Below are 230,686 nucleotides of genomic sequence, written 5' to 3'. Positions count from 1 at the left end.
AAGCTTTACCGCGTGTATATCCAGCTGTCCGACTGTTCGTGCCGATTCTCTCATCATTTCGGCTGTTTCACCCGGAAGACCATCTATCAGGTGTATGCACACGTTCACATCTTCTGCCCGGAGCATTTCGTATGCACGAAGCAGGTCGGCATAGGTGTGACAGCGGTTCATTGCGAGGGCTGTGCTGTCGTATATCGTCTGTAAGCCTAGTTCTACCGTGAGATATGTGCCCTTTGCCAGTTCACCAAGCATCTTTGCTTTTTTTGTGTCGATACAGTCTGCGCGGGTGGCGATGCTAAGACCGACTGCGTTTTCGAGTTCAAGGGCGGCATCGAACATTTCACGAAGCATACCAACATCTGCATAGGTGTTGCTCCCTGCCTGAAAATAGGGGATACAAAGTGCGTCAGCCCATTTTTTCTCCATAACGTCACGGACTTGGGCGTACTGCTCTTCAACGGTCTTGCGAGGGTCGCCTGCGAAATTTCCGCTCATCTTAGCCGAGCAGAAAGCGCATCCGCCAATGCCTTTCGTGCCGTCGCGGTTGGGACAGCCGAGGTCTATATTCAGCGGGACTTTGTACACCTTTTTGCCAAAGCGTTTTTTCAGATAATAGCTGTAGCTGTGATAACGCTTGTTGTCGTCGGAATATTCAAAACCGTTCATCATTCTTTCGGTTCATCGGGCGGGATCTCGGTATCGGAGGGAGAGGTATCGGGCTTGGAATCTGGCTCGTCGGTAACAGGCGGCTCGGTATCGGAAGGTTCAGTGCTGTCCCCGGTATCCTGAGACGATTCGGTGTTATGTGAGATAATGGTCGTTGTGGTAGTTACAAAGGGTGCTTCGTTGTTTGTAGTGGTCATTTCTTCGCCCATATCAGACGTTGTATAGGTCTTGTAGGTCGAGGCAGGTCTTGATACCGCCGTTGTTCCGCCGCCGGGGGCAGTTTCGTCGTTATCGGCTTCGGTGACGGTGTTGCCGTCCTTGTCGGTAATGACTGCCTTCGTTGTCACGGCATTCTCATCGCGCTCGTCGTTGTCAAAAGGATTGAATACCTCGTCTTCCTGCTGACGGTCGCTGCGGATATTGTAGTTGCCGCTTCCGATTTCGCTGATGGTGTTGCCTATGCCGTACAGAAAAGATATATGCTCTTCTGCCGCACGAATTTGTTCGGGTATAGGCAGTTCACGGAGATAGCTCTTTTCTATGCCCTTTTCAAATTCACCGCTGAGAAAGCTTTCTTTTGTGAGGGAGAGTTCTTCGTCGTTGCGTATTTTTCCTCCGCTGACAGCGAGAAACGATACTGCTATGAATATCATCAGTACCGAAAGCACCAGCAGGTTCAGATTATCGTAATGCCCAACACCTGTTTCAAGTGCCAGAAACCGCACTGCGCGGTCGTTTTCTTCGCACTCGTCGGGAAGGTCTATCTTTGCGGCTTCCGATCTCAGTTTACTGAATTGGTCTTCCATCTTGTCCTCCGTTCTTATACCGACGCGTTAGCCGCCAGAGTTATAACGCTTATCACCAGCACAGCTGCAGTTGCTATGGTCTTGCATATACGCACTGCGCCGTAGGATCTCCTGCTCTTAGCCGAGATCTTGTCCGTACAGCCTGTTATCAATCTGCGTACAGGGGTACATACCACGCAGAATGCTATGAGTATCAGCACGCAGTTATTGAGGACTGCGTCCCTGACAGCTACACTGAGGGTGTACTTTACGCCTGAGCCCATAAGACCCATCACCCATTTGTGGTAGCCGAAAAATCCTTTGAATTCAAGTGCTCCGAATATCAGCAGACTTGCCAGCACCAGATATACATACTTGAAAAATACAGGCAGTTTTGCCAGTATTTTTTTCAGGAAAAGCTGTTCCAGTGCCACCAGCAGACCGGCAGCAAGACCGACTGCAAGACTTATGGGCTTCACAGCGTACCACAGTCCCATGATACCTCCGCATATCACTGCACAGACAGCTGTACGCACTTTCGACTTGCTGTTCGGTATACCCAGAAGGTCGCTGAAAAAAGCTATAACAGTGGAGTTGTAGCTTTTTACAAGACCTGTGAAAAGCTCATCGGGCTCGATATCACGGTAGTTTATCGGAAGCACGAACCCGCCCATCAGGCTGAATCCGCGGCTCATATCGCAAAGACCCGTAAATACAAAATAATACTGTGCAAAGAACGCCAGCATACCAAGCCAGCAGCCGAGGGTCGTTATCTCACTGCTGTTGAGACCCGCAGTTCGTATCTGGCGGAATACCTCAGCCAGCAGAACTATCTTGCCCAGACCCCATACCATTTTGTTCAGACCTGCGTTCATTTTTTCGGTCGTGACTTCACGTTTCCTTATCTGACCTTCCATGTCACCGTAATGCACCACAGGACCTGCGCACATCATATGAAAGGCTACCATATAGGTCATTATGCAGAATACATTTTTTTCGGCGCGTATCTTGCCGCGGAAGACATCCGAAACGTAGGAAAATCCTCTCAGTGAATAGTATCCCATGCCGATTGGCAGCATGATGTCTTCAAAAGCAAGGGCTGTATCGGCAAACAGATAATTGTGTCCGAATATAAGCATCAGTGCCGTATTCATAACTCCGTCAGCCGCAGTAAGGAGCAGTGCTCCTGTGCGGTTCTTTTCGCGTATGCTTCCGACACAAAGTCCCAGTGCCCAGTCAATGACCAGTGACAGGAATATAAGGCATATTACGAAAGGTTTGCCCCAGCTGAAAAACAGCAGTGAAGTGATTATCAGTATCAGGTTTTTATATTCCGAACTCCTGTCCAGCATGGAAAGTATCGCCGAAGCGGGAAAAATTGCGAACAGGAAGATAAGGTCTGTGTAAGTCAAGATGAATTCTCCTTATATAGCAAGTTCAGCTTTGCTGAACCTATGATTTTTTATGTTAATCTGTACTGAAGTAACTTTAAGTACAAAGTTAGCCACTTGCAGAATTGACCGATATTTCGCGGTTTTTTGACGATTTAATTAACATGATCGAAGCTCTGTTATAATATTTTAGCACACTTCACAAAATTAAGCAAGCGAATTTATAAAGAAAATCTAAATTTTTCTTTTTTAAACCAAAACATATTGCAAATTATAATAATTGTGTTATAATAATAGCGTATAGAAGAATGATAGTGCGCCTATCAATAGGCGGCGCGGAGATATTCGGCTAAAGGACTTCAGCCCTTTACAGTGTGGCGTGCACTGGCTTTCCGCAGTTCGTTTATTTACAGCTTTCATGGCAATCATGCTGTAAAGGCGCATGGATATGGAAGGGAGTGACAGCAATGTCATCTATATTAATTACTGGTGCAAGCGGCATGATCGGTCAGTATCTGACCTCCAGCCTGCTGCATAAAAAACACCGTGTATTCGCGGTAGACTCAAAAACTAATGACTTCATCGGCAAGGACAGCAATTACAGCTTTACTCAGTGTGATATCAATGATAAAAGAGCTATCTGCAATATTATGGAATCAAATCATATCGATGTGGTAGTGCATCTTGCAAATTCCGTGGATAATGATATAGATTCCCTGGTGACAGATGCCGAGATAAAAAAGAGCAAGATCACCGATAAATATATTTATTCTGCGGCGGACAAGTGCGGCGTAGGATGCTTCATCCTCCTCAGCACCACAGAAGTTTACGGCTTGCAGAAGGGCAGAGAGCCTATCAGAGAGACAATTGCTGAAAAAGCCATAACCAATTATTCCGTGATGAAGCTGAACAGCGAGAAACTGATGGAAAAGGCTCTCAAAAAAAGCGATACTATCACGGTGGTAGCCAGGGCAGCGCCCATATATGATGCCGAGCATACCGATAATCTTCATTCCCATGTCTTTGACCACAAGGAGAATGTGGGTTACGTTTTTGGTGAAGGCGACTACGGTTTTACTTTTTGCTGTGTTTTCAATCTTATTGATTTTATAAACGGTATAATATCCGTTCCTCAAGGAAAATACGGCGGCATATATAATGTATGCGATTCAAGACAGCTTAATGCTAACGAGATAATCCAGTATGAAAAGGATCGTCACCGCATAGGTGCAGTTATCCGCCGTTCTCCCGGCAGTGAGAAAGCAATGTTTTTCAACAAAGGCAAGATGAGAACAGACTATCGCTACTTTGACCCCACCATTACCTACAACAACTGGCTGTTCGATAACACCCGTGCGAAGCGTATCGCGCCCATGAGGTGGAGCCTGAGCAATACCAAATAATAATGTATCCAAAGCGCTCTCGTTTTTCGGGAGTGCTTTTTTGTTAATGACCATACCCGATAATTATATTATACTTTTTTGATAAACAGGCGAAAACGGACGGAAATCTGTATGACATAGTTTGTTTAAGCATAGTGTCGAATGATAAAAAATGCGGTGTGGATTTATGCATATCTACAAAGATGCCAAGTGAACTGTGCAAACTCTTGACAAGTACACTTGGCAGTGATATAATACAGTCATACCAAGTAAACTTGGCAGAATACCAATAAAACTGTGCATATCAAGATAGGAAGATGACTATGGATAAAGAAAGAGTATTGGCAATGAGCCGTAAAGAAAATGAATATAAAGACCCATACACAATGGAGATAGAGAACAAGGCTAACTTGTTAGCTGGAGATGCAATGCTTACAATCGTATCTATCATCTTTATTGTTTCGTTATTAGTGAACGGAGAACCGGATTATCTGATGTGGTCAATAGTGTTTGTGTCAAATGCGTTCAAATTAGTTTATTCGGGAATAAAACTGAAGGACAAAAAACAACTCCGTTTGGGCATCGGGTATACTTGTCTTTTTCTAATGAGCTTTATTTACGGTATTATAAAACTGATAAGAAGAGGCTGAACCTATGAATGAAACACTGATCCTCAAAAACCGCCTGAAAGAAGCTCGCGCAGAAAAGAGGATATCTCAGGGGGCACTTGCGAAAATGGTGGGCGTATCGAGAAATACCATAAGCTCCATTGAGACAGGGCAGTTTTCCCCTACTGCGAAACTTGCACTTATAATATGTATAGCCCTGGATAAAAAATTCGAGGAGCTGTTTTACTTTGATTGACGAAAAATCCCTTTCCGTAAGGGCGGCGCTGATATAGAAGTTTTAAGCCATGGTATTTCTGATGCAAAGTCAGAAGTACTATGGCGTTTATATTGACAGTGCATAGATGACGTGCTATAATGGTAACTAACATAAATCGTAATTAACTTTTCCGAAACAGAAAGGTTGGATAAATGTGAATATTATTGCTATGACTTGTATGTGCGTAGATGTTTTTGATGATACTGGAGAAATCCGTCCCGGTGGTGAAGCATTGAACTTTGCTGCAATTGCATCAAAATACAATCATATTTCAGTTGATCTTCTTGGTGCAATTGGTGACGATGATTATGGTAAGGCAATATTGAAATCTATTGAAAATAAACCTATCAACAAAGAGTTTATCCACATTATTCCAGGCTCTGCTACTGCAAACCATCGGATTTATCTTACTGAGAAAGGTGATAGATATTTCAAGGATGATTCATGGAACGGTGGTATTCATGACACATATCTTCTTAGCGATTCTGACAAGAAAAGAATTGCAAGTGCTGATGTTATCTTTATAACCTTTGATTCTCCTAATTTTGATGATGTATTAGAACTTAGAAAGAGTTGTCGTTTTCAGCTTGCCGTTGACTTCAACGTGCTAAGAGATTTTAAGAAAATAGAAACTATTGTACCGTACATTGACTTCTTTTTTATCAGTGGTGAGAAGAGTATTCTTTTACAATTTCAAAAATGGTCTGAACAGTATGACAACATATTTAACATTACACTTGCAGAAAATGGCAGCGTTACTTATTATATGGGAAAAGAATATAGAGTGGATGCTGTGCCTGTCAATAATGTAATTGATACAACTGGGTGCGGTGACAGTTATCATGCTGGCTTTCTTTGTTCATATTTGAGAGATTGTGAGATTATAAATGCAATGAATGAAGGTTCAAGAGTCGCTTCTGAAACATTAAGTCATATTGGCGGCTTTTAACGGGTATATGTTAATCTTGCAACATCAAATTATGATTTATCTTAGCAGTTGTATAAAATACAATGCCCCGAAGCACTTTGAAGTGCTTCGGGGCAAAACTTCTATATGGGTATCTGTTTTACTGCGGACGGGGATTTTTTTGACGTATTATGATATTTAAGATGTATACACAGTGAATAGGTAAAAAGCACTATTCATATCCCATTTATTTTTCATTCTTAAAAAGTGCGCCAAAAGGCTGTTTTTGTAGAATGTGCATAGAAGTTGAGTGGAAACATTGTGAAAAATTTTATTGATGAAAATGCTCGGAAACTATGGTAATTTTGGCGGAAATCTGTTATAATATATTTACGACCGTGAATTGACAGTATCGTGCTGTGCAAAAAAACGGAATTTCAAAATATTTGGAGGTAGATAACCTATGGCAACTAAGTATTGCTATCTCTTCTCTGAGGGTAATGCCAACATGAGAGAACTGCTCGGCGGTAAGGGCGCTAACCTGGCTGAGATGACCAACATCGGTCTTCCCGTTCCCCAGGGCTTCACTATCACTACCGAGGCTTGCACACAGTATTATGAGGACGGCGGTATCTCTGAGGAGATCCAGAAGGAGATCAACGAGTATATCGTAAAGATGGAAGGCATCACCGGCAAGAAGTTCGGTGACAAGGAGAATCCTCTTCTCGTTTCCGTTCGTTCAGGTGCAAGAGCTTCCATGCCCGGTATGATGGATACTATCCTGAACCTGGGTCTGAATGAAACTGTTGTTAACACTATCGCTGAGAAGTCCAACAACCCCAGATGGGCTTGGGACTGCTACAGAAGATTTATCCAGATGTACTCCGACGTTGTTATGGAGGTCGGCAAGAAGTACTTTGAAGAGCTCATCGACAAGATGAAGGAAGAAAAGGGTGTTACTCAGGACGTTGAGCTGACTGCTGACGATCTGAAGACACTGGCTGGTCAGTTCAAGGCTGAGTACAAGGCTAAGATCGGCGTTGACTTCCCTGACGATCCTAAGGAGCAGCTGATGGGCGCTATCAAGGCTGTATTCCGTTCTTGGGATAACCCCAGAGCTAACGTTTACAGACGTGACAACGATATTCCTTTCTCTTGGGGTACTGCTGTTAACGTACAGTCTATGGCATTCGGTAACATGGGTGACGACTGCGGTACAGGCGTTGCATTCACCAGAGATCCCGCTACAGGCGAGAAGAAGCTGATGGGTGAGTTCCTGACTAATGCTCAGGGCGAGGACGTTGTTGCAGGTGTTCGTACTCCTATGCCTATCCAGCAGATGGCTGAAACATTCCCTGAGGCTTTCGAGCAGTTCAAGCAGGTTTGCCAGACTCTCGAGAACCACTATCACGATATGCAGGACATGGAGTTCACTGTTGAGAACAAGAAGCTCTATATGCTGCAGACCAGAAATGGTAAGAGAACTGCTCAGGCTGCTCTGAAGATCGCTTGCGATCTCGTTGACGAGGGCATGAAGACCGAGCAGGAAGCTGTTGCTATGATCGACCCCAGAAACCTGGATACTCTGCTTCATCCTCAGTTCGATGCTAAGGCACTGAAGGCAGCTACTCCTGTTGGTAAGGGTCTCGGCGCTTCTCCCGGAGCTGCTTGCGGTAAGATCGTATTCACAGCTGATGACGCTGTTGAGTGGGCTGAGAAGGGTGAGAAGGTCGTTCTGGTTAGACTTGAGACTTCTCCTGAAGACATCACCGGTATGAAGGCTGCTCAGGGTATCCTGACTGTTCGTGGTGGTATGACTTCTCACGCTGCCGTTGTTGCTAGAGGTATGGGCGAGTGCTGCGTATCCGGTTGCGGCGATATCAAGATGGACGAGGCTAACAAGAAGTTCGACCTCGGCGGAAAGACCTTCAAGGAGGGTGACTACATCTCCATCGATGGTACAACAGGTAACATCTATGATGGTATCATTCCTACCGTTGACGCTCAGATCGCAGGCGAGTTCGGCAGAATCATGGCTTGGGCTGACAAGTACAGAACTCTGAAGGTTAGAACTAACGCTGATACTCCTGCTGACGCTAAGAAGGCTAGAGAGCTGGGCGCTGAGGGTATCGGTCTGTGCCGTACCGAGCACATGTTCTTCGAGGCTGACAGAATCGCAGCATTCAGAGAGATGATCTGCGCTGATACCGTTGAAGAGAGAGAAGCTGCTCTGGCTAAGATCGAGCCTATGCAGCAGGCTGACTTCGAGGCTCTGTATGAGGCTCTGGAAGGCAACCCTGTTACTATCAGATTCCTGGATCCTCCTCTCCACGAGTTCGTTCCTACTGAGGAAGAGGATATCAAGGCACTGGCAAACGCTCAGGGCAAGTCCGTTGAGGATATCAAGGCTCTGATCGCTGGTCTCCACGAGTTCAACCCCATGATGGGTCACCGTGGCTGCCGTCTGGCTGTAACATATCCCGAGATCGCTAAGATGCAGACAGCTGCTGTTATCAAGGCTGCTATCAACGTTCAGAAGAAGCACGCTGACTGGAACGTTAAGCCTGAGATAATGATCCCTCTGGTTGGCGATGTTAAGGAGCTCAAGTTCGTTAAGAAGGTTGTAGTTGAGACTGCTGACGCTGTTATCAAGGCTGCAGGTTCCGATCTGAAGTACGAAGTTGGTACTATGATCGAGATACCCAGAGCTGCTCTGACTGCTGACGATATCGCTGCAAACGCTGACTTCTTCTGCTTCGGTACTAACGACCTGACTCAGATGACCTATGGCTTCTCCAGAGATGACGCAGGCAAGTTCCTGGGCGCTTACTACGATAAGAAGATCTTCGAGAACGATCCTTTCGCTAAGCTCGACCAGACAGGTGTTGGCAAGCTGATGGAAATGGCTATCAAGCTCGGCAAGCCCGTTAATCCTAAACTCCACTGCGGTATCTGCGGTGAGCACGGCGGCGATCCTACTTCTGTAGAGTTCTGCCACAAGATCGGTCTGGATTATGTATCCTGCTCTCCTTTCAGAGTGCCGATCGCTAGACTGGCTGCTGCTCAGGCTGCAATCGCTGACAAGAAGTAATTCTTTAAAGCGAACAAGTATCACAGTGATGTGATAAACTGAATAGCAAAATCAAAGCTCTCACAGTTTCGGCTGTGAGAGCTTTTTGTGTGGTTATTTTATTACTCGGGTTTATTCTCTAACGCTGTGCATCCCTTAAATACGTTCTCACCAATTTTCGGCGAACCTTCTCTGATAACCTGTTCAAGCGAGGTACAGTTTTCAAAGGCATCATCGCCTATCTCTTCAACGCTTGCAGGGATAGTGATTTTCTCAAGTGAGAAACAGTTTTCAAAAGCAGATCTTGGTATCTTCTTTATTTTATTGGGGAGGGTTATACTTTCTAAGTTATAGCAGTCGTAAAATGACATATCATTGTCAGGATCAACAGTATCTGGGATAATAAGGCTTTCAATCGAAGAATATTGAAATGCACCATTAATATATTTCACACTTTCGGGTATCTCAACGGTCTTGATATTTTGAGCTTCCCAGAATGCTCTGGAACAGATACTTTCTATCCCATCGGGTATCACAACATTTTCATCATCACCGATATACTTATAAAGTAGTACATCATTGAAAATTATGAAATCGCCTGTTGCTTCTTTTTCAAGAGTTTTCTCAAAGGGGGTTCCTTTAAAAATGCAGCCGCAGTTAGTTACAAGGTCTTGGGGAATATTGGCTTTTGTAAGACCGCTGTTCTGAAATGCGCCGTATTTTATTTCCTCAACACTGTCAGGAAGTGTTATCTTTTTAAGAGAGGGGCATTTCGAGAAAGCATTATTGCCAATCTTTTTCAGGCTTTCTGGGAAGACTACCTCTTGTAAATATTCCATTTCTGAGAAAGATTCATGAACTTGGTCGTATTCAAGATCAATATCTTCACCGCAGCCTATCTCGGTGATACCCTCCGGAAAAACGAGTTTTCTGACTTTGGTATTGGTTAGAATACGCTCGCCTGTGTATTTAAGCTTTGATGGGATATTTATCGTTATGAGACTAGTACAGTCTTCAAATGCACAAAAATGTATCTCCTCAACAGTATCGGGCAGGTGAATAGCTGTAACATATTTGTACATTACATAATATTTTGTATCGACGTATTTACCATTTTCATATAATGGTTCTTCAAAGATAGAATTTCCTATTGATGTAACGGGTTTGCCCTCGATAGTATCAGGGATATTCAGAAGAAAAAAGGGTCCCGTGTAATGTTCTATCTCAATAGTGTCATTTTCCAACACCTCATAATCAAAATAACGTTCCGGCATTCCTTTTTTCCAGAACACGATATTGATAATGACATATATCAGAATGACAAGCGCCAGAACGCTCAATATGATATTGCGTATTATTTTTATTATGCTTTTTTGCTTGTTTTTACTTTCCATGATTGACCTGCTTTCGTGATTTAAAATATACCAACAGTCATTATACCACAGGATCTAATTAAAGTCAATTTGGTTTCATTCAATGTTCGCAAAATGACGAATTGTTCACTTCGTAAAAATCCGAACACTATTATTAAACAATATGCACATACCATTTCTGAACGGAAGGTTTATTTTGTGCAAATTATGTGTTGTTCTTACCAAAAATTGCGAAACAATGGTTAAATTCATTGACAATTCCCCTTGGATGTGATAAAATGAATATATAATAATTTTTGGGAGGAGAATCTACCATGAAAGGAAATCTTTTAAAAAGGCTGTCAGCCTGTGCGCTCTGTATAACTATGGCTTGCTCGGCTGTACCGTTTACTGCATATTCAGTTTCGGCTGCTACAAGTTCAAGTTCCAGTGCTTCGGGTAATGCAGCATTTTCTACCGACTTCGAGGACGGAGATTGTTCAATGTTCTCTAAGCGCGGCGACAGCGATACTTCTGTTATCAAGGTCATCGAGGACAGCAAGGCACCCAGCGGCAAAAAGGTAATGGCTGTTACAGGCCGTGACCAGAGCTGGAACGGTCCTTCACTCGGAGTAAAGGGCGTTCTTCAGCCCGGCGTAAAGTATGATATCTCGGTAAAGGTAAAGGCTCAGTGGTATAACACAGTCTGCATCTCGCTTCAGCATACTCCCGGCGGTTCTGATGAACCTCAGTACACTAACTTGGTAAAGGGCGTTTCTCAGGGCGATTATGTTGAGCTGAACACAAGCTTCTCATATGGCGCTGAGGAAAAGGACGTTTCCATATACGTTGAGACATGGGGCGATGCAAACGATCTTTATATAGATGATTTCACCATTACTCCTGCAGCTAACAATATGGATGTTAATGCGCCTTCTCTGAAAAATGTTTACGGCGATATGTTCAAGTTCGGTACTGCCTGCACAGTTTCCGAATTAGCTCCCGATTCCACCAAGGCTCTTATCCGCAAGCACTTTAACAGCCTTACCGCAGGTAACGAGCTCAAGCCCGAGAACGTACTCGACAGAGAAGCTTGCCTTGCACTGGCTGCAAAGGGCGATGATGAGAATCCTCAGGTAACTCTTGAAACTGCAAAGCCTATCCTTGAATTTGCACGCAAGTACAATATCCCCATGAGAGGTCACGTACTGGTATGGCATTCTCAGACACCTATGTGGTTCTTCAAGGAAAACTATGATCCCGATGGTGACTGGGTATCCAAGGAAAAGATGCTCAAGCGTATGGAAAACTACATCAAGAACGTCTTTACAGCTGTTAAGAAGGATTATTCCGATGTCAACTTCTATGCGTGGGACGTTGTAAACGAGTGCTTTGATGACTACGGTTCACCCAGAAAAGCAGGCTTCCCCAGTGAATCCAACAACTACGAGGCTTCACCCTGGGTAAAGATCTTTGGTGACAACTCCTTCATCAAGCCCGCATTCGTATACGCTAAGAAGTACGCTCCCTCTGGCTGCAAGCTCTACTACAATGATTACAACGAGTATATGCAGAAGAGCGATGCTATCGTAAAGCTCTGCCAGAATATCAACTCCGATGGTCACTACATCGATGGTATCGGTATGCAGTCGCATCTTAACGTAACCAACAACGGTTCATCTGATCCGTTCCCCAGTGTAAGTATGTACAGACAGGCACTGGAAAAGTACAGCAAGACAGGTCTTGATATTCAGATCACTGAGCTTGACTGCACCGTAAACGACAAGAGATTTGATCTCCAGGCTAAGTATTACAGCGATATCCTGGATGCTCTTGTTGACTACAAGGATTATATCTCCGCAGTTGTTGTATGGGGTACTACCGATGATATCAGCTGGAGAGCTGACCGCGATCCTCTGCTGTTCAATCAGGATTACTCTGTAAAGCCCTGCTTTGAGTCGATCGTTGATGGTATCGAGTACACAGATACCGATCCGGATCCCGATCCTCAGCCTCAGAATAATGATTATCCCACAAACGTTAAGGCTAATTACAGCACAAAGTATCATCAGGTACAGTTCGTTTGGGATAAGGTTCAGGGTGCTGACAAGTACGGCATCGCTGTATACCTGGCTGGCAAGTGGAGAGTTCAGACTTCCAATGTTACTACAAACAGCTATGTAACTCCCAAGAACCTTACTCCCGGCATGACCTACAAGGTAGCAGTTGCTGCAAGAGTAAACGGCAAGTGGAACACAACTGATCCTATCAAGAATGCGATAACTGTTACTATCAAGTAATATACAGTTTCACATACCCTATAACGGCAGTTCTTTCGGGAACTGCCGTTTTCTGTTCAAAAACGGTCGGGGAGTATATTTTTTCGCCCGAAACGAAATAAGTATATACGGAACGCTTTAGCACGCTAATACAAAAGTTGACAATGTTGACAAAACGTTGAAAGGATTTTCAACGCTTATTTTCCCCGAAGTTTCGGGGCTTTTGCCCAAACGTTGAAAACGTGACAGGGGTAAGTGTAAAAATGAAAATATATAGGCATTAATTCCAATATATGGTAAATTTACTTAAAATGGCTACCATAGAACTTGTCACCATTTTTCAATTTTCGTATACACCCCGTCATCATTTCAACGTTTAGGAGTTTTGACCCTCAAAGCGCGTAAAATCGGGCTTTTAAATGTTGACAACTTGTGTCAACGTTTGTCAACGTTTGTCAACGCTTGTCATACATTATTCATAAAATATAATTGGGTTTACCTTGATGATCGTTTTAGGTTTAACCGCTCTTTGGGTTCGTTCTTCAACTATCTTAATGTAGTTAAGTTCTTCCAGCAGTTCCAATGGTTCTTGTAACTCTGTGCTGTTCAGCCTTGTTATCTTCTTTGATAGCAGCTCGCCTTTTGTGATCTCGTCCACTTTGTGGTACAATCCTTTCGTTGGTTTAATGGTTTTTGCAATTATATTATACCACAAAAAGAAGAGCTTGGAACTACATTTCAGGTCTGTTCCAGGCTCTTTTTCTTTGTTGGGGCTGCAACAGCCCAATTATACTTTTATCAGATATCCAGCCTGAGCGCCTTGCTGTTCATTTCGATGAACTGGGGCTTGACTGTCTTCTTCATGGTCTCCTCAACATCATCTATGCCGAAGGGGAGTACTCCTGTGCGGACGGACTGTCCAAGCATTATCATGTTGAGAGCTCTGGGTGAACCTACTGTACGGCAGGCTGCTTCACCGTCGATGGTTTTCAGGAAATCCACATTTTTTTCAAGATATTCAAGCATCTCCCTGCCGTTGTATGCAGTGCCTTTCAGGGATACAGTTACAGGTACGATGGGGTGAGTATTGACTATCACCCTGCCGCCGTCCTTAAGGTAAGGCAGCATACGAACTGCTTCCGCAGGCTCAAATGCTATTATCAGATCAGCAGTTTTTTCGGGGAACATGGGGCAGTATAGATCATCGCCCAGCCTTAAAAAGCTGAAAACGCTTCCGCCTTTCTGTGCCATGCCGATAGTTTCAGCACTCATAACGGGGATATCCTTTGCCATGGCTGTTGCCGCGATAAGCTTTGAGGTCAGCACTATGCCCTGTCCGCCAACGCCGCATATAAGAATATTATTCTGCATTTTTGCCGCCTCCTATCGCATTTACGGGACATACCTGCGAACACAGACCACAGCCCGTGCACAGACTTTCTTCAATTGCTACTTTGCCGTCCCTGAGAACAAGTCCCGGACAGCCGAGAAGATTTTTGCATTTCTGGCAGTTTATGCACTTGTCATTGTCTATAACTGCGGGCTTTTCAGGCTTTATCAGTACAGCGCAGGGCGACTTGAATATTATCGCCTTTACACCCTTTTCATTTGCCACACGCTTGACTACTTCAACAGCTTCATCAAGTTTCAGCGGGTCAACAGTTTCCACAGTGGTAACACCTACGCCGCGGAGTACCTGTTCGATGTTGACTTTATCAACTACCTGACCCATCATCGTTCTGCCTGTGCCGGGGTGGGGCTGATGACCTGTCATGGCGGTGGTGGAGTTATCAAGAACGACAAGAGTCATGTCAGCCTGATTGTATACAGCATTGACAACTCCTGTTATAGCCGATGCGAAGAAAGTTGAATCGCCCACAAAAGCGAAGCACTTTGTATCGGGGGCGATATGACCTATGCCCTGTGTGATGTTCACACCTGCACCCATGCAAAGGCAGGTATCTACCATATCAAGCGGCATGGCGTTGCCGAGGGTGTAACAGCCGATATCTCCGCAGAATACGCTCTTTGTGCCTTTCATCGCCTGCTTTACTGCGAAGAACGACGCTCTGTGAGGACATCCGGCACAGAGAACGGGAGGTCTTACGGGCAGGGGAGGAACATCCTCAGCCTTTTCCTCTGCGGGGAGGAATATTCCAAGGAATGAAGCAACAGCACCCTTTACAGATGTGCAGGTATTCTCGCCCGCTGTGGGGATATTGCCTGTCTGCTTGCCGTATATCCTTGTTTTAAGACCGTACTTTCCGCATACGTATATCAGCCCTCTCTCGATGACAGGGTCAAGCTCTTCTATGCAGAGAACTTCATCAAGTCCCTCAAGAAAAGCCTTTGCAGCTTCCTCGGGGAAAGGGAAAGGAGTGCCCACCTTGAAAAGCGGTATTTCAATATCAAGAGCTTTCAGCGCTTCTCTGGTGTAGGTGAAGTTTATACCCTGTGTTGCGATACCGCGCTTGCCCATACCGCTGAAAGTCGGGTTAAGACCGCTATCGCTGAATACAGCGGAAAGTTCACTGTTGCGCTTTTCGATATCACCGTGCGCCTTGAATGAAAGTCTCGGGAAGATGACCCACTTCATGGGGTCGCGTACAAATCCCTCGGGCTGATTCTTTTTCAGCTCGTTTTCGTCTTTTACTTCGATAGAAGCATAGCCGTGACAGACTCTCGTTGTCGGGCGGAAAAGCACGGGGGTATGGTACTTTTCGGAGTACTCGAATGCGGTCTGTATCATGTCGTAAGCTTCCTGCACCGATGAGGGGTCAAAGCAGGGGAGCTTTGAATAAGCCGCGAAAGTACGAGTATCCTGCTCGGTCTGGGAAGATATGGGGCCCGGGTCATCAGCTACGAGTATCACCATACCGCCCTTAACGCCGATGTATGCAAGACTCATCAGCGGGTCGGAAGCCACATTCAGTCCCACCTGCTTCATGGTGACCATGCACCTTGCACCGCTGTATGCTGCTCCCGCACCTACTTCCAGTGCAGCTTTCTCGTTTACCGACCACTCAACATACAGGCTGCCGTCGTTGTTCTTTGCGGCAGTTTCCAGCACTTCCGTTGAGGGGGTGCCGGGGTATCCCGAGATAACATTAAGCCCCGCCGCTATCGCACCTCTTGCAATGGCAGCGTTGCCCATCAGAAATTCTTTATGCATAAAAAACGCTCCTTTTTTATGAATATTATCCTATCATATTATATCGTATCAGTTCATATCCTCTTGAAAACCGTTGCGGACAGCGGCGCACAGCGAACGTATCCCGAAAATTCTTCCTCGCCGATAAGACCACATTCGTCAAGCCGCTTGTGGAATATGCCCCAGGGCAGGTTGAAATACCTTTCCTCTAAGTAGGGGTTCAGGGCGATAACAAAACATTCCTTGGCATTTTCCAGTTTCCATATTATAAAGTTTGCGTCACCTGTATCCATGAACTGCAAGTGACGTTCAACGTCCAGCTTGTTCGCCATGCGGAAAAGTTCGCTGGATTTACGCAGTTTTATCAGTGCCTTGTAGTAGTTGAATACACCGCGGTACTTGTTCTTTTTGCCCCACTTTATCGCGTTTGTGTGATCGGGGGCGTTGTAGCTGTTGCCGTTGTATACGTTCAGTTCGTTGGGCTTTTCGTTCGCCGAAAGTTCCCTGGGTTTGCTTCGCAGAAAATCCTGACCAAGCTGTATAAATGGCATACCCTGGGAAAGTATTATTATAGCGGCTGCCATTTTGTCCATCTTGATGAGGTCTGATGGGCAGTAATGGTTGCTGCCCGATATTTTCAGCTTGTCCCAAAGGGTGTGATTGTCGTGGGCTTCGGCATAATTTACCGCTTGTGTCGGCTCGAATGCCCAGCAGGCTTCGGAAGCATCTGTAAGCTGATAATGCGGCACAGAACCTGCGATACCTCTTTTTAGTATCGAAGCTGTGTTCCTGTTTCCGCTTATAAATCCCAGGTCATAGGGGTTGAAAGTTCCGCCCTTTACCGAATCGCGGATATTATCGTTGAAAAGTCCCACCCTGCCGAATTCGTAGCTGTTCCATTTGTATGCAAGTTTATCCGCAGGCATGGGAGATTCTCCCCCTGTCCAGCCCTCACCGTACATCAGCAGGCTTGGGTCGATCTTGTCAAGTTCGTCGCGTATGATATTAACAGTTTCGATATCGTGGAGAGCCATAAGGTCAAAGCGGAAACCGTCCACTTTGTACTCCGTTGCCCAGAATCTCAGGGAGTCTATCATATATTTGCGGAACATCTTATGGTCGGAAGCTGTTTCATTTCCGCATCCCGAACCATTGGAGAAAGTGCCGTCACGCCTTTTGCGGTGATAGTACCCGGGGAAAGCTTTTTCAAAAGAACTGTCCTCGGTGTGGAAGGTGTGGTTGTAAACAACGTCCATGATAACGCCGATGCCGTTCTTGTGAAGTGTCATAACAAGTTCCTTGAACTCGCGTATACGGCACTTAGGGTCGGCAGGGTCGGTAGAATATGAACCCTCAAGGCAGTTGTAGTTTTTGGGGTCGTAGCCCCAGTTGTACTGCCCTTTCTCGGGGTGTGCTTCATCAACGGTGGCATAGTCCGCCACAGGCAGCAGATGAACGTGGGTTATCCCAAGTTCTTTCAGGTGGTCGAGGCAGGTCTCCGATTTACCGCAGCGTGTTCTGCTGTGGGTAAATCCAAGAAATTTTCCTCTGTGCTCGGGACAGACTCCCGAACTTTCGTCAATGGTGATATCTCTGATATGGCACTCATAAACTATCGCCTGGCAGGCATTAAGGCACTTCGGCTTGGATACTTTATCCCAGCCAATGGGGTCGGTGGTATCGAAATCAACGATAGCGCCCCTGTTGCCGTTGATACCGCAGGCTTTTGCATATATGTCAATAGTTTCCATGCGGTTGTTCATATACTCGAATTCGTAGGAAAATGTATAAAAAAGCCCGTCACAGCTGCGGAAAAGCTCAACGTACCAAACGCCCTTGTCAAGCATTTCCATCGGCAGAGTTTCAATGAGGTTGTCACCTTCGCCGTCAAGATATAGGTTGAGATAAACTCCCGTAGCCAGCGGAGACCAGGTCTTGAAAACTGTTCTGTCCTTTTCCTCGCCGACGATATTTGCGCCAAGGTCATTGCCTTCGTAGTAATATTTATTGTCGATATCTGCCGCGTTGTATCTAAGCAATTGATTCACCAACTTTGTTTATGATTCATTTTTCCTTACGTAAGCTTGTCAAGCTCTTCGCGGAGCTTTCGCTTCATTTCTTCAAGCTCCTCCGCAGTGGGTCGATTATCGTCGCTGTACATTACGTCCATGGGTATGCTCCATACTGGTCCTCTGCCGTTGTTGTAGCAATTGCCGATATCTCCTGTTCTCCGCGGGAAAAGGTGCCAGTGCAGATGAGCGTCACCCATACCGAGAAGTTCATAGTTCATCTTTTCAGCCCCGAAAGCCTTTGCCGCCGCTTCGGCAACAAGTACCATCTCTTCCATAAACTTAGCTCTTTCAGCTTTGTCAAGGTGGAAAAGCTCGGTCTTATCACCGTGGTGCTTGTACAGAAAAAGTGTGTAACCGTAGAAATGCTGATGGTCGCCTATGACCACATAGCCAGTTTCGAGCTCTTTTACGAAATAGGGGTTTTCGCCCTTTTTTATCATATCTATCCTGTCACATATAAGGCACATAGTATTCACCGTTTCTCAGTTGAATTTATACTTGTCATATCTGCATTTTATATGGAATGTTCCCGCTTCAATGACAAAATATTTATCTTTGTATGTCGCGTCGGGGTGAACCTCTGTGACGTAAACGGAGATATCACCTATCTTCGTTTCCTCAAAACCATCAGGCTCGCCCGCCACAAGGTATTGCACCGCATAATAGTCCATATATCCGTCATCATTCTCTATGGGCAGAAAGACCTCAAAAGGACGCTCAATATCCACGCCAAGCCCCAAAAGATACTCAGCGACTTCAGGGTATGCACTTTTTATCTCATCGACCAGGTTCTGACAATAATCACAGCTGCATACACTGTTTCTGCTCATACCTGCGTAATATGCTTTTGTAGCTTCGATATCCATAAGCGCTGTCCTTATTTTACAGACTTCGCCAGCTGTTCACCCTGACGCACCTTTGTCTCAGCGCCCTCGCGGGTGTTTATCAGCAGGTCTTCGTCAACTATTGCCGCGCCTTTTTCAAGCAGTACTACGATAGTCGAACCGCCGAATTCAAACATACCCTTTTCCTCGCCCTGACGAACTCTGTGATTTCCCCAGGGGTGGTGGTTGGAAATTTTACCCACCATCAGTGCACCGACTTCCATCTGTATCACATCGCCGAAGAACTCTGTTCTCAGCATACAGTAGGTACGGGAATTCTCTTTGTAGACCTCCACATGGCGGTTAGCTACAGGGTTGACTGTATTCAGGAAGCCCTTTATATTGCGGTCATGGCTTTTGATACCGCTGAGTGGGTATATGTATCTGTGGTAGTCATCAACGCTAAGTCTTATGATAAGAGCGTATCCGCCTGCGTATTTCTGTGCCAGCTTTTTGTCACGCAGCAGGCTGTCCACATTGTATACCGAGTCCTTTATAACAAAGGTATTCGATGGTGTTATCTCATAAGCGCTCACTTTACCGTCCGAAGGGGAGACCAGTTTGTGTTCGTCGGGCTCAAAGTGTCTTCTGCCGGGCTTTATCCTGCGGGTGAAGAACTCGTTGAAAGATGAATACTGCTTGTCCTCGTAGTCGAACATATCTATACCGTTCTTTTCGGCGAAATTCTCAATAAATCCGCTGCTGAGTCTGCTGTTCAGCACCTTTCTGCTGACCTTTGAGAATACGGGCAGTGAAGCTATCTCCAGCACGCTTCTGCCCAGGTAGCTGTCATAAGCATCATTCAGGAATCTGTCCTGATTAGTGGTGACTTTATACTCGTTGCCCTGTCTGTCTCTGTACCTCATGAGTATACACTCCTTTCGATCGCGTTTGCTTTAACATTCCATTTCCCAGTCGTAAGAACCTTTTTCCTTATCATAGCTTACCCTTATTTCAGGTGAGCCAAATAGATTATCGGAACCATATACCGCTATGATCTCTGTCTCATCATAAATGTCTAAACATACCGGAGACAGATCGTCGTATATAGCCTGCTCGGAGAGTTCGTTGCTATCTTCATCGAACACTTCATCAATATTTTGTGCTGCATATCTCCTGCATTTTTCGTCCAGCTCGGATATATCGCCTACGTGTTCAGCCGCATTTTTTATAATTGCCTCCCACTTCTCGGGCTCATATTCCGCATAGATATATACTCCGATACTGTCTTCGCCGAACTTTATCTCACCCTCGAAACGCTCTTCTGTTCTGTCGTATTTAAGCTCTCCGAAGAATTCGTCCTTAACTATGATGGGCTTGTTGTATTCGTCCACATATGCCTGTAATTCGGGACACTGCACTTTTTTATCAACGATCTTTTCAAGCCAGAACCCTTGGTGTTCTTCTGTGCCGTCCGTATTCTTTTTCTTTTTTTCACGAACACGCACACGGTACAGCCCGTTTTCGGTAAAGCCCTTTATTTTGCCGCAGTTATCGTATGTTTGATTTCTTACGAACCAGTGGAGGTATCCCTTTGCAGGCATGAGTTCGCCATTTTCTTCGTCATAAAAGGCTGTGCAGAGAACGTTCGCGCAGTACGCTACGCCTTTTTTTCTATTTACGCTGAATGTGCCGTTCGTATCGCATTTTTCGACAGCTGCTACTATCGTGCGGATATCCTTTTCATAATATGAGTTCGGCCATTCTATGCTGTCGGGGTCGATATTGCCAAGAACGATCTTTCTGAGAGCTTTGTGTCCGAAATAAGTCAGCACTGCCCACAGCGCTGTCACTGCGAAATAAACACCGAGCTCCCGACCCGATTCTTTCAGACAGTAAAAGGTAAGTATCAGCAGGAAAAGACCTCCGCCGTACCAGACTATGTATAACAGCGCCCTGGGAAAGTACCTTATGATCATCAGGTAAGTCAAAAAGTTCCCTTTGAAGTCCCTTTCACCCTGCGACCTGCGTAACGCCGCATATACGAGTCCGCTCAGTATATGCCCCGTGGCAAAGACAAGCAGTGCGAACAGCAAAGCCTCGGGTCTGCTCTCTTTGATGAAGTCTTTTATCAAAAAGAAATCGATCACACCTGTGAATGTTATCACACAGCTTAACAAAAGTACCAGTAGCCCGAAAAGAAATATGTCCACGGCTTTTCCCTCCCGACAGAGTTATATGATATGGTTCATTTTAAGATAGCTGAAAAAGAGAATAAGCCCCAGTGTGAACATTACCAGCAGACCCTTGTTGCTGGGTTTGTTGACCTTTATCTTCAGTACGAACATTACGGATATCAGCACAAGGAAGCCCTGAAAAACATACGGGAATATGTACCCGGGTATATTATGCCTGCCGATATACAACAGCGGCAGAACTATACAAACACTTGTAACAGGCAGACCCTCATACTCCTTGCGGTTCTCCTCTGTTTCGCGCTGACGTTCCTCTTCCATAACGTTGAAGTATGCAAGTCTTATAACAGCCGCTAGGACTATCATAAGAGATGGTACCAGTCTCATTGGATATACCGTAGGATAGTGATATCCCAGCACAGCAGGGAACACACCGAAGCACACAAGGTCGCATAGAGAATCTATCTGTATGCCGAAGACTTTTTCATGGTCTGAACGGTTTTTCATCGAACGTGCTATCTTGCCGTCGAACAGGTCACATATGCCCGATATCACAAGGCAGAAAAACGCTATCGCATCATGACCCTCAAATACCTGCGTTATCCCGAATACTGAGGATAGCAGACCCACATAAGTTAGTATTACCGAATAATTGTAAAAGCCTATCATTTTGAATTCTTCCCTTTTCTTATCTTATCTTTTTATTGGTTGTGTTCTTAGTTCTTTTATGTACTGAATGGGGGGCGTTGCTTTTCGTGTTATGAATGGATCAGTTCCGCGGTATGTTCAGCTGTTTATCCGAGCGCATAACTTTCAGGTGTGCAATAAATGTCACAATGCCGCCCACTATCAGCACGGCATAGAATGTCAGTCCTCGGCTGAGAAGCAATGCAGGCTTTACATATCCCTCACCGAATATCGCTCCAAATACCAGCATGAAACTTCCCTCGGTAACTCCCGCTGCGCCCGGCAGAGGAAGCATCTCCACCGCGATGGCTATCATGACCTGCATGGTCACTATGTCATAAAGGCTCACACCCGAAAGTCCGTAGGATTTATATATCACCCATGTCACCGCGAACAGGCACAGTCTTTGCACCAGCGTCATCACGAACACCTTAGCAACTGTCACTGCATTTTCTTTGACATATTTTGAGCCTATAACATAGGTATCGCATATGCGGTTTATCTTTTCTACCAGTTTTTCGTGGTTCTTTTCCTTGACTATTTTCCAGTCTGTCAGCTTGTTTAGTATGGTTATGCCCGCGCGTCTTGCCCAGTCGGGTCTTGCGACGATGAAAGCGAGTCCTGCAATGAAAGCTATATTCAGTACAAATCCCAGCGTTATCAGAAATGCCAGACGGTCGCCGTGTTCGGATATTGCATCGAAGTTGAATATCAGCAGGATAAGCCCCAGTATCACCAGCACTGATTTGTAAGCTATCGTCACCAGAAGCATTATCAGCGATGAGAAACCTATCTTTACGCCGTCCTTTTTCATGTAGTACATCTGCGCAGGCTGTCCGCCCGATGACGAGGGCGTTATATAGCTGAAAAAGAACCCTATGAAGGAGTATTTCAGACAGCTTGTCAGCTTGACTTTCTGTCGGCATACCCTTAGCAGAAAATGTATGATACAGGATTCTCCCGCTACAAAGCAGAAGGTAAGCCCAAGTCCTGCCAGAAGCCATTTGTCATCTGCGTTCTTGAGGTCTTTGATGATATCCGAAAGCTCCTGTCCTTTAAAGAGCAGTCTGAATGTCAGCAGCATGATAAGCCCGATAAAGCCCACATCAAGAACGTATTTAAAGTATTTCTTTATCAGTCGTTTTATTGTCTTTCACCAACTTTTGTATGTCTTTATCGCCCCTCGGCTCAGCTGAGGGAGGTGAGTCTGTCGTAGTTTGTGGCAGCAAGGTACATTATATTTATTACCAGCTGTATTATCGTAAATCGCATTACAACCTGTGTATCAGACCAGCCTTTGTTCTTGCGGCAGTGGTCGTGCAGGGGAGTGCGGATATCCTTCATGAAGTTCTTCATTTTCAGGAATCTTATGAAACTTACTTTCAGCAGGCTGAGACCGCCGTCAAGTATGATAACTATACTCATGGGTATGAAGCTGATAGGATTCTTGCTCATCAGGAATATTATAGCAAGCAGTACACCCAGCGCACGTGAACCTGCATCGCCCATAAGCATTGTGGAGGGTGAACAGTTGAACCAGAGGTAAGCCGCGAGTGTAGCAAGCATTATCACAGGTGCAAAATCAAGGAATGACCAGCCTACTGTCAGTGTCAGAACACCGCTGAACATCACGAAGCTGAAAAGCACTGCCATAACCAGTGAAGCGCACAGACCGTCAACACCGTCGGTGCAGTTGGTTACATTTATAGCAGTCCACACCAGCACACCTGCAAGTATTATGAATATCACAGCGGGTATGTGGAAATTCAGGTGCAGCAGCGGCATTTTGATATCGCTGCCGTTGAAATGCCAGTAATTTACAGCCGTACCCAGAGATATCACCAGATCAAGCAGACCTTTTTTCAGGTTGCCCCAAGGCACCTTTGCGGCATCGTCCAGATAGCCTGTAAGCATCGCGCCGTATAACAGCACGAGATATATCAGATATTCAAGGTCAAGCGGGATAAACAGTGCTGCCGAAAGGCAGAACGTTGTGATGAATATAAGTCCGCAGCCCCTTGCCTTGCCCTGCGAAAGCGCACCGTTTACCGCGAATTCTCTGCCCTGATCCTTTGGCAGAATGTTCCTGAAGAACTTCAGCGCCAGAAAACATGACCAGAATGAAAAAGCGAGCATCAAAAGCATGAAGACCGCATATTTCGAGGGATTTCCCTCATCAAAAAAATTATAAGCCGAACCGAAAAACAATCTGTATAACATTTACATCTTCCTTTTAAATAAAAATACTCATACATCGTATATTATACTACATCTTATAAAAAAAATCAAATATTAATGCGGGTCATTTTGCACAAATTTACACATCGGACTTCGTTGTTAACTGGAGATACCTTTTTAATAAGTTATCTCCCCTCAGATTACTGTACTGTTAGCGTGATAAACTGTATATATGTCAGGTGTGTATATATACACAGTTTCAACGTGTGTATATACACGGTTCGGTGCTAAAATATGCCTTTGCTTAGGACATATGCACAACCACGCCAAGCGTAATATTGATAAACTTGTGCGTATATACAATTGTATTTGTGGGGTATTGACAAAACTGTGCAAACTGTGTATACTGTATACATACAGTTAAGGCTGCAATAACAGTCATAACAGTAAAAAGAAAAAGATAACAAAACGGCATACGAAAGGAAGTATCGTTATGAAAAACAGAAAAGCACTTGCACTCAGGATAATCAGCGTATTTATGCTCATTATGGGCATTATCGGCGTATCAAGAGGAAGCTCAGCGGCAACAGCTTGCCTGTGCGGTGCGGCAAGTTTGATGTGTGCATCAAACTGGATAGTACGCAGAAGCAGATAAATATAAGATAGTATGATACAACAAAACAGTACAGAACAAAAGGAGTGACTTATATGAAAAATACAATGATCAAAAAGATAATAGCAGTTCTGGCGGCTCTGATAGGTATAGGCTCACTGATAGCTTATGTTTTCATGAATATGGGCGACAGCACAATTGCTCCCGCAGTTATCCTGATGGTAGTCATGCTGCTGGTGAGAGTAGGCTTCAATAAGCTGAACGGAAGATAACTGAAAGAGATCATATACAAACAGATAAATACAGAACATAGAACAAAGATGGAGACAACAGAATGAAAATTATAGCTCACATCGCTGATGACAGCTTTATTTGAAAAATATGAGGTGAAATGTATGGAAACAAAAGAAAAGGTGCTGGAAGTCAAGGGACTTTCAAAACAGTACAAAAAGGGCGTGTACGCTTCGGAGAAAGTTACCTTCGATGTACACAAGGGCGAGATATTCGCACTGATAGGACCTAACGGCGCAGGCAAAACGACCACTATCAGAATGATATCCACACTTTTGCAGGCAACAGAGGGCGATGCGGTGGTAAGCGGTCACAGCATACTTACCGAGCCTGACAAAGTCCGCAAGAGCATTACCTATCTTCCCGATGAAGCAGGTGCTTACAAGAACATGAAAGGTATCGACTACCTGAAATTCATGGCTGAACTGTATGCCGACAACAAACAGCAGGCTGACAGCTATGTAGAGCGCGGCAGAGAGATATGCGAGCTGGGCGACAGGCTCAATGATAAGATACAGAGCTACTCCCGCGGTATGCAGAGAAAGCTTCTTCTGGCAAGAGCGATAATGTCAAAGCCCGATCTTGCCATACTCGATGAACCTACCTCGGGTCTGGATATAATCAACGCCCTTGAGATAAGGCGCATGATAAAGAAGCTTGCAGGCGAGGGCATGAGCTTCCTGCTTTCTTCCCACAATATGCTTGAGATAGAGTACGTATCCGACAGAGTTGGCATAATCGCAAAGGGTCATCTGCTTGAAACAGGCACTCCGGAGGAGCTTATAGCTAAATACAATGCTGAAAATCTGGAGGACGTTTTCGAGACTGTGGTAATGAAAAGGAACAAAGAGGTGTGAGACAAAATGAAATTCAAGACACTATTTATAAAAGAGCTTCGTGAGATGCTCAGCGTGCAGACGATAATGACTATGGTCATTTCCGTTGTGATACTATCATTTGCGGGACAGGCTATGAGCAAAGCCGTAGAGGAAAGCTCTGAGACTATGATGGATATAAACATCTGCGACCAGGACGATACCGAGTTTACCAAGAACATGATAAAATTCCTGACCGCCAACCTTGCACAGCTTGACGGCGAAGTGAATGTTGTTGATATAAGCTCCGATGACTATGCCAAGGAACTGAAAAATGCTGATGTTAAGAGCGTCGTTATAATCCCTGAGGGCTTTACCGCAAGCGTTGAGAACAATGAAGCCGCAAAGGTAAAATTTGTGCAGAGACTCAACTCCCTCGCTACAATGTCAAACCTTAACACAGGTTCACAGGTGGCAGTTGAATACCTGACAGCGGCAGTAAAGGACGTTGTATACAGCACAAAGGTCTCAAACGGCAAGCTTTCAAATGAAGAGGTATCATTCCTCAATAACCCCATAGCTCTTGAAGAATCTACCGTAGTAGCAGAAAAGAGCGCTGATATCTCGGCAAGTGTAGTAATGTCGCTGTGCTCGGCACAGGGCATGATAGTTCCTATCATGATGTTCGTACTGGTTATGATGTCTTCCAACATGATACTCAACGCCATCAGCACTGAGAAGATAGACAAGACCCTCGAAACACTGCTGACAGCACCTATCTCCAGACTTTCCGTTATTGCGGCTAAGATGCTGGCGGCAGCAGTAGTAGCGGCTATGCAGGCGGCTGTTTATATGATGGGTTCAAAGAACATGATGAACGGCGTGCTTGAAAAAGTCGGCAGCGATAACGGTTATTCCGAGGTGCTCAAAGACCTTGGTCTTACAATGGACGCAGGACAGTATGTACTCGTTGGTATCCAGATGTTCCTTTCAATACTGATAGCACTGTCAGTTGCGCTGGTACTTGGCGTTCTGGCTAAGGATGCAAAGAGTGCACAGACACTCACACTGCCTATCATGATGTGCACAATGATACCCTATATGCTTTCAATGTTCGTTGATATCAAGACAATGTCTCCCGCAGTAAGATATGTGGTATATGCTATACCCTTCACACACTCCTTCATGGCTTCCGAAAACGCAATGTTCGGAAACTACGGCGTGTATGCAGGCGGACTTATCTACCAGTTCATATTCCTTGTGATCTGTATGGCCGCAGCACTGAAGATATTCATGAGCGACAAGATATTCACCATGTCCATCGGCGGCAAGAAAAGCAAAGGCACAACACCCGCCGAGAGCGAGTCATAACAGATGACAGTTTGTTGATATTAAATAAAAATACGCCGCGGAGTTTGAACTCCGCGGCGTTGTTTGTTATGAATTGTTCTGTTTTGCAACTACTGATTCGCCGCAGTATATCTTACGGAGAAGTGGCTTTTCGATCTTGCCTGTGGGGTTTCTGGGTACGTCTGCAAAGATGACCTTGTGGGGTCTCTTGTAGCGGGGCAGTTTGTGGCAGAAGTCGTTTATTTCTTCCTCTGAACATTCCATGCCTTCCTTTATGGAGATTATAGCGGCTGCTATCTCGCCAAGACGCTTATCGGGCAGACCGATAACGGCAACGTCCTTGACAGCAGGGTGCGCACGCAGGAAGTCTTCTATCTGTACGGGGTAGAGATTTTCACCGCCGCTGATGATAACGTCCTTCTTTCTGTCAACGAGGAATATGAATCCGTCCTCGTCTTCCTGTGCCATATCACCTGTGAACAGCCAGCCGTCCTTGATAGTCTCCTCGGTAGCCTTGGGGTCGCGGTAATAGCAGGTCATAACGCCGGGACCCTTTACGCAGAGTTCGCCGACCTCACCGCGGGGAACAGTCTCACCGCGCTCATCTACTATCTTTACTTCCCAGCCGAATCCTGCCTTGCCGATAGCGCCAACCTTGTGGATATTCTCAACACCAAGATGTACACAGCCGGGGCCTATGCTTTCGCTGAGTCCGTAGTTTGTATCGTACTGATGATTCGGGAACAGCTTTTTCCACCTTGCGATAAGAGAGGGCGGAACAGGCTGTGCGCCTATGTGCATAAGTCTCCACTGGGAGAGCTGATATTTGCTTATGTCGATATCTCCTCTGTCAACTGCATCGAGGATATCCTGTGCCCATGGCACCAGAAGCCATACGATGGTGCAGAGCTCGCTGGATACAGCTTCAAGCACGAACTTAGGCTTGACGCCTTTGAGTATAACGGCTTTTCCGCCCGAGATAAGGCTGCCGAACCAGTGCATCTTAGCACCTGTATGATAAAGGGGCGGTATGCAGAGGAACACATCGTTCTCGGTCTGACCGTGGTGAGCCTGTTCAACTCTTGCAGAGTGTACAAGGCTCATGTGCTTGTGAAGTATAGCCTTGGGGAAGCCTGTGGTTCCCGAAGAGAAGTATATAGCTGCATAGTCATCATCTGTGAGCTTTATATCGGGTGATACGCTGGAGCAGTTTGCAGCGAGCCTGTCATAGTGCTCGGCGAAAGTGGGACATCCCTCACCAACGTAGAACAGCAGACGGTTCTTGCTGATATCGTCAACTATCTCCTCAACTCTTCCGATGAACTCGGGGCCGAAGACGAGTATATCCACCTCAGCCAGTTCAACGCAGTACTTTATCTCATCAGCAGTATATCTGAAATTCAGCGGTACAGCAAGTGCACCTGTTTTCAGTACACCGAAGTATATAGGCAGCCATTCAAGGCAGTTCATCAGCAGTATACCGACTTTGTCGCCTTTCTTCACGCCGCGGGAGATGAGCAGATTAGCGACGCGGTTAGCCTTCTCGTTGAAAACCGACCATGTTATCTCGCGTCTGTAAGGAACATCGGCAGTAGGCTCGATGAGTTCATATTCCTTCCATGTTACACGCTTTTCGCGTATCTCTGGGTTGAGCTCAACGAGGGCTGTTTTATCGGGGAACTGTGCTGCGTTTCTTTCCAAAAATTCTGTAATTGGCATTATAAAATTATCCTTTCCGAACGATTTTTATGCTTTGATATATGAAAGTATAAAAGCTGTAAAGCACAAAAGCAATTAAGTTAATTTTACCACATTCATCGAAAAAAGTAAAGTCTTTGGAGGGCTTTTTTTATACAAAAATGTCGGAGACCCTTTTTGCAGTTTGCACAAGCAAAAAGCAGATAGGCACTGACAGACAACACACAAAAACAGCAGGCAGCCATTGATCGACTGCCTGCTTTGTTTTCACTATATCAGATCGCACAGTTTATCTTAATTAACACTTGGTGTTATCTCGGGATGAGGATACTCGCTGACATTGTATCTGTGCAGTTATCAGGAATTTGGATGTGTGCCTCATGTTGCTGAATATCTTGTTAGGAGCCATTTACTCTTCTGTACAAGCCATTTCCTCTTTTGTATAAATGGAGAAATCAAGGTCTTTGAGAATAGGTTTATCTATGTATTCTTCGATGCTTTCTCCTGTAGCAGATCGGATCGACTCGAAGACTGTTCTCATTACGCGATCGCTTCCGTAAGGTGCCCAGTCAGTAGTCTTTGATTCACCAAGCTCGTTCCAGGAAGCGATAGTACTCTCCGGAATTGAGCTGCCTGCTTCAAGCTGTATACTGTTTATCTTAGTATTAGAACCGGGATGATCATACAGAGATACAGTGACCTTTTCGCTTTGGTTAGGTTCCTTGGCGTGCAGGGTGCCCCATGTTGCTGAATCTTTTGTGGGGTCAGGATACTGACCTACTCTGCCCGTCGCATCTTTTACCTGAACAAAGAATGAATAATCGCCGTACTCGTTTTTGCTGTCTAAATCCATGCCGACGTAAACTGTGAGACCATAATTATCATTATCGAAATAAGTCATCTCATTATTGATAGCCTTATCTCCATCTGTAAGTGAAGATTCCTCACCTATCTTCAGACCTTCAATTGTGCTTGCCTTTGCAAAACAGCCGTTTTTATAGCACTCGCCTATGTCATAACCTTCGGTCTCCAGATCGGCAAAATATTCTGCCACTGCATTATATACAGTCTTAGCATCGCCATTAAGAGACTTTTGGTCGCGAACCATTTTCGGGACGGCTTTTGAATATGTGCCCCATTCAAGATCTCTGTGATTGGGTGTGGGATACTGACCTACATTACCGGTAGTGTTATCCTTTGTCTGAACAAAGAAAGATTCCTCGCCGTTGATAGTTGCCATGCCCACATATACACTGACATTTGTTCCCCGACCATTGGTGAGCAGCTCACTGTTGACAGCGGCATCACCTTTAGTAAGTTCTTTTGAACCTATTTTCAGTCCATCCTTGGTGTTTGCCTGTGGAAATTCGCCGTTGTCAAAAATCTCTTGCAAACTATTCAAACCGTGTTCTGTTTCATAATCTACGATATATTCGGCTACAGCATTATACGCAGTCTTGGCATCTCCGTCAAGCTCTCTTGATGTGTAGGTCTTCACAGCCTCAGATGTATTTTCATCGAATGTACCCCATGTTGCTTCGCCCTGTGTGGGATGAGGATACTGACCTATCTTTCCTGTCTTGGGGTCCTTTGTCTGAACAAAAAATTCCGGATGTCCGTAATCGTCGGTACCGGTTTTGCCCACATATACGATCATGCCGTCATAATCGTATTCCAGCTCATAGTTGATGAACTCGTCACCCTCAGTAAACGATGAATTATAGTCTATCTTCAATCCGTCCTGAGTATGCGCATTCGGGAAACCGCCGTTTTCAAAGCTGCCCTCATAGTCAAGTCCTTGGACTTCCAGATCGCAAAGATATTCAGTAACTCCATCATATGCATATTTAGCTGCGCGGTTAAGATCTTCTACGCTGAAATTCGTGTATATAGGTGAATCAGGGTCAAATGTGCCCCATGTTACAGTACCATCTGAGTAGTGGGGGTACTGACCTACCTTGCCGGTTTTGTTATCCTTTACCTGAACAAAAGCATGCTCTTCACCGTTAGTTGTTGTTCTGCCTACATATACGCTTATATTGCCGCGTGCAAACTGCGATGCTGCTATATTGATCTCACTGTCGCCTTTAGCAGTATATTTGTAATTAAAGCCCGTCTTCATGCCGTCTTTTGAATTTGCTTTTGCAAACTCCCCGTTCTTGAAGCAATCCTCTAAACTGAGACCCTCACATTCGTAAGCCCAAAAGATCTCATTAACAGCTTTGTAGCATTCACTGGCTGCTTTGTTCAGACCGTCAACTGTGTTTGATTTATCCACATCCGAGTATACTTTGAGCCTTTCGGGAAGTTCATTGTAGCCATTCTCGTCTGTCATGGTAAAACTGAACGAAACACATTCATTAGGTGCAACTTTGCCGTTGGTGCCGCTGTCCCTGATCACATTGTACCCATATGCATAACCGCTGTTATACAAGTAGTTTGTATCGAATATCCTGCCGTTCTTTAAGCTCAGGATCCTACCTTCGTGTTCAAACCCTACTGCCCAGTTGTTTATTGTCTTTTTGCTTGTGTTCTTCAGGGTGATCTGAACAGTGGTATAACCGTTCTTAACTGAAAGCACCTCGTATTTTGCAAGATATCCAGTGCCTCTGTAAGCTCTTGAATCACCTTTGTTCAGCACGGCAGATGCGGGCAGAGAAAGTCCGCAGGTAATAGCCAGTGCAGTTATGCCTGAGATTATTTTTTTGATTTTTGTCATTTTAGTTTCCTCCAAATTCTAATCAACTGTTTATAACATCATATCACGAAATTGTATGAAGTTGTAAGTTTATGGGTATCCGATCAGGTTTGCCCAATGCCATAGAGATCTTTGGGGTCGGGATACATACCTATCCTGCCCGTTTGGGGATCCTTTACCTCAACATAGAAAATATCCTCGCCTTTGATCTCCGTTTTGCCAACGTGTACGATCATACCCTCATAATCAAGACCAATACATTTCAACTCATCATTGATAGCCTTATCGCCATCAGTAAGTTCAGCTTCCTGACTTATCTTCAAACCTTCAGTTGTGCTTGCTTTTGCAAAACAGCCGTTATTGTAGCACTCCCAGACATCATAGCCTTCGGTCTCCAACTCGGAAAAATATTCCCACACGATATTAAATACAGTTTTTGAAATACCGTTAAGAGATTTTTGGCTCAAAGGCGGCATAGGCGCGTTTGTGTCGAATGTGCCCCAGGTTGCTTCGCCCAGTGTGGGATGAGGATACTGACCTACCATACCTGTTTTTGGATCCTTTGCCTGAACAAAAAATTTCGGATAACCGTAGTCATCGATACTGTTCGTGCCCACATATACGATCATGCCATTATTATAGCATTTAAGTTCATCGTTGATGAGTTTGTCACAATCGGTAAGCGATGCAGTAAAGTCTATCAGCAATCCATCCTTAGTGTGAGCGTTAGGAAAACTGCCGTTTTCAAAGATCCCCTTAAAGTCAAGTCCCTGTGTTTCCAGATCAGCCATATATTCCGCAACGGTATTATATGCGTCCTTAGCGGCATCGTTAAGCTCGATGTAATTGAAATCTTTTGCGTATACCGGCGCATTCAGGTCAAATGTGCCCCACTTTGCAGTGCCGTTTGTGGAACGCGGGAACTGACCGACCATGCCTGTCTTGTTATCCTTTACCTGAACAAAGACACCTTTTTCGTCGTCATGTGTAGTCCTGCCCACGTATACGCTTATATTGCCGCGGGCATACTGTGATGCTGTGGCATTTATCACATTGTCGCCGGTTTCTTTGTATTTGTAATTGAAGCCTGTTTTCATGCCGCCATTTGAATTTGAATTCGCGAATAATCCGTCCTCGAAGCACTTTTCGATCGGTGTGCCCAGGGTTTCTTCATCTGCAAGCAATTCAGCGATGACATTATAACAATTCCTTGCAGCGGTGTTAAGTTCATCAACAGTATTGGATTTGTTGATATCGGAGTAGACTTTTAACCTTTCCGGAAGATCGTAATAATTGTCAGACATGGTTAAGCTGAAAGAAACACATTCATTCGGTGCAACAGAACCATTGGTGCCGCGGTCCCTTATCACGGTGTTATACGAGTATTCCGTATTGAACAGTCTGCCGTTCTTTACGTCCTCGACTCTCCAATAATCTTCATCAAAACCTACTGCCCAGTTGTTGATCTTTTTCTTACTGGTGTTTTTCAGCGTTACCTTAACGGTGGTCTTGCCTTGCCTATCAATTGAAAGCACCTCGTACTTCGCCAGGTAGCCTGTGCCTTTGTAAGCCTTTGAATCTCCAACTTTCAGCTCAGCAGAAGCTGACATGGAAAGTCCGCAGCCGCAGGTAAGAGCAAGAGTAAGAGCTGTTATACCTGAGAAAATTTTTTTGATTTTTGTCATTTTGTGTACCTCCTATATTATGAGCTTTATCATCTATAGCCCACTGATATGATTATATCATCGAGGAATTACAAAGTCAATGTTTTTCTTGTGAAAATATTAACGTTTCTTTACAAGGAATATTTCAGGATTGTCAGTTATTCTGCATAATTAAAAAAGTCTTCCGACGGCGTTGATATCGTCGGAAGACTTTTTAATTATCAATAGAATGTAGCGACCTCCTGCAAAGGTGCTTCGGCAGGTGTGAGTTTCTCCACCACAAGCACGGGACCCTTGCCCTTGTACAGCTTGTGCTTCTGCATCTTTACTGTAAATGTCACATCGAACCACTTGGGCTTTGTCAGATCAAGCTGTTCATCACAAAGGCTTGCCAGCCAGCAGAAAGTTATATCCTCCACACAGCAGGTCATTATTTTTCTGCCCAGTGCGATAGTACCCTTGGGGAACTTCGGGTTCATAGCTGCCATAGCTTTGAGATGCACCCGCTTGCCATCGTACTTTTCGGGCTCTTCGTTGATGTCCCTGTACCACAGCGCATAGTCCCTTTCCTCGACTTCTATCGTATCAGCGTTGATATCAAAAGGCAGAGGGTCTTCGATATCATCGTACTCGGAAGTTCCGTCAGTATACTCATAAGCGATGTCGCAGCGTCTGCTTACACCTCTTACTATCTTGTGGAACTCCATCTTGTCCATAGTAGCCTTGTCAAAACGGTTGAACACTGTCAGCTCACAGTTTGAGAGCTTGTCCACTACCAGTGACCTCATGTTCTGATTGTAGTTGAGGAACGTATTAGCATCGGTGAAATTCATTATCTGGTAGATCGCCCAGCTGTCAGGCAGTGCGTTCAGCAGATCGTTCATCGTCCACATACCGTTGTACTCTATCATAACTCGCTGACCGTGTACCTCGGTATACAGCTTTTGCAGGTTTATCGGATTAAGCTCGTCCTTGTCCTCTATCACACGGGGATATATATGGCTTTTCTCGAAGTCCTTGGTATCGTACTCCTCCATGCCCTCCTCGCATATCAGCAGAAGTGTCCTGTCGCCGTTGTTGAAACGCTTGTCCTCCAGCGTCTTCTGTATAAAGGTGGTCTTGCCGCCCTCCAGAAATCCCGTGAACAGGTACACGGGTACAAAATTATCTTCATTCATTTCAGATTACTCTCCTGACCTTTCCATTATTATCATTGCTGTCAGAACGGCACCATGCCGTCAGGGTCGTAAGATTCAAACTTCTCTTCCTCCTTGACGGGTATAAACTTTCTCATACCGCCCTCGGGCACAAAGTTCATGCAGCAGAAGTACTCATGCTCGCATTCAAAATCGGGGATAGTTATCTTATCCTGTGAACTGCGTACTATGTCGTACTGGTCAAGCAGCACTGAACTGCCCTCCTTGTGGAGAATGCACTGCAAGCTGTTTATTTCCAGTCCGCCCTTAACCCTGCAAAGGGCACCGCTCGCATCAAAGTAGTCAAATTCTACCGATTCGCCCCTGCTGAGTTTGCCTATCTCCTCGGGAGTGAAGATGTGTCCGCCCCATACCCCCGAGAACTTCACGGGATACCTCAGTGCGCGCACCATGAAATTATCAAGGTCGCGGTCGAGTATCTCGCTGCTGTAATTCTCGTACAGAAATTCCATCTGGAAAAGCTGCTCCGCAACTTTCCTCATATCCATTTCCTTCGGCATAAGGAAACTGCTGAGTGTTACGGTAAGGTCGCCTGTTCCCAGACTTCTCTCATACAAAAATCTGTATTCGCCCAGACTGTTCTTAAGCGGAATGAAACTGCCGTCGTTGTAGTGTATTACACAGCCGCCATACTTAGCCGAAGCCTTTTTCAGTTCATATCCGTAGTATGCCGCGGGCTGTCCGCTTTCGGTGAACTCCTTGCCCACTACTTCGATTATGCCTCCGCCAAGCAGACGGTTCAGCTGTGCCGCATCGGGAAGTTCCCTGCAAAGGAACTCCATCTCAACAAGCTCGCCCTCGTTGTAGATGTAGAGGGTCTTTTTGTCGAATTCTGTTATCTTGGGCACATACTTCTTCGGGAATACCTCGGGTACGAATTCATACTCAGCCGCATTGAAAAGCTTGTAGCTTGAATTGAAGGACACGTTGAATGGGTCGATGTCCTTCTGCACCTCTTTCAGGCTGCCCGTAACGGTGTATACCATATTGCCCTCGACGGAATCAAAGGTGATGCTCCCGCCGTCGCACAGCACGGATATCTCGTCTTCAGTGAAGACATGACCATGCCATACTCCGCAGAACTGCGCGTCCTCGCCGTCTTTTTTGAACTTTACACTGACTCTCTCGTAGACCTTGCCGCTGAGTTCACTGCTGTACTCGTATCGTTCGCCTGCGTTCTCAAAGGGAACATACTGAGTGCTGCCGTCCTCACCCTGAAAGCTTCCCGGGTAGAAAAGATCTCTCTTTATCTCGTAATTTGACTTATCCATGCTGTACCTCCTTTTTGGTATACATTTAATAATTATATTGTTATGGCTATCCCACCGTTGCTATGAAAGGACAGCCATATACTATTATAATAAAGGGGAGCGCACGGGGATTCACTGTACCCCGAAAAGCTCCGACACAGCTTCTTCGTTAAGCTGTGAGCCGATAACGCACAGTCTGCCGATAGTGCTTGCAGAACCTGTTCTTACATCGGGCACGCCGGGAACATAGTCGTAGTGTATCCATGTGCCGTCAGTGCCTTCAACAATGCCTTTTGCACGCAGTACATAGCCGTACTTCTTTTCGTCTTCCAGAGCTTCAAGAGCGGCGCGTATCTCATCGGCTGTAAACTTCTTTGCAGTCTCTCTGCCCCAGCTGGTGAATACTTCATCAGCGTGGTGGTGATGATGATCGTGGTCGTGACAGCCGCAGGTGCAGTCCTCGCCGTGCTCGTGGTGATGATGCTCATGGTCATGATCGTGTTCATGTTCGTGATCGTGATCATGATGATGTTCATGCTCATCGTGGTCATGGTGGTGATGCTCGTGATCATGATCGTGGTCGTGACAACCGCAGGTGCAGTCCTCGCCATGCTCGTGATGGTGGTGCTCATGCTCCTCCTCATCATGATGATGGTGATGATGTTCGTGTTCGTCCTCATCGTGGTGGTGATGGTGATGCTCATGTTCCTCTTCAAGCAGAGCTTTCAGTTCATCATCGAGAGTGTTCTTCTGTGTCATGGCATCAGTGAGCTGCTTGCCTGTCAGCAGATCCCAGTCGGTAGTAACGATGGGAGCCTTGTCATTCAGCGCGCGGAGCCTTGCAACAACATCATCAAGCTTGTCCTGAGGAACGCCTTTGGTATGGCTGAGTATCAGACAGCTTGCGTAAGTTATCTGGTTGTTGAAGAACTCACCGAAATTCTTCTGGTACATCTTGCACTTTGCGGCGTCAACAACAGTGGTGAAGCCGTCAAGTACAACATCGTGTGCGTGGATATCCTGCACCGCCTTGATAACGTCGCTGAGCTTGCCGACACCCGAAGGCTCGATAAGGATACGGTCGGGCTTGTAAGTCTCCAGCACCTGAACCAGTGCCTTGCCGAAATCGCCCACCAGTGAACAGCATATACAGCCCGAATTCATCTCGGTTATCTCAACGCCTGCGTCCTGCAAAAATCCGCCGTCGATGCCTATCTGACCGAACTCGTTCTCGATAAGCACGAGTTTTTCGCCGTTATAGCCTTCAGCGATGAGTTTTTTTATCAGCGTGGTCTTACCTGCGCCGAGGAATCCGCTGAATATGGTGATCTTAGTCATAAAAACACTTCTTTCTAATAACTATCTGATAATTATGAGATGATACAATTTCTCATTTTTTATTATAGCACATATCACCATAAAAGTAAAGCACCGAAAAATAAATTCACAAAGTCTGCCATCATGAAATTCATAATTCATAATTACCGGCGGGACAAGCGAATTTCGCGGCAGCAAACCTGCGTCCCAAACAAACTAAGCCGCGAATCAAAGCGCGCGGTCAAGCCTCGCGCTAGCAGGCTTGCGGGAGTTTGAGGGCAGAGCCCTCAATTCAAGGCACAAAAGCGACGCGACAACAAAGCTTTAAATAGCACAGCAAACTAACCGACCACAAAAAAGGCGCGGCAATATAGGCATACAGAGCGTGGACAAACAAACGTCTACGCTCAAAACTATCCGCGTAAAATTATTGCCGCGCCAGTCATCGGACAGCGAAGCGAATCCGATGACTCGACCCGCAAGGGGCGACCCGATACCGCAGTCCATTCATAAACAAAATCGAATGTCCCACGTGAAGATACGAAACAAGATAACCATATACGAAAATATACGACAGCATACGACCGTATAAAATGGTATACCATCGCAGCACTTGCGTATAAACAAAAAGACCGCCGAAAATCAGCGGTCTGTAATATCATATCCTGTTATCAAGGAATGCAAGGGTCTTTTCGTCGTATACCAAGTCCTGAGCTCCCATATTTTCTTCCATCTGCCAGAGCTTTGTTACCGCGAATACCGAGGATACAAAGAAAGGCTGACTATTCAGATAGCCCAGAGGTACCACTGCAGGGGGAGTACCTGTCTTGTCGCAAAGCTGCTTTACCCTCGCAAGACGCGCAAGGTTCGCAGTGGAAGCGAACTGGCTCTCGGGAAGATTTGTGGCAGCATCACCCCTTGCAAGCTTAGCGAAAAAGCCTTTTGCCTGTGGCGAAAATGCCATCACAGGGAAATTGTTGCGCCTGTACCAGCCGAATTCCTGAGTATCCATGCATACAAGGGTATTGTCGCCCAGTATATCAGTGCTGGCGTGTGCAAGTGAATAATTTATCTGACTGATGCGTATAGGCTCCATGCCGTTTTTGCGGGCAAAGCGGTTAGCTTCAGCAATACGTTTGGTAGTCCAGTTCGATACACCGATGAAATGTATCTTTCCCGACTGATACATATCGTTCAGTATCGGCATTATCTCCTCCACAGGGATATGCGGATCATCACGGTGGAGAAAATATATATCAACATAGTCTGTTTTCAGACATTCAAGACTCTTTGCAAGATCGGCTTCAAGGCTCGCTCTGTCAAGGCGGGATTCGCGTGTCTCAAGATCGTAGTGTCCGCCCTTGGTGGAGATCAGCACTTTGTCGCGGCACTTTCTGGCCTCAAGCCATCTGCCGATTACCGTCTCGCTCACATCAGCGCCGTCCTCGACCCAGTCGCAGTAAACGCGGGCTGTATCTATGCACCATCCGCCGAGCTCGATATATTTATCCATAAAGGAAAAATATGTCTCGTCATTGTCCTTTCTCTCAAAATTCGCTGTACCGTAGGTAAGGCTGGGTATCTTTATCTCGTATTTGTCGTTTTTCAGTGTACAGGTAATCATTTCTAAAGCCCTCCTCTTTCTTATCTTCATATCATCCTATTATTTAGTATCTAAATATTATAACATATAAATAACTGTATTTATATAACAAATTGTAAAATTTTATGTTTTTGCTCTGACCCTCTTGACAAAAGCAGAAAAGTGGTATATAATAAGAAACGTTGTAAAGCTGTGATGCTTTACAGCTATCCGAAAAAGTTCGCAGTAAGTCAGAAAGGGGCGGATAAACGTGGCAAAAAGTTTTGAAATGTATATCCTGCTCGATCTGTATGGCAGACTGCTGACGGAAAAGCAGTACAACATCATGGATCTGTATTATAATGATGACCTCAGTCTTGGTGAGATCGCAGCTGAATGCGGCATATCGAGACAGGGCGTTCATGATGCGGTAAAACACTGCGAAAAAGCGCTGGCGGATTATGAGGAAAAGCTCGGTCTGCTGAAAGCGCAGAGGGCGTATGTGGAAGAGCTCAAAGAGCTTAAAGCACAGGCGCTGGACGTATTCAACGAGTGCAAGCGTATAAGTATGTCAAGACCCATAGCCGAAAAGACTGTGGTGCTGCTTGAAAATCTTGACAGCAAGCTGGCTGAATACGAAACTGATGAGATCAGCGAAGAAGCCGCTGAATAACGGCTTTGTACTTATAGATACCACGGATGGGGAGGCAGACTTATGGCATTTGAAGGATTGAGCGAAAAGCTCGGCGGAGTTTTCAAAAAGCTGAAAGGCAGAGGAAAACTGACCGAAGCCGACGTAAAGGAGGCTATGAAAGAGGTCAAGATGGCTCTGCTGGAGGCGGACGTAAGCTATAAGGTAGTCAAGGATTTCGTGGCTAACGTTACCGAGAGAAGTGTCGGTGAGGACGTGCTGAAGAGCCTTACTCCCGCACAGCAGGTAATAAAGATAGTTAATGAGGAGCTTGTCAAGCTGATGGGCGAGGCAAACTCAAAGATAAATTTCCCCAGCAAACCGCCTTGCGTTATCATGATGTGCGGCTTGCAGGGTTCGGGTAAAACTACCCATGCGGCTAAGCTGGCTAAGATGTTCAAGCGTCAGGGAAGCAGACCTCTGCTGATAGCAGCGGACGTTTACAGACCTGCGGCTATCGATCAGCTGAAAATAGTTGCAGAAAAGGCTGAGGTGCCTGTATTCGAGATGGGTCAGATCGACCCCCGCAAGATAGTCAAGGCAGGTCTTAAAGAGGCTAAGGACTACGGCTATGATCTGGTCATCATCGATACAGCGGGTCGTCTGCACATCGATGAAGAGCTGATGGACGAGCTGAAGGATATCAAGAAGATAGCTGAGCCTAACGAGATAATGCTGGTAGTCGATGCGATGATCGGTCAGGACGCTGTCAAGGTAGCTTCAAGCTTTGATGAAGCACTGGGCATAGATTCCGTTATACTGACAAAGCTCGATTCCGATACACGTGGCGGTGCGGCGCTTTCCGTGCTTGCTGTTACAGGTAAGCCTATCAAGTTCGTGGGTATGGGCGAAAAGCTTGACGAGTTCGAGCCGTTCCACCCAGAAAGAATGGCTTCGAGAATATTGGGTATGGGCGATATGCTCACCCTTATCGAAAAGGCAAGCCAGACGGTCGACGAAGAGGAAGCCGAGAAGCTTGCAAAGAAGATGCAGGAGGAAGGTTTTGACCTTGACGACCTGCTGGAACAGATGAAGCAGATACACAAAATGGGCAGTATTAAGAACATTATCTCCATGCTGCCCGGTGCAAATAAAGTATCCGATGAGGACCTTGAAATGGGTGAAGCTGCGCTGAAAAAGACCGAGGCTATCATACATTCGATGACCAAGGCAGAGCGCAAGAAGCCCGCAATAATCGACCCCAAGCGCAAAAGACGTATCGCGGCGGGCAGCGGCACACAGGTATCCGATGTAAATCAGCTTCTGAAACAGTATGATGATATGAAGAAGATGATGAAGCAGTTCGGTATCGGCGGCGGTATGCTGCACGGCAAGAGCGCAAGACGCAAGAGAGCGGCACTGCTGAAAGGTCTGGGAGCAGGCAAAAACAATACACCTAGAACATAAGATATAGCAGAATTTATACCTTGTTGCTTACGGAAGTTGCTGTCTGTTTGTGAGGTTTGGATATGAGCAAATTTATTTTGCCAACTTTGATATTAGCTGTCGGCGTGTTTAACATATTTTGTGCTTGCAAGGACTATGACTGGTTCATGAACCGTGAATCAGTTCGGGGTTGGGTAAGACTGATCGGCAGGAATGGCGCAAGAGTGATTTATATCATATTTGGTGTGGTAATTATCCTGTTGGCTATGTTTTTTTACTATGCCAGAATATTTGGAGTTGTGGATGCTGATTAGCTATAAATAATGCGAGGCGAGTACATGAGTAATCCTCTTATGACTTTGATAGTCATATTGATAGGCGGATTTTCGATATTCTGTGCTTACAAGGACTATGACTGGTTCATGAACAACAGCAAGGCGCGTTTCTGGGTAAAAGTACTCGGTCGTGACGGCGCAAGAAAGTTCTATATGGGACTTGGCGCGTTCTTAATCGCTGTGGGTGTTGTATTGTGTTTTACAGGATTCTAGTCACAGCCTGACAGAGGGAGAATTTCAATGGGTGTTAAACTGACAGCTATTGTGATGATACTTGTGGGTCTGTATCAGCTGATAGGCGTGCTGACGGACAGCAAATGGTTCTGGAAAGGCTACAAGATGCGGCGTGCTTTAAAACAGCAGGGCAAGAAGATGGCGCGGATAGTGTACATCGTTTCGGGCATAGTCTGGACGATCGGCGGTATCGTGTTGCTTGTCAAGTTATAAAGTTTTCAATGCGGAGTTCCCCGCTTTGATATATTAAGGAAAGTTTATGGAGGTGAATACAAATGGCAGTTAAGATCAGACTGAGAAGAATGGGCGCTAAGAAGGCACCTTTCTACAGACTTGTTGTTGCTGACTCCAGATATCCCAGAGATGGCAGATTTATCGAGGAGCTGGGCTACTATGATCCTACCAAGGAGCCTTCCCTGGTAAAGGTTGATGACGAGAAGGTAAAGAGCTGGATCGCTAAGGGCGCACAGCCTACCGATACAGTAAAGGCAATTCTGAAGAAGAACGGCACACTGTAATATACGAGCCGAAAGCTTTGTATAAAGATCCGATCGGTAAGGTAAACGTATCCCGCATCTGCCTTACCGATAACTTTTGCGGGAGGTAAGGAGCTTTACTATGGAAGAATTACTGAAAACGATCGTCAGCGATCTGGTCGAAGACAAGACAGCTGTTGAAGTATCTGCTGATGAACCCAACGATGAGGGCGTTATCGTATATCATCTGCACGTTGCGGCTGATGATATGGGCAGAGTTATAGGCAAGCAGGGCAGGATCGCCAAGGCTATCCGCGTTGTTATGAGAGCTGCTGCTTCTCGTTCAGGTCAGAAGATCATGGTCGAGATAGACTGATACGCAGACGAAGAGATATATGCATATTCAGCACTTTTGTCATTGTATGGCAGAAGTGCTTTTTGTATCATCAGGTATGCCTTCGTATGAAGTCGTATGATCTCGTATACGGTGGAATGATCCCGTAAGCACTTGTAATCCTCAGGTAAATATGATATAATAATTTTGTATTTATGTAATTTTCTGCAAGAAAGGAATACGGCAGATGTTGAGTAAGAAAGTCGCTTTTCTGCTGAAAAAACTGGATGTCGAAAACAGTGTTATCGCTGGATATTCGGGGTGCAGTCCCGCAAATTTCAGCAGACTCAGGAGCGGCGCGAGAACTTATACGAGCAAAAGCACCACTGTGAAAAAATTTGTTGAGGGCATTTACTACTACTGCTGTGACAACAGCAGGCTGGGTGAGCTTTGTAGCATTATAAAATGTGCGGATATCAGTGAGGATAATATAATTTCTGCCCTGACAGTATGGCTTTTTGATGGCAATAATGCTTCTGCGGACACTGATGAACGTTCAGAGAACAACGTGTTCGGGGACAAACTTTGCAGTCTCATGGATATAGCAGAACTTACGAACAAGGAACTCAGCGGAATGATAGGCGTTGATGCTTCTTATATCAGCCGTATGCGCAACGGGGAGAGAGTACCTGTCAGAAGCACATCGATGCTGATGAAGCTGTGCTCGGCACTGGCTGAACATATTGACAGCGACAATAAGATAGCTAAGATGTATACCCTGATTGGCAGCAAGGACGAAGACCGCGCAGCCGAGATATCCGAGCAGATATTCACCTGGTTCAGCAACAGGAAGATGCCTGTGAATTTGCAGTCAGTCAAATGGCTCATCAAGATGTTGAATGATATAAAGGATTCGCCTGAAAATTATGAACTGCCGGATGTTCCGCATTATGAGATAAAGTCAGAATACTACGGTGCAAGCGGATTGCGGCAGTGCTGTGCAAGGTTCCTTGATGACCTTATTCAGAACAAAAGCCGCGAGATACTTCTGTATTCCGATTTCAATATCGACTGGCTTGCATGGGATTACGGCACGCTGTGGGTCAACATGATGAAAGTCTGCCTGAACTGCGGCACCCGTATAAAAATAATCCACAGCATCGACAGAAGCGTCCATGAGATGGTAGAAGCTATCATCAGCTGGCTGCCGCTGTATGTTCTGGGGCAGATAGAGCCTTATTATTCTACCGACCCTCAGGGCGGAAGATTTGCCTGCTCCATCATCGTAGACCCCGAAAATGCCTGCATACAAAGCAGCGGCGTAAGAGATATGGAGGAAGGATCGGAATATTCCTACATCACAAAGAAAAAAGGTATCGAGCGGAATGTTCGTGCATTTGATGCTATGCTTTCCAGATGCCGCCCCCTGCTTGTGATATCAGAACCAATTATTCCCGCAGTAAATGCCGAAGTTTATGAGTACGGTGAGGTTCAGCTGTGCTTTGAGGACGACCGCGTGTACATAAACAAACTCTCCTCGCCACCGCGCTCTTTCACCTTTACTTACGAACCCATGAAACAAGCCTTCCGCAGTTTTGCCGACTGCAACGGCGGACTGTAACAGCCCCGCAGCATTTGCGCGTCATTTAGGATAGTCATTTGTCTTACGGACTGCGGGTTCTGCTGGGGAAAACCTTTCTGAAGAAAGGTTATTCCTCTAAACGTCAGCTTTGCTGATGTTGCCCCCTTTCCAAAGACTTTCATTTCTTTTTGGCAGGGGGCAGCTATTTATATAAAGTGAAGTTAGTAACCGATCTAGGTGAACTTTATAAAAATGCCTGCCCCCTGCCAAAAAGAGTTAAAAGTTTTCGGGGAGGAGTTTGAGGAAGACCCTTTTTCAAAAGGGTCTTCCTCAATAAAGCCCGCATTCCGTAAGACAGACCACTGCCCTAAACGACGCGCAAATGTTGCAGGGACTATTAACATACATCATAGAGGACGTGATTTATATGACAGTTTTACAGCCTGATTATTTTTCTGCTTTCAGGTGTACTTGTACCGAGTGCAAGGACAACTGCTGCAAGATGGGCTGGGATATTGAGATAGACGAGAATACACTTTCGTACTACCGTGAACACGGCGGAGAGCTTTGTGAGCGGCTTTGTGAAAACATATACGAAGAAGATGGAGCGCATTATATGTTGCAGGAGGGCGGATGTCCTTTCCTGACTGCTGATGGGCTCTGTGGTGTACAGCAGGAACTCGGTGCGGAGCACATATCTGATATATGCCGTGAGCACCCGAGGTTCTACGAGTGGTTCGGTGACTACAAGGAAGCGGGGCTGGGGCTTTGCTGTGAGGAAGTCAGCAGATTAGTGCTGACACACGAACGTCCCGTATTGTTTACGGAGAAGCAGACAGATGAAGCGCCCGACGACCTTGAATTCGATAGTGAGATATTCGCGGTGGTGAAGAATATCCGCGAAAAGCTTATAGATATCGCGCAGGACAGAGGTTTCACCATAATGCAAAGACTGGCACTGCTGTGCTATTGCGCCGAGGATATCAGTGAAGCCTTGCAGGAGGAAGACTGCGAACAGCTGAAAAAGATATCGGGTATGCTGGCGATAGACGGATTCCGCATGGAGATAGTTATACAGGCGGAGAAAGATATACTTTCGGGCGATGTAAGGGCTATGGGCAAAGATGGTCTTGACAGGCTGTTTTCGCTGTTTTCGCAGATGGAATACATGGGTTCTCTTGGTGAAAGGTTCTCGCTGACCGACGATATCCGCGATAAGATGCTTTCTGAAGAAAAGACATTTTCCGAGAACTACGCACCGTATCAGCACGAGCTTGAAAACATACTGGTGTATTTTTTGTACAGATACTTCATCAAATCCACAAGGGACTATGCGGCAGAGGAGAGACTATTCACGGCGGTGTACATGACCCTTGCGGCAAGAGGGCTGTTCCTGCGGGAATACGCGGAAAAGGGCGTTCTTCCCGATCTTGACAGGCGTATACTTCTTGTGAAAGAACTTTCAAAGGAAGTGGAGTACGACAGCGACAACATGGATATCATCTATGACGAGATACAGCAGTACGCCGATACGCGGGATATGTTGTGCGGTCTATGCTTTCAGGGTGATATATGAGCATATTCAGGTAAAATACTGCGGATAAAAACGGCGAAAATACCCATAATAGATAGTAATGATACTTTACCTTACAGGCGGTTTTGTCTATAAATACTATTGAATTTTGGGGCGCGGTATTGTATAATAGATAGGTTAGGATATGTCACATTATAGGATTTTTTGCTTTGGAGAGGTAAAAGATGGAAATTATAGATAAGAAAAACAAAGAACTCCTGAAAGAGTACGAAAATTTTGCGAAGAACAGCGAGTACGGCAACTTCATGCAGTCGCTGAGATGGCCTAAAGTAAAGGAAAACTGGGGCTGGGACGCAGTTATTTCCCGCGGCGCTGACGGCAAGATAAGGGGTACTTGTCTTGTAATAATCAAGAATATACCCATATTCCCTACAACATTTCTGTATGCGCCCCACGGCCCTGTCTGCGACTGGAGCGATAAGGAAGTTATGACCGACCTGTTTGAGGGAATAAAGGTACTGGCGAAGAAGTACCGCGCTTATCAGTTCATGTGGGATCCGCCCTTTGAGGAAAAGGAAAGGGATCGTTCAAAGCTGATAACCGATATGGGATTCTCTCATATCGACGATGCACCCGAGCTGACTACCATACAGGCTAGAAACAACTATATGCTACGTGATATAAAGGGCAAAACAGCCGATGAGGTAATGCAGTCATTCAAACCCGACTGGAGAAACCGTATACGCAAAGGTCCTAAAAAGGGCGTTTACTGCGAGATATGCGGAACTGAGGCTCTGGACGATTTCTACCCTATGATGGAAGCTACGGGTATCCGTGACGGCTTCTCAATAAGAGGCAAGGATTATTTTGTCAAGTTCATTGAAGGCCTTGGCAAGGAGCACTGCCATCTGTTTATGTGCTATGTAGACGAAGACGGCAAGAAGATACCCCTTTCAGGCGCAGTTACAACACAGTATGCGGGCAAGACCTGTTATGTGTACGGCGCATCCGCAAACCATCACAGAAATCTGTACCCCAACTATCTGATGCAGTGGACTATGATAAACTGGGCGCTTGAGGGCAACTGCGATATCTACGACTTCATGGGCATACCTTTCTACAAGGACGAAACCAACCCCAACTACGGTGTGTACAAGTTCAAGAAGGGATTCAACGGTGAAGTTGTCACCTACGCGGGTGAATACTTCTACACATTCAGACCGATAATGAAGAAGATAGTTGACTTTGCCGAGAAGGTATACATGGATATGCACGAGCGCAAGAGACAGAAGCTTCTGAAAAACAGAAACACTGATATGCAGTAAAAAATCGATAACATTAAGACAGTCATTCGCTGAATGGCTGTCTTTTTTCTTGCCATAAGAACTATCTGTAACAGATGCGGCAAACCGTGAAGATGCAAATGTGTTTGTTTAAGTGGGAAATTGCACGAAATATGAATAAAACAAAGAATCTCGACGACGACCGACTTTGTTATAAATTTTACTGAAATGCATATATTTCAATGGTTTACAGATGATGCTTGTAAAAACCGAGTATATGAATGACTGTAAAACTTTTAATAAATTAATGAAGTATGACTTATGTGTAAATAGTAAACAAATATCATCCCCGAATATGGTTAATCATACAAAAATTTCTCCCGCGAGTTTGAAAAACTTTTATTTTTATTGACATAATTTAAAGTCTGTGCTATACTTGTTTGTAAGTTAACAACAATATATCGTAATATTAATCTTAAGTAATTGTATATTACTGACATATTTTTCCGTGCAAAATTTTGGGAGAAAGGAGTGGATAATGTTGACGATCAAAAATAGCAGTAAACTGACCAAGAAAATTTCTGCGTTGACCATGGCTGCACTGATAGTTATGGAACAGTTTGCTTACTTCCCACAGGTTTCAGTTTCAGCTGATAAAACAGCTTCTGACAGCGGTGCGGTAAACTTTCCGTCTGCAATAAGCGGCAATGAAGAATCGGCTATACTTTCTCATAACGATCAGCTGGTCGATAATGGTAACGGTACATATACTTTCACTTCTGAGCTTATGTCATCTTACTCCTACTTCGATGAAAGCAAGGGCAGACTTTATAGCCAGGACGGCAGTTACACTCTTGATAAAGCAGGAACTTACCTTGTTGAACTCTGGGGCGGCGACGGCGGCGACGGAAGCTCTTTCTTCCCGCTGAGTTTCAAGGCTGGTTCAGGCGGCAAGGGCGGTTTCGTTTACGGACTGCTTAAAATCGAAGAAGATGATGTAGGAAAGAAGCTTTATTATGAGATAGGCAGCCGTGGTCTCAGCGAGACGAGAAGCATCACAGGCGGTGGTACAGGCGGTATCGGCGGCGGTGCAGGCGATATAGCTGTATTCTCGGTAGGTGCAGGCGGAGGTTATTCCGCGATGTACCTTATGGATAAAACTGATGTTGAAATAAGTGATGAAATACGCAACAACCCGAACAAGGTACTGATGATAGCGGGCGGCGGCGGCGGCGGCGGTGCAGGTGCAGCGCTGCACACTCTCCCGGGACTGTTTGGCGGAGATGGTAAAGCCAACGGCGGTGAGGGCGGTACTTTTGAAAGTAGTATCAGTGATACCCCGAATATCAAAAACTTTGTACCCGCGAATCCAAACGTTGGAACTTACTACGCAGGTCAAAACGGTTCAACATCGGGCACAAAGGGCGCGTACGTAGGCAAAGGCGGAACTGATATCCCCGGCGAGATAGTTAACAGCTTTATAGGTTTTCTGGAAGCTTCTTCCTATCCTAATGACTGGCAGAAGACCTACCACCCCGAACTTGATCGCGGCGTGGGCGGCGCAAGTAACTTCCGCGGCGGCGGCGGCGGTGCAGGATTTGCAGGCGGCAGCGGCGGTATGCAGAACGAGCCCCTTGACGCACGAAATGTCGGCGGCGGCGGCGGCGGTTCTTCCTACGTTAGCAAAATTGCAAATTTCGAAGCTGGAGCAATAGGCGACGCAAACTATTTCGTTGAAAGAAACGGCAATACCAACAGCGATACAGGCGGCGCGGTAGTAATAAGATATCTGTCAGGTTCAGATGAAGGCACAGATTACAGCTACCTTAACAACATAAGTGTCAGTGGTGAGATATCGCAGTACTTTGATATTGTTAGCACTAACTGTTCACGCAGCGGAAACAGCTTTACAGCGAACGGTTCGGTTGCACCTGTCAGCACAGGCCTTGCAAAGGGTCAGGAAAAAGACAAGCTGACATTTTCCATAACAATAAAGCCCAAGGCAGGATTCTTCGGCGGCAACAATGTGCCGATATTCAAAGAAAACGGCGCAACGCTGAATGTAACAGGCGGCGGAAAGGCGACTACTATAACACTTGGCGATGATGTAAAGTATGTTAATGTACCTTACAATATCAGTATAAAGACCAAGAATTCAACAGTGCATAAAGATGATGTTATAAGAAAAGATACCCTTTATGCTGATGGCTACAACGAGATAGCATACAATGCCAACGACCCTATGCAGGCTTTTATATCAGGCATAAGCTATGAGATCGCTCGTGATGGAAACGCTTATACTGCAAGCGGAAGTTTTGGATATACTATCTCAGCATCCGATGTTGGCAATACATTATACCCCGAAATAAAGATCACACTTGGTGTACCTGCAAACGTAACACCGGCTAAGGTGGGAGATGCAGGAAGCAACGTGATCGTAAAGAAAGCAACACTGAGATGTGTTGATGACACCATGTTCAATGTTGGCGGTATTGAACTCAATGCAGAAAAGTCATTGGTCTATAATGAAGAAGATGGCACTTATGATCTGACTGTTGATACAACAGTAGCTTCTGAACTTACCGGTAATAATTTCTATATAATTGATTATGATTCTAGTTTACATGATAAAGTACACGCTGCAACACAGGATACAAATAGTGACGGCTTCAATCATTTACCTGCTCTAAATCATCAGGGAAATACAAGAACAAAGCATAATAGTGCTACTTATTATAGCGATCAGAGTTTGAATATAAAATATGGTCCTGGTTATTATTTTGTTCAGGTTTGGGGCGGTGACGGCGGTTCAGGAGGATATTATGGAACTAATGGAACAGAAGGAGGTAGCGGCGGCAAAGGAGGATATAACTGTGGTTATATTTACATAGAGGACACATCTAATGTTTCACTCGTAGTAGGAGAAAGAGGATATGACGGTGCATATTTTAACAACAGAGATCTTTCGGATAAAACCGGTGCGTATGGCGGCGGTTGCACATGGCTTAGAATCGGTGATGATATCATGATAGCTGGCGGAGGTGGCGGAGGAACACCTGTATATGCATCTACAAATGGAGGTAATCCTAATCAAGCTGGCAAGCCTGGTTATTCAGGATATGGGTATGTTCCGACCGATGACAAGTTCGATATCCCAAATCTTCCTGTTGATCCTGGTACAGGAATCCGTTCTGATGGTGACCCGAACAATTACGAGGTTTATAACGGTGAAACTGCTGTTATAAATCCAAACGATAACACAGATGTAACACCTGGCATGGCAGGCGGTAATTATTCTTCTTCAGGATTCAAGTCAGATCTTTCAGAATTTACAGAATTACCATATGATCCGAAAGAATATTTTATTTTTTATAACACCACTAAACCGTTAAGGTCTGGTACAGACTACGGAAATGGTGGAGTTAGAGTAGTCAGACTTGGTTTAAAGGGTGGTTACATCTTCGGCGGTGAAACAGTTCTTGAAATGACAGCTGATGAAATTACTGCTTTAAAGGCTTCACCTGCGGATGCTATATCTGGTGCTGCACAGAGTAACCCCGAAAACTTCACACTCAAAGAAACAATATCAAAGTATTTTGATATCGCAGGCATCAAAGTTAATGATGAAAAACTGAGTGATGATTATCCTATAAGCAACGGTACAGACTCTACGGAAAAATCTGTGGATTTTGGAATCACCCCAACGGTATCAAATGTAAGTTCAACAGAGTTGGACACAGAAACAGACTACTGTCCGATGCCTGAACTAACGGATTATAATCATTTCACGAAGACCCGATACAGTTACGAATACGACTTTGACGGCAGCGGAACGGTAACGTTCAAGCTAAAACCAAAAGACGGTTTCTTAGGCGGTAACGATGTACCTCTGCTGATTGACGCAACACTGTCGCGAAAGAACGGCGGAAGTGCTGATGTTACGGATATCCCCGAGATAGACTACACCGACTTCGCTAATGTGGCTCTGGCAGGTGAAACGCTTGAAGATACCGTATCAACAGAACCCGTGTTCATTGATTACAACACTCCGCTGACAGAAGCCATGCTAAGCGCAAATGTCGCAGGCTATCCTTACGGCACTGATAAGGGTCTGTGTGATGACTTTGCCGATTACAGCGCAGTGGCTTATGACGATAAGGTCGGTCAGAATATAACCGAAGATACCGATTGCTTCGTTACAGCCGAACTGAAAGCAACATCAGCCGCCGAAAAGGCGAACGTTATCGGCGCAGTGGATAAGGTCAGCAGGAACTTCAAAGTACCTGTATACGTAAGATATCCGATAGAGACCAATCTTACTCACCTTACATCGAATGCGGCGACTAAATTCCCCACGGCAGTCGATGATACCGAACTGGTATTTGAGATAACTGCTGATAGTGGCTACGATCTTCCCGCAGAAGATAAAGTTTATATAACCAACACCGATTTGACAGACCCGAATGCTGTACCCACTGCGATGGAAAACGCAGTGGTCGAGAAGATAGACGATAAGATCACAGTCCGTATCCCGAGAAGCAGCATAACAGGTAAAGTCACCGTAAAAGCTTCGGGCGCAGACTCCAGACACAATGTCAAGTACTACTATGAGGTATACGATCCCGTGGGCAAGGCGATAAGCCTTGAAGAAGCTGTTGACAGCAAAAAGTTCGCTAACGGCGACATAATCGACGGTATCACTTATCCCGCACTGCCCGACAAGTATCCTAACGGATACGACGGCTACTTCTGGGACTGGTCCATAGAGACCGATACCAACGGCGATCATATAATGGGTCAGGAAGATGTGATAATAGTCGGTACCTACAAGCCCATAACCTACGGTATTAATGTAAGATATTACACAACAGATGAATATTCAAATACTGTAATATTAGGAGAATATACATCGCCATTCGACAGGACAAAGTATGAAAACGGTACTTACCATATCGCACTTACCAAGGGCACAGAGTACTATGTAGCTTCTCCCGAGTTCGAGGGATATGTTACAGATACTCCATATGTATCGGGTAAGGTGGACGATGCGTTCATAAACGACCTCACCGAGACAAGACTCGATGATAACGGTAAAGAGCATCTGGTGAAAGTCGTGGATGTACGCTACACCAAAGTCTCCGAAGACACAGAGCTTATAGTTAACTTTGTTAAATGTGATGTAAGAGGCGCACCTACCGGCGAAGATTCTAAACCCGCGATAACGCACGTTTCAGGCTATAACTACAGCCTGATCAGCGGTGAGATAGCAACTGCTATAAGCGGATATGATAAGGTAAAGATCACAAAGGTAGCAAGTGATGCGTCCGAAACAGAAGTCGAGAATATCACAGAGGCAGGTACATACAACGTATACTACCGCGAGATCCCTCAGACAGTGACGATACAGCTTTACAAAGAAGAAAGCGGCGATACAGATCCCGTGGCAACAAGAACAGCTGTCATCGGCAGAGAGTTCAGCTACGATCCCGATAATGATGACTACATACCTCTTCCCACAGTTGTGGATTCCACACACGAATATCGTCACACAGGCTGGAAGACAGAGTCAGGTGATATCATCGAGGACGATACGATAGTAAGCGGTTCGGCAGGCGATGTTATAAAGCTTTGTGCTGTATGGGAATCGACAGATATTACGATAACTGTAAGGTATCTGTTTGCCATGAATGTATCCGATGTCGAAAAACGCGGTACAGCAGCTGCTGCTCAGATCGCTAAGACTATGACATACGGCAAGAGCTACACATTAAACTCGGCTGAAATACCAAACTATACCGCAGAACCTCAGCAGATAACAGGCGTGGCTCTGGCGGACAAGACCGAGACATTCTACTATATCGATGCGGAAAATCCCAATAAATCGATAACGATCAAGGCGAATATCTACAGCATATATTATAAGGATAGCGACAGCGGAAAAGCCGCAGACGGAGCACCTCTCCTTAAAGGCGGAACATTTGCGCTGTACGCTCAGGACGGAACACTGATCGGTACAAAGCAGAACACAAGCGGCGTTGTATCGTGGAATAATACAGAATTCGATATCAGACAGGGCATGACCTACACGATAAAGTGTACTGCACCGCCTATAGGATACGGAGCAGGCGAAGCAGTGGTCACAGTCGGAACTTCCGATACTGACATAGTCATAGACGATATCGAGATATTCCTGGACGTTACACCGTTTGAATTGCCTTTTGCCGGCAGTAAACCGATGACAGGATACACTGTTTTCGGATTATCAACAATGGTACTTGCTGTTTTCCTGCTGTTCGTACATATGCGCAGTAAAACAGAAGAAGAAAAAATTAAAGAAAGAATTAGGAGGGTCTAATTATGAAAAAAATGTTTAAACGCACAACGGCTATAGCCGCTTCAGCACTCATGATCGGTCAGATGGTACCTTACAATGTATTTGCAACACCGGCTACAACAGGTACAACCAATTTGACGATACACCCGTATGTATTAAGTGAAGAAAATTATAATGCAGCGAAAGCATCAGACTATACACCCACAGGTAAAGCTAACGTTGATGGTAACTGGGTGGCAGATGCTTATGGTGAAGAAACTGCGGGTATTACATTCGATATCGTTGAAGTGGATTTTTACGGTAAAGAAGTACAAGGCGGACACACATACTCGAATGTTACAAATGTCGTTGATATTCCTAACGCATTTTATAAGATAACGCCATATAACAATGATACAGATGTAAATTTCAAAGATGCAGAGGCTTTCTATCTTCATCTGCCTGCGGTAGTTGGCGGTAAAACATTAAATACTGTTGATATTTACCCCAAGCTGACAGACAATAATGATAATGGCGATAATACAGATCCCACATCTCTGAGCGACCCGGAAAATCCCAATTCTAACGATAAGCACTCGATCAAGCTGACTAAGACACTGAGTGACGGTGCGACTAATTGGACAACAGTTGGAGAAGCAGTATTTGATATCTACTATAAAGATAATCTGGGCAACTGGGTGAAAAAACAGAATTTCACAACAAAAAATGGCGTTCTTTTGGTAGACGGTCTGCCGCTGGGTACATACTACGCAGTTGAAACAGAAGCTCCCGAAGGATACCTGCTTGATAAGACACCCATCAAGTTTGTACTTGACGGAACATCCAATGCTATTCAGGTCAATACATTCCCAAATGACAAGGAACTGGAAGTTGCTAAGGAAGTAATGACAGACAGTAATCTTAATACAGGCAAGAATTATATGTGGAAGATCACTGCTGATATCCCGGATAAGGCTCAAAACCTTATCAGCTACGCTGTAACAGATACCTATGAAAATCAGAAGGATGTAGCAATAGCAAGTGTTGTTGCAACAGACGGTACGAATTCGAAAACACTCGCTTTGACAGAAGATTACACTGTAAGCACAGGCGATGGTATATTAACCGTTACACTGACAAAGGATGGCATAGGAGAACTTGGTGATTATACTTCTCTCGAAATAACCGTTACATCAACTATCGTTGACGGTTATACAGCGGGTAAAGTAAAGAACAGTTCATCGATAGCTTATGAGTATGCTTATAATCCCCCTGCATCGGATCCTGATGATGAAATACCCGATGATATCCCGGATCCTGATAAGGTTGATAATTATCCCGGCATAACAAGCTATCCCGATCCCAGTGCTCCTGATTATCCTCCTGAGGGTACATATGACGAATTCACACCTGCAACCATCACTATCTCGAACGTAGATAAAAATGATACTTCAAAGGAACTTACAGGTACATTCGAAGTTTCACGCTGCAGTGAGTATTCCGACGATGCAGAAACAAAGCTCGTAACACTTGCAAACCTTGCACCCGGTGTCTACACCATCAAGCAGATCTCAACACAGTCAGGCTATTATGTTGAAGATGACGAAGCTGTTAACACCAAGACCATATTCATTGCCAAGAACGGTAAGGTTTACTATGGTACAGAAGCAAACGAAGAAAAGTTGATCTCAGATAATAAGATAGTATTTGTTAATGATCAGACTATCAAGGCTTTCGATCTGCCTTTCACAGGTACAACAGCAGCTATCGTATTCACAATAGCAGGTATCGGTGTTATGGGCGGAGCACTGTTCTTCTTCATATTCTTCAAGAAGAGAGACAAGGACGAAGAAGAGCAGGAAAATGCTTGATCTGATGTGTGAAGGATCTTTCGGAAACTGTTAAGACCCTCCGAAAACCGCATATGATATAAAGCTGATAAACAGTGCCGCTTGCTTTGCGGGCGGCACTGCCTTTGTAAGGAGGACAAGCTGTTGACTAAAAAGAAAAAGAAGAAAAAACGTCTTACCACGATACTGCTACTGCTGCTGTTCCTTATAGGTCTGGGATTATTCCTTTATCCCTTTATCAGCAAGATCATCATAAGCAAACAGGTAGAAGAGAACATACAGGAATACAAAGACGATCTGACAAGGATAATCCAGGAAGCCGAAGAAAACGGCGATGTTGATTTTGGCGACGATGTACCCCGTGATGAAAACGGAGATCCCGCACCCTATGAAAAAGTACGCTACGATAAAGAGGCAGAGGAAAACCAGCCATACCTCAACGACCTGTACCAATATATGCGCAGGCGTAACAAGGAGCTGTACGAATCGGGTCAGAGCCAGCTGAATTCTCCGTCGGCTTACAAGTATCCCGAGTTTGACCTTACTGATTATGGCATTAAGACGGAAAGTATAGGCTTGCTTATGATAGATAAGCTGGATCTGAAGCTCCCCTTATTTCTGGGAGCCAATGATGCGAATCTTACAGCAGGCTGCGGTCATCTGACCTATACTTCGTATCCGATAGGTGATGTTAATACCAACTGTGTAATTGCAGTTCATCGCGGTCTTGGCGGTTCGGATTTTCTCAGGCACGTTGAAAAACTGGAGAGCGGTGATATCATCAAGCTCCAGAACTATTGGTACACTATGGAATACCGCGTGGTCAGCACTAAGATAGTTGACCCTGATGCGGTAGACTCCATACTGATACAGCCGGGTAAGGACATTCTGACGCTGTATACCTGTCACCCTTACGGCATAAACAGCCAGAGGTATCTGGTATACTGCGAACGAGTGACCTCGTGATAAATGAAGGATAATACGGATAACGCCGTTTCCTGTGTGGAAACGGCGTTTTTGGATGATAATTCTTTTACGGTGATATAGTAAAAAAAGAGCGCGGACGTTTTTTTATAGTCTGCGCTCTTAACAGTTATGCTCCCCGCAAAATTGCCGCTTTGGAAATTTGCGGGTCTATTGAATTTATATAGTACCCTGTGCGTGTCTTGTTACGTGACAGCCAACATTTACCGATACCGGAAGTCCTGCGATGTGTGTAGGTGCTTCCTCGATATTTACTGCCAGACAGGTCTGTGTGCCGCCAAAGCCCTGAGGTCCTATGCCCAGTTTGTTGATCTTCTCCAGGATCTCAGCTTCAAGATCGGCATACAGCTTCTTGGGATTTCTCTCGCTGACAGGTCTGCAAAGGGCCTTCTTTGCAAGGTATGCGCACTTTTCAAAGTCTCCGCCTATGCCTACGCCTATCACTATCGGGGGACATGGGTTTGAACCTGCCTTTGCACATACGCCAACTACCCAGTCAACTATCTCTTCCCTTGTTACAGATGGTGTCATCATCTTCAGCTGAGACATATTCTCACTGCCGAATCCCTTAGGTGCTACCATGATGTTCACCTTGTCGCCCTCAACTATTTTAAGGTGTACCACGGGTGGTGTGTTGTCGCCTGTGTTAACTCTCTCCAGAGGGTCGCTCACTATCGAACAGCGCAGTCTGCCGTCGATGTAGCCGCGGGATACGCCCTTGTTTACGGCTTCATTAAGTGAACCGCCAACAAAGTGAACGTCCTGACCTACCTCCATGAATATTACAGCCATGCCTGTATCCTGACATATCGGTATGGTCTCATTGCGGGCAACGTTGATATTGTCTATGATATCATCAAACACATTTTTGCCCACGGGTGAACATTCCTTTTCAGCGCCCGCCTTTATGCACTGCTCCATATCCTCGGGCAGATAAAGGTTCGCCTTGATACAAAGCTCTCTTATAAGCTCTTCTACTTCATTGACATTGATCTCTCGCATATTAGCTCCTCCTGTTTCCACGGATCTATCAATCGTATTCTTCCGCGATGAATCTGTAATCTTCGGTCTTTTCCAGCGCAGGTTCTGCCATGCGCCTTATACCGTTTATGACTATATCGATCGCCATATCCCTGAGTCGGTCACCTGTGCACGCAGGGGAACACATTATCATTATGCTGATAGTGTAGGTGTCCCAGGGTATGCGCTTTGAGTTGGGATAATCGCCGCTGTTGTTCTTTACATACTCTATAAGACGATCATTCCGCTTTTCTTCGGGGATACTGTTCACCGCCGCCTGCATATCCTCGGGTGTGCCTATCTTCACGGCTAAGTCGGTATAAATATCCCTGTGGTATTCCACGAACAGCCTTGCTGCCTTTTCGCGGCGTGATATAAGTTCGTCAGAGAGTATCGCGACAGTCTGTTCGGCAAAATCGCGTATCTCGTACTCTGCTGTTTCCTCATCTGGCAGATCAATATACAGCAGTCTTACATCGTCGCCGTCATGAAGTTCGGCAAACCTTATATTACCGTTCTCGTCATAGGTAACACGCAGCTGACTCTCAAATTTATCACAGTCGAGTTCGTAAAGTTCCACCTGATAGCCGCTTACGGGGACGTTGTACACCATCATATCGCAGGGTCGTACCGTAAATTCGATACATTCTCCGCCCACATCTTTCAGTTCACGAAAGCCGTAACAGCCCTCTTTGAAATGCATTGGTATGCGGTAGTTTTCAGCCATATGGATACCCTCCGTTATCATCGGTCGTCGCTGACGCTGTATGTGAACATCTGCGGTCTTTTTTCCTCTCTCAGCAGATAAAGAGCGAGGATAACATATACAGCGACGCCTAAATACTTTCTTGGGTCTGACATTGTACTGTTGATAGATTCAACTATGCTGGCGTTGTTCTTCATACTTGTGGGGAGAACAACACAGATATCCATGAATGCGTGCAGGAAAACAGTTATCCAGATATTTCCCCATCTTGCGTATACAGCGCAGAGGAATATTCCCACCCCTGCGGTGGATATCACCTGAGGTATAACAGCTTCAACGCTGACTCCTGCCGTGAGGTTCAGCAAGTGATACAATCCGAAAAGAATACCGGATGTGAAAATTGCGGCTATCGTGCCCTTTGTGCTGTTTCTGCCGAAGAGGTCTCTCAGTACGTTGAAGATTATCCCTCTGAAAAGCAGTTCTTCGCATATTCCCGCCGCAAACAGCAGACCGATGATGCACCACACCTGTTCAGACCCGAAATGCAGCCCCGTCGGTGTGACGAGTTTGATCTTGCCGTCGTCGGACGTTTCCAGAAACAATGCATTTATCACGGAAGTGATACTGGCATATATCATGAGAAATCCTGAGATAAGTCCGCCGAAAAAGCCGTTGCCCTTTGTGTAAAGGACTTTCTTTTTGTGCAGCAGAGTGAGTATTGTCGTGTAAAGGGACAGCGATATCAGCGAACATAAGAACTCTGCCTTATAGCCCGATATACCCGTCGTCCTGCATATCATACCGCCGATACGCGAAGCAAGCAGAAAGCACCCCAACGAGCCGAGTATTATCCCGACAGTTGTCAGCACCCTTTTGCTTGTCAGCGGCGAAGCACTGTCATCAGTTTTATCCTGTATCATAATATCCATTATTATTGTCCTTTCTTTAGTCCTCAAAGCTGAATATCTCTTCCACCGATACGCCGAACACCGCGGCTATGTCCATCGCCAGCTTCAAAGAGGGGTTGTACTGTCCTTTTTCAAGTCTGATTATAGTTTCTCTCCTGACCCCCACCAGTTCGGCGAGATCGCCCTGCTTCATATCTCTCGAAGCTCTGAGTTCCTTTAGTCGTGTTTTCAGTTCGGGCATATCATTCCTCCTTTGCAGGGATCTTTTCGTCCTTGTCAATCATAAGGAACAGAAAATGCCTTACGGAATCATATGTTAATATGCCGCTTATTATCAGCATATACGAATTGGAAAATTTCATGATCGCTGAAGTTGCCCCCGGTTGGAAATATTCCAGCAGTAAAAACACTGACAGTGCCAAAGAGAACCATACCAGAAAAGCCATGCCGTTTGCCTTCCCGCGCAACTGTTCTGACATTTCGTCATCGGGTTCCAATTTGTATGAAGCGAGATTCATGCACCAGATGAAGCCGCTTATGAACATACCCAATCCCAGTACCGCGAATATCACTATGTCTGCGGGGTTGTCCTTTCCATCAAAGCCTATCACATCGGTAGATACCATTGACCAAAAGAAGAGTGATCCCGCAAACATCGCTGTTACAGCGTTTAGTTTGGTATGAGCACGCAATGGCATTGGTTTGCGCCTGTCCTTTTTGTAGTTTTCCCTAAATATATCCGGGGAGATATTTCTATTATGTATCATAGGTCATGCTTCCTCCTCAGACTCGGGAGTTCTGTCCAGCCAGAGATAAAAAGCGTTCCTCAGCACATAATACATACCTATCATCAGGTAGCCGTACCACATGATCATTTCTCCTGTTATCTTTACAGAATCTTTATGTATGCGGTTGCAAGCCATATTAACTGCCATACCAAACACCATGGTGGAGATTATCAGCCCTTTAGCCGAATATGCAGTAGCTTTCAGCATAAGCTCCTTGGCGAGCTCGTCCTCGGGCTCTTTTTTATATCTTCCGGATATTATCAGCAGCACAACATAAACTGCTGTCGCCGCCACAACAGCCGGGGTCTGCTGTCTGATACTGCCTATCGACCTTGATATCATCGCCGCTACAGCTATCACCGTCATAACCACACCCAGAAGCAGATTTACCACTGCCTGTCCCTTGACACTTATGGACTTTCTCGGGTCTGTCTTGTAGCGTTCGCGTGCTATCTTTTCAAGCATTTCCCGTCTTTCGGCGCGGGTGATATCTTTGCGCTGATATTCCTTATACAGTTGTCTGACTTTCTCATTGTCACGCATAATAATGCCTCCGTATGTCTTTTGTTCTGCTGTCTTTTTGTTTTCTGTCAAAGCCTTTATAAAAGCAAGAAGTGATATATTCATCACCTTATGTGACAATAATATCACACAGAATTGCATTTGTCAATGCCTGATGTGATAAATTTGTCACTTTTGTTGGATGTTACAGCATAACATAAGAAATCGGATAGCCGATAGTGCAAATTGTACAATGCCAAAAGTTTGTTATATACGCAAAAAAGCCCTCAAAAGAGAGCTTTCCGCGTTTAATGGGTATATATGAGAGAGAGTAATGCAAGTTTATGTGCGCGTTACTTGGTTATATCAACGCTTGCGCACTTGATACCCGTCAGCTTCTCGCTGAGTGCATCAGGCTGAGAGGTTCCTGCAAACAGAGTGAACTTGCTGCCGAATACCTTTCTCACGCCGTTGTCGTCAACTGCTGTGAATGCCTTTTCAGGAACTTCTATCTCGAATACAGCGGTCTCGCCTTCATTCAGCTTAACGCGCTTGAATCCGCACAGGCTGACATTGGGTACTGCGTGTTCGCAGTAGTCCTTAATATAAAGCTGTATAACGTCCTCGGTAGCCTTGCCGCTGTTTTCTGCGGTAACTACTGCCTTGCCGTCCTTGTATTCAACCTTTGTGACCTTAACACCGCCGTAGGTAAGTCCGTAGCCGAAAGGATACAGTACGTTCTCGGTGGTGTAGCGGTATGTTCTGCCCTTCATGGAATAATCAGTGAATTCGGGCAGTTTATCGGTATCCTCATAGAATGTAACAGGCAGCTTGCCGGAAGGTGAAACATCACCGAAGAGAACCTCAGCCAGTGCCTTACCGCCCATTTCACCGGGATAGAATGCGTGTATCAGTGCATCGGGCTTGCTTTCGGGATTTATAGCCGAACCTGCGCATACAACAGTAACAACAGGCTTGCCCAGTGCCATTATCTTCTTCACCAGTTCTCTCTGGGGAGGAGGCAGTGTCAGACCATTCTTGTCGCCCGAGGAGAACTCGTTGCCGGTATCGCCCTCTTCGCCCTCGATAGTAGCGTCGAGACCAAGGCAGAGTATTGTCATATCAGCGAACTTAGCAGCTGCAACAGCCTCTGCATAACGGTCGCCTGCCTGTGCCAGATTAGAAACTCTGTCCTTGTACAGGTGGCAGCCCTCAGCGAAGATGACTCTGCCGCTGAATCTGTCCTGAATGCCGTTCAGGAATGTTATATATCTGTCGGAAAGACCATTGTAGTTGCCCTCGAGTGCTGTTCTGCTGTCTGAGTTAGGACCTATAACTGCGATAGTCTTGTACTTCTTTTCATCGATAGGCAGTATGCCGTTGTTTTCCAACATAACAAGGGACTTCTCAGCACACTCAAGTGATACAGCCTTGTGTTCCTTGCAAGCTACCTTATCGTAGGGGATATCATCGAACTCAGTCTTCTTATCGAACATACCAAGTCTCATTCTTGTGCGCATCAGGTGTACACAAGCGGTACGGATATCTTCCTTGGTAACAGCACCCTTTTCAAGTGCTACCAGAAGATTCTGATATGTACAGCCGCAGTTAACATCGCAGCCTGCTTTCAGTGCCATAGCGGTAGATTCGATAGCGTTGGCGGTTACCATGTGATTTTCGTGGAAATCGCGTATAGCCCAGCAGTCGGAAACGAAGTAGCCGTCAAATCCCCATTCTTTCAGCTTAGCCATCAGGAAATCACTGGCGCAGGCAGGTTCACCGTTTACACGGTTGTACGCGCCCATAACGCTTTCTACCTTAGCTTCCTTTACCAGTGCCTCAAATGCAGGGAGATAAGTCTCCTCCATATCCTTTGCATTTGCCTTGGCATCAAATGAATGGCGTATAGCCTCGGGACCACTGTGTACTGCGAAATGCTTAGCACAAGCAGCAGCCTTCATAACTTTTCCGTCGCCCTGAAGACCTCTTACAACAGCCTTGCCGTTGCGTGTGGTAAGATAAGGATCTTCACCGAAAGTCTCATGACCTCTGCCCCAGCGGGGATCACGGAATATGTTTATATTAGGTGCCCACAGAGTAAGACCCTTGTATATATCGCGGTCTTCCTCCTTAGTGTAGACATTGTACTTAGCTCTTACTTCCTCCGAAGTTACTTCGGCAGTTTTCTGGGTCAGTTCATCATCGAACATAGCCGCAAGACCGATAGCCTGGGGGAACATGGTAGCAACGCCTGAACGTGCAAAACCGTGTATGCCCTCGTTCCACCAGTTGTATGCGGGTATTCCCAGTCTCGGAACGGCAGGCGCGTCGTATCTCAGCTGTGACGCCTGCTCCTCCGTAGTCATTTCGTCTGTGAGCGCTTCAGCTCTTTCCTCCGCCGAGAGGGTTTCATCAAGGTACTTTTTCATGACCTTCCTCCTAACCTTTCATAATTATATTATATATCACCTGATCATTTGCCGACAGCTGTTCTTATCTTATCGAGCTGAGGCTCTGTATCTCCCTTGTTATCCAGCAGATGCCATGTCTCTGTGACCTCGGCAGTCTCGCCGGGCTGATACTTTCTCTTTTCACCCAGTATCTCACATTCAAGGAACTTGCTGTTTGTATACATTTCAAAATTGCAGGAATAATCGGGGTATTCAACAAACTGATACTCACCGAAGCACTTAACGAATATCTGCTCGTTAACAGCGTAAGCCGCAAAGCCGTCCTCAACATTGAAGCCTGCCTTGAATGCGCCCTGTATGAACTTGTCCTGTCTGATGCGGACATACTCATTAGTCAGCTTGAAGCGGGGGTCGTTGATATCGGAATAATCCCACAGGCTCATTACTCTGTTAGGCAGATAACCCGATTTTCTTGTACACATCGGTATAACAGCCGTGCCGCCTGCGGTAAGACCTGTTATTGACCAGAGAGCAAAATCTGCCTCCTTGTCGCCGATATTCTTTATGCGCTGTGTAACTGTAACTATCGGCTTGCTTGCATCGAGAGTTATAACAGTTTCAAGCTGCTTGCCGAAAGGCGTAGCGGGGGGAGTGAATGTTACGGTGTCGCCGTCTGCTTTGTATGCAACGGGGTCGTTGTCGGGGTTATAGGTCTCGGGGATAAGCTCGGGAGCTACCCAGAGTCTGTGACCGCCTCTGTTGCGCCAGGTGCCGTAGCCCTCAACATCAACAGTGAAACTTCCTTCTTCGTCTTCCAGCATAACGTTTTCTCTGCCGTTAAGTGCGAAGTAAATAACTCTCGGGCCGAACTCAACAGTCACTGCGAGAGCACAGGAATCATTCTCTATAAACACGCATTTACCGTAGCTTTTGTATTCTTTTTCTGATATCTTAACGCTCATAAAAAGCACCTCCGCTTACATTTTGTTATTTGATTATACACTGAATACCCGATTTTTGCAACTCATTTCTTGCGTTATCGGTTACAAATATTGCTTATTTATATAAAAAAATTGTGATAAATTCCAGAATTCTCTGTTGAATATATTGAAAAATCAAAAGTTTTGTGTTATAATATGTAACAAGATACAGCAATTTTTTGTCTGTCGGGTGGAAAACAGACAAGTCATTTTGGAATATCGGTTATGAAATAATATGGAGTAATTTATGCGCGGCAAGGGTAGTAAAGCCGCGTGATCAGACGGGGGTAGAAACGATCATGATAGTACATCTGGACGGGGATTTTGAGACAGTCGATTATGTTGAGAATCGAAGTGTCCTGATCTACGATAATGTAGATAATGAAGAGTATCCTGTGCACTGGCACAATGCCATCGAGATAGTTATGCCGCTGACAAACGGCTATACTATGATGTGTGACGGAAAGACCTATGATCTGCATGAGCGGGATATTATGATAGTACCTGCGGGCACGCTGCACGCTATGAAAGCGCAGTCGGGACGCAGACTGATCATGCTGTTCGACAACAGGAGCATAAGCTCGAATCCTGCATTGTATGACCTTTACTCGGTGCTTAAATCGCCTGTTATGATAGGAGAGGAATCCGATGAGGAACTCAGGATATCGCTGGGCAACCTCATAAAAGAGATCTATACGCTGTACAGCAATTTTGATGTTCTTTCTGAGGTATATATCTACATCAAGCTGCTGACACTGCTTGCAAGGATCAAAGAGAATCAGATCAGTGCTGTGAAGTATGACGATGAAAAATATCTGGAAAAATTTGGTAGTATTATCAAGTACATCGAGCAGAACTATATGTACAATATCACACTTGATGATCTGGCAAGAATGGCGGGATACAGCAAGTATCATTTTTCCAGGATATTCAAAAAATACAGCCGTACGACCTTCATAAGCTTTTTGAATCACAGAAGGATAAAAGCTGCTGAAATGCTGCTGCTCGATGAGAATATCTCGGTAACAGAAGCAGCGATGCAGGTAGGATTTTCAAGCCTGACCACCTTTAACAGAGTATTCAGGGAAATAAAGGGCTGTACACCTACTGAGTTCAGGAAGCTGTATAAGCTGACGAATGTTACGGGAGATTAAGCGGTAAACAGCAAATGCCAAGAAGGAGAGTCTGAATAAAGCTCTCTTCCTTGGCATTTTTTTACGTATAATAATACTTACCCTGCACTAATTTGCTGCAAATATCATTTCAGCTTGAAATGTACAGGCATACCGTTTTTCATGGCTATCTTCACTTCGCCCTGTATAAGGGGCAGGAAGTATCTTACAGCCTCAGGCGTGATATCGTTGCGGGCATGGTTCACCCACTTTTTCGGGAAGAACTTTTCCTTGTTCGCTACCTGCGAAGCATCGGTTGTCTCAACGGTTATAACATAGGGAACATCGCTGAGACGCTTGAAGTATACCATCTTGCCCGATTCCCCCGCAAGGGCGCGCTTGACACCCTCACTGCCGATAAGCTCGGCTTCGTCGATATCGGTTTTGGAGCAGATATGTGAGGAACACCTCTGCATAACGTTCAGCTCGATGGAACGTACTTTACAGCCTATCCTGTCCTTTACCAGCTGTTCAAGGGTCTTGCCTATGCCCGACAGGTACTCGTGACCGAAATTATCCACCACGATATCCGTCCTGTTCTCCTCGGGTATGCGCACACCCTCGGATACCGCCACGATGACCGCCTTGTGCTTAGCCTGCATTATGCGCACATCTTCAAGAAACTTGTCAGCATCAAGGTCACATTCGGGAAGATATATCAGGTGGGGGGCTATCTCGTCATTAGCCCTCAGCACACAGGTAGAAGCCGTCAGCCAGCCTGCGTGTCTGCCCATTATCTCGATGATAGTTACCGAATCCACCGAATATACCGAACTGTCGCGGATTATCTCCTGCACGGTAGCCGCTACATATTTCGCCGCCGAACCGAAGCCGGGAGTGTGGTCGGTTATGGGAAGATCGTTGTCGATAGTCTTCGGGATACCGATGACCCTGATATCAGAACCCACCGATCTCAGATATACCGAAAGCTTATCCACCGTATCCATCGAATCGTTACCGCCTATGTAGAAAAACGCCTGGATACGATGCTTTTCAAGATTTGCCTGTATCTTGCGGTAGACCTCATCATCTTCGTCCGCCGCAGGAAGCTTGTACCTGCATGAACCGAGTACTGTGGAGGGCGTCTGCCTTAAAAGCTCCATATCCTCATTGGATCTTATGACCATTTTGAGGTCGATGAGCTCGTCCTTGATCATGCCCTCGATACCGTTGATAGAGCCGAAAACAGCGTCTATCGCGGGAGTTTTCAGCGCTTCCTTGAATACCCCTACCAAGGACGCGTTGATAGCACAGGTCGGTCCGCCCGACTGAGCAACTGCAATATTCATTTGTATACCTCCGTATAACACCTTATTTAAGCGGACACCACTCCGCTTTCCCAAAAATTATAGCACATTTGGCTTTCAAATTAAAGAGAGAATTTCAAATATTAATAATCTTTTCAGTTTTTCACAAAAATTTGTACGGTCGATAACGGCAAGATATAAATATTTACCGTAAAAAGCCCTGCCTTGGGGCGATTTGGTAATATGCGAAAAATTTAATGCTAATAATTTTTAAAAAGTTTTTTAAAAGACTTGAAATGGAGCGCGAAATATGGTATGATTATGATATGTAAATGTGCAAATATGATTTGGACAAATATTTTTTAAGAAAATAATGGAGGTACTTAAATATGGTAACAGCCGGCGATTTCAGAAATGGTATGACTTTTGAAGAGGAAGGCAACGTAATGCAGATCGTTGAATTCCAGCACGTAAAGCCCGGTAAAGGTGCAGCTTTCGTAAGAGCAAAGGTAAAGAACGTAATTACAGGTTCTGTAATTGAAAAGACATACAACCCTACTGCAAAGTTCCCTACTGCTTACGTTGAGAGAAAGGATATGGAATATTCTTACAGCGACGGCGATCTCTACTACTTCATGGATGCAGAGACTTTTGAGCTGATCCCCGTAAACAAGAGCGAGCTTTCCGATAACTTCAAGTTCGTTAAGGAGAACATGGTATGTAAGATCCTTTCCTACAAGGGTCAGGTATTCGGCGTTGAGCCTCCTTTCTTTGTAGACCTCGAAGTTACAGAGACAGAGCCCGGCGAGAAGGGCAACACTGCTACAAATGCTACAAAGCCTGCAACTGTTGAGACAGGTGCTGAGATCAGAGTTCCTCTGTTCATCAACACAGGCGACAAGATCAGGATCGACACACGTACCTGCGAGTACATGGAGCGTGCATAAGTCACAACAAACAGGTCATTATCTGTGAAAAGGAGGGCGGCTGTAATGGAGCTCAGCAACAAGGCAGCTTATATCAAGGGTCTTATGGAAGGCATGAAGATCGATGAGACCACCGATCAGGGCAAGGTACTGAAGGCTATGGCTGAACTGATGGAGGAGATGGCAAAGGCTATCGAGGACGTTACTGTTCTGGCTGACGAGACTGTTGATGTAGTTGACAGTTTAAGCGACGATCTTTCCGATCTGGAGGACGATTTCTACGATGAGTTCTACGGTGACGACGATGATGAGGATTATGACTATGATCCCGATGACGACACACTTTACGAGTGTGTATGTCCTACCTGCGGCGAGACCATTGTTATGGACGACAAGATGGTCGAGAGCGGTTCGATAGAATGTCCGAACTGTGGAGAGAGTCTTGAATTTGATTTTTCAGAGGACGATACCGAGGAATAATATCCGCTTTTCATGAATAGCAAACGGCACTTTTGTCAGATGACAGAAGTGCCGTTTTTATATGCAAAAAAAGGCGGCAACAGCCGGAACTCTCTTCCGTGGCTGCTGCCGCTTATTTGATGTTTTGTATTCAGAACATTTCGCCCAGCATCGTCACCAGCGGGAGTGTAAGTCCGCTGAGTAGAGTGCTTACTGCAAAGAATTCTGAACAGCGTTCGGGATTTTTGTCGAACTGTATGGCGAACATGGTACCTGTTGTTGCAACAGGGCAGGCAGATGCTATCAGCACTACCATTTTTACCATGTGGGGCGCCGGCAGGAATTGCACCAGCGCAAAGGCAACTATGGGCAGTAAAAACAGCTTGTAGGCGCACACCATGTAAAGCCCCTTGTTTTTCAGGGCTTTCAGCACGTTTGTCTGTGCCGCCGCTGAGCCTGCTATCAGCATGGCTAGGGGAGTGTTCATATCCGAGACATACTGCAAGGATGTGTGAAGTATCTCGGGCAGACGTATCTGCATAAGGTAGAATATAAGCCCTATGAACACCGCTATCACGGAGGGTGAAGTCGCCGCCTTGATGAATGATTTGAAATCGCGGCTCTCTTTCATGGTCATGTAGCCGTGGGTCCATACAAGGATGTTGAAAAGTGTTATGTACGCCGTGAGGTAAAGTACGCCCTCATCGCCGTAAATTCCCCGTATTAGCGGTATGCCGATGAATCCGCAGTTTGAATATACAGCCGAGAAGCGCTCCAGAGAATGTTCGGGGCGTTTTTTGCTTATAAGAAGTGTTGAAAGCGCTATCGCTACCCCGAAGGTTATTCCTGAAAGCAGGAACGACCACATCAGACCTCTCAGCAGTTTGCTGCTGTACTCACTCTGGTAGGACATGAATATCAGCAGCGGGTTGACGATATACAGCGCCACCTTAGAAAGCTGCTTGTTGCCCTCCTTGGTTATCAGCCCTTTCAGACTGCACCATAGTCCGATGAGGAGTATTATGAACATAATGACTATCTGCTTTAAAATAACAACTCCTGCTCCCATAAAATGCCCCCTTTTAAAATATCACTTCATCAGTATAAATTTTTTATATGAATATTTATACGGTATTTTTGATATATTCCGAAAATACGCGTCAGTAAATGTATACGGCAAAAGCGGAGAACAGAAAAGTCCTCCGCTTTAAACGATCATAAATTCGGGCTTACTTTGCGGAAGCTGCCACGATGCTGTTCTCGATTGCTTCGGCACGGAGGAGTGCGGTATCTATATGGTCGCAGAAATTCTCCTTGCCGACGTGTTCGATGAAACCTGCCTTTTCCATGGCGTGCATGGGCTGTTCGTTGACGTGTGAGAATATTACCTTTACATTGTTCTTTTCACAGCGCTTTACGATACCCATAAGTGCTTCGACACCTGCGGCATCTATGGCGGGCACGTTTCTCATACGTATGCAGAGAACGTCGATATTTTCATCGGAGAGCATATAGCTGTACTTATCGGCAGCCGCAAAGAACATGGGTCCGTTTATCTCGAATACTCTGGTATTCTTTGGTATCTTTTTAAGGAGTATATTATCGGGGTCGGTGTCCTCGTCGTCAACATCTACCCATGCATGAGCCTCGGTAACATCAGCCATACGCTTCATGAACAGCAGTGAAGCCATTACCATGCCTACTCCTATGGCTACTACGAGGTCGAATACAACGGTGAATACCAGTGTGACGAAGAGTACAGCGATATCGCTCTTGGGAGCGGTCTTTATAGTGTTGCGGATATTTCGCCAGCCGCACATATTGTATGCCACCACAAAGAGTATTGCCGCAATGGTGGGCATTGGTATCAGCGATGCCTTATCCATCAGCAGGCAGAGTATTATAAGTACTACAACGGAATGTACCATACCTGCAATGGGAGTTCTGCCGCCGTTCTTGACGTTTGCGGCTGTACGTGCGATAGCGCCTGTTGCGGGGATTCCGCCGAAAAGCGCAGAGCCGATATTAGCGGCACCCTGTGCGATAAGCTCCATATTGGAACGGTGCTTTGAACCTATCATACCATCGGCAACAACGCATGAAAGCAGTGATTCAACAGCTGCGAGTATTGCTATGGTGAAAGCGTTGGGCAGGAGTGCCCTTACTCTTGCAAAGGTGAAGTGAGGTACGGTAAAGGGAGGAAGATCCTTTGAAACTTTGTACAGGCTTCCTATGGTGTTTACCTTCATATCCAGCACGCCCACCATCACAGAACCGACTATTACGGCTATAAGCGAAGCGGGTATCTTCTCCAGCTTTTTAGGCCAGAAGATGAGTATTGCCAGTGATACAGCGCCCACAAGAAGTGCCTGCGGATTAAGACTGCCGAAGCAGAGGACTATCTCCTTTACCTTGTCAACGGTTTCAACCGGGGAGTTTTTGAAGGTCAGCCCGAAGAAATCCTTGATCTGACCGATAAGAATGGTCACGGCTATACCAAAGGTGAAACCGCTGGTTATAGTGCCGGGGATATACTTTATCAGCGCACCAAAGCGGCAGAAGCCCATGACGATCATGATAACGCCCGCCATTATGGTGGATATCACAAGACCTTCCATACCCTCTGTGGCAACGATGCCTGCAACGATGGTGGCAAATGCGGCAGTAGGACCTGCTATCTGCACACGGCTGCCGCCCAGGAATGCGACTATGAATCCTGCAACGATGGCGGTATACAGACCCTGTTCGGGACCGACACCCGACGCCAGTGCCAGCGCGATGGAAAGCGGCAGTGCGATTATAGCTACTATCACACCTGCGGTGACATCATTTACCAACTGACCCTTTGAATAGTTTTTCATTACCGAGAAAAGCTTTGGTTTCAGCTTACTTTCGGTAGGCTTTTTTGCGACCTGCTCCAAATCATTTCATCTCCATAAATATTTTTTGCCAAAAACGGCACAGCTTTTACATTATACTACTATAAAACAGGGATTTCAATGTATTTTTTATTACATATTTAATTTTGTAGGCTTGTTTATAAATCGGGGTAATTTATACGGATTTGTGTGTATTTTATCCTGTTAGATATGGCTATTTGGGCATTTGCAGACAGGTGCCGCGGTTGAATATTTTTATAATATTGAATGTGCATATACCCATGACGGACTTGTTGCACGAAAGTCTGCAGGATGATGGCAATTTGTTTATATCTACATCTTTACAATCAAAATTAAATGTGCTATAATCAATATATTAGGGCATTTTGTGCCGAAGGGATATGGTGTAATATTTTATGTAAGGAGAATGTAAATGAACCGAGGTATCTCAAAAAAGGTCATTGCGGGCTTTGTTGCCATGGGCGTGGTCATCATCGGACTGATAATCGCGCTGGTCGTTACAAACCGCGGCAAGGACGATGATTCCTGGAAGACTTCTTCGCCGAAGAAAAAGTCGGAAACAGTATCTTCCGAGGCTGAAGAAAGCGAAGCGGAAGAAGAGGAGGAAGAAGACTCCGAGGAAGAGGAAGAAGAGGAGGACTCCGAAAGCGAGGAGGAAGAATCCGAAGCTGAGAAAGAGGACGATGTAAAAAAGGAAGGATATGTAGTAAACTGGTCTTCGGGCAACAGCTGGGAAGACAGCGGCAAGCAGATGAGCGGTCTGGATATCGGCATTGCCAATTACAGCGATGATGCTGTCAGCGGCTGGAAGCTTGAACTTGAAGTTGCAGACCTGAAATCCGTCGATGGCTGGAACGGTACTTTTACCATCAAGGGAAATACACTCACAATAACAAATGCGGATTACAACGGCGATATCGCAAAGGGCGGCACTGTGACACTGGGATGCAATATCGGTACAGGCAGTTCGCTGAATGTTAAGAGCGCGAAGCTCAATGGTGTTACCTGCACCCTGAAAAAAGGCAAGGTAAGCCAGAACAACAATAACAATAATAACAACAATAACAATAACGGCAACAACAACGAGAAGAAGGACGTTGATGTTAAGAAGCTGCTGAAGCGTTCCAAAAATGCAGAACAGGGCGATGACTGGCTGCATACCGACGGCAACAAGATACTTGATGCTGACGGAAAGCAGGTGTGGCTGACAGGTGTTAACTGGTTCGGCTACAACACGGGCACCAATACCTTTGACGGCCTGTGGAACAGCGAATTTGAGCCTACCATCAAGGCTATTGCAGACCACGGCTTCAACCTGATACGTGTACCTATGTCTGCTGAACTTATAAACCAGTGGGCGGCAGGGGAGTATCCTCAGGCGAACTACAACAACGCTTACAACGAGGAACTCAACTCAATGAACTCTCTGCAGATATTCGACTATTTCCTGAAACTGGCAGAAGAGAACGGAATGAAGGTAATGCCCGATATCCATTCGGCTAACACCGATGCGTCGGGTCACAATGCTAATCTGTGGTACACTGACAGGGTCAGCGCAAAGGAGTACTATGCTGCACTGGAATGGCTGGCTGACCGCTACAAGGACAATGACACTATTATAGCTTTCGACCTGAAGAACGAACCTCACGGCAAGCCTGCCGAGGGCGATCAGGCGGCTATATGGAACGACAGCAAGGCTGACAATAACTGGAAGTACGTTGCTGAAACTGCTGCAAAGAAAGTTCTGGCAAAGAACCCCAACGTTCTTATAATGGTAGAGGGTACTGAGATATACCCCAAGAACATCAAGAAGAACGGCGATTACAAATCGCAGGATAACGAGGATTACTACTTCAACTGGTGGGGCGGAAATCTCCGCGGCGTAAAGGATTATCCCATAGATCTGGGTAAGTATCAGGATAAGCTGGTATACTCTCCACACGACTACGGCCCCACTGTATACGAACAGCCGTGGTTCGAGGGCGGCTACGATTTCAAGAGCCTGAAAAAGGACTGCTGGCAGGATAACTGGCTGTACATCCACGAGAAAAAGACCGCACCCCTGCTGATAGGCGAATGGGGCGGATTCATGACCGAGCCTAATATCACCTGGATGACATATATGCGCCAGCTGATAAAGGAAAATCATTTGAACCACACCTTCTGGTGCTTCAATGCGAATTCGGGCGACACAGGCGGACTTGTCCTTGATGACTTCACCACATGGGACGAAGAAAAGTACGAGTTCGTAAAGGAAGTGCTCTGGCAGGAGGGCGGCAAGTTCGTTGGACTTGACCACAAGATAGCTCTCGGCAAGAACGGCATAAATCTTTCAAAGGCAAAGGGTCTGAAATAATATAGTAAAAGTTCGATATATGCTTTTGCGAGGTTCACAAAGAAGCAATGTCGTTTACTGTAACCAAGGGCGGAGAAATGATTCTCCGCCCTTTTTGCGCGGTTTTAAAAGGGTCATGGGAGAATATGTCCTGTTTGCTTTGTTCATTATCTGCAATAGTTTTCAAGAATTTGAAATTTTGCAGGGCTAATTTTACAAAGTGAAAAAAACTCAAAAAAAGTTTGAAAAACCTCTTGACAAATGGGGGTTGATGGTGTATAATAGATACTGTTGTGAGGGACGAAACGAAAACGAAACGAACTTCACAGGTAAGAATATGGGGGTTTAGCTCAGCTGGGAGAGCATCTGCCTTACAAGCAGAGGGTCACAGGTTCGAGCCCTGTAGTCCCCATCAGTCAGATGTGTGCAGAACTTCTGCACACGACTTTCTGACACGGCCCGGTAGTTCAGTTGGTTAGAACGCCGCCCTGTCACGGCGGAGGTCGTGAGTTCGAGTCTCATCCGGGTCGCTTATATGCTTCTGTAGCTCAGTCGGTAGAGCAGGGGACTGAAAATCCCCGTGTCGGTGGTTCAATTCCACTCGGAAGCACCATTTTGCGGATTTAGCTCATCTGGTAGAGCGCCACCTTGCCAAGGTGGAGGTAGCGAGTTCGAGCCTCGTAATCCGCTCTTGATATCCCGATACTTCGGTGTCGGGATATATTGATTAATGCGGGTTTATTTCAACGCTAGAATACCTTTCTTCCTGAGAGGAGAAACTTGTTTAACTCAAGTGACCCGCTCCACTGAATGCCGATAGTTATATCGGCATTTTTCATATGCGGATTTAGCTCATCCGGTAGAGCGCCACCTTCCCAAGGTGGATGTGGCGAGTTCGAGTCTCGTAATCCGCTTTTTATGTATAAAATCAGAGGGCGTAAGCAATGGTCTTATGCCCTCTGTTTATTATAATAGTATACTTAAAGACAGATAAGCTCTTTACGCGCAAGAGTCATATTCTCACAGCCGCCCGCCCTGACGATGGCGAAATCCTCTATTCTTACGCCGAATTCGCCTTCAAGGTATATACCCGGCTCGATGGTGATGACGGAATTTTCTGGGATAACTGCGTTTGAAACAGGGGAGCCGTAGGGTTCTTCGTGTATCTCCATACCTACGCCGTGGCCGAGGGAATGTCCGAATTTGTCGCCGTAGCCTGCGGCTTCGATGATATCTCTTGCGGCGGCATCGAAGTCCTTGCCTGTGATATCAGCTTTAAGGGCGTTGATACCTGCCTGCTGGGCTTTCAGGACTATGTCGTAAACCTTGCGCATCTTGTCGGTAGGTTCGCCCACGCATACTGTCCTTGTCATATCGCTGTGATAGCCGTCAACAACTGCGCCGAAGTCCATCAGCACGAATTCGCCTTTCTGCACGCGCCTTTCGGAGGGCACGCCATGGGGCATGGAGGTGTTGGGTCCGCTGAGGACTATGGTATCGAAACTCAAAGTCTCTGCGCCGTGTGAAAGCATGAAATAATCCAGCTTCAGCTGCATCTCTTTCTCGGTCAGACCCTCTTTGATATAGCCCAGCATGAACTCGAAGCCCTGTTCGGCTATGCGCTGTGCGGCTATCATTTTTTCGGTCTCATCGGGGGATTTCACCATGCGTATCTGACGTATCAGCCTGCCGAAACGTCCGTCTGCGGGTATCTCGGCTTCAAGCTTGTTGCGGTAATGCGCCAGCTGACTTACGGTGCAGGTCTGGCTGTCGATGGCTATTTCTTTAGCTCCGTGTTTTTTTATAAGTTCGTTCATCTGGGCAAATCTTTCTTCGCCCCTGCCCTCGAGTATCACAGTGCAGCCCACTGCGGTGGCACGCGCTTTTTCGATGTACCTTGAGTCTATTATAAGGTAGCTTTCCTCGGGGAATACCAGCACAGTACCTGCGCTGGACTTCATCTGCGTGAAGTAACGTCTGTTGACTTCATCGGTTATGATGCCGCATCCGCCGACTTCTGCTATCCTTGATTGCAGGCGTTCAAGCCTTGTCATAATTTACACCCTCGTTCTATTTAATAAGAATACAGCAACAGCCTTTTCTGATGGTTATACTTCAAAGAAAGCATACAGCAGTTCAATAAAAGAATCAAACGTCCCGAAGCTTTCCATTGTTCCGTTGCTGAGTATCTGATATTTCTTTCCGCTGATATTGTAAACGATGTAGTCTATACTTGATTTTCCAAGCAGGATATAGTCGGTAATATCCGTCATATCCCTGAAAGATGAGTTGAACCGTATTATATCCATGCTCTTTTTTCTCGGATATTCGGTCAGGAACTCTTCATCATACACCCCGCAGATACTGCGTCCGTCATATGACAAACCATTTGTGTGGTGGAGAAGTTCGATATAGTCTTTGGGTAATCCAACTTCAAATAAATAATAGAATTCTTTATCTGCATCGTTTATCTTTTCCTGTGTCGGCTTTTCATATGCAGCCGTATCGGGCAGCTTTGAAAGAAATTCTGTATACATATTATTCAGCCTGTTCGCTCCACTTATAATTGAGTGCATCAACTGCCATAAGATAAGAATACTTGCCGAAACCGCTTATCTGACCCACACATACGGGGGCTATTACCGATTTCTCGCGGAACTCGTCCCTTGCATGGATATTGCTGAGGTGTACCTCAACTACGGGTATCTTTATAGCGGCTATTGCATCGCGGATAGCATAGCTGTAATGGGTATACGCGCCTGCATTCAGCACAACGCCGTCGAACTTCTTTCTTGCAAGATGCAGTTCGTCTATTATCTCACCCTCGTGGTTGGACTGATAGACCTCGCAGTGCATACCCATTTCAAGGGCATGAGCGACTATCTCATCATTGATGGACTCAAAAGTGTCGGTGCCGTAAACGCCGGGTTCTCTTTCGCCCAGAAGATTGAGGTTCGGTCCGTGTATCACAAGTATCTTTTTCATATGGTCCTCTTTTCTGCCGTCCGTTATTCAGCGCTGGACGGCTTTGTTATTTCAAGCTGGATATAGCTGTCTATCTCGCCCTGACGGACAAAGAACATATCGTACAGTCCCTCGGTGGATTCGTCAGAAGCTACGCACATACCGCCGAGATCACCGTATTTTTTCTTGTCGGGCTTGTTGCCGTAGTCGTTGGCGAAGCCTTCGGTATCGGCAAGTTCTTTCAGCTTTTCTTCGGTGAGAGCGGTGATATCGCCCACGCTGTCATGCTTGCAGATGTAGATGTTCCAGCCCTCGACGGTATCGGTGTCAATGTACATCTCGAATACCTCGTCGAGCTCGAAATTATTTATCGGCACGGTCTTGGTGAAGCCTTCTTCTGCCATTTCGTCTATCATGGGGGTATTTCTCCATGTTGACTTGGACTCCAGTATCAGTCCTTTTATCACCGAGGGCTTGGCTTCGTTGTAATCCTTCAGGATACCGATAGTATCCTCTTCTTCGTCGATGCTGTCTTCGGTATCTGTCACAGTGGCGTCTTTGCCTTTGTTGTCAGGCTTTTTATTGTTAGCCTTTCCCTTATTGGTACAGGCTGCAAGACACAGCACTGCCGCAAGCAGGGATATCAGTAGTGTTTTTCTGTTCATTTCCTGTCACCGTCCTTATCTTTTTAATTTAATGCGGATAGTACCATTTATGGATCTCTGTTCTCGGCGCAGATATCGTTCTCCGAAAAGACCGACGGAGAACGCCCCGTCGGTCTCACAGTAAACTTATCTCGCCGTCACTTACTGCTCATTACCAGTACAGAAATACAGGTGTATCCAATGGAGCATTTTCGTATATGTACTCTGCTGCATCATATGGCAGGTTTACACAGCCGTGGCTGCCCCATGTGGGTGACTGGTACTTTTCGCCGCCGAATACGCCGCCCTGCCATGAAGCATCGTGGAAACCAATGCCTATGGTGCTGAAATAGTTCCAGAATTCAACATAGGAAGCGTAGGACTGTCCGTCGGAACTGCCCACCAGTGTCTTGCCGCGCTCTTTCAGCCAGAGCTTGTATACGCCTGCGGGAGTGTTTCTCGACTCACTTGGATAGCCTGATACGATGTCGCTCTCCATCTTCATTTCGCCGTTCTCGTAATACCACATATGCTGCATTTTGAGGTCAACATCGAAATAAGTATCGCCGTAATCGGTCTTGTCGGTCAGCCAGTCGGGGTTGCAGGTATAGCTGTATGTCGAGTCGGGGTTGACGTAGTATATAGCATCCATTCGGGTTGATTCGCAGTTCTCTATACATTCTATGATGTGATCTGTCATAGCGTCCTGATCCAGCCACCAGCCGTAGCAGCCTTCGCCCTGGGGTACGGTTATGGGACCTCTGCTGGTGGAAACGAACTGTCTGTCCTTGCCGAAGGTATCGTATCTGCTTGCCAGAAGGCTTACATACTGCTCGACTTTATCACGGTCGACTTCAAGCGCATTGACAGGTGCATCCTCATCGTAGCCTACCCATTTCATTATCGTAGGGCCGTCTATTTTCTCGGTGTTCAGCTGGAAATCTATGACTATCTCGATGTTATGCAGATTGTTCAGCTTCTGACAGCGCTCGTAAAGATCTTCCGAATGGAGCTTGGCTTTTTTGTAGCAGTCGACGGAGCCTATGGCTATATCGAAATGCAGTTCGTCAAGTTCGCTCTCAACATAATCGAAAAGCAGCTGTATCTTGTTGGTGTCGATGGAATCGCCGTCGTTCTCGCCTACCACCATGAAACTTCCTGCGTCGTTGCGGCTTATGTAAGCATCCTGAGGTGCTTTGGCTTTCTGGTTCTTTATAAGCTTGTGAGCCAGTATACTCTCAAGTTTTTTCTTGTCATAATGGAAAGAGTTCTTTATCGAATACTCTTCCTTTTCAAACATGGCGCTGAGCCATTTTCCATGATCCTGACCGTTGTAGTATTTGTTTACCAATTCCTCGGTATTGTCCTTGTATCCTATATCTGCAAGGGGAATGGTTATCTGTGATCCGTCCCTTTTGGTGATGGCAAGTACATCGGGGATACCGGCTTTTTTCTTTACCTCTTCCAGAGCCTGGCGCTTGTCCATTCCGCCTACATCAACGCCGCTGATATAGGTATTATCAAGGAAAGAGTCTTCATACATCTTATTGCCGATTATCAGAAATCCGCCGCCTGCCATAAGACCTGTCAGCAGTATGCAGGTACATATAAGTGCTGCCTTGGTGGCGGTCATGGGCTTCTTTTTCTTCTTTTTGATAGTTACAGCGGGCTTTTTTACAGCAGCTGCCTTGTTACTGGTTTTTGTGTTCCTGCTGTTTGCGGGCTTTTTGGCATATGTGCTTCCGCCTGATGATCTTTTTGAACTGCTGCTGCCTGATCTTGACGCAGTACCGCTGTGCTGTCTTTGTGCGGTGCTTCTCCTGCTGCCGGACGAACTGCCCGCATAAGCTCTCTGCGGTCTTCTTTCTCTTGCTGTCCGGGCATAAACAGTATCAAAAGCGTCCTCGCCGAAATCTGTTACACCCCTTGCAGGTTCGGGCTCATCGCCGAAATTCTCGGTCATTGACATATTTCTGGCAATCTTTCTGGCAAGGTCTTCTTTTCTGTTCTCCATAAAAAAGAAACTATCCTCCTACTCAAATAGAAACTCGTTTACGCTCTCCTTATCTGTACATGAGAGTACAGATATCCATTTTTATTATACAACACTTTTCAATCTTTTTCAAGGACTTTTTGAAAGTTTTTTACCGCCTTTGCGGCATACCAATTGTACATTTTTCCTAATAATCAACTTTGTTATCCTAAAGTCATTCTGCTGTGTGATTAATTGACATTCAGGTTATTTTAAGTTATAATTTAAGGGAGAGAGTATAATTAAAGTATAGCGTTAGGCAGTCGTGGGGGCTGTCAAGGAAAGTAAAGGAGTTAAATAATGACGAATTTTTTTAGGATACTTGCCGCCGTGGGCGGACTTGCGATGTTCATTTACGGAATGAAGACGCTGAGTACGGGACTTGAAAAGACCGCAGGCGGTTTTATGGAGAAAGTTCTGGCAAAGGTATCGGGCAATATATTGACAAGTATACTGTTCGGTGCTATCGTAACAGCTGCAGTACAGTCTTCGACAGCGACAACAGTTATTGTTATAGGTCTTGTAAATGCGGGACTTCTGAAACTCCGCGGAGCTGTGGGCATAATCATGGGTGCTAACATAGGTACCACCATGACCGCCCAGATAACCAGACTCGCAGGCGGCAGCGGAGATTCAAACAACTTCTCCACTACCGTGTCGGCAGTGCTGGCGATAGCGGGTATATTGTTCATAATGATAGCCAAGAAGAACAAGTACAAGACCATCGGTGAGATACTCATAGGTGTATCGATACTCTTTGCGGGTATAAACACCATGAAAAGCAATCTGGAGCCGATCCTCAAAGGCTCTGAAGCAGTACGCAGCCTGTTCGGGCTCCTGCAGAATCCTGTGCTTGGCATACTGGTAGGCATAGTAGTTACTATATGCACACAGTCCTCTGCTGCTGCTGTCATCATACTCCAGACAATATCCAGCGGTTCGGGCGGTGCTGTACTGTTCGCATCGGCATTCCCGATAATCATGGGTACCAACATCGGTACCTGCGCGACACCTCTGCTGTCGTCCCTGAAATCTTCAAAGAACGCAAAGAGAGCAGCGCTGCTGCACTTCTACTTCAACCTTATTGGTACCATACTGTTCCTGATAGTTATATACACAGTCCAGGCAACTGTGGGCTGGAGTTTCTGGGACAAGGAATTCACACAAGGCGATATCGCGAACTTCCACACTATATTCAACGTTATAGTAACTGCAATATTCATACCCTTTGCAGGAGTGCTTGAAAAACTGGCGTGCATCACGGTGCCTGATAAGCCCGATGAAGAAGAGGACGTATTCTCCAAAGAAGATCTGCTGGACGAGAGATTCCTCGTTACACCGAACGTTGCTATCGCACAGACAAGGGAAGCTGTTGTTCAGATGGGTATATATGCCCGCAAGAACTTTGAGGCTGCCTGCATGATGTTCGATAAGTACGACAGCAGGGAGATAGAGAAGATCAACGAGCGCGAGGAGCTTCTGGACAGGCTGGAAGACCGCGTTGGTCAGTACCTTATCAAGCTCAATGACTGTAAGCTGAACGAGGATGAGGGACGTATGGTGACGACCCTGTTCCACCTTATCAGCGAGTTTGAGCGTATCGGCGATTACTCGGTGAACCTCTGCGAAACAGCAAATGTGCTTTATGAAGAAGAAGCTCACTTCTCTGAAAGAGCCAACAAGGAGCTCATGGTAGTCCATGGCGCTATTGCTGAGATAATCGGTCTTGCGATAGAAGCAACAAAGACTATGGATATGAATGTACTGACCGAGATCGAACCTCTTGAAGAGGTGGTTGACCGTCTGGTTGAAGAACTCAAGGCTGTGCATATCGACCGTTCAAAGAATGGTCAGTGTCCTATCGAAGTTGGAATACATTTCCTGGATATACTTACCAACGTGGAGAGAATTTCAGATCACTGCTCGAACATAGCGATATACCTTATCTCTACCAAAAAGCAGTATGAGACCCTTAAAAAGCATGAGTATCTCGATGAACTCCACAAGCACGGTCCCGAGACCTACGAGAAGAAGCTCAAAGAGTACAGTGCAAAGTACTCACTTGAAACACTGGTGTGACCTGAATGACCGCGCTGAGATAATTTGATGATCTTGCGGAGGAGACCTTTCTGAAAAGGTTTCCTCCGTATTTTTGTTATTTCAGTGTGGTGAACTGACTGCAAACGTATCTGCGGAGTTCATCGCCGCTGATGGCTATGCCCAGCTGTGCGGCTGTTTCGCCCCAGCTTGGGAGACGGCTGTCGGGTCTATCGAAATAGCGGTACTGCACCACCATTTTCGCCAGTCCTGCCAGATGGTCCCGTCTGTCTTCAAGCCGACGGCGCTGCAGGGTGAGTTCGGCTAGTCTCAGCGTTTCATCGCGTATATCCGCACGCAGCAGAGGAAGGTGGGGAGAATTGTTCTTCTCTGCGCGTCCGACCTTTACCAGCAGTTCGGTGATCCGACGCCGTGTAAGGGCTTCGTTTCTGCACAGTGTTCTGTACTGTGCGAATTCCTTGGCGCGTGCGCTGGCGAGTCCGCTTCTGGTTTCTCCATTCAGCTTATTTGCTTCTCCTGTTGGGATAGCTAATAGTTCGGCTATGTATGAATAGATGTCCAGCGAATCGAGAACATCTTTACTGCGTGTGTTTCTTTCCATTTTCTCCTCCTGTCTTCGCACATTTGCCGACTTATCTGCCGATGGGGCGGTACGGCGCGGGTATGTCGGCTTATGACGATATTGATATATTTTGGCTGTGACTATATTATAACTCAAACAAACGTTCTTGTCAAGAACGTTTGTTCTTGAAACCGTAAATTCAGCATTTTGCACATCACCGCACCTGTGAAGCAGGTTATCTTATGGCATGAACGCAAAAAAGCACCTCTGCAAAAAGCAGAAGTGCCTTGAAACTGCATATAACAGTGCATTACATATTCAGCAGAGTTTTTATCTCACTGATAGCGGGGATAATATTATCCACGGTCTTGACCATCTCAAACAGGCGGATACGCTCCTCCTCATCGATGATACCGTCGCGGGCGATATCGACAAGTGCGCGGGATATCTGATCGAGATCGGCAGCGGAATTCGCAAACTCGATAACGATACGGTCAAGATTTTTTTCGATCTTGACGGGGGAAGTGTCACGCAGCAGAAAATCAGTAGTAACGCTGAAATAATTGCTGATGGCAACGATCTTTTCAGCGTCGGGCAGTGACTGTCCCAGCTCCCATTTGGAAACTGTCTGTCTGCTGACATCAAGGGCATCGGCAAGTGTCTCCTGTGAGCAGCCGCTGCGATTTCTGAGGTATAACAATTTATCTCCGATGTTCATTTCCAAACTTCCTTTCAGAAAATAATCCTTTGGATAATTATAACATGGATAGAGATATTTTTCAATAGGTTAGTTTTATATAACTCAACTTTTTTTGCAATGATCCTTTACGGCAGCTTTACATAGATCCGTTTGCCGCATTTTGGGCATACTATTATATTTTTTGCCGCTTTCTTTGGGTATATCCAGCTTATTGCCGCATTCGCAGGTAATTGAGTCGGGGCGTGCCGACCTTAGCTGGCTCAGCGGGGTGTAGCCTTTGTTATCTGTGACGTAGTTGCCTATTTTACCGCCCTTGCCTGTAAGTTTGTTGAGAAATAGCGTGAACCTGATGTTTTCAGCTTCACGTTTTGATATCCGTGTTGAAAAAACGCGGGATAGATTGATTATCATTATAAGTCCTGTAACGCTGAGTATACCGCTTGCCGAGATATGCGGTATCCGCCACAGAACAGTGCGCGTCAGCAAAGCGATGAGAAGACATAGTGCGGTCACCGCAAAAAACAGCATATCAAATCCGTATCTGCCTTTCATAAAGCTCAGTCTTTTCATTATTTTCCTCCTGAGGGGTAGTATTTTCTGTCCAGAAAATTATATCATATAAACAGGCAATTGTAAAGAGAACTTCGGCAAAGTTATCATAAAGTTCGTAAATGCCCGGATATTAGGGCGTTTTTATGGGAATGGGTAAATGAGATCTACAGAATGGAGTAAAAGTGACAGCTCGGACCATTTGTTTATAGCTAACAATTTAATAAAATTTACGCAATTTTTTGACCCGTTTTTTGTCATATAAAGAAAATGTCGGAAAGGAGCGAAATTTGCCTTGACAATCAGGACAATGTTTGATATGATATATGTAATATCAAAGTGTGAACTTTTTTGTATACCAAACAAGTTGTATTGATACCGAAGTGCGGCACAGAACGGACGGTGAAATGTCGGCAGAGTCGATATATTGGCTTGTACGGCATATGATGTGCTGCTTTCGGTATATTTATGTTAAGAAAGGAATTTGATGACTGATGGACGTTCCCGAACCGGGGTTTATTGTCGCGGCAGTGCCTGTGCTGTGCGGACTGCTTACAGCGTTTTTTTATGCCTGCGAGTGCAGTGCGGCTGAGATATCTGATTCACGGCTGAAAAAGCTTGCGGAGACCGACAAGCGTGCTGCGTCTGTAGTTAAAATGCTTGAGCATACGGGGCGATTTTTAAACGTGAACCTTATCGCACGAACTGCCCTTGTGGCGCTTCAGACTGCCTGCGCTTTTATATGGTTCTTTTCACCGATGAAAAAAGCTCTTGCAGATGCGTGGGGCGGATACGATGCGGCGGCGGTGATATGTTCCGCGGCTGTTATCATACTTCTGCTGACCCTGTGGGTCGGTACGGTGTGCATGGGCGTGCCGAAAAAGCTTTGTTCTGCGGGCAAGATAGGGGAGAGCTTTCTGCTGAGAACAGCAGGGATCTACCGCGGATGGCTGGCACTTTTCAGACCGATAGAGATCATCAGCTGCGGCCTTACCACTGCCTTGCTGAGACTTTTCGGCGTTAAAAACGTAAATGCCGAGGAAGCTGTAACCGAGGAAGAGATACTGATGATGGTGGACGCTGTCAACGAGACAGGCGCTATCGAGGAAAGTCAGGCGGAGATGATAAGCAATATCTTCGAGTTTGACGATATCGAGATAGGTGAGGTAATGACTCACCGAACCGAGGTTGCCGCCATAGATGAGAGCGCACCTATCCGCGAGGCAGTGGAACTTGCCATAGAGAGCGGATTTTCCCGTATACCCGTATATAAGGACAGTATAGATGATATACAGGGCGTTATCTACGCCAAGGACCTGCTCACGCTGGTTTTCCATGAAAGCGCTGAGGACAGGACAGTCAAGGATTTTATGCGCGAAGTGATATTCGTGCCCGAAAGCCAGAAATGCGGTGAACTTTTCAAGGAACTTACCGCTAAAAAGATACAGATGGCAGTAGCCGTAGATGAATACGGCGGCACTGCGGGCGTTGTTACGCTTGAAGATCTGATAGAGACCATCGTGGGCGATATCGTGGACGAGTTCGACGATGAGAGCGAGGAGATAACCAAGATCTCCGAGGGCGTTTTTGAAATAGAGGGCAACGCGGGCTATGAAGACGTTATGGAAGCCCTCGGCAAGGAGCCCGAAGAGGATTCTCCCTTTGAAACGATAGGTGCAATGGTGATAGAACTGCTGGGGCACATCCCCGATGACGGAGAAAGAGCTTCCGTTAAATGGGAGAACGTAAAGTTTACGGTGACACAGGCAGAAGACAGAAGGATAGGCAGGATCAGGGCAGAGCTTTGCACCGAGTAAAAGCTCTGCGGAGCTTTTAAGGAGTGGTTTCTTTGGGCGTAAAGATTTGGGCGGCTGTTTCAGGGCTGGCACTGCTTCTTGCGGCAGCGGGCGGGGGCTACTATGCCTATAAGACGCTGGACAGCAGAACAGAAACTGATATTGTCATATCCGGCAAGGACGAAGGCAGGGTCGTTACCCGCCGAAGCAAGGTGGATCTGCCCGGAGCAGGCGGCGAGGTCGTTGTAAAGGAGGAAGTATCCTCGGGTACAGAAGATCTTGCGATAAGCAAAGAAGAAGCGACTAAGATCGAAATGCCATTTGCGGCGGAGTATTTTGCTCATCGGCTGAGCGATGACGAAGCGATCGTCAGCCGACAGATATACAAAGGCATCACCGAACGCGAAGAGACCATATATATAAAGAATGATGTGGTGGGTTCTGCTGATATCTGTGAACTGATAGTCATGGTCGTCACTGGTTCGCCCGAGATAGACTATATAGATACTAACTATTCGGTACAGGTAGACTCTGACGGCTATGCATCGGCGATATTCATGAATTATACCAGAAGCGCCGATGATTCCGAAATACGAAATATGCTGACTGAACAGGCGATAGACCGCATCTTGGCGGGCATGGAATCCGATTGGACAGATTTCCGTAAGTACAAATATATCCACGATGCGCTTGTAAATAACTGTTTTTACTACGAATCGGACGGCGACTGCTACACCGCATACGGATGTCTTGTAGGCGGCAATGCAGTGTGTGAAGGTTATTCCAAGGCACTGATGCTGGTATGTGACAGAGCAGGGATACCATGCCTTCCCGTTATCGGACAGGGCGTTAATGAAGACGGCTCTGTTCAGGGACATATATGGAATAAGGTGATGCTGGACGGCGAATGGTACGCTTCTGATATCACCTGGGACGACCCTGTGTTTGAAAGTGCAGAGAATTATCTCAGGTACGATTATTTCTCGGTCACCGATGAAGAAATGACCAGGAACCATGTGCAGGACGAGAATAGATTTATCAGCGAACCTGTCTGCACAGCTACCAAATGTGATTATTATCGTTATTACGGCTATTTCGCAGAAACCGTAGATGATGCTGACGATGCGTTCAGTAACGCGGTAAGGGATGCTATGGCTAACGGTGAGGAGTATGCGAGGATCAAGTGCTCCGATAGGGAATGCTTTGATGCGACACTTAACTGGGTCTTCGGTGACGGAACAGGCAACGAAGAACTTTTTGACATGATAAAGCAGGGCGTTTCTGATAATCCCGGGTTCGGCTACAAGACCTCGGGCTATTCCGTAATAAACAACGCTGTGACCTACAATATCTCCATTAGGCTGAAAAAATAACGTATTAAGGCGTAGTTTGTCTATTGTGACAAAATAATAGTGAAAAATCCGTGAACAAGGTTGAAATTTCAAAACGGATGTGTTATAATAAAATGTAGCTTGATTTTACGAGCTTTTTGCTTTTTATAAATGAAAGGAATGTTGAAAAATGGGAGCTGTCTCCACAAGCAAGAGATCGAGTGCGGGCAAGAACGTACTGGTGTTCTTCATCGTATTCATGATATTGGAAATGCTGATAATATTCGGCGTCGGCAAAGTGTTCAAGAATAAGGACGTAACACCCAGTGTGCTGGGTTACAGCCTTTTCATAACCAAGGAAGACCTTCTGAAGAGCGATCCTAATGGCGGTGTTATAGTAGCTGTTCCGAAGAACGTGCTGGTAATTGCATCTGACGGTGTTAACGACGCTAAAAGCAAGATCGGCGGTCCGATACTTTGCGAGAATGTTGAAGATGAAGGCACAGGTGTTTACTGGCTGAAAGACTTAAAGACAGAAGATGGCAAAGACGGCGTTAAGTACGTTGTTACCAACGGCGGCAAGGAATATGTGATAAATAATTCCGATGCTATCGGTTTCTGTGCAAGCTATTACGTTACAGCAGGTAAGGTAATAAACTTTGTTACCCAAAAGTTCGGAATGATATGCTGTGCAGTAGTACCCCTTTTCCTGCTGGTACTTATCGAACTCATCATCGCTATCGCAACTCATTCTCCGGAAGAAGATGAGGACGAAGATGAAGACGAAGTAGTAGAAGAGAAGAATGTGCAGCTGGATGATTTCCTCTTTGGCGGAAAGGGCGAGACCGAGCAGATAGCTAAGCGCAGAAAGAAGCCCGTTTCGGAAGATGATGAAGAGGAAGATGACGAAGATATATCCGTCAGAAAGGCAGTTAAGCCTGCACGCAATGATGATTTCGATTTTGATATCGGCGTGAGAAAGACAACCAAGGCGCCTACTACTATCCCCGATATCCAGGCATTCCCCGCACAGCCTGCCAAGCAGCCTGCTGCTGAAGCTGATTTTGATGCCCGTGAATTTTTCGGTGTACAGCCCAATAACGCTGGCGCACCTGCACCTCAGCAGGATAACAGCAGCCTGCGTCTGAAAGACGACGAGTATTATGAGAAGGCTTCTCAGCTCGTTGAAGGCGGCGAAGCTCCTGTAAGACCCGCAAGAAGACCCGCAGGTCAGAGACCCCGCAGAAGAAGACCTGTATCTTCTTCAAACGGTGCAGATAACGGCGCATCACTTGAAGATCTGATGAAGCTTATGGAAGAAGAGCAGAATAAGCTTAAAGGCCGTATGAAGTAATTTACAGCGAAATCAAGTACAATTTAATATCAAATATTCAGCCGCAGTATTTCCGGGTTTTTGGAAATATTGCGGCTTTTCTCTTGACTTGTTAACGTTTTTGTAGTATAATATGTATAAGATGATAATTAGTCGGTAGTGGCCGAATCGTGAAACCTTCGATTATTGTAAAAAGTGATACAGGTGTTTGTCGGGAGAATACTTGTTTCAAATATTTGCATTTATAAAAATCGTAAACGCGGCAGCAGATATTGCATTAAGTTAAAAAATTTGGAAAATTGACGGTAAAAGGATCATAGCTCTTATATGTGGTAAAAGTTGTTTGATTTTTTGCGAAAAATATATCAAATAGCAGTGAATGAAATCTAAAAAAACACTCACATATGTTGCCGAAAACGTTTAATTTTACGCGGTTACAGACGATATTTCCATTTTCTGGGCGAATAATGAACTTAACATTTCGTAATATAAAACAACGTGTGCCATAATATAAGACCAAATCAGTTTATTGTTAAAATCTTTGCCGATTTGTCAGAAATGGAGATAATAAATCAAAAAATAATGTGCAAATTCTGCAAAAAGTTTAATTGACTTGAAATATGAGGTATGCTATAATACACATAACAAATGAATTGTCATTTTGCACTATATTTTAGTTAATAATTTTGTGATAGGTTAAAAATCTTACAATAAAGGAGAAATAAAATGAAAAAGACACTTTCTGTTTTCATGGCAGTGATCGCCGCAGCAGCGGCAAGCACTTTTGCAGCTTTTGCAGGAGATGTTGAACTCGATACCCAAAAAGCTGTTGAAACTGACAAAGGCATAACTTTCACTGCGAATTCAAAAGATCTCGCTGCTTCTCAGTTTACTTCCGATACTACTGTTAAAGTTGCATACAGCGGCGGGGACGGCGCTGAAAGTCCCGTAAAGCTGGTGCTTGGCTACTGGGACAAGAACGACAATACCGAGTTTGAGTTCGGTTCGCCCGCATCTGCTGAAGTAAAGGCTTCTGAAGTTAAAGACGGCGAGGCTGTGTTCACCTATGCGGACATTACTGAGGCTCTGGGCGATAATGCGCTTTCTTCGGTATTTGCTATCGATGTTGAAGCCGATGGCAGCACAGTCACCTGCACGGGATTCACTGCGACTAATGTTCTGTCCTCCAAAGAGATGGCAGAGAACGATTTCCGCCGTACTATAAGGGTACACGCAAAAAAGCCTGCCACCAGCGAGAACTGGGGACAGAGCATATCTGTGGGTGTTGACCAGTTCGATGTCAGCACTATGGCAGAAAATTCCTTTGTGATAGCGATATTTGAATCAGACCTTGATAAGGATGTTGTTTCAGCGCCTGTTGAATTCATCATGCAGAGCACTGATGATACAGTTTCGCCCAAAGCAAAGAATAATACTGTATGGGGCAAGGTAGCACCCGTGCTTTTCAACAATAAGTATGCACTTTTTGATTTCGAGAGCATGGAAGATGCTTACGGAACCGATGATTTCTCCTGCGTTTCCACCGTGTATATCGGAGATACTGGAAAATCACCCATAACCTGCACTGATATTTACGCTCTTGATATCAAGACTATTGCGAAAGACGAGCCCGAAGTATCGGAGAATTCCGAAGCGGCAGCTGACAATAATAATGCAGTTGAGACCACAAAGCCTGCCGATACTCAGACGCCCGCCGCTGTTACCAGCAAAGATAACTCCTCATCGGACAATAAAGACGATGAAGGCAGCAACTTCAAGCTGATAGTAATAGGAATAGTTGCAGGCGTCATAGTGGCAGCCGGTGTGATATTCCTTATCCTCGGCAAAAAGAGCCGCGAAACATACGATGTCAACAAGCACAGGTATGTTAAGAAATAAGAACACAATGATGAACGCCCCCGAGAGATCGGGGGCGCTTTTTGCTGTAAAATAAAGCGGACTTATAAAAGTCCGTCCTTGTCAATAAGGAAAAGAATAAGAATGATCCCGAACCTGACAAAATAAATCTCCCTCACTATATATCGGGTGAGGGAGATGCGTGCCCGCGCGAGGGCTGGTGGAGATGAGGAGAGTCGAACTCCTGTCCGAAAGCCCATCCAAACGAATTTCTACGAGTCTAGTCGGTTATTTCAGCTTGCGCCGATTCCCTCGCCGCGGGCAAACAGACACGCCCCTCGGTCCGGTAGGCTGCAATACACCTGCGGGTCACAGCCATCGCCCGCAGACGTTCACCACTAGTCGACGCCTTTACCCGAGCCGTGGTACTCTCAGGCAAGACGGGCTGCCCTTAGGCTGCCATTGCAAAATTATCGTTGTCGTCTAATTTTAAAACGTACGCCGTTTAAGGAGAGTGCGCTCCTCCACTCGCTTATCGTCCTTCAAGACCCCCGTCGAAACCTTTACATCCCCGTATTTTTATAACACAGGCAAAACTGATGCTGTCTGCGAGGTGCTTGATATATATCAGCTTATGCTTTACCATCCATGGCATTTTCGCGCTTTGTCATTACATATTTCGCTCTTTCAGCGTTCTCTCGATCTCGCGGTCAGCGGCTTTTTTAGCCATATCGTCACGCTTATCGTGGAGCTTTTTACCTTTGCACAGACCCAGCGCAAGTTTTACTCTGCTACCTTTGAAATACAGCGAAAGCGGTATCAGCGCCAGACCTTCCTGCTGAACCTGTCCGAAAAGTCTCATGATCTCTCTTTTATGCAGCAGCAGTCTGCGGACGCGCCTTGGGTCTTTGTTGAATATATTGCCCTGTTCATAGGGGCTTATATGCATACCCTTGACCCACATCTCGCCGTCATCAACACTGCACCAGCTGTCTTTGAGGTTAACGCCGCCCTTGCGGATGGACTTTACCTCAGTGCCCACCAGTTCAATGCCGCACTCGATGGTTTCCAGTATAAAGTAGTCGTGCCGCGCCTTGCGGTTATCGGCTATCTGTTTCGTGCCCTTTTTATCGATCGCCACAGGCGTGACCTCCTTTGTTTTACTGACATACAATAGTATAACACATATTATCTGTTTTGTCAAAGGGTTGGATATATATTTTTCTGCGAACTATGTCGGATAGTGACTAATACCGTTTGATCGGTCGATATTATCTGTCAGGAGCAACAAATCGAAGGTTTTAAATACATATCCAATTATGTCGAATGCTGTGAGGAAAAGTCGAAATATTAACAAATTATTATTGTTAACAATTAATGAAAATGATACTTGTTAAAAATATAACATAAAATGTGTCTTTGTTTATAATATTTAACGAATAATATATCTGATGATTCTTCTGATCTGAATTGTTGATGTTCACAATTATGCTGTTTCATAAATTTTGATATATTAAACTAATTACACGTTTGAAGCAATTATTTCACGAAAAGCAACATAAAATAGCAAATATATGGTAAAATTGTAGCTGTATTAAACATAATGCACAAAGAATTTGCCGATGGCGTATAGATAAGTTATGTAAAATAAATCTTGAAAACTTTTGTGAAGTATGCTATAATAAGTTCAAGATTTAAACGGAGTATTAAATTACTTAAATTGCATTAACAAAACGCACACCATCAATCAATTATTATTATTTTTACAGAAAGGAAGATCGTTATGGCAGCCATGTTTATTTTCACGATACTGATGAACCTCTTTGCGTGGGCAGCATTCACTGTGACAGACATTGTATTTGGCGGGTACTCATTCGTTAACATGATCGTATTGGCAGAATGGTTTGTGATGCCTATGGCTGCTTCTGCGATATATCGCGCTGTAACGTCGCATAAGGGTAACGACGAGCAGTACGATAAGGCGATGTATATGCTGATGTGGTTCGTGGTATCCACAGGTTTATCCGGTCTGGTATGCAGGATAAGAGAAATGACCATATGGTATGATCTCTCGAAGTTCAACAGCTTTGATTATCCCGCATTCGCATCATTCTTTGTACTCGGATTTATCGTATATTCGCTGATCTATGATATAATCGGCTTCTTTGTTGACGGACATTTTGCTTCACACAAAACAGCAGGTCTGTCAGCACGTCACTGAATTTATTTTTGATCTATGTGATATAAATTCCTGGAGATATGCCAACACCTATTTCCCGATAAAACGTCCGCAAACTGCGGACGTTTTATTTTTTTGTATGGACTGCTTATTTTTTGGTTAAATACTTTTCTTTTTTTGGCAGTGAAAATATGAAAATCTCTTGACAGTTGTGGTTGATTTGTGTATAATAAATGTATATGCAATGGGTAAAAATGAGATGGATAAGAAGTTTTTACTTATTGGGGAAGTTCCCTGTGCCGCTTTTGGGAAGTGCGGTGCATGGATATTGTTCTGTATGCAGGTGTGATGTTCTTGCAGGCGGTCGGTCAGGCTGTTTCGCTGTAAAAGGCGCACATCAGACGTGCAGGCAGAAAAGGTCATATACTACTACGAAAGGAAAAAAGCTATGAAAAAGACATTTAGCAAACGTTTCATCAGCGGCATGACATCTGCTGCACTTGCTGCGTCTTTCGTTCTTGGTGCATTTCCCGGAGTTTCACCTGTGCTGATGACATCTTCGGCAGAAGCTGTTACAGGTTTTGAACGCGACAATACTGACAACAGTCTGTCAGCGGAAAATACCACAGCCAAGGTAAACTTCAGAAGCACAACAGGCGAAAGCGTAAGCGTCAGCACATCGGATAATACCTACTATCTTCTGGTTCACGCTGTGGGCAAGGATACGGATTATCAGGGCACTACATTCAAATATTTTGAGGATGGCGAGTCAAAAGATGCCTATGATCTCATTGAGATCGATGCCGACGGTACGGACTGGACTTCACCCGCTTTTTCACTTTGGGAAAAACGCTCACGCGGCGCAGAAATGTGGGGCAGCTGGCAGGTAAAGGATGTAGTTCCCGATGTTGTCACCATGGAAGGAGTTTTTCTGAAGAATTCAGATCCGAGCAAAGAACTTACTCTTGAAAATGCGATAGGCGGAAACAACTGCACTGTTGTTGATAATATCGAGGGTATGGAGCTTAACGATGCTGGATACAGCGGCTACAGCACCTACGGAGGAACATTCTCCTTCGATGCTGTCGCAGGAAAGGCTTCACCTGCAAAGTACAGCGTTGAACTCAGCTTTGATGCACCTGCAACGATAACTGAAGACGACAATATCTATCTGTTAGTTGAAGCAGATACTTCAGATACCGATTACAAGTATGTTCTTGAAAAACTCACCTTAAACGGAGAGCAGAACAAGACTATCGATATAACTGACTGGTATGACAGCAACGGAAAGTCTCCCGAGGGCGTTGAATACTATAACGGCGCTGCTACCAAGGTCACACTGCTGAAATCTTCTGTAAGCGACCTTACAGTAAACAATGCTGTTAACCGCAGCAATTGCGGCGAGATCGCAAACGGCGGATTTTTCAAAGGCAGTACTGTAAAGTACGGCAGACAGACTTCTGTTGAAGCTGAAATACCCGAATATACAGAGCATATCAGCTTTAACAAGACTTCATCTGTCAATGGTTATGATTTCCGCTCTATCCTGGGCAATGGTCTGTACTACGGTATGGTCATCGACAGATTTGAGCAGGGCAACCATACAGAGTCCAACTACGCTGTTAATTACTACGAGGGTAACAACGTTGCAAATACCCCTGATATCAGCGGCAAGTTCGGCGGACATTTCTATTTTGCCGAATTCGTTCATTTCAATGATGAGATAGACAACTATGCCGAGCCCTCCGATTACGTGAATTTCGATTCCAAGGATTTCGATATCGACCCCGATGGCAAGTTCTTTATCGATAACACCTCCGCTTGCTGCGAAGAGGGCGCTGTTCTTCATTTTGACAGCGAGTCACGTATGAAAGAGACAATGGACAGAGACGGTATCGCCAGAGAGTACGAGGATAAGAGCACTATCAAGGGCGTTATCGATCCTATCATTGCAAATATGCAGGCAGTTTCAAATGATCTGGCTGGTCTGCCGGTAAATGCTGCACCTACTATCGTGGGTGAAAATGCTTATATCAGCGGCGAGGGCTACGATGACGACGCTGTACTCGTTATCGACGGTGATGCTATCGCTCCTTACATCGCTGAGAGCGGTAAGGTACATATCGAGCTCAAGGGCACTCAGATGGTGATATTCAACTTTGATGAAGTCACCGAAGCACGTATTGACGAGTTCAATATCAGACGTATAGGTGATGCTGATTATCAGCTGTCCACCACTCCTTCCAACGAGAATACTCTTGCAGGCGGAAAGAACTACTGGCTCGACCAGAATGCTGCAAGATATATCGTATGGAACCTGAAGTCTGTTAAGGCTCTGGATATCAACAAGTCAACAGGTATATTCCTGATACCCGATGAAAATTCCGTTACCCGCATAAAGGGTACAAGCTCGGGCTGGCTGGAATCCGCAGGCTATGTCAACAACCCTGACGGTGAGTGGCACTTCCTGTACACCGACCTGCCGAGAAATACTACCGTCGTTTCTGTTGATAAGAAGAATATCACAGGCAGAGAAGAGGTAGAGGGCGCTCAGCTGAAAATATCTACTGCTGACGGCGAAGAACTGTTCTCTTGGGAATCAGACGGTGAAACACACGAATTCAGACTTGCACCCGGTGACTATGTTCTCGAGGAAACAGGCAATGAATTCGACTATAAGGGTGTTACTTATAATGTTATACCCTCTAAGGTTACATTTACTGTTGAGGCTGATGCAGACCGTGCTTCCTACGGCTGCACCATCAAAAATGTAAGAGGCGTTGAGAGAAATGCCAATGCGGATTCTGACGAAGGCTACTGCCTCTACAATAACAACGATCAGCTGTTCACAATATGCGACGCTGAGAAGATCAGCAATTCTGATGTAACTCTGAAAAAGACTGATATTTCCGGTGAGACCGAAGTGCTCAATGCTAAACTCTCGGTATTCGATGAGAACGGCGATCTGGTAGATGAATGGGTATCCAACGGCAGAGAGCACGTTATCGAAGGTCTTGTAAACGGCACTTATTCTCTTACCGAGGAAGCTGCTGACGGCAAGAAGATCACTGATGGTTTCGGCAATGAATATGATGTTGTAAAGTCTAAGATAACTTTCACAGTTAAGGACGGCAAGCTGACAGCAGTTAAGGAAAACCGCGCAGATGCTGTAAGTGCTCCTAAGACAGGTGCTACTGAGAGCTATGTTATGGCAGACAAGGGCACTAACACCATCACAGTATGCGATGCTATCAAGGACGCTGAGATCAAGAGAGATCTGACTATCAACAAGACCGATATCACAGGTGAGAAAGAGGTCAAGGACGCTAAGCTTGAGCTGACAGTCAAGGGTCTCACCAATGCACAGATCAGCGCTATCAACAACGCTAACGCAAATAATACTACACTCAATGAGTGGAATACAGCTAAGAACGGCAAGAATTTCGTTATGAGCTGGGTATCCGGTGAAGAGGCAGCACAGATCAACGGACTCGTTCCCGGTACTTACACACTCACCGAAACAGGCAGTGCTTTTGTATATGATGGCGTTACCTATGAGGTAATGGATTCCGAGGTAATATTCTCCATCGATGAAAACGGAAACATAAGCTTTGAGTCTGTTCCTGCTCCCAATGATGAGAGAACACCTGAGAATTCAAGCGTAGGCTATGCTAAGGCAAGCGGAAGCACCATCACTATCTGTGATGCTTCAAGAAGCGATATCACAGTATCCAAGAAGGATATCACCAATTCCGAAGAAGTCAAGGGCGCTCACCTTGTTATCAAGGATCGCTCGGGCAAGACCATAGACGAATGGGATTCCAACGGCAGCGACCACATAGTTAAGGGCCTGGCAAACGGCACTTACACACTTACCGAGACCGCAGTTGATTCTGCAAAGGCAGGCGCTGAGTACGAGATCATTCCTTCCAACGTAACATTCACTGTAACAAACGGAAAGATCACCGATGTTTATAGCCGAGTTCTGGCAGATTCTTCCGACAACGATTTTGACGAGGGCTACGTACTCTGTGACGAGGATAGCAATACCATCACAGTATGCGATGCTAAGAAGAAGACCACCAAGGTAACAATCAACAAGTTCGATATCACAGGTTCCGAAGAGCTTGAAGGCGCAATCCTGACCATCAAGGATTCCAACGGCAAGACTGTAACAGGTACACCTTGGACATCCCAGAAGGGCAAGACCCTCGAAGTTGAACTGACAAACGGCACTTACACTCTGACCGAGACAGGTGATACTATCACTGACGAAAACGGAAACGAGTATGACGTAATCGACAGCACTCTTACTTTCAAGGTAGAGAACGGCAAGGTAACAGTTGTAGAAAACAACACCGACAAGAACAGCGGCGAGGGCTTCTACGATGTAGATACCGATACCAATACTATCAAGGTAAACGACGCACAGAAGACTACCAAGGTAACAATCAACAAGTTCGATATCACAGGTTCCGAGGAACTCGAAGGTGCAATCCTGACCATCAAGGATTCCAACGGCAAGACCGTAACAGGTACACCTTGGACATCTCAGAAGGGCAAGACTCTTGAAGTTGAACTTACAAATGGCACTTATACTCTGACCGAGACAGGTAACACCATCACTGACGAAAACGGTAACGAGTATGACGTTATCGACAGCGAACTTACTTTCAAGGTAGAGAACGGCAAGGTAACAGTTGTAGAAAATTCTACCGACAAGAACAGCGGTGAAGGCTTCTATGATGTAGATACCGATACAAATACTATCAAGGTAAACGATGCACAGAAGACCACTAAGGTTACCATCAACAAGTTTGATATCACAGGTTCCGAGGAACTTGAGGGTGCAATACTCACCATCAAGGATTCCAACGGCAATACAGTAACAGGCACACCTTGGACATCTTCAAAGGGCAAGACCCTTGAAGTTGAACTGACAAACGGCACTTACACTCTGACCGAGACAGGTGATACCATCACCGACGAAAACGGAAACGAGTATGACGTTATTGACAGCGAACTTACTTTCAAGGTAGAGAATGGCAAGGTAACAGTTGTAGAGAACGACACCGACAAGAACAGCGGCGAGGGCTTCTACGATGTAGATACCGACACCAATACCATCAAGGTAAACGATGCACAGAAGACCGTAACCACCAAGGTAACCATCAACAAGTTCGATATCACAGGTTCCGAGGAACTCGAAGGTGCAATCCTGACCATCAAGGATTCCAACGGCAAGACCGTAACAGGCACACCTTGGATATCTCAGAAGGGCAAGACCCTTGAAGTTGAACTGACAAACGGCACTTACACTCTGACTGAGACAGGTGATACCATCACTGATGAAAACGGCAACGAGTATGACGTAATCGACAGCACTCTTACTTTCAAGGTAGAGAATGGCAAGGTAACAGTTGTAGAGAACAACACCGACAAGAACAGCGGTGAGGGCTTCTACGATGTTGATATCGACACCAATACCATCAAGGTAAACGACGCACAGAAGACTACCAAGGTAACCATCAACAAGTTCGACATAACAGGCTCCGAGGAACTTGAGGGTGCAATACTCACCATCAAGGATTCCAACGGCAAGACCGTAACAGGCACACCTTGGACATCCCAGAAGGGCAAAACTCTTGAAGTTGAACTGACCAACGGTACTTATACTCTGACCGAGACAGGTGATACCATCACTGACGAAAACGGAAACGAGTATGACGTTATCGACAGCGAACTTACTTTCAAGGTTGAGAATGGCAAGGTAACAGTTGTTAAGAACAACACCGACAAGAACAGCGGTGAGGGCTTCTATGATGTAGATACCGACACCAATACCATTAAGGTAAATGATGCACAGAAGACCACCAAGGTAACAATCAACAAGTTTGATATCACAGGTTCTGAAGAGCTTGAGGGTGCAATCCTGACCATCAAGGATTCCAACGGCAATACCGTAACAGGTACACCTTGGACATCTCAGAAGGGCAAGACTCTTGAAGTTGAACTGACAAACGGCACTTACACTCTGACCGAGACAGGTGATACCATCACTGACGAAAACGGAAACGAGTACGACGTTATCGACAGCGAACTTACTTTCAAGGTAGAGAACGGCAAGGTAACAGTTGTAGAAAATTCTACCGACAAGGATAGCGGCGAGGGCTTCTACGATGTAGATACCGACACCAATACCATCAAGGTAAACGACGCACAGAAGACTACCAAGGTTACAATCAACAAGTTTGATATCACAGGTTCTGAAGAGCTTGAGGGTGCAATCCTGACCATCAAGGATTCCAACGGCAATACCGTAACAGGTACACCTTGGACATCTCAGAAGGGCAAGACTCTTGAAGTTGAACTGACAAACGGTACTTACACTCTGACCGAGACAGGTGATACCATCACTGACGAAAACGGCAACGAGTATGACGTAATCGACAGCACTCTTACTTTCAAGGTAGAGAACGGCAAGGTAACAGTTGTAGAAAACGACACTGACAAGAACAGCGGTGAGGGCTTCTACGATGTAGATACCGATACCAACACCATCAAGGTAAACGACGCACAGAAGACCGTAATCACAAAGGTTACTATCAACAAGTTCGATATCACAGGTTCCGAGGAACTCGAAGGCGCAATCCTGACCATAAAGGATTCCAACGGCAATACAGTAACAGGCACACCTTGGACATCCCAGAAGGGCAAAACTCTTGAAGTTGAACTGACCAACGGTACTTATACTCTGAACGAGACAGGTGATACCATCACCGATGAAAACGGCAACGAGTATGACGTAATCGACAGCACTCTTACCTTTAAGGTAGAGAATGGCAAGGTAACAGTTGTAGAAAACGACACTGACAAGGACAGCGGTGAGGGCTTCTATGACGTTGATACCGATACCAATACTATCAAGGTAAACGATGCACAGAAGACTACCAAGGTAACGATCAACAAGTTTGATATCACAGGTTCCGAGGAACTCGAAGGCGCAATACTGACCATCAAGGATTCCAACGGCAAGACCGTAACAGGTACACCTTGGACATCCCAGAAGGGCAAGACCCTCGAAGTTGAACTGACCAACGGCACTTATACTCTGACCGAGACAGGTGACACAATCACTGACGAAAACGGAAACGAATATGACGTTATCGACAGCGAACTCACTTTCAAGGTAGAGAACGGCAAGGTAACAGTTGTAGAGAACAACACCGACAAGAACAGCGGTGAAGGCTTCTACGATGTAGATACCGACACCAATACAATTACTGTTAACGATGCTAAGAAGACTGATGACAGCAGTTCTAAGCCTACCACCGGAGACGACAGCTCGAAACCCGAGATTGAAGGTCCCGAGGACAGCTCAGAAGATGAATCTCAGGAAGAATCTTCCTCTGAGGAAGACAGCAGCAGCGATTCATCAAGCAGCGAGTCTTCCAGCAGTGCTGATTCTTCAAGCAGCAGCACGGCAGATTCAAGCAGCAGTTCTTCAACAACTACTACATCTACCGCTTCAAGCACCGGCAACCCCGATACAGGTGCAAGAGTTCTGATAAATACAGCAGAATTCGCAGCTGCAGTTGGTCTGTGCTTCCTGGCAATCAGACGCAGAAAGAACGACGATACAGACGATCAGTAATTTCTGTATGATAAAACTAGAGCCACCCCAAAAGGGTGGTTCTTTTTTGCATAAAAAAGCCCGCAGAGGAAAGCTTCCTCTGCGGGTATTATTTTGCTTAGTACAATCTTCTCTGTGCAGAAGGACGCGAGCCTGATGCCCTTCCGTCCATGGATACATCGACGCCGGAAGTACGCTCTTCGGGCTGAATGATGACTGTCGCAGGTGCCTGGGGCGGCCATTCAAACATATAGGATTCGCCCGAACTCTGACCGATGAAGTTTCTCCATGAGATATCTGTCCTCAGAGTGGGGTCTGCGCCTATCCAGCATACTGTCGCATCGGGGTCGGCTTCAAGGGTCGCACCCGACTGTATATTGCTGAGCACCAGCGGGTTGCCGTCAACCAGTATAGCAACGTATGAATCGTTGCCCTGACCTGTCAGCGTGGAAGTAGCAAGACCTTTCTGTGAGATAACGCCCTGACCGAGGAAACGCACACCGTACTTGCACTCGCGGGAGAAAGCAAGGATATTCTCGCTTTCGATAGAGATAGTCTCGTTGGGTTCAAGCTTGTATACTACCACGTGCTGCTGGTCGTTGGCGTAATATGTAACACTGTCGCCCTGAAATTCAACCTTCATCAGCGGAAGGTTTTCGCCTGTTATCCTACGGGTCAGCTGACCAAGCAGTGCCTGGCCGAAGCCCTCCTGTGGGCCCAGCATAACCTTTGTGAAGGTATAGTTCTTGGGACCGATACATTCGCCGCCTATAAAAGCGCCTGCTTTTGTGAATATATGATCACCGCCGCCGCGGCAGGTTATTTTTAAACAAAGTTCGTTGACTGTTTCAAACATTACCATGATGTATTCTCCTTTTCCGACTACTCAAGTGCAACGCCGTACATTCCGCAGAACGCCGCCAGATCAAGATTTTTACCCGCGCCTACCGCATTGAATTTCCATTCGCCTTTATAGCGGTAAAGCTCGCCCAGTACCATCGCCGTTACTGATGAATAGCAATCGTCCATTTTGAATGATGCTATCTCGCGGTTGGTGCGGCTGTCAAGTATACGTGCATAGAGGTTCTGCACCATGCCGAAATTAAGCGAATGTGCCGCAGCCTCGTAAATAGTAACTGCCAGCGCTATCTTAGTCACCCTTGCGTCAACGCGGGTGAGATCCATGATGATAGCCGCATCATCGGGCGAATTGGGGTCGTCCTTGAATATCTTGTAGTGAAGACCATTGTCGGGACTGTCGGGCTGACCGTAAAAGATGAACCACTCGTCCCCGGGAACTTTACCGTTATCGCACAGCATGAAAGCCGAAGCGTCAAGTTCGACCCTGCCGTCCTTGACATCCCAGCCAAGGCATATTTTAAGCTGTTCGGCAGGTCTGCCGTCTCTGTCTTTGATGGAGTATTTCTGTCCTTTGGCAAGCCTGTCCCCTGTAGGTTCAACGCGGTTGCGCTTGACGTTGGGACGGTTGTTGGCAGGGTTTGAAGCGTAGCTTGCATTGGCAGTATTAACAGGCTGCTGTACTCCGAAGTTGGTCTGCCCTGCCCTTGGGGTGTTCCGCACAGGTTCCCATGCGCTCTGCTGCTGATTCTGCTGAGGTGGCTGGGGCTGATTGCGTACAGGCTGTTGCGGCTGTGCAAATATCGCATCAAGAGGATCTCCCGATGGCTGATTATTATAGCCGTTATTCTGGTAGCCGTTCTGGGGCTGATTGTTGTAGCCATTGTTCTGGTAGCCATTCTGGGGCTGATTATTATAGCCATTGTTCTGATAACCATTCTGGGGCTGATTGTTATAGCCGTTGTTCTGGTAACCATTCTGGGGCTGATTGTTGTAGCCGTTGTTCTGGTAACCGTTCTGGGGCTGATTATTATAGCTGTTGTTCTGGTAACCATTCTGGGGCTGATTGTTATAGCCGTTGTTCTGATAACCATTCTGGGGCTGATTGTTATAGCCGTTGTTCTGGTAACCATTCTGGGGCTGATTGTTATAACCGTTGTTCTGGTAGCCGTTCTGGGGCTGATTGTTATAACCGTTGTTCTGGTAACCATTCTGGGGCTGATTATTATAGCTGTTGTTCTGATAGCCGTTCTGCGGCTGATTGTTGTAGCCGTTATTCTGGTAACCATTCTGGGGCTGATTGTTATAGCCGTTGTTCTGGTAACCATTCTGTGGCTGATTCATATTTCTGTTCATACCGCCGTTCTGCATAGCACTCATGGCAACCGCACCAACAGCTGCACCTGTGACAAATCCTCCGACAGAGCTTGGGTTGACGATACCACCGCCCATAGCACCCATGCCTGACATTCCGCACATACCCATTCCGGGCATACCGCCCATCATGGCACCTCGGTTCATCAGACCTGTCAGGTCGTTTATCGGCGGCTGTACAAAGTTTGTAGTGCCGTAATTGTTCAAGAGGTCGTTTCTGCCTAAAGCGCCTCTGGTTATCATAGGAACTAAAAGACTCATGCTGCTGCCTCCTCTTCCTTTTGTGTTTTGCCCGCAAGGGGACTGTATCTGTTTTGTTTATACACGGTTATTATATCACAAAATTCCCGAATTTTCAAGACCTGAAAGATAAATAATCAACAGTGAAAAGGCACTCCCAGATCAGCAAAAAATAATACATCGCTGCAGGCGATACCACAATTATCCATTTTTCATTATTCACTATTCATTGAGCGTCAGCGCTTCTGGGCAAATGCTTAAAAGATATTTCATAAAATTTTGCAATCAGATTATCTAATTCGCCTATATTCGGGATAAAGGTCGGCTTTAGTTAGTATAAAACGGAGATTTTTTGCAAGATGACCCTTTTTCACTTGCAAAATCGTAAAAAATGGAGTACAATACAATAGTCGGATTAAGACAGTATTTTAGCTTATTATTTCGGAGGGTACAAGAATATGAAGTTAACAGAGATGTCCCGTGAACAGCTTCTGGAGTTCAAAAATAAGGTGCAGGAGGAATATGACGGCTATAAGGCTCAGGGTCTTGCACTGAATATGGCAAGAGGTAAGCCCGCAGCTGAACAGCTCGACCTGACAGAAGGTCTGCTGACCTGCGTTTCAAAGAGCAGCGACTGCTTTGATGATAACGGCGTTGATTGCAGGAACTACGGCGGTCTTGACGGTATCCCTGCTGCAAAGAAGCTCTTTGCGCCTATGCTGGGCGTAAGTGAGAAGGAGCTTATCGTATTCGGTAACTCCAGCCTTAATATAATGTATGATACTATCGCTAAGTATCTCCTCTTCGGTGTTGACGAGGAATCCAAGCCCTGGAGAGATCAGGGTAAGATCAAGTGGCTCTGCCCTGTTCCCGGTTATGACAGACATTTCCTTATCTGCCAGAAGTTCGGTATCGAAATGATCAATATCCCTACCGATGAGAATGGTCCCGATATGGATATGATTGAAAAGCTGGTTGCAGAGGACGACAGCATCAAGGGTATCTGGTGCGTACCTATGTACGCTAACCCCACAGGTGTTACTTACAGCGATGAGGTCGTAAAGAGATTTGCTAATATGAAGACAAAGGCTTCTGACTTCCGCATCTTCTGGGATAACGCTTACTGCGTACATCACCTGACAGATACTCCCGATAAGCTGCTGAACATTCTTGATGAGTGCAAGGCTGCAGGCAACCCCGAGAGAGTTGTTATGTTCGCATCTACTTCCAAGATCAGCTATGCGGGTGCAGGCGTTGCTATCATGGGCGCAAGCGAAGCTAATATAAAGTATATCCTCTCGCTGATGACTGTTCAGACCATCGGTCACGACAAGATCAATCAGCTGAGACACGTTAAGTTCTTTGGTGATTTTGAGGGACTTAAAGAGCATATGAAGAAGCACAAGGCGCTTATCGCTCCCCGTTTTGAGGTGGTACTGGATACCCTCGATAAGGAACTGGGCGATCTGGGCGTTGCTGAATGGACTAAGCCCAACGGCGGATATTTCGTAAGCTTCAACGCTATGAACGGCACCGCAAAGCGCATAGTTACTCTCTGCAAGGAAGCAGGCGTTGTACTGACAGGTGCAGGTGCTACTTTCCCCTACGGCAAGGATCCTGAGGATAAGAATATCCGTGTTGCTCCCACATATCCCCCTGTTGAGGAACTGAAAATAGCTGCAAAGCTCTTCACTGTATGTGTAAAGCTTGCAAGTGCTGAAAAGCTGCTGGCTGAGTAAACAATCGAGCAGCCCTCCGAGGCTGACAAAATATACGATCATCAAAAAAACCTCCGGACATGAAGTTCGGAGGTTTTTTGTGGTGGTTCTTTTTTATAAGAACGCTTTTTCTTCCCGTAACACCACTGTAAATATCTGCGGTAACGGGATATCTCCCTCACGGCGCTTATGAAAAAACGCAGGGGAGTCAGGGGTTTTCTGCCAGAGCTTTTTCTACTGCTATGGCAAGCTGGTCAGCGCAGGAAGTACCTCTTCCGCTGCAATCATTGCCTTTCAACAGGCTGATAGCTTCCTTCGGGTCTTTGCCCTCCAGCAGTAAGCCTATGGCTTTCAGATTGCCGTTACATCCGCCTACAAAACCGACATCGTGCAGCTTGCCGTCAACGATATCAAAGGTTATTTTTCTGGCACATACACCGTGTGGTGTATAATCATATGTAGCCATATTATCCCTCCTCGAAAGACTACGTACTCTGGGTGGTTTATGCAGACATTATATCATATCCATTCAGGAAAATCAACAGACTAAATTTGAAGATAACGTTTAAGATATAAATATTTTTTTGAATTTTAATACTTGCTTAAAACTCCTGCGAAAAGGGATAAAAAGTCGTAAATAAAAACGGAGGTCAGTTCAGTAAAGAATGTCCTCCGAATATTTTGTCGGTTTATTCCCAGTTTTTCCAGACATCGGGGCAATAGCCGACGGTGGCCTGTCTTCCGTTGCGGACAACGGGTGCGGCTATCAGCGCAGGTTCTTCGAGGAGCTTTTCACGCTTTTCCTCAATACTGCCGAGATATTTCAGCAGGTCTGCTGTTTCGCCCTTGGCTTTGGGATCAATGAGCTTTTCAATATCGCCCACCGCTTTCAGCACCGAATCGAATTCTCCCTTGCTCATTCCCTTGCTTACAAGGTCGATGGACTGGAATTTTATACCGCGCTCCTTGAAATAGCGCTCTGCTTTTTTGGTATCAAAGCTTTTCGCTTTGCCGAATATTTGTATGTTCATTTTTTCACCTCTGTATAATAGTATACCGCCAGCTGTGTGCGGTCGCGGAGTTGCAGTTTGTCCAGCAGGTTGCTTATATAATTGCGCACTGTGCCCTCGCTGAGGAAAAGCTCTGCGGCTATCTCTTTGTTGCTGAGCCCCGAAGCAACAGCTTCCATTATCTCCCGCTCCTTATCGCTGATGCCGTGGGCGGCAAAATCAAATTCTTCCTTGCGGGACATAAGCTCGGGCAGTCGGCTTACTATCTTTTCACCGAAAACGCTCTGTCCGCCTGCAACAGCTTCAAGCGCGGCGGCAATGCCCTCGAAATCCTGTTTGAGCATATACCCCTTTGCGCCCATGCTGAGGGCTTTGACGATGTATTCATCATCGTTGAAAGTCGTCAGATAGAGAAGTTTTGCATCGGGGTGGGCTGCGAGTATCTTCTCGCCTGCTTCGAGCCCCGTCATGCCCTCCATGCGGATATCCATAAGCATTACATCTGGAGAAAGCTCGTCGTACAGGCGTATAGCTTCTTCGCCCCCGGAAGCCATAGCTTCAACGGTTATGCGCCCTGTGCTTTCAAGTATGGTTTTCAGCGACAAAGCCACAAGCTTGTCGTCATCGGTGACTATGATCCTCATGTGCGTTCCTCATTTCTTTTGCGCTTGAATTAAGCCATTAATTAAGCCATTTCTATATAATAGTATATCACAGAACGCGGGTTAATGCAAGACGGATCGCTGATCTTTAAAAATGGGCAAAAAAATAGCAGGTCAACGGTGACCTGCGGAAAATAAAACAAAAAAACTATGTGTAGAACAAAAGAAAGGAGACAACAAAACGGATGTTAAATCAATCTGATTATTCGATTTCCTTAACACCATCTATATTATAATCGCTTTTCCCTCAAAAGTCAAGGGGTATGGGAAGTTTTTTTTGAGAATTCGCAAAATTCGGCAACTTGCACAATTTTAATTTTTTTGCGTAGGCATATGCTACATAGTTTTATTGAACACCATAAAAATGCCTTAAATTCTTTAGTTTTATTAACAAATGGGAAAAATTGTCACGTTTCATATTTTTATATTTTTATTACAAAATAAAGTCTAAACTTTTTATGACTTGCCAAAAATTGCTCTTTTAATTGTGCATATTTCTTGATAAACTGTTCATAATAGAATCAGCAACGGTGATCGAACTGCTTTTAAACCACTGAATATCTGTGGAATGGGCAGTATCAGCCGAAAGAAAGGAATGGTAACGAATGCTGGACAGGATAGCTCTTGCGCTGCTCATAGTAGGCGGCATAAACTGGGGTCTGCTGGGTATATTTGAATTTGACCTGGTGGCTTTCATCTTTGGCGGACAGGCTGCATTTTTATCGAGAGTAGTTTACACACTGGTGGCTATATCCGCGATATGGTGCATCTCGCTGTTCTTCAAGGACAGAGAACTGCTCCCCGACGTCGCTTAGCGCACCGCCCTGCCGAAAGGTTTATCAGAAAGCAGGGCAGAGGAGTTCCCGAACCGAAACGCACAAGGCACGGGCTTGCAGCGTAACGGTAGGGCTGCAAGTCCGATGGGAGCTTCTCTGCGCTGCTTTTTGCTGCCTTGACATCGCCTGTAAAATCGTGTAGAATTATAATGGTCAGCGAAAGTGTGTCAGGGAAGGTGAATGCGGTGAAAAGGCTGTACGAAAAACTTGCGATATTGCTAATATGTTTCACGGGTTTCATACACGGCGGCTCTGCGATCGGAGAGGTGGCGGCTATGCTGCCTGCGCTCAGCGTTTCGGCGCTTGCACAGCTAATGCCCGGACGTAAGCTGACTGCCGTTCTGCTTGCTGTTTGTGCCGCTCTTTGCGGAGTGCTTCCTCCTATGATATGTATGCTTCCGCTGCTGCTTTATGACGCTCTATGGGAGGGAAAATGGCAGCTGATGCTTTGCGGGCTGACTTATTTCATGGGTAATCCCGATGCTTCACAGCTGGCGCTGTCGGCGGCAGGGTGCGCTGTTACGGTGATGATATATCTGCGTGTATCTAAGCTTGAAGAAACGGTGGATACTCTGAGAAATCTCAGAGACGAAGTAACCGAGAAAAATATGCAGCTTAAAAGCACTAATGAAGCCATCGCCCGCGCCCAGGACAGCGAGATACATATAGCCACCCTGAAAGAGAGAAACCGCATAGCCCGTGAGATACACGACAACGTGGGGCATATGCTGACAAGGTCGCTTTTGCAGGCGGGGGCACTGATGATAATAAACAAGGATGAACAGCTGAAAGAACCTCTTGAAAGCCTGAAGACTACTCTCGACAACGCTATGACAAGTATTCGGCAGAGCGTTCATGACCTGCATGATGATTCCATAGACCTTCGGAGAGGCATCGAGGAAGCGATATCTGCGGTGGACGGCAGGTTCACGGTGAAGCTTGACTATGATATGTCGGAAAAAGCCGCGGGAAATGTCAAGCTGTGTATATTAGGTATTATAAAGGAAAGCCTTTCCAATGCGGTGAAACATTCTAATGGTGATAAGATAAGTGTATCCGTTCAGGAACATCCTGCATTCTACCGCCTTGCCGTTGAGGACAACGGAAGCTGTTCGGAGATAGCCCAGACAGGCATAGGTCTTGAAAATATGCGTGAACGTGCGGCAAGTATCGGCGGGACGATAAACTATACAGCCTCGGAAAAAGGCTTCAGAGTATTCATGTCCGTACCGAAATAGACGAAAAAAGGCACTTCTGCCAGGATACTGACAGGAGTGCCTTATCTTTATGCTTTATTTTTTTGAAATAACTACGGTCTGTCTGCCGAGGGTGTTGTATGAATTCATGAATTCATCATATGAAATAGTCTGTGTTTTGCCGTAGAAGCTTGTTCTGTCGAAGTTTTCAACATTGCCGATGATAAAGCATTTATTGGTATCATCGTAGCCCATCAGTACAACAGTGTGCTGTCTGCCGTACCATGTGAAGTTATATGTGCCCGAACCGGGATTGGTATATTTCTGACCTGCGGTAAGGGTCTGGGTGCATACGGCATATGGCTCTATCTCGGAGTACCAGATTATGGGATTGTTGCCTTTGTCCAGCTCTTTTTTCAGACCGTTGAGGTCAAGTCCGCCGCTGACTTTGGTATCGCCAAGGTCAAGATTAGTGGGGTCGAATTTCAGCTTATTGACATTGTTGCCTGTATAATAATCGGTATTCAGGGCGATATTGTAGTTGTCGCGTACACCGAGAGCTTTGAGATACTGGTTAGCTGACTGTGCTATCAGGGGAGCGTAGCAGCCGTAGCCCACACTGCCTTCCATGTGATAAGGAGAGCCCCAGAAGCAGTAGTTGGGGTCAACGTTGATAGTTCCGTTTGAGAATGCCTGTTCGGGCATATAGTAGTCTATCAGAGTGTTTTTACTGACATTTATGCCGAACTGGTAGTTCAGCACCGATGCAAGGGCGGTCTCTTCACAGCCCAGCACAGCGGGATTTCCGCCGAGATATCCGTCCTGGTTTATAACTGACAAGTCGTGGTTAACATAGCTCTTGCTGTTAGCAGAACCATTAAGGCAGTTAGTCGGAACATAGCCTATCTGAGTGCCGTTGGAGTTGGGCAGGAAGACCTTAGTCCAGCCGTTAACGGGGAGATCTGTCTGCATGATGGTATCGCCTGCGTACAGATTGCCAAGCTTTGTACTGCTTGTGCTTTCGCTTGCATAAATTGGTGTAGCGGTGGTACACTTAACATAACCGTCTGTGACTACGGTAACAGTGGTGGAATATTTGCCGTAAGCTTTCTGACCGTTGACAGTCTTATATGCACGGACTCTTGTCTTGAAACCTGTGCAGGAAGCAAGGTCAGTGAACTTGTAGCTCTTAGCGGTAGTAGTATAAGCAACCCACTTGCCGTTTATCTGTATAGATGCTTCATAACCTTCAGCACCTGAAACACCGTTCCACATGAGAGTTGCGGTTGTGGTATCGCTGTTGTAGAAATAGCCGTTGAATGTAGGCGCGGCAAGGTCCGCAACGGGGTCGGTGGTGGAAGTTCCGTTAAGGCAGTTAGTCGGAACATAGCCTATCTGAGTGCCGTTGGAGTTGGGCAGGAAGACCTTAGTCCAACCGTTAGCGGGGAGGTCTGTCTGCATGATGGTATCGCCTGCGTACAGATTTCCAAGCTTTGCACTGCTTGTGCTTGCGCTAGCATAGATCGGTGTAGCGGTGGTACACTTAACATAACCGTCGGTGACTACGGTAACAGTGGTGGAATATTTGCCGTAAGCTTTCTGACCATTGACAGTCTTATATGCACGGACTCTTGTCTTAAAACCTGTGCAGGAAGCAAGGTCAGTGAACTTGTAGCTTTTAGCAGTAGTATTGTAAGCAACCCACTTGCCGTTTATCTGTATAGATGCTTCATAGCCCTCAGCACCCGAAACGCCGTTCCAAATGAGAGTTGCGGTGGTTGTGTCGCTGTTGTAGAAATAGCCGTTGAATGTAGGAGCGGCAAGGTCTGCAACGGGGTCGGTGGTGGAAGTTCCGTTAAGGCAGTTAGTGGGAACATAGCCTATCTGTGTGCCGTTGGATTTAGGCAGGAAGACCTTAGTCCAGCCGTTAGCGGGAAGATCTGTCTGCATGATGGTATCGCCGACATACAGATTGCCAAGCTTTGTACTGCTTGTGCTTGCGCTTGCATAGATGGGTGTAGCGGTGGTACACTTAACATAACCGTCGGTGACTACGGTAACAGTGGTGGAATATTTACCGTAAGCTTTCTGACCATTGACAGTCTTATATGCACGAACTCTTGTCTTGAAACCTGTGCAGGAAGCAAGGTCAGTGAACTTGTAGCTCTTAGCAGTAGTAGTATAGGAAACCCACTTGCCGTTTATCTGTATAGATGCTTCATAACCCTCAGCACCCGAAACGCCGTTCCACATGAGTGTAGCGGTGGTTGTGTCGCTGTTGTAGAAATAGCCGTTGAATGTAGGAGCGGCAAGGTCTGCAACGCGGTCGGTGGTGGAAGTTCCGTTAAGGCAGTTAGTGGGAACATAGCCTATCTGTGTGCCGTTGGAGTTAGGCAGGAAGACCTTAGTCCAGCCGTTAGCGGGGAGATCTGTCTGCATGATGGTATCGCCGACGTACAGATTTCCAAGCTTTGCACTGCTTGTGCTTGCGCTAGCATAGATGGGTGTAGCGGTGGTACACTTAACATAACCGTCTGTTATTACAGTTACAGTTGTTGAATACTTGCCGTAAGCTTTCTGACCATTGACAGTCTTATATGCACGAACTCTTGTCTTAAAACCTGTGCAGGAAGCAAGGCTTGTGAACTTGTAGCTTTTAGCAGTAGTATTATAAGCTACCCACTTGCCGTTTATCTGTATAGATGCTTCATAACCTTCGGCACCCGAAACGCCGTTCCACATGAGGGTAGCGGTGGTTGTATCACTGTTGTAGAAATAGCCGTTGAATGTAGGAGCGGCAAGGTCTGCAACGGGGTCGGTGGTGGAAGTTCCATTAAGGCAGTTAGTGGGAACATAGCCTGTCTGAGTGCCGTTGGAGTTGGGCAGGAAGACCTTAGTCCAGCCGTTAGCGGGGAGGTCTGTCTGCATGATGGTATCGCCGACGTAGAGATTGCCAAGCTTTGCACTGCTTGTGCTTGCGCTAGCATAGATCGGTGTAGCGGTGGTACACTTAACATAACCGTCGGTGACTACGGTAACAGTGGTGGAATATTTGCCGTAAGCTTTCTGACCATTGACAGTCTTATATGCACGGACTCTTGTCTTAAAACCTGTGCAGGAAGCAAGGTTTGTGAACTTGTAGCTCTTAGCGGTAGTAGTATAAGCAACCCACTTGCCGTTTATCTGTATAGATGCTTCATAACCCTCAGCGCCCGAAACACCGTTCCAGCTGAGTGTAGCGCTTTTGGTATCGCTGACATAGTAGTAGCCGCCAAAGGTAGGTGCAGCCAGATCTGCAACAGGATCGGGCTCGGTTACAGTGCCGCTTGTCAGTTCTGCGTTAACACCTTCTGCTTCGCCAACGGAGTTGAATGGAACGATCAGCAGCTTTACAGTGCCGCCGGCAGGGAAGTCGGTGATAAGCTGATCTGTATCGGTATCGGCTATAAGCTTGGGCTTTCCATCGCTTGCAGTGTTGGTTATATCGTATACGTGGTAGCCTGATGCGAAATCAGCAGCCTGCCAGTCTATCTTAGCCTTGCCCTTTTCATCTGTAACGGTTATGGTGCCGTGTATCATCTCGGGCTTTATCTTCAGCAGATAGCCTGTGGTATCGCCATGATCATATGTACGTTCGCCGTCCTCGGTCCACACAAGTCTTGATGGAGTGATGGTCACGGTCAGCTTTCCGTCTTTGAACATATCGTAAGGTATGTTTGTACCGGTGCTGCGTGTATTGATCTCCTTGGTCTTGTCGCCGTTGGTGAACTGAACATTGTAGTTTGTCATGTCGGCGGCAGCGTTCCAGGATACTGTCTTTGTATTCTTATCGACGTTGAATTCGATAAGTTTGAAATTTGTCTGCTTCTCGCGGGGATTCTTTACCACAGGCAGATCAGTGTATGCTGATATGTTCTTCTTGCCCTTAATGTGAGCTGCCAAAAGGGTGAGATCGGTAATGTTGATCTTGCCGTCAGCATTGATATCAGCAGCTTTCATGCCTTTTTCGCTGAGTAGTTTGCGGGCTTTGATGTGAGCGGCTGTTTTTACAACGTCGTTGATATCTATTTTGCCATTGCCGTTTACATCGCCTATGTCGTAGCTTTTTGATTCGTCATTGCTGGTAGTGCCGTCCTGTTCACCTGTTGTATCGCCGTCGGCTGATAAAGCCGCAGAACTGCTTTCGCTCGGATTTTCAGCGAAAGCTCCGACAGAAAACTGACCTGCTGCCATTACTACCGAAACTGCAGCTGCGAGAATTTTTTTACATCTCATGTTTTTACCTCCGTACTGTTAATGTTGTCTCTGGTTTATTGTAAAAGATTTATCAAAATGACCAACTTTCAGTATAACACTTTTTATATACGCTGTCAAGGTCGAAAAAGGCTATTTTACGCGGAAATCGGATTTTATACCGATATGTGTAGATATCAACATAATTATGCTTATAAATGGTTTACATATTGGTGAAATTATTTTCCGTATTTTGGAAAAGATAAGGAGAGATCAGTCTTTTCCATTCCTCTGCAAGTCGTTCGGTACTCCACGTCGCATTCGCAGGGCTTGTTGAGGGCAGACGCACTGCGGGTCGATCTGAATTCGGCAGGATATGTCTGTCATACAGTGAGGAAGCCGTTCCGCCGTTGGTAAATACAGCGATATCGGGACAAAGGTCAGTTATCACCGATATATCTGCTGCCCGCACATTTTTTATACTTGCGTCCGATGACCCGATAATATCACATTCTGCAATAACGTCCCATACCGCGATGTGGGAATCCAAAAGAAAAGCTTTCTTTTCCTCGATCGTAACAGGCACAGGCTTCCCAATCACCGCCGCCGTAACTTTCCAGAACCTGTTGCGGGGATGTCCGTAGTAAAATCCATATTCCCGGGATTTTACCGAGGGCAGACTGCCAAGTATCAGCACGCGGCTGTTTTTATTGAAGACAGGTTCAAAGCTGTGTATTATATGTGTATATTCGCCCATGTATGGCACCTCATATCGTAAATTAATGTTTTTGGAATATAGTATATGATATCACAGTGTGCGTATTTTTTCAACCGTAAGCGGTGTAAAAAAGCCGCATTGCCTTTGGTGAGGCTGATGCGGCTTTTTTATGGTGAAGATATACTATCCGCCCGAAGACGAATTGTTCTGCTGTTTCTGCTTGCGTTCAGTGCGCAGGTAGGTATCGTTTGACAGTACCAGTTTTACATTTTTATCCATATACTCGTTTGCCTGAGTAGCGTTGTGTACGGGGCGCATACTGCCTTTCAGCGAGAAGCATACGACCAGTGCTACTATCAGGGCGGAAACGACGGGCACAAGGAGCGATTTCATGATGAGGTACAGTATAACTCCCGTAGCTATCGCCGAACCGCCTGTGATAAGCCCAAGCTTGGTGTTATCTATGGGGAGGTCTCCTGTGAATTTGCCTGTCTGACCGTTCATGGCGAAGTTCCACTGCTTGCCCTGCCATGATGTGGTAAGATACCAGATGGGGAGCATCGCGTACTTCTTTTTGGTGTAGTTGACCTTGTAATCGCCACGCTTTTCGGTGACTTCATCGTGCTTTACCGTATCCTTGGTCTTCTGTTTTGCGGAGTTTACAACGCGCTTTTCAGCTCTTTGCAGGTCGTCATCGCCTTCAACGTCGAAACGTTCAGCCAGAAAACCCGGCATATAGGTCATGGAGAAAGGCTTGAGATCGGCAAAAGTGAAAGGTTCAACAGAATCCATGATATCATCGGGCATACGCTTTGAAGCATCCGCAGGGACGTTCTCGAAATTTATAGTGCCGCGGCGGTCAGCCTTGTATATCTTGCGTATTATCTCTTTGTCCGTTTCGGTCTTGTCTGCGGCTTCAAATTCGGCATCTATATTTACTGAACCGTCATACAGCCAGAAAGGCACGTATACGCCCTGTATCTCTTCGACCTTACTGCCTGTGAGGAAGTCCTTGGGTATCAGCTTGCGCTTTTCATAGTATCCCTTGTATTTCTCCATTGCCTGTTCTTTTGTGAAAGAGAACGGTATAACGAAATCGGGCTTTATAGCACCTGAGAACTGGGCTTCTATGACTGTCGTATTATCGCAGTAGGGACACTTTGTCGCCGCGGTGTTCTGGTCGCAGATTATCTCCGCACCGCAGGTGTTGCAGCTGTATGCCCTCATGTTTTCAGCCAGGTCGCCCCAGTCGCTGCCTGATTCCTTTATTTCTTCTTCCTCGTTCTGCTGGTTGAAGAAAGCTTCTGCTTCCTCCTGAGTAAACAGTGAATCACAGAATATGCATTTAAGCTTGCCCGCTGTCGGGTCGAACTGCATAGTACCGCCGCAGTTTGGGCATACCACCTGTGTAGATGTCTGAGCCATTATTTTTACCTCCACATATTTATAATAATATTAACCGTTTTTTGATCGGTGTCGTACTCATTATGAACTGGAAACAAGGTCAGCGTAATAGCTTTCCAAACAGACCTTATATATGTGAGCACTAATGCGTTTCTCTGTAATAAATTATAACATATATGTAAATTATTCGCAATATCCAAAGGAAAAGTCGTAACGTAAAAAATCAGACATATTATTTGTATATTCTGTACAAGGATCAATTCGCTGTAAACAGATATATCCCCAGAAAATAGGGCACGAGATGATTTTGTTAAACGTTGTGTGAATAAACACAAAATACTGCACAAACTATGTGCCAAAATTTAGTCAAGGCTACAAAGATTAGGCTTAAAACGCTTAAATACGGCGTTTTTAATTGACAAAGACGGTGATATGGGTTATAATATCAACATAAAATCAAACGGGTCGTAAAAACGACGCGAGGGTTTATTTTCAACTGACTGGCAACTAAATTCTAAAATGGAGGTAGTAATTCATGAAAAAGGCTGAACTGCTTGCTGCAATCGCTGAAAAGAACGGCAGCACCAAGAAGAACGCTGAGGCAGCTCTTGACGCTGTTATAAGCACTATCACAGAGGCTCTGGAGAAGGGCGAAAAGGTAGCGATCCCCGGTTTTGGAACATTTGAGGTTAGAGACCGCGCTGCTAAGAAGTCTATCAACCCTGCAACCAAGCAGCCCATCGATGTACCCGCTAAGAAGGTACCTGCATTCAAGGCTGCAAAGGCTCTGAAGGACGCTGTTGACAAGAAGTAATTTTCTGCATAGCGCAAGCATATATTGAATTTCAAAAAGGAGAATAATCACAATGGCAAACACTAAAAAGGTTGCCGCTGAGGTCAAGGAGGTCGCTAAGGAGACTGCTGCCAAGACCAAGGCTGCCGCAAAAGAAACTGCCGCAAAGGCAAAAAAGACTGCAACTAAAGCTGCTGCGAAGACCAAGGCTGCTGTTGAGAAAGCTACTGAGAAAGACGTTGTTTTCGTGGAATTCGCTGATAAGCAGCTGGATATAGCTGTACTTGTTGAGGCTGCAAAGGCTGACTACAAGGCTAAGGGTCACAGAGCTCCCAAGGCTGTAAAGCTTTATATCAAGCCTGAGGAGGGCGTTGCTTACTATACTGTAAATGACAAGGGCGACGCTGATCAGAAGATCGATCTGTAATTTTTGTTATTATCTGACCGCTCCCTGCGCGGAGCGGTCGTTTTTTCGTTGAGGTATTTTATGGTAATTTCTGCATATAAGGATATATTTGAAGATAACGGCATCGCGCTGACAGAAGAACAGTCTGCAAGACTTGAAAAGTACGCGGATATGCTGGTGGAGTACAACAAGATGGTGAATCTTACTGCTATTACCGATGATGAGGGCATAGCGGTAAAGCACTTTTTTGACAGCATATTCCCATTTACGCTTTTTGACCTGCCCGATGGCGCAAAGCTGATAGATGTGGGCACAGGCGCGGGTTTTCCGTCATGTCCGCTTAAAGTCTGTCGTGATGATATCAGGCTGACACTGCTTGACAGCCTTAATAAGAGGGTGAATTTTTTGCAGTCTCTCTCAGATACGATAGCATTGAACGCGGAGTGTGTTCACGGCAGGGCTGAGGAGTTCGGCAAAAAAGCTGAGTACAGAGAGCAATTCGATATCGCAACTGCAAGGGCGGTGGCTAATTTGACCGACCTGTGCGAGTACTGTCTGCCTTTTGTAAAGGTCGGGGGACTGTTCGTATCTCTCAAAGGAAGCAGCGGCAGTGAAGAACTGGAAAAGGCGAAGCCTGCAATAAAGCTTCTGGGTGGCAAGACCGAGAAAGTGGTGGAATACACCCTCCCCGGCGGTGACGGCAGAACTCTTATCCTTATAAGGAAACTGGAACCTACCCCGGCAAAATTCCCAAGAAATGCGGGACAGATGAAAAAGAAGCCATTGGTTTGATTTTTCAGATTTGATAAATGTATGCTAAGGACAGCTGTACCATCGGGTGCGGCTGTCTCCTTTTGTTTTCGGCAGGTATGAAGTCTTTGGAAATGCCGATAATTAACGAAAAATCTCTTGACACAGACCGCCTTACGATGTATAATAGTAAACGATTGTTCGCATATTATTTCAGTGATTTTTCGGCAGGGAGGTCGGGCTAAAATGGATAGATTTCAGCTGGTATCGGATTATAAGCTCTCGGGTGACCAGCCCGAAGCTGTGGACGCTCTTGTAAGGGGCGTAGAATCGGGCATGAAAGAACAGACGCTTCTGGGCGTTACGGGTTCAGGCAAGACCTTTACCATGGCTAATGTGATAGAAAGGCTGAACCGTCCCACACTGGTGCTTGCACATAACAAGATACTAGCGGCACAGCTGTGTTCGGAGTTCAAGGAATTCTTTCCCAACAACGCGGTGGAGTACTTTGTCAGCTACTATGACTACTATCAGCCTGAAGCTTATGTGCCGAGTACAGATGTGTACATTGAAAAGGACAGCTCGATAAATGACGAGATAGACAAACTGCGTCATTCCGCCACCACAGCCATAACCGAAAGACGCGATGTCATCATAGTTGCCAGCGTTTCCTGCATATATTCACTGGGCGACCCCTCGGAGTATAAGTCCATGGTGGTAAGCATACGCAGGGGTGCTGAAAAATCCCGTGATGAGCTTATCGCCCAGCTTGTGAAGATACAGTATGAACGCAACGATATAAATTTTGTCAGAAACAAGTTCCGTGTAAGGGGTGACGTAGTGGAGATATTTCCCGCAGACTCCACCGACAAAGCGCTGAGGGTGGAATTTTTCGGTGATGAGATAGACCGTATCAGCGAAGTGAACGTGTTGACAGGCGAGGTGCTTTCTCACCTTGAACACGCTGCTGTTTTCCCTGCGTCGCATTATATCGTCGGACGTGAGAAGATGCTGGACGCGATAGATGAGATAAAGGAAGAACTTGCAGAGCGTGTAAAATACTTCGAGGACAGAGGTATGCTGATAGAAGCACAGCGCATACAGCAGAGGACCAACTACGATATGGAGATGCTGGAAGAAATAGGCTTTTGCAGCGGTATCGAGAACTATTCGAGAGTGCTTGCAAGGCGCTCGCCGGGGGCTGTGCCTTTTACTCTCTTTGACTTCATGCCCGATGATTTCCTGCTGATGGTGGATGAATCCCATGTATCACTTCCACAGGTAAGGGGTATGTTCGCAGGAGACAGGGCGCGTAAGCAGACTCTTGTTGATTACGGTTTCCGTCTGCCCTCTGCCATGGATAACCGTCCTTTGCGTTTCGATGAGTTCTACGAGCGTATAAATCAGGCGATATTCGTATCTGCTACTCCGGGAGATATCGAAAAGGAAAAGAGCGCACAGATAGTCGAACAGGTAATTAGACCTACGGGACTTCTTGACCCGCTGATATCCGTAAGACCCTCCGATGGACAGATAGAAGATCTACTCAGCGAGATAAACAAGCGCATCGACAAGAAACAGCGCGTTCTTGTAACGACTCTTACGAAAAAGATGGCTGAAGACCTCACCGCTTATCTCAAGGGCTTTGATGTTAAGGTGCGCTATATGCACCACGATATAGATACAATTGAACGTATGGAGATAATACGCGATCTTCGCCTTGGTGAATTCGATGTGCTGGTGGGCATCAACCTGCTGAGAGAGGGTCTCGATCTGCCCGAGGTTTCTTTGGTGGCGATACTCGATGCTGACAAAGAAGGTTTCCTGCGTTCTGAGAGTTCGCTTATCCAGACCATAGGCAGAGCCGCAAGAAACTCCGAGGGTATGGTCATAATGTACGCCGACAGCGTGACGCGCTCTATGGAGAAGGCTATCCGCGAAACGGAAAGACGACGTGCTATACAGGAAAAATACAATGAGGAACACGGCATAGTTCCCAAGACCATAGTCAAGGATATAAGAGATGTCATAGAGATATCCACCAAGGAAGAAGCGGAGTATTCTGCAAGACAGGCTGTGAAGCTTTCAAAGGCAGAACAGCAGAAGCTTATAGACAAGCTGACCCGCGAGATGAAAGAAGCTGCGAAGCTTCTTGAATTTGAGCACGCAGCATTCCTGCGTGACAGGATAGCTGAGCTTAAGGGGGAGAAGAAGTGATCCATGGAGGTTTAGCGATGGATAAAGACGAAAAGAGTTTTCTTAAAAAGCACAGGGCGCATATAGTACTCGCCGTGATGATAATTATCCAGCTGATATATTCATGCTATGTGTTCGCATATGAAAAACAGGGTACACACTCAGATGAGGTATGGAGCTATGGACTATCAAACAGTTATTACAGACCATTCATATACCTGCCTGACGGAATATATCAGGATGAATACGACGGCGGTTATGAGGGCTCGGACATAACTAACAAGTGGATAGACGGCAAAGTGATGAACGATTATGTTACGGTTCAGGAAGACGAACGCTTCACTTATGACTCGGTGTACCACAATCAGGTTCTGGATCATCACCCTCCGCTTTATTATGCGATACTTCACACTATATGCTCGTTCTTCCCTGGAAAGTTTTCTTTGTGGTATGCTTTTTCCATAAACCTTGTCAGCATGGTATTCATACAGATATTCCTGTTTAAACTGACAAAGCTGTACACAGATAAGGATACCTTAGCCCTGACAGTCTGTCTGCTTTACGGTGCAGGCACAGGGGCGCTTTCCACTGTGCTGTTTTTGAGGCAGTACTGCTTCATGACTATGTTAATAACCATGTACTACTATTTCAGCGCTAAGCTTTTTAAGAGTTTTGATAAGGAGAAAGGCTTCGACCTTAAAAAATATGCTCCGCCCATGGCAGTGACAGCGTTCCTGCTGTTTTTCACGAATTACACCATGGCGATAATCTGCGGGATCTTCACCGCGGTAGTCTGCCTGTATATGCTTGCGCGTAAAAAAGTGAAGCAGATGTTTATCTACGGGCTTTCAATGACAGCTGCACTGGGTGCATTCTGTGCGGCTTATCCTTACGTGATAAAGCACGTTTTTCTTTATAAGAATATGGGTAACGGAAAAGAATACGAGGGTACTTACAGAACAAGACTTATACACGTTCTCGATCTGCTTTTCAAGCATACAGTCGGCAAGGAGTTTTCGATATACAAGTCAGCGACTATATATTACGTTATAGCTGTTCTTGCAGTGCTTACAGTTATATGTGTACCGCTGTGTTTCCTGTTCCGCAAAGAAGTCTGGTTCAGGAAGTTTGCAGGTGGAACAGCTGCATGGATAAAGGGTCTTCCGAAGAAGATACCGGCTGATATCAAAACGATCGACGGAACATTCATTGCATTTCTTGTAGCTAACATCGCTTTTGTACTGATGCTTCCCGTGATAAGCGATATCAAGGAGATGGGTCAGGCAGGCGTTAGATATCTCTTCGTGGTGATGCCTCTGGTATGCCTGACGGTAGTCGGTGTGGTTTATGCAGTTCTGAGGGATATCCCTAAAAGGGTCGGAGAGATAGCAGTGCTTATCATGGCGGCGGCACTTATCTGCGTGATAAACATAAATGAGCAGGCGCCATATCTGTATAAACATACCTCTAGCTATACTGACCTTGCAGAGGATACCGCAGGCAGGAATGTTTTGCTGCTTGCGAGCAATGGTACGGGTAATATATGGTATACCCAGTGTTTTCCCGCGTACCTTAGAAAGGCTGACGGAATATTTATCACATATGTCATGGATAAGGAGAGTTTCGGCAGAAATACCGATGGCAGACAGGTAGATATGGTAATAGCGCCTGTAGAAGCTTTCAGCAAGAACGGTGAGTGGTACAAAAAGATCATCGACAATGACAGGAATTTTTTTGAAGAGAACACAGATTTATGGAAAACAAGTGCAGGAAGTGCTGTTGAGGACAAATACAGGGAAGATATGATCTTTGCTGATGACCACCTTGAGGATATCACTGATACCGATAAAGCAGAAGTCCTCTATTCCATAAACATACAGAACCAATATTATGCAGTTATACAGCTTAACAGCTGAAACCAAACGGAGTTGATAAAATGCCCATTAACGAAATAATCATAAAGGGTGCGAGAGAGCATAACCTTAAAAACGTGGATCTTACCATACCGCGAGATAAGCTTATCGTTATGACGGGGCTTTCGGGTTCGGGTAAGAGTTCACTGGCTTTTGATACGATATATGCAGACGGTCAGAGGAGATATGTGGAATCTCTGTCCTCATATGCGAGAATGTTCCTGGGGCAGATGGACAAGCCCGATGTTGACAGCATCGAGGGGCTTTCACCTGCGATATCCATCGATCAGAAGACTACCTCCAAGAACCCCCGTTCAACTGTGGGTACGGTTACGGAGATATACGATTATCTGCGACTTTTGTACGCAAGGATAGGTGTGCCCCACTGTCCTGTGTGCGGACGGGAGATAAAACAGCAGACAGTCGATCAGATAGTCGATCAGCTGATGGCACTGGAAGAGGGTACCAAGATACAGCTTCTTGCTCCCATAGTGCGGGGAAGAAAGGGTACTCACCAGAAGGAATTCGAGCAGGCTAGGAAGTCCGGCTATGTACGTGTGAGGGTGGACGGCATCACCTATGACCTTTCGGAGAATATAGAGCTTGAGAAAAACAAGAAGCACACCATCGAGATAGTAGTGGACAGGCTTGTTATCAAGGAGAGCGTAAAATCGAGACTTACAGATAGTATCGAAACTGTGTCCGCGCTGACGGGCGGACTTGTGACGGCTGATGTTATCGGCGGCGAGGAAATGACGTTCTCGCAGAGCTATGCCTGCCCCGAACACGGAGTGTCCATAGGGGAGCTTGCACCCAGAATGTTCTCGTTCAACAATCCCTACGGTGCCTGTGAGAAGTGTACGGGCCTGGGAGTTTTCAAAAAGATAGACCCCGACCTGATAGTGCCGAACAAGAATCTATCCATATCCGAGGGTGCTATCAAGGCAAGCGGCTGGAATGTTTCTGATGATAGCTCAATAGCCAATATGTATTTCAGGGCGATATCCGAGGAATACGGCGTGCCGCTGGATAAGCCCGTCAGCGAACTGACAGAGGAACAGCTTGGTTTGTTCCTGTATGGTACAGGCGACCACAAACTTCATCTTTCACGCGGCAGCAAGTTCTATAAAGCGGAGTATGATTCAGCTTTTGAGGGAATAATCCCCAATCTGGAAAGACGTTACAAGGAATCGAACAGCGATTGGTCAAAGGCTGATATCGAATCGAATATGACCGAGGAAGTCTGCCCTGCCTGCAAGGGCAGAAGACTTCGTCCCGAGAGCCTTAGCGTGACTGTGGGCGGGCTGAATATTGCGGAGCTTTGCGATAAGTCTGTTGTGTCAGTGCTGGGATTTCTGGACAGCGTTGAGCTTACCGAGCGCGAAAAGCTGATAGGCGAGAGGATAATCAAGGAGATAAAGGACAGACTGGGATTCCTTGCCAGCGTGGGTCTTGAATACCTGACACTGTCCCGTTCTGCGGGTACGCTTTCGGGCGGCGAGAGCCAGAGAATAAGGCTTGCTACGCAGATAGGTTCATCACTGGTGGGAGTGCTTTATATCCTTGATGAACCATCCATAGGTCTGCACCAGAGGGACAACGATAAGCTGATAGCTACGCTGAAACGTCTGCGCGACCTTGGCAACACGCTGATAGTGGTCGAGCATGACGAGGATACCATGTATGCCGCTGACCATATAGTCGATATAGGTCCGGGAGCGGGCATACACGGCGGTGAAGTCGTGGCGCAGGGTACGGTGGAAGATATCAAAGCCAGTGAACGCTCGATAACAGGGCAGTACCTCAGCGGAAGAAGAAAGATACCCGTACCGACAGAAAGGCGCAAGGGCAACGGTAAATTCCTGACGGTAAAGGGCGCAAGGCAGAACAATCTGAAAAATATAGACGTTAAGATACCGCTGGGAACTTTCACCTGTGTTACGGGTGTATCGGGCAGCGGAAAGAGTTCGCTGGTGAACGAGATCATCAACAAATACCTTTCTGCAAAACTTAACCGCGCGAAAGTCAGGGCGGGAGAGTTCGATAAAATGGAGGGCGTATCCCATCTCGATAAAGTAATAAATATCGACCAGTCCCCAATAGGCAGAACACCGAGATCGAACCCCGCGACCTATACAGGCGTTTTTACCGATATCCGTGAACTTTTCGCCCAGACACAGGACGCTAAGATGAAAGGCTACAATTCGGGAAGATTTTCTTTCAACGTAAAGGGCGGACGATGCGAAGCCTGCGAGGGCGACGGCATAATCAAGATAGAGATGCACTTCCTGCCCGATGTGTACGTGCCTTGCGAGGTGTGCGGAGGAAAGCGGTATAACCGCGAAACTCTGGAAGTAAAATACAAGGGTAAGAGTATATACGATGTACTGGAAATGACAGTGGAGGAAGGCGTGCAGTTCTTCACGAATATGCCGAAAATACAGCGCAAATTGCAGACCCTTTACGAAGTAGGTCTGGGATATGTGAAGATAGGTCAGCCTGCGACAACGCTTTCGGGCGGTGAAGCACAGCGTGTTAAACTTGCGACTGAGCTTGCAAAGCGTGCCACAGGACGCACCATATATATCCTCGATGAGCCGACAACAGGTCTGCATACAGCGGACGTTCACAAGCTGATAGAAGTTCTGCAAAGGCTTGCCGATGCGGGAAATACTGTGCTTGTGATAGAGCACAATCTTGATGTTATAAAGACAGCCGACCACATAATCGACCTTGGTCCCGAGGGCGGTGACAAGGGCGGTACAGTGGTATGTACAGGCACACCCGAGGAGATAGCGGCTTGTGAGGAGAGCTATACGGGAATGTATCTGAAGAAGATGCTGTAAACGAAGTAATTGTACAATAAATTTCCCGGCAAAAGAACTAAACAAGGTTTTTACCAAATATTATTGACAGAAAATATGAGCTGTGATATAATCATAGGCGTGAGATTTAAATGATAATGCTCACAAGATACAGGAGGGTTAAAAATGAAAAGTTTCAAGAAAATTATTTCCGGCGTAACTGCTCTGGCACTTGCCTGCGGACTTTCACTCACCGCATCGGCTGAACTTAAAGAAGGCGATTCAAAGGCTTACAAGGGCACAGGTTATATGGCAAAGTACGAAGTGCTTTCTGTTAAGGACGGCAAGACCACCGTTAAGGTAACACTGAAAAACACAAGCAAGAAAACGATAAACCACTGGGCAGTGGGGTTTGACCGCAGCTTCTTAGGTATAATCGAGGACGTAAAGTACGGCAGGCTGTTCACTCCGGGAGAAAAGTATAACAACGTGATAAGGGACTGCGGTACTAACGGTACTGTTGCTCCGAACCAGTGTGTTTCGTTCAGCTTTACCATGCTGGATTGGGAAAATTGTAGTGAACTTCCCGAGAGGATAAGGGTCTACTCGGATATCAACAAATCCAACACCGTCGATGAACTTAACACAGCAGCAAGGGAATGTTATCATTCTGCCATGTACTGTATTGGTGGTTACATAAATGCTGCCTGCACAGTTGATACTTGTTTTGGATTCGGGCTGTTCGAGAATTCAAATTCAAAAGACGGCATGAAGACCGGATTCAATTACAAATACAAAGCAAAGGGCGATTCTGCAATAAATATGGCAGCATCGCAGTATGCCCGCGGAGATATAAGCGTATACGTTGGCAGAACGGAGATCGACGACGAGGATAGCTGCTTTGTGCAGGTAAGGGATAACAAGACAGGTAAGGTGGGTCAGTTCCCGCACCCAACAGACGGCACTGCCGAATGGGGCACATTTGACCTGAATGCGCCATTACAAGTAAATTATAAAGATTTTCAACTTAGTGCGGCGGCTAAGGCAGCGACTGAATGTGTGCAGGATTATCTTTATGAACTGATGTCCGAAGGTCAGGACTATCAGAGAATCTTTGAACACGGCAGTTCCCAAGCTACCTCAGAGGAAGGTCTGAAAATAGACATGAAGGCATCTTACGATGGCTTGGACAAGGTTATCAACGATAGGCTGAAATTCGATTTTGAGGGCATGATCGTAAATGTGGGCGAGATACCATCTGATGATAAGTTTATATTTTCTGTTCAAACAAAAGATCCAAAAACAGGCGAGACTAGTCTTTGGCTGGGTTCTATTTGACATAAACTGACATATCATAAGTGTGAAACAGCTGATCTGTCGGCTGAACCATCAGCATAAGGCACAAAGCCAAAACTTAAAGTAAAGAATAAAGCGGGCGGTCACATGATCTCGCGGGGATGCGGGATGTGACTGCCCACTGTTTTTGTATGCGAGTATATGCTGAGAAAACCAAGATCAGACAAGACAGCGTATCATCTGTAATAAGTTGCTTAACTGTACAATAAAGTTCTCAGTGACGACACGAAATAAAGCTATTGGTCAAAATAATATTGACAGCGAATCCGAGCTGTGATATAATCATAGGCGTGAGATTTAAATGATAATGCTCACAAAATACAGGAGGGTTAAAAATGAATATTTTCAAGAAGATCATGTCAGGTGCAACTGCACTGACACTTGCCTGCGGACTTTCACTCACCGCATCGGCTGAACTTAAAGCGGGCGACTATAAGGCTTATAAAGGCGCAGGCTATATGGCAAAGTACGAAGTGCTTTCCGTTAAGGACGGCAAAAGCACCGTTAAGGTAACGCTTAAAAACACCACCAAGAAGAAAATAAACAACTGGGCAGTAAGGTTTGTAAACTATGGTGATATAGAAAGCGTGAAGAATGGCAAGCTATTCAGTCCCGACTATTGGATGTTCCGCATAATCAAGGATGACGGCACCAATGGTTCTGTTGCCCCGAATGAATGTGTATCGTTCAGCTTTACCATGACGGATCCCGGCAATAGTTCCAATGTTCCCGTGGGGATAACAGTCTACTCGGATCTTGACAAATCAAACTCTGTCAAAGATCTGAACAAAACTGCATTTGCCTGCTATAATGGTATTGACCAAATTCTCAATGATTACAAAGCCAAGGGTGTCTCATTCGATGAGTGTTTCAAAAATGGGGTATTTGCGAATTTAAATTCCAAGGACGGCATGAAGACGGGATTCAACTATAAATACAGATCTGAAACCGACAGGGAGATAAATGCCTTAGCATCGATGTTTTCACGCGGCAATATAAGCGTTTACGTTGGCAGGACGGAAATTGACGGCGAGGATACTTACTTTGTTCAGGCAAAGGATAACAGGACGGGAAAAGTAGGTCAGTATCCGCACCCCACAGACGGTACTGCTGAATGGGGCAAACTTGATCTGGATGCGCCTTTATACAACAAGAATTACAGCGAATCTAATCTTGATTTAGCGGCTAGGAATGTACATGAGAGTGTGGAGGATTATCTGAAAGCTGAAGGTCTCGATTATCAGAGCCTACTTGAAAACGACGATTTTCAGGCTGCCTCAAAGGATGGTCTGAAGATAGACATGAAAGCATCTCTCACCGGCTGTGACAAGCTTATCAACGATAAGTTGAAATTCAATTATGAGGGTATGATCGTATATGTGAGCAAGATGCCATCTGATAAATATGTATTCTGGACAGATTTTATGGTTCAGACAAAGGATCCTGCAACAGGAAAGACAGGTCAGGATCCGCAACCTGAACTTGTACTGCGTTAAGAAATACGAGGTACGTAATACACAAGATCAAATTTCAAATTAAACAATATAAGCGGGCGGTCACATATTTCGCGGGTGTGCGAAATCATGTGACCGCTTTTTGTATGTAAGTATATGCTGACAAAACAAATGTTCCACATGGAACATTTGTTTGAAAATGAGTGCCCGAAAGATGCTATCGCATACAGACGTATTTATGCACAAAAATCGATATAAGCATTTGTGACAGCAAAAAGAGTTATGTGAAAGTTTAGAGAAAATTTTGCATAAGTATTGACAAAATGGATAATATAGTGTAAAATTACACCATAGAAGCAAAAAGATACTATTTGGGGGAGTTTTGATGATACTCAAAAAACTGCTTGCAATAATGACCGCGGCGGTGCTGGCTGTTTGTGCGGCGGGGTGCGGGAAAAATACGGAAAAAGCGCCGAAGCACTACATGGCGGCAGATTATGAACTCGATGACCCTGCCCAGCTTGATGACTGGCAGATAAACGTGCTGAAATCAAAAGGTCTTCCGACGGATTACAATGAGCTTAAAATTGGGCAGCGGGATTCGATTTACCGCATGGGAATGATGCACCGATATCTGGTGGATAAGTACGGCATTGAGTTTGAATATGCGGGTTATTACCGTGCAGGGTTCGGGCAGAAAGAAGAACTCATTGTAATGCCCGAAGGTGCTGACAGGAACGACAGCAGAAGCATAGTTTCTGTGCGTGTAAAAAACGGAGAATTTTCCGATAATTACGGGGATTACGAGATATTGATGCACATTGAAAAAATGTATGATGATTATGCACGTGATTATTTTGGGTCTGATAAGGTAAAGGTGTTTGCTCATAATGTAAATGATAATCAGCTTGGTGAAATTAATTTTGATAACACGGATACTTTTGATTTTAAGCTGGGTATTAGCACGGTAGTGTTTATTTCTTCGGAGATATGTGATAAAGATAAATGTGAAGCTTTTTCACAAAGCTTGCTTGATTACTCTATTGAGAAAGAATTAGTTGGAACTATCAGAATAACTACTGTTAAAGATGTTGATATCGCGAAATTAACAAATGCTAATTGCAGTGATTATTATACCGATTATTTTTTGGTTTCAGATTATAAAATATCGTTCGATGAAGATAGCACAAATCTTTTGGAGCTACACATTAATGACTAATAGGAGGATAATATATGAGTAATGAAAATCTATCAGTTTATGATTTGACAGATGAGGAACTGTGCATTTTAGAGCAATTAGCTTTTATTGATGAAGATGTTGCAAACAATAATACAAACTTGATCCGGAGAGAGGTGATAAAATGAATCGTGATGAATTCATCAGTATGATGAGCCGAAATCTTAAACTGGTGAGGACGGAGTTTGAACTTAATCAGGATAAAATGGCGCATTGTCTGGGGATATCGAAGAAAACTCTTGTGGAGATAGAAAAAGGAAGAACTCTGCTGGGGTGGACGGGTTCGGCGGCGCTGGCGGTGATATTCTCGGACAGCAGTGTTTTGCAGAACGCTTTCGGCGGAGAGATGAGCGACCTTGTAAAGGCGCTGGCTTTCGATGATACAACTATCAACTTTCGTCAGACTCATGGCGGCAAGGTATGGTGGAGGCAGATAGAGACCACCGATAAATGGAAGATACAGCAGAATTATATATCACAGCATTATCGCCTGCTGACAGCGGGCGACAGGTGCGTGTATTCCTCGTTCCATCTTGAAAAGGTGAAGAAAGCGGCTGAGGAATATGAGCGTGGACTGTGACGATTGTTCTGTAAAAGCGGACAAAAATAAAACAGATACTTTGTGCAGAACTACAACATAAAAAGAGAGCAGATAAAACATCAGATATAAGGAGAAAAACAACCATGAAAAAAGATACAAAGCTTTACAATATGATATTCCCGATATGGCTGCTGGTCTTTATGCCGTGGATTGTATTCCCGGCGGCGGTGCTGAATTTCGGGATAGATACGCTGGTACTTCTGCTGGCGCTGCGGCACCTTGGGGTGACATCAAAGAAAACGGTATGGAAAAAGAGCATCATCCGCGTGGTGATATTCGGATTCCTCGGGGATATAGCCGGTGCGCTGGCAATGTTTGGTATAGGCTTAGCACTTGATGAAATGGATTTCGATATATACAATAAGTTGATGTATAACCCCTGGTCAAATATCGCGGCACTATGCATAGCCCTCGGCTGTATGGCGTTTGCGAGCTTCGTGATATACAAACTGGATAAGCGCTTCGCATTCACCAAGACCGCACTGACGGAAATTCAGAAGAAAAAGACAGCACTAGCTATGGCGGTGTTCACGACGCCCATACTTTTCATAGTGCCCACAGAACCGTTTTTTTACTAATTCTGAATATTTAAGCGGTGCTGTGACGATGGTTCTGTAAAAGCGGACAAAAATAAAACAGATACTTTGTGCAGAATTACACCATAAGAAGAGAGCAGATAAAACGTATATTAAAAGTAAGGGCTTTTAATAGCAGAAAAGTTCAGGAAAAAGCCCTGTCATCTTGAATATTTGTTAACGATATGTTATAATACAAATAACAAATGATTTTGAAATACTTTCCCCGTAACAGGGGAAAAGGGGTGAAACTATGGGAACAGCATTATTTATCATATTATGGGTGCTCTCGCCTATCATATTGCTGCCTATGTGTATCAGTTATTCATCGAAACGCAAAAAAAGTGAGCGCTTCATAGATCAGCTGTACAGAGAAGGCAGGATATCCTCGAAAGAGAAGTTTGAACTTAAAACAGAGAGGGAGATTAACAGCAGGACGCTTTATAATATGACTCCCGTGCGGAGGAATGAAGGTTCCTTCTTCAAAGACGAATCACGCAATACTTACGGGCAGAAGGGCGTTCAGAACGATGCGGGAGCTGTCGGGTATGTTCCGCAGCAACAGCAGACTACTGCTGAACAGAATACTGCGGCGGCACAGAACGTTTCTGCGGTACAGGAGAATACATCTGCACAGACGGCTGTTCAGGCTGAAATACAGCCTCAGCATCATCACAGCGGTGTTGACCTTGTGAAGCATGACGATGCTGAAAAGAAAGCCGATGCTGAGAACATCGAAAATCCTGTACAGGAAGCGCCTGTTCAGGAGAGACCTGCGGAAGAAAGAACCGCACAGGAGATACCTGCGGCGGCTGTACATACTATTCCCGAACAGCGTGCGGTACCTATGTCGGCTGAAGATTACAACAACCGACAGCCTCTTCCCGAATGGGCAAGACCTCAGGTCGTTCAGAGACCGAAGCGTGAGAAGAAGCAGTACAGCTCGGCGGCAGTGCTTACGGGTATAGGTATAACCTTTGTGGCGCTGGCGGGTATAATATTCTCGAGAGCTTTCTGGGTACAGATGAGCGACTGGACGAGAGTGGGCGTGCTTGCGGGACAGGCTATACTGTTTTTTGCAATGTTCGGTTTTGCACATAAGAAACTGAAGATAGAGGGCACTGCGGCTGCGGTATACATACTGGGCTCGGTGTTCGCGACGATATCATACATCACCATGGGATACTTCGGGCTGCTCGGAGCCTGGTTCGGCTTTGAGGGCGGAGGAATGATGCTGTTCCTTGCCATGGGCGCTTTGCTGGTGACGTTCTTCTCGGCGGGCGCGATGAAAGTATTCTCAAAACCTTTCTGCGAATATGCGGCTTGTATCTCTATGGCTTTTTCGGGCACGATGGTGCTGGCACAGTTCGCAAATTATTTTGAAAACAAATACGCGGCTTTCTCGCTGATGATATCTGCTGCGGGTCTTCTGACTTCGATAGTATATCATCGCAAAAAGTCGGCAGGCGCTGAGATATCAAGACCTGTTTTTGTAACATACAAGCTGGTCAAGGCGACTTATGCGGTGATGGCTGCACCTTGTCTGATAGCAGACCTGAACAATTCTGCGGGATTCGGCTGGTCGCTCTTGGGCTGGGGAGTATGGCTGATATACACAGGCGAGGTTCTCTGGAGAGCTATACTCAGAAAGAGCGAGAGATGGCTGGCTCTGCATGGCGGACTTATCCTGTTTGGCGCACTGAGTCTGTTCGTGACTATGCCCGATGATTATTTCAAATTTGCTCTGCTGATAACAGTATTTTCGGCATTGGGCAGCTGGGCGTATATGTATCTTGAAAAGAAGGATAAACTGATTTTCAAGGCGGATAAGGTACACTTTGTTATGCGCGTCTTCTTTGCGCTGGGTGGATTGCCTGCACTGTTCATGCACCGCTTTGACGGTTATGCACATCTTGCGGTGGTACTCATATGGGTAGTGGATTATGCTGTTATGGCGGCTCACTACAAGCGTCAGATCCTGCTGATACCTCAGTGTGCGGCGGTTCTCAGTCTTGCATATGAGATGGTCGCACAGATCGACACATCCCGCATAGACAACGGCGAGGAGATCGCGGTGCTGATACTGCTTGGGGCAGGTATGGCAGGTACTCTGGTGTACAGGCTTATTGGACGCAGGAACAAGCTGCTTGTCGATGCGGATCTCATCAACGTTGTTATGCGAGTTATATTGAGCATGTATGCATTCATGTATCTGGCAGAAAGATGGAACGGATACAGCTGGGCTATTTGTCTGCTGTTCATCGCAGAACTCAGCGGATATGCCGTACTTTACCGCAGACAGCACGAGCTGTTCTTCCGTTTTGTATTCATCGCAATGATGGTCAATGCACTTATCCCTGCGGGCTATCTCGGACACGGTATGGATCACAATACGCTTTATGCGCTGGTGATGTTTGGTTTAAGCGTGGTATTCACTGCCGTTTACAAGATACTTGTTCATTACGACAAGGTGCTGTTCAGGGCTAAGGAGTTTGTTTACTGTTCAAAGGCAGTTATCGGTTTTGGCTGTTTGCTGACAGTATATTATGATTTTATATCCTATGGAAGATTCAGCTGGGTATCATGGGTGCTGATGGGCGGCATGGCAGCGGAGACACTGGTGTATGCTATCATCAAAAAGAGCGCAGGACTGCTGTTTATACACAATATACTCAACATATTCATGCTCCTTGAGTGCTGGTCTCACATTGAAAATGACAATGTGTTCATACTGTTTGTGACAGCGATCCTGGCGGTGCTGACTATGGCATACTTCACGCTGGAGAAGAAGAACAAGCTGAGATTCACGGCTATGAGTTCTATTGTACTGATGCGCAGTATGTTCGGGGCTATAGCGGTTTACTACATGGTGGCTGATTTCGGTGTATGGAGTCCGGAGTGCTTCGGCTTGGGCATCGTAGTTGCAATTGAAATGCTGTACTACGGTATAATCAAACGCAGCCAGACGATACTTGCCTTTGAGATGATCGCGCTGACATACTCATTCTGGCAGATAGGACGCTATGCGGACAACTTCTCGGTATTCGCACTGATATGCTGTCTGGTAGTTGCAGCGGGAACACTTGCTGATGAGTTCCTGAAGAAAAAGCGATTTGAAGCGGGGCTTCTTATCGCGGGCACAAGAATGGTATACATGATGTTCTACATTCTGATGCTTATAGTCGAATCCCCTGATTTCAGCTGGATGTCTGTTGCGGTATGGACTATCCTGCCTGCTGAGATGATATTCCATGGCATAAGGAGCAAGAACAGTCTGTTCATAAAGCTGCAAAGTCTTGAACTGCCGGTACTGTTCTTCGTGCTTAGCTGTATTATCGGTGATAAGCTGGGCGGCGGATACACCATCACATTCATATTCACGATGTTCATAGCTGCGGCACTGGCTGTTTACTATATCATACCCGCAGTATTTACACCTATGGCAGATATGCTCTACACGGCGATACTGTTCATTGTGGCACTGATACTGCTTTATGGTGCGGCACTGCCCTATGGTGTTTTTGCAATGGCAGTCGCAGTGGTATTCATGGCGATACAGGCGTTCACGGATAGCCATGTACAGTCTCGCTTCATGAGGATGTTCCTGTCCGTACCCGAGATGGTCACAGCACTGATGCTTTCGGGCTATCTCAACAGGGAATACGGTCTGCATTACAGCACTCTTTGCATGGGTATATGTGCAGGAGTTCTGTGTGTGGGTGCATTCGCACTGAGATATGCCGACCCGTATAACAGCAAATTTGAACTTATGAAATACTCGATGGAGATATGTTCGGGTATCTCGCTGCTGCTTTCGTACAGCACAAGGCGCGATGCTACGGCGGCAGTGATAGTAACTGTTGTAAGTGTGATGCTGTTTGCGGCGATACATACTTCGCGCAGTAATTACCATGGGGCGATACCTATGCTGACGCTGTTCATGGGCATAAGGATGTGGGCTCGTGCAATTGAATACGACCCCATGCGTGAGGGCGACCTGGTGGTACTGTTCTCGATATTCATGACAGCAGTACTGGTGGTGGCATCAAAGCTGATGTACCCTGATGGGATACAAAGGAAAGTACACGAAAGGTCACAGATAGACATTGCACACTTCGGCATACTGCTTTGCGTGCTGTGCTGTCTGCATGAAAGCATGATGTTCTCACCAAGGGGGAGAATGTTCATCGGACTGCTTGAACTGACGGTGTTCACAGCGAACTTTATGAGACGCGAAACGACCGAAAAGGCTAAGAGGGCTATCCTGACTGCGGCAGCAGCACTGGCGGGTCTGGCACTTATCGAAAGACCCTTTATGCAGTTTGAGAACAGCACCGCCACCACCAAGGTGATACTTCTGATAATCGTAGCTTTCGGTATGGCTGTAAAGAAGATCTGGGCAGATGACGAGAATGTGGCATCCGAGTTCAGCCAGACGGTATATATGGCGGCATTCCTGTTGCTTATCGTGGATGGTCTGATGAACCAGTCTCTGTCGAATTCACTGATAGTTCTCAGCGTTTCGCTGGTACTTCTGATATTCTCCTTTGTCAAAAAGACAAGGCGCTGGTTTCTGGTATCAGCATCTGCACTGCTGGGACTTACACTTTACATCACGGGTGATTTCCTCTCGGCTGTGGCATGGTGGGCATACCTCCTGCTTGCGGGCGTACTGCTGATAGCAGTCGCTGCGGTAACAGAGTATATGCGTCAGCGTGCGGCAAGGAATCCCAACGAAGAAAGATTCTTTGTTGACTGGAAATGGTAGTATCCCGATAATATCAAAGATAAGGGCGCTTCCGCTGTGTTTCGGCGGGAGCGTCTTTTGTTTACTAAAATGCGCAAATTGCGGAAAAATCCATAAATTGGCGTTTTTTACTGTGCAGTGCTGACAAAAATAGAATATCGGCTTTGTGCATAATGGCGTTGTAAATGTTTGAATTGTGGTAATTTCTCAAAAATACTTGCATGATGTTTGAAATTATGGTATAATAATATGGTCGTATATATTTGAATTTTTATGTACAACGCATATTTTACGATATGGAGGTTAACTGATATGAAAGGCGATCTGCATTGTCATACAACCCTTTCGGACGGTTCTCTTGGCATAGAAGAAGTCATCGCGCAGGCAAAGCGCATGGGATTGGATTTTCTTGCTATAACCGATCATGATACATTGTCATCATCAAGCCGTGCGCAGATACTGGGTGACCGCTACGGTGTTAAAATAATACAGGCTGTGGAGCTTTCCGCATGGGATAAGAAGCGCAACGAAAAGGTGCATATCCTCTGCTATGCCCCCCAAAAGCCAAACAGACTGGAGGGACTTTGTCTGAAATCCTGCCAGATAAGAACCGAGTGCGCCAAGGATATGATAAACAAGGTCATGGAGCGCTTCCCGATACCAAGGGACGCTGTGATGAAATACACTAAGGGTTCAAAGAGCATATATAAATCACACATCATGCGTGCACTGATAAGCTACGGTTATGCTACCGAGTTTTATGGTTCGGTGAACGACAGACTGTTCTCGTACCCGAGGGGCGAGTGCCTTGTGACGAGAGAATATCCCGATGTAAATTTCGTGCTTGACCTGATACACTCTTCAAAGGGTGTGGCTGTGCTGGCTCACCCTCATATGTTCGGCAATATCGAGCTTATGAAAGAACTTGTTGAAGCAGGCAAGCTGGACGGTATAGAGTGTTTCCACGTATCTGCCACCGATACACAGCAGAGGGCGCTGAAGAAGTATGCCGAGGAGCATGACCTGATAGTAACAGGCGGTTCGGATTTCCATGGACTTTACAACAGCACAATGACCCATATCGGCAAGTTTACAACCGATGAGGAAAATCTGGAGAAGCTGTTCAGGCTGATACACCAGAATGCCAAGAAAGCCAAAAAAGCAGGCGAAGCTTCTGAGATACAGGCTAAGGAGGATACCGCTCCTGCCGAGGAAACTTCGGCTGAGGAAGAATAACATAAAACTAAAAGGACAGCCGCGGCTGTCCTTTTTATATTACTGAACCTTAATTATTACTTTTTCATCTGTCCAGAAGTTAGCGCTGTATTCCAGTTCCACATCTTTACTGTTTGAAGGCACTTCATAGTATGTTGTAAATGACACTTTTCTTCCTGACGAAAGATTTGTGTTTATAAAATCATTATCATCCGGAAGGAATTTTTGTTCACAGCTGTTATTGTCTGCATAACAATCAAAATCATATATGCTCACATATTTATCTGAATCATCAACGTTTTCAAATGTGAATGATACGGCTATGTACTTATTACCTTCTCCGACTTTGTATAAACCTAAATCGTCTTTTGTAACCTTATAATCATTGTTTACAGATTCAACAGTTATACTAAGTCCTTTGCATTCAAATGTATCGCCCGTTCCTATTGTTTCTGCGCCATCATCTGTGTTTTGCGTTGTACCTGAGCCTTTTTTTACAACCTTTGTACTCTTGTTTGATTTCCCACTTGAACCTACGATTACCGGAATGATTATAATACAAGCTATCACTATGGTAACAATACATCCTAGAGACGCTGATTGCTTGCGGTTGCACATTGGGCAAACTTTGGCTTTTGCTGGGATATCACTCTGGCAGTGTTTACATTTTTTCATTGGTACATTGGGTTGCATCATACCTGTGTCATTGGGCATAGTGTTGAAATCTTGATTTTTCATGATTAATCCTCCTTTATCAGCGTAAGCTGTGTTGTTTTTTCGGCATAATTACAAAAAATGCGTTTGCCGTTAACTATATTATACCCTAAAAGTTATAATATGTCAACCCTAATAGTTCCTTTATTTAAGAACTTTCAGGGTATAATATTATAAAGGGTGATATTATGACCGAGCTTAATTATATGGAAATCGGCGCAAGGATACGTAAAAGCCGCGAAAGTCAGATGTTCACACAGGAAAAACTCGCCGAGATGTTAGATGTATCAGTGAAATTTATAAGTGATATCGAACTGGGTGCAAAAGGAATGTCTCTAAAGACCCTGAATAAGCTGTCTCAAAGTCTTTTGATAACAACAGATTATATTTTGTATGGTAATGACAGTGAAGCCGAGATAGGTGAGATAATGATGCTTTTGCAGAAATGTCCCACTGAAAAACGTAAATATGCAGTTGATCTTCTGAAGGTCTATATCAGATCGTTGGATAATTAGCAAATATCACTGGTGGCTGCTTTAAATTCACAAATAGATAACAAATTTTTCTATATAATATAGTATAATCAAAGGGAACGCATTTTGTGGTGTTCCCTATTTTGGTAATCAATATTTGAAAGGAAGTAAATAGAATGAACGTTATGGAAGAATCCTTACAGCTCCACGAGCAGTGGAAGGGCAAGATAGAGGTAATATCAAGAACTAAGATCAACAATGCACGCGATCTTACGCTGGCTTACACCCCCGGTGTCGCTCAGCCTTGTCTTGAAATAGAGAAGAACCCCGACCTCAGCTATGTATACACACGCCGCGCTAATCTGGTGGCTGTTATCACTGACGGTTCTGCTGTACTGGGTCTTGGCAATATAGGTCCCGAGGCTGGTATGCCTGTTATGGAGGGCAAGTGCGCTCTGTTCAAGGAGTTTGCTGATGTTGATGCTTTCCCTCTCTGCGTAAGGAGCAATGACGTTGATGAGATAGTAAATACTGTCGCTATGATAGCAGGAAGCTTCGGCGGTATCAATCTGGAAGATATCGCTGCTCCCAGATGCTTCGAGATAGAGGCTAAGCTGAAAGAGCGCGTTGATATCCCCGTATTCCATGACGACCAGCACGGTACTGCCATCGTTGTGGGTGCTGCAATGCTCAATGCCTGCAAGCTGACAGGCAGAGATATCGGCAGCCTGAAAGTAGTTATGAGCGGTGCGGGCGCTGCGGGCTGTGCTATCGCTAAGTTCCTGATGAGCCTTGGCGTAAAGGATATAATCATGCTGAACTCCAAGGGTATCATCTGTGAGGGTGACGATATCAAGAACCCTGCACAGGCTGAGATGGCAAAGATCACCAACCGTGAGCATATCCGCGGCGGACTGGCTGACGCTATGAAGGGCGCAGACGTATTCGTAGGCGTATCCAAGCCCGATCTGGTAACTGCTGATATGGTAAAGAGCATGAATCCCGATCCTTTCATATTCGCAATGTCCAACCCTGTTCCCGAGATAATGCCCGATGTTGCAAAGGCAGCAGGCGCATACATCGTAGGTACAGGCAGATCTGACTTCCCGAACCAGATAAACAACGTTGTAGCTTTCCCCGGAATCTTCAAGGGTGCGCTGGCAGTACGTGCAAGCGATATCAACGAGGAAATGAAGCTGGCTGCGGCTTATGCCATAGCTTCATGCGTTCCCGATGACAAGCTGTGCCCCGAATTCGTGCTCCCCGATGCATTTGACAGAGCAGTACCCGTAGCAGTTGCTGAAGCAGTTGGCAAGGCTGCAAGAGAAAGCGGAGTTGCGAGGATATAAGGGTTGATAACATCGTGGAATGTTAACAAAAAAATAGATGCTTTGCGTCATGCGATAGGATATATAGATGAGGAAAAGTCTGATGATATATTGTTGGTCAGCGAAGTTACGCCGAAAATGATCAAGGATATATCTGGTGAACTATCTAAGAAGAGTTTAGCTTTGAAAATCTCTAATCAAAAAGCTAACTCTTATGTTGCAGCGATTTTCAAAGAAGATGTTTATTTCGATGATTCTAATCTGGTAAGCACTGCTTTTGAGGATTTTCGTAATCAGATCTTTGTTGTGCATAATAATGATATGTATATTATAGGCGCTCATCCGCCTGTTATTGGAGTTTCTCTTTCAAGCGGCACAAATTTTTGGGATAGCTTGATAGAACTGCGGCGGATAATGCCGAAAGATATACCTGCAATATGCGTGGGTGATTTCAACACATATATTCCAGGCACTGTAAACAAGCGTATGTTGTACAGATTTATGGCAGAGGGATTTGTCGATTTCTGGATAGAGAAGGGAAATGTACATAACGCAGAGGTCTTTCCGGAAGCTACAACTTATGTTTATGTTAATAGAGGAAAAAAACACAATGAGCGCCTTGATTATGTTCTTGTAACAGGCAAGGATTTCGACAAGCTGAATAAGAAGTATGATATGACAGTAGACCATACAGTCCGCGTAAACGGGCTCTCCGACCATTCCGCGATAATATTGAAAGAAAAAACACCCGAAACGAAAAAGACAGGTGAATTGAAATGATAAGAGATATCCAGGACAAGATACTTGAACTGAAAAAAGAATATGACATCTGCATACTGGCGCACAGCTATCAGGCGGCTGAGATAGTCGAGATAGCCGATATCACAGGCGACAGCTACAAGCTGAGCGTTGAGGCCGCTAAGGTGCAGAACAAGAATATCCTGATGTGCGGTGTGCATTTCATGGCGGAGACCGCTAAGATGCTCTCGCCTGAAAAGAGAGTATTCCTTGCAAACGGTGACGCAGGCTGTCCCATGGCTGAACAGATGGAGCCCGAGATGATACGCGGCATCAAGATGGACGAGCCCGACCGCAAGGTGGTTTGCTACATCAATACTACTGCGGCGCTGAAAGCTGAGTGCGATGTTTGTGTGACTTCTTCTTCAGCTGTGAAGATAGTCAAGAACATGGATGCTGACAAGATACTGTTCATACCCGACTGCAATCTGGGCACTTTTGTGGCTGACGCGTGTCCTGATAAGGATATCATGCTCCTCAAAGGCGGATGTCCTGTACACAATGCGATAACCGTTGAAGAGGTCGAAGAAGCCCGTGCGGCTCACCCGAATGCAAAGTTCCTCGTACACCCCGAGTGCAAGCCCGCAGTAACGAAGCTAGCTGACTACGCAGGTTCAACGGCGGATATCATGAGATATGCTGCCGAGAGCGATGCACGTGAATTCATCATCGGCACCGAGATATCCATAAAGGAACATTTGCAATATAAGTTCCCCGAGAAGAGGTTCTATGACCTGTCCAAACGCCTTATTTGCCCCAACATGAAGCTGACGACCCTTATGGACGTTTACGGCAGCTGTAAGGCTATCGGCGGTGACAGCAGTTTCGATGTGACCGAGATAAACATGAGCGATGAGCTTATCGCCAAGGCGAAGGGCTGCATCGATGAGATGATAAGACTTTCTGTTTGATATATTGCGCCTGCACAGTAAATGTGCGGGCGTTTTTTTGCGTAATGATGATACGAAATGTAAACTTTTAACTTTTATAGAAAAATACTTGTAAAAATTAGAGAAATATGATATAATAGTGGAAGAGATTTGTTTGTATATGTAAATATCTTACTATAAACATTTCAAAAGCTGATGCAATGGGGGATGAATATGGAAAATAGTCCCAAACAGAGACCTTTGATAGGAATTGTTATAAATGAACCTGATATGGATTTTTACAGCAAGGCACTGTATCATATTCAGAAGGAGCTTTTTGCACATAATGCCGATGCGGCTATATTCAACACCCTGCTGACCCAGACCGATCAGACAGATGTTGAAAACTCGGTGTTCTCACTTATAGAGCCCGATCTGCTTGATGGAATGCTGGTGTTCGGCTATACGATAAATAATGAAAAAGCGGCGGCTGAGATACGCCGTATCATAGATCACAGCAATATTCCCGCAGTATATATCGAATCAGAAGCTGAAGGAATTGACAGCGTTATGTTCGATAATGACGAATGTGCAGATAAAATAGTAAGGCATCTTACCGAGTGGCATCATGTCAGTGATGTCTGCTTTGTCAGCGGTCCTAAGGACAGTGTATTTCATGAACGAGTGCTTCAGAGCTTCAGGAAAGCCTTTGTCGAGCAGGGAGTAGATCTGACTGAGGACAGGATATTCTACGGCCCTGACTGGGCCGGTGACTACAGCGGGATAGCAGATGATATCATCAGCCGCGGCATACCCGAAGCCGTAGTGTGCTGCAGTGATTTCACGGCGGCGGGACTTGTGGGTGCGCTGAGTGAGAAAGGCATTGAGATACCCGAAGAAGTCATAGTGACGGGTTACAGCATGAATGAACCTTTTTCGGCGGAATATATGAATATAACCTCTATTGAGCGCCGTCCTGAAACTATGGCGGTGGAAGCTGTGCGAAAACTGTTCGCAAGGATAACAGGGGAGGAGTGTGTCCCGACTGAGAAAAAACCATGCTGTGTTTTTCGCAAGGGCGTTACCTGCGGCTGTGAAAAGATAAATTATGTCGAACTTTCGAGATCGGCTATGGATAATATGGTCTCTAACAGGCGTACAGGTTTTGATTCGTACTATAATGATATGTCTGAGACTCTGATAAACGCCGACAGCTTTGGTGAATATCTGTGGAGGATAGACTGGTTTACCAAGTATCTGGGGGATTTTGAGGGCTTCTGGCTGTGTATAAACGACGGTATACTTCACGTTCCCGGAGATAAGCTGACGGATTTTTCGGAAACTGTTTCGATAGCTTACAGCAGACAGAACGGCAATGGCGCAGTTCCCGGCGGAGCGGCATTCAACAGGCATGAGCTTCTCCCTGCTATATTCAAGGAGAGAGACAAGCCCTCTGCATTTATATTCAACTGCCTGCATTTCAGACACGTAAATTACGGCTATACTGTGCTTTCCTACGGCGATTCGGGAGCATTTTTCGATAAGCACTACGTTATGTGGCTGAGGTATGCAGCTATCGCCATGGAAAAGCAGAGAAGGAATATTCTTTACAACGACAGTGTTGCCGATGATCAGATAAGAGATCCTCTGACAGGTCTGCTGAACGTTAAGGGATATAAAAAGGTCATGACCCAGAGGTGCGGAAGCTTTGACCGTCCTGATAAGCTTATGAGGATAATCTCCGTGGACGTTGAGAATCTCAGGGGCATAAATTCGGCTTACGGTTACAGCGAGGGCGACAGAGTTCTGCAGAGGCTGGCTATGATACTCAACAACAGCGCCGGCGAGGACGATATCTGTGTCAGAGTCAGCGGCGATGAATTCTTCATATGCGGACTTCTGGACGCTGATATGCCTGTGGACGATGTTCCTGTGGATCTGGAGAGAACTCTGGAAGCTTTTAACACTGTTTCAACAATGGACTTTGGTGTGCATTTTTATACATCAAGGGTAACGGCACCTGTTACTTCGGCTGAGATACTGGATAGTCTGCCATATGAGGCTAACTATCAGCGCACGATGGCGAAGGATAACCATAACAAGAAGCGCATGAACATTGCGGACGGAAAGGGACGTCAGCCTGTTGAGGGCTATGACGAGGAAGAGAGGAAGCTGGTCGCAAAGATACTCAATGACGATCTGCTGACTTATCATTTCCAGCCGATAGTAAGCGCAAAAACAGGGGAGATAGTGGCTTACGAAGCTCTTATGAGATATGAGGGCGGTGTGAAGATATCTCCGATTACTATTCTTAATCATGCGGCGGCTATGGGCAGACTTGACGATGTTGAACGTCATACTATGTACAACCTGTTCAGATTCCTGCATGAGCATAAGAAGGAAATGAGCGATAAACAGCTCTATATAAACAGCATACCTTCATGTACGCTTCCTGAAAAGGATTTTGAAGAACTCTGCACTACCTACAGCGATATAGTATCAAAGATAGTAATAGAATTCACTGAGGAGACCGAAGCCAGCAGAGAACAGCTTGAGATCGTTCTTGACAGGCGCAGACGCTACGGATTCGGAATAGCGATAGACGACTACGGCACGGGATATTCCAACATAAGCAATTTGCTGACTTTCATGCCGAACTGCATAAAGATCGACAGAAGCCTTATAATGAATATCCACGAGGATAAACGCAGACAGCATTTTGTTAAGAATATTATCGACTATGCGCGGGATAATCATTTCAAAGTGCTGGCTGAGGGCGTAGAGAAGATCGAAGAACTCAGGATGCTGACGAACATGGGCATAGACCTGATACAGGGCTATTTCACAGCACGTCCCGCCCCTGAACCCATAAAGTCTATACGTTCGGATATAAAGGAACAGATAAGAGAGTGCAACCGCGTCAACGAAAATTTCAGAGCCAAAAAGACATACTTTGCCGCCGCTGAAGATGAGCTCTCACTTACATCATTGGATTTCGATGATTACACCGAGGTCTTTGTATCGGAGGGAGACTGCGTGCTGAAAGGCACGGAGGGGTACTATTCACGCCTGGGTATAAAGATAAAGGACGGCCTGGATTGCCGACTGAAGCTTGATAACGTTAATCTTTCAGGTGAAAACAACGAAGCCTGCGTAGTAGTGGGCAAGGGCAGCAAACTGACGCTGGAGATAGCAGGTACAGTTGAACTCAGCGGCCCGATAAACGTTCCTGCGGGGGCGTGGATTGACGTAGTAGGCGGCGGTACACTTATAATGAGATCGGGAACAACACAAAGTTACGGCATAGGTTCTGATCCGCTGAGCGAATTCGGCATTATAGGCGTACACCTCGGCGGTAAGCTGGATATCACGATAGACGGCGAGTGCTGCATAGGTCTGGGCGGAGGTCTGGCTTCTGCTAACAGCAGGATAGATCTGGGTTCAGCTAATGTCAATATCAGACTGGCAGGCAAGCATCTTCTTTGTATCGGCAGTATAGAATCAGACGTACCTGTGACGGTGGAGAACAGTGAGCTGATGATGAGTACCCACTGTGTTACAGGCATAGGTATAGGCAGCACAAAGGGCAGGCTTACGGCTGTTATCAAAAACAGTGAGGTAACATACGATGCGTCGGGTGACAATATATCGTGTATAAACTCGACAGGTGGACAGCACAGCCTCGCTAAGCTGCGGGATACCAACATGGTTATCCGTATGCGCGGCAAACATCTGATGGGTGTGGGCTCGGCGCAGGGCATACTATCGGTCGATGCAGAAAATTGCAGTTTCGATATATATGGTGAGGGCTCTCATGCAATAGGTATCGGCGGTTTGAGCTCGGAAGCCAGGGTAAACCTGAAAAAGTGCGCGGGAGAGATAAGGTTCGCCTCCAGCAACGGAACTGTCATAAGCGGTGCCGAGGGTATGGTTACTCTTGAGGACTGCAACATACAAACGGGCTTAAATATTTGAAAAATTTAGTATATCAGCGGCAGGCAGTTTCGTCTGCTGCTGATTTTTTGCCTGAAAATCGTTTGAATTTAGGAAACGTTTGCGTAACTGTACGACTGTACGGACAGCGAATCAGTTTCATACTTTCGTGGAACGAAAACGGATGGAAAGATAAGGAAATATAATTGTGAAGAACAGATGACATATGGTGTGCAGTCGGTAATTTGACTATAAAAATTCAAAATACTATATGTAGTATGAACAAAGATGTGTACATGGATACTGTTAGTGGGTAAATGAACTGGAAAATTGCACAAAGGGTAAAATATAAACTCTTTAAACACCCGAAAACGTTTTAAAAAACCAATGGTCATTTTTTAGAGTACATATATTCGTACACGTGGTGGAATATTTATAAAAGTCTGTAACATTTTATGTAAATTTTGTACACTCATTATTGCGCACGTTGCTATATTTACAGAAATTTACAGTGACTGAGTTACAAAACGGTTACAGAATTAACACTCGGATTTGCATTATGCACAAAAGCGGTAAGTCGTGTTTGTCTATTGCTACATAATTTATTACATCGGGCAGAAAAATTTGAAAAAGCACTTGAAATTTGAGCGAAAATATAGTATATTTCTTTATGGCGGAAACGTTTGAGAATAAAGAAAGGTCGAACGCGTAAACGTTTAACCATCAGAAAGGCGGAAACATCATTGGTATCATTAAAGGATATTTCCGTGCGCTGCGGCGTTTCGGTCGCTACGGTCAGCAAGGCGCTGAACGGACATAAGGACGTCAGTGAGGCGACGAGGGAAAGGCTGCTGAAAGCTGCTAAGGAGATGGGATATTTCCCGAACTCCCAGGCGCGGGCGCTGAAAACGAACAGGACACTGAATCTGGGTGTTATGTTCTCGGATGAAGCGGGAAGCGGTCTTACACACGAATTCTTTGCAAAGGTGCTCAACAGTTTCAAGACAGAGGCTGAATCGGCAGGATATGACATCACATTCATCAACAAAAATGTGGGACGTCAGAAAATGTCAACCTATGAGCATTGCAAGTACCGTAATGTTGACGGCGTGGTGATTGCCTGTACCGATTTCACTACTCAGGATGTGTACGAGGTCATAAACGGTGATATACCTGTTGTGACCATAGATCACATATTTGACTGCCGCACGGCGATAATGTCAAATAATGAGAAGGGTATCGAGGAGCTTGTAAATTATGTGGCAGATATGGGTCACAGACGCATAGCTTACATACAGGGTAATAAATCAGCCGTTGCGGACAGAAGACTTGCGGGCTTCTGCAAAGCTTGTATGAATAAGGGTATAGAAGTTGATCCTGCGCTGCTGCTTGCGGGGGATTACCACAATCCCGAAAAGACATACGAGATGACCAAGGAGCTTATTGCGATGAGCGACAGACCTACCTGTATATTTATGCCGGACGATTATTCGTCAATGGGCGGGTTCAATGCCATCAAGGATTCAGGACTGTCGGTGCCGGAAGATATCTCGGTAGTAGGATATGACGGGATCGCATATTCGCAGCTGCTCACACCGAAACTTACAACGTATCTTCAGGATACGGCTTCGATCGGTTCGGAGGCTGCAAAACAGCTGATATCGCTGATCGAAAATCCACAGACCACTTTTACGGAGGTCATAACAGTTGACGGACACCTGATCGAGGGTTCGTCGGTTAAAAAATTAGTTTAAGGCATTAATCGCGGCGCAATGCTGCGAAACAATAATATGATAATGCAAAATAAGGAGGAAATTTATCATGGCAAATCTCAAGAAGTTAATGGCCGGTGCTATGGCACTCTGCATGGCAGGCGCAATGTTCGCATCCTGTGGTCCTGACAAAAAGGGCGGCAAGGAAAAGCAGGAGAAGGGTTCTGACAATTCTGCTAACACAATCAGAATCTACACTTGGAACGACGAGTTCAAGAGCAGACTGAGAAATTACTATCCTGAGTACGACAAGGATAAGTCAGGTTTCAGTGTTGATGCTGACGGCACCGAGAAGGTTGGCGAGCACGAGTACCTGAAGGATGGCAAGGAGATCGTTTGGGTTACAACTCCTTCTGCTGATAACGCATATCAGAACAAGCTGGATACTGATCTCGAGGGTCAGGCTAAGAGTAGCGAGAAGATCGATATGTTCCTGGTAGAGGCTGACTACGCTCTGAAGTATGTAAACGGACCTTATGCAATGCCTATCAGCGATCTGGGTATCACTGATGCAGATCTGGCTGATCAGTATCAGTACACCAAGGATATCGTTACAAGCTCTGACGGCGTTCTGAAGGGTGTTTCCTGGCAGGCAACTCCCGGTCTGTTCGCTTTCAGAAGAGATATAGCTAAGGACGTTCTGGGTACAGATGATCCTGCTGAAGTTCAGGCAGCTATTTCTGACTGGGATAAGTTCAACGCAGTAGCAGCTCAGATGAAGGAAAAAGGTTACTTCATGCTGTCCGGTTATGATGATTCTTACAGAACCTTCTCTAACAACGTTAGCCAGCCTTGGGTTGACGGTGACAAGAATATCGTTATAGATGACAACCTGATGAAGTGGGTTGACCAGACTAAGGAGTACACAGACAAGGGCTACAACAATGGTACTTCTCTGTGGGCAGATCAGTGGAGTGCTGACCAGTCTGCTGACGGTAAGGTATTCGGCTTCTTCTATTCTACATGGGGCATCAACTTCACACTGGCAGGCAATGCTAAGAGCAATGATCTGTACTACGTTTGCCCAGGTCCTCAGGCTTACTACTGGGGTGGTACTTGGATCTGTGCAGCTGAAGGCACCGACAACAAGGAAACTGTTGCTGACATCATGAAGAGCCTGACCTGCAACAAGGATATCATGCTCCAGATCACAAAGGATACTCAGGACTACACCAACAACAAGGCAGGCATGGAAGAGCTCGCTGCTGACTTCAGCTCTGAATTCCTCGGCGGTCAGAACCACATCGCTATGTTCGTTGATGCAGCTCCCAAGATAGATGCTTCCAAGATCGGTCCTTACGATCAGGGTCTGAACGAGGCATTCCAGGCTGCATTCAAGGATTACTTCACCGGCACTGTATCAAAGGATGAAGCTCTTGCTAACTTCTATACAAAGGCTAAGGAGAAGTATCCTGATCTGAATACTCCTGCATAATCAGGGAGAACTAAGATCTAAATAGTCAAAAATCAAACAGCTGAAACGGGGACGGTAAAACCCGCCCCCGTTTTTCGGTTTATATTAAGATTTCAGTAAAATAAAAAAGCAGTTTTAGAGGGTGCATTTAATGAAACATAAGTCAATCAGCTATGCAAAATGGGGCTACATCTTTGTTATCCCTTTTTTTGCTGTGTTTATTGTTTTTAACCTTTTCCCCCTGCTGTCGACATTCAAGAATTCTTTGTATGAGTACTATAAATCCAACGGTGTAACTTTTGGACCGAACTGGATTGGACTTCAGAATTATACTAAACTGTTTTCGACAGAGGTGAACGTTGGAAAGTATTTCATGAATACTTTCATTATCTGGCTCATGGGCTTTATCCCCCAGATATTCTTCTCTCTCCTGTTCGCTTCATGGTTCACTGACCTGAGAATGAAGCTCAAGACAGGTGCATACAAGATCATATTCTATCTGCCTAACGTTATCATGGCAGCTGCAATGGGTATGCTTTTCTTCACAATGTTTGACCAGAGCGGTCCTATGACTATGATGCTCAAGCCTTTCACAGGCGGCGTAGCTTATAAGTTCTTTGAGAATGTTTGGTCACAGAGAACTATCATCGCACTTATCAACTTCATGATGTGGTACGGTAATACTACTATCATGCTGATGGCTGCGATCAACGGTGTAGACCCTTCACTGTATGAGTCTGCACAGATCGATGGTGCTAACCCGTCACAGACTTTCTGGAATATCACTATTCCTCTTATCAGACCTATCCTTGTTTATGTGCTTATCACATCACTCATCGGTGGTCTCCAGATGTACGACGTTCCTCAGATCATCACCAGAAACGGTGACGCTGTAAACAGAACATCTATGACTATGATCATGTATCTCCAGTATCAGATGAACATAGGTAAAAACTACGGCTATGCCGGTGCAATATCTGTTGTATTGTTTATTGTCGCAGCAGCTCTCTCTATGTTGGTATTCTACATCAATTCTGATAAGGATGAGAGAAAACGTAAGAAGGGAGTGAAGTAACAATGGCAGCACCTATCGATGCAGTAGGACAGATGAGTAACTCTAGGGCACTGCTCATCAGAAGAGTAATTTCATACGTTGTATTGACAATATTTGCTATAATTTCACTGTTCCCGTTCTTCATTCTTATTATCAACATGACTCGTGAATCAGCAGATATTCAGCAGGGATTTTCTCCTCTGCCAGGTACATATTTAATTAAGAACTTCAAGGCTGTAATGAACAAACCTGACTGGGCTATGCTCGCAGCACTGAGAAATTCGTTTATCATATCCGCAAGCTGTGCATTCTTATCTTCATATTTTTCAGCACTCACAGCTTATGCGATCCATGTATATGATTTCAGACTCAAGAAGTTCCTGTTCACATTTATACTTATGATAATGATGGTACCTACACAGGTATCAGCACTTGGTTTTGTTCAGATGATGAATGACTGGGAGCTCACCAATAACTTCATTCCTCTGATCATTCCTTCAATCGCTGCTCCTGCTACTTTCTTCTTTATGAAGCAATACATGGACAGCGCACTGCCCCTTGAAATAGTTGAGGCAGCTCGTATAGACGGTTGTGGTGAGTTCAGAACATTCAACTCACTGGTAACTCCTATTCTGAAGCCTGCATTCGCAGTTCAGGGTATATTCATATTCGTATCCAGCTGGAACAACTTCTTTATTCCTGCTCTGATACTCGATAGGCCAGATCTGAGAACTCTGCCTCTGGTTATCAACCTCATCAGATCGGCTGACTATACCAAGTTTGATATGGGTGCGGTTTACATGGCAGTTGGTATTTCTATCATACCTGTTGCGATCGTATACCTCGTACTTTCCAAGTTCATTATCCGTGGTATCGCACTCGGTGCCGTTAAGGGTTAATGGTACAATAAGCTTATTAGTTGCTTATCATATTAATTTCGGGAGACCGCTGTACTGCTTTTGGCAGTACGGCGGTTTTTCGATTATTATCATGTACTGTATGAAATATTATAAATATATAAACTAATCATTGATTTTTTATTAGAGATGTGGTATGATTAATAATAGAAAAGTTTGATCGATATGAGCGAAGGCTGACGATAATTTTTTTGATATAGAGTATACTATTATAATAGGAGGTCATCATGGACGAGCTTATTATGACTATCAATGTTACCACATATGAAGGATACTGCGTCAAGGGTGGAAAAATGAAAGTGTATATGGTGCCTTTTACTGCCGAAGCTGAAGGTAAATATTTTAAAGGTGCTACTGAATTCAGAAGTTATGACACTCAGCGTGAAAACGAAAATGAGTTCTTCCTTTCCGCGAGGTATATCCTCAGAGGAAAGGACTTTAGCGGCAGAAAGTGCAGCATATTTATTGAAAACAACAGCACTGAGGAAGGGATCATTCCCACGATCGTTACCGATAGTCCCGAACTTGCCTTCCTGGAATCAGCCGACTTGTATTCTCAGCTGGAGACAGACAGTAACAAAGTAACAGTTCGTATTTACGCTAAAAAGTAGTTCTTTTGTACACTGTATATCAGATAAATTACCTTCTTCTATCTTTACATTTACACAGAAATATGCTATAATATAAGCACATTAAACAAAAATCAACGCTGAAATGAGGGCTGTATTATGAAAATAACATTCATTGGTGCAAATCACGAGGTCACAGGCAGCTGTACCTATGTTGAAGTCGGGGAGAAAAAGTTTCTGGTTGACTTTGGTATGGAGCAGGGCACTGACCTGTATGAAAATGCTAAGGTACCATGCTCGCCCTCGGCTGTTGACTTTGTACTGCTGACCCATGCTCATATAGACCATTCGGGACTTCTTCCGCTGTTATATGCAGGCGGTTTCTCGGGGGATATACACGCGACAAAGGCTACCTGCAATCTCTGCTCGATAATGCTCCGTGATTCGGCGCATATACAGGAATTTGAAGCTGAGTGGCGCAGTCGTAAGGGCAGACGTAAAGGTCAGGATGATGTTGAACCGCTGTATACTCTGGCAGATGCTGAGGGCGCTATATCAAAGTTGGTACCTCACCCTTACGGTGAGATCATAGAGCTCTGCGAGGGCGTAAAGGTAAGGTTCACCGATGCGGGACATCTGTTGGGTTCTGCAAGTATCGAGATGTGGCTGACAGAGGGTGATGAGACACGTAAGATAGTATTCTCGGGCGATATCGGAAACCTTAACCAGCCGCTTATCCGCGATCCCCAGTATATCGACGGTGCTGATTATGCGGTCATGGAATCAACCTACGGCAACCGCAGGCATGAGAAAGTCACAAACTATGTTGAGTCCCTTGCTGAAATGATACAGCGAACATTCGACCGCGGAGGAAATGTGGTGATACCCTCTTTCGCTGTTGGCAGAACTCAGGAACTGCTGTACTTCATCAGGCAGATAAAGGAAAAGGGAATGGTGAAAAATCACGCTAATTTCCCTGTGTATGTGGATTCGCCCCTTGCAATAGAAGCTACAAGGGTCTTCATGGAAAATAAGGAGAACTGCTTTGACGCAGAAGCGTTGGAATATGTTGAAAAAGGCATAAATCCCATCACTTTCCCTGACCTTAACATCGCGGTTACAAGTGATGAATCTAGAATGATAAACTTCGATAAAACACCGAAGATAATCATATCCGCCAGCGGTATGTGCGAGGCGGGACGTATAAAGCATCACCTGAAACACAATCTGTGGCATAAGGAATCTCTGGTGCTTTTCGTGGGATATCAGGCAAACAATACTCTTGGCAGAAGTCTTGTGGAGGGCGCAAAGACAGTTAAGCTTTTCGGTGAAGAGATAAATGTTGCAGCAGAGATAAGGGTGCTGCCGGGTATCAGCGGCCATGCGGATATCGACGGACTGGATAAATGGATAGATTCCATGGAGCGCCCGAAAACCGTGTTTATAAACCACGGCGAAGACGCTGTGATGGAGGAATACAAGCGTCATCTGGAAGAAAAGGGCTATAATGCCCAGACTCCTTTCAGCGGTGCGGAGTGCGACCTTATCACTGGTGTATTCACTCAGGCTGAACCCATAAAGGTAGTCAGAAAAACTGTACCAAGTACGGGTTATCAGCGTCTGTGTGCATCGCTGGACAGACTTTCCGCACTGGTGGCTGCAAGCAAGGGTCTCAACAACAAAGACCTTGCAAAGCTTACGGATTGCATAAACAACCTGTGTGCCAAGTGGGAAGACTGATATATTATAATAGTATATGTCAATGATGTGCATTAAGTCTGACAATCGTATGCATCAGACCATAGCGCTTGCACAGTAACATTTTTCTGGTAAAAGAGTAGTATAACAGGAGGACTATCATGGATTTCAGACTTACAGTTAAGCAGAAGATAAGCAATGTTGAATTCGGTGAGGCGGATATCGTAAAGGCGGCCGGTGCAGAGGGAAAGTTCGAGGCGCAGGCACTGCCTTTCGCAAAAACAGCTTCCAACGGATTTATCCGCAGCTGGGCTGAGGGCGTTGGCGTTACCCTTGCGACTCAAAAGGACTGGGTAAAGAACATCAAGTCGGGTGCTATGGAAAAGGTCGTTACCGTCCGTGACGGCGGCAAGCCCCTGACCTATGTTTTCGTACTTGAAACTGTATGATCGTCACTGTTAAAAGAACAAATAAAAGTGCATTAATTTTTCTCGAAATTCATATAAAATTAATAAATAAAACGTTTAAGTTGTTGCAATTATTTCAAAAGTGTGTTATAATTAACTTGGAAAATATATTATGGGCATATCGGCGGGGTTCGATCACATTGTGCTGTATGTCCCGATCATATCAGGAGGAATGATAAAGATGGCAAAGAAAGCTGAGAAGACCATATCAAAGGAAGAGCTGAAAAAGCAGTTCATCGAGATACTGCATAACGATTTTCAGACTATTCCCGATGAAGCGACCGACAAGCAGGTATATGAAGCACTTTCAAAGATAGTTGTCGGCATACTGAAGACCAAGAGAAGACACTTCACAATGGCTACACAGTCTGCGGGCAAGAAGAAGGTATACTATCTTTCAATGGAGTTCCTGATGGGACGTTCGCTGAAAACTTCTCTTTACAATCTTGAAATGAACAATCAGGCAAAAGAGATGCTCAAAGATCTGGGTATCTCCATAAACGGTATATACGAGCAGGAGCCCGATGCAGGTCTTGGCAACGGCGGTCTTGGCAGACTTGCTGCCTGCTATCTGGACGCACTGGCTGCTGACGGCTACCACGCAACAGGTTATTCTATATGCTATGAGTACGGTATCTTCAAGCAGAAGCTGGAAGACGGCTGGCAGACCGAGCTGCCCGATAACTGGCTGCCCGGCGGTTCTGTATGGCTGGTGCCCTCGCCTACAAAGGCTATCGAGGTGCGCTTTGATGGCGAGCTGAAGGAGTACTGGGACAATCAGTACCACTGCGTAACTCACGAGAACTATACTTCCGTTATGGCTGTGCCTTACGACCTGTATGTATCCGGCTACGGCAGCAAGGCTGTATCCAAGCTTAGACTTTGGAAGGCTGAAATGGCTTCATTTGATATGCCTTTCTTCAACAAGGGCGACTATGCTAAGGCACTTAGCAAGAATATCATGTCACAGGCTATTACAAAGGTACTTTACCCCAACGACAACCATGCAGAGGGCAAGAGCCTGAGACTGCGTCAGCAGTACTTCCTGTGTGCGGCTTCCATCGGTGATATCGTACACCAGCATATGTCTGTATACGGCACGCTGGATAATCTGCATGAAAAGGTAGCTATACACATCAACGATACTCACCCCACACTTGCTATCCCGGAACTGATGAGGATACTCCTTGATGACTGCGGTTACAGCTGGGATAAGTCGTGGCATATCGTGCAGAATACCTTTGCATACACAAACCACACAGTTATGCCCGAAGCACTGGAGAAGTGGGACTGCAATCTGCTGAAGAGCGTTTGCCCCAGAATATTCTCCATCATCATCGAGATAAACGAGAGATACTGCCGCGACCTGTGGGAGAGATACCGCGATGAAGGCAAGTGCAGCCATATGTCAATAGTTGAGAACAACAAGGTAAAGATGGCTACACTCTGCGTACACGCATCACACAGTGTTAACGGCGTTGCAAAGATACACTCCGAGATAATCAAGAGAGAGACTTTCAAGGACGAGTATCTTGATACTCCTACAAAGTTCAAGAACGTTACAAACGGTATCGCTTACAGAAGATGGCTGTACCAGTCTAACGAGGGTCTGACCGAACTGCTGAGAGAGAAGATCGGTGACGGATTCCTTAAAAATGCGGCTGAACTCAGCAAGCTGGCTGTATTCAAGAACGATGAAAAAGTTCTGAACAGGCTGGCAGAGATAAAGAAAGAAAACAAGGAGAAATTCGCGAAATACGTTAAGAGCCAGTATGGTGTTATTCTGAACACGGAGTCTATATTCGATGTACAGGTGAAGAGACTCCACGAATACAAGCGTCAGCAGCTGAATGCGCTTAACATCATCGCTCAGTACAACTATCTCAAAGCTAATCCCAATGCTGATTTCGTGCCCAAGACCTACATCTTTGCGGCTAAGGCAGCACCCGGATACTACATGGCTAAGCAGATAATCAAGCTGATATGGAATATTTCACAGGAGCTGAAGAAGAACGACAAGCTGAGAGAAAAGCTGAACGTTATCTTCCTTGAAGACTACAACGTATCCCTCTCCGAGATACTGATGCCCGCGGCTGATATCTCCGAGCAGATATCCCTTGCAGGCACTGAGGCGAGCGGTACCGGCAACATGAAGCTGATGATAAACGGTGCCATCACTCTGGGTACCATGGACGGCGCAAATGTTGAGATACACGAGCAGGTAGGCGATGACAACATCATCATATTTGGTATGAACGTTGACGAAGTAAACGCCTGCAAGGCGGGTTACAGACCTATCGAGATCTACAACAAGAATCAGATAGTAAAGCAGGCGATCGATACTATCCAGTACGGTGTGAACGGAGTTCAGTTCCCCGAGATAGCTGATACCCTGAAAAATACCGATACCTATATGGCGCTGAAAGACTTCGACAGCTATCAGCAGGCACAGAAGTTTGCCAGCGAATGCTACGCTGACAAGATGAAGTGGCAGAGAATGAGCCTTGCAAATATCGCAGGCGCAGGCATTTTCTCCGCTGACCGTTCTGTTGAAGAATACGCAAAGGACATCTGGGGACTGACTAAATAATTCATAATTCATAATTCACAATTCATAATTATTGGCAGAGGACGCGGGTTTTGTGTTCTGTCATTTGGATTGCGGATTTATGAGTTTGAAGTTCTAAAAAATAATCGTGCGCTTATCGCAATATCGCGGTAAGCGCACTTTTGTTATATATGGATAGCGCGGCTTAGTGAGCCTTAAACAAACAACCGATAGAACAACAAAGCCATAATGCCTGTCAATAATTATGAATTATGAATTTTGAATTATGAATTAAGAAGCCCTTGCATGAAGCCGTCGGAGGCAGTGGAGCTTACATCGCCGCCGATAAGCAGACCGTCGCTGATCATGAGATGGCAGAATATGCAGTCCTCTTTTTCGTGGTCGGGGTAGTTCAGGACTTTGTAGGTGTAGACCTGCACCTGCATACCCTTGTAGGCAGTGAGGTCGAAGCCCTGCTGTTTCTGGAGATCATTGTAGTTTTTGTAGACGTCGCTCCAATCCTCGGGGATGAGCACGGTCTTGACTTCGTCGAATTTTTCGGGTACTTCCCAGCCCATTTCGTGCAGGAAATGCTGACGCTTTGTTTCGCTGTCAAGCTCGCGGATATTGCTTCGTCCTTTCAGCCCGAAAAACAAAAGCAGTGCCAGAACCGCCGCGGCTATACCAAGTATCACCGTCAGCCAGACTTTTGGTCGTTTGATTTTTACTGTGTGTATAAACATTGTTGTATCCTCCCTGAAATGCATTTGATAAATAATATGCCTTGTGATGTGAAAATAGACTTGCTGTTTTCTGATGAATGGATGATATGAAAGTTTAGTTTTGGAAGAAGATTTCTGAACTCGTGTACAGAGATTTTTGCCAGAAAATGTTAAAATAATTATCAGAAAGCAATTCACGATTAGTATATAAGGTCGGAAATCTGCCGCAATTTGGCAGTGCAATATTGTGCAATGTATCTAAAAATTTATAGAGTGATTAATATGAAATCACGATTTTAAGGTTTTTTATGCGAATTGTTTTGACAATTACAAAATATGTGGTAAAATATATATTAGGTAACACCGACTTTGGTTACGTTTTTCTCAACTATCTGTTTTGCTGACAGATAATTGCGGGATAGATGGGTATGGTTATTTTATTTAATCAAAGTCAATGGGGTGAAGGATTCCGCGCGGGCGGAGATAGATCAATGATACCGCCGTGAAAGCGCATTTATGAAAGGAGTAATAGACTATGTCTAAAATCATTGCAGTTACGTCAGGTAAGGGTGGAACGGGCAAGTCCTCCATCAGTGCTTGTCTGGGGTATGCATTGGCAAAGCAGGGCAACAGAACTCTGATAATAGAGCTGGACTTCGGTCTGAGATGCATGGACATAATGCTCGGTATGCAGGGCAATATCACCTATGATCTGGGCGATGTGCTGGAGGGCACCTGTGATGTATACAAGGCTACAACAACAGTAAAGCTTGCATCGAACCTGAGCGTACTGTGCGCACCTTCCGATCCTTTTGTACAGCTGAAAGCGGAAGATATAGAGAAGATCACACGTGAGATGAGAAAGTATTTTGAATACATCATCATAGATACCTCGGCAGGTATCAACGGTTCGGTATTTGATATAGTTACCAATTCCGACCTGATACTGATAGTAACAACTCCCGACCCTGTATGCGTAAGAGACGCACAGATGATGTCTGACGAGTTCTACAAGAGAGGAAATCAAAAGCAGAGACTTGTGATAAACAAGGCAAGCAAGAGGATATTCGAGTTTGAGGATATGGACGACCTTGACGCGATAATCGACACAGTAGGCGTACAGCTTCTGGGCGTTATCCCCGAAGATTCCGCTATACCGCTGGCTACCGGCAAGGGTGCTCCGCTTTCGTCGAGCTCCATGGGCTTTGTAGCATTCTCGGCGATATCGAGAAGGATAAAGGGCGAGCATATTCCGATACAGATCAAAATGTAAGATCCAACGAACGACAAATTAACTGGGGGGATTCTTTTTGAATATAGCACTTATCGCACATGATACAAAGAAGGAACTTATGGTACAGTTCTGCATAGCGTATTGTGGTATACTGAGCAAGCACAGACTTTGTGCAACAGGCACAACAGGCAAGATAGTTGCTGAGGCAACGGGTCTTTCTATACAGCGCTACATGGGCGGTTCGCAGGGCGGCGATCAGCAGATCGCAGCAAGGATCTCATGTAATGAGATAGATCTTCTGCTGTTTTTCCGCGATCCTATTTCCGCGAAGCCTCATGAGCCCAATGAGATGAATCTGCTGAGACTTTGCGATGTTCACAACATTCCTGTTGCGACCAACATTGCGACTGCGGAAGCACTGATACACTCTCTTGAGAGGGGCGACCTTGACTGGAGAGATATCGTCAATCCGACTACAGCGAACTAGGATAGATAACATTATCGGCAAACACTCCTGTTTGCCGATTTTTTGTGTGAGCAAAGGAGGCGGCATGAAACTTTCCGAACTGCTTAATGAAAGTCCCTGTGACGAAAATATACAGAAGCTGTTGTATGATGGTCTTGACTATGACGGGAGTTCTGCTGACCTAGTAATGGTTCTTGGCAGCAGGAAAGCCTGCGATTATCGTATGCCCGAAGCTGTCCGCCTTTATAAAGTGGGGAAAGCACCGCAGATGCTTCTGAGCGGGGGACAGGTGCAGAAAACTTCTCTCGGTGAGATGGCGGAATGGGATAGCATGAAAAGGGTCGCACTTTCTATGGGGATTCCCGAAAGTGATATACTGATAGAAAGGTGGTCAAAGAACACTGCCGAAAATTTCATGTATTCCGACGAACTGCTGATGGGATATCTTCCCGAGGGTATTACGATAATACTTGTTACCACAGCATACCATATGCGCAGGGCGCTTTGTATGGCACACAAGTTCATGCCGAAGTATGATTTTATTCCCTGTCCCGTGCAAAAGGGGTCTGCCACAAAAGAAAATTGGTACAAAACCGAAAAAGGTCGCCTGACGGTACTTGACGAATGGCGAAAATTAAGTTATTATATAAGGGTAGGTATTTTTGAGGATATCGAGATATGATATCATTATTCATCAAGGAGAAAGCAACGGTATGAGCGATTATATGATACGTGACGTGCGGGAAGATGATGCCGCTGAGCTTTCGCGGATATATTCTTACTATGTTATGAATACCGCGGTCTCGTTTGAATATGAAGCGCCGTCGGAACAGGAATTCGGTGAGCGTATAAAGAAGATCACAGCGAAATATCCTTATCTTGTATGCGAAAAAGACGGAAGGATAGCCGGATATGTCTATGCCGGTGAATACAGTTCCAGGGAAGCTTATTCGTGGACTGTTGCTGCGTCGATATACGTGAAAAATGAACTCCGCAGACATGGCATAGGCACTATGCTTTATGCAGAACTGGAAAAGCGTCTGATGGATATGGGTATAGTCAATCTTCTGGCGGGAACCGCATACTGCGAAAACGAGGACGAATATCTTACACACGGGAGCTATGATTTTCATGCCGCGCGAGGTTTTCATCAGGTCGCACGGCTGGAAACTGTCGGAAAAAAATTCGGCAGATGGTATGATCTTGTGTGGATGCAGAAAAAGATAGGTGAAGGCTGATATCATATAAATTCGGAGGTCAAGTATATGAGAAAAGTATTTATCGAGCCATGGGGAAGTCAGCCGCGACATTGATGCTGACATTTGAAACTCACAGATAAAACGGCTCATAAAATAATGGAGGTAAAATAAAAAATGGCAATGATACAGAGACCCAAGGGCACAGCAGATATGCTGCCCGCACAGGCATATAAATGGCACACTATTGAGAAGCTTGCATCGGAGACTGCCGAGCAGTACGGTTTCAGGGAGATAAGAGTTCCCGCTTTTGAGGAGACAGGACTTTTCCTGCGTTCCGTGGGCGAAACTACCGATGTGGTACAGAAGGAGATGTACACCGTTACCGCTACCGGTGACAGCGAGTTCACACTTCGTCCCGAGGGTACTGCGGGCGTTATGAGAGCGGTTATCGAGAACGGACTTCTCAATGAGGCTTTCCCTCAGAAAGTTTATTATCTTATCAACTGTTTCAGACACGAGAACGTTCAGAAGGGCAGACTGCGTGAGTTCCACCAGTTCGGCTGTGAGATGGTAGGTTCGGCTGACGCTAAGGCAGATGCTGACGTTATCTCAATGGCTAAGAGCTTTATGGACAGGATAGGTCTGAGAGATATAGAGCTGAATATCAACTCCATCGGCTGTCCTACCTGCCGTGCTAAGTATCAGCAGGCGCTGAGAGAGTATTTCGGCGCAAGGAGAGACGAACTCTGCGATACCTGCAAGGAAAGACTTGAAAAGAACCCAATGAGACTTCTGGACTGCAAGTCGCCCATATGCAAGGAGATCGGCAAGAATGCTCCGCTGATAATAGACTATCTCTGCGATGAATGTGCTGACCACTTTGAGAAGCTGAAAAAGTACCTCGGTCTTATGGGCATAGATTTCGTAGTAAATCCTCGCATCGTAAGAGGTCTTGACTACTACACAAGAACTGTATTCGAGTTCATATCCAAAGATATCGGCGCACAGGGCACCGTATGCGGCGGCGGACGTTATGACGGTCTTATTGAGGAACTCAGCGGCAAGGCTGTTCCTGCGCTGGGCTTCGCTATGGGCATCGAGAGACTGATACTGACTATGGAAGCACAGAAATGCGATTTCATGGAGGAGAAGACCTGCGACCTGTATATAGCATCTATGGGTGACGACGCGGCAGACAAGGCTATGGAGCTGGCTATGGAGCTGAGAGATGAGGGATACTTTGTTGAGTACGACCTCATGGGCAGGGGCATAAAGCCTCAGATGAAGTACGCAGGCAAGATCGGTGCGAAATTCGTACTGGTAATAGGTTCAAGTGAGCTGGAAACAGGCTGTGCAAAGCTGAAGAACATGGCAAGCGGCGAACAGGCTGATATCAAGCTGGATGACACCTTTATCGATAATTTCTCCAATGCGCTGATGGCTGAGATGTTCAAGGATATCGACGGCGAGATGGCAGCGCTGCTGGGAAAGGAGTAAGTCCATGGCAGGTAACAGATGCGAACAGTGCGAGAATATCATGGTCAGGGAAATTATAAGTCCGCAGGAATATCTATTCTGCGCTAATTCTCTGGTGGGACTGCTTCTCGCAGGAGATGTTGAGATGACTTTTTCGACCTGCTCTCTGGGCAGGATAGTTGACGATGATATGCACTTTACTATGAACAAATATTTCCACCAGTTCAGATGTACGAAGTGCGGTACGATATACGGAATGCTCTTTAATACAAAAACAGGCGGAGAGATAAGGATAAACGATAAGGTCTTCGATCCGGCAGATTATCCCGATAAGAAGGAAGAGTGAGCAGATGGCTGAAAATTACAGCGTCACTGTTCAGCTGACAAAAAAGAAGCTGAAAAAGCGTCTTAACTGCGATCTTGTGGAGTACAAGCCCTCAATGAACGTGCTGAGTATGGGCAGATTCATGCGAAATCACAAGATGGAGAGCATATACTACGGCAGAGTCAGTGGTGACAATGTGCAGATATTTTACCACAACGCGAAAAAGAAAGACGGCGGTATGACGGGCTTTTTCGGGAAGATAACCGAAAAGGACGATGTCTGTGAGCTTACGGGGAAATTCCGCAAGCCTCTGTATGCCTATATCTCAGCGGTGATACTTATACTGCTTTGCATTGCCTGCGCGATCGGTACTTTTGCTGCGGGTTCGTGGCATGGAGCTCTGGTTTTCCTCGGGATAGGTGCAGGCGGCGGATTTGTAATGCTTTACGATAACTACAAGAAATATCTGAAAAAATATCTTGACGGACTTGCTGAAAAAAAGCGGTGAGTTTCTTGATCGGTATACAGATGATATGATGCTTAGCCGCAGGGGCTGTTCAGGCTTTTGCGGCTATTTTTGGAGACCGTGATATCAGTAATAAAAAATTGCTGTAATACAGCTGCTGAGATGTATAGATGTATAATACTTCAGCACGGTTTAAAGATATGGAATGTTTCCCACTGGAAAATGAAGAAAGGCTGGGTGTGTAATGGGCGAGATAATGCGACTTGACAAGCTGGTGGCTTCCCAGTTTGCTGATGTTTCAAGAGCGGATGTGAAAAAGCTCTGCCTGAAAAAGAAGATATCAGTGAACGGCAAGCTTGTGGCAAGGTCTGATATAAAGGTCAGTACGGACGACGAGATAATCATTGACGGAAAAAAGCTGACATATAAAAAGTATATCTACATAATGCTGAACAAGCCCGCAGGAGTGGTTTGTTCGACCCGGGAGGGTGCCAGCATGACTGTCCTTGACCTTGTGCCCGATGAACTACGCAGGGACGGCCTTTTTCCTGCGGGAAGGCTCGACAAGGATACCGAGGGTTTTGTTCTGATAACCGATGACGGCGAGCTCAGCCACAGAATGCTGTCCCCGAAGACCCATGTCCCGAAAACTTACTTTGTCAGGCTGGAAAAACCGTGGGAGGAGAGCTATAAGGATATCATGGCAGAGGGCATGACGATAGACGGTCTGCGGGAGGGCGACCCCGAAGAGAAGTGTTTGCCGGCGCAATTTTTGGCATCTGACGAAAACGTTTGCGAATGTACCCTTATACTGCATGAAGGCAAGTTTCATCAAGTCAAACGTATGTTTGAAAAAGTGGGCAACAAGGTGGTCTATCTGAAGAGAGTAGCGATAGGTGAAATGCCGTTGGATAGGGGTTTAGAGCTTGGTCAGTGTTTGGAAATTATGCACAAAGATGTTGAAAAATTATTGACGCGGAAATAGGCTTTTTGGAAAAATTTTACAGCGCTTCATGCATTTTCGTTAATATACATAAAGTAACTCACTAAAGTTTAGTTAAAAAAACTCTTGCTACTTAGATTAAAATTTGATATGATATATGTGTACTAATTCGGGTATAAGTGTGACCATGTCCGAGTTTGAGGAAAAAATTCAATAGGGAGGTTCTTTTTAATGGCAAGCGTATCATTAAGAGAAATTTATAAGAAGTATGCCGGCGGCGTTATCGCTGTTTCCGACTTCAACATTGAGATCAAGGATAAGGAATTCATAATCCTGGTTGGCCCTTCCGGCTGCGGTAAGTCTACTACACTGAGAATGATTGCAGGTCTGGAGGAGATCAGTGAAGGTGAGCTGTACATCGGAGACAGACTTGTTAACGACGTAGCTCCTAAGGACAGAGATATCGCAATGGTTTTCCAGAACTATGCTCTGTATCCTCATATGACAGTTTTTGAGAACATGGCATTCGGTCTGAAGCTGAGAAAGGTTCCCAAGGACGAGATCGCGAGAAAGGTTGAAGAAGCTGGTAGAATCCTGGATATCTCTCACCTGCTCGACAGAAAGCCTAAGGCTCTGTCCGGTGGTCAGAGACAGCGTGTGGCTCTGGGTAGAGCTATCGTTCGTAATCCTCAGGTATTCCTGCTCGACGAGCCTCTTTCCAACCTGGATGCTAAGCTGAGAGCTCAGATGAGAACTGAGATCTCCAAGCTGCACAAGAAGCTGGGTACAACATTCATCTACGTAACACACGACCAGACCGAGGCTATGACCATGGGCGACAGAATCGTTGTTATGAAGGACGGTTACATCCAGCAGATCGATACACCTACAAACCTCTACAACAATCCTGTTAACCAGTTCGTTGCTGGCTTCATCGGTTCACCTCAGATGAACTTCATCGATGCAAGACTGCTGAAGAGAGACGGCAAGTATGTTGTTGAGTTCGGTTCCGAGGATACCAAGAATTCCAAGGGCGTTAAGTATGAGGTTGAGGTTCCCGAGTCCAAGGCTGATCCCGAGGCACTTGAGCCCCTGGTAAATCAGGAAGTTGTTCTCGGTGTAAGACCTGAGTGCATCCACGATGAGGAGATGTTCCTCTCTGCTGCTAAGACAGGTATCATCAATGCTACTGTTGAAGTAACAGAAATGATGGGTGCTGAGACTTATCTGTATCTGACTTGCGAGGGTATCAACCTGACTGCAAGAGTATCGCCCAGATCTACTGCTAGACCTCAGGACGAGATCCAGGTAGCTCTTGATCCTAACAGAATCCACATCTTCGATAAGGAGACTGAGAAGGCTATTGTAAACTGATAGCTTATCAATAAGGATATTATCCGCCCTTTCCGTATGGAGAGGGCGGTTTTTGTATATCCTCATATATTTTCGGTCCGGATTTTGTGCAGTGCTACAAATATTCAATATTCACTATAAAAAGGCACAGGCTCATTCGTATATGATACGGAGGAGATAATTATGCGGAAATACAAATTATTGATAGTGGCTTTGATACTGGGGACGGTGTGTATGCTTTGCGGGTGTGCTCCCGACGTATCTATTGATATTGAATGTGATGGGCTCGAAGAGGGCGAAAGCGTGTTCGTGCTGACAAGACCAACCGATGATGAAGAATTGAAAGTACCCGAAGATGCTGATCTTACAGGTTCGGAGATATATACCGCCGATAAGGACGGCTTTGTGCTGGCGGAACAGACGAGTGAACCTTTTTCGGTAAACTTCAGCAACAATGCTCATCCGATCAAATGCTCCTTGGTTTTCAGGACTACGGACTCAAGGATGGATTTCTGCGAAAACCATAAAGTGATGCGTCTGGCGGTGTGCGATGAAAACTGGAAGATAAAAAATATCAGCGATGATATCGAACTTGTCTGTTCGGACAAGCACGCCGTAGTCGTTGAAGGTAAATACAATGCTAAGACGGGAAGTTTTGAAAGAACAGAGCTTATTCGTAGGAGCTACCGAGGCTTGAGCAGCAGATCGTTGTATATTGTGTTGATATTTTGGGAATGGACAACGAATGCTGTGCTTTTCTTTGTGATGCTGGTGTTTATCTTTAAAAAACGTCCCGTAAGTCAGGTCACTGTGGGATTGTGGTTCGGGCTGATGAGTTTGTTCAACGTGCCTGTAATTGTGCTTTATCTTGCAGAATCTCTGGTACCCTATCTTAATATTTATGACGAACCATTCGGTAAATGGAAAATATGTACGGTTCTGTGCCTGAACTCCCTATGGATAGCGGATTGGCTGCTTCTGCTGATATATCATTTCCGCCGTAAGAGGGAAGGTGAATTTCGTGAAAATATTCCGAAGAAATATGCATCCGAAGATGATATGGATTATATTATGACGGAACTGAATCGTTCATACCGCAAATATCATTAATGACATTTTTCGCCGCAGAACACTCTGCGGCGATTTTTTTGCGTGATATACTACCTGTTGGGTCTGGCAGATGACATAAAATGCTAAATGTGCCGAATTTCAAAGAAAAGGGTTAGTCAATATGCTGTAAAAGAGGGGCGAGGATTTGTGCAAATGTGTAATTATTCGTACACATTTTGATAAAATATTGACTTGATAAGCTCGGTTGTGATATAATTTATAGTGATGTATAATTGTTTGCCGCGCCGCTGGTCGGGACGGTCAAGGTAGTTTAGAATATCCAAATCATTTAAATCATTTTTAAAACGGAGGTCTATCCATGGAAAAGCAGATCAATTACGGAAGCTATGCGGGCTATAAGGAAACCGTCGGGAACCTTACTGCCGATCTGCAGGAGCTTCTGAAGCTCAGCGAGGAGATAGCGCTGGTCAATACCGCCGAATCCATCAAGGAAACACTCGAAAAGGCTAAGGACGAGCATTTCGAGGTCGCTATCGTCGGTGAGTTCAAGAGAGGTAAAAGTACGCTGATAAACGCACTTCTCGGTCAGGAAGTACTGCCTGCCGATGTTCTGCCTGCGACTGCTACCCTTAACCGAGTTACTTACAGCACCGAGCCCTATGTTCAGGTCGAATACAAGAACGGCGATTCCGAGCGCGTTGAGATAGACAGGCTGGAGGAGTATGTTACCAAGCTTACCAGCGAATCCGAGCGCAAGGCGGAAACAGTCAAGGAAGCCACTGTATACTACGATACAGAATTCTGCCGCAATAACGTGGATATAATCGACACTCCCGGTCTTAACGATGATGACCAGATGACAAATGTTACCATGTCCATCATACCCAAGATAGATGCGGCTGTATTTGTTATAAGCGCGAATTCTCCCTTCTCACAGTTTGAAAAGGAGTTCCTTGAGAAGAAGATGCTGACCTCCGATGTGGGACGTATCATATTCGTTGTCAACTGCTTCGGTACATTCACTCAGGACGATGAGAACAAGATAGTTGAAACAGTACGTACACGTATAGGCAAGTACGTTATGGAAAAGGCGAAGAAAGTCATGGGCGAGGACAGCCGTGAGTTCGCCGTATATAAGAGAAAGATAGGCACACCGAGAGTTATCGGTGTGTATGCGAAGCGTGCCCTTACCGCAAAGACCAACGGCGATAAGGAACTGCTGGAGCAGTCTAATTTCCCCGAGTTTGAAAAGGCTCTGGAAACTCTGCTGACACAGGAGCGCGGCGTTATCACTCTCCAGATACTTGCAAACAAGATCACCAATTCGGGTACCGAGATACTGCGTTCGATAGTAATGCAGGAGAATGCCCTGATGATGGCTAACGACGAATTTATGGAGAAGTACGATGCTGCCATCAAGGAAATCGATGAGATAAGAAATTTGAAGCGTTCGGAGTTCGTAAAGATCAACGACGCTGCTAATAAGGTGTTCGAGGATCTGCGTCCTGTGCTGGATAATTACTGGAGCAATATCGAGGAAGCAGCTATGGAGGTTATCGACAACTTCCAGATGTCTTCTGACGATTTCAAAAAGGACAGGCTCAAGCTTGTAAGCTCCAAGCTCACCGAGAAGATCAAGGAGAGCATGGAAGCAAGAGCACAGATAATCTGCGAGCAGATACAGAACAGCATCAATCAGGCTGTCAGCGGTGAGACTGAGAGACTGCAGGAATTCGAAGACGAGTTCTTTGAGAGCGTTGCAGCTATCCAGAGAATGTTTGCTGTATCCGACAGAGTATCATCCAACGGCGGTACGCTGGATAAGGTGATAGGTGCGGCTACAGGTGCTTACGGCGTGGGCGGCATATATCTGGGATTCAGAGAATCAGGCGTAAAGGGTGCACTGCTGGGCGGTGCTACAGGTCTGGCAGGATTCTATGCTACATACTATGCAGCTATGTTCTTTGCAGGATTCTTCGGACTGACAGGCGGTCTGCCAATCACTCTGGTGATGATGGCATTCGCAGGTATCGCAGGTACTTTTACATCTAACTTCGCAGTTGATAAGATACTGGTCCAGGAGAGGATAGACAAGTACAAGACCAACTTCAAGGCTAATGTCAAGAAGCAGTTCCACGAGATGATGCTCAATAACGACTTCACCGAGACAGTAAGACGTCAGGTATTCTCCTCATTCGACAGCATCAAGAGCAAGATCGAGGAAGAGACCGAGATCATACTGAGAGATACTCAGGAAACACTGGATAACCTCAACGATCTCAAGGCAGAGAAGTCCGAGGTATCACAGAAGGAGATGGAAAGACTTCACGTTATCGCCGAGACAGCCAGCGAGCTGGTTCAGGACGCTTATGCTGTAAGAAAGGTTCTCAATGATGAGATAAGCATAAACAATCCCCAGTCTGAAAAGTCCGAGAAGACCCAGCAGACCGAAAAGCCTGAAAAGCCCGAGGAGAGCGAAAATACCGAAAAAAAGTGAAGATGAGGATGCGCAGAACATTCCAATAAGGGAGGACACTCGATGAGTGATATAAATGCGAAAGGGAATCCGCTTCTTCAGATCGATACAGGTTTTCGTTCTTACCTGAAAGCTTATACGCGGTCGTACCAAAGTCATATGGTGGACGGCAGTCTTGATTATGCCTTTGAGTCCGACTTTGCAGTCAGGCAGAAGATAATGAGTCTGGGGGGCAGCGCAAAGCTGTTCAAGGCGGTAAATACACAGGATATCGCGGCGGAAGCGAAGCATCTGTTCGTAAAGTGCGATCAGGTGGGTCCGCTGAAATATCCCGAGATATATGATAAAGTTAGAAAGTGTGCGGAGCGTCTTGAGCTTATCGTACCGATAGTATTCGTCCGTGAGGACATGGACAGACCGCTGGCGTATTCCATAGCCAGCGACCTGATAGAGCCGTGCATAGTGCTTACAAAGCAGCTGGTGGAGTTCTGCAGCGATGACGAACTCATGCTGCTGATGGGAAGCGAGTGCGGCAGGGTGCAGAACAATCACTGTACCTATAATATGGCATACACTTATCTTAAAACGAACAATGAAGTGTACAGACCTATAGAGCAGTTTTATACACAGACCATTGGCAGCCAGCTTTATTCGGCACTGGTGCAGTGGGTAAAGTATGCAGACGTTACAGCCAACCGCGCAGGCATAATATGCCTTGATAAGCCGGGTCAGTACCTGAATATCATGTGCGGACTGTACCGTAAGGGCTATGTGGATTTCTACGGACGTTCAGAGCCCGGTATAAATTTTGACGAGATGAATAAGCTGAGCGAGCAGATACACGGCAGCGCTTCAAGAAATCTCAGCATAGGCAAGAACCTTTCTGATGTGGAAAGATGCCTGCTGGCGAGCAACGAGTTCTTGTACTGCAAGACGCTCTATTCATGGCGCGAGGACGTTGTGGATATAGAGGGTCATGCTGAGAGCGGGCAGATCTGTGATGTGCGCACTAGCGTCATCGTCGGGAACGGAGGTCAGCTATGAGAGAGAATGAGAATCTTATGGCTTCCGACGAGAATATAGTCGCCGTAAGAGAACAGCTCAGCGAGATAATCGAAGACGATAAGATAGCTGAGATATTAGGCAGGGAATGTGTGGAGCACCTGAAAGAGTTCAGGGCTCTGGTAGATAAAAGGTGCGAAGAACCTTTCACATTGGTGATACTTGGTGATTTCAAGCGCGGCAAAAGCACGATAATCAATGCGCTGCTGGGCAAGAAACTGGCACCGATAAATGTTACTCCCGAGACCTATACAATTAATGAGATATCTTTCGGGCATACCCAGACCGTTGAAGCTATACTTGAGAACGGTCAGAGAGTGCCGCTGGTACTTGAAGATATCACCAGAGAAAATCTGGAGAAGAGAATGAAGCTCTTCCCCGCAAAGATAAGCTGTGTACAGATAAAGGACAATGCACCGATACTGAAAAGCATGAGGATAGTTGATACTCCCGGTCTTTCCGACCTGGAGAGCCTTGACAAGCAGGTGCAGGACTATATCGTCAATGCTGATGCTATTATGTACGCGGCAAGCTGTCTGTTGCCCTTTTCAGAGTCAGAGCAGCTGTTTCTGGCAACACACGTATCACCACAGAGATTCGGTATGCTGTATGTGCTGGTGAATATGATAGACGCGCTGAACACCATGGCAGATGTCAAGAAGATAATGCGCAGATTCAGGGGAATATCCGAGAGGATAGTGCCTAATGCGTTTGTGTATGGCATAAGCGGCGGTGATGAGCTGAAACGTAAGCTTGGGGAGGAAAGACCTGCCGACAAGGGCACGAGAGAGTTCTATGAGACCCAGTTCTTCCAGTTTGAGCTTTCGCTGAAAAGAGATATCATCATGCAGAAGGACGTTATACGTTCAAAGCGCGTGCTGACTATGCTTGACCGTATGCACGCCGAGATAAGTTCTCGTCTTCGCATGATAAGCGATATGGCTGATATGGATAAGCAGCTTCTTGAAGACAAGGCAAGGGAGTTCGAGGAGAAGTGCGACCAGCTGGCAGCCGAGCTTGAAAAAAGAAAGCCCGAACTGCACCTTTCAATACTTGAAATGCAGCAGGAAGCCGAAACATGGATGTACGAGTTTTTTGCAAAGCTGAGAACAAGTATACTGGAATGCAGGGCTAAGGACGAGATGGGCGAGGATATCTATTCCCCCGAGGATATAGAGAAGTACTTCTATTCGTTTTTGATGGAGAAGGTCAGCGAGGCTTACCGTACCTGTATTGAATGTCACAGGGACGCTATAACCGAGCTTACCGACAAGATGAGCCGCGAGCTTGCTCAGGCGCTGGGCATCGCCAATGTGGCAGAGGTCAGCAAAGCACCCTCTGTTGACAGGCTGATGAAGTCCGCCAACAAGAACGTTACCAGAAGCGTTATGGGCGTGAAGCTCTTCGGTACAAGCGAGAATTTCTCGCCTGCCGCCATGAGTACTTTCTCGCTGATAATGAAAAAGAAAAAGCAGACCGATATCATCGATATCGCACTGGAAAACTACGACGAGATAAGAATAAACATCGTCAAGGATATCAAGACTGTTTATCAGGATCTTGAAGTCAAGGCGATATCCAGACTGGAAAGCCTTTACCAGTATCAGGTGGAGCTAAGCAGGAATGCTATCGATCAGGCTAAGGAAATGATGGATAACGAGGATAAGAGCGAACTGCTTGAAACTCTCGCAGACGCATTGAAGCGACTGGAAGCACCCAAGCAGATACTTGATGCAAATCTGCCGGCATAAACTGCCAAGGAAGAATGTCTTTAGTCAGGCTTTTCCTGATAAGCCTGGGAATCCGCAAATATCAAGGAGCAAACTATCCACTGACAAAAAATTGAGCGTATGCAATCGTATGCATACGCTCTTTCTGTTTCTATAAAATTATTTCCGAGTCCGTGGTCGATGGGTGAAAGTCGGGATACCAAAGACGATATCTAATATTAGGCTACCTCAACATTATAAATCAAGCTCTGAAAAATATTTTTCTATCGCACCGCGTTCCGCATTCAAAGAACCCTGTATCATCAGGTCGGAACCCCCGCCTTTTCCGTGAAGTACCGAATTTATATCCTTAGCTATGGTACGAAGAGGCAGTTTTTCAGAAGCTATGATATATCCAAAACCGTCCTGTTCCTCAGAAAAAACAGCCGCCGCGCCGTCCGTCAGCTTTACAGCCCTGTTGGCTATCTCGCGCATGGTGTTTCTGCCGAGACCCTTTGTAAAAATGCAGAAGCTTTTTCTGCTGTCGTTTTTTAGTTCGCTGATTATTTCTTCGGCAGCACGCCTTTCGTTTTCGGTTATCTGTCTTTTAAGTGATATATTCTCATTCAGCAGTTTTTCAACCGCGTCCGCGGTCTTTTCGGGCTTTGCCGAAAGCAGATGAGATATCGCTGCATTGCTTTCCATTCTCTGTCTGATAAGGTCAAGTGCATCAAGACCGCAGAGAATATGCAGCCTTGTGCCGCCGCGATTGCTTTCAGAAGATATCACCTTTACGATGCCTATACCGCCTGTAGACGGCATATGGGGCGCACAGCAGGCACAGTTGTCAATGCCCTCTATCGTGACTATCCTGACATTCTCGGTCATTTCAAGCTTGCTTCGGTAACTTAGGGAGGCAAGTTCCTCGCTGTTGGGATAGCTTATATTTATGGGAACATTTTGTGCGATCGCTTCATTGGCTTTCTGTTCGCATTCGCAGATATACTCGGGGGAGATCACACCGTTCAGGTCAAGCAGAACTTCGTCCGAACCCATGTGGAATCCCACATTCTCGTAACCCAGCTTCTGGTGGATAAATCCCATCAGCAGATGTTCCCCCGAATGGTTCTGCATACGCCTTATGCGGATATTTTCGTTGATCTCGCCCCGCACTTCAGTACCGACCTCCAGCGCAGACTTGCAAAGATGTATGACCTCGCCGTTTTTTTCGTAAGTGTCTATCACCTTTACACCACCGAGAGTGCCCACATCGCCCGCCTGTCCGCCACCCTCGGGGAAAAATGCAGAGCGGTCAAGAGTTACTTCAAATCCGTTTTTTGTTTCTTTACAATCAGTTACAACAGCGCTGAAACTGAACAGCATTCCGTCATCGAAAAGTTTTTTTGTCATATAAGTGCCTCGCTATATCTATTAAGATTATCAGTCGATCGACCTTAAAATTATATCATTTTTGTATGTGGTTGTCAATTGGCAGAAAAAAGCGGAGAGTTTGAACCCTCCGCTTCAAGTATTACTGTTTCTTTTTCTTCAGAATAACTATCACGATACCTGCCACAGCAAGTACAGCAACAACGGTTATCACGATGAACAAAGCCTTTGCCGCAGAAGTCCAGTGTTCTTCACCGGGAACTGTTACGGTATAGCTGTAATTACCCTTGCGAAGTTCGGCATCTACCATTTCGGCGATGACTTTGTGTCCCTCTGCATTGGGGTGTATATCATAATCCGCCATGTTGGTCAGATCACCATTCTGACCCTCAAAACGGCTGCCCACATCTATAACGGTGTAGTGGTGCTTGCCGTCCTTTTCAGCGCCGTCCTTGACTATCGTGTTGAAAGTATCTATCTTGCCGTCGGCATAATCCACCAGCATTTTCCAGTCAGAGAAGTACTCCACGGGATTGTAGAGGGTCTGTATGTAGATCTCGCCGTCAGTGCGTTCGCGGAGTTTCTCCTCTATCAGAACGAGATTAGTTTCATAGCCTTTAAGGGCTTTATCTATCTCGTCACTCATGGAAGTCAGACTTGCCAAAGCGTCCTTGAAATTAATCCTGTCGAAGTCAAAATCGCCTGCGGATTTGTCCCAGCCAAGGTCTTCGGCGGCGGAGAAAATAATATGCAGTATGTCGTTTCCGCCGATGGATACTACTACCGCATCGCTGTCTTTCAGGTCAGCATCAATATCGCCGCTGTCCAGCAGGTCGATAAGATCCTGAGAGGTATCGCCTGATACCGCATCGTTTTTCATTACGAAATCGCAGCCTTCTTCTGCAAGTAAAGCCGAATAATCATTGCTGATGATATTTGCATATGAATCACAGTGATAGAGGTCTGACTTATCATAGCCCTCCAGACCGTATCCTGCGGCTATGGAATCTCCGAGAAATACCAGCTTTGGCGGTACTGGGATATTTTTCTCCTGTTCGACCATTTCATGGGTCTTCATACTGCATGAACACAGACCGAACACCGCAGTGCAAGCTGTTACAAAAGCTGTGATACGTTTCTTCATAGGACAGCACCTCCGTTATTTACCTTTGGTTATCGCCGTTCTTATTGCACGAAGTTCATCGGGCTTCAGCTCACGGTACTCACCGGGTTTCAGCATACCCAGCTTTATCGGGCCGATAGCGGTACGTTTCAGTCTTGCGACTTCTAGTCCCACTGCTTCGCACATTTTTCTTATCTGTCTGTTCCTTCCCTCGTGGATAGTCATTTGCAGAACGACTCTGCCGGGCTGTTTATCAAGAACTACAACGGAACATTCCGATGTCATTCTGCCGTCTATCTCAACGCCCGAAGCAAGCTTTACCAGCTGTTCATCATTGATATCGGGGCGCACGGTTACACGGTAGGTCTTGTTTACGTGCTTTGAGGGGTGCATGATATCGTTTGCAAAAGCGCCGTCATTTGTCAGCAGCAGGAGACCTTCGGAATTCTTATCAAGTCTGCCCACGGGGTAAACTCTCTCTGGCAGACCTTGCAGAAGGTCGGTAACGCACTTTCTGTCAAGTTCGTCATTCATTGTTGTAACGTAGCCGCGGGGCTTGTGAAGCATTATGTAGTATAAAGTGCGCTTTCTGGGCTGATCTATCTTGATGCCGTCCACAGCTATCAGATCTTTGCCCGGGAGTGCCTTGTCACCCAGCGCACATGGTCTGCCGTTGACAGTTACCTTGCCTGCGGCAATATATTCTTCTGCTTTTCTGCGGGAACAGAACCCGCTTTCTGCGATTATTTTCTGTATTCTTACTTTCTCCATATTGACCCTGCCTTTTCAGTATTCTTCGCCCGAAACTTCCTATCCGAGCGTTATTATTCCATTATCGATGATATAGCGCAGATTACTTCGGTTGAGCATCCAACTTTTATTTTTTGCACCATTTATGTAATCGACAGCCTGCTGTTTTTCCTCAGCCGAAAGCCTGTCATATAATTCCTGCGCCTTATTTTTTATGGCATCTTTGCCGAGTATATCCGCAATAAGATCAAAGTGCACATTGTACTCATAAAAATGCTCATCAAGAAGCTTCTTCGCAGCTTCCGTCCTGTCCTGTTCAAACATATCTGCCAGATAAACGGCTGTATTTTCAAAGCGTTCTTTCAGTTCGACAAATACCTTTTTAAGCTTATCCTCAATTGAGATATCAAACCAGCCGCTATCTTCGGGGGTGTACATCAAGGTCGCTGTTACGCTGTTTACGTTCAGCTTTTTATCATAGCTTTTATTCCACATACTGAATCCTGCATTGATCTCAACACGTTCATGTGAAGAATTCCATTTTGAGGAATAAAAGTCTATCTCAAAAACCAGATCACCAACTGTCTTTTTCAGACACCTCTGACTTTTTAGATATTTCCAGCCGATAGCTTCTGAAAGAGAAGTTATAAGTTTTTCTATGGCTTCATCAACAGCAAAGATGTATCCCATTTTCAGGTCTCCTTTTTAAAGCCGCATATCAGCTGAATATTACGCCCATATCTCCTCGTATCCCTGTATTTCCTGTACTGCTTCATCCGAAGCTCCCAGTGCTTTCAGCTCGTCAGGTGAAAGTCTGCCCTCACGTACCAATTTTTCTGTGATATCCGATGGCAGTTTTTTACCGTAGTAGTCCTCTGCCCACTGACAGAACTCTTTCGCATCGTCCGTGAGATAACCAATCAGCCAGCCTTTTCCGCCGTCTGAGTTCTCTGCGGGGTTTTCATTCCATGTATCTCCGCCGTCTGTCGTCCACAGGCAGAAAGTGGTCTCGTCCAGTTCGTCCTGTTCAAAAAGCCTTATCAGTACACTGGGCATACCCCTGAAAGTTTTCTCAAAGAAACCGAAGTTCGGTATAGCCGCGGCAAGCTGATTAAGTTCGCTTTCGTGGTCGAAGCCCTTTATAACGATGCTGCTGCCTTTTATATATATCCACATACGGTCTCCGCTGCCGTTATCGAATATATGCCAGATAAGGTCACCCTCGCGTCCTGCGGACATAAGTCTCAGCCAGTCCTCGGAGGTCAGTGCCATATCCAGTATCGTCAGCGCCCGAAGCCTGAGTTTCAGTTGTTCTGATGTAATATATTCCATATTTTATCCTTAAATTCCTTTATCCATGTTGATTTGTGCTGTTGACGGTGTTTACAGGATATGCCTCAATAAAGCAGAGCTCCGTATTCGGATTTGTCGATGATAGCATATGAAACAGTATGAACGCTGTAACAGTGAACAAAATAAGGATAGCGTATATTAATCTTTCGCCTTTCTGTAACGCTTCGGGTGAGGGCAATCCATGCCCTCATCTTCCGCACTTTTTACAGCCTTGTAAACTGTCTGATCTTTCTGAAAATTACAATTAAGACGCCATTACTCGTCTTGGGCGCACTGATGTTTTCCGCCGCTGTGATATCCCGCCTGCCTAACTCTCTGCCGTCAAGAAGATAAACTATCTCCCCGACCTTATCGCCATTATTTACGGGGGCATAGATGAAATCAGGCAGATATACCCTACTTTCGGTACGCGATGCACCATCACGGGTCATGGTTATCACCATCTCGGGAATACTGCATCTCACTTGTCTGCCGTCGGCTGTTGTAAGGCTGATATCAGGCTTTTTCGGGCTTAGTTTCACCTGTTCCACCTGCGAGAAACCGTAGTCGAACAGCGCCATATGGTCTTTCCAGTCATCGGGGTCATTAAGGGTGACGCATATCAGTTCACAGCCCTCATGCATACACGATGATACCAGACATCTACGTGCCTTGTCGGTGAAGCCTGTCTTTATCCCTGTAATGCCCTGATGCTTCAGCAGTTTGTTAGTGTTGGTGAGCCATCTTTCGTATGGTGGGTCGCCGAATTTAAGCTTCACCCGCTGAAGTCCGCAGATATCGCGGAGATCCTGATTTTTCATAGCCTCTGCGGCTAATACCGCCATATCTCTGGCAGTGGAATAGTGGTCGTCGGTGTAGTCGTCCAGACCTGAGGGCGTGACAAAATGGGTGTTTTCAAGCCCCATTTTTACTGCGCGGGCATTCATCATACCAACAAAGCTGTCAATACTTCCCGCCACACGGACTGCCGCCGCGTTAGCCGCATCATTTCCACTTGGCAGAAGCATACCGCAGGCAAGGTCGCGCAGGGATACTTCATCGCCCTCACGCAGTCCCATGGAACTGCCCTCGGTATTTACAGCACCGCTGTCCACCGTGAATTTTTCGTCAAGGCCCTCCTGTTCAAGAACTATCAGTGCTGACATTATCTTGGTGGTGCTTGCCATTGGCAGGCGTTCATCAGCGTTCTTTTCAAACAGAACTTCCCCCGTACTGCCGTTGTATACTATCGCCGCTTTTGCGGATATCTTCACCTGACTTTCAGCCTTTGCACCTATGGTACTAAGGGTGAATATCAAAAGCATCGCCAGCACCGCTGCGCCTGCACAGAATCTCAGCCTGTCATGCCTCATATCATCACTCTCCCGAAATATTCTCTCGGGAGTAGTATATCCGCGGTGCTACGAAAAATTATCGGTAAATTATTCCTCGAAATCAGCGTAATCGTCAGCTATCTCGTCAGCAGCTTTCTTTCCGCCTTTTTTGCCGTCGATGAAAGAGGTTATTTTGTCGATGACAGTGGGCACCATATCAACGATAGCATTGCCCTGAGGTGAATTTGAGGTTATCTGCAAAAGCTTTACATCGCCTTTGTATATTGCGATAAAAGCCACGGGAGTGATGGTAACTCCGCCGCCTGAACCGCCGCCGAAGGTATCCTTTGAAGACTTTGTAGGCAGATCAGAACCGCCGGAAGCAAAGCCTACGCTCACCTTGGATACAGGTATTATAGTAGTGCCGTCCCCTGTAACTATGGGCTTTCCGACGATTGCCTCGCCGTCAGCAAGTTCTTTTACCTTGGACATGGCAGTATTTACCAGTGCTTCTATCTTAGTGCTCTCGTTCATATTAAACAACCTTTCTTTATGCAGTTTCTTCCGTCACGGCAGAAACTGCCGCTCTTTTCTTCGCTTCTTTCTCTGCCTTTTTTCGCGCTCTGCGCTGTTTCAGCTTGTAAGGTATGAATATCTTAGCCGCACAGAACAGCAGGCAGAATGCAATGGCTATCATTGTCGATGGTCTTACCTTTATGGTCGCTTCGCCATCGGCACCCAGTTTTTTTACATTAAACAGGCATTTTACGTTTGCTTCTTTAACCCTCACCGTGAATATCATCGCCAGAAGATTAAGGGTATTGAAAAGCGCAGCCTGTAATTTTCCGTAAAACGTTGCGCTCTCCGCAGCGTCTTCCTTGCCTGATTCTATCTGTATCCTTACATCCTCGATGCGTATAGCTTTCATGAATTTTCTGCTGTACTTCCATGCAGGCGGGATATAAGGCTTTATGAATTCCCATTTCTTTTTCAGACCCTCAAGCTTGCCTGTTTTTTCTTCGTTCTCAGAGTCATCTTCTTTTTGGGGCTTATCTTCTTTTTTCTTTTTCTTTCTGCGGCGCTTTTTCTTTTTGCCGTCATCAGGAGTATTTTCGGGCTTATCATCGGACACTTCTTCCACAGAGGTTTCTTCTTCTGCCGATGTATCTTCGGTAGATTCTTCCGATAAAGTTTCCGCAGGCTTGTCCTCGGCTATGCTTTCGGCATGGGAGATATCTTCAAACTCCTCATCGGTCACGATCTCGGCGTCCTCAAATTCGGGGACTTCCTCAGCACTTTCTTCAAGTGCTTCATCGAGGATATCTTCCTCTTTCTTTTCTTCCTCAGAGGCTTTTTTGCGCCGCTTTTTCTTGGGCTTTTTAGGTTTCTTTTTGCGCGGATAAAGGGTTATCCAAAGATACTTCACTTTTATCTCAAATTTGCTGTTCGTTCCGCCGCGCACAAATACTATCACCGAAAAATGCAGCAGGATAACAATGACCGCTATTATTATCAGTAATATTTTTAAAATGATCGTTGTTGTCACCGCCTGTCTTTCTTTATTTATGGGTATTATTCTTCGTCCTCGGCAGCCTGTGCCGCTTCAATAACTTCATCTATCGTCACCTGACCGCTCTGTTCGGGCAGAGGCGGCAGATCTTTCAGGCTTGATAATTTGAATGCTCTGAGAAAATTCTCCGTGGTCGCATAGGCTATGGGGCGTCCCGGGAGATCAAGTCTTCCTGCTTCGCAAAGCAGACCTTTTTCCACAAGAGAATTCACCACGCCCGATGAATCAACACCGCGGACGCTTTCTACAAAAGCCTTTGTTACAGGCTGATTGTACGCTATTATGGTAAGCGCTTCCATAGCGGCGGGCGAAAGTGCGGAGTTTCGCTTTATCTCCAGCACAGATTTTATATGCGGCGCATATTCCTGCTTTGTCGCCAGCTGAAAAGCGCTGTCAAGCCGCAGAAGTTCAATGCCGCTGTTATCTGCGTACTTTGTCTCTAAAATAGCTACAGCTTCTTCAAGTGAGGTTATATCCGTGCTGAGGGCTTCACACAGACGTTTGCTCTCCACGGCTTCCCCCGAAGCGAAAAGCACGGCTTCTAATGTGTTTGAAAGTTCTTGTATATCCATATGTCTTTCCTTGTTATTTTTTCAGCCGACCATTCAGCCAGCCGTAAGCGCCCCAGTAGTATCTGAAACCGTACAGATTCTCCCTGAGATGGGTGCTTTCTGCTGATACCGTTTCGTCATTCGGAATGTCCGAAGTATCCGCAGTGATCTCTGTATTTTCGGTACTTTCCTGCGGTGCGGTGTTTTTTTCTGCGGCGGGAGTATCCTCGCTGACAGGCTTTGCCAGATTTACGAGCGGCGCCGTTTCTTCGGGCTTCTCTGTATTTTCGGTACTTTCCTGCGACGCAGTGGTTTCTTCTGCGGCAGGAGTATCCTCACTGACAGGTTTTGCCAGATTTACGATCACCGTTGTTTCCGCAGGTGCCTCTGTATTCTCTTCAGCCATATCGGGCGGCATATCTTTTCTGCCTTGCTCCACTATTTTTTGCAGTTCGGGAGAAAGCTCGATTTTCAGCACGGGCAGAGCACTGCGCTGTCTGCTTTCGCTTTTGTAGACCGTCCTCTCGGGTGGCTCGTACATTCTATTATAGGGCAGGGGAGTGCCGTCATCTTCGCGGGAATTGTACCCATAGGGGCTTATATCTGAAAAATGTGCTTTTTCGGAGTTTTCTTCTTCGGATAATTCACGTTCCTTATTTTCGGGAATATCGTTATGTTCGGATGTTTCACTATCAAAAGCCGTTTCGGAATCGTATGCATTCTCAGCGCCGTTCTCTGCGACTATCTCGGCTTCATCAAAAGCAGATTCGATCTTACGCTTCTTTGAAGCTGAATTCATGTACACACGGGTGTTGTCGTCGTTCAGGAATATCCTGCCCGACCTTGTAAGTTCAAGCACTGCCAGAAATACCGCTACACGCTCGCTTTTGTCTGCACAGCCGTCATACATACTGTCCAGAAAACATTCGCCGCGGGTTATCAGCATTTTCAGCACATGGATTATCTTGGAAGTCACGGATACTATTTTCCGTGAAAGTATAGGCTTGAACATCTCCGCTTTCAGCGGTTTGCTGTGACGGGCTTTCTCACTCATGCCCATGTATGCCGCAAGCAGTTCCTGCGGGTCTTTTTCTCCTGTAAAGACCTTTTTCACAGGCAGTTTCACAGGCTCACGTACAAAGATATCGCCGCCCGCGTACTGCTCTTTCAGGCGTGCTGCCGCCATCTTGCAGAGGGAGTACTCTATCAGGCTGCCCTGCAATTCCTTTTTAAGCTCCTCGCCCTCGTCGTCCTTGGGCAGAAGGGAAGCTGTCTTTATATATATGAGCCTTGCAGCCATTTCAAGAAAATCAGCTGCGTCCTCGTAGTCCTCTTCTTCAAGACCTGCCATATACTCCAGATACTGTTCCAGCAGCACCGCAATCTCGATATCGTAGATGTTCAGCTTGTGCTTGTTGATAAGGTGGAGCAGCAGGTCGAGAGGACCCTCGAACATATCCAGCTTGAACCTCGCTGTTGACATCGTCTATCCCCGCCTTAACTGAATATCATCGTCACCAGAGGATCGATGAAGAATGTTATCTTGTTCAGCAGCCAGAATATACCTGATTCCATCCAGAATACAGGACCGTTCAGCAGGTCGCTGAATGTCAGCAGACCGATAACTATCAGGGATATATAGAACTGATAGTTGGCTATCTTAGCGTTTATCCTGTCCGGCAGGAAGTATGAGAATATCTTCTGACCGTCAAGAGGTGCAACGGGTATAAGGTTGAACACTGCAAGACCGATGTTTATAAATACAAAAGCCTCGCATATCACTAAAAGCCAGTACAGCGCCAAATTGTTGTTGGCTTCGGCTAGGAGCTTTGCATAATAATCTACATACCCGGTGTTTTGAACAAAAAACTTATATAACAATTCTTTAGCGTTGAAATTCAGATTGTCTACTCTAATGGTGTTGCTATTGTAAACTATCGATCCAAGCAGGAATTTAAATCCTATCGTTCCTAACAGCGCCATGATAAGGTTTGATAAAGGACCTGCAGCAGCCGTTATCGCCATGCCTGCCCTCATGGATATCTTCCTGTTGAATCTTGCGGGATTCACCTGTACGGGCTTGCCCCAGCCGAAACCGCAGAGCAGTATACCTATGGAGCCTATGGGGTCAAGGTGGGCTATGGGGTTCAGGGTGAGCCTTTTCTGATAGGCAGGTGTATCATCTCCGAGTTTTGTTGCAGCCCATGCGTGGGCAAATTCATGTACGGGTATACACATCATAAGTATCAGAATACGTGAGCCGTATCTCAATAGATCGTCTATGGTCATTTTCTTTCCTCATTTCATTGTTATTTCTGCCGTATTCAGCATTGGCAGAATTTGTCTGTTGATACACAAATACATTATATATTATACTACATCTACAAGAATATTTCAAGTGCAAAGGGACTGTTTTTGTCATTTTTCATCAAATCGGCAGTTTTTTAAATTTTTTGTGAAAAGGGCTTGCAATTTTTTGTGATATGTGTTATAATACTCTAGTATCATGTGATTGGATTTAAGCTGTCGGCTTAGATCGGTCAGCTTAAATTTCGTGCAAAGGAGGTGCGCACCGATATGGCAAAATGTGAAGTTTGCGGAAAGGGTGTTACTTTCGGTATAAAGGTATCTCACTCTCACAGAAGAACCAACAGAACCTGGAAGCCCAATGTAAAGAGAGTTAAGGCTGTTGTTAACGGCACTCCCACACACGTTTACGTTTGCTCCAGATGTCTGCGCTCGGGCAAGGTTGAAAGAGCATAATTTCAGCTTATGCTTGCAAACAATGGTAAACAGTACGCTTGCGTTTTGTACGCAGGCGTATTTTTTTGTGCTTTTTTCGCGGTAAGGTTATTACAGTGGTATACCACATTGGTCGGTTTCATACGAAATTATACAGTCGTATGGTTTGGTATACGGTGGTATTATTTCGTATGCAGCCGTATCTCTTGGTAGCGTTGTGATGGTTTTTCTTTATTGATATCGAGGGTGATTATAGTTGGTATAGATTGGTATAGTCGTGGGTCGTCAGTTTGTGAGTTAGTCGCCCCTCGTACCTCGGGTCGAGCCGTCAAAGAACAGCGACTGCGTCGGCTGTGGCTGCGCTGTTTGACGGCGGGCGCAGCAATAAATTTACGCAGATAGAAAGAGCGTGGACGGTTTGATTGTCCACGCTCTGATGTTTTGTTATTGCTGCGCCTTTTGGGTCGGGAGATAGTCTGCTATTGTTATGATAGCTGCAACGTCGCCTTTGCACCTTGACCGAGAGGCTCTGCCTCTAACCATCAGCTTTGCTGATGGTGTGCTCTCCGCAAGCCTTTCGCGAAAGGCTTGACCCAAAGCTCTTCTCCTTGGCATTCTATCCTAAGAACTGCGAAGTTATCTTCCTGTCAACAATTATGAATTACATCGGTATTCCTGTGCGGCGCTTGCCGATTTCGGGCGGTGTGAATAATTCGGCACGGCTGTCGCTGTCGAACTGTGCTTCTACGCTTTGTTCAAAACCCTGTTCGGTCTTTGTTATCATGTCATAGTAGATTATCGCATTTGAGATATCTATTATCTCCTCGGCATAGCTTGCGTAGGACTGTATATAATCATCGTCCACAATACCGTCATTTATGCGGGATTCACAGGTGTCGGCACAGTAGTCCTCATCGGTGGAAACTTTGAACAGCCCGTGTTTTGTTGCATCGTAGATCGGGTTGGGGGTATCCTTGTATACCTGATTGCAGGAGGCGTGTGTCATAACGTTCCTATAGTCTTCAAGGTCGAAATACATCGCCTTCTGGCTGTCGTAGTATATCGTATCGGTCACGAAATTGCCGTTGGGGAATATCACCACGTTCTCTTCGTCATCTGGTATGGAGAATATATCGTGGCCAAGTGCGTACTTGTTATCAAATCCCAGCATATTACCGAGGGTAGGCTGGATATCGTACATACCCATCACCTGACTGATCTCCTTGGGTTTGCATTCGCCGCCCTTTGACCATATAATGAACGGTGTGTTGCGGTTGATGTTGTAGTAGAAGTCGTCAACAGGGATATATCCTGCATCTTCCTCGGTGAGGACTGTCTCGTTAAATGGGTCGTAGTTGAGATAGTACTCATATTCGGTAGCCTTTACCTTGGCATCGTGATCGCCGTAAAGCACTACTATCGAGTTTTCCAGCAAGCCTTCCTTGTCCATGTCGGCGAGGAACTGCCCAAGGGCTTCATCGGCGTAATGTACCGATTTGAAGTAGGAACCAAGCTTTGTACCTTCCAGGAAAGGTGCGGAAACATCTTCATAAAGTCCCGTTTCGCCGTTGTACATCTTGTATCTGAATGTAATATCATAATCGCTGATACGTTCGATATCTGTAAAGGGAGTGTGGTTCGTCAGCATTATGAAACAGCCGTACCAGTTTTTGTGCTCGGCATCTATCTCCATGACCTTCGGCACTGCCTGCCTGAAAAAGCTCTTATCCGAAAGACCCAGACCGATAGTTTCATCTATAACAAAATCATCGGTATAGTTGTAGAACTTGTCATATCCCAGTGAACTGTGAAGATTCAGTCTGTTCCAGTAAGAGCCGTTGTTGCCGTGCATACTGAAAGTGTAGTAGCCCATATTTTTCAGCATCTTCTGGGTGGTGGCGTAATCCCTGTCCCAGTAGTTTATAGCTACTGTACCGCTTGATGCTGGCATAAGCGATGATGAGAACGTGAACTCTGAATCCGAGCTGGTACCTACGCTTTCCTGTGCATAGAAGTTCTTGAAGTAAAGACCCTCTCTTGCCAGCTTGTTCAGGTTCGGAGTGAGCTCCTCACCGTTTATGTAGGTATCCATACAGAACTGCTGTATGCTCTCTGCGTGTATGACTATCACGTTCTTGCCCTTGAAGATACCTGTATAATCGTTCTTTGCGGCAGATGCGGCAACCTCGGAGTTCTCGTCTTTCTCGTCGTAGAATTCATCGAAGGCTTCCTTTTTCTCAGCATAGCCGAATACCATATTTATACGGGAATATGCGCTGGATATCGCATCGCTTGTCTGGTATACGTACATACCGAAAGTACCCAGTACGTACTCTCTGTTCCACTGTTTGCGGAGTCTCGAATAATCGGTGCCTGTGAGTGTAGCGGCGAATATGCCGAGGATGACCAGTCCGCATACAGCGGTGAATCCGAAGCTTCTGCTGCGCTTTCGTTTCTGCTTTGTCTGGGAGTCGTACTCACGTGTCTTTTTCTTGCAGAAGTGGTATACCACCGCAAGGGCAGGTATCGCCCACAGATATATCAGGTCTTTGGCTTCCATGATGTTCTTGAAAACGGCATCCATAACGCCGGGAAGCTGTGAACCTGTTGAAAGCAGTGAGAATGACAGGAATGACTTGAAATTCGAGTAATATATCGAATTGCCGGCCACGAATATCAGGTTTATGACATTCATCGTCATAAGATATCTGAAACGCCCTTTCAGCGTCTTGAAACAAAACGAGAATGAGCCCATCAGCAGCATGGCTGCGATATCTGCCAGCAATGGTTTTACCTGATTGTAGGCAAATTTGACAGTGAACACTCTCAGCAAAAATGCATTGATCACCGAAATGGCAACGAATGAAAGCAGAAGAGGGTTATCCTTGCAAAAGTTCTTCAGCTTACTGCCGATTTTCTTAATAAATTTCATTATCTGATTCTCCTTGATCTACCGTTGATAAACAAAATAAATAGTTTTCATTTATGCCGTATTCTCTGTACTCTGGGCTTTGACGGACTGAATGAAAACTAACACTGTTTATTCTGATGATTCTTTTGCGAATACTATTTTAATCCTATTTGTGATAATTGTCAAGAATCATTTTTTATTTTCAGCGTTTTAAACAATTGCCCAAAAGCCCATACAGCTATATATATCACTACTAATTGTAACACATTTTTCATGATTGTCAATGACTTGCAGTCATATTTCAGATGATTGTCACATCAGGAAAAATATCCCTGTACTGTAAATGGTATGTGCTTCGTGGAGATTTATGCAAAATATTCAACTATTTTCGCTAAGCAGTGCCAAATATATAGATGTCTACAAAGTTTTGCAAAGTGCATAAAAAACAGTTGATTTATTTGTCGGAATCCTTTATAATATCTTTGTTTGTGAACGGCGGAAACGTCCCTTTTAAGGGCAGAAATGAGGTACTCATGATAAAGCTGATAGCCACCGATCTTGACGGCACGATGCTTGATGACAGCAAGCGCCTGCCTGAGAATTTTGACACCGTATTACAGAATCTGAACAGCAAAAACATTCGCTTCGCAGTTTCCAGCGGACGCAGTTTCTGTACACTGAAACAGCAGTTCAAAAGATACATGGACGATCTTATTTTTATTTGCGATAACGGCGCTTACGTCTATGATAAGGGCGAGGTCGTATCGATGTCGGTGCTCCCCGATGACGCTGTACATAACATGGTGCGTTTCTGCGAAGAGCAGGATCTGCTGATACTACTGTGCGGAAAGCACGGCACATGGCATAACGGCAGAGAAGCCGCTGAGCTTGAAGAGATACGCAAGTACTACGTCAACGAGCAGTATATGGAAGATCTTTCCGCCTTTGATGATGAGATATTCAAGGTAGCTGTTTTTGAACGAAAGGGAAGTATCGAAACTACAGCATATCCCAAGCTTCGTGCCCGCTACGGCGAGTATTTCAACGTTCAGCTTTCGGGTGACCGCTGGGTGGATATCATGAACCGGGGCATAACCAAGGGCTCCGCACTCCACAAGATGCAGGACAGACTTGGCGTTGATTACGGCGAGACCATGTCTTTCGGAGATTACCTCAACGATATCGAGATGCTGGAAAATTCTTATTACAGTTTTTCTATGGAGAATTCTCATTCACTGGTTAAAAAGGCGGCGAATTTCTCCACAGGCTCAAATAATGATAACAGCGTGATGAAAGAGATAATAAAGCTTTGTTTTTAATAAACTGCCATAAGGCAGGTCTTGGGGTCGTGCTTTTTGCTGAAAGCTTGTGGGAGTCATGATCGACCAAATATGAAAATATTGCTGTAAGAAAAGCGAATAATTATTGACCGACCGAACTTTCTGAACTCGGGCTGGTCAATATTTTCTGCAAATTAAAAGAGCGTGGACGTGTGTGAACGTTCACGCTCAGTTTTTTAGCGATGACTGTGATTTATAAGCGGTGATATCTCCCGCGTTACCGATATTTCATCACTGCTCTCCATGGCTCAGCCCGCAGGGATAGTATCGTACTCACTGCCGTTGAGCTTTATTTTTGTCCTGCCACCGTTATTGCTGATGTTTTTGGCTGTGGTGATGTATCCCAGTGAGTTCGCAAGTTCAACACTCAGCGTGATGGCGTCGGTATAAAGGTCGGTACTGCCGTTTTTTGAACCAAAAGCCAGTGCTTTTGAACCGTCAGCTGTTATTTCAACATTGGCGTTTTCCATTTTAATATCCGAATCACCGCGGAGTGCCCCGAAGGCTGAAAGCTCGGAAGCATGGATATTCTCATGGATATTCATATGTTCGATATGGATATCGGCATCGCCGCAGGAAAGTGAGCCTACGCCTGCCGCCATCTGGCTGTTAAGGGTGACATTCACGCTGGAATAGATCATATGTATCTTTGCATTGCCGCCGACAGCGCCAATACCTACGTTAAAGGCTCCGTTGAGTGCCATTGAAAGGTCACAGCCCAGTATCTCGATCTTTGAATTGCCGTCAAAAGCACCTACACCAACGCTGGAGGCTCCTGCTGTATTGAATGTGTATCTGCCCCTGCCGATGGATATCTCACCGCCCCGTCCAGAGCCGATGCATACACCTGTATGGCTTTTGGCGCTGACCGAGATAGTGCCGTCATGCCCGAATTCAAGCCTGCCGTGGGCAGATGACAGGTCGTTGCCGATGCCGTAGTAGTCGGTGTCACCCAGCTGTATATCAAGATCGCCGTCACCCTCGGTATTGAATTTTGAGCTTTCGTCCACCCTGATGCCGCCGCCCGTGAGCCTGTTGTTTCCGTTAAGGCACAGGGTCACACAGCTTTCACTTCCGACATCTATACAGGGTCTGCCCGCGATGTTCGAAAGATGTGCGTTCTCCAGTACAACCATGCCATTGAAGCCGTCTGAGCATTGTATGTGTATGCCCGAATCGTAATTTCCCGAGCCTGCGATGGTTACATTGCCGTCATGGTACCTGAAACCGATGTGTATACAGCTGTAACCCTCTTTGCCAAGTCTTTCCAGAGATACCTTTTCGTACTTATCAGCAGTGTATATCTTCAGCCGTCTGCCGTCTTCAAGTTCGCGGCGGCACTCGATTATCTCCTGGCGGCGCTCATAGGGTATCTCGGGCAATATATCCGCCGCCGGACGTGCAGTATAGAAGCCCTGTATCAGGTCAACACCAAGCAGTATCACAGTTCGGAGCTCATCATAAGTCTCAACGCCCTCCGCAAGGGCTTTAAGGCCGTTCTCGTGGCAGAAATCTATTATCTCGCGGACGAAGTGCTTTTTATTGGTGTTGTTTGCTATATCTGTGATGAGTATTCTGTCTATCTTGACGAAATTAGGGGTGTACCTCAAAAGGTTGGATATATTTGAATATCCCGTGCCGAAATCGTCTATGGCTATGGGTATGCCGAGAGAATCGTATTTCTCCTTTATCTTTTCCAGCTTGCTGTCATCGAATTCGGAAATTTCGGTTATCTCGATGACCACTATATCAGCGTGTTCTTCAAGCAGAAGTTCTATCTCTTCTTCCTTTTCGGGGGAGGTACGCACGTTGGCTATACTGTTTATAAAAACGGGTCTGCCGCGGAGACTTTCGCTGTTATCTTTCAGCATGTTCAGCACGTTCAGGAAAGTGTACTCCTCTACTTCGCTCAGCCTTCCGGAAAGCTCTGCATATTTCAGTATATGGAATGGAGTTATCCCCTCTACGCCGTCAGCACGCATAAGGGCTTCGTATGCGAAGATCTGACCGTTATCTGCGCGTACTATGGGCTGAAAATGGTAGGTCAGCTGATTTACATCGAGCAGCTGCTGAACTTTCAGATACTCGCTCCTTGCCTTTCCCGAAAGCTCCGCCGCCTTGCCGGAACTCTCTTTTTCTTCAAGCTGCTGCATGATGCTGCGGGCGTATACGGAAAACGCCTGATGCAGCTCCATCAATCCGTCTTCATCCACATCGGCAAGCATAGCCTTGTATTTTTCGTCAAGGTCCACGAGCTCGCTCGTACTCCCCGCCCCTGACGCCTTTTCAAGGTATTCCTTCATCAGGAGTATACCTTTGCTTTTGCTGTTCATATTATCACCACTTTATAAAATTGCCATTAAATTTTTGTTCCACCGACTTCTTAACCTGAATATTTTAAGCACACAGACGTTTTTGTGCTTGATTACTAAAAAATACAAAATCACCCAAGATTATTAGTTATATTATACCATATATATTAATATTAGTCAAGCGCTTGGCAATAAGTTTTTCATTTTTACAAACTATAACAAGATATAATTAATTGAAAAATTTCAACAATAATATTGACTAAAATGTGAAAATATAGTATAATATAAATGAACTACTTTGATGATAAAACAACCCAAGAGGTGACGATCATATGACTAACGATAACAAACGATTTTCAATAAGAATTAAAATGTATATCTTTGTGACGCTGACGGTATTCGCAGTGGCGGCGGGTACTGCCATGATAGCTTTTAACACCAGTGTCAACCGCATAAACGCCTATTATAAGCAGTGTGCTTCCGATAATGCGAAGAATGTGGCGTACTTCATTGACGGTGATTTTCTTGCTGAACTGAAGGCAGTGGTGGAGGAGGAAAACTTTCAGAAGATAAGGGCAAAAGCCGCAGAAGATAATGATGATGCCCTCATCAAAGAATACCTCAGAGAGAAAGGGCTGTGGGAGCGTTTTTGCAGTACCCGTGATTATATATCGGCGTATATGGGCAATATCAAGGATATGAAATACATCTACGTAGTTGCCCGCGATAATGAGGAAACTGCAAAGGATATGTACCTCATTAGCGATGATTCCTCACCGCTCTTCAAGATAGGATACTGTGAAGAACGTGAGGAAGAGTCTCAGGAAATGGATCTTAATGACCTGTCCGAACCCAATATATCTAAGGGTGACTGGGGCTGGCTGTGCTCGGATTTTGAGCCTGTCTACGATTCAAAGGGCGAATGTTTATGTTTTGTGGGCTGTGATTTCGGTATGGATGATGTTATGAAAGCCAGAAACAGACTTCGTATCTACCTTGTTCTGGGTTCTCTGGGATTTGTGGCTGTGGTGCTGACAGGTGCTGTGCTATTCATCAACAAGCTGCTGATAAGACCTCTGGGCGCTATGACGCGGGAGATAAAAAAGTTCAAGCCCTCTGAACATCTCAGCTATGAAGAAGCAGGGGTCATTGACCTTGATATTGACCGCAATGACGAGATAGGGGAGATATACCGCTGTATTCGTCATATGGAGATAGATACTATCGATAAGCTTAACGACCTGTACAGCCTGCAGGCTGACAAGCTGAAAGCCGAAGCAGACATAAAGGCACAGCAGCAGCAGATAGGTCAGCTGAGTATCGAGACCTACAAGGATGCCCTGACAGGCGTGGGAAATAAGGCGGCATACATCAAAAAGACTGAGGATTTCACCGCTGAATATCCTAAGGAATTTGCCATTGTTATGGTGGATATGAACAATCTCAAACGGATAAACGATGAGTACGGACACAAGTCGGGAGACCATTATATAAAGGGCTGCTGCCGAATGATATGCGAGGCTTACAAGCATTCTCCCGTTTACAGGATAGGCGGCGACGAGTTCATTGTACTGCTGCAGGGCACAGATTATCAGAACCGACGCTCGATTTTTGAACAGGTGAAAAAGGTCTTTGAGGAAAGCTATTCTCACACCGAAGCCGACCCATGGGACAGATTTTCAGCGGCTGTGGGCATGGCAGAAAAGGCTTCTGATGATATGACGCTGGATTTCGTCTTCAAGCGTGCCGATAAAGCCATGTACGAAAACAAGACAGAATTCAAGAAAAAGTATGGCAGCTACAGATGATATATCTATATCATTAATTTGTTATAATATAAAAATTTATAAATCCTATTGACATTTAAATTCATATGTGCTATAATGATGGCAGTAGAAAGGTTAGCGTTTTTGAACAAAATCATATCACGAATTAACCTTTGCGATGTGCAATGCGGTGACGATTTTTGGCATTTTGCCATGGATCCAAAAGACTGCCGTATAGCGGTAAATGATGAAGTCTTTATTCATATGACGGACACATTTGCACGAACCACAGTATATGCGGACGGTATGTGGATAGTTTCGGCGTCATTTACAGAGAATGTTAAAGACCTTCTAAACTCTTTTCTCCAAAGCCGATGGGGCTGCTTTGAATTTTGTGTTATCAAGAAGCTTGCTCATTTCTCCTTTTGACCTTGCAGCCCGTCGGAAGAATATTATTCCGTTCATACGGATAAGATAAACAGCCCTCGTGAAGACGGGGGCTGTTGTTTTGCAATATGTTCTGCTGGTTTTTATGCCGTTTTCAGTTCAAAAACGGTCGGGGAGTATATTTTTCGCCCGAAACGAAATAGGTATATACGGAACGCTTTAGCACGCTAATACAAAAGTTGACAAAGTTGACACAAATTGACACTGTTTTGTCAACTTTTAAAAGCCCTATTTTACGGCGTTTAAGCCTTGTTTTTGAGAAAATTGACAATGTTGACAAGGTAAGGGGAAAAATGAAAAAATAGCAGGTAATTTCCAATATATGGTAAATTTACTTTTTTAAAGTATCCTTACTACCCTGTCAACTTTGTCAACTTTTATGTTTTTACCTCTGAAAGCCCTATTTTTCGGGGGTTATAAAGTTGACATTTTCGTGTCAACTTTTGTCAACTTTTGTCAATTTAGTGGTGGGATTGACTTGTATTCTCATTTCGTTGGTTTAATGGTTTTTGCAATTATATTATACCACAAAAAGAAGAGCTTGGCACTACCTTTCATTCAGGTCTGTGCCAGGCTCTTTTTCTTTGTTGGGGCTGCAACAGCCCCTTTTATCAATTGGGAGGATGTTTATTTATCCTTGATACTTTCGGTTATCATCCTACAGTAACAAATACACGATTCTTGATAGCTTCAGTTGTATTCCAAACACCGTTAACCCTTGCAGCGATAGCGACCTGATAGGATAAGCCGGGTGTCAGGTTTTTAGGTGTTACATAGCTGTTTGTAGTTATGTTTGAAGTCTGGACTCTCCACTTGCCTGCCAGATATACAGCGATACCATATCTGTCTGCGCCCTGTACCTTGTCCCATACGAACTGTATCTGGTGGTACTGAGTGTTGTAATTAACTCTTATATTCATGTCCGGAGAAGGAGCCGAGGTCTGCTGCTCTTTCACGAATACAGTGTAGTTCACAACATAGCCTGTCATGCCGTTTGTGCCGAGAACTACCTTATCGCCTGCATTGAAAGCCTTCTTGTAAGCTGTATATGTTACATCATTGCTTGAACGTGCTGTCAGGGAAGTTTTGGTATATCCGCTGAGCCAGTAGGGTATCATGCCTGCTGCTTCCTCACGGTCATCCACCATTACATAAACTTCAATACCCTTGTCAGCTGTGAACTCCGCAAGGTCTGCATCAGTGTTCTTTGAGTTGCAGGCTGTCATGATGTATTCGCTGTTCTGAAGTTCATAAGAGAGAGATGTATAGGTGAAATCTCTGTCACCGTAGATAAGTCCGCCTGTGGTGTTGGAATTCATCAGCTTCCAGCCGTCGGCATTTGCGCTGTCCCTGACGAGGAAGTTCTTTATCAGCTTGCCGTTAACAGGCTCGGGAGCAGAGCTGTTCAGCTTGATATTGGGTCTTGCGGGAACACCTGTCTCACTGCCCAGATAATAGCTGGGATGAGGAGGCTGATTGTAGGAGGACTGTTCGCAGCCTGCCTGCATACGGTACTGCATATCATGCATCAGTGTGGTCATGCGGTACTTTGTTTCGGTATTTGTGCAGAATACACGGAGTTTGGAATTATCTTCTGTACGGAGTACCAGTTCCTCACGCCAGTCGCCGAAGATATCAGCTGTAAGGCATGGAACAGCCTTTGTGCCGTTGTTTGAAGCACAGCCGTTAGCTGTGAATATGGTCTGATAGGAATCGACGCCTGTCATCTTGGTGATGTAGATATTGTCCAGCAGTTCGCGCTCAAGGTCGCCGTCCCAGTAGATAAGGAAGTTTGTGGAAGGCTGCTTGCTGCCTATCTGCTGACCCTTTGTATTATATACAGCGTATGCGGGTCTTGAACCCCAGAATTCAGCACCGCCATTGCCTGCCAGAACGTTGTCTGCACAGCATCTGCCGGTGTCCTTGTCGCCGTCATAGTGCCATATCTTGCTGCCGTTTCTGCCGTCGATAAGGGATATGCCGTAATTTCCGCTCTCGTGGCAGAGGAATACCTCGATACCCTCGTGATTGGGGTCAAGGTCGCCTACGTGCATGGCATCGCCGTGACCCAGCTTTGTTGACCACAGCAGACTGCCGTTATCATCAAAGCATGATGCGCCCATGCAGACTTCCTGCTTGCCGTCGTTATCGAAATCGGCTACCATTACGTTGTGGTTGCCCTGACCGTAAGCGGGGTCGCTGCTGTTGAATCCTGTATCGTACACCCAGCGCTTTGAAAGCTTGCCGTTGCGTACATCTATTGCGGAGAGTGAAAGTCTTGTATAATAGCCTCTGCCGTATACAGCCGAGGGGTGAACGCCGTCCAGATAAGCGATAGCTGAATTGTAGCGCTCACAGCGGTTGCCGTAGTTATCGCCCCATGTGCTTTTAGCAGTGTTGCCTGTTGCAGTACCTCTGGGTACGGGGAAATCTATGGTATCCAGTGCCTTGCCTGTTGCACCCTCGAAAAGTGTCAGGTACTCGGGGCCTGTCAGTACGGTTCCCGAACTGTCAACATAGTTTGCATACGCATTGCCGATAGCTTTGCCTGTGCCGTCAACTGTGCCGTCGCAGGTCTTGGTGATGAGTTCAGCCTTTCCGTCGCAGTCGAAGTCAGCCACGCACATCTGGGTATAGTGCTGACCTGCACGTATATTCTTTCCCATATCGATGCGCCACAGCTGCTGACCTGTGAGGGTGTAGCAGTCGATATACACCTTGCTTGTATAGCCTGTCTTTGAGTTATCCTGTGAATCATTGGGGTCCCACTTTACGAATATCTCATACTGTCCGTCGCCGTTGACATCGCCCACACAGCAGTCGTTGGGCGAATATTTGCTTGAATCGGGATTGTTCAGCGGGATATCGAAATAGTTAGAGCCCGATTTGAAAATGCAGTTATCCGAGGCTTTAAAACTGCCGTTTACGAAAGTATCCACACGGTATGTTGAATTTGAATTGCCGTAAGCGTCCCAGTAATTGGTAGCCTGACCTGCCTTGCTGGTGTAGATCAGAGTATTGTCGCGGTACAGGCGGAACTCGGTATCATCAGAGTCATTGGCGTTGAATCGCCAGCTGATGAACATACCGTTGCCCGACTTTATAGCGTAAATGCCGCGGTCGAGATACTCCATTATGGCGGTGCCGTTGCCGCCCTGACCGTATGCGGCGCTTGCAGTCAGCTGTGCTGTACCTGCAAAACCGCTCAGCGCAACGGACAGTGAAGCTGCTGCCGCTGCGATTCGTTTGAATGCACTTCTCATATTATACCTCCTGAAAAAATTATTGAGTTTATGCAACATCTTTTGTAAATTATAATAACATACTCCTTGAAAATTTACAACACCTATTTACAACTAATTTGTTGAATTTTTGTGTATATTCTGATAATTCTGAGAAATACTAACCAAAAACCGCGATGCATTTTGAAACTTATTGTAAGAATATCCGTTTATGTAATTTTTTTATCCTTTCCGTCCATTGCAGAGAGAGGATGCAGATCCATTTCGGAATAGACCGAAATCGAGCGTATGCAAAACAAATGCATACGCTCAGACTGTCTGATGATATTATTGTCGTTCCGAACTGCGCTATGAGTGGGGTGTTATCTACACCCCCGATAAGTCAGGTGCGCAGATAACGGGTCTGCCGTTTTTGATATCCAGCCGCAGATTTTTTTCGCAGCCCGAGAGTATACTATCACAGAGGATATCTTCGGCTTCCTGTTCGGCGAATCGGCGGATATCTCGGGCTGAACCGCCTGTGCTAAGGCATTTTTCGGCGGCATAGGCTTCACACTCGGGGGATATCTCAAGGGTATAGCCGAGTTCTGCGGCACGATTTGAAAGCTTTGCAAGCTCTTTGCGGGCGATACTGCATAGTGCCGTCCTGTTCAGCGGGTCAAAGACGATTATATCGTCCATACGGTTTATAAGTTCGGGGGAGAGAACCTTTTTAACAGCCCGTTCGATATCCCGCTGAAAACTTTCTCCGCCGCGGCTGAAAAATCCCGCGTGTTTGTTTTCAGCCAGTTCTGCCGCCCCTGCGTTGGTGGTGAGTATCACTGTCAGTTCAGAAAGTTCAGCCGTTCTGCCTGCGCTGTCGGTGATGACACCCTCTTCAAGCATTTGCAGAAGCACCCCGAAAATGTCCCTGTGGGCTTTTTCTATCTCATCAAAGAGAAGTACCCCGCAGGGACGGCGGCGGATAAGTTCCACCAGTCTTCCACCGTCCTCATAGCCCACATAGCCTGCGGGCGCACCTATCAGCTTGGCGACGCTGTGGGGCTCCATATACTCGCTCATATCCAGGCGGATAAGGCTGTCCCTGCCGCCTATGAGCTCGGAAAGCTCTCTTGCGAGAAGTGTCTTGCCGACACCTGCCGCTCCCGCGAAAACAAAACTGCCCACAGGTCTTCCGCCCCTGCCGAGACCAAGCCTGCGCCGCCTTACTGCCCTCGCTGCCGCCGCTACAGCCCTATCCTGACCTACAACTGCTTCACCCAGTTTTTCTTCGAGACACCTGAGAGTTTCACGTTCATAGGTATCGGGGGCTGTGCATTTTATCCCTGTACATCGGCTGACAGACTGCTCGACTATATCGCGGGTCAGGACGGTACGTCTGCGGGCGTTTGAGATCGCATCAAGATATCCGCTCCTGTCTATCTCGCCTGCCAGATACTTTTCAAAAGCCCGCTCGGGTATCTTATCAGTACCCGCTTCAAGCTTTGCCGCACTGCAGGCACCGTCAAGTAGTTCAACCGCCTTATCGGGGAAATGCTTATGCTTCATATAGCGCCCGCTGAGCTCAACCGCACAGCGGCATATCTCCGGGGATATGGTCACATCGTGGTGATCTTCAAGTTTACCTTTAAGTCCCATAAGCATTGTGTAAGTCGAATCCTCATCGGGTTCGCATATATCTACCCGACAGAAACGCCTGTCCATAGCGGCATCTTTTTCGATGGTGCGGCGGTATTCTTCTGGGGTGGTGGCACCTATTATCTGTATCCTGCCCCGTGCAAGGTCGGGTTTCAGGATATTTGCCGCGTCGATAGCGCCCTCTGCCGCACCCGCTCCCATGATGTTGTGCAGTTCATCTATAAAAAGTATGACGTTCCCCGCCTGTGAGGCTTCGTCAATACAGGCTTTAAGGCGTTCCTCGAAATCGCCGCGGTACTTTGCGCCCGCAAGAAGAAGTGTGATATCCAGTGCGAACAGCCTTTTATCTGCCAGCTGAGATGGCACGCTGCCCGAAACTATCTTAACCGCAAGCCCCTCGGCAATGGCTGTTTTACCAACACCCGCTTCACCCACCAGACAAGGGTCGTTCTTTCGGCGGCGGCAGAGTATCTCCATAATAAGGCGCAGTTCCTCATCACGCCCGATCAGAGGGTCAAAACCCAGACATACAGCTGGGTCGGTTAGTTCGGTGCCGTAGCGGGAAAGCGTTTTCAGCCGAGGATAATTCCTGCGGAGGACATCACTGCGGGTGCTTGTGAAGCTGTCGGAAGCTATCCTGCGTTCATCGGCACGAAGCCTGTGGAGTATCTGCAAAGCGCAGGAGTCCACACATCGGAGAAGTCCCGAAAGTATATGCTCGCTGCCCACGCTTTTTCCGCCAAGACGTTCAGCTGTTTCAAGTGCGGCACGGACATTCTCGGTCTTTGCACTTTCAGGTGTAACGCATGGTGTGCCCCTGCCGATAAGTTCATCTATCTCCCCGCTGACTTCCTCGTATGTCACACCGTACCGCCTGAGTACAGCTTCAGCCGCACCTCCGCAGCGGGTCATGGCAAGCAGGATATGTTCACTGCCCAGATAGGTGTGCCCCCTTTCTCCCGCAAGCACCGCCGCCCTGCGCAGGATTTCTCTGCCGGTCTCCGTGTAATTCTCATAGCTCATGCAAAACACCTCCGCTGAAAGTATAGGCTTATAAGATAAAAGTATTCACGAGCCGAGGAAATATGCCTGCGGAAGTTAACAAAGCAGCAAGCTTGTGTAAACTGGCAAACTATCCACGACAAGCCCGACGATTATAATTATGTGCAAATCTACCATCTCACTGCATTAATGTTTGTGGAAAATAACATCAAAAAAAACTCTTTCACCGGAACGTATATATATCGAGTGTTATTTTATCGACATTCTAAAATTGTACAAGGCATACTGCTCTCTTAAAATCAAAATCGGGAGTAATTTGCCTTGGCATACAATCAGGAAAAATAATTTCGGAGGGTAAAACTTTTATGAAAGTCAATTTTTTCAAATACTTAGGCATAGCATTATTGGTCATTATTATATGTTTCTTTATGGTCGGAATCCTGAACACAAAGGTTCCGATAACAGAACGATATAAGATCAAAAAATACGTCAGTGATAATTACAGTGCACTATCGGTGAGAAACATAAAGAAAACATCGGATAATGGATATGAATTATCCGTAGAATCTGATGGTTCAGAACTCTCTTTAAAACAGAGTATAAATTGTTACAAAAAACTGCTTGACCATATATCTGATGAAAAAATGTCATTAGCTAATGCTACTGTGACTTTTTCTATCAGAGAAAAAAATGATTCCGGTCCTGAAACAATTATTCTGTCTAATCATTCCGGGTTTTCAGATGATTTTAAATATTCAGCTCTGAGTTATGTTCATGTAGCTGATATTTCAAATAACCTTTTGATATTAAATGATTATGCAGAAGAAGTACAAGAACTGAGAATACTTGAAATATCTGATCCTGTTTTACCTGATCTTGAAAAGTTTGAAGCACTGAAAAGTTTAGTTATAGCAAATTGTTATAATTCAAAAGGAGAAGATATTATTTCAGATGAGTTAGTTGAAAGATTACAGGAAAAGGGTGTAGAGTACAACTGACCGTAAATTTGTTTTATAGAGAGAACAATAATATCGGCTATCCGCAGTAACCTTTTACCCGCCGCAGCATAATATGTACCATAAGGCTTACGGAGCCTTAAATAAACCACAAAGGAGAAATACTATGAACTTCGGAAATAACAACTTCTTCTGGATCATCATCCTTATCCTCATCATCTTTATGGCGGGCTGCGGCAACGATTGCGGATGTGGCTGCGGATGCGGCAACAACGGCGGTTGCGGCTGCTGATATCGGGGAAAATGCAAAGTGGGGACAGCTGTGCGGCTGTCCCCGCTTTTTTGCTGTCATAGTATAAGGCATATCAGCCCGGAACAGCCCTCGTTTATCATACGCTCAACCGTTTCTTTCAAGCGCATACGTGCATCATCGGGAAGCTTTGAAAGCTTGGTGTGAAGTCCGTCGCTGACAAGTTCGTGGAGAGATTTGCCGAATATATTGGAGCTCCAGATCTTGTCGGGGTCTTTCTCGAAATCGCTCATCATGTACATAACAAGCTCCTCGGATTGCTTTTCCGAACCCACTATGGGTGCGACCTCGGTGTTTATCTCGGTGCGCAGAAGATGTATGGCGGGTGCCTGTGCTTTCAGGCGTATGCCGTACTTTCCGCCCTGACGGATTATCTCGGGTTCTTCCATGGTGAGTTCATCGGGCTCGGGCATTACTATGCCGTATCCCGTGCGCTCCATCTGCGCTATGGCGTCCTTGTATTTAGCAAAGCGTTTGCGTATCTCAACAAGTTCAAGTATCCGGGGCAGAAGTTCGTTTTCACCGTTTATTTCAAGACCCGTAGCTTCGCCTATCACGCGGTAGAAAAGGTCGCTGAAAAGCTGTGCTGATATCACGGCCGAACCGTTTCCCGCATCGATGGTCTTTACCTCGCATTTTTCCATGTACTCACATTCACCGATGGTATCGGCACACGCCGCTATCTGCCTGAGAGTTTCAACTCCCTCGGCGGCTTCTCTTATATGGGCGAAGACGGCTTCTTTCAGCCAGTGACCCTTGCCAAGGGTGTTTATCCATTCGGGCATGGCTATGCCTATCTCCCGCACGGGGAATGAGTACAGCACGTTTGCCATTATGCCGCGGATATCCTCTTCTTCAAGTTCGGTGCAGTTCACGGGTATGACGTCCGTTTCGTACTTCTGGCTCAGTTCTTCGCACAGCCTGCGGGCTTCGTCGCTGTCGGGGTCAGAGGTGTTCAGCAGTACCGCAAAAGGCTTGCCTGCGGCTTTCAGCTCGCTTATTACCCTTTCTTCCGCTTCTTCGTATTCGTCACGTGGAAGTTCTGTAAAACTGCCGTCGGTGGTGATAACAAGCCCTATGGTGGAATGTTCGGCTATGACCTTGCGTGTGCCGACTTCTGCCGCCATGTTGAAAGGTATCTCCGTATCGAACCATGGCGTCATCACCATGCGGGGCGCTTCTTCCTCGATATACCCCTGTGCCGATGGTATTATGTACCCTACACAGTCTATCAGCCTCACATTGAAGCTTGCACCGCCTTCGAGTGATATGTTCACCGCTTCTTCGGGTATGAACTTCGGCTCTGTGGTCATTATGGTGCGTCCCCCTGCGGACTGTGGCAGTTCGTCCTGCGCCCTCTCACGGCGGTACTCACTGCCGATGTTGGGTATAACCAGTTTTTCCATGAACTGCTTTATGAATGTTGATTTGCCTGTTCTTACAGGTCCCGCAACTCCTATGTAGATATCTCCGCCCGTTCTGCGGGCTATGTCCGAATATATGTCCCTGCTCAATTCATTTGCCCCCTTATCCTCTTATAACTATCATTCTGCCGCCGTCTATGCTGTCAGCACCCTCGGGAAGACTGTTATCTTCCATAATGGCTTCCACAGTAGTCCGACAGCGCTTGGCTATATCCCAGATATCCTCGTTATCACCGCACCTGCAAAGCCTCAGCGCACAGCCGTTCCCGCGGGAGACAGGCTTCTCTTTATCCAGCTTCACACTGCCTGCAAGCTTCGTTCCTGCGCCGCCGAAAAGTCGGTAAACTATGCGTATATCCGTCCTGACCTTTATACTGCCGCCATCGCCAAGATAGTAGGAACAGCCTGCTGTCTCTGCATAAGCTTCAAGTGTGCAGGCGTTACAGCCCTCAGGAAAGGGGACTTCGGCTTCGTAGGGGCTCTGACCCTCTATGCAGAAAAGTCCGCCCTCACTGCCCTCGCCCATGACAGAACAGGTCACACTGCCCGATATGCGGAAAGTGCCGTTTTCAGCCCTGACAGCGGGGCGTGTACAGTACGCGTAATGGTCATATACTGCCCCCACTGTGCCGTCGGGGGCGATAAGGGTACATTCCGCGGTGCAGGAGAGTTTCTCCTCTCCGCCGCTGTCTGCTGATATCTCTACCATGTCGTCGGGCTGACAGTCGTACTCGGTGGAGTAAACGTCCGTCACCCCCACCCCTGTGCCGAGCTTTTCGGCAATGCAGAAAACATTCAGGTCGAGTTCCCACTCGGCGGTCTTTTCTTCACCGCTCCCCGCCGCAAGACCACAGCCCGCAGGCATTACCCTCACGCTGACAGTGAAGCTGTCATCAAGTCCCTCCATATCTATTATGCGGCTGAAAGGCAGGGTAAATCGGAGATTTTGCACGCAGTCCGCACCTGTTTTGTCAATGCAGGCGCAGAGGGCTTCAAGTTCGGCTTCGCCTTTTACCGCCAGCTTTCCCGCAACTATTCGCTGTTCCGTCCGTGTGACTGTACAGCCTGTTCGCAGGATCGTTCCCAAAGCAGGTTTGTCATCGGGGAGAGAAGTCTGCTGAATGACTGTTATCCGTTTGTAAGCCGAAAGTCTTTTCACAGGATAAGTGACGGTCTGTCTGCGAAGCTGTATACCACAGCCCGTGCCCCCTGTGATAACTGTCTTTTCGCGGCGGCAGCTGACCTTTACGGCGGCGCACACCGTCCCTCGGACATCTATCCTCCTGCTGCCCTTTGCCCTGCACGACACACCGCGGCAGGCAAGGTCTATCATCACTTCCGGTGAATCACATTCGCCCTCAACGTCGATGGTGCGGCTTATCTCGGCGTTCTGCTCGATGCAGTTTATGCGCCTGCTGCCCTCGGTGAGATACAGTACCCTGACCGTTACCGTGACATCAAATGTCAGCCGTCCTCCGCTGATACTCTGTGAAGCAAGCCGTGGTTCTGCCGTACACCTTAGTATGCGGAAAACATCGGGGTAGTAGTCGGGCAGGACTATGTCCCGTTCAAGCGGAAGCTCCTCGGTGCAGTCGAGTGCTTTTTCCATCACGCAGACAGTGTCTGATGTAAGTCTGAGTTCATCGTTCATATCTGTTTCCTCCTGTTTCTCGGATTGCCTTTTGCTATAAACATCATATGCCCTGCTTTTCAGGTTTATTCCAATTTGCCGATACGTCTTTACATTCGGCTGAAAATGTGCTATGATACTAAAAATGATATTTGCGGAGGTGGCACTATGCTGAGATTTCTTGGCAGAGGTTCGGCTTTTAATACTGATAACAACTGTGCGTTTTTTGCACTTGGCGGCAAACTTTTTCTGCTGGACTGCCCCATGTCGGCTTTCCATAAAATGCGCATAGCAGGGGCTGAAAAGCTGGCTGGCGGACGACCCGAGAATATCACCGTGCTTATAACTCACACTCATTCCGACCACATAGGCGGGCTGGGTATGCTTGTGCATTTCAGCTTTTTTGTCTGGCATATCCCTGTTGTGGTGATCGCGGCTAACGACGATATCAGGCAGGATATCAGCTATGTGCTTGAAAGACTTGACGGCTGTGACAGTTCTGCATATACCATCATTTCTCCCGAAGATACGGGATTCACACCTGTTGCTGTGAATCATGCGCTCCCCCTCCAAGGCAGGTGCTTCGGGTGGAGTTTTGATATTGACGGACAGCGTGTGGTCTTCACAGGTGATACATCTTCCCTTGAACCATTCATGCCCTATCTTACAGACGGCGCATACCTCTACACTGAGGCTTCTGCCTATGATTCCCCCGTACATCTTCACATAGATAAGCTGAGAGCCCTTATGCCCGAACTGAAAAGCAGGAACGTTAAAGTTTTCATAATGCACCTCGATGATGAAGAAGCTCTGTGTTCAGCCGCCGAAAAGATAGGTGCGGTTCCTGCACCGCTGTACATTCAGGCAGATAATTAAAAAACTATTGCATTTGTGCGAAAAATATGTTATACTGAACATCAGAAAATGAATTACCGCAGTGCAGGCATAAATCCCGCACGCGATGAATAATATATACCGAACAGACGGCAGTACTGCGGGTGCTGTGCAGTCGGGCTGACAGGCAGCAGACGATGCATCTGCGGGACAACGTTGTTCCGCAGGTGTATTTTTATAGGAGATGATATTATGAGCGCTGAGATCATAGAAACAGACAACAAGCTTGAAAAAGAGGCGATGAAAGTATCGGTAGTGAGCATCATCGTGAATATAGCCCTTTCTCTGCTCAAACTTCTGGCAGGTATACTTGCAAAGTCCGGCGCGATGATATCTGATGCAGTACATTCGGCTTCTGATGTTTTCAGCACTTTTGTGGTGATAATAGGCGTGAAGCTGGCAGGCAAACAGCCCGACAAGGAACACCCCTACGGTCACGAGAGGCTGGAGTGCGTAGCATCGGTAATACTGGCTGTGGTTCTGGCAGGTACGGGAATCGGCATAGGTGTCAAAGGCGTACAGAATATAGCAGGCAGTCAGAACGGAAAGCTTGTGGTGCCGGGGGCGCTGGCACTTGTGGCGGCGGTAGTATCCATAATTGCTAAGGAACTTATGTACCACTACACCAAGCGCACGGCGGTTAAGATAAACTCCGGGGCGCTGATGGCTGATGCTTGGCATCACCGCTCGGATGCACTTTCATCCATCGGTTCATTTGCGGGTATACTCGGTGCGAGAATGGGTCTGCCTGTGCTTGACCCTCTTGCAAGCGTGATAATCTGCGTTTTCATCGAAAAAGCGGCACTTGAGATCTTCATTGACGCTGTCAACAAGATGATAGACAGATCCTGCAGTGATGATACCGTTACTAAAATGCAGGAAGTCATACTTGACACAGAGGGCGTACTGGGGATCGATGAACTGAAAACAAGACTTTTCGGCGCTAAGATATACGTTGAAGTCGAGATACGCATGGATCCGGACAAAACACTTGTTGAAGCCCATGACACGGCTGAAATGGTCCATGACATGATCGAAAAGACTTTTCCGGAGGTAAAGCACTGTATGGTACACGTTAATCCGGATATCCCTGATTAAAGAGCGGTAATATTTTCACTTCATTTTCGTCAAAATCCGCTTGCAAATGACACAGGATTGTGCTATACTGGTAATATTGAATTTCCGTACAAAGAGGGTCAAGTATAGATGAAAAATAAATTGCGTGTTATATCGGCACTGCTGTGTGCTGTGCTGATATTTGCTGATATAGGCAGCTTTTCGGCATCTGCTCTCAGCTTTGTGCCCACTGCTGTGGACGCTGACGGTGAGCGCAGGGATATAAAGCTGTATTCCGAATGCGTTTATATGGTGAATATGGACAGCGGCGATGTCATAGTTGATATCAACGGCGAAAAGGAAGTCCCTCCCGCCTCACTGACAAAGCTTATGACGGCTGTTGTTCTTCTGGATGAACTGGGCGGCGATGAAAGCACCCTGAAAAACAGGATGATGTCCGCAGGCACCGAAGCCTTTGATGAACTTTACGATACAGGTGCGGCGACCGCCGATATACAGCCCAACGAATCTGTCAGCGCTTACGACCTGCTGGCGGCACTGCTGATACCATCAGCCTGTGAAGCCGCGAATATAATCGCCATAAACGTGGGCGGAAACGTTCCCGCATTCGTGGATATGATGAACGAAAAATCTGCCGAACTGGGGCTGAAACATACCCATTTTTCAAACGCTCACGGTCTGTTCACTCAGCAGAATTTCTCCACTGCAAAGGATATCTCCACCATATGCAGGTACGCTCTTAACAAGTACCCGGTTTTCAGGGAACTTGTGGGCAGTCCCTCATTCACGATGGCACCTACCGACTATCACCCCGAGGGCACATATATAGTCAGCACCGACTATATGATAAACGAGTTCACCGATTACTACTACACCAACTGCCGCGGTATAAAGACGGGTACTACCGAAGCCGCAGGACGCTGTTTTGCAAGCTATGCCACCTTTGACGGCATGACCTATATGGCAGTAACGATGGGTGCGCCTATGGAGAAGCTCCCCGAAGATATCAAAAAAGGCGAAGAAGACCCCGATTCCATGTATGCTGACGATGTGGTCTACTATAATTTCATCGACCATATAAATCTGTACGAATGGGCTTTCGATACCCTTGTGCAGAAGGATTTCATCAACGAATTCAGCGAAGTCAGGGACGTAAAAGTCGGCTACGGAAAAAAGCGCGATTATGCAAACCTCAAACCCGCCTGCGGATACAGCCGTATGTGGCCTGCGAATATCCCCATCGATGATGTTGAAAAGAAGATAACCGTGCTGGATAACATAGTCGCACCAGTTGAAGAGGGCGATGTGCTGGGCAAGATGGAACTTTCCTACAAAGGCGAAACTCTTGCAGTTATAGACCTTATCTCCACCACAAAAGTTGAACGTTCACCCGTAAAGGAAAGGGCAAGAGTGGTAAAGGCGTATTTCGGCTCAAAGCTTTTCAAAATAACGGGTACAATAGTGCTGGTATGTATAGGCTTGTACTGCGTGCTGTGTTTCCTGATAGCGCAGAGAAAGTATCTGAGAAAACTCAATCCCTCTGCTGACAGCAGATATGATGACAGCGATGATGACTGAATTAAAACGTGAAGTATCTCGAATAGAAATAGACAGACGGGAGATGTAAAGGAAAGGAACAGTTTTATGCTGAAAAGGATCGTATGTATAGCCGCAGCGGCACTTACGGCGTTTATGTCGGGCTGTACCGCGAAAAAAAATAAAGTCAGCATTGACGAAGTCGGTGACGGACTGACGATATACAGCTTTCAGGCAGGCAAGGCCGATGCCGAACTCATTTACGGCGATGACTGGGCAGTTCTTATCGACTGCGGCGAAAAGGGCTTCGGCAAGCATATAGTTACTTATATGGAAGAAAACGGCATCAAAAAGCTGGATTACCTTATCATAACCCACTTTGATAAAGACCATGTGGGCGGTGCGGCAAAGGTGCTGAGATCCTGTGAGGTCGGTGCTGTACTCCAAAGCAATTCCCCGAAGGAGAGCGATGAGTACGACAATTATCTTGAAGAACTGAAAAATAAAGATATTACTCCCCAGACCGTCCGCGAGGAACTCAGTTTTACTCTCGGCGATGCTGAATTCACGGTAGACCCTCCTAAACAGGAAGCGTACGAAAAATCTCCCAGCAATAATTCTTCTCTCATAACTGAGGTGTCATTGGGCGAAGTTGATATGCTTTTCGCAGGAGATGCGGAGAATGACAGGCTTGCAGAGTTCACCGCAAGCAACGATAAAACCTACCGATTTGTCAAAGTGCCTTACCACGGACACTGGCAGAAACAGCTGAAACCCTTTGCCGAAGAGATCAAGGCAGATATCGCAGTGATAACGAGTTCCGAAGATGAACCCGAGGATAAGGAAACGGTAGATCTGTTCAAAAAATGCGGTGCTGAGATCTTTCTGACGAAGACAGACAGCGTTATCGTAAAATGCGACGGCAAGAACATAGCAGGGGAATATAATTCATAATTCATAACACTAAAAGCGAAGCGTTAGTGTGTTCATTAATTGTTGGAAGGACAACCACGAAGTTTGGTAAGTATGCCAAGGAAGGGAGCTTTGGCTCAAGCCTTTCGCGAAAGGCTTGCGGGAAGCTCGAAGGGCAGAGCCCTTCGGTCAAGGCACAAATGCGACGTGGCAACCGTGCTGTAAATAGGACAGCAAACTTCCCGCCAAATAAAGGCGCGGCAATAACAACAATATGAGCGTGGACAAATCAACCGTCCACGCTCTTTCTGTCTGCGTGAGATATTGCCGCGCCCGAAATCAACGGCGTTAGCTCGTTGATTTCTCGACCCGAGGAACGAGGGGCGACCAATGTCCACCGCAGTCCTCACAAAACATACAAACCATAAATGTAAAATTTATATGAACTCACTTTACAAACAACAGAATATAGTGTATAATAAATAAGTCATATTGTGCGGATAGCGCACAGGCATAAGTATCCCTGCATCAGAATACGGGTCACGCTTCGGTAAGAAGAATGTACCTGCCGTATGCCGATGCAGAGGAAAATATTTTAAGAAAGAGGTACAAAATTATGCTGAGAAAAGACGAAAAGACAGCCGTTATCGAGGCTAACAGAACTCATGAGACCGACACAGGTTCCCCCGAGGTACAGATCGCTATACTGACCAAGAGGATCAGCGACCTGACAGAACACCTGAAGGTCCACAAGAAGGATAACCACTCCAGAAGAGGTATGTACAAGATGATCGGTAAGAGAAGAAACCTTCTCAACTACCTGAAGAAGAACGACATCGAGAGATACAGAACTATTATCGAGAAGCTGGGTATCCGTAAGTAATCAAGTTAAGATCATCAAGGCAGAGGCGGCTGTCCGCCACTGCCTTTTGGTGTTTTTAAAAACAGTAAAATTATGTTCGCGTGATGGTTTTTTAGCATTGAACGGAGAGTGTAAAAGTCGGGAAAATCTGCACTCTGCGCTTTATGCTAAAGCCTTTGCCGGACAGCGTTAAGGAGGATAATCAATATGTTTGAGAACGCAAGGACTTTTGAAACTACTTATGCAGGCAGACCTGTCGTTGTTGAAACAGGCAAGACCTGCGGACTTGCAAACGGCTCATGCTGGGTAAGATACGGCGAGACCGTTGTAATGGCTAACGTTACAGCTTCCAAGAAGCCCCGTGAGGGCGTTGACTTCTTCCCTCTTTCAGTTGATTTTGAGGAGAAGATGTATGCAGTAGGCAAGATCCCCGGCTCTTTCACTAAGCGTGAGGGCAAGGCAAGCGATAAGGCTATACTGACTTCAAGATGTGTTGACAGACCTATCAGACCTCTGTTCCCCAAGGACATGAGAAACGATGTAACTGTTGTTATGACAGTACTGGCTGTTGACCCCGATAACTCACCCGAGATCACAGGTATGATCGCTGCTGCTATCGCTATCTCTATCTCCGATATCCCGTGGAACGGACCTGTTGCTTCCATCAACGTTGGCTATGTTGACGGCGAGCTGGTTCTGAACCCCACTCTGGAGCAGAGAGCTAATAACAAGCTGAACCTGACAGTTGCAGGTTCTGCCGAGAAGATCGTTATGATCGAAGCAGGCGCTGAGGAGATCCCCGATGATTTGATGCTGAAGGCTATCGAGACAGGTCATACCGAGATCAAGAAGATGGTCGAATTCATCAAGGGTATCCAGAAGGAGATCGGCAAGCCTAAGTTCGAGTTCGAGTCCATGGAAGTTGACCACGACCTCTTCGATGAGATCGAGGCTATGGTAGGCGAGGACGTCAAGAAGGCTCTCGATACCGATGACAAGAACGTAAGAGATGCAAGAATGCAGCCTATATATGATGCAGTTCATGAGAAGTATGACGAGCAGTATCCCGATCAGGGCGCTATGCTTGAGGAAGTTCTCTACAAGCTGCAGAAGAAGATCGTTAGAAACTGGCTCTATGAGGGCAAGCGTGTTGACGGCAGAGGCATCGACGAGATCAGACCTCTCGCTGCTGAAGTTGGCGTACTGCCCAGAGTTCACGGTTCAGGTATCTTCACCAGAGGTCAGACACAGGTAATGACTATCTGTACTCTCGGCCCTGTTTCCGATGCTCAGAAGCTTGACGGTCTTGACGAGGAGACCAGCAAGAGATATATGCACCAGTACAACTTCCCCAGCTACTCTGTTGGTGAGACAAGACCTTCAAGAGGCCCCGGAAGACGTGAGATCGGTCACGGCGCACTGGCTGAAAGAGCTCTTGTTCCTGTACTGCCCAGCGTTGAGGAATTCCCCTACGCTATCAGATGCGTATCCGAGGTGCTTTCTTCCAACGGTTCAACTTCTCAGGGCTCTATCTGCGGTTCTACCCTCGCTCTGATGGACGCAGGCGTTCCGATAAAGGAACCCGTTGCAGGTATCTCCTGCGGCCTTATCACCAAGGAAGACGGCAGCTGGATGACAATGGTAGATATCCAGGGTCTTGAAGACTTCTACGGCGATATGGACTTCAAGGTAGGCGGTACCAAGAACGGTATCACCGCTATCCAGGTCGATATCAAGGTCGATGGTCTGACTATGGATATCATCGCAAGCGCATTCGAGAAGACAAGAAAAGCAAGAATGTATATCCTTGATGAGATCATGCTCAAGGCTATCCCCGAGGTTAGACCTGAGGTAAGCAAGTGGGCTCCAAAGATGCTCTCCACCAAGGTTCCTGTTGATAAGATCAGAGAAGTTATCGGTTCAGGCGGAAAGGTTATCCAGAAGATCTCCGCTGAGTGCGATGTCAAGATCGATATCTCCGAGGACGGCAGCGTATTTGTCAGCGGTCTCGATAAGGAGAAGGCACAGGCTGCTATCAACATCATCAACACTATCGCAAACGATCCCGAGATCGGCGCTATCTACAAGGGCAAGGTAGTTCGTATCATGAACTTCGGCGCATTTGTTGAGATCGCTCCCGGCAAGGACGGTCTTGTACATATCTCCAAGCTGGATAAGCAGAGAGTTGAAAAGGTAGAAGACGTTGTATCCATCGGCGACGAGATCGTTGTTAAGGTAATGGAGATCGACGATCAGGGCAGGATCAATCTGTCCAGAAAGGACGCTCTCGCTGATCTTGCAAAGAGAGCTGCCAACAAGGAATAATTTTTAAGAATAATTGCTTTATGCAGGACGTGTCTACGGGTGCGCCCTGCATAGCTGTAATTATATGAAATTGAGTCGGGTTACGGGATATTCGCATAACAGAATATACATAATTGCGTAACACAAAAGAAAAAAGCAAAGGAGTAACAGAATATGAATTGTCCTATTTGCGGTGCCCCTTTGGGTGCAACAGACAACGAGTGCAAAAATTGCGGTACCAGAAGAGCAGAAATGGGTCCTGCGTATAACAACACAGGATACGGTCAGCAGAGCAGCTATGGCTACGGCGGAAATACCATGAACGGCGGTCAGGGCTATGGCAATTACGGTATGAATGGCGGCGGTCAGGGTTATGGCAACTACGGCATGAACTCGTCTTTCGACAGCGGCAGTTATACACGCAAACGCTCGTCTTCTATACCGACCACCAAGCTGATAAGTATTCTCATTACTGTCATTATTATACTGGTATCCATTCTGGGTTATCAGATAAAGTATAATTCTCCGCAGACTGAAAGCTTCGGAGATATCACAGTAACTTTTCCGCAGAAAGTGGAAAAAAGGAGCAGTACGATATTCGGCGATGTAGATGCAGAGGATGTTACTGCGTATGCGAACAGGGATATGGGCTTCGTATATTCCAAGTATGAAATGTCAGATCTTGAACTTGGTGACGGAGATGAGGAAACATATCTCAACTTTATGTTCCCGTTCATGGATGCAGCTATGAGCAGTGACAGTGAGATCAAAGGCTATAAGAAAAAAGATCAGCTTGGCAATCACATGAGATTTTATTTTACAGATGACGGTACAGACTGGTTCTGTGATATGATGATCGATTTCGAGGGTGATTCCTGTTATATGTATTATGCATACTGCAATAAGAAAAAAGAGAACAAGTTTATAAGCAAATTCAGGAAAATGTATGATTCGATAGAATACAAGAAGTAAGGGGGCGGAAGTATGGTTTGTAAAACTTGCGGAGCAGTTATAAACGACAGTGATACTGTATGTAAAAACTGCGGTGATACCATAAGGGTTGTCGATAAAAAAGTCAATCTGGATAAAGAAATGTCAGCACAGGACAGATTCAGGCAGAATGCAGAACAGTTCGGCGGTATAATAGTCAAGGAAAGACGTGCAAAAGCATTTTCGGGCATGAATCCGAAAACTATCAGCTATATCCTGATCGCACTTGCACTGCTGATAATCACACTGGTGTTCTTTGTATATGACAGAAAGCGTACAACGATAAAGGTTGACGGCTTTGAGGTAACGCTTCCGGCATCCATGAGAGAGGTGGACGATTTTAGCTTTGAAGTCATGTCGAGCGAAAAATGCAGATCCTTCGCGAACACCGAATTGGAATTCACTTATGTGATATATGACGTGAAAAACCTCATTCCCGAACTTGGTGATTCCCCTGGTTCAAATGACCTTGATGGGCTTATGGAATACTATGAAGGCAAGGATAAGCTGGTAACGCTGAAAAAGGATTTTGCAGGAGAACTCGATGAAACTTTCAGTGAACAGCTTAAAGATTACGAACTTATAGATAATAATAACGGCGTGCTCAAGTTCACATACAGTGATACTGCTATGACCAACAATTATGTTGAGATGCGTATCGAGGTAGTGGACGAAAAGTTATACCAGTTCAGCGTCCTGTATTCCAGCAATCGCAGGGACAAGCTGCAAAAGAAACTGGACGAGATATATAAATCTCTGAAGATAGACAAGAAGTGATCGTGTTTATGCCCTCGAGGACCGCAGTCTGCGGGTCTTGGGGGCGTAACGTTTCAGGCTTGCATTTCATACCATGTATGGGGGTGAGCCTATGGCAGTAATGGCGGCGGTGATATTCCTGCTGACAGCAGTATCGCTGGCAGTACAGATGATATCACGCAGTAAAAGAAAATGCCGCGCAGCAGTAGTGATACGGTGCGGTGAGGATATATCCTGCGAGGAAGAGATACTCGGTATCATCAGGGACGAAGAAGCGGCAGGGGAGTACGGCAGACAGGTGATACTTGTCAGCGAGAACGGCAGATTCAGCCGACGTATAATGGGATTTGCCGCGAAGTACGGCGTTATCCTTGCGGCGGCAGATGAGCTTGCGGATATCATCTGCGGGCAGAAAAATCAGCAGGTCAAGGCGGACACATGGGAGGTCAAAAATGAGTGAAGCGGAAAAGATAGAGGGCGAGGTAGACCGCGTTCAGTTCAAAAGCGATGACGGGAGCTTCTGTGTGATCGACGTAAACACGGGGGACGACCTTATAAAGGCGGTAGGGGAGCTTGGCAACATTGAAGAGGGCGAAAGCGTCATACTCACAGGTGAATACGTCAAGCACCGCACTTTCGGCAGACAGTTCCGCGTGCAGATGTTTGAGCGAAGCCTTCCGACAGGAGAAGCCTCCATACTGCGCTATCTTGTAAGCGGTGCGCTGGATTCGGTAAAGCCTGTTATGGCAAAAAGGCTTGTGGCAGCTTTCGGCGGTAAGACTCTTGAGATAATCGAGAACGAGCCCGAAAAGCTCACCGAGGTCAAAGGCATAGACCCTAAAAAAGCCGATGCGATACACGAGGATTTTAAAAAGACCTTTGCCGCAAGGGCACTTCTGGTTTATATGAGCAAGAACGGCGTTGCCACAAAATACGGTGTCCGCGCATGGAGAAAACTGGGAAATTCTGCGGAAGACCTTATAAAGTCCAATCCCTACCTGCTTTGCAACGACGGCATCGAGCTTGCTTTCGCCAAGGCTGACGAGATAGCCGAAAGCGAGGATATCCCCCGTGACAGCGAGCAGAGGATAAGAGCGGGCATGGCTTTCGTGCTGAGAAGTTCAGCCCGTGAGGGCGGTCACACCTGCATACCCATGGAAGTACTCAAACGTGATACCATGCGCCTGCTGAATGTCAGCGGGGAATTGTTTGATAAAGTCAAAGAAGTCGCACTTGAAGAACAGGATATTTTCAAAATGGATATCGGCGGCGTTGAACACGCCATGCTACACTGCTATTACAAGGCAGAGGAATATATATCCCGCCGTCTTGAAGTCATGCGAAGCATAACCCATGATAACAAGATAGACTACTCCGAGATAATCGACATGGAAGAACAGGAGAGCGGCATAAAGTACGAGGATAAACAGCGCAAAGCCATAAACCTCGCAATATCCGAGGGCTTTCTTGTCCTGACCGGCGGCCCCGGTACAGGCAAGACCACTACCCTCAACGCCATAATCTCCCTGTTTGAACAGCAGGGTCTCGATGTCATGATTGCCGCCCCAACAGGCCGTGCGGCAAAGCGCATAAGCGATATGACAGGCTGTGAAGCCAAAACTATCCATCGTATGCTTGAAGTTATACCCTCTGACGGCGACAGAATGCTGTTCGTTCACGATGAAGACGACCTTCTCGACTGCGAGGTAATGGTGGTTGACGAGATGTCAATGGTTGACAGCGTGCTGTTTGAAGCCTTGCTTCGCGCCCTCAGCGTCACCTGCAAGCTTATACTCGTGGGCGACAGCGACCAGCTTCCCCCCGTAGGGCCGGGAAATGTTTTGCAGGATATCATCGACAGCGGAGTTATGTCGGTGGTAAGACTGACCGAGGTGTTCCGTCAGGCACAGGAATCCGACATAGTCATGAACGCCCACAGGATAGTTTCGGGCGAAATGATAGACCTCAAAAAGCGGGACAGGGATTTTGTATACCTACGCAGACCCGAAGCCGAGGATATCTATACCACTCTGGTAGAACTTTGCAGCGACAGACTTCCCAAGAAGTACGGTTTCTCTCCGATAAGGGATATACAGGTGCTTTCCCCCACAAGACAAGGGCGCATCGGCACTCCCGAACTCAACAAGATATTGCAGGAGGAACTGAATCCCGCTGACAAGAAAAAGGACGAGCTAAAAACCCCCTATGCCATCTACCGCGTGGGTGACAAGGTCATGCAGACAAAGAACAACTACGAGATAAGCTGGACTCGTACAGACAACGGAAAAGAGGAAAACGGCAAGGGTGTCTACAACGGCGATATAGGTATAGTCATCGGTGTCAGGACTTCCCTGAAGATCGTCACCATAGATTTTGACGGCAGGATAGCAGATTACAGCGGTGAAATGCTGGACGACCTTGAACTTGCCTACGCCGTCACAGTACATAAAAGTCAGGGCTCTGAGTACGATGCGGTCATACTCACCCTCTACGACGGCATGGACAGCCTCTACTACCGAAATCTGCTGTACACCGCTGTAACAAGGGCGAAAAAGCTTCTTGTGATACTTGGCACAGCGCAGCGGATAGGCTTCATGATAATGAACAACGGTAAAAACCGAAGAAGTACCGCTCTCAGGACGATGCTGATGCAAAGCGCCTACGGCGATGACCTTGGACAGCTTTCACTTGAAGATAAAGCAGAAGAATAAACATAACAGTAAACGGAGGGATAATTATGCCATTTAGTCTGGTGCGTGCGGATATAACCAAACTTAAAGCTGACGCAATAGTTAATGCTGCCAATACATCTTTGCTTGGCGGCGGTGGAGTTGACGGTGCCATACACCGTGCGGCAGGTTCTGAACTTCTGGAAGAATGCAGACTTCTCGGCGGCTGTGAAACAGGTCAGGCAAAGGCGACAAAGGGCTACCGCCTTAACTGCAAGCATATTATCCACACCGTAGGCCCCATATGGCACGGCGGTGAAAACGGTGAAAGAGAACAGCTTCAAAGCTGTTACCGAAATTCCCTTGCACTTGCTGAAAGCCTTGGCTGTACAAGCATAGCTTTCCCGCTGATTTCGGCAGGAGTATACGGCTACCCCAAGGCGGAAGCCATAGCCATTGCCGCGGACGAAGCGCGAAAATTCCTTGAAGACCACGATATGGATATCACACTTGTGATATTCGATAAAGACAGTTTCGAGATAAGCGTACAGCGTTATGAGGATATAAGGCAGTACATCGACGATGCCTACGCTAAACTCCGCGATGACAGCGACCGCAGACCTCTTATGGGCGCGGCAGTTATGAACGATGAACCACCCGCCAAGTCCAAAAAGAAAAGCATTTTCAGCAGACGCAAAAGTTCCGAAGCCGCAGGTTCAGTACCCTGCGAAATTGCAGAGGAAGCATCGGCGGAAGACTATTTCTCCATGCGTGACGAGTCATTCTCTCAGTCACTCCTGCGACTTATAGACGAACGCGGTATGACCGATGTTGAAGCCTATAAACGCGCCAATATCGACCGCAAGCTGTTCTCAAAGATACGAAGCGATGTTCACTATAAGCCCAAAAAGCAGACAGCGGTAGCATTCGCCGTGGCACTTAAACTCAATATCCGTGAGACCGAAGAACTTCTCTCCAAAGCGGGATATGCCCTTTCCAACTCCCTTGATTTCGACCTCATCATTAGATATCATATCGCCCACGGAATATACGATATCTTCGAGATAAACGAAGCCCTCTTCAAATTTGACCAGACTCTTCTCGGTCAGAACTGACAGTGTACGTACAAGTTCATAAATAAAAAAAATCAGCAGTACAAATTTGTGCTGCTGATTTTTTGCGTGTCCGTAAAATCTATTTTTTCTTGCTGAAATAAACCGTGTAAACCTCATCGGTCACCTCGTAAAGTGGCTTGAATTCGATGTTTACAGGCTGATGCCGTGTGATATAGGTGTTCTGTTTCCATACGTATGTCTTGTATTCATGGGTAGTCCGACGGTGCAGAAAACTTTCGGGGGCGTAGATATCCCCATGCAAGCCGATATCCTTGTCTGTCATTCCCGCAAGTACGATAGGGCCGTCCATCAGTGCGGCGACTTCTGGCATATCGGGCAGAGGTTCCGCCGTCAACTCAGGCGTGAGCAATAATTGTATGGTGCTGTTCTGCCAGAATTTAGTGATATACAGATAATTCTCAGCAATATCCGCCTGTGTCGGTTCACCGTCAACCATCACCTGCGGAGTACCTTTCAGCCACCATGGCATACGCAGTTTCAGCGTGAATTCAGTTGCCTCGTCACATCCGATATCGAACCTCAGCGACCACCTGCTTTTCTCGCCGCCCTTGTCTTCGTCGAAAAATACCTGATTATTCAGGTTTTTAAGCTCCGTGCACTGTGAAAGTCTGACTTCCTTGCCGCCGATATCGAGTTTGACTTCCGATGGGATATACTGCGCAACAGTCACTGTATTGCCCTCGGTGTACCATATCAGCCGCGGGTAGAGGGTCTGCGCCTGCACCATCGTGCCGTGACAGCACCAGAAATCGTGCCGTTTGCTGCCCCATTTTTTGCGGCTTCCCGAAGCCAGCGGCAGAAAATATGCAGGCATACCGCTGTGCATATTTTGCTGTGCCAGAAATCCGTTGTACAGCGCCCTTTCGATGTAGTCCGCATAAACGGTATCGCCTGTTCTTCTGTACAGAAAATCAGCCAGACGCACCATATTGTAAACCGTGCAGAACTCCTGATCGGTATCGCTGATATAACTGCCATGTGAATGCTCAGGTATCCAGAATTCTCCCGAATTTGCGCCAGATGTCGCAAACATTCCCCGCTTTGTCACAGCCTGCTCCCAGAACTCCTCGCTGATGATTTTCCACCGTTCCTCGCATGTGATATCGTACATTCTGGCAGCTCCGTGAGAAAGCGGTATACTTGCATTTGCATGATCGTCCGTCAGTGCGTCCCTGTGCTGTTCAAGCTTGTGATACAGCGCATTTTCGCGGTATATGTCCATAAGCTTCTGATATTTCGGGTCATGGGTCAGCTCGAAAAGTATGCACCATTCCTCAAGCATACCGCCCTGTTCGCCCTTGAATATCGTGAAAGGCGCGGATTCCTTTATCGACTCCGCCCACTCGATGTACCAGTCGGCGAGGGCATCTGCTATTTTTAATGCCTTTTTGATGCCTGCATAGCGGTAAGCGTCCACCAGACCCATCAGCGTTTTGTGCATGGTGTATTGCGGCGACCAGATATAGTCCTCGCTTTCCATAAATTTGAAATATTTCTCGGGTATGCTCCCTACCCATTTTCCGCCGTTGCGGATCTGACAGCGTTCCAATTCGTCTACTATTTTGGACAGTTTCTCTTTCAGCTCACTGTCCCCGTCACTTGCCGACAGCATTGCCGCCGCAGACATCCAGTGCCCCAGAAAATGCCCTCTCAGCTGACAGGCAGGTGACTCCCAGCCCCAGTGAAGATTTGCCTTTTCGGGCTCGTTTATCACCTGCATATCGGGCAGTATTATTCCCGCCTCCAGATAAAAATTCTGCAGCAGACACATGGGCTCCAATTCTTTCAGATACTTCCTGTTAAGCTCCATTCGCTCACGAAATATCCCTCCTGTGACACGGCAATCAGCTAAATTCGGTGCTTTCAGCATATCGATCGACCTCCGTTATAAAATTGTTCGCATATATTATATCACTCAATACATATTTTGTAAATGGATCTATCCGATATTGTGTTGAAAAAATCACCCCTGTGTCAAACCCTGCTCTATCTGCATAGTATGCACAGGGGTGATCTTATGGAGATAGAACACATCGGTTCCCGCGCGGTGGTACGCGTGGATAATGCCGAGCTTTCAGAACTCGGACTGAGCTTTGATTCCCTGCGATCGCGGGATATCTCAGCAAAGATATTTCTGGCGGCTGTCAGGGCGCAGGTCATGAACAGTATCGGCGCCGAGATAAGCGGCGATACAAAAGTTTCAAAATGCCCCGATGGAGTCTGTATTGAAATGACCGTCAGTTTACCGATACACTTTTTTCATGACCCCGCAGAAGCTTTTCTATCCCTGAAAAACACCGATATCATCGGGGATATCTATATTCTTGAAGGCGGATATTTCACCCTGCCCGAAGGCTGTGATGAAGTCATTGCCGCAAAAATAAAAGAGCATGGCAGATCCCTCTGCCACACTCACTGTGATCGTTATCAGATATAGTATTCATTCATCGTATCAAGACACAGGCAGGCAAGCCGTCCGCCCATGCAGGCGCCGCAGTCGATGAAAATGTTGTGATGGCTGTGAAATATCTCGGGCTTTCCGCATAAAAGTATCGTAGGCGTATGCCCCGCAACAACGTAGATATCGTCCTCGCCGAAGCAGTCCACCTCAGGGTCGTGCCTGTCCATCAGAAGCTCCTGAAGCGTGTATTCACGGAGTTTTTTACCTTTTCGGAAATTTCCCAGACCCGCGTGTACCATCACGAATGTCTTTCCGCCCGCTTCAACGGATTCACATATGGAAAATTCCTCCATATAGTCCAGTACATCAGCCTTTTCCTCAGCTGTCAGCTGTCTGAACTGTGCAAGAGTTGTCTGACCGCCGTCCCTCAGCCAGTATAGCAGCTCGTTCATGGTATCCGCATCAAGATGATCTGCATAGTTATCCTCTGTTATCTCGGTGTTCAGCTTTTTGAGTATATCCAGAGCCAGCAGGTCATGATTACCCATAAGCGGGTAGATGTTGGGATGCTTCATCATATCCAGCAGTATATCAACAGGCTTGGGACCTCTGTCTACCACATCACCGAGTATGAATAGAGTATCTTCGGGACTGAGATCTATCTTTTTGAGCATTTCGCAGTATTTGTCATATTCGCCGTGTAGATCGCTCATTACATATGTAGCCATAGCTTCTCCTTAGATTCTGGAACGTATACAGTGTTAAAAATGGAACTTATAAGTTGAGTATATTAATAAAGAGTAATTATGCTTTCAATTAAATTATAGCACATACACCTCCTCTTGTCAATCAAAACATTCATATTTCCGACATATCTTTATCCGTACATACTGAACCATGCTCTTACAAAAAAGTGCGTACAAATTTGTAGAGAATTACTAGAATTTGTATTGAAATTTGATCGCATCTCTTATAAATCTTTATATAGTACTACATCGGACAATTCTTTACAACTCAAAAATTGCGTTCTTAAATTCATTTCTTGCTAAGTAAAAGTTGTCTTGCTGTGAGATTACACATATTTTGCTGATTTGGCATAAATTATTTGCAATTATTGCTTAGTTTCCTGATAACTATTCACAAAAGCAGATTTATTTGCTATAATAATCTTAGCAAAAACAAAACAAAATTTAGCTATTATGTTCAAAGCTAAAATAAACGTTATTTGGAGGTTGTAAACTATGAAAAGACTCAAAAGAGCAGCTGCTGCCCTGATGGCAATGGCAATGGTTGTCGGTATGGCATCCTGTGGTTCTACAGGCGGCAAAAAGGGCGAGCAGGAAACAAAGAAGATTGTAAACGATAAGGGCGAGGAAGTTGAAGTAAAGGTATTCTCCGCTTTCTTCGCAGTTCCCGGCAATAAGGTCGATGAAGGCAACGTTGTACAGGACAAGATCGCTGAAAAGATCGGCGCTAAGTGCGAGATGGAGTGGCTGGTAGGTCAGACCGCTGAAGAAGCTATCGGCGTTATGATCGCAGGCGGCGAGTATCCTGACTTCGTAGATGCTTCTTCCGGTATGAAGAGCATGGTCGATGCAGGCGCATTCATCCCGATCGATGAATACTGGGACGATTTTCCCAACATCAAGAACTTCTACACCGAGGCTGAGTGGAACTCTATCAGAGCTGATGACGGCCACGTTTACATCATTCCTCAGTTCGGCAAGACCTGGGAGAAGGATACAACCTGCGTACACAACGACGAAGCTTTCTGGATCCAGACAAGAGTTCTGAAGTGGGCTAACTATCCCAAGATCGAGACACTTGACGAGTACTTCGACCTTATCGAGAGATACGTAGAGGCTAATCCTACAATGCCCGACGGTACTCCCAACATCGGTTATGAGATACTCTGCGATGACTGGAGATACTTCTGCCTTGAGAATGCTCCCTTCTTCCTTGACGGTTATCCAAACGACGGCTGCTGCATAGTTGACAGAAATACTCATGAGGCTATCGACTACAACACCACCGATACTGCTAAGAGATACTTCCAGAAGCTGAATGAAGAGTACAAGAAGGGCATCGTTGACCCCGAGACCTTCACTATGAAGTATGACGCTTACATCTCCAAGCTGTCTACCGGCCGTGTTTGCGGTATGGTTGACCAGCACTGGGATTTCAATGACGCTGAGCTGGCTATAAAGGCTGCCGGTCTTGATGATTGCACATATGTACCTGTTGGTATCACAATGGATAAGGGCGTTGAGGAACACTGGCACGCTAAGCCCGCTCTGGACGTTTCCAACGGCGTTGGTATCACAGTATCCTGCAAGGAGCCAAAGGCCGCTCTGAAGTTCATGAACGACCTGCTTGATCCCGAGATCCTCACTCTGAGAAACTGGGGTATTGAAGGCGTTAACTACAACAAGGGCGAGGACGGCGTATTCACTCGTACCGAAGAGATGAGAACTAACGCTAACGATCAGGCTTACATCAATGCTAACCTCTGTCCTTACGCTTACTTCCCCAACTACTCCAACGGTATGGATCACGACGGTATCAACGGCTGTGACGCTAACCACCAGGCAACTGAGTTCTATGAGTCACTGTCTGCTGACGTTAAGGAGTGCTTCGACGCTTACGGCGTTAAGACCTATGTTGAGATGCTGAACGAAGCTCCCGAGAACGAGGCTTGGTATCCTATGTGGTCTTACTCCAACGCTCTGACAACCGATACTCCCGAGGGTCTGGTTTGGGCTGAGATGGCTAACGTTAAGCACGAGTACCTGCCTCAGGTTTGTATCGCTGATGATTTCGATAAAGCTTGGGACGAGTATCTGACCGAATACAAGAAGAAGTGCGATGTTGACGGCACACTGCTGCCCGCATTCAACAAGGAGATCCAGAGAAGAATTGACGTAGCAGCAGGTAAGTAATTATCTCCTGAAAGTCAATAGTCGATCTTTCCACGAAATTTATATACTGCATCAAGTCCCCGCTAGTCGGGGACTTGTGCGGGATATTTTCAAAATCATAATGATAAGCAATTAAATTTCTATCCCCTGATGTCATTAGTATGATGTCAGAGGTTAGAAAAGGCGTTCGCGTGGACGGACACTTTTTCTAACCTCTTGCTGCCGGCTGCCTTCGGGCGGGTGCAGGGGATGTCCACATCTCGGAGGTGCGAAAAAAATGTTTAAAGACCCGGACTTCGGTAAAAAGCTGAGAAATCAGAGATCTCTGCTTTTGTTGTCCATACCCTTTGTAGTATACGTTCTGATATTTAACTTTGCCCCGCTTTTCGGCTGGATAATGGCGTTTCAGAGGTATAAGCCAAGAGATGGTTTCATCCATTCTCAGTTTATAGGACTTGATAACTTCAAGTTCCTGTTCAGAAATGATGAATTCATTGGCTGCGTAAAAAACACCCTGGCAATGGGTGTCATAAACCTGGTACTCGGTACTATCTGTCCTATTATATTCGCTATACTCCTCAGTGAGTTCAGATTCAATATTGGCAAAAAGTTCGTTCAGACTATTTCCTACCTGCCTCACTTCCTCTCCATGATAATCCTGACTGGTATCGTATTCGATGTCCTCTCCATGGAGAATGGTATACTGAACAAGGTACTTGTTGGTATCGGCGTTGTCGATAAACCAATACAGTGGCTGGCTGACCCGAAGTACTTCTGGTGGATAGTCGGCTTCGCAAACAGATGGAAAGAAACAGGATGGGATTCCATCATCTATCTGGCAGCTATAACATCTATCAACCCCGACCTTTACGAAGCAGCTTCAATAGACGGCGCAGGCAGAATGAGCCGTATATGGCACATCACTCTCCCCGGTCTGAAGCCTACCATACTCATACTTCTGATAATGAATGTCGGCAACGTACTGAACGTTGGTTTCGAGCTCCAGTATCTGCTGGGTAACGACCTCGTAAAGTCCGTATCTGAAACTATCGATATCTATGTACTTAACTACGGTATCAGTAAGGGTAACTACTCCCTCGGTGTCGCAGCAGGTATATTCAAGAGCCTTGTAAGTATCATACTCGTCTTCATAGCTAATACATCAGCTAAGGCGATGGGTGAAGAAAGTCTGTATTAAGGAGGGCGCAAAATGGCAGAATTAACTAAAAAAGTCCCTATCCCGCAGGCGGAAAAACCCAAGCGTGATGCAAAGGACGTCGGTTCAAAAACCAAGCACAGCATCGTAAGCCGCCGTACAACAGGTGATAATATTTTCGATGCATTTAACACAGCGTTCATGATCATATTTTCAGTGATCATCCTGTATCCTCTGCTGAATATGATAGCAGTATCTTTCAATGATGGCCTTGATGCACTCAAGGGCGGCATCACTCTGGTCCCCAGAGTATTTACACTCAAAAACTACCAGCACGTTCTCTCACAGCAGAATATGCTCACAGCTGCTAAGATCAGCGTACTCAGAACTGTTATAGGTACTGTTTCCGCTACACTGGTAACTGCACTGCTGGCTTATGTGCTCAGCCGTAAGGAATTCCTGTTCAAAAAACAGCTCTCTCTGCTGTACGTTTTAACAATGTACGTATCAGGCGGTCTTATCCCGATATTCCTCGTGTATAAGGCACTGGGTCTTACCAACAGCTTTATGGTATACATCCTGCCCGGTATGGTACCCGCATTCAGTATGCTGGTCCTGCGTACTTACATGAACGGTCTCCCTGACAGCCTTGCTGAGTCCGCTATGATGGACGGCGCAGGTCACCTGACTATCTTCATCAAGATAATCTTCCCCCTGTGTATGCCCGTTATCGCAACAGTTGCACTGTTCACCGCAGTTGGTCAGTGGAACTCCTGGTTCGATGCAATGCTGTATAACAAAATGAATTCAGATCTGTCAACTCTTCAGTATGAGCTGATGAAGACTCTGAGCTCTGTTACCAACCAGAAGACAACTGCCGAGACCATGAAGAACGCTACTGCAACAGTTACTCCTACCTCTGTAAGAGCAGCAGCTACTGTTGTTACAGCACTTCCTATCGTTATCCTGTATCCTTTCTTACAGAGATACTTCGTTGCAGGTCTTACCATCGGCGGCGTAAAGGAATAATTTCAGGTTTTAAAGCAAACAACATCATATTTTGCATTTTGAGACACCGTCTGCGGGATGCAGGCGGTGTCTTTTTAGGAGGAATACCAAATGGGAAAAACTGTAATTGATGTAAACAACAATATACCATTCAATAACAATGTTGATTACTGTGTCGGCACAGGCAGACTAGGTCTTGCGCTGACTGCTGAATACCTTGAACAGCTGAAACTTGTCCAGAAAGAGATAGGCTTCAAAAATATCCGCGGACACGGTCTTTTCTGCGATGATGTTGCCATCTATCAGGAGTATGAGGAAGACGGCATCACAAAGGTGGAATACAACTACACCTACATCGACCGCATTTTTGACAGCTACCTCGAACTGGGTATACGCCCTTTCCTCGAACTTGGTTTCATGCCCGAAAAAATGGCAAGCGGCACCCAGACAATTTTCTACTGGAAAGGAAATACCACTCCACCCAAGGACTATAAACTCTGGACAGATATGGTCATCGCCCTGCTGAAACATCTGCGTTCACGCTACGGCGAGGAAGTACTTGACTGGAATATCGAGGTCTGGAACGAACCCAATCTCCCGGGATTCTGGTACAAGGCTGATATGGATGAGTATTTCAGACTCTTCAAGGAGACTTTCACCGCTATCAAGGCTTACGATGAACGTTTTCAGGTAGGCGGACCCGCTATCTGCGGTGTGAACGATGCAGAGTGGATACAGAAGTTCCTTGAATTCTGCAAAGCCGAGGGCATCAAGCCCGATTCCGTCACCCGCCACCACTACACGGTTGAATTTCCCGAGCGCATAGGTCACTACGACTATTCAAAGCTTGAAGAACCTGTGGCAAGACTTGCAAACCTGCAGTCCACCCGCGATATCGTTGAAAGCTTCGATGAGTTCAAGGGTCTGCCTATACACATAACCGAATTCAGCACATCCTATACACCCAAGGGCGTTATCCACGATACCAACCTGAATGCGGCGTATCTTGCAGGTCAGCTTTCCCATCTGGGTGATATGAACACATCTTACTCCTACTGGACATTCGGCGATGTCTTCGAGGAACAGGGCGTGCCTTTCACACCTTTCCACGGCGGATTTGGTCTGGTGGCAAACGGCTGTATACCAAAGCCCACTTTCTACACCTTTGCTTTTTTCAAACAGCTGAAAGAATTCGGTACCGACTGCATTCTCCGTGATGATACCGCAGTTATCGTCAAGTCAGACAAAGGCTTTGCGGGTATTTTGTGGAATATCGACACCGATGACTTCACCCGTACATTCACATTCCCGACAAGCGGCGAATATACCCTCATCACCAAGACAGTTGATGAAGATACCTGCAATCCCCTGAAGCTATGGCACGATATGGGCGAACCCGCATATCTCACCAAAGCCCAGACCGAACTTCTGCGTGATTGCGCAAAGCCACTTTTCGGCAGTGATGTCATTTCTGCCGAAAACGGAAAAGCAGATATCTCACTCACCGCTAAAAGAAACGGCGTAGTCTACTTTGAACTCACCCCACGCACTTTCACCCCAGACCGCGGCTACGACTACGACAAGGTATTATCTTTCCACTGATACAAACTATATGTAAAACCGAGGGAGACCCTTTTGACAAGGATCTCCCTCAGAATTTTTTTTTTGCTGACATCGGCAGATATCTTATATCTCACCGACCATGTTATAGATGAGTGCTATATGTTCTTTCATCTTCACTTTTTTCAGGTTGTTTACAGATTCATTTCCGCCCAGTGCTAGCAGAGGAACATAACCGAAACATTCATCGTATTCAAGTTCGCCGTATTTTTCTACAGCTTCATCGTATTGTTCAATAGTGAAAAATTCTTCATCAAGTTCACCGAACTCAACATCCATCATAAAATACTTGAATCTCGCCTGGATAACATCATTGTCACCGTATCTGTATTTGACGATACCAAGAAATTCGTCTTTCTCCCATGTTATAATATCACCGAAAGCTGTCGCCATTATGGGTATCGAAACGTTCCCAAGAAAATAAGATCTTTCAAGCAGTGCCTGATATTCTTCCGGGTCAATTATCTTCAGATAGCCGTTATAGAATGTGCAGTAGCCATGTTCCTGCCATATCTCCAGATATTCATCGGGCAGTTTGCCGCGGTACTTCTCTATGGTCTCTTTGTCTACGGCTTTTACTTTTACAAAATCTTCAATCATGATATTTTTTCCTGTCTCGATTATTTTTATGCAAGCCTTACCACCAGCGTTACAAGAAAACATTCGTCCTTGATATCCGCATATACCTCGCCGCCCATAAGGGACATCAGCCTGCGGCAGATGAAAAGTCCCAGACCGCTTCCTTTGGCTTTTTCAGCGTTGCTTCCGCGGTGGAAGCTTTCAAATATCTGGGGGAGTTCCTTGGCTTCAAGGGTACAGCCGGTGTTTTTCACGGTTATTAGTTTGCAGCCGTCCATCGTGTCAAAACATATCTCGATGCGTTTGCCGTCGCCGTATTTTATGGCGTTCTCGATAAGGTTCTGCAAACATTCCGCCAGCCTGTCACTGTCACAGCTGAGGATACAATCCTCGTATTCATTTATCACGAATTCGGTGTGGCTGATATTCAGCTGAGGTGCGTATCTGTCATATATTCGTGAAAGGATACCGCTAAGAAATCCCTCACCCATATGAACCTCGAAATCCATGAAATCCTCGCTTGAAGCTTTGGTTATCCTGCTGACGAAGCTTTCTATCTCATCGGCACGGGCGTTGATGCTTTCAGCCGCTTCACGCTGTTTTTCCTCGTCCTTGTAAAGACCCCTTGCCAGTGCTTTTGCGTTCAGCTTTATGGCTGAAAGGGGAGTTTTGATATCGTGGGAAAGTGACAGCAGAAGAAGCTTTTTGTCCCTCTGCATGGATATCTCCTTGGTGCGGTTCTCTTCGATGCTTTCCCTCAGCATATTAACGCCCCAGGTAAATTTTCCGAAAAATCGGCTTTTTTCCTCGGGTATCGGCACTGCGAGATTTCCCCTTGCAAGTTCCTGGGGAACATCGTTCAGCCTGCCGAAAGGCACTATGATGTTTCTGCGTATGTACCGAAACAGTATCAGCATTATCACAAGCAACACAGCCAGCGTACCGTTTATCAGCAGAAAACCCGACCTGTAATCGGAGATGGTATACTCGACCCGATAAAGCTTTCCCCCCGCTTTGATGATAAGGTAATTGTTATCCGATGTATAAATGTCGCCGTCATCTTCGGTGAACACCCCCGTAAGGTGAGGGTACTCGGTCAGGTCATAACTGCCCTTTTCCTCGATATCGTCAGCAAGTCGTTTTGCTTCAACGCGGTACAGCCCTGCGGGAGAATTTTTCTGCTTTATCAGTGCGATATTCAGAAATACCGCCAGTATGATGAAAAGCAACGTTACCGCGATGAAAAGTTTCCTGAAAGCGCTCATACGAATTTATACCCCACGCCCCACACCGTCAGCAGACGTTTTGCGTTCTTCGGGTCGTCACCAAGCTTCTGCCGCAGACGGTTTATATGCACATGGAGTGTCTGCATCTCGGAATCGCTGTCACTGCCCCATACGCTGTTGAAAAGGTACTCCTTCTTCATGACCTTGTCCCTGTTCTGCACCAGCAGTGTCAGCAGGTCGAATTCCTTTACGGTAAGTTCGGTCTTGATACCGTCTATCTCCGCAGTGCGGTCAGCAAGGTTCAGGGTAACGCCGTCAGCACAGATCATATCCACCTGATATCTCCGCTTGAATATCCCCTTTATCTTTGCAAGCAGTATGTCGATGTCGTAAGGCTTTTCGATGTAGTCGTCCGCCCCTAAGTCGAAACCTATCAGCTTGTCGTCCTTGTCCGTGCGGCAGCTGACTATCAGTATCGGTGTATCAGCCTGTTCTCTCAGCTTTGAACATACTGCGAAGCCGTTCACATCGGGCAGATTTATGTCCAGCACTACAAGCTTTGCTCCGTATCTCTCAAAAAGCTGTATAGCCCTGTCACCGCTGTCAACAGCCGATACGGTGTACCCCTCCGCCCGCAGAAAATCCGTCAAAAGAGAGGAAAGCTCCCTGTCATCTTCAACTATAAGTATATCTGTCATAATATCACCCCTCAAATGAAATTTCCCCGCGCCTGTTGCCGAAAACGTCAGTTTGTCTTACGGAGTGTGGGACTTACTGGGGAAAACCTTTCTGAAGAAAGGTTATTCCAAAGCATCACGAAGTCATGCTGGACCCCTTTCCAAAGACTTCTATTTCTTTTTGGCAGGGGCAGCTATTTCTATAAAGCGAAGTTAGTGACCGTACAAAGTGAACTTTATAAAGATATCTGCCCCCTGCCAAAAAGAGTTAAAAGTTTTCGGGGATGGAGTCAACATCAGCAGAGCTGACGTTTGAGGAGGACCCTTTTTCAAAAGGGTCTTCCTCAATAAAACCCGCAGTCCCTAGGATAAGCCGACGTTTCCGGCAATAGTCGGCGGGGGATTTTTTTACCAGCCTTGTTCCATCAGCCAGTTGTTCAGTTCTCTTTCTCTGTTACGCAGGTTTTCGCCTGTGGTGCTGAACTTGCCCATCTGCTTTTCTCCGATGATACCGCCGTCCACTATGTACAGCACTCTGCTGCACTTTGCGGCGACTTTCGGGTCATGGGTGACGCACATTACCGTTGTGCCCTCGCTGTTGAGTTTAGTCAGTTCGTCCATGACTTCATCGGAGCTTGCGCGGTTGAGAGCGCCTGTGGGTTCGTCCGCGAATATCATCTTCGGAGAATTTATCATGCTCCTGCAAATGCAGGCTCTCTGCAGCTGTCCGCCTGATACCTCGTTGATATCGTTATTGCCGATATCGTCGATGCCCAGCTTGCGCATAAGGGCTCTTCCGCGTTCCTCGGTCTGCTTGCGGCTCTCGGTGTTCTTTTTGGATTTCACCGCAGGCAGGATTATATTATCCAGCACCGAAAGATTTTTCATCATGTACATCTGCTGGAAAATGAACCCCATCTCGTCAAGCCGCAGGGAAGCAAGCTCCTTTTCGTTAAGCTGTGTCATCTCTTTTCCGCAGAAATCCACCTTGCCCGCAGTTACCCTGTCCATGCCCGAAAGGCAGTAGAGCAGTGTGCTTTTTCCCGAGCCCGAAGGCCCCATAACAGCCACCATCTCACCCTCTTCAATGGAAAGGTCGATATTTTTAAGTACGTTGTTCTGACGTTTGTTAACTATATAGGTCTTGCAAAGACCCTTTGCCTGCAATACCGCAGCCATTATATCATCTCCTGTTATTCTATACTTGCTGTATCACTTGCCCTGATGGTTCTTGTGTAAAGTGCAGTCAGCATTGCGCCGATTGTCGTTACAAGAATAAGCATTATCGGGCAGATAACGAATATCTCTATGGGGTCGATGTCGCATTTCATTCCCGAGATATCGCCTATCATGGAGCAGATAAAGTTCATTATAACGTTGCTTACAGGCATAAGTGCCAGCAGTGATACGGCGCAGGCTAATACTGAAACTATAACAAATCTCAGGGTGTGCTGTGCAATTATGCTCCTGTCTGATACGCCTACGGCTTTCATCAGTGCTATCTCGCTCTTTTCCTTTGAGATAAAGCTTCTCTCCATAAGTACAACTATCATCGCTGTGACGATGGCAGTTAGTATCATCATCATTTTCTTGATGGTATTGAGTGTATCGGATATACCTGTCATAGATTTTATCATATCCGATGTGTTGTATATCTTATCGGTATCAAATGCCTTTTTCAGCCGTGCGATGTTTTTATCTATGGTCGCCTTGTCGGGTGAGCCGTCAAAATGTATCTGCACTCCGCTTGAACTGTTTGGAGAACTGAACTCTATATCCTTATACAGCAGTGCAGTGTGACCTTCGCCCATAAAGGTGGAGAATTTTCCTGTTACGAGAAATTCATGTTCTTCGCCGTCGAAATCGGCTTTGATGCGGTCGCCGATACCTGCGCCCAGATCTTTCATGGCATAGCCCGTCAGTGCTATCTCATCTGACTTGCGGGGAGCGCTTCCCTCATCTATTTTAGGTTCGCTGACCGTTTCGCCCTTAGTTACCCAGTACATTATGTCGGCTGTATTATCCTTGTGATATGACTTGCAGTTCTTTCCCAGGGATATAGATACCTGTCCGGGGATACCCTCTTTTTCAAGGGTTTCGCTTACGTCTGCCATCAGGCGCTTGTAAGCATTTTTATCTCCTCGGAACATATCACCGATGAGTTCAGCGTCCAATATGTGTGCATCACTTTCGGGGATGCTGAATGCCCAAAGTATCTTTTCGCTTTTGAGGGTAAGGGCAAAATTGGACATCAGCGTTACTATCAGCAGACAAAGTGCGAATATCAGGGTGATCATACTGAACCTTCTGGGTGCGCTAAGCACATCGTTGACCGCTAAAAATCCTGTTGAGGGCATTTTTGAACTGCCGAGATGTATCACGCTTTTTTTGCCGAAGCGTTCACCTGTCTGACCGTTGCGCACTGCATCTATGGGGGAAAGTTTCTTGACCCTGCGTGTACACATATAGCAGAAAATAAGTATCACTGCCACAACACCGATACAGCTCACAGCACCCATTACTGAGCCGTTTTCACTGCCCAGCACCATATTCTTTGATACGGTCTTCATCATCATATCCTGTAAGGGTAAAGAGCAGAAAAAGCCTATCAGCGCACCTACAACGGATATAGCAAGGTATTTGATGATATACAGACCGCGTATGCTGACACTTTGTATACCCACCGCTTTCATAACACCTATCTCGCGGAATTCCTCTGTTATGGTAAAACCTATGGTGAATCTCAGCACAACAAATGCGGTCAACATCAGCACGATGCTTATTGCCATCATGATATATGCCGTAAGCATATCATAAAGATAGATGCTTTTGTGATCTTCCCTTGTTGATGCGTATACGTGGTCATACTGTTCTGCAAGTTCTTTTACCGCTGCTGTATCGGTGGAAGTTATATACAGCCGCCTGGGATCGCCAAACAGACTTTGTGATGCACCATAGCTTTTAAGCGTGGAATGATCCTCTGAATTCACAAGCAGTACAGGCCCCGAAGAGGTTTCGGTGGAGAATAATGCACCCTTGAAATAGCCTTTGTATGTCAGCGTGAATTCTTTGCCTTCAAGCCTGACGATAACATCGTCGCCTTCCTTGATATCCGTATCGGCGGTGAAGGATGTCGTTGCGTAGAATGTGCCTTTTTCAACACTTTTGATGATGTTGTTATCCTTATCGAAATAGTTCAGTGCCATATCAGTATCGGCTAACAGTCGTGCGGGATTGATGAAATTGTTGAGCTTTGACCCGTTGTGTATAAATGATCTGGAGCTTGACACTTCAAAGTATTTCTCGGTTTTTATGCCGCTTACCGATGGGAGTGCTTTCAGTTCTTTTTCAAATTCATCGTTATTATTTTCCACCGCAACACTTATATCAGGCACGCCCGCCATATCGAAATAATGCTCGATACCGCCTGTAACGGCGATGATGTTGTTCACGCTTGCCGCGGCAAACATGGAACAGAGTATGATGAACAGCAGAAGTATGACGTTCATCGTCTTTTTACGTTTCAGGTCTTTTTTTAATATTCTGAAAAACATATGCATTGCCTCTTTTCTTTAGTCTTGTGCTTTAGCAGCACTGTACTTTTTCTTTGTTTATATGATATCATATCAATTCTAAAATAATCTTTAACTCATGAAAAAGCCCGAAAAAGAACAAAGAGGCAGTAAGACATATAATAAACATGGCTATCCCTTTGATACACCACTGCAAAGGGCTGTATAACAATGAATGATCGTGTTGATGTTATCCTTCCCCCGCCGCAGGCGGGGGAAGGATAACCGTCAAGTTTTTCAAGTTCAGATATTACACCAATTGATCCGGCGTGTCAGCGGGATAACTATATATAAATGATATCATATTTTTTAACGATTGTAAAGTGTGTGTGCAAAGGCTTATCCGCGATATATTGAGTTTTCACGATGGTGAAATGGGACGATCGTACAAATTTATGTGGAAAAATTATACAAAATTTTGATAAACTCTTGATTTTCTTTTAATTTTCTGGTATTATATAGAATAAAGATGAACAGACTTTGAAGGGCTGGAGGTTTTTGGCACAATAGCCTGTGGAAATCGAAGGGGGTCGGAAATTTTGGAGGATAAATTATATCAGATGAGAACGGGCGGACAGATACCAACGGGACTTCCCGGCGGTTTTTTCATATATGAAGCGGACGGCGATGAGAAGATACTGTATGCCGAGATGAATATAGTAAATATGTACGGCTGTGAAACATATGATGAGTTTCTTGCCCATGTGGGCGGGTCTTTTAAGGGCATGGTACACCCTGATGACCTTATGAGGATAGAGAACCAGATAAATGCGCAGACCATATACGGCGAAAAGCGCCATGACTATGTGCGCTACCGCATAACCACCAAAAGCGGAGATATCCGCTATGTAGAGGATTTCGGGCATATACTGCACCGAAAGGACGGCAGGAGCTTTTACTATGTTTTCATAGTTGATGTTGATAAAAACGAGTTCTATAACAGCAGCAATAATTCCTTTGCCGAAGCCGAGATACTTTCGGGTGCACAGGATACCGACCCGCTTACGGGGCTTTTCAATATGTCGTTCTTCTACCAGAAGATACAGAATATGCTGCAATCGCCATATGGCAGACGGCAGGATCTTTCCTTTGTGCAGTTCGATATCCCGAATTTCAAGCTGTATAACGAGCGGCACGGCTTCAAGCTGGGTGATGAACTTCTGTGTGATCTTGCAAGAACGATAAACGATACCTTTGAGGGCGCCACAGTGGCAAGGTTTTCGGATGACCATTTCTTTGTGTGCGATACAGTCAGCAGGGAAGAAGTGATAGCCCGAGTGGAAGAAGTATACAAGCGTATGCTGCTTTCGGAAGATGTGAATAAAAAAGTCAGGGTCAAGGCGGGTATATACTTCCTTGATGACCGATATCCCGAGGTCGGTCTTGCCTGCGACCACGCAAGGCTTGCCTGCAACAGCGTGAAAAACAGGCATGATGTGAACTACTGTATCTACGATGAAATGCTGAGAGACCGTCTGCGCAGACAGCAGTACGTTGTAGATCACATAGAAGAAGCAGTCGAAAAAGAGTACATAAAAGTGTACTATCAGCCTGTCATCAGAGTCAAAACAGGAAAGATATGCGGATATGAAGCCCTCGTCCGCTGGGAAGACCCCAATATAGGTCTGCTTTTGCCCAGCGAATTCGTTGAAACACTGGAACAGTTCCACCTGATACACATAGTTGACAGGTTCGTGGTGAAAAAGGTATGTTTGGACTACAAGGCACTTGTAGATGCGGGTGAACCCGTAGTGCCTGTATCAATAAATATATCACGCCTTGATTTTGAACTGTGTGATATCTTTGGTATTATCGAAAATACCAGAGAAGAATACGGTATGCCTATAAATATGCTGGATATCGAGATAACCGAGAGCGCACTCAACGATAATGTTGGCTATATCAAAAGCGAGTGCGAAAAGATGCGTAAGAAGGGCTATCAGATATGGCTCGATGATTTCGGCAGCGGGTATTCTTCGCTTAATACCATAGCCGAGTATGATTTTGATGTTCTCAAACTCGACCTTATATTCTTAAAAAGCTTTGACCGCAATCCAAAAACGGGAACGCTGATGAGTTATATAATGGAGGGTGCAAAGGGTATGTCCTTACAGCCCCTGTGCGAGGGAGTTGAGACAGAACAGCATTATGAGTTCCTGAAAAAAGCAGGCTGTGAACGTGCCCAGGGATTCTTCTTCGGAAAGCCTATGCCCATGGAAGAGACCCGCGCGTTTACCCGAAACAAGGGTCTTGAATGGGAAACCAAAAATTAGAATGTATACCGTCCGCGGTTTTTATCCGAGGACGGTAATTTTTTTGCTGAAAAAGGGCATAAAAAGGACACCACTGCCATATACAGCAGAAGTGTCCATAGGATAGTTGTTATTTTATCGCTTTTATCAAAGCAGTGTGATACCCTTTGCAGCGCACTTTTCGATCATATCCTCGGGCCAGATGCTGGACTGTACCTCACCGATGTGTGCCTTTTCAAGCAGAAGCATACAAAGTCTGGACTGACCGATACCGCCGCCGATGGTCAGGGGGAGTGTGCCGTTTGCTATCATCTTGTGATAGTCATACTGCATCCTGTCCTCAGCGCCTGCTTCTTTCAGCTGTGATGCAAGGGAATTCTCGTCAACACGGATACCCATGGAGGATATCTCGATAGCGTTGTCAAGTACCTCATTCCAGAAGAAGATATCGCCGTTCAGTGACCAGTCATCGTAGTCGGGGGCTCTGCCGTCGTGCTTTTTGCCGCTCTTCAGCTTGCCGCCTATCTTCATGATGAATACTGTACCGTGTTCCTTGGTGATGAGTCTTTCTCTCTCCTTGGAGGTCTTGTCGGGGTACATATCTTCAAGTTCCTGTGTGGTCACAAAGAATACGTCTTCGCTTACTGTATTTTTCAGCTGGGGATATCTCAGGCTGACTTTTCTCTTGGTATATACTATCGCCTTGACTACGCACTTAACGGTATCTTTGAGGAAATCCTCGGTGCGCTGGTCACGTCTGATGACTTTTTCCCAGTCCCACTGGTCAACGAAGATGGAGTGGAGGTTGTCGGTATCGTCATCGCGGCGGATAGCGTTCATATCGGTGTATATGCCCTCGCCTGCCTGATAGCCGTAGCGGTAGAGAGCCATTCTCTTCCACTTTGCCAGTGACTGTACTACCTCAGCCTTGCCTTCTATCTCCTTGATATCGAAATCAACCTTGCGCTCAACGCCGTTGAGGTCGTCATTTATACCGCTGCCCTGTCTTACAATAAGGGGTGCGGATACTCTGTCCAGCATAAGCTGTATGGAAAGTGCCTGCTGGAATACATCTTTTATGTACTTGATAGCGTGCTGAGTTTCTCTCAGCGACAGTGCCGAGGTATAGCCCTCGGGCAGATAAAGTGATTTTGACATAAAGTTCACTACCTTTCGATTCTTACAAAAAAGAAAAGATGATCCGACCGCCTCATGCGACCGGAACATCTTCGTTCCTCATCTATACATCTTATTATACAACTAAAATGCATGAATGTCAAGAGGTCTTGATAAATTCAACGATATTTTATTCTGTTTCAGGTATGGATTAAGCTTTCAGAAATCCAGTATCATCACTGGATGATATCTATTCTTGCTCCGCCTGACTATAAGATTCACATATCTTCCTGCTTCAGCTTTAGTTCCGCTGACGAATGTTGTGTTCTGAGCAAAAATGCGATATCCCAGCCTTTGCATATCGTAATAAACTGCGGCGGCATCGGTGCTCCTGCTCCTGAAAACAAAGGCTTTCACTTTCATGAGTTGTGAAGTATCTCTCAGTCTGAACAGGCGGTAGAGCATATCAGCTATCGCTGCGGCACAGATCGGTAAAGCGCCAAATACAAGAAGGAAATCCCACATAATTGCGGAGAAACCGAATATTGCCAGCGCTATCCCGCACCACAGCAATCTGATTTTCACGATATGCCCCTTTATCATCGCCATGACGGTCGGGTCTATCGCGCCTCTGTTCTCCGAGGATATAAGTTCGTCTTTGATGCGCATATCCAGCTTTCGCAGGCATTTTTTGTCAGCACTGTAACGGTGATATCTCATAATTGCAAAGGGCAGCACGAATATTATCAGCCCAAGCAGAACAGGCATGAAGCGTTCCATTTATTATCTGATAGAACCAACTGTTCTGGGGAACATAATTACGTCTCTGATGTTCTGAACGCCTGTTACGTACATGATAAGTCTTTCAAAGCCCAGACCGAAGCCGCCGTGAGGTACGGTACCGAACTTTCTCAGGTCGAGGTAATCGCTGTACAGGTCGAGGTTCATATTTCTCTCCTTCATAGCGGCGATGAGCTTATCGTAATCAGCCTCTCTCTCGCTGCCGCCGATTATCTCGCCGACACCGGGAACAAGGAGGTCAACTGCTGCAACGGTCTTGCCGTCGGGGTTCTGCTTCATGTAGAAGCTCTTGATATCCTTGGGGTAATCGGTAACGAATACAGCCTTCTTGAATACCTTTTCGGAGAGGTATCTCTCGTGCTCGGTCTGGAGGTCGCAGCCCCAGTCAACGGGATATACGAACTTTTCGCCCGACTTTTTCAGGAGTTCGATAGCCTCGGTATAAGTAACTCTGCCGAATTCGTGGCTGATGAGTTCTTCAAGTCTTGCTTTCAGACCCTTTTCAAAGTGTGCGTCAAAGAAAGCTATCTCATCGGGGCACTTTTCAAGTACGGTACCGATAACGTGCTTTACCATATCCTCGGCTACTTCAATAACGTCTTCCAGTTCAGCGAAAGCTATCTCGGGCTCAACGTGCCAGAACTCAGCAAGGTGCTTGGGGGTGTTGGAGTTCTCTGCTCTGAAAGAGGGACCGAAGGTGTATATCTTACCCATTGCGGTAGCAGCCATTTCGCCCTCAAGCTGACCAGAAACGGAAAGTCCTGCTCTTCTGCCGAAGAAATCAGCTGCATCGTAATCGTCCTCGGTCTTGTACTCGTTGGAGTAGCCGATGGTTGTTACGCGGAACATCTCGCCTGCGCCCTCACAGTCTGAACCTGTTATCAGAGGGGTGTTGACGTAAACGAAGTTTCTCTCCTGATAATACTGATGGATAGCCTGTGCCAGTACGGAACGTATCCTCATAACTGCGTTGAAGGTATTTGTTCTGCCGCGGAGATGGGGCATTGTACGCAGGAATTCCAGGGTGTGACCCTTCTTCTGCAGAGGATAATCCTGGGGGCAGTCGCCAAGCAGAGTGATATCTGCGGGGGTAACATTTATCTCGGCGGCGTTTCTGCCTTCAACAAGAGCGCCTGTAACTTTCAGGGAACAGCCCACACGGGGGATATCCTTATAATCGGGGTCGTCAGCCTTGTCGATAACTATCTGGATATTTTTCAGTGATGTGCCGTCGTTGAGTTCAACGAAAGCCACGTTCTTTGAATTTCTGGATGTTCTTACCCAACCGCAGACTGTTACCTGCTGTCCGATAAGTTCCTTGTTTGTAAGTACTTCCTTAATGTCGATATGTTTCATGATGATCTTTTCCTTTCTCTATGAAAATTAAATTCTTTTAGATCATTCCGTTCGGAATTTTAGTTTATGTGGTTCAGCTGCGCGGAGTTCTATATAGCCGCATTTACGGCAGACCAGACAATTCACTCCCGATTGCACAGGTGCTGAAAGAATGCCTTTTCGCGTGCGCTTAACTATGGGCTGCGAGCACATATATGTCTCGAAATTTGCTTCGACCATGTCTGTCCCGCACCGCAGGCACTTTATATTATTGTTATTATCGGTATCGTTCATATAAAGCCCCCTATTCTTAATGAGGGTGTAACCCCCATACCCTCACGCTCGGGAAGCCTTGACGCTCCGTGCGCTCCGTGACCCTGTCAACACAATTATGAATTATGAATTATGAATTATGAATTAAAAAAGGCTCCCGTCCCGATAACAGGACGAAAGCCATAGACTTCGCGGTACCACCTGAATTTACAAGCGCTCAAAAGCTTAAAAAAGTATCCGAGCGTTGTCACTCTTATCCTCATAACGTGAGGAACACGTCTTTCCTACTTGGCAAAATGCCGTTGGGTCTGCCGCTCACGGGTGTTATTCACAAAGGCTCTGCTGCGCGGCTCACACCTCTCCCGCGCTCTCTGTGAGTGAATACCAGAGTTACTTCTCCCGGTCATAGCGTTTCAAAAATATTGTGTACATTATAGCACTTTTCCTTTCGCTTGTCAAGGGGGGGATAAAAATATTTTTGGTTTTCCTGATCGAGGCTGTACAACACAATAAATAAGCGGTTATCGTTATGGCTTAAATATAATATGGGCTCGCGGATGATCGTGTTGATACCGCGAGGATTGTCAAGATGCTGAGAACTTTCTCACGTATGCAGTATGACACGCACCTCATATCCCGTAGTCATAATCGGTGCTGCCTGCCATCGTGCGCATAAGCGGGAGAAATATCATGTGACAAAGCTTTATCCGGGATCCGCACTAACGTACCCCGATGGCGATAGTGTCGGCTGCGTTTACATCGTTTCACGCTTCGCAAACTCGGTCAGTATCACGGTCGGGCATCGTAGTGTCGGAAGTGGCTTCGTGCTGTTTGTCGGGCATAAAAAATTATGCCTTTCTACTATCAGTGATTTTGGTCGAAAAGTTGTACGTTTTTGTACAACTCTTGCAGAAATATGTCTGAGTTAAAATATAAATCATTTGTTTGCACAGCATCATACGTCTTGGTATGTCTATTTTAACGTCAAATATTTCTGAATTGATAATTGATTAGAATATTATGTTAATAATAGTCTTCTTAAAGGTTTTCTGATTTTAAAATTCAATGTTATTTTACGCACTTCATTTACAATTGTAGTGAAATATACCATAATATGTACATAATTAGGAGAGATAATATGCTTGGGATCTATTTGCATCAGCAGCGGCGCTTTCAGGCTGTCCGTTATGGATAAGAGATCGGCGCCGTGCTGTTATATGGTGGCTGTGGGCTGTTCTGCGGGGCAGCACATTCGTCATCGGAATTATGAAAAGGGATACAGGTATATCTGTGCCGTTATTGCAGATATTTTAAGGTGTCCATATGTACAGGAGTGGTTGATATGATAAAAAAGATGATCGCATTAGTTCTTGCAATGGTCATGTCGGCGGGCTGTATATCGGCGAGCGCTGCGACATTCCGCGGTGCGGATATCAACGGAGACAGCAAGATCAATGTCACTGATCTGGTGAGAATGGCTGCATTTGTCAAGGGCAAAAGGACGATGAGCACAAGTGCTCAGAAGAAAGCCGATCTCAACGGTGACGGTAAGATCAATATCACTGATATAGTGATGCAGGCTGCTTTTATCAAAGGCGGCAAAACGTCAGGTCAGAAAACCAATCGGGACCTTGCCGATGAGCTGGCTGTTCTGGTGAACAAGGAACGCCGTTCGAGAGGGCTCAAAGCCTATGTATATTCATCGGAACTCAGTGCGGCTGCGGCGAAGCGTGCGCAGGAGATATCAAAGTCGTACGGACACAATCGTCCTGACGGCAGGGAGTGTTTCACGGTGCTTGCCGAATACGGCATATCTGTGACATCTGCGGGTGAGAACATAGCTTACGGATTTGATACTGCCCGGAGCGCGTGTGATGCTTTCATGAATTCGGCGCCCCATCGTTCGAGCATACTTGACGCAAACAAGACTTACATGGGCATGGGTGCTTACCGTGCCTCTGACGGGACCACATACTGGGCTCAGCTGTTCGCAAGCGGCAGCGGTATGTCGGGAAAACAGGTATAACAGGTCGATAAAAAGGACACTTCCTTACGGGAGTGTCCTTTTTTAGTGCTGTATCAGTTGGTGCCGTCTTCGGAAAACAGTTTTACATAAGCCCTCTGGTTTTCGATAACGCCGAAGGCACGGGCTCTCATGTATATTTTCACTGCCCAGTTGGTAT

At 46.0% G+C, this 230,686-nt stretch carries 185 protein-coding genes, 5 tRNA genes, 1 other RNA gene, 1 riboswitch and 1 other annotated feature (2 of these 193 cut by a window edge); of the genes, 107 read left to right on the top strand and 84 right to left on the bottom strand.

Annotated elements, in window-relative coordinates:
• The 3 genes in view from N773_RS0110975 to N773_RS0110965 are tightly spaced (at most 14 nt apart) and all read right to left on the bottom strand, a layout consistent with a single transcriptional unit that may run on beyond the window.
• On the bottom strand, positions 1-666 hold the 5' portion of the coding sequence (locus N773_RS0110975; RefSeq protein ID WP_024857835.1) for a TIGR01212 family radical SAM protein. It extends 267 nt beyond the left edge of the window; 666 of the gene's 933 nt are visible here — the first part of the coding sequence; its start codon is at positions 664-666; its stop codon lies beyond the left edge, outside the window.
• On the bottom strand, positions 666-1,472 hold the full coding sequence (locus N773_RS0110970; protein WP_024857834.1) for a hypothetical protein: 807 nt from the start codon (positions 1,470-1,472) through the stop codon (positions 666-668). Before N773_RS0110970 ends, N773_RS0110975 begins: the two co-directional genes overlap by 1 nt.
• Positions 1,473-1,486: 14 nt before the next feature.
• Positions 1,487-2,863: an acyltransferase gene (locus N773_RS0110965; protein WP_024857833.1), complete on the bottom strand. Its 1,377-nt coding sequence runs from the start codon at positions 2,861-2,863 to the stop codon at positions 1,487-1,489.
• Between the two features lie 446 nt (positions 2,864-3,309).
• Here N773_RS0110965 and N773_RS0110960 point away from each other — a divergent pair, with 446 nt between their 5' ends.
• The 5 genes from N773_RS0110960 to ppdK all read left to right on the top strand — a co-directional run bounded on the left by N773_RS0110960 (position 3,310) and on the right by ppdK (position 9,107).
• A complete protein-coding gene (locus N773_RS0110960; protein ID WP_024857832.1) occupies positions 3,310-4,245 on the top strand; it encodes an NAD-dependent epimerase/dehydratase family protein in 936 nt (311 codons plus the stop codon).
• A 302-nt stretch (positions 4,246-4,547) separates the two neighbouring features.
• A complete protein-coding gene (locus N773_RS0110955) occupies positions 4,548-4,874 on the top strand; it encodes a DUF6442 family protein (RefSeq protein ID WP_024857831.1) in 327 nt (108 codons plus the stop codon).
• Between the two features lie 4 nt (positions 4,875-4,878).
• Entirely contained in the window at positions 4,879-5,088 is a 210-nt protein-coding gene (locus N773_RS0110950) for a helix-turn-helix transcriptional regulator (RefSeq protein ID WP_024857830.1), read from the top strand.
• 175 nt (positions 5,089-5,263) lie between these two features.
• A complete protein-coding gene (locus tag N773_RS0110945; protein WP_024857829.1) occupies positions 5,264-6,058 on the top strand; it encodes a PfkB family carbohydrate kinase in 795 nt (264 codons plus the stop codon).
• A 421-nt stretch (positions 6,059-6,479) separates the two neighbouring features.
• The gene (ppdK, locus tag N773_RS0110940; protein WP_024857828.1) at positions 6,480-9,107 is read left to right on the top strand and encodes a pyruvate, phosphate dikinase; all 2,628 of its coding nucleotides are present in this window, start codon (positions 6,480-6,482) and stop codon (positions 9,105-9,107) included.
• A 101-nt stretch (positions 9,108-9,208) separates the two neighbouring features.
• On the opposite strand, the gene N773_RS0110935 is transcribed toward ppdK, so the two are convergent.
• Positions 9,209-10,480: a leucine-rich repeat domain-containing protein gene (locus N773_RS0110935; protein WP_024857827.1), complete on the bottom strand. Its 1,272-nt coding sequence runs from the start codon at positions 10,478-10,480 to the stop codon at positions 9,209-9,211.
• 293 nt (positions 10,481-10,773) lie between these two features.
• Between N773_RS0110935 and N773_RS0110930 the strand changes: the two genes are divergently transcribed.
• Positions 10,774-12,738 (top strand): endo-1,4-beta-xylanase, encoded by a 1,965-nt coding sequence (locus tag N773_RS0110930; protein ID WP_024857826.1) that lies wholly within the window; start codon positions 10,774-10,776, stop codon positions 12,736-12,738.
• Between the two features lie 451 nt (positions 12,739-13,189).
• Here the strand turns inward: N773_RS0110930 and N773_RS22255 are convergent, their stop codons facing one another.
• The 11 genes from N773_RS22255 to N773_RS0110875 form a co-directional block, all read right to left on the bottom strand.
• A complete protein-coding gene (locus tag N773_RS22255; protein WP_155250885.1) occupies positions 13,190-13,375 on the bottom strand; it encodes a hypothetical protein in 186 nt (61 codons plus the stop codon).
• 140 nt (positions 13,376-13,515) lie between these two features.
• Positions 13,516-14,088: an indolepyruvate oxidoreductase subunit beta gene (locus N773_RS0110920; RefSeq protein WP_024857824.1), complete on the bottom strand. Its 573-nt coding sequence runs from the start codon at positions 14,086-14,088 to the stop codon at positions 13,516-13,518.
• A complete protein-coding gene (gene iorA, locus N773_RS0110915) occupies positions 14,078-15,889 on the bottom strand; it encodes an indolepyruvate ferredoxin oxidoreductase subunit alpha (protein WP_024857823.1) in 1,812 nt (603 codons plus the stop codon). Before iorA ends, N773_RS0110920 begins: the two co-directional genes overlap by 11 nt.
• Positions 15,890-15,942: 53 nt before the next feature.
• Positions 15,943-17,916 (bottom strand): type I pullulanase, encoded by a 1,974-nt coding sequence (gene pulA / locus N773_RS0110910; RefSeq protein ID WP_242840379.1) that lies wholly within the window; start codon positions 17,914-17,916, stop codon positions 15,943-15,945.
• A 26-nt stretch (positions 17,917-17,942) separates the two neighbouring features.
• On the bottom strand, positions 17,943-18,407 hold the full coding sequence (locus N773_RS0110905) for an HIT family protein (protein WP_024857821.1): 465 nt from the start codon (positions 18,405-18,407) through the stop codon (positions 17,943-17,945).
• 15 nt (positions 18,408-18,422) lie between these two features.
• Positions 18,423-18,806, bottom strand: coding sequence for a hypothetical protein (locus N773_RS0110900; protein WP_024857820.1), 384 nt, complete (start codon positions 18,804-18,806; stop codon positions 18,423-18,425).
• 11 nt (positions 18,807-18,817) lie between these two features.
• Positions 18,818-19,690: a phosphatidylserine decarboxylase gene (locus N773_RS0110895; protein WP_024857819.1), complete on the bottom strand. Its 873-nt coding sequence runs from the start codon at positions 19,688-19,690 to the stop codon at positions 18,818-18,820.
• A gap of 30 nt (positions 19,691-19,720) precedes the next feature.
• The gene (locus N773_RS0110890; RefSeq protein WP_024857818.1) at positions 19,721-20,977 is read right to left on the bottom strand and encodes a DUF7021 domain-containing protein; all 1,257 of its coding nucleotides are present in this window, start codon (positions 20,975-20,977) and stop codon (positions 19,721-19,723) included.
• Between the two features lie 21 nt (positions 20,978-20,998).
• The gene (locus N773_RS0110885) at positions 20,999-21,628 is read right to left on the bottom strand and encodes a CDP-alcohol phosphatidyltransferase family protein (protein ID WP_024857817.1); all 630 of its coding nucleotides are present in this window, start codon (positions 21,626-21,628) and stop codon (positions 20,999-21,001) included.
• Between the two features lie 100 nt (positions 21,629-21,728).
• Positions 21,729-22,751, bottom strand: coding sequence for a lysylphosphatidylglycerol synthase transmembrane domain-containing protein (locus tag N773_RS0110880; RefSeq protein ID WP_043537858.1), 1,023 nt, complete (start codon positions 22,749-22,751; stop codon positions 21,729-21,731).
• A gap of 83 nt (positions 22,752-22,834) precedes the next feature.
• Positions 22,835-23,866, bottom strand: coding sequence for a phospho-N-acetylmuramoyl-pentapeptide-transferase (locus N773_RS0110875; protein ID WP_024857815.1), 1,032 nt, complete (start codon positions 23,864-23,866; stop codon positions 22,835-22,837).
• A gap of 451 nt (positions 23,867-24,317) precedes the next feature.
• Here N773_RS0110875 and N773_RS22620 point away from each other — a divergent pair, with 451 nt between their 5' ends.
• From N773_RS22620 to N773_RS0110855, 4 genes are all read left to right on the top strand, one after another.
• Positions 24,318-24,479 (top strand): hypothetical protein, encoded by a 162-nt coding sequence (locus N773_RS22620; protein WP_196231633.1) that lies wholly within the window; start codon positions 24,318-24,320, stop codon positions 24,477-24,479.
• A gap of 53 nt (positions 24,480-24,532) precedes the next feature.
• Positions 24,533-24,709, top strand: coding sequence for a hypothetical protein (locus N773_RS22250; protein ID WP_155250884.1), 177 nt, complete (start codon positions 24,533-24,535; stop codon positions 24,707-24,709).
• Between the two features lie 123 nt (positions 24,710-24,832).
• Complete coding sequence (locus N773_RS0110860) at positions 24,833-25,585, top strand: ABC transporter ATP-binding protein (RefSeq protein WP_024857814.1); 753 nt, start codon at positions 24,833-24,835, stop codon at positions 25,583-25,585.
• Between the two features lie 6 nt (positions 25,586-25,591).
• Complete coding sequence (locus N773_RS0110855; protein WP_024857813.1) at positions 25,592-26,914, top strand: ABC transporter permease; 1,323 nt, start codon at positions 25,592-25,594, stop codon at positions 26,912-26,914.
• A 66-nt stretch (positions 26,915-26,980) separates the two neighbouring features.
• Here N773_RS0110855 and N773_RS0110850 read toward each other — a convergent pair whose 3' ends face one another.
• From N773_RS0110850 to N773_RS0110815, 7 genes are all read right to left on the bottom strand, one after another.
• On the bottom strand, positions 26,981-28,612 hold the full coding sequence (locus N773_RS0110850; RefSeq protein WP_024857812.1) for a class I adenylate-forming enzyme family protein: 1,632 nt from the start codon (positions 28,610-28,612) through the stop codon (positions 26,981-26,983).
• Between the two features lie 388 nt (positions 28,613-29,000).
• Positions 29,001-31,310 carry a hypothetical protein gene (locus N773_RS0110840; RefSeq protein WP_024857811.1) on the bottom strand — a complete coding sequence of 770 codons (2,310 nt, stop codon included), beginning with the start codon at positions 31,308-31,310 and terminating at the stop codon, positions 29,001-29,003.
• A gap of 83 nt (positions 31,311-31,393) precedes the next feature.
• Complete coding sequence (locus N773_RS0110835) at positions 31,394-32,974, bottom strand: hypothetical protein (RefSeq protein ID WP_024857810.1); 1,581 nt, start codon at positions 32,972-32,974, stop codon at positions 31,394-31,396.
• 200 nt (positions 32,975-33,174) lie between these two features.
• Entirely contained in the window at positions 33,175-34,131 is a 957-nt protein-coding gene (locus tag N773_RS0110830; protein ID WP_024857809.1) for a TIGR03943 family putative permease subunit, read from the bottom strand.
• 41 nt (positions 34,132-34,172) lie between these two features.
• Positions 34,173-35,441 (bottom strand): hypothetical protein, encoded by a 1,269-nt coding sequence (locus N773_RS0110825; RefSeq protein WP_024857808.1) that lies wholly within the window; start codon positions 35,439-35,441, stop codon positions 34,173-34,175.
• A 111-nt stretch (positions 35,442-35,552) separates the two neighbouring features.
• Complete coding sequence (locus N773_RS0110820) at positions 35,553-36,758, bottom strand: GTP-binding protein (protein WP_024857807.1); 1,206 nt, start codon at positions 36,756-36,758, stop codon at positions 35,553-35,555.
• A gap of 637 nt (positions 36,759-37,395) precedes the next feature.
• On the bottom strand, positions 37,396-38,361 hold the full coding sequence (locus N773_RS0110815) for an aldo/keto reductase (RefSeq protein ID WP_024857806.1): 966 nt from the start codon (positions 38,359-38,361) through the stop codon (positions 37,396-37,398).
• A 229-nt stretch (positions 38,362-38,590) separates the two neighbouring features.
• Here N773_RS0110815 and N773_RS0110810 point away from each other — a divergent pair, with 229 nt between their 5' ends.
• From N773_RS0110810 to N773_RS21275, 13 genes are all read left to right on the top strand, one after another.
• Entirely contained in the window at positions 38,591-38,992 is a 402-nt protein-coding gene (locus tag N773_RS0110810; protein ID WP_024857805.1) for a putative DNA-binding protein, read from the top strand.
• A 42-nt stretch (positions 38,993-39,034) separates the two neighbouring features.
• Positions 39,035-40,417 (top strand): signal recognition particle protein, encoded by a 1,383-nt coding sequence (gene ffh / locus N773_RS0110805; RefSeq protein ID WP_024857804.1) that lies wholly within the window; start codon positions 39,035-39,037, stop codon positions 40,415-40,417.
• Between the two features lie 62 nt (positions 40,418-40,479).
• The gene (locus tag N773_RS23290) at positions 40,480-40,710 is read left to right on the top strand and encodes an Imm17 family immunity protein (RefSeq protein ID WP_024857803.1); all 231 of its coding nucleotides are present in this window, start codon (positions 40,480-40,482) and stop codon (positions 40,708-40,710) included.
• A 24-nt stretch (positions 40,711-40,734) separates the two neighbouring features.
• Positions 40,735-40,944, top strand: coding sequence for an immunity 17 family protein (locus tag N773_RS0110795; RefSeq protein WP_024857802.1), 210 nt, complete (start codon positions 40,735-40,737; stop codon positions 40,942-40,944).
• Between the two features lie 27 nt (positions 40,945-40,971).
• Entirely contained in the window at positions 40,972-41,178 is a 207-nt protein-coding gene (locus N773_RS0110790) for a hypothetical protein (RefSeq protein ID WP_024857801.1), read from the top strand.
• A 62-nt stretch (positions 41,179-41,240) separates the two neighbouring features.
• Positions 41,241-41,483, top strand: a complete 243-nt coding sequence (gene rpsP, locus N773_RS0110785; protein ID WP_013497166.1) for a 30S ribosomal protein S16 — start codon at positions 41,241-41,243, stop codon at positions 41,481-41,483.
• A gap of 100 nt (positions 41,484-41,583) precedes the next feature.
• The gene (locus N773_RS0110780) at positions 41,584-41,817 is read left to right on the top strand and encodes a KH domain-containing protein (RefSeq protein WP_024857800.1); all 234 of its coding nucleotides are present in this window, start codon (positions 41,584-41,586) and stop codon (positions 41,815-41,817) included.
• 205 nt (positions 41,818-42,022) lie between these two features.
• Complete coding sequence (locus N773_RS0110775) at positions 42,023-43,396, top strand: helix-turn-helix domain-containing protein (protein ID WP_024857799.1); 1,374 nt, start codon at positions 42,023-42,025, stop codon at positions 43,394-43,396.
• Positions 43,397-43,784: 388 nt separating this feature from the next.
• Entirely contained in the window at positions 43,785-44,933 is a 1,149-nt protein-coding gene (gene fliB, locus N773_RS0110770) for a flagellin lysine-N-methylase (RefSeq protein ID WP_024857798.1), read from the top strand.
• Positions 44,934-45,115: 182 nt separating this feature from the next.
• Positions 45,116-46,216 carry a lipid II:glycine glycyltransferase FemX gene (locus N773_RS0110765; protein ID WP_024857797.1) on the top strand — a complete coding sequence of 367 codons (1,101 nt, stop codon included), beginning with the start codon at positions 45,116-45,118 and terminating at the stop codon, positions 46,214-46,216.
• A gap of 499 nt (positions 46,217-46,715) precedes the next feature.
• Entirely contained in the window at positions 46,716-52,529 is a 5,814-nt protein-coding gene (locus N773_RS0110760; RefSeq protein WP_196231632.1) for a glycine-rich protein, read from the top strand.
• A 2-nt stretch (positions 52,530-52,531) separates the two neighbouring features.
• Positions 52,532-54,358, top strand: a complete 1,827-nt coding sequence (locus tag N773_RS0110755) for a SpaA isopeptide-forming pilin-related protein (RefSeq protein WP_024857795.1) — start codon at positions 52,532-52,534, stop codon at positions 54,356-54,358.
• A 123-nt stretch (positions 54,359-54,481) separates the two neighbouring features.
• Positions 54,482-55,303, top strand: coding sequence for a class C sortase (locus N773_RS21275; RefSeq protein WP_024857794.1), 822 nt, complete (start codon positions 54,482-54,484; stop codon positions 55,301-55,303).
• A 177-nt stretch (positions 55,304-55,480) separates the two neighbouring features.
• Here N773_RS21275 and N773_RS0110745 read toward each other — a convergent pair whose 3' ends face one another.
• The 8 genes from N773_RS0110745 to N773_RS0110710 form a co-directional block, all read right to left on the bottom strand.
• Entirely contained in the window at positions 55,481-56,323 is an 843-nt protein-coding gene (locus N773_RS0110745; RefSeq protein WP_024857793.1) for a fumarate hydratase, read from the bottom strand.
• A gap of 28 nt (positions 56,324-56,351) precedes the next feature.
• Positions 56,352-57,068 carry a hypothetical protein gene (locus N773_RS0110740; protein ID WP_024857792.1) on the bottom strand — a complete coding sequence of 239 codons (717 nt, stop codon included), beginning with the start codon at positions 57,066-57,068 and terminating at the stop codon, positions 56,352-56,354.
• Positions 57,069-57,085: 17 nt separating this feature from the next.
• Positions 57,086-57,976: a CPBP family intramembrane glutamic endopeptidase gene (locus N773_RS21270; RefSeq protein ID WP_024857791.1), complete on the bottom strand. Its 891-nt coding sequence runs from the start codon at positions 57,974-57,976 to the stop codon at positions 57,086-57,088.
• A gap of 16 nt (positions 57,977-57,992) precedes the next feature.
• Positions 57,993-58,196, bottom strand: coding sequence for a helix-turn-helix transcriptional regulator (locus N773_RS0110730; RefSeq protein WP_013497096.1), 204 nt, complete (start codon positions 58,194-58,196; stop codon positions 57,993-57,995).
• Position 58,197: 1 nt separating this feature from the next.
• The gene (locus tag N773_RS0110725; RefSeq protein ID WP_024857790.1) at positions 58,198-58,722 is read right to left on the bottom strand and encodes a hypothetical protein; all 525 of its coding nucleotides are present in this window, start codon (positions 58,720-58,722) and stop codon (positions 58,198-58,200) included.
• Between the two features lie 3 nt (positions 58,723-58,725).
• Entirely contained in the window at positions 58,726-59,286 is a 561-nt protein-coding gene (locus tag N773_RS0110720) for a hypothetical protein (RefSeq protein WP_155250883.1), read from the bottom strand.
• A 311-nt stretch (positions 59,287-59,597) separates the two neighbouring features.
• Positions 59,598-61,673 carry a glycoside hydrolase family 3 C-terminal domain-containing protein gene (locus N773_RS0110715; RefSeq protein WP_024857788.1) on the bottom strand — a complete coding sequence of 692 codons (2,076 nt, stop codon included), beginning with the start codon at positions 61,671-61,673 and terminating at the stop codon, positions 59,598-59,600.
• 44 nt (positions 61,674-61,717) lie between these two features.
• Entirely contained in the window at positions 61,718-62,617 is a 900-nt protein-coding gene (locus N773_RS0110710) for a hypothetical protein (RefSeq protein WP_024857787.1), read from the bottom strand.
• A gap of 317 nt (positions 62,618-62,934) precedes the next feature.
• On the opposite strand from N773_RS0110710, the gene N773_RS0110705 reads away from it, so the two are divergent.
• Positions 62,935-63,789, top strand: coding sequence for an AraC family transcriptional regulator (locus N773_RS0110705; RefSeq protein ID WP_024857786.1), 855 nt, complete (start codon positions 62,935-62,937; stop codon positions 63,787-63,789).
• Between the two features lie 104 nt (positions 63,790-63,893).
• Here N773_RS0110705 and N773_RS0110700 read toward each other — a convergent pair whose 3' ends face one another.
• Positions 63,894-65,096 carry a 6-phosphofructokinase gene (locus tag N773_RS0110700; RefSeq protein WP_024857785.1) on the bottom strand — a complete coding sequence of 401 codons (1,203 nt, stop codon included), beginning with the start codon at positions 65,094-65,096 and terminating at the stop codon, positions 63,894-63,896.
• Positions 65,097-65,443: 347 nt separating this feature from the next.
• Between N773_RS0110700 and efp the strand changes: the two genes are divergently transcribed.
• Entirely contained in the window at positions 65,444-66,001 is a 558-nt protein-coding gene (efp, locus tag N773_RS0110695; RefSeq protein WP_024857784.1) for an elongation factor P, read from the top strand.
• A gap of 45 nt (positions 66,002-66,046) precedes the next feature.
• Positions 66,047-66,460 carry a CD1247 N-terminal domain-containing protein gene (locus N773_RS0110690; RefSeq protein WP_024857783.1) on the top strand — a complete coding sequence of 138 codons (414 nt, stop codon included), beginning with the start codon at positions 66,047-66,049 and terminating at the stop codon, positions 66,458-66,460.
• A gap of 130 nt (positions 66,461-66,590) precedes the next feature.
• Here the strand turns inward: N773_RS0110690 and N773_RS0110685 are convergent, their stop codons facing one another.
• Positions 66,591-67,508, bottom strand: coding sequence for an AEC family transporter (locus tag N773_RS0110685; RefSeq protein ID WP_024857782.1), 918 nt, complete (start codon positions 67,506-67,508; stop codon positions 66,591-66,593).
• 160 nt (positions 67,509-67,668) lie between these two features.
• The gene (locus tag N773_RS0110680) at positions 67,669-69,300 is read right to left on the bottom strand and encodes a SulP family inorganic anion transporter (protein WP_051454321.1); all 1,632 of its coding nucleotides are present in this window, start codon (positions 69,298-69,300) and stop codon (positions 67,669-67,671) included.
• Positions 69,301-69,751: 451 nt separating this feature from the next.
• Between N773_RS0110680 and N773_RS0110675 the strand changes: the two genes are divergently transcribed.
• The 6 genes from N773_RS0110675 (at position 69,752) to N773_RS0110650 (ending at position 72,588) form a co-directional block, all read left to right on the top strand.
• Entirely contained in the window at positions 69,752-71,695 is a 1,944-nt protein-coding gene (locus tag N773_RS0110675) for a cellulase family glycosylhydrolase (RefSeq protein WP_024857780.1), read from the top strand.
• A 318-nt stretch (positions 71,696-72,013) separates the two neighbouring features.
• Positions 72,014-72,086, top strand: a tRNA-Val gene (locus N773_RS0110670).
• A 44-nt stretch (positions 72,087-72,130) separates the two neighbouring features.
• Positions 72,131-72,204: transfer RNA gene (locus N773_RS0110665), tRNA-Asp, on the top strand.
• Between the two features lie 7 nt (positions 72,205-72,211).
• A tRNA-Phe gene (locus tag N773_RS0110660) sits at positions 72,212-72,287 on the top strand.
• A 4-nt stretch (positions 72,288-72,291) separates the two neighbouring features.
• Positions 72,292-72,364, top strand: a tRNA-Gly gene (locus N773_RS0110655).
• Positions 72,365-72,515: 151 nt separating this feature from the next.
• A tRNA-Gly gene (locus tag N773_RS0110650) sits at positions 72,516-72,588 on the top strand.
• A gap of 66 nt (positions 72,589-72,654) precedes the next feature.
• On the opposite strand, the gene N773_RS0110645 is transcribed toward N773_RS0110650, so the two are convergent.
• The 5 genes from N773_RS0110645 to N773_RS0110625 all read right to left on the bottom strand — a co-directional run bounded on the left by N773_RS0110645 (position 72,655) and on the right by N773_RS0110625 (position 77,296).
• Positions 72,655-73,728 (bottom strand): aminopeptidase P family protein, encoded by a 1,074-nt coding sequence (locus tag N773_RS0110645; protein WP_024857779.1) that lies wholly within the window; start codon positions 73,726-73,728, stop codon positions 72,655-72,657.
• 54 nt (positions 73,729-73,782) lie between these two features.
• Positions 73,783-74,211 (bottom strand): YrhA family protein, encoded by a 429-nt coding sequence (locus tag N773_RS0110640; protein WP_024857778.1) that lies wholly within the window; start codon positions 74,209-74,211, stop codon positions 73,783-73,785.
• 1 nt (position 74,212) lies between these two features.
• Entirely contained in the window at positions 74,213-74,659 is a 447-nt protein-coding gene (gene aroQ, locus N773_RS0110635; protein ID WP_024857777.1) for a type II 3-dehydroquinate dehydratase, read from the bottom strand.
• A gap of 23 nt (positions 74,660-74,682) precedes the next feature.
• The gene (locus tag N773_RS0110630; protein ID WP_024857776.1) at positions 74,683-75,303 is read right to left on the bottom strand and encodes a hypothetical protein; all 621 of its coding nucleotides are present in this window, start codon (positions 75,301-75,303) and stop codon (positions 74,683-74,685) included.
• Between the two features lie 151 nt (positions 75,304-75,454).
• The gene (locus tag N773_RS0110625; RefSeq protein ID WP_024857775.1) at positions 75,455-77,296 is read right to left on the bottom strand and encodes a L,D-transpeptidase family protein; all 1,842 of its coding nucleotides are present in this window, start codon (positions 77,294-77,296) and stop codon (positions 75,455-75,457) included.
• 318 nt (positions 77,297-77,614) lie between these two features.
• Between N773_RS0110625 and N773_RS0110620 the strand changes: the two genes are divergently transcribed.
• Complete coding sequence (locus N773_RS0110620; protein ID WP_024857774.1) at positions 77,615-79,393, top strand: Na/Pi cotransporter family protein; 1,779 nt, start codon at positions 77,615-77,617, stop codon at positions 79,391-79,393.
• Between the two features lie 76 nt (positions 79,394-79,469).
• Here N773_RS0110620 and N773_RS0110615 read toward each other — a convergent pair whose 3' ends face one another.
• The 3 genes from N773_RS0110615 to N773_RS0110605 all read right to left on the bottom strand — a co-directional run bounded on the left by N773_RS0110615 (position 79,470) and on the right by N773_RS0110605 (position 81,204).
• The gene (locus tag N773_RS0110615) at positions 79,470-79,973 is read right to left on the bottom strand and encodes a hypothetical protein (protein ID WP_024857773.1); all 504 of its coding nucleotides are present in this window, start codon (positions 79,971-79,973) and stop codon (positions 79,470-79,472) included.
• A gap of 271 nt (positions 79,974-80,244) precedes the next feature.
• Complete coding sequence (locus N773_RS0110610) at positions 80,245-80,652, bottom strand: helix-turn-helix domain-containing protein (RefSeq protein WP_024857772.1); 408 nt, start codon at positions 80,650-80,652, stop codon at positions 80,245-80,247.
• 84 nt (positions 80,653-80,736) lie between these two features.
• A complete protein-coding gene (locus N773_RS0110605) occupies positions 80,737-81,204 on the bottom strand; it encodes a hypothetical protein (RefSeq protein WP_024857771.1) in 468 nt (155 codons plus the stop codon).
• Positions 81,205-81,677: 473 nt separating this feature from the next.
• On the opposite strand from N773_RS0110605, the gene N773_RS20145 reads away from it, so the two are divergent.
• The 4 genes from N773_RS20145 (at position 81,678) to N773_RS0110585 (ending at position 87,542) form a co-directional block, all read left to right on the top strand.
• Positions 81,678-83,000: a hemolysin family protein gene (locus tag N773_RS20145; RefSeq protein ID WP_024857770.1), complete on the top strand. Its 1,323-nt coding sequence runs from the start codon at positions 81,678-81,680 to the stop codon at positions 82,998-83,000.
• 32 nt (positions 83,001-83,032) lie between these two features.
• Complete coding sequence (locus N773_RS0110595; RefSeq protein ID WP_024857769.1) at positions 83,033-84,352, top strand: transglutaminase domain-containing protein; 1,320 nt, start codon at positions 83,033-83,035, stop codon at positions 84,350-84,352.
• A gap of 148 nt (positions 84,353-84,500) precedes the next feature.
• Positions 84,501-85,664, top strand: a complete 1,164-nt coding sequence (locus N773_RS0110590) for a hypothetical protein (RefSeq protein ID WP_024857768.1) — start codon at positions 84,501-84,503, stop codon at positions 85,662-85,664.
• Between the two features lie 705 nt (positions 85,665-86,369).
• The gene (locus tag N773_RS0110585; RefSeq protein ID WP_024857767.1) at positions 86,370-87,542 is read left to right on the top strand and encodes a hypothetical protein; all 1,173 of its coding nucleotides are present in this window, start codon (positions 86,370-86,372) and stop codon (positions 87,540-87,542) included.
• A 176-nt stretch (positions 87,543-87,718) separates the two neighbouring features.
• Here N773_RS0110585 and ssrA read toward each other — a convergent pair.
• Positions 87,719-88,073: a transfer-messenger RNA gene (gene ssrA / locus N773_RS21860) on the bottom strand.
• A 97-nt stretch (positions 88,074-88,170) separates the two neighbouring features.
• Positions 88,171-88,641: an SsrA-binding protein SmpB gene (smpB, locus tag N773_RS0110580; RefSeq protein WP_043537857.1), complete on the bottom strand. Its 471-nt coding sequence runs from the start codon at positions 88,639-88,641 to the stop codon at positions 88,171-88,173.
• 642 nt (positions 88,642-89,283) lie between these two features.
• Here smpB and N773_RS0110575 point away from each other — a divergent pair.
• Complete coding sequence (locus tag N773_RS0110575) at positions 89,284-89,721, top strand: hypothetical protein (RefSeq protein ID WP_024857765.1); 438 nt, start codon at positions 89,284-89,286, stop codon at positions 89,719-89,721.
• Positions 89,722-90,127: 406 nt separating this feature from the next.
• A complete protein-coding gene (locus tag N773_RS0110570; RefSeq protein WP_155250882.1) occupies positions 90,128-97,333 on the top strand; it encodes an MSCRAMM family protein in 7,206 nt (2,401 codons plus the stop codon).
• Between the two features lie 97 nt (positions 97,334-97,430).
• Here the strand turns inward: N773_RS0110570 and N773_RS0110565 are convergent, their stop codons facing one another.
• Both N773_RS0110565 and N773_RS21260 read right to left on the bottom strand, forming a co-directional pair.
• Entirely contained in the window at positions 97,431-98,174 is a 744-nt protein-coding gene (locus N773_RS0110565) for an AIM24 family protein (protein ID WP_024857763.1), read from the bottom strand.
• A 20-nt stretch (positions 98,175-98,194) separates the two neighbouring features.
• A complete protein-coding gene (locus N773_RS21260) occupies positions 98,195-99,805 on the bottom strand; it encodes a TerD family protein (protein ID WP_024857762.1) in 1,611 nt (536 codons plus the stop codon).
• A gap of 437 nt (positions 99,806-100,242) precedes the next feature.
• Here N773_RS21260 and N773_RS0110555 point away from each other — a divergent pair, with 437 nt between their 5' ends.
• Entirely contained in the window at positions 100,243-101,523 is a 1,281-nt protein-coding gene (locus N773_RS0110555; RefSeq protein ID WP_024857761.1) for an aminotransferase, read from the top strand.
• Between the two features lie 187 nt (positions 101,524-101,710).
• On the opposite strand, the gene N773_RS0110550 is transcribed toward N773_RS0110555, so the two are convergent.
• The 3 genes from N773_RS0110550 to N773_RS0110540 form a co-directional block, all read right to left on the bottom strand.
• Complete coding sequence (locus N773_RS0110550; protein WP_024857760.1) at positions 101,711-101,968, bottom strand: TIGR03905 family TSCPD domain-containing protein; 258 nt, start codon at positions 101,966-101,968, stop codon at positions 101,711-101,713.
• A gap of 223 nt (positions 101,969-102,191) precedes the next feature.
• Positions 102,192-102,533 (bottom strand): arsenate reductase family protein, encoded by a 342-nt coding sequence (locus N773_RS0110545; RefSeq protein ID WP_024857759.1) that lies wholly within the window; start codon positions 102,531-102,533, stop codon positions 102,192-102,194.
• The gene (locus N773_RS0110540) at positions 102,530-103,156 is read right to left on the bottom strand and encodes a response regulator (protein ID WP_024857758.1); all 627 of its coding nucleotides are present in this window, start codon (positions 103,154-103,156) and stop codon (positions 102,530-102,532) included. Before N773_RS0110540 ends, N773_RS0110545 begins: the two co-directional genes overlap by 4 nt.
• A 623-nt stretch (positions 103,157-103,779) precedes the next feature.
• On the opposite strand from N773_RS0110540, the gene N773_RS0110535 reads away from it, so the two are divergent.
• Positions 103,780-103,989 carry a DUF378 domain-containing protein gene (locus N773_RS0110535; protein WP_024857757.1) on the top strand — a complete coding sequence of 70 codons (210 nt, stop codon included), beginning with the start codon at positions 103,780-103,782 and terminating at the stop codon, positions 103,987-103,989.
• On the opposite strand, the gene N773_RS22615 is transcribed toward N773_RS0110535, so the two are convergent.
• Positions 103,955-104,251 (bottom strand): hypothetical protein, encoded by a 297-nt coding sequence (locus N773_RS22615; protein WP_196231673.1) that lies wholly within the window; start codon positions 104,249-104,251, stop codon positions 103,955-103,957. The two genes, N773_RS0110535 and N773_RS22615, sit on opposite strands and share 35 nt — an antisense overlap.
• On the opposite strand from N773_RS22615, the gene N773_RS20135 reads away from it, so the two are divergent.
• Entirely contained in the window at positions 104,226-105,248 is a 1,023-nt protein-coding gene (locus N773_RS20135; protein WP_242840378.1) for a sensor histidine kinase, read from the top strand. The genes N773_RS22615 and N773_RS20135 overlap by 26 nt on opposite strands.
• A 54-nt stretch (positions 105,249-105,302) precedes the next feature.
• Here the strand turns inward: N773_RS20135 and N773_RS0110525 are convergent, their stop codons facing one another.
• The 3 genes from N773_RS0110525 to N773_RS0110515 form a co-directional block, all read right to left on the bottom strand.
• The gene (locus N773_RS0110525) at positions 105,303-109,481 is read right to left on the bottom strand and encodes a dockerin type I domain-containing protein (protein WP_024857756.1); all 4,179 of its coding nucleotides are present in this window, start codon (positions 109,479-109,481) and stop codon (positions 105,303-105,305) included.
• Between the two features lie 181 nt (positions 109,482-109,662).
• Complete coding sequence (locus N773_RS0110520) at positions 109,663-110,196, bottom strand: DNA-deoxyinosine glycosylase (RefSeq protein ID WP_024857755.1); 534 nt, start codon at positions 110,194-110,196, stop codon at positions 109,663-109,665.
• A gap of 144 nt (positions 110,197-110,340) precedes the next feature.
• The gene (locus tag N773_RS0110515) at positions 110,341-111,582 is read right to left on the bottom strand and encodes a hypothetical protein (protein ID WP_024857754.1); all 1,242 of its coding nucleotides are present in this window, start codon (positions 111,580-111,582) and stop codon (positions 110,341-110,343) included.
• Between the two features lie 514 nt (positions 111,583-112,096).
• Here N773_RS0110515 and N773_RS0110510 point away from each other — a divergent pair.
• The 15 genes from N773_RS0110510 to N773_RS0110445 all read left to right on the top strand — a co-directional run bounded on the left by N773_RS0110510 (position 112,097) and on the right by N773_RS0110445 (position 131,629).
• Positions 112,097-112,375: an HU family DNA-binding protein gene (locus tag N773_RS0110510; protein WP_024857753.1), complete on the top strand. Its 279-nt coding sequence runs from the start codon at positions 112,097-112,099 to the stop codon at positions 112,373-112,375.
• 52 nt (positions 112,376-112,427) lie between these two features.
• Positions 112,428-112,781, top strand: coding sequence for a DUF6465 family protein (locus tag N773_RS0110505; RefSeq protein ID WP_024857752.1), 354 nt, complete (start codon positions 112,428-112,430; stop codon positions 112,779-112,781).
• Positions 112,782-112,841: 60 nt separating this feature from the next.
• Positions 112,842-113,552: a 16S rRNA (guanine(527)-N(7))-methyltransferase RsmG gene (rsmG, locus tag N773_RS0110500; protein ID WP_024857751.1), complete on the top strand. Its 711-nt coding sequence runs from the start codon at positions 112,842-112,844 to the stop codon at positions 113,550-113,552.
• A 17-nt stretch (positions 113,553-113,569) separates the two neighbouring features.
• On the top strand, positions 113,570-113,755 hold the full coding sequence (locus N773_RS22610) for a hypothetical protein (RefSeq protein WP_196231631.1): 186 nt from the start codon (positions 113,570-113,572) through the stop codon (positions 113,753-113,755).
• A gap of 1 nt (position 113,756) precedes the next feature.
• Positions 113,757-115,727 carry an excinuclease ABC subunit UvrB gene (gene uvrB, locus N773_RS0110495; RefSeq protein ID WP_024857750.1) on the top strand — a complete coding sequence of 657 codons (1,971 nt, stop codon included), beginning with the start codon at positions 113,757-113,759 and terminating at the stop codon, positions 115,725-115,727.
• 17 nt (positions 115,728-115,744) lie between these two features.
• Positions 115,745-117,622: a hypothetical protein gene (locus N773_RS0110490; RefSeq protein WP_024857749.1), complete on the top strand. Its 1,878-nt coding sequence runs from the start codon at positions 115,745-115,747 to the stop codon at positions 117,620-117,622.
• Positions 117,623-117,642: 20 nt separating this feature from the next.
• Positions 117,643-120,465: an excinuclease ABC subunit UvrA gene (uvrA, locus tag N773_RS0110485; protein WP_024857748.1), complete on the top strand. Its 2,823-nt coding sequence runs from the start codon at positions 117,643-117,645 to the stop codon at positions 120,463-120,465.
• A 144-nt stretch (positions 120,466-120,609) separates the two neighbouring features.
• Complete coding sequence (locus N773_RS0110480) at positions 120,610-121,761, top strand: hypothetical protein (RefSeq protein WP_024857747.1); 1,152 nt, start codon at positions 120,610-120,612, stop codon at positions 121,759-121,761.
• 353 nt (positions 121,762-122,114) lie between these two features.
• Positions 122,115-123,275 (top strand): hypothetical protein, encoded by a 1,161-nt coding sequence (locus N773_RS0110475; RefSeq protein ID WP_024857746.1) that lies wholly within the window; start codon positions 122,115-122,117, stop codon positions 123,273-123,275.
• Between the two features lie 343 nt (positions 123,276-123,618).
• Positions 123,619-124,452 carry a hypothetical protein gene (locus tag N773_RS0110470; RefSeq protein ID WP_024857745.1) on the top strand — a complete coding sequence of 278 codons (834 nt, stop codon included), beginning with the start codon at positions 123,619-123,621 and terminating at the stop codon, positions 124,450-124,452.
• A gap of 14 nt (positions 124,453-124,466) precedes the next feature.
• Positions 124,467-124,598, top strand: coding sequence for a hypothetical protein (locus tag N773_RS23285; protein ID WP_278245344.1), 132 nt, complete (start codon positions 124,467-124,469; stop codon positions 124,596-124,598).
• The gene (locus tag N773_RS0110460; RefSeq protein WP_024857744.1) at positions 124,595-125,050 is read left to right on the top strand and encodes a helix-turn-helix transcriptional regulator; all 456 of its coding nucleotides are present in this window, start codon (positions 124,595-124,597) and stop codon (positions 125,048-125,050) included. The genes N773_RS23285 and N773_RS0110460 overlap by 4 nt, the downstream gene beginning before the upstream one ends.
• A gap of 104 nt (positions 125,051-125,154) precedes the next feature.
• Positions 125,155-125,649: a hypothetical protein gene (locus tag N773_RS0110455; RefSeq protein ID WP_024857743.1), complete on the top strand. Its 495-nt coding sequence runs from the start codon at positions 125,155-125,157 to the stop codon at positions 125,647-125,649.
• Between the two features lie 250 nt (positions 125,650-125,899).
• Positions 125,900-130,414: a hypothetical protein gene (locus tag N773_RS0110450; RefSeq protein ID WP_024857742.1), complete on the top strand. Its 4,515-nt coding sequence runs from the start codon at positions 125,900-125,902 to the stop codon at positions 130,412-130,414.
• 291 nt (positions 130,415-130,705) lie between these two features.
• Positions 130,706-131,629 (top strand): PHP domain-containing protein, encoded by a 924-nt coding sequence (locus tag N773_RS0110445; RefSeq protein ID WP_024857741.1) that lies wholly within the window; start codon positions 130,706-130,708, stop codon positions 131,627-131,629.
• 39 nt (positions 131,630-131,668) lie between these two features.
• Here N773_RS0110445 and N773_RS21255 read toward each other — a convergent pair whose 3' ends face one another.
• Positions 131,669-132,346, bottom strand: a complete 678-nt coding sequence (locus N773_RS21255) for a DUF4352 domain-containing protein (RefSeq protein WP_024857740.1) — start codon at positions 132,344-132,346, stop codon at positions 131,669-131,671.
• Positions 132,347-132,528: 182 nt separating this feature from the next.
• On the opposite strand from N773_RS21255, the gene N773_RS20125 reads away from it, so the two are divergent.
• The 13 genes from N773_RS20125 (at position 132,529) to N773_RS0110375 (ending at position 150,204) form a co-directional block, all read left to right on the top strand.
• The gene (locus N773_RS20125) at positions 132,529-132,837 is read left to right on the top strand and encodes a helix-turn-helix domain-containing protein (protein WP_196231630.1); all 309 of its coding nucleotides are present in this window, start codon (positions 132,529-132,531) and stop codon (positions 132,835-132,837) included.
• Positions 132,838-132,971: 134 nt separating this feature from the next.
• Entirely contained in the window at positions 132,972-134,144 is a 1,173-nt protein-coding gene (locus N773_RS0110430) for an NAD(P)-dependent malic enzyme (RefSeq protein ID WP_024857738.1), read from the top strand.
• 3 nt (positions 134,145-134,147) lie between these two features.
• Positions 134,148-134,903 (top strand): endonuclease/exonuclease/phosphatase family protein, encoded by a 756-nt coding sequence (locus tag N773_RS0110425; RefSeq protein WP_024857737.1) that lies wholly within the window; start codon positions 134,148-134,150, stop codon positions 134,901-134,903.
• Positions 134,900-135,832: a quinolinate synthase NadA gene (gene nadA / locus N773_RS0110420; RefSeq protein WP_024857736.1), complete on the top strand. Its 933-nt coding sequence runs from the start codon at positions 134,900-134,902 to the stop codon at positions 135,830-135,832. The genes N773_RS0110425 and nadA overlap by 4 nt, the downstream gene beginning before the upstream one ends.
• Positions 135,833-136,024: 192 nt before the next feature.
• Entirely contained in the window at positions 136,025-139,765 is a 3,741-nt protein-coding gene (locus tag N773_RS0110415; RefSeq protein WP_024857735.1) for an EAL domain-containing protein, read from the top strand.
• Between the two features lie 701 nt (positions 139,766-140,466).
• Complete coding sequence (locus N773_RS0110410) at positions 140,467-141,477, top strand: LacI family DNA-binding transcriptional regulator (RefSeq protein ID WP_024857734.1); 1,011 nt, start codon at positions 140,467-140,469, stop codon at positions 141,475-141,477.
• 67 nt (positions 141,478-141,544) lie between these two features.
• On the top strand, positions 141,545-142,930 hold the full coding sequence (locus N773_RS0110405) for a carbohydrate ABC transporter substrate-binding protein (RefSeq protein WP_024857733.1): 1,386 nt from the start codon (positions 141,545-141,547) through the stop codon (positions 142,928-142,930).
• Between the two features lie 130 nt (positions 142,931-143,060).
• Positions 143,061-143,984, top strand: coding sequence for a carbohydrate ABC transporter permease (locus N773_RS0110400; RefSeq protein WP_024857732.1), 924 nt, complete (start codon positions 143,061-143,063; stop codon positions 143,982-143,984).
• Between the two features lie 2 nt (positions 143,985-143,986).
• Positions 143,987-144,862 carry a carbohydrate ABC transporter permease gene (locus tag N773_RS0110395; protein WP_024857731.1) on the top strand — a complete coding sequence of 292 codons (876 nt, stop codon included), beginning with the start codon at positions 143,987-143,989 and terminating at the stop codon, positions 144,860-144,862.
• Between the two features lie 245 nt (positions 144,863-145,107).
• The gene (locus N773_RS0110390) at positions 145,108-145,491 is read left to right on the top strand and encodes a hypothetical protein (protein WP_024857730.1); all 384 of its coding nucleotides are present in this window, start codon (positions 145,108-145,110) and stop codon (positions 145,489-145,491) included.
• Between the two features lie 117 nt (positions 145,492-145,608).
• The gene (locus tag N773_RS0110385) at positions 145,609-147,189 is read left to right on the top strand and encodes an MBL fold metallo-hydrolase RNA specificity domain-containing protein (protein WP_024857729.1); all 1,581 of its coding nucleotides are present in this window, start codon (positions 145,609-145,611) and stop codon (positions 147,187-147,189) included.
• Positions 147,190-147,308: 119 nt separating this feature from the next.
• Positions 147,309-147,596, top strand: coding sequence for a hypothetical protein (locus tag N773_RS0110380; RefSeq protein WP_024857728.1), 288 nt, complete (start codon positions 147,309-147,311; stop codon positions 147,594-147,596).
• 199 nt (positions 147,597-147,795) lie between these two features.
• Complete coding sequence (locus N773_RS0110375; protein WP_024857727.1) at positions 147,796-150,204, top strand: glycogen/starch/alpha-glucan phosphorylase; 2,409 nt, start codon at positions 147,796-147,798, stop codon at positions 150,202-150,204.
• A 242-nt stretch (positions 150,205-150,446) separates the two neighbouring features.
• On the opposite strand, the gene N773_RS0110370 is transcribed toward N773_RS0110375, so the two are convergent.
• Positions 150,447-150,905, bottom strand: coding sequence for a DUF4830 domain-containing protein (locus tag N773_RS0110370; protein WP_024857726.1), 459 nt, complete (start codon positions 150,903-150,905; stop codon positions 150,447-150,449).
• A gap of 514 nt (positions 150,906-151,419) precedes the next feature.
• Between N773_RS0110370 and N773_RS0110365 the strand changes: the two genes are divergently transcribed.
• The 13 genes from N773_RS0110365 to N773_RS0110305 all read left to right on the top strand — a co-directional run bounded on the left by N773_RS0110365 (position 151,420) and on the right by N773_RS0110305 (position 164,706).
• Complete coding sequence (locus N773_RS0110365) at positions 151,420-152,157, top strand: P-loop NTPase (protein WP_024857725.1); 738 nt, start codon at positions 151,420-151,422, stop codon at positions 152,155-152,157.
• A gap of 37 nt (positions 152,158-152,194) precedes the next feature.
• The gene (mgsA, locus tag N773_RS0110360; RefSeq protein WP_013497214.1) at positions 152,195-152,605 is read left to right on the top strand and encodes a methylglyoxal synthase; all 411 of its coding nucleotides are present in this window, start codon (positions 152,195-152,197) and stop codon (positions 152,603-152,605) included.
• Between the two features lie 64 nt (positions 152,606-152,669).
• Entirely contained in the window at positions 152,670-153,266 is a 597-nt protein-coding gene (locus N773_RS0110355; RefSeq protein WP_024857724.1) for a YdcF family protein, read from the top strand.
• Positions 153,267-153,297: 31 nt separating this feature from the next.
• A complete protein-coding gene (locus N773_RS0110350; protein WP_024857723.1) occupies positions 153,298-153,822 on the top strand; it encodes a GNAT family N-acetyltransferase in 525 nt (174 codons plus the stop codon).
• Positions 153,823-153,957: 135 nt separating this feature from the next.
• Positions 153,958-155,280: a histidine--tRNA ligase gene (hisS, locus tag N773_RS0110345; protein ID WP_024857722.1), complete on the top strand. Its 1,323-nt coding sequence runs from the start codon at positions 153,958-153,960 to the stop codon at positions 155,278-155,280.
• A 4-nt stretch (positions 155,281-155,284) separates the two neighbouring features.
• Entirely contained in the window at positions 155,285-155,605 is a 321-nt protein-coding gene (locus N773_RS0110340) for a hypothetical protein (RefSeq protein ID WP_024857721.1), read from the top strand.
• 4 nt (positions 155,606-155,609) lie between these two features.
• Positions 155,610-156,092, top strand: a complete 483-nt coding sequence (locus N773_RS0110335; protein WP_024857720.1) for a hypothetical protein — start codon at positions 155,610-155,612, stop codon at positions 156,090-156,092.
• Positions 156,093-156,294: 202 nt separating this feature from the next.
• Positions 156,295-157,035, top strand: coding sequence for a pseudouridine synthase (locus N773_RS0110330; protein WP_024857719.1), 741 nt, complete (start codon positions 156,295-156,297; stop codon positions 157,033-157,035).
• A gap of 189 nt (positions 157,036-157,224) precedes the next feature.
• A complete protein-coding gene (locus tag N773_RS0110325) occupies positions 157,225-158,367 on the top strand; it encodes an ABC transporter ATP-binding protein (protein ID WP_024857718.1) in 1,143 nt (380 codons plus the stop codon).
• A gap of 162 nt (positions 158,368-158,529) precedes the next feature.
• Positions 158,530-159,456, top strand: a complete 927-nt coding sequence (locus tag N773_RS0110320) for a hypothetical protein (RefSeq protein ID WP_024857717.1) — start codon at positions 158,530-158,532, stop codon at positions 159,454-159,456.
• Between the two features lie 319 nt (positions 159,457-159,775).
• The gene (locus tag N773_RS0110315) at positions 159,776-161,914 is read left to right on the top strand and encodes a dynamin family protein (protein WP_024857716.1); all 2,139 of its coding nucleotides are present in this window, start codon (positions 159,776-159,778) and stop codon (positions 161,912-161,914) included.
• A 42-nt stretch (positions 161,915-161,956) separates the two neighbouring features.
• Positions 161,957-162,937 (top strand): M48 family metalloprotease, encoded by a 981-nt coding sequence (locus tag N773_RS0110310; protein WP_024857715.1) that lies wholly within the window; start codon positions 161,957-161,959, stop codon positions 162,935-162,937.
• Complete coding sequence (locus N773_RS0110305) at positions 162,934-164,706, top strand: dynamin family protein (protein WP_024857714.1); 1,773 nt, start codon at positions 162,934-162,936, stop codon at positions 164,704-164,706. The genes N773_RS0110310 and N773_RS0110305 overlap by 4 nt, the downstream gene beginning before the upstream one ends.
• Before the next feature lie 213 nt (positions 164,707-164,919).
• On the opposite strand, the gene N773_RS0110300 is transcribed toward N773_RS0110305, so the two are convergent.
• The 11 genes from N773_RS0110300 to N773_RS0110250 form a co-directional block, all read right to left on the bottom strand.
• Positions 164,920-166,074, bottom strand: a complete 1,155-nt coding sequence (locus N773_RS0110300) for a serine-tRNA(Ala) deacylase AlaX (protein ID WP_024857713.1) — start codon at positions 166,072-166,074, stop codon at positions 164,920-164,922.
• A 121-nt stretch (positions 166,075-166,195) separates the two neighbouring features.
• Positions 166,196-167,197, bottom strand: a complete 1,002-nt coding sequence (locus tag N773_RS0110295; protein WP_024857712.1) for an SGNH/GDSL hydrolase family protein — start codon at positions 167,195-167,197, stop codon at positions 166,196-166,198.
• Positions 167,198-167,212: 15 nt separating this feature from the next.
• Positions 167,213-167,947, bottom strand: a complete 735-nt coding sequence (locus N773_RS0110290) for a pseudouridine synthase (protein WP_024857711.1) — start codon at positions 167,945-167,947, stop codon at positions 167,213-167,215.
• 39 nt (positions 167,948-167,986) lie between these two features.
• Positions 167,987-168,616, bottom strand: coding sequence for a hypothetical protein (locus tag N773_RS0110285; RefSeq protein WP_024857710.1), 630 nt, complete (start codon positions 168,614-168,616; stop codon positions 167,987-167,989).
• Between the two features lie 39 nt (positions 168,617-168,655).
• Positions 168,656-169,258, bottom strand: coding sequence for a hypothetical protein (locus N773_RS0110280; protein WP_024857709.1), 603 nt, complete (start codon positions 169,256-169,258; stop codon positions 168,656-168,658).
• Between the two features lie 224 nt (positions 169,259-169,482).
• The gene (locus N773_RS0110275) at positions 169,483-170,631 is read right to left on the bottom strand and encodes a D-alanyl-D-alanine carboxypeptidase family protein (RefSeq protein WP_024857708.1); all 1,149 of its coding nucleotides are present in this window, start codon (positions 170,629-170,631) and stop codon (positions 169,483-169,485) included.
• Between the two features lie 69 nt (positions 170,632-170,700).
• A complete protein-coding gene (locus N773_RS0110270; protein WP_024857707.1) occupies positions 170,701-171,126 on the bottom strand; it encodes a GerW family sporulation protein in 426 nt (141 codons plus the stop codon).
• A gap of 16 nt (positions 171,127-171,142) precedes the next feature.
• Complete coding sequence (locus N773_RS0110265) at positions 171,143-172,138, bottom strand: hypothetical protein (protein WP_024857706.1); 996 nt, start codon at positions 172,136-172,138, stop codon at positions 171,143-171,145.
• Between the two features lie 26 nt (positions 172,139-172,164).
• Positions 172,165-172,734, bottom strand: coding sequence for an SMC-Scp complex subunit ScpB (gene scpB / locus N773_RS0110260; RefSeq protein ID WP_024857705.1), 570 nt, complete (start codon positions 172,732-172,734; stop codon positions 172,165-172,167).
• Positions 172,735-172,747: 13 nt separating this feature from the next.
• Positions 172,748-174,196, bottom strand: coding sequence for a segregation/condensation protein A (locus tag N773_RS21855; RefSeq protein ID WP_024857704.1), 1,449 nt, complete (start codon positions 174,194-174,196; stop codon positions 172,748-172,750).
• A gap of 14 nt (positions 174,197-174,210) precedes the next feature.
• Complete coding sequence (locus tag N773_RS0110250; protein WP_024857703.1) at positions 174,211-175,002, bottom strand: site-2 protease family protein; 792 nt, start codon at positions 175,000-175,002, stop codon at positions 174,211-174,213.
• Positions 175,003-175,290: 288 nt separating this feature from the next.
• Here N773_RS0110250 and rpmB point away from each other — a divergent pair, with 288 nt between their 5' ends.
• Positions 175,291-175,476, top strand: coding sequence for a 50S ribosomal protein L28 (rpmB, locus tag N773_RS0110245; RefSeq protein ID WP_013499373.1), 186 nt, complete (start codon positions 175,291-175,293; stop codon positions 175,474-175,476).
• A 423-nt stretch (positions 175,477-175,899) separates the two neighbouring features.
• Here rpmB and N773_RS22245 read toward each other — a convergent pair whose 3' ends face one another.
• Positions 175,900-176,052, bottom strand: coding sequence for a hypothetical protein (locus tag N773_RS22245; RefSeq protein ID WP_155250880.1), 153 nt, complete (start codon positions 176,050-176,052; stop codon positions 175,900-175,902).
• Between the two features lie 64 nt (positions 176,053-176,116).
• Positions 176,117-178,387: an LTA synthase family protein gene (locus tag N773_RS0110235; RefSeq protein ID WP_242840377.1), complete on the bottom strand. Its 2,271-nt coding sequence runs from the start codon at positions 178,385-178,387 to the stop codon at positions 176,117-176,119.
• Between the two features lie 512 nt (positions 178,388-178,899).
• Between N773_RS0110235 and N773_RS0110230 the strand changes: the two genes are divergently transcribed.
• The gene (locus tag N773_RS0110230; RefSeq protein WP_024857701.1) at positions 178,900-179,685 is read left to right on the top strand and encodes an HAD family hydrolase; all 786 of its coding nucleotides are present in this window, start codon (positions 178,900-178,902) and stop codon (positions 179,683-179,685) included.
• 269 nt (positions 179,686-179,954) lie between these two features.
• Here N773_RS0110230 and N773_RS0110225 read toward each other — a convergent pair whose 3' ends face one another.
• On the bottom strand, positions 179,955-182,039 hold the full coding sequence (locus N773_RS0110225; RefSeq protein ID WP_024857700.1) for an EAL domain-containing protein: 2,085 nt from the start codon (positions 182,037-182,039) through the stop codon (positions 179,955-179,957).
• A 311-nt stretch (positions 182,040-182,350) separates the two neighbouring features.
• Between N773_RS0110225 and N773_RS21250 the strand changes: the two genes are divergently transcribed.
• Positions 182,351-183,826, top strand: coding sequence for a GGDEF domain-containing protein (locus tag N773_RS21250; protein WP_024857699.1), 1,476 nt, complete (start codon positions 182,351-182,353; stop codon positions 183,824-183,826).
• A gap of 1,058 nt (positions 183,827-184,884) precedes the next feature.
• Here the strand turns inward: N773_RS21250 and N773_RS0110210 are convergent.
• Both N773_RS0110210 and N773_RS0110205 read right to left on the bottom strand, forming a co-directional pair.
• Complete coding sequence (locus N773_RS0110210; RefSeq protein WP_024857697.1) at positions 184,885-187,494, bottom strand: rhamnogalacturonan lyase; 2,610 nt, start codon at positions 187,492-187,494, stop codon at positions 184,885-184,887.
• Positions 187,495-187,839: 345 nt separating this feature from the next.
• The gene (locus N773_RS0110205) at positions 187,840-190,134 is read right to left on the bottom strand and encodes an AAA family ATPase (RefSeq protein WP_024857696.1); all 2,295 of its coding nucleotides are present in this window, start codon (positions 190,132-190,134) and stop codon (positions 187,840-187,842) included.
• Positions 190,135-190,478: 344 nt separating this feature from the next.
• Between N773_RS0110205 and N773_RS0110200 the strand changes: the two genes are divergently transcribed.
• Entirely contained in the window at positions 190,479-191,111 is a 633-nt protein-coding gene (locus N773_RS0110200) for a hypothetical protein (RefSeq protein WP_024857695.1), read from the top strand.
• A gap of 124 nt (positions 191,112-191,235) precedes the next feature.
• Positions 191,236-191,361 carry a hypothetical protein gene (locus tag N773_RS23280; protein ID WP_278245343.1) on the top strand — a complete coding sequence of 42 codons (126 nt, stop codon included), beginning with the start codon at positions 191,236-191,238 and terminating at the stop codon, positions 191,359-191,361.
• Between the two features lie 56 nt (positions 191,362-191,417).
• Here N773_RS23280 and spoIVA read toward each other — a convergent pair whose 3' ends face one another.
• Both spoIVA and N773_RS0110185 read right to left on the bottom strand, forming a co-directional pair.
• Positions 191,418-192,893: a stage IV sporulation protein A gene (gene spoIVA / locus N773_RS0110190; protein ID WP_024857694.1), complete on the bottom strand. Its 1,476-nt coding sequence runs from the start codon at positions 192,891-192,893 to the stop codon at positions 191,418-191,420.
• A gap of 13 nt (positions 192,894-192,906) precedes the next feature.
• Positions 192,907-194,454, bottom strand: coding sequence for a DUF3794 and LysM peptidoglycan-binding domain-containing protein (locus tag N773_RS0110185; RefSeq protein WP_024857693.1), 1,548 nt, complete (start codon positions 194,452-194,454; stop codon positions 192,907-192,909).
• Positions 194,455-194,601: 147 nt separating this feature from the next.
• On the opposite strand from N773_RS0110185, the gene N773_RS0110180 reads away from it, so the two are divergent.
• The 11 genes from N773_RS0110180 to N773_RS0110130 all read left to right on the top strand — a co-directional run bounded on the left by N773_RS0110180 (position 194,602) and on the right by N773_RS0110130 (position 207,548).
• Positions 194,602-195,309 (top strand): MBL fold metallo-hydrolase, encoded by a 708-nt coding sequence (locus N773_RS0110180; RefSeq protein WP_024857692.1) that lies wholly within the window; start codon positions 194,602-194,604, stop codon positions 195,307-195,309.
• 89 nt (positions 195,310-195,398) lie between these two features.
• A riboswitch (NiCo riboswitch) is annotated at positions 195,399-195,485 on the top strand.
• A 34-nt stretch (positions 195,486-195,519) separates the two neighbouring features.
• On the top strand, positions 195,520-196,425 hold the full coding sequence (locus tag N773_RS0110175) for a cation diffusion facilitator family transporter (protein ID WP_080678334.1): 906 nt from the start codon (positions 195,520-195,522) through the stop codon (positions 196,423-196,425).
• A 108-nt stretch (positions 196,426-196,533) separates the two neighbouring features.
• On the top strand, positions 196,534-197,982 hold the full coding sequence (locus tag N773_RS0110170; RefSeq protein ID WP_024857690.1) for a D-alanyl-D-alanine carboxypeptidase family protein: 1,449 nt from the start codon (positions 196,534-196,536) through the stop codon (positions 197,980-197,982).
• A gap of 66 nt (positions 197,983-198,048) precedes the next feature.
• Positions 198,049-198,894, top strand: coding sequence for a ComEC/Rec2 family competence protein (locus N773_RS0110165; RefSeq protein WP_024857689.1), 846 nt, complete (start codon positions 198,049-198,051; stop codon positions 198,892-198,894).
• A 574-nt stretch (positions 198,895-199,468) separates the two neighbouring features.
• Positions 199,469-199,735 (top strand): 30S ribosomal protein S15, encoded by a 267-nt coding sequence (rpsO, locus tag N773_RS0110160; protein ID WP_024857688.1) that lies wholly within the window; start codon positions 199,469-199,471, stop codon positions 199,733-199,735.
• Positions 199,736-199,921: 186 nt separating this feature from the next.
• Positions 199,922-202,039, top strand: coding sequence for a polyribonucleotide nucleotidyltransferase (locus N773_RS0110155; RefSeq protein WP_024857687.1), 2,118 nt, complete (start codon positions 199,922-199,924; stop codon positions 202,037-202,039).
• Positions 202,040-202,192: 153 nt separating this feature from the next.
• Positions 202,193-202,990 carry a zinc ribbon domain-containing protein gene (locus N773_RS0110150; protein WP_024857686.1) on the top strand — a complete coding sequence of 266 codons (798 nt, stop codon included), beginning with the start codon at positions 202,193-202,195 and terminating at the stop codon, positions 202,988-202,990.
• Between the two features lie 12 nt (positions 202,991-203,002).
• Positions 203,003-203,785, top strand: a complete 783-nt coding sequence (locus N773_RS0110145; protein ID WP_024857685.1) for a zinc ribbon domain-containing protein — start codon at positions 203,003-203,005, stop codon at positions 203,783-203,785.
• A gap of 91 nt (positions 203,786-203,876) precedes the next feature.
• Complete coding sequence (locus tag N773_RS0110140; protein ID WP_024857684.1) at positions 203,877-204,224, top strand: hypothetical protein; 348 nt, start codon at positions 203,877-203,879, stop codon at positions 204,222-204,224.
• The gene (gene recD2 / locus N773_RS0110135) at positions 204,217-206,475 is read left to right on the top strand and encodes an SF1B family DNA helicase RecD2 (protein ID WP_024857683.1); all 2,259 of its coding nucleotides are present in this window, start codon (positions 204,217-204,219) and stop codon (positions 206,473-206,475) included. Before N773_RS0110140 ends, recD2 begins: the two co-directional genes overlap by 8 nt.
• A gap of 26 nt (positions 206,476-206,501) precedes the next feature.
• Positions 206,502-207,548 carry an O-acetyl-ADP-ribose deacetylase gene (locus N773_RS0110130; protein ID WP_024857682.1) on the top strand — a complete coding sequence of 349 codons (1,047 nt, stop codon included), beginning with the start codon at positions 206,502-206,504 and terminating at the stop codon, positions 207,546-207,548.
• Between the two features lie 79 nt (positions 207,549-207,627).
• On the opposite strand, the gene N773_RS0110125 is transcribed toward N773_RS0110130, so the two are convergent.
• Positions 207,628-209,439, bottom strand: a complete 1,812-nt coding sequence (locus tag N773_RS0110125; RefSeq protein WP_024857681.1) for a beta-L-arabinofuranosidase domain-containing protein — start codon at positions 209,437-209,439, stop codon at positions 207,628-207,630.
• A gap of 147 nt (positions 209,440-209,586) precedes the next feature.
• Between N773_RS0110125 and N773_RS0110120 the strand changes: the two genes are divergently transcribed.
• Positions 209,587-210,006 (top strand): hypothetical protein, encoded by a 420-nt coding sequence (locus N773_RS0110120; protein WP_024857680.1) that lies wholly within the window; start codon positions 209,587-209,589, stop codon positions 210,004-210,006.
• Here N773_RS0110120 and N773_RS0110115 read toward each other — a convergent pair.
• The gene (locus tag N773_RS0110115) at positions 209,997-210,698 is read right to left on the bottom strand and encodes a metallophosphoesterase (RefSeq protein ID WP_024857679.1); all 702 of its coding nucleotides are present in this window, start codon (positions 210,696-210,698) and stop codon (positions 209,997-209,999) included. The two genes, N773_RS0110120 and N773_RS0110115, sit on opposite strands and share 10 nt — an antisense overlap.
• A 513-nt stretch (positions 210,699-211,211) precedes the next feature.
• Here N773_RS0110115 and N773_RS0110110 point away from each other — a divergent pair.
• The 4 genes from N773_RS0110110 (at position 211,212) to N773_RS0110095 (ending at position 216,654) form a co-directional block, all read left to right on the top strand.
• Positions 211,212-212,909, top strand: a complete 1,698-nt coding sequence (locus tag N773_RS0110110) for an extracellular solute-binding protein (RefSeq protein WP_024857678.1) — start codon at positions 211,212-211,214, stop codon at positions 212,907-212,909.
• 256 nt (positions 212,910-213,165) lie between these two features.
• A complete protein-coding gene (locus N773_RS0110105) occupies positions 213,166-214,086 on the top strand; it encodes an ABC transporter permease (protein ID WP_024857677.1) in 921 nt (306 codons plus the stop codon).
• A gap of 12 nt (positions 214,087-214,098) precedes the next feature.
• A complete protein-coding gene (locus N773_RS0110100; RefSeq protein ID WP_024857676.1) occupies positions 214,099-215,073 on the top strand; it encodes a carbohydrate ABC transporter permease in 975 nt (324 codons plus the stop codon).
• 90 nt (positions 215,074-215,163) lie between these two features.
• Positions 215,164-216,654, top strand: coding sequence for a GH39 family glycosyl hydrolase (locus N773_RS0110095; protein ID WP_024857675.1), 1,491 nt, complete (start codon positions 215,164-215,166; stop codon positions 216,652-216,654).
• Positions 216,655-216,738: 84 nt separating this feature from the next.
• On the opposite strand, the gene N773_RS0110090 is transcribed toward N773_RS0110095, so the two are convergent.
• From N773_RS0110090 to N773_RS0110070, 5 genes are all read right to left on the bottom strand, one after another.
• A complete protein-coding gene (locus N773_RS0110090) occupies positions 216,739-217,272 on the bottom strand; it encodes a T6SS immunity protein Tdi1 domain-containing protein (RefSeq protein WP_024857674.1) in 534 nt (177 codons plus the stop codon).
• A 26-nt stretch (positions 217,273-217,298) separates the two neighbouring features.
• Complete coding sequence (locus N773_RS0110085; protein WP_024857673.1) at positions 217,299-218,516, bottom strand: HAMP domain-containing sensor histidine kinase; 1,218 nt, start codon at positions 218,514-218,516, stop codon at positions 217,299-217,301.
• Entirely contained in the window at positions 218,513-219,175 is a 663-nt protein-coding gene (locus N773_RS0110080; RefSeq protein WP_024857672.1) for a response regulator transcription factor, read from the bottom strand. Before N773_RS0110080 ends, N773_RS0110085 begins: the two co-directional genes overlap by 4 nt.
• A gap of 387 nt (positions 219,176-219,562) precedes the next feature.
• The gene (locus tag N773_RS0110075; RefSeq protein WP_024857671.1) at positions 219,563-220,333 is read right to left on the bottom strand and encodes an ABC transporter ATP-binding protein; all 771 of its coding nucleotides are present in this window, start codon (positions 220,331-220,333) and stop codon (positions 219,563-219,565) included.
• A gap of 14 nt (positions 220,334-220,347) precedes the next feature.
• The gene (locus N773_RS0110070) at positions 220,348-222,708 is read right to left on the bottom strand and encodes an ABC transporter permease (protein WP_024857670.1); all 2,361 of its coding nucleotides are present in this window, start codon (positions 222,706-222,708) and stop codon (positions 220,348-220,350) included.
• A gap of 557 nt (positions 222,709-223,265) precedes the next feature.
• On the opposite strand from N773_RS0110070, the gene N773_RS20110 reads away from it, so the two are divergent.
• Positions 223,266-224,999 (top strand): GGDEF and EAL domain-containing protein, encoded by a 1,734-nt coding sequence (locus tag N773_RS20110; protein ID WP_024857669.1) that lies wholly within the window; start codon positions 223,266-223,268, stop codon positions 224,997-224,999.
• Positions 225,000-225,125: 126 nt separating this feature from the next.
• Here the strand turns inward: N773_RS20110 and asnA are convergent, their stop codons facing one another.
• From asnA to N773_RS0110045, 4 genes are all read right to left on the bottom strand, one after another.
• Positions 225,126-226,136 (bottom strand): aspartate--ammonia ligase, encoded by a 1,011-nt coding sequence (gene asnA / locus N773_RS0110060; RefSeq protein ID WP_024857668.1) that lies wholly within the window; start codon positions 226,134-226,136, stop codon positions 225,126-225,128.
• A 177-nt stretch (positions 226,137-226,313) separates the two neighbouring features.
• Positions 226,314-226,874 carry a hypothetical protein gene (locus tag N773_RS0110055; protein ID WP_196231628.1) on the bottom strand — a complete coding sequence of 187 codons (561 nt, stop codon included), beginning with the start codon at positions 226,872-226,874 and terminating at the stop codon, positions 226,314-226,316.
• 3 nt (positions 226,875-226,877) lie between these two features.
• The gene (asnS, locus tag N773_RS0110050; protein ID WP_024857666.1) at positions 226,878-228,251 is read right to left on the bottom strand and encodes an asparagine--tRNA ligase; all 1,374 of its coding nucleotides are present in this window, start codon (positions 228,249-228,251) and stop codon (positions 226,878-226,880) included.
• Between the two features lie 42 nt (positions 228,252-228,293).
• Positions 228,294-228,524 (bottom strand): hypothetical protein, encoded by a 231-nt coding sequence (locus N773_RS0110045; RefSeq protein ID WP_024857665.1) that lies wholly within the window; start codon positions 228,522-228,524, stop codon positions 228,294-228,296.
• Between the two features lie 145 nt (positions 228,525-228,669).
• Positions 228,670-228,919, bottom strand: a binding site (T-box leader).
• A gap of 726 nt (positions 228,920-229,645) precedes the next feature.
• On the opposite strand from N773_RS0110045, the gene N773_RS22240 reads away from it, so the two are divergent.
• Both N773_RS22240 and N773_RS0110040 read left to right on the top strand, forming a co-directional pair.
• The gene (locus N773_RS22240; protein ID WP_155250878.1) at positions 229,646-229,849 is read left to right on the top strand and encodes a hypothetical protein; all 204 of its coding nucleotides are present in this window, start codon (positions 229,646-229,648) and stop codon (positions 229,847-229,849) included.
• A complete protein-coding gene (locus N773_RS0110040; RefSeq protein WP_024857664.1) occupies positions 229,846-230,529 on the top strand; it encodes a CAP domain-containing protein in 684 nt (227 codons plus the stop codon). Before N773_RS22240 ends, N773_RS0110040 begins: the two co-directional genes overlap by 4 nt.
• 53 nt (positions 230,530-230,582) lie before the next feature.
• Here the strand turns inward: N773_RS0110040 and N773_RS0110035 are convergent, their stop codons facing one another.
• Positions 230,583-230,686, bottom strand: partial view of an HpcH/HpaI aldolase/citrate lyase family protein gene (locus tag N773_RS0110035; RefSeq protein ID WP_024857663.1) — the end only. The gene runs 1,051 nt beyond the window's last position; only the last 104 of its 1,155 coding nucleotides appear in the window; its start codon lies off the right edge, out of view — the gene reads right to left on this strand; the stop codon is at positions 230,583-230,585.

The sequence above is a fragment of the Ruminococcus albus AD2013 genome (genome assembly GCF_000526775.1).
Taxonomy (GTDB): domain Bacteria; phylum Bacillota; class Clostridia; order Oscillospirales; family Ruminococcaceae; genus Hominimerdicola; species Hominimerdicola alba_A.
The sequence above is the reverse complement of the archived record's forward strand: the minus strand, read 5'-3'. Positions and strand labels throughout refer to the sequence as shown.

Excerpts from the sequence above, each read along its gene's own strand:
- N773_RS0110340 (WP_024857721.1), top strand. The coding sequence starts at position 155,285 with ATGGCAGGTAACAGATGCGAACAGTGCGAGAATATCATGGTCAGGGAA.
- efp (WP_024857784.1), top strand. The coding sequence starts at position 65,444 with ATGGTAACAGCCGGCGATTTCAGAAATGGTATGACTTTTGAAGAGGAA.
- N773_RS0110285 (WP_024857710.1), bottom strand. The coding sequence starts at position 168,616 with ATGGGATACATCTTTGCTGTTGATGAAGCCATAGAAAAACTTATAACT.
- N773_RS0110390 (WP_024857730.1), top strand. The coding sequence starts at position 145,108 with ATGGACGAGCTTATTATGACTATCAATGTTACCACATATGAAGGATAC.
- N773_RS0110575 (WP_024857765.1), top strand. The coding sequence starts at position 89,284 with ATGGCAGCCATGTTTATTTTCACGATACTGATGAACCTCTTTGCGTGG.
- N773_RS0110615 (WP_024857773.1), bottom strand. The coding sequence starts at position 79,973 with ATGGAAAGAAACACACGCAGTAAAGATGTTCTCGATTCGCTGGACATC.
- N773_RS0110510 (WP_024857753.1), top strand. The coding sequence starts at position 112,097 with ATGAAAAAGGCTGAACTGCTTGCTGCAATCGCTGAAAAGAACGGCAGC.
- N773_RS0110775 (WP_024857799.1), top strand. The coding sequence starts at position 42,023 with ATGTTGAGTAAGAAAGTCGCTTTTCTGCTGAAAAAACTGGATGTCGAA.
- N773_RS0110110 (WP_024857678.1), top strand. The coding sequence starts at position 211,212 with ATGAAAAGACTCAAAAGAGCAGCTGCTGCCCTGATGGCAATGGCAATG.
- N773_RS0110270 (WP_024857707.1), bottom strand. The coding sequence starts at position 171,126 with ATGAACGAGAGCACTAAGATAGAAGCACTGGTAAATACTGCCATGTCC.
- N773_RS0110570 (WP_155250882.1), top strand. The coding sequence starts at position 90,128 with ATGAAAAAGACATTTAGCAAACGTTTCATCAGCGGCATGACATCTGCT.
- N773_RS22615 (WP_196231673.1), bottom strand. The coding sequence starts at position 104,251 with ATGAAACCCGTGAAACATATTAGCAATATCGCAAGTTTTTCGTACAGC.
- N773_RS0110230 (WP_024857701.1), top strand. The coding sequence starts at position 178,900 with ATGATAAAGCTGATAGCCACCGATCTTGACGGCACGATGCTTGATGAC.
- N773_RS0110095 (WP_024857675.1), top strand. The coding sequence starts at position 215,164 with ATGGGAAAAACTGTAATTGATGTAAACAACAATATACCATTCAATAAC.
- N773_RS0110145 (WP_024857685.1), top strand. The coding sequence starts at position 203,003 with ATGGTTTGTAAAACTTGCGGAGCAGTTATAAACGACAGTGATACTGTA.
- N773_RS0110730 (WP_013497096.1), bottom strand. The coding sequence starts at position 58,196 with ATGCCCGAACTGAAAACACGACTAAAGGAACTCAGAGCTTCGAGAGAT.
- N773_RS0110375 (WP_024857727.1), top strand. The coding sequence starts at position 147,796 with ATGGCAAAGAAAGCTGAGAAGACCATATCAAAGGAAGAGCTGAAAAAG.
- N773_RS0110040 (WP_024857664.1), top strand. The coding sequence starts at position 229,846 with ATGATAAAAAAGATGATCGCATTAGTTCTTGCAATGGTCATGTCGGCG.
- N773_RS0110590 (WP_024857768.1), top strand. The coding sequence starts at position 84,501 with ATGGGAGCTGTCTCCACAAGCAAGAGATCGAGTGCGGGCAAGAACGTA.
- N773_RS0110445 (WP_024857741.1), top strand. The coding sequence starts at position 130,706 with ATGAAAGGCGATCTGCATTGTCATACAACCCTTTCGGACGGTTCTCTT.
- N773_RS0110835 (WP_024857810.1), bottom strand. The coding sequence starts at position 32,974 with ATGACAAAAATCAAAAAAATTTTCTCAGGTATAACAGCTCTTACTCTT.
- N773_RS0110710 (WP_024857787.1), bottom strand. The coding sequence starts at position 62,617 with ATGAGCGTTAAGATATCAGAAAAAGAATACAAAAGCTACGGTAAATGC.
- recD2 (WP_024857683.1), top strand. The coding sequence starts at position 204,217 with ATGAGTGAAGCGGAAAAGATAGAGGGCGAGGTAGACCGCGTTCAGTTC.
- N773_RS0110565 (WP_024857763.1), bottom strand. The coding sequence starts at position 98,174 with ATGGTAATGTTTGAAACAGTCAACGAACTTTGTTTAAAAATAACCTGC.
- N773_RS0110930 (WP_024857826.1), top strand. The coding sequence starts at position 10,774 with ATGAAAGGAAATCTTTTAAAAAGGCTGTCAGCCTGTGCGCTCTGTATA.
- N773_RS0110055 (WP_196231628.1), bottom strand. The coding sequence starts at position 226,874 with ATGGAACGCTTCATGCCTGTTCTGCTTGGGCTGATAATATTCGTGCTG.
- N773_RS0110895 (WP_024857819.1), bottom strand. The coding sequence starts at position 19,690 with ATGAGGTACAGAGACAGACAGGGCAACGAGTATAAAGTCACCACTAAT.
- N773_RS0110350 (WP_024857723.1), top strand. The coding sequence starts at position 153,298 with ATGAGCGATTATATGATACGTGACGTGCGGGAAGATGATGCCGCTGAG.
- N773_RS0110790 (WP_024857801.1), top strand. The coding sequence starts at position 40,972 with ATGGGTGTTAAACTGACAGCTATTGTGATGATACTTGTGGGTCTGTAT.
- N773_RS0110275 (WP_024857708.1), bottom strand. The coding sequence starts at position 170,631 with ATGAGGCATGACAGGCTGAGATTCTGTGCAGGCGCAGCGGTGCTGGCG.
- N773_RS0110850 (WP_024857812.1), bottom strand. The coding sequence starts at position 28,612 with ATGCCAATTACAGAATTTTTGGAAAGAAACGCAGCACAGTTCCCCGAT.
- N773_RS0110625 (WP_024857775.1), bottom strand. The coding sequence starts at position 77,296 with ATGGAGAACAGAAAAGAAGACCTTGCCAGAAAGATTGCCAGAAATATG.
- N773_RS0110090 (WP_024857674.1), bottom strand. The coding sequence starts at position 217,272 with ATGATTGAAGATTTTGTAAAAGTAAAAGCCGTAGACAAAGAGACCATA.
- N773_RS0110690 (WP_024857783.1), top strand. The coding sequence starts at position 66,047 with ATGGAGCTCAGCAACAAGGCAGCTTATATCAAGGGTCTTATGGAAGGC.
- scpB (WP_024857705.1), bottom strand. The coding sequence starts at position 172,734 with ATGGATATACAAGAACTTTCAAACACATTAGAAGCCGTGCTTTTCGCT.
- N773_RS0110840 (WP_024857811.1), bottom strand. The coding sequence starts at position 31,310 with ATGACAAAAATCAAAAAAATAATCTCAGGCATAACTGCACTGGCTATT.
- rpsP (WP_013497166.1), top strand. The coding sequence starts at position 41,241 with ATGGCAGTTAAGATCAGACTGAGAAGAATGGGCGCTAAGAAGGCACCT.
- N773_RS0110685 (WP_024857782.1), bottom strand. The coding sequence starts at position 67,508 with ATGGGAGCAGGAGTTGTTATTTTAAAGCAGATAGTCATTATGTTCATA.
- N773_RS0110315 (WP_024857716.1), top strand. The coding sequence starts at position 159,776 with ATGGAAAAGCAGATCAATTACGGAAGCTATGCGGGCTATAAGGAAACC.
- N773_RS0110815 (WP_024857806.1), bottom strand. The coding sequence starts at position 38,361 with ATGATTACCTGTACACTGAAAAACGACAAATACGAGATAAAGATACCC.
- N773_RS0110490 (WP_024857749.1), top strand. The coding sequence starts at position 115,745 with ATGGATAAAGACGAAAAGAGTTTTCTTAAAAAGCACAGGGCGCATATA.
- N773_RS0110640 (WP_024857778.1), bottom strand. The coding sequence starts at position 74,211 with ATGTATACAGAATTTCTTTCAAAGCTGCCCGATACGGCTGCATATGAA.
- N773_RS0110780 (WP_024857800.1), top strand. The coding sequence starts at position 41,584 with ATGGAAGAATTACTGAAAACGATCGTCAGCGATCTGGTCGAAGACAAG.
- N773_RS0110520 (WP_024857755.1), bottom strand. The coding sequence starts at position 110,196 with ATGGGCGAATATACACATATAATACACAGCTTTGAACCTGTCTTCAAT.
- N773_RS0110860 (WP_024857814.1), top strand. The coding sequence starts at position 24,833 with ATGGAAACAAAAGAAAAGGTGCTGGAAGTCAAGGGACTTTCAAAACAG.
- N773_RS0110180 (WP_024857692.1), top strand. The coding sequence starts at position 194,602 with ATGCTGAGATTTCTTGGCAGAGGTTCGGCTTTTAATACTGATAACAAC.
- N773_RS0110295 (WP_024857712.1), bottom strand. The coding sequence starts at position 167,197 with ATGAAGAAACGTATCACAGCTTTTGTAACAGCTTGCACTGCGGTGTTC.
- N773_RS0110875 (WP_024857815.1), bottom strand. The coding sequence starts at position 23,866 with ATGTTATACAGATTGTTTTTCGGTTCGGCTTATAATTTTTTTGATGAG.
- N773_RS0110535 (WP_024857757.1), top strand. The coding sequence starts at position 103,780 with ATGCTGGACAGGATAGCTCTTGCGCTGCTCATAGTAGGCGGCATAAAC.
- hisS (WP_024857722.1), top strand. The coding sequence starts at position 153,958 with ATGGCAATGATACAGAGACCCAAGGGCACAGCAGATATGCTGCCCGCA.
- N773_RS0110610 (WP_024857772.1), bottom strand. The coding sequence starts at position 80,652 with ATGAACATCGGAGATAAATTGTTATACCTCAGAAATCGCAGCGGCTGC.
- N773_RS0110705 (WP_024857786.1), top strand. The coding sequence starts at position 62,935 with ATGATAGTACATCTGGACGGGGATTTTGAGACAGTCGATTATGTTGAG.
- N773_RS0110545 (WP_024857759.1), bottom strand. The coding sequence starts at position 102,533 with ATGAACATACAAATATTCGGCAAAGCGAAAAGCTTTGATACCAAAAAA.
- N773_RS0110960 (WP_024857832.1), top strand. The coding sequence starts at position 3,310 with ATGTCATCTATATTAATTACTGGTGCAAGCGGCATGATCGGTCAGTAT.
- N773_RS22620 (WP_196231633.1), top strand. The coding sequence starts at position 24,318 with ATGAAAAACAGAAAAGCACTTGCACTCAGGATAATCAGCGTATTTATG.
- N773_RS0110310 (WP_024857715.1), top strand. The coding sequence starts at position 161,957 with ATGAGTGATATAAATGCGAAAGGGAATCCGCTTCTTCAGATCGATACA.
- fliB (WP_024857798.1), top strand. The coding sequence starts at position 43,785 with ATGACAGTTTTACAGCCTGATTATTTTTCTGCTTTCAGGTGTACTTGT.
- N773_RS0110905 (WP_024857821.1), bottom strand. The coding sequence starts at position 18,407 with ATGTGCCTTATATGTGACAGGATAGATATGATAAAAAAGGGCGAAAAC.
- N773_RS0110825 (WP_024857808.1), bottom strand. The coding sequence starts at position 35,441 with ATGGATAAGTCAAATTACGAGATAAAGAGAGATCTTTTCTACCCGGGA.
- N773_RS0110715 (WP_024857788.1), bottom strand. The coding sequence starts at position 61,673 with ATGAAAAAGTACCTTGATGAAACCCTCTCGGCGGAGGAAAGAGCTGAA.
- nadA (WP_024857736.1), top strand. The coding sequence starts at position 134,900 with ATGATAAGAGATATCCAGGACAAGATACTTGAACTGAAAAAAGAATAT.
- N773_RS0110605 (WP_024857771.1), bottom strand. The coding sequence starts at position 81,204 with ATGAAAAGACTGAGCTTTATGAAAGGCAGATACGGATTTGATATGCTG.
- N773_RS0110830 (WP_024857809.1), bottom strand. The coding sequence starts at position 34,131 with ATGAATGAAGATAATTTTGTACCCGTGTACCTGTTCACGGGATTTCTG.
- N773_RS0110165 (WP_024857689.1), top strand. The coding sequence starts at position 198,049 with ATGCTGAAAAGGATCGTATGTATAGCCGCAGCGGCACTTACGGCGTTT.
- N773_RS0110125 (WP_024857681.1), bottom strand. The coding sequence starts at position 209,439 with ATGCTGAAAGCACCGAATTTAGCTGATTGCCGTGTCACAGGAGGGATA.
- N773_RS0110720 (WP_155250883.1), bottom strand. The coding sequence starts at position 59,286 with ATGCGTGACAATGAGAAAGTCAGACAACTGTATAAGGAATATCAGCGC.
- N773_RS0110755 (WP_024857795.1), top strand. The coding sequence starts at position 52,532 with ATGAAAAAAATGTTTAAACGCACAACGGCTATAGCCGCTTCAGCACTC.
- asnA (WP_024857668.1), bottom strand. The coding sequence starts at position 226,136 with ATGTCAAAATCACTTTATCTGCCCGAGGGCTATACCTCGGCACTGTCG.
- N773_RS0110175 (WP_080678334.1), top strand. The coding sequence starts at position 195,520 with ATGAGCGCTGAGATCATAGAAACAGACAACAAGCTTGAAAAAGAGGCG.
- N773_RS0110380 (WP_024857728.1), top strand. The coding sequence starts at position 147,309 with ATGGATTTCAGACTTACAGTTAAGCAGAAGATAAGCAATGTTGAATTC.
- N773_RS0110505 (WP_024857752.1), top strand. The coding sequence starts at position 112,428 with ATGGCAAACACTAAAAAGGTTGCCGCTGAGGTCAAGGAGGTCGCTAAG.
- N773_RS0110210 (WP_024857697.1), bottom strand. The coding sequence starts at position 187,494 with ATGAGAAGTGCATTCAAACGAATCGCAGCGGCAGCAGCTTCACTGTCC.
- N773_RS0110470 (WP_024857745.1), top strand. The coding sequence starts at position 123,619 with ATGATACTCAAAAAACTGCTTGCAATAATGACCGCGGCGGTGCTGGCT.
- N773_RS0110365 (WP_024857725.1), top strand. The coding sequence starts at position 151,420 with ATGTCTAAAATCATTGCAGTTACGTCAGGTAAGGGTGGAACGGGCAAG.
- N773_RS0110585 (WP_024857767.1), top strand. The coding sequence starts at position 86,370 with ATGAAAAAGACACTTTCTGTTTTCATGGCAGTGATCGCCGCAGCAGCG.
- N773_RS0110200 (WP_024857695.1), top strand. The coding sequence starts at position 190,479 with ATGAAAGTCAATTTTTTCAAATACTTAGGCATAGCATTATTGGTCATT.
- uvrB (WP_024857750.1), top strand. The coding sequence starts at position 113,757 with ATGGATAGATTTCAGCTGGTATCGGATTATAAGCTCTCGGGTGACCAG.
- N773_RS0110480 (WP_024857747.1), top strand. The coding sequence starts at position 120,610 with ATGAAAAGTTTCAAGAAAATTATTTCCGGCGTAACTGCTCTGGCACTT.
- N773_RS0110045 (WP_024857665.1), bottom strand. The coding sequence starts at position 228,524 with ATGAACGATACCGATAATAACAATAATATAAAGTGCCTGCGGTGCGGG.
- N773_RS0110115 (WP_024857679.1), bottom strand. The coding sequence starts at position 210,698 with ATGGCTACATATGTAATGAGCGATCTACACGGCGAATATGACAAATAC.
- N773_RS0110455 (WP_024857743.1), top strand. The coding sequence starts at position 125,155 with ATGAAAAAAGATACAAAGCTTTACAATATGATATTCCCGATATGGCTG.
- aroQ (WP_024857777.1), bottom strand. The coding sequence starts at position 74,659 with ATGAAAAAGATACTTGTGATACACGGACCGAACCTCAATCTTCTGGGC.
- N773_RS0110885 (WP_024857817.1), bottom strand. The coding sequence starts at position 21,628 with ATGATAGGCTTTTACAATTATTCGGTAATACTAACTTATGTGGGTCTG.
- N773_RS22610 (WP_196231631.1), top strand. The coding sequence starts at position 113,570 with ATGTATGCTAAGGACAGCTGTACCATCGGGTGCGGCTGTCTCCTTTTG.
- N773_RS0110745 (WP_024857793.1), bottom strand. The coding sequence starts at position 56,323 with ATGCGAGAGATCAATGTCAATGAAGTAGAAGAGCTTATAAGAGAGCTT.
- N773_RS0110900 (WP_024857820.1), bottom strand. The coding sequence starts at position 18,806 with ATGGATATCGAAGCTACAAAAGCATATTACGCAGGTATGAGCAGAAAC.
- N773_RS0110225 (WP_024857700.1), bottom strand. The coding sequence starts at position 182,039 with ATGAACAGCAAAAGCAAAGGTATACTCCTGATGAAGGAATACCTTGAA.
- N773_RS0110450 (WP_024857742.1), top strand. The coding sequence starts at position 125,900 with ATGGGAACAGCATTATTTATCATATTATGGGTGCTCTCGCCTATCATA.
- N773_RS21250 (WP_024857699.1), top strand. The coding sequence starts at position 182,351 with ATGACTAACGATAACAAACGATTTTCAATAAGAATTAAAATGTATATC.
- uvrA (WP_024857748.1), top strand. The coding sequence starts at position 117,643 with ATGCCCATTAACGAAATAATCATAAAGGGTGCGAGAGAGCATAACCTT.
- N773_RS0110140 (WP_024857684.1), top strand. The coding sequence starts at position 203,877 with ATGGCAGTAATGGCGGCGGTGATATTCCTGCTGACAGCAGTATCGCTG.
- N773_RS0110415 (WP_024857735.1), top strand. The coding sequence starts at position 136,025 with ATGGAAAATAGTCCCAAACAGAGACCTTTGATAGGAATTGTTATAAAT.
- N773_RS0110385 (WP_024857729.1), top strand. The coding sequence starts at position 145,609 with ATGAAAATAACATTCATTGGTGCAAATCACGAGGTCACAGGCAGCTGT.
- N773_RS0110205 (WP_024857696.1), bottom strand. The coding sequence starts at position 190,134 with ATGAGCTATGAGAATTACACGGAGACCGGCAGAGAAATCCTGCGCAGG.
- N773_RS0110305 (WP_024857714.1), top strand. The coding sequence starts at position 162,934 with ATGAGAGAGAATGAGAATCTTATGGCTTCCGACGAGAATATAGTCGCC.
- N773_RS0110280 (WP_024857709.1), bottom strand. The coding sequence starts at position 169,258 with ATGGAATATATTACATCAGAACAACTGAAACTCAGGCTTCGGGCGCTG.
- N773_RS0110080 (WP_024857672.1), bottom strand. The coding sequence starts at position 219,175 with ATGACAGATATACTTATAGTTGAAGATGACAGGGAGCTTTCCTCTCTT.
- N773_RS0110335 (WP_024857720.1), top strand. The coding sequence starts at position 155,610 with ATGGCTGAAAATTACAGCGTCACTGTTCAGCTGACAAAAAAGAAGCTG.
- N773_RS23285 (WP_278245344.1), top strand. The coding sequence starts at position 124,467 with ATGAGTAATGAAAATCTATCAGTTTATGATTTGACAGATGAGGAACTG.
- N773_RS0110300 (WP_024857713.1), bottom strand. The coding sequence starts at position 166,074 with ATGACAAAAAAACTTTTCGATGACGGAATGCTGTTCAGTTTCAGCGCT.
- N773_RS20125 (WP_196231630.1), top strand. The coding sequence starts at position 132,529 with ATGGAAATCGGCGCAAGGATACGTAAAAGCCGCGAAAGTCAGATGTTC.
- N773_RS0110675 (WP_024857780.1), top strand. The coding sequence starts at position 69,752 with ATGAACCGAGGTATCTCAAAAAAGGTCATTGCGGGCTTTGTTGCCATG.
- N773_RS0110795 (WP_024857802.1), top strand. The coding sequence starts at position 40,735 with ATGAGTAATCCTCTTATGACTTTGATAGTCATATTGATAGGCGGATTT.
- N773_RS22250 (WP_155250884.1), top strand. The coding sequence starts at position 24,533 with ATGAAAAATACAATGATCAAAAAGATAATAGCAGTTCTGGCGGCTCTG.
- N773_RS0110370 (WP_024857726.1), bottom strand. The coding sequence starts at position 150,905 with ATGTTTATACACACAGTAAAAATCAAACGACCAAAAGTCTGGCTGACG.
- rpmB (WP_013499373.1), top strand. The coding sequence starts at position 175,291 with ATGGCAAAATGTGAAGTTTGCGGAAAGGGTGTTACTTTCGGTATAAAG.
- N773_RS0110235 (WP_242840377.1), bottom strand. The coding sequence starts at position 178,387 with ATGAAATTTATTAAGAAAATCGGCAGTAAGCTGAAGAACTTTTGCAAG.
- N773_RS0110185 (WP_024857693.1), bottom strand. The coding sequence starts at position 194,454 with ATGAACGATGAACTCAGACTTACATCAGACACTGTCTGCGTGATGGAA.
- rsmG (WP_024857751.1), top strand. The coding sequence starts at position 112,842 with ATGGTAATTTCTGCATATAAGGATATATTTGAAGATAACGGCATCGCG.
- N773_RS0110920 (WP_024857824.1), bottom strand. The coding sequence starts at position 14,088 with ATGCAGAATAATATTCTTATATGCGGCGTTGGCGGACAGGGCATAGTG.
- N773_RS0110765 (WP_024857797.1), top strand. The coding sequence starts at position 45,116 with ATGGAAATTATAGATAAGAAAAACAAAGAACTCCTGAAAGAGTACGAA.
- N773_RS0110540 (WP_024857758.1), bottom strand. The coding sequence starts at position 103,156 with ATGAGGATCATAGTCACCGATGACGACAAGCTTGTGGCTTTGTCGCTG.
- N773_RS0110150 (WP_024857686.1), top strand. The coding sequence starts at position 202,193 with ATGAATTGTCCTATTTGCGGTGCCCCTTTGGGTGCAACAGACAACGAG.
- N773_RS0110460 (WP_024857744.1), top strand. The coding sequence starts at position 124,595 with ATGAATCGTGATGAATTCATCAGTATGATGAGCCGAAATCTTAAACTG.
- N773_RS0110740 (WP_024857792.1), bottom strand. The coding sequence starts at position 57,068 with ATGGCTGAAAACTACCGCATACCAATGCATTTCAAAGAGGGCTGTTAC.
- N773_RS0110525 (WP_024857756.1), bottom strand. The coding sequence starts at position 109,481 with ATGAGATGTAAAAAAATTCTCGCAGCTGCAGTTTCGGTAGTAATGGCA.
- N773_RS0110475 (WP_024857746.1), top strand. The coding sequence starts at position 122,115 with ATGAATATTTTCAAGAAGATCATGTCAGGTGCAACTGCACTGACACTT.
- N773_RS0110950 (WP_024857830.1), top strand. The coding sequence starts at position 4,879 with ATGAATGAAACACTGATCCTCAAAAACCGCCTGAAAGAAGCTCGCGCA.
- N773_RS0110085 (WP_024857673.1), bottom strand. The coding sequence starts at position 218,516 with ATGAGCGCTTTCAGGAAACTTTTCATCGCGGTAACGTTGCTTTTCATC.
- N773_RS0110070 (WP_024857670.1), bottom strand. The coding sequence starts at position 222,708 with ATGTTTTTCAGAATATTAAAAAAAGACCTGAAACGTAAAAAGACGATG.
- N773_RS0110400 (WP_024857732.1), top strand. The coding sequence starts at position 143,061 with ATGAAACATAAGTCAATCAGCTATGCAAAATGGGGCTACATCTTTGTT.
- N773_RS21270 (WP_024857791.1), bottom strand. The coding sequence starts at position 57,976 with ATGGATATTATGATACAGGATAAAACTGATGACAGTGCTTCGCCGCTG.
- N773_RS0110820 (WP_024857807.1), bottom strand. The coding sequence starts at position 36,758 with ATGACTAAGATCACCATATTCAGCGGATTCCTCGGCGCAGGTAAGACC.
- N773_RS0110290 (WP_024857711.1), bottom strand. The coding sequence starts at position 167,947 with ATGGAGAAAGTAAGAATACAGAAAATAATCGCAGAAAGCGGGTTCTGT.
- N773_RS21855 (WP_024857704.1), bottom strand. The coding sequence starts at position 174,196 with ATGTCAACAGCGAGGTTCAAGCTGGATATGTTCGAGGGTCCTCTCGAC.
- N773_RS0110550 (WP_024857760.1), bottom strand. The coding sequence starts at position 101,968 with ATGGCTACATATGATTATACACCACACGGTGTATGTGCCAGAAAAATA.
- iorA (WP_024857823.1), bottom strand. The coding sequence starts at position 15,889 with ATGCATAAAGAATTTCTGATGGGCAACGCTGCCATTGCAAGAGGTGCG.
- N773_RS0110680 (WP_051454321.1), bottom strand. The coding sequence starts at position 69,300 with ATGAAAAACTATTCAAAGGGTCAGTTGGTAAATGATGTCACCGCAGGT.
- N773_RS20145 (WP_024857770.1), top strand. The coding sequence starts at position 81,678 with ATGGACGTTCCCGAACCGGGGTTTATTGTCGCGGCAGTGCCTGTGCTG.
- N773_RS0110725 (WP_024857790.1), bottom strand. The coding sequence starts at position 58,722 with ATGATACATAATAGAAATATCTCCCCGGATATATTTAGGGAAAACTAC.
- asnS (WP_024857666.1), bottom strand. The coding sequence starts at position 228,251 with ATGAAACATATCGACATTAAGGAAGTACTTACAAACAAGGAACTTATC.
- N773_RS21260 (WP_024857762.1), bottom strand. The coding sequence starts at position 99,805 with ATGAGTCTTTTAGTTCCTATGATAACCAGAGGCGCTTTAGGCAGAAAC.
- N773_RS0110855 (WP_024857813.1), top strand. The coding sequence starts at position 25,592 with ATGAAATTCAAGACACTATTTATAAAAGAGCTTCGTGAGATGCTCAGC.
- N773_RS0110630 (WP_024857776.1), bottom strand. The coding sequence starts at position 75,303 with ATGAACAGAAAAACACTACTGATATCCCTGCTTGCGGCAGTGCTGTGT.
- N773_RS0110555 (WP_024857761.1), top strand. The coding sequence starts at position 100,243 with ATGAAGTTAACAGAGATGTCCCGTGAACAGCTTCTGGAGTTCAAAAAT.
- ppdK (WP_024857828.1), top strand. The coding sequence starts at position 6,480 with ATGGCAACTAAGTATTGCTATCTCTTCTCTGAGGGTAATGCCAACATG.
- N773_RS0110355 (WP_024857724.1), top strand. The coding sequence starts at position 152,670 with ATGAAACTTTCCGAACTGCTTAATGAAAGTCCCTGTGACGAAAATATA.
- N773_RS0110120 (WP_024857680.1), top strand. The coding sequence starts at position 209,587 with ATGGAGATAGAACACATCGGTTCCCGCGCGGTGGTACGCGTGGATAAT.
- N773_RS0110430 (WP_024857738.1), top strand. The coding sequence starts at position 132,972 with ATGAACGTTATGGAAGAATCCTTACAGCTCCACGAGCAGTGGAAGGGC.
- N773_RS0110170 (WP_024857690.1), top strand. The coding sequence starts at position 196,534 with ATGAAAAATAAATTGCGTGTTATATCGGCACTGCTGTGTGCTGTGCTG.
- N773_RS0110130 (WP_024857682.1), top strand. The coding sequence starts at position 206,502 with ATGCCATTTAGTCTGGTGCGTGCGGATATAACCAAACTTAAAGCTGAC.
- N773_RS0110100 (WP_024857676.1), top strand. The coding sequence starts at position 214,099 with ATGGCAGAATTAACTAAAAAAGTCCCTATCCCGCAGGCGGAAAAACCC.
- N773_RS0110250 (WP_024857703.1), bottom strand. The coding sequence starts at position 175,002 with ATGACCATAGACGATCTATTGAGATACGGCTCACGTATTCTGATACTT.
- N773_RS0110405 (WP_024857733.1), top strand. The coding sequence starts at position 141,545 with ATGGCAAATCTCAAGAAGTTAATGGCCGGTGCTATGGCACTCTGCATG.
- N773_RS0110645 (WP_024857779.1), bottom strand. The coding sequence starts at position 73,728 with ATGACAAGGCTTGAACGCCTGCAATCAAGGATAGCAGAAGTCGGCGGA.
- N773_RS0110620 (WP_024857774.1), top strand. The coding sequence starts at position 77,615 with ATGACGAATTTTTTTAGGATACTTGCCGCCGTGGGCGGACTTGCGATG.
- N773_RS0110155 (WP_024857687.1), top strand. The coding sequence starts at position 199,922 with ATGTTTGAGAACGCAAGGACTTTTGAAACTACTTATGCAGGCAGACCT.
- N773_RS23290 (WP_024857803.1), top strand. The coding sequence starts at position 40,480 with ATGAGCAAATTTATTTTGCCAACTTTGATATTAGCTGTCGGCGTGTTT.
- N773_RS0110395 (WP_024857731.1), top strand. The coding sequence starts at position 143,987 with ATGGCAGCACCTATCGATGCAGTAGGACAGATGAGTAACTCTAGGGCA.
- N773_RS0110700 (WP_024857785.1), bottom strand. The coding sequence starts at position 65,096 with ATGAATATTGCAGTTGCTCAGTCGGGCGGACCGACCTGTGCTATCAAC.
- N773_RS0110515 (WP_024857754.1), bottom strand. The coding sequence starts at position 111,582 with ATGGCTCAGACATCTACACAGGTGGTATGCCCAAACTGCGGCGGTACT.
- N773_RS0110325 (WP_024857718.1), top strand. The coding sequence starts at position 157,225 with ATGGCAAGCGTATCATTAAGAGAAATTTATAAGAAGTATGCCGGCGGC.
- N773_RS23280 (WP_278245343.1), top strand. The coding sequence starts at position 191,236 with ATGAACTTCGGAAATAACAACTTCTTCTGGATCATCATCCTTATCCTC.
- N773_RS0110970 (WP_024857834.1), bottom strand. The coding sequence starts at position 1,472 with ATGGAAGACCAATTCAGTAAACTGAGATCGGAAGCCGCAAAGATAGAC.
- N773_RS0110320 (WP_024857717.1), top strand. The coding sequence starts at position 158,530 with ATGCGGAAATACAAATTATTGATAGTGGCTTTGATACTGGGGACGGTG.
- N773_RS21255 (WP_024857740.1), bottom strand. The coding sequence starts at position 132,346 with ATGAAAAATCAAGATTTCAACACTATGCCCAATGACACAGGTATGATG.
- N773_RS0110935 (WP_024857827.1), bottom strand. The coding sequence starts at position 10,480 with ATGGAAAGTAAAAACAAGCAAAAAAGCATAATAAAAATAATACGCAAT.
- N773_RS0110105 (WP_024857677.1), top strand. The coding sequence starts at position 213,166 with ATGTTTAAAGACCCGGACTTCGGTAAAAAGCTGAGAAATCAGAGATCT.
- N773_RS0110330 (WP_024857719.1), top strand. The coding sequence starts at position 156,295 with ATGGGCGAGATAATGCGACTTGACAAGCTGGTGGCTTCCCAGTTTGCT.
- N773_RS0110075 (WP_024857671.1), bottom strand. The coding sequence starts at position 220,333 with ATGGCTGCGGTATTGCAGGCAAAGGGTCTTTGCAAGACCTATATAGTT.
- N773_RS0110955 (WP_024857831.1), top strand. The coding sequence starts at position 4,548 with ATGGATAAAGAAAGAGTATTGGCAATGAGCCGTAAAGAAAATGAATAT.
- ffh (WP_024857804.1), top strand. The coding sequence starts at position 39,035 with ATGGCATTTGAAGGATTGAGCGAAAAGCTCGGCGGAGTTTTCAAAAAG.
- rpsO (WP_024857688.1), top strand. The coding sequence starts at position 199,469 with ATGCTGAGAAAAGACGAAAAGACAGCCGTTATCGAGGCTAACAGAACT.